This window comes from Pseudonocardia sp. WMMC193, assembly GCF_021728735.1.
Classification (GTDB): Bacteria; Actinomycetota; Actinomycetes; order Mycobacteriales; family Pseudonocardiaceae; genus Pseudonocardia; species Pseudonocardia oroxyli.
In genome coordinates this window covers 3,301,129-3,525,782 of record NZ_JAKKDO010000003.1, presented here as the reverse complement: position 1 = coordinate 3,525,782, position 224,654 = coordinate 3,301,129, and the positions used below count along the sequence as shown (strand labels likewise).

The window sequence follows — 224,654 nt, the reverse complement described above, 5'->3', positions numbered from 1 at the left end:
CGCCGCCGAGGTACCCGCTAGAACCCGCATGGCCGCAATTCGAACCGGCTCAGCCGAGCGGGCTAGCGAAGGCATTCGGGAAGAACAAGCACGAGCGCGCGATCCAGGAGGCTCAGGAGCAGTTCCGTGGTGCTCAGGAGACCTGGCATCAGCACTGTCGGCATCTGCAGGCTCAGCACAGTCAAGCGGTGCAGGAGCATCGCCGAGGTGAGCAGCAGCGCCTGCAACGTCTCGAGCAGGCGCAGTACCGCTACCGGCAGGAGTGCCAGGAGCGGCAGGACGCCGTCGAGCGGCAGAACTATGAGATCGACGTCTTCGCTGACGCATTCGCTCGTCGGGATCCGGACGCGGTCGTTGACTATTTCGGCATGGTGCTGTCCCGCTCGGTCTACCCGGAAGGGTTTCCCCAATCGCATCGCATCGCCTACGTCCCGGAGTCGGCGCAGCTCGTCGTGGAGTACGGCTTGCCGACGATCGACGTCGTTCCGACGGCGAAGGAGTACCGGTACGTCAGGGCGCGGGACGAGATCACCACGACGAACAGGCCGGTGAAGGATGTCCGTACCCAGTACGCCTCCGTCGTGGCCCAGGTGTCTCTTCGGACTGTGCATGAGGTCTTCGAAGCCGACCGTGACTCGTTGATCGAGACGGTCGTCTTCAACGGCGTCGTCTCGACAACGGATCCTGCTACCGGACAGCCGGTGACACCCTGCATCGTCACCCTGCGTACCACGCGAGAAGTCTTCCTCTCGCTGGATCTTTCCGCTGTCGACCCGATGGCGTGCTTGACGCACTTGAATGCGAGTGTCTCCAAACGCCCTGAGGAACTTGCGCCGGTGCGTCCGGTGCTCGAGTTCGACATGGTGGACAAGCGCTTCATCGAAGAGTCCGACGTGTTGTCAGGACTCGACCAGCGGCCGAATCTTCTCGAGCTGACGCCGAACGAGTTTGAGTCACTTATCCAGAACCTGTTCTCGCGGATGGGCCTCGACACGAAGCAGACACGCGCCTCGCGAGACGGTGGAGTCGACTGTGTGGCCTTCGACCACCGGCCGATCTTCGGCGGCAAGGTCATCATCCAGGCCAAGCGGTATCGCCATACCGTCGACGTCTCGGCTGTGAGAGACCTGTTCGGCACGCTGCAGAACGAAGGTGCGTCGAAGGGCATCCTGGTGACGACGTCGGGCTACGGCCAGGCCAGCTACCAGTTCGCCGCAGGAAAGCCGCTAGAGCTGCTTGACGGCGCCAACCTGCTGGCCCTCCTCGCCGAACACGCCGGAGTCGAGGCCAAGATCGTCGACCCTGACAAGCTGAGATAGCGGCTCGGCCGTGGAGCCGGGCGTGGTGCGAAACCCTGCGCGTGGTGCGAGTTCTGGAGGCTGAAGAGGGGAATTCTGTCAGCGTTGTCGCTGGTAGGAGGCTTGTGAGGGGGTTCGTGGAATCCTGGCAGTCAAGGGGTCAGGGGTTCGAATCCCCTCAGCTCCACCCTTCTGACCAGGCCCGATGAGTCGACTGACTCTCGGGCCTGTCGTGTTGTGGCGCCGCTTATGGCGCGAGTCGGCCTAATCTCGCGCCATGCCGCCCGCCCCGCGCAAGCGACGAGATCGCCAACGAGGTGAGATCGCGCCACTGGAGAGTGGCTCATACCGCGTCCGCGTCTACGCGGGCCGTGACCCGATCACCAAGAAGCGGCACTACCTGCAGGAGATCGTCCGCAAGGGCCCCGGTGCTGAGGACGAGGCCGAGAAGACCCTTCGGCGGCTCCTCGTCCAGGTCGACGAGCGACTGAACCCCCGAACCTCCGCCACGGTCCGCCAACTGCTCGAGAAGCACTTCGCCCTGCTCGAAGTGGAGCGCACGACCAAGGCGACCTACGAGAATCTCGCGAAGACCCACATCGTGCCGCTCATCGGCACGGTGAAGCTCGCCGCGCTCAGCTCAGAGGTCTTCGACTCGTTCTATGCAGAGCTCCGTCGCTGCCGCCTCCACTGCAAGCGCCGACGGATGATCGAGCATCGAGTCAAGACAGCCCATGACTGCGATCATCGCTGCCGCCAGCACGTATGCAAGCCGCTGGCGCAGTCGACGATCCGGCAGATCCACGTCATCCTCAGCGGCGCGCTGCGTCGGGCCGTTCGGTGGAAGTGGCTCTCGCGCAGCCCGATCGAGAACGCCGAGCCGCCGAAGCAGCCTCCTGGGAACCCGCAGCCGCCGACCTCCGCCGAGGCTGCTCGCATCCTCAACGCGTCCTGGGAGGACCCGGACTGGGCTGTGCTGGTCTGGCTGACGATGGTCACGGGCGCCCGCCGAGGCGAGCTGTGCGCGCTGCGGTGGGACGACGTCGACCTGGTGTCGGGCACCCTCCGCGTCCAGCGGTCCATCGCCGAGCTCAAGACCGAGACGTGGGAGAAGGACACCAAGACCCACCAGCACCGCCGGATCGCCCTCGATCCGGAGTCCATCACTCTGTTGACCGCGCATCGGGCGCGGAGCATGGAGCTGGCGGCGGCGCTCGGGTACGAGCTGGCGCATGACGCGTTCGTCTTCTCCCACTCGGGCGACGGCGCCGCGCATATGAACCCGCGGACGATCACCCGGCGGTACGCGCGCCTCGTCCAGCGCCTGGGCATCAAGACGACCTTCCACAAGCTGCGCCACTACTCGGCGACTGAGCTGATCGCGGGCGGTGTAGACGTACGTACGGTCGCGGGCCGCCTTGGCCACGGTGGCGGGGGAGCGACCACGCTGCGCGTCTACGCCGCATGGGTGTCAGAGGCCGACCAACGCGCGTCGACCAGCCTGCTTGACCGCCTCCCGCGTCGCCCGGTCGGTGATCCGGGCGTGGTCGGCCCCGACGAGCTGTTCGCCCAGAACCCATACGAGCTCACCGCGATGGACCTCCGCGCCCAGATCCTCGACGGCACCATGGCGGTCGGGTCCGCCCTACCGACGACCGCCGAGGTGGCGAAGCAGTACGGCATCGCGATCGGCACGGCGAACCGGGCACTGAGCCTGCTGCGGGAGTGGGGACTGATCGACCCGCGGCGTGGTGTCCGCGCGGTGATCCGTGCGCTCCCGCAGGCCAGCGATGAGGGTGCCGCATTGGAAAGCGTTGATGCCGAGTCCGCCGACGATGGGAAGGCTTCCGACGAACCGGTCGTCGTGCTGGAGACCAGCGTCGATGAGAGTCCGCGCGCAGAGGTCCAATCGACTGCGGCCCCGATGATCGGCACCGGCCTCGTCGAGTTGGTGCTTCGCCGTCAGGGCGAGGATGTGAGCAAGGTTGTCACGGCACCGGTGCCGATGGACCCCGTGGCACTGCACCGCCTGCTCATTGACGGGATCAACCGCAGCGGCGGCACGGCCGCTCAGATCGGCGAGTACGAGCTCGAGTTCCCGCCAGTTCGGCAGCGCCGACTCGATCTTGACGTTCGTGGCGTAGTCAGGGCGGCTTCGCCGGAGGGCCGCCTTCGGCGGGCTGTCCCTGGTGGTGGGCCTGCCTACCCCGCCCGGTCTCACGCACAAGGGCGCGGACGCGTCTGCTGCGCGGACCGCCCTCCGGGCGGCGCCGCGCGGCCCGCCAGGTCCGATACCGCATCCACCCAAGGGTCCTGCGCTACCTCCAGGCTGTCCCGGCCGATGCCGCCGGCTCCCACGGCGCCGCCCGCTTGCTGCGCATCCGCCCAGCCCCACGAGGTAGCGGTGGAGGTCGCCGCAACGATCCGCTTGCGGGGCCGGCGTCGAGCACTGGCCGCATCTTTCGAGCTGCACGACAACTGGATCTGCCAGACGATCCGAATCCTGTGACGACAGGCCGGGCGGGCTCAGCCCGCCCGGCCTGCGGCGCAGGCGGACCTTCGGGCTGTGTCGCTCGGTGGGCGGTGGGACGAAGAAATGAATGTTGTCCCACCACCCACCCGGAAACCGGGTCATCCGAGCCGGGCTCCCTTAGGCGGCGGTCGAAACCCGAAGCAGTGATCTTGGTGATTATCGCTATCGGCACGCTGGTGCTCCCGCCCGACGTACCTAGTCCTGCTCGGCCTTCAACCAGTTGAACGCGACGAGCGGATGGGCGGCGGGATCAGGCTGTCCCACCCGCGGTGGCTGACCACCTTCGAGGTCCACCACGGGCAGGTCGAGAAGTACCGCCACGGCCGGGTGTTCCTGGCAGGCGACGCCGCGCACATCCACAGCCCCGCGGGCGCGCAGGGCAGGAACACCGGCATCCAGGACGCGGCCAACCTCGCCTGGAAGCTCGCCCTGGTCGTCACCGGCCGGGTGGGCGCGGACCTGCTCGACTCCTACCACGACGAACGCCACCCCGTCGGCGCCGCGGTCGTCCGGATGGCCACGAAGCAGACCGCCATCGGCACCCTCTCCGGTCCGCGGCGACCGTGCGCAACCTCGTGCTGTCCCTGGTCGGGCACGTCCACGCGCTCACCGAGACCCTCGCGGAGGGACAGGCCGAGGTGACCATCGACTACCGCGACAGCGCGCTGGTCGAGCACCGCGGAACCCACCACCGCGGGGCCGCCCGGGCCGGGGACCACGCGCCCGATCCCGACGGGCTGCTGCGCCCCGACGGTTCCCCGGTGACCGTCGAGGACCTGCTCGCCCGCCCGGGCATGCTCCTGTTCGTCCGCGGCGACGCCACCGCGGTCGACGAGCTTCGCGACGCACTCGGCGACCTCGGCACCACGAGGCGGGTCGTCGACGACGTGGCCGAGGCGGGCTCCGAGGACATCGTGGACCCCCACGGGGTGCTCGACCGCGCCTACGGGCTGCCCGCACAGGGCGGCGGCACCATGGCCCTGATCCGTCCCGACGGCTACCTCGGCCTCGTCGGGGCGCCGGCCGACGCCGCTGTGCTGCGCGATCACCTCGCCACCAGGCTGCGGATCACCCGACCCTCGCCGGTCCGGGCCGGCGTCTGACCTCCGTCCACTCCACGACACCCCGGGAGCACCCCATGGACCTGCGCACCGAGCGCGAGGAGCTGTTCGGCAACCTCGCCCATCCCGACACCATGCCCGCGTTCTTCGACCGCGTCGCCGACGACGTCGACTGGACCGTCATGGGCACCCACCCCATCGCGGGGCACTACACGAGCAAGAAGGCGTTCATGGACGCCACCTTCGACCGGCTCGCCCGGCTCATGCGCGACCCCGTCCGTCTCGAGCTGCGTCACCTGCACCTCGACGGCGCGACGGTGACCGTCGAACTGCAGGCCATGTCGCACACCCTCGAGGGTGTGGCCTACGACTACGTCCTGTGCTGGGTGTGCCGCTTCGACTCCGCCGAGCCCGGCGCGATGGTCGTCGAGGTCCGGGCGTACCTCGACTCGGCCATGGTCACGTGGACCATCGTGCGCAACGAGCAACTCCTGTCCCGCCGCGATGCGGCAGGGCGCCGAGGGTGACCGACGACCGGGTGTGCGGGCTCAGGGTTCAGCCCTGATGTCCGCAGTGTCCGGTCGCCCTACCGTTGCGGCCATGAAGGCGATCCGCCAGACCTGCTACGGCGGCCCCGAGGTCCTCGAACTCGCCGAGCTGCCCGACCCGGAGCCGGGGCCGGGTGAGGTCCTCGTCCGCATGCACGCCGCGTCGGTCAACGCCGCCGACTGGCACGTCATGCGTGGTGATCCCCGGTTGGCCCGACTGGTCCGATCGGTGTTCGGTCGCACCGGACCACGACATGCCGTGCGGGGACAGGACCTCGCGGGCACCGTTGTCGCCCTCGGTCCGGGGGTGACCCGGTTCGCGGTCGGAGACGCGATCGTGGCGGACGTCGGGACGCGTGCGGGGGGCCTTCGCCGAGCTCGTCCGAGTGCCGGTCGGGTCCGCCGTCGCCAAGCCGGACGAGCTCACGTTCGAGCAGACCGCCGCGCTGCCCTTGGCGGGGACCACGGCGCTGACCCTGCTGCGTACCTGCGGGGTCGGGCCCGGCTCGAGCCTGCTGGTGATCGGGGCGTCCGGCGGGGTCGGCACGTACACCGTCCAGTTGGCCAAGGCCCGCGGTGTGGAGGTGACGGCGGTGTGCAGCACACGCAACGTGGAGAAAGCTCGGCATCGTCCCTTGATCTGCGTTCGCCTGGTCCTAGTCTCGACGTGAGGGGTTCGCGGTGGTGACACCGGTCGTCCGTTCGTGGCCCGTCCCGATCGTTCTGGTGCTGCTCGGTGCCCTTCCGCTCCTGGCGGGGGTGCTGCGGCTGATCCAACTCGCGGGCGGCCCGGCGGTCATCGCCGCGGACGCCCGGCTCGATCCGGCCCCGCTCGTGGTAGTGCACGTGATCGGCGCGACGATGTTCGTGCTCCTGGGTGCCGTGCAGTTCGTCCCCGGCCTGCGCCGAGGGGCCTGGCACCGGCGAGCCGGACGGTGGGTGGCCGCCGCCGGTCTCGTCGTCGCAGCGTCGGCCCTGACAATGACGCTGGTGTACCCGGCCAGGCCCGGCACCGGCGAGCTGTTGTTCGTGCTGAGGCTCGTGTTCGGTTCAGCGCTGGCGGCGTTCCTCGTGTTGGGCGTCTCGGCCGCCCGGCGGAAGGACCTCGCCGCGCACCGCGCCTGGATGATCCGCGCGTACGCCGTTGCTCTGGCAGCGGGTACGCAGCCCCTGACCGAGACCCTGGGGCCGGTTCTGTTCGGGCACACCGTGCTGGTCCACGACCTCAGCAGCGGAGCGGGGTGGCTGCTCAACCTGGCCGTCGGCGAGTGCATCATCCGCTTCGGCGCCGTGCGCACGCTCAGTCCTGGTGGCTCTGCAGAACGAGCAGGCCGTGCGGGAGGAGGTCGACGGTCGCCCCGGGCTTGAGCGCGTCCGTCGATCCGCGGCCGTCAGGATGGGCGGTGTCGACGACCACCCGCCAGGCCGAGCCGTAGGTCTCGTCCGGCAGGGTGACGGTCTGGCCCTCGTGTCGGGCGTTGACCAGCAGCAGGAACGAGTCGTCCTCGACCCGGACGCCGAGGTCGTCGCGGTCCGGGATGGCGCGCCCGTTGAGGTAGACGGTGAGGGTGCGGGTCTGGTCGCCGTCCCAGTCCTCGTCGCTCATGGGCAGGCCGTCGGCGCCCGGCCAGGCGATGTCGTCGACGCCCGGGACTGTAAGAACATCGGTGTAACTCCGATCAAGGAGTGCGAAGAGTTGATCGCCCAGTTGGCCGGGCGGGCCCCGGTCTAGCCTGCGCGTCGGCCGGAGGGAGTCGGTCGGGCGGCGGCGCCGACGATCAGCGCAGGGCCGTGGCGTTGGCGGGCGAGCCGACACCGCCGGTGAGGTGTAGCGGCTTGACCACGACGAGCGCGTCCCACCGGCCGGTGGCCCGGCTGTCGGCGGCGAGCGCGGTGAGGTTCCAGAGCTCGCCGAGGGGTGCACCCAGCTTGGCGATCAGCTCCTGGTGCATCATCCCGGCGTCCTCGGGCGCGCTGTGCAGGAAGGGGCTGTCCGCGACGACGGGCAACACCTCGACCGCGAACAGGTCGGTGGCGAACAGGGCCACCCGGTGGTCCCACAGCCACTCCGGGAAGCGGGTGTCCTGACGGAACCCGGTGGCGCGCCGGGCGTCGCGCACCTCGGCGCGCAGGTCCGCGTCGGCGTCGAGGAACCAGCGCGTCCAACCGGTGTGGACGAGGACCAGGTCGCCGGGGCGCACGGACTCACCCTGCGCGGCCAGCGCGCGGTCGAGCACGTCGACCTCGAGTGCGGGCCCCGCCCGGTGGTCCAGCGGAGTGCCCTCGGCGGCCAGCAGCCCCTCGACGTCGATCAGGACCCCGCGCCCGACGATCGGCTTCTCGGCCCACCGCTGCACACCCAGGGCCGGTCCACCGACCCTGATCTCCTCGTCGGGCACCCCGTTGTAGAAGCCGTAGCCCGACGCCCGCCGGTGCCGTAGGCCGTCGACCTGCGAGCCCGCCTGCGGGTAGAAGCCGTGGAGGACGTCGTCACGGGACTCGGAGTGGCTCGAGAGCAGCTCGTGACGCGGGGCGCGGCGGGCTCGGGCCATCGGCGGGTCGAAGGCGTCGAGCGGGTGGTCGAGGTCGAACGCCGCGCCCCGGTCCACCGTCGCCACCCCGGCCAGCACCTCGGTGGGGCCTGCGAAGTTCGCCATGCCCCGCTCCGGGTCCTCGGTGAACAGACCCCAGCTCGACCCGGGCGGCACGTGGTCGCGCAGCGCGGAGTAGGGCGGGACGGTGGGCCGGGTGGCGGTCACTTCCGGCGCTCCTCGGCGTCGGTGTCGTCGGTGTCGTCGTCGGTGTCGTCCCCGGCGCCGTCGTGCTGCTCCCCGTGCCAGTAGATCAGCGCGAAGGACAACAGACCGGCCGCGGACGCCCCGCCGAAGGCGTACGGCTTGAGCGCGGTGGCCCACGCGCGGGCCGCATCGGCGTTCCCGCCGATCAGCGTCGCGGTCTGGCCCAGCACGATCGTGAGGCCTGCCAGGAGGAAGAACACCACGGTCACCACGAACAGCGCGGTGATCACGCGGGGGATCAGGGCCGGACGGGCGGCGGGTGGGTTCATCGTCGAACTCATCGGAGCTCCTCGGTTCGCAGGTGGGACGCGTCAGACGGGCAGGAAGCCGACGGCGATCAGGACACCCATGCCCAGGATCGGCAGGCAGTAGTACTTCAGCAGCGGCAGGAAGGTCTTCACCGGGTCGACGCGGGCGATGCCCGCGGCGACGTAGATCGGCGCCCCCGAGGGCGGCGACGCGCCCTCGGTGGAGGCGAAGATCAGGACGGCGGCCGCGGCGATCGGCGCCGGGACGCCGGCACCCACCAGCGCGACGACGGCGACCGGCCCGACCGCGGCCATCGTCGCCGACGCCGTGAGCGGGATGGCGATGGCCACCACGATCACGCCGATGGCGATCGCCATGATCCAGGCGGGTGCGTCCAGCCCGGCGAGCACGCCCTCCAGCTGGCTCGCCAGCCCCAGGTCGGCCAGCACGTTCGACGCCGCGAAGGCGGCGATGATGGTGATGCCGATGACGCCGAAGGACGGCGCCGCCTTGCCGATGGTGCTCATCCAGCCCGACGCGGTGCGCGGCAGGTGCTTGCGGCCCAGGAAGAGCACGAGCGCGATCATCAGGACCGGGATCCAGGTGATCAGGCTGATGACGTCCGGCATGGCGTAGGGCTGCGCGGCCAGGGTGGTGCCGTCCGAGAGCGTGACGGGCTTCTTGAGCGTCTCGCCGACCGCGGAGTAGTTCCCCAGCGCCTCGGCCAGGGGACCGCGGGTGAGCAGGAGCGGCACGATGATCGGCAGGAACAGCAGCAGCGAGGTCCAGCCCGCGCGCAGGCTCAGCCCGAACGGCTGGCGGTCACTCGCCGCGACCGGCTGGATCCCGTTGCGCCGCACCAGGAAGAACACCAGGACGATGCGGTAGAGCAGGCACCACAGACCGGCCAGGGCGAGCGGCTTGACGATCTCGTCCGGCTCCATGACGCCCTGGGCGGCGAGCCCGCCGACCAGGATGAACATGGTGGCGGAGAACGGGAAGCTCACGCCCATGCCCGCGCCGCCCGCGACGACGGTCGCGGCCAGCTCGGGCTTGACCCCCGAGCGTTTCATCCACGGCACGGTCACCGAGCCCACGGCGGCGGTGACCGCCGCGCCGATGTGCGCGATCGCGCCGAAGATGCCGCCCGCGACCGTGGCCGTGTACACCGGCCCGCCGCGCAGCCTGCCCAGGACGGAGTTCAACAGGTCGATCAGCTTGTCCAGGACCGGGGTCTTGGTGAGCACGTAGCTCATGAACACGAACGCCAGTCCGGCGAACGTGACCTCCTCGGTCAGCGAGTCGAGCACGCCGTCCCAGATCGCGGCGAGCGGCGACCCGCCGTCCTCGACCCCGCCGATGACGGCGAAGGCACAGACGGCGAGGAAACCCAGGATCATCGACTCGCCGATGTTGCGCTTGAACACCGCGTTCCACACGATGATCACCACGACGAAGGTGACCAGCGCCCACACACCGATCATCACACGCCTCCTGCGACGATCTCGGCGCGCCGACGGGTCTCGCGCTCGAGGATGGCGCGCCCGCGCTGCAGGCTCGACACGGCCTCGGCGGGCGGGATCACGATGACACCGTCGTCGTCGGCCACGATCAGGTCACCGGGGTTCACCACGACCCCGCCGACGGCGACGGGGACGTCGGTCTGGCCGGGGCCGAACTTGTAGGGGCCCGCCGGGCTGCTGCCGCGGGCCCACACCCCGAAGCCGATGCGCTCGAGCTCGGCGACGTCCCGCACCGCGCCGTCGAGGACCATGCCGGGCACGCCGCGGAACCGCAGCTTCTCCGACATGAGCTCGCCGATCAGCGCGCGGGTGGTGTCACCGTTGCCGTTCACCACCAGCACGTCGCCGGGTCCGCACGTCGGGATGATGCGGTGGATGGCCTCGTTGTCGCCCGAGCGCACCCACACGGTCCGGGCGCGGCCCGCGATCTTGGCGCCCTGCCACAGGGAGCGGATGCCTCCGTCGCACATGCCCATACGGTCGCGGGCATCGCCCAGGTTGGCCACCGGAACGGCCACCAGCTCGGCCAAGAGGTCCTCGACCGGGGCGAGCGACGCGTCCGCGCGCTCGCGGTGCAGCTCGGCCGCGGCACGGGTCAGGACCGGGCGCACGCCGAGGGCGGCGATGAGGTCCGCGGCCGCGCCGGTCTCGATGCCCCGCCTCCCAGCGTGCTTGAGCGTGCCGCTGAGCAGCCGGTCGAGGGCCGACTCACCCCCGCTGAGCTCGGCGGCGATCTGGGTGCGCACCCACGCCTCGGCTCCCGCGGCGCTGCCTGCCTCGGTCGCCTCGACGATCAGCGCGCCGAGGCCCTTCATGAACACGCTGCGCAGCAGCTTGCGGGCCGAGGCGTCGCCCGGCTCACCGCCGATGTTCTCCGCCTTCGCCCCGAGCCCGACGAACAGCGTCTCCGCCGCGTCCGCGGCGGCCCCGCTGACCACCACGCCCGCAGCCGACTTGTAGGCCGGGACCGACCCGATCACCGACACGTCGGCGAAGCGGTGCGCGCCCACGGCCTGGGCGACCGCCCGCTTGGTCGCGGCGTCCGCGGTGTTCATGTCGAGGTAGACCGACTCGGCACCCAGCGACCCTACGACCGCGTCCGCGGCGGCGGCGGCGTGCTTGCCACCCACGAGGCTCAGGACGTAGTCCGCGCCCGCCACGGCCTCGGCCGCGGTCTCGGCGCGGACGACGCCTTCGGGCGTCGCGTTGTCGGCCGGGTCGAAGCCCGTCACGGTCCACCCCTCGGCGACCAGACCGGCCGCGTACAACGCGCCCGCTTCACCCAGCCCAAGCACGGTTGCCCGCATGCTGCCTCCTTGCAGATCCACAGAGTGGTAAGTCATATCGGTGTACGAACAGAGTCGGTGGCGCAGGGCGCTCTGTCAAGGCCGAATTTCCACACAGGAATACTGTGTCTCACACAGTGGTAGGAATGGGTGGCGCGGGGCGGCGGCGCGCCGGATCGGCGGGGACCGCTAGAAGACGCGCCGGGCGACCGCGTAGGCCGCCCGCTGCACCTCGACACCGAGGGCCGCGATGCGCTCGGCGGGGACCTCGTCGCTGGTGCCGGAGACCTGCAGGGCTGCCGTGGCGGGGGTGTCGGTGGGCTGCACGGCGGCGGCGACCGACGTCATGCCCGGGACGCGCTCGCCGCTCGCCGTGGAGTAGCCACGGGCGCGGATCTCGGCCAGCTCGGCGAGGAAGTCCGTGCGGCTGTACGCCGTGCCGTCCGCGCGGGTGAGGTCCGGCTCCTCGTCGAGGAACCGCTCGATCTCCTCGGGTGACATCGCCGCCGCGAGCGCCTTGCCCGCGCCGATGTGCAGGGGCAGGCGCTCGCCGATGGGGATCTCGTAGCGCAGCGGATGGGCCCCGTCGACGCGAGCGAGTACCACCCGGTACCAGCCGACCCGCATGAACAGCGACGCGGTCAGGCCCGTCTCGGCGGCGAGCTCCTGCAGCACCGGGCGCGCCGCCAGGACCAGCGGGCTGCTGTTCAGGTAGGCGTGCGCGCCGAAGATCAGCCCGACCCCGGGCCGGTAGCCGGTGGAGCCCCGCTCGATGCGCCCGCGCGCCTCCAGGACGGTGAGGATGCGCTGGGTCGTGGCCACCGGCAGACCGGCCCGCCGAGCGATGTCGCTGAGCCGCAGCGCGTGCCTGCTCTCGTCGAGCACCTCGAGCACGTCGATGGCGCGCTCCAGCGAGCGCATGCTGCTCACCGGGGCCTTCGCCGACTCGGACGCCACGTCTGTCCTCTTCCACTCGCTGGTGTCACCGCGAGTTTTCCACACTGTGGTGAGAGTGTCCGGGACGGGCGGCCCGTTCTCCCGGTTCGGCCAATGGACAGGACGACCTTGCCGAAACGGTCCGGGGACTGAAAGCGACCGAGGGCGCGCGCGACGTCCTCCAACGGGTGGACGGAGTCCACGACCGGCCTGAAGGTGCCGTCGGCCAGGAGGGGGAGCACCTCGTCGATCTCGGCCCGCGTGGCGGCGTGGCAGCCGATGAGGCCGACCCCCGGCGGGACAGGGCCGCCGTGCCGGGCCGACCTCGCCGACCTCTGGGCGGCGGCGTTGCGACGGTCTTGTGCACGACGTCGAGACCCACCCCGTCGGTCAGGTCTCGTACGGGGCGTCCTGCTCTTGCTGCGGGCCCGGGATAACGCCAGCTACAACGACCTCGCGTTCAGCGACGAGGTTGACTTCTACTCTCGAGAGAATCAGCTGGCTGCCGTACTGGCGCCGTCGAGCCGGAAGCGAAATCCGCGCCTCGCGTCTTTCACCAAGACCTACGCCCTGGAGCGCCACTTCCACGACTACGGGCGTGCGCCGAGTCTCACGACCGTCGTCGAGGGCCGCGGCGAGCTCTACCAGGAGCTGTGCCGAAGAGTCTGGTCGAGCGACGCTCTCGGATTGCCGTTGCCGTGGACGAAGGTGAACGACGCGTCAGAGACTTCCCGCTCCGTGTCCGAGGGGCGCCGAGCCGCGGAGCGGTCGGCAGGGCGGCCTGCGTCTCGAGGCGTTACTCCGCAGCTGCTCCAGCTTGTCGAGTCAGGCGTACTCGCCGACGGCGTCGAACTACGCGGGCGGCACCGGGAACGGACGTATGCCGCAATGATCGAGGTCGGCCGCATCCGTCTGCCGTCCGGCGACAGCTATCGCCTACCCGACGACGCCGCCGCGGTCGTGAGCGGCCGAAAGAAGGTGAGCGGCATGAAGTTCTGGCTCGCGGACATCGGCGCCGACGAGTGGATGCCGTTGCGAGACGTGTACGACACCGCGAAGCGGCAGGGGCGGCTCCGGAGTGGGCGTCGGAGAACCGCAACCCGGTAGCAGATCGTCACCACGCGGGTAGTGGATCGTGTGGAGCCACTCGTGGTGCGAAACCCTGCGCGTGGTGCGAGTTCTGGAGGCTGGAGGGGAAGACTCTGTCAGCGTTGTCGCTGGTAGAAGGCTTGTGAGGGGGTTCGTGGAATCCTCGCGGTCAAGGAGGCAGGGGTTCGAATCCCCTCAGCTCCACCCTTGAAGACCAGGCCCGACGAAGCCTCAACGACGTGCGCTCGCCCGCCGGCTCTCGCGGAGATCGCGTCCCGGGAGGCCGTCGACGCGCAGCGAATGGCCGAGGAGACCGCGATGCGGGAGCGGACGGTGTGGAACATGGCGGAGCGAGAGGGGCAGCTGGATGGGACGCAGAAGGCGACGTCGAGCGCTAAGCCGACGCGATCTGAGTCTGGATCGCTGTGATGCGCTTGAGCAGACGCTGGGATGGGGCGAGTGCGTCGCGCGCCGCCGTTCGTGCCGCGTGCCGTTCTTCAGGGCCCCAGAACCGATGTGGCGCTGCGGCCATCGTGGCCTGGACGAGGTCGCCCTCGGTGTGCCGGGCCGGGAGGATCAGCGGGGGTTCGGCGGTGTCGCCCACAAGCCGGCGCGGGGTGAGGTGCACTCCTTCGGCGGCGTGAGGGGCGATCGGGAGCGGACGTCGGTGGGGCACTGAGCTCGTCGGCCAATGTCCGTACCGGCAATGGTGCGTCGGGATGGACGATCTCGTGAGCGGCCCCATCTCGGCCCGAGCAAGGGGGGCCGTCACCGGACGGTCGGCTCGGCCGGTCACCGGGCCGTCGCGCTCGCCGCGGATCCATTCCAGCGTGGTGACGACGCCGCGCGCGAACGGGGAGCGTTCCATGTCCCCGAGTATCCGGCGGGCGCAACCTGCCGACCGGGGGCGAGCCCGGTGTCCGGTGAGTGTCCCCGCGCCGCGGGGGAATCGTCGTCGGTGCTCTTCGTTCTGGTGTGCTGACCGGTGCCTCAGCGCAGGGGCGAACCGGAGGTCGGGACGAGTCGGCGCACCTCGATGCGCTCCCTCACCACGAGGCCCTTGGTTCTCGGCACGATCTCGTTCTTCCAGGTGGGGTCCTGGTAGACAGCCTCATGGACCTTCGCCCGGTGCGCCTCATCGTCGAAGCGGCGCAACCAGACGTGCACGTCGGGGTCGGTTTCGTCGATGTAGCTGGCGACGACGACCATGCCCCGTGACGCCATGAAGGGCAGCACGACCTCATGGAACAGGGTGAGCCACTCCTCCCGGCGTCCCGGGGCACAGCGGTAGGTGCGAAGTTCGGTCAGCATGCAGGGTCCTCCCCGCGTCGTGGACGAGATCGAGGCGTGAACAGGCCTTCAGCGGTAGGGCCCCGCGAGGGATCAAGACGGGTTGTCGAAAGGGGAGGGAGGTGCGCCGCCGACTCGGAAAGGTCGGGTTCCCACCCGGTGCTGCACTCGCCATCCGGCGGGTGTCTCCGTCATCACGTCGCGATACTCACCGACGTAGACCTTGTGGTCCTCCATCACGATGAGCAGTTTACTCGTCAATTCCCTGGTCGCTTCCGTCGGTGAACCAGTCACCACTACGTTCACGGCGTGATGCGCAATGGGGTGTTTCATGCCGCGGAACTGTTCGACAATCGCTGGCAGACCGCGCAATACGGGGATGTACGGGGCGAAATTCGTGAAGTCGACTACGGCGTCCGGAACGAACACCTCGTCGAGTCGATCCCAGGCGGCATGGTCGACGAGGTGCACGTACCTGCTCACCACGTCCTGGAGAAGCAGCTGTTCCTCGATCGTGCTCTTCATGGAACCTCTTTCTGTCAAGCGCTGAAATAGACGTGCGGTAGTCGAACATTGATGCACGCGGGGTGGATCCTGGCCGGCACCCGGGGGCCGTGAAACGAGAGGCGCCTCTATGATTCTCTGATCACTTCCCGAACAATCGCCTGGCTGTCGTCGGCATCGACGAGCATGCTGAAGGTCCGTGCCCTTCCCCAGTAGCCGGGCGCGCCTGTCGTATTCACGACCGGGTTTTCGCCAACCCCGATCGCGCCTTCCTCGAGGAGCTCGACGATGCGGTCGGTGAAACCGAACTCCGCCAACACCGTGATGGTGTCCATGCCCGGCCTGCGGGAGGCCACCAGGTCGCGCCCTGCCTTGCTCGTCGAGGCGGCGGTGGTCGGCAGGCCGATGCCCAGCGCCCGGCCGATCCCCGGGTGCTCGACCACGGCGACCATCTTGGCTCGCAACGCCCTCTCGTCGCGGAACAGGTCAGGAAGGCGCACGTAGGCGTGCGCGCCGAGCCCGGCGCCGGCTGCCAGGCTCACGCACTCGTCGACCTTCAGCCGCGAGAAATGCTCCTCGAGCCACGCCTGCACGTCGGCGTCGGGCACGCCCGCGACCGGCTTCAGGGTCGGTGAACTCTCGGCAAGCCGCTCCTTCGCGTCCGTGCGGTCGCCCGCGGCCAGGTAGAACCAGCCATCCTCTGCGCGGTAGAGGCGATCGAACGCGTGCCAGCCGAAGTCGTCCGGCGCCGTCCGCTCCCAGTCCTTGCCTGCGAAGTCGATGAGGAACGGCAGCTGGTGCATCGTCGCGGTGCGCGACAACGAGCCGTTGACGTCCTGCCCCTCGCCGGTACGGATGCGGTGCAGGAGTGCCAGCATGATGCCCAGTGCGCTGAGGTGCCCCGAGGCGTGATCGTTGATGTACGTGGACTGGGCCGTGGGCCGCCCGCCGGGCCCGTTCGGATAGCCCTGGCCGGTCGCCATCTGCGCGACCATGTCGTGTCCGCGGTGCTGGCCGCGCCAGCCGCCTTCCGAGTGCAGCGAGGTCCGCGAGTTGATCACCGTCGGGTTCAGCGCCCGGATCTGCGCGGTGGAGACTCCGAGCTTCTCCGCGGCGGCCGCGGTGAAGTTGTGGTGCACCACGTCCATCTCGCTGACCATGGACCGGACGATGTCGCGGCTCGCGGCCTTCCGGAGATCCAGGAACACCATGCGTTTGCCCGCGTTGACGGTTCGGTGCCCGATGAAGGCGCCGAGGTCGTCGGTCAGTAGGTCGACCTCCTCGGTCGCGATCCCGGCTCGGTCGACCTTGATCACCTCGGCGCCGTACTGTGCCAGGACGCGGGTGGTGGTCGGTCCCGCCAGCAACGTCGAGCAGTCCAGCACCCGCACGCCTGCCAGCGGCAGGTCGTCATCCGCGGGCGGTAGTTCCGGGTCATGCCGTGCCTCGCCCAGCCATTCGATCGGGGCCTCCGTCCCCGCTACGGCCTCCTTGCGCGGCCAGCGCACGCTCGCAGGAGTGCCGGACAGCAGAACGGGGAAGCCGGCCTGCTGGGTCAGGCCGAGGAAGGGGTCGTCGACAGCGACGATCGTCTCGCTGTCGAGTGCGTGGGCGTCGTGCAACCATTCGCGGGTCGACTGGACGAGACCCACCGACGTGCCGAGTTCCTCCTGCCCCAACCGTTCCCACTCGGCTGCAGGCTTCTGGGCGATGAGGGCGTCCAGATCGTGTGACAGCCGTTCCGCCGACGCGGCGTCCAGTTGGAGCAGGTCGTAGTCGAGACCGAAGTGGCTCACCAATGCCTGCAGCCCGCGTAGCGGGGTGTCGAAGTAGATGTAGGCGCCGTCCGCGGCGCGCCGCACTCCCAGGTACGACACGATCTGGGCGAGGAAAGGCCACTCGAACTCGCGGGACTGCGGGAACTCGGCGTGCTGGCCGAGCGACTCGAAACCGGCCTCGTAGAGGGAGACCTCGACGGACCGACCGCGTGCGGTGCGGAGTCTGCTGAGCAGGGCACCGACGATGCGGTGGGCGGCAACGAAGGCGGCGAAGTTGGAGGCGAGCGTCAAAGGGTTGAATCGAGGGGTGTCGGCGCGGAAGCCCTCCGGGGGATACAGGCCCAATGCGGAGCAGACGACACCCTCCCAGCCCGGCAGGTCGGCGCGCGGGTCGTCGGCGGGGAAACCGGGCAGCGAGCACCAGATGAGGCGGTCGTTCTCGGCTTCGAAGCTCGCCGCTCCGAGACCTAGTCGATCCATGACACCCGGCCGGAAGTTCTCGATCACGACGTCTGCCGAGGCGATGAGCCGACGCGCCTGCGCTCGCCCGGACTCCGTCTTGAGGTCCAGCTGAACGCTGCGCTTGCCCCGGTACAGCGCCGCGTTCACAGGGTGATCCCACCGCGGCCCGCCAGGCGGGTCCACGTGGATCACGTCGGCGCCGTTGTCGGCCAGGAACAGGCCCGTCAGAGGTCCGGCCAGATACTGCCCGAAATCGACGACTCGAATGCCGTCCAGTGCACCCTCGGACATCGCTTCACCCCGTGTTTCGCCAGACCGTCGTGCCTCGGACCGTAGCCGCGGGTCCGGGACACGGTCGGTGGTGTTCCGCTCCGCTGTACGCACTTGTCAGCCGATCTTTTGCGCTCGCACGCTGCCGAGAGAACTGCTCCCACGTGCGGCTCCGGTCTGCTCAAGCGGTGTCGGGTCGGTCCTGCTCGCCCAGGAAGCGGCTGACCTCCTCCATGCAGGTGAAGTCGGAGGCCGTGGCGAAGTGGTCGGTCTTGCGCAACGTCAGCAGAGTCGCGTTCGGCAATGCTGCCACCAGACGGTCGGCAGGTCCGCTGAAGTCTCGATCACCGAGGACGACCAGCACAGGGCACCGCACGGCCGTCAGGGCCGACTCGGTGAACGGGGGAGGGGCAGACCGCAGGTAGCCGGCCACGGAGCCACCCTCCGGCTCGACGGCGCCATCCGGATGGCACCGAGATGACCGACGGCGAGGTTCTGGTCGAGCGTCGCGGGCCGGTGCTCCTGATCGCGCTCGACCGACCTCGGCAGCGCAACGCGATGACGCTCGACGCGGCGCGCGTGATCGCCGGCGCGATGGACGAGCTCGACGCGGACGACGCGTTGTCGGTCGCCGTCCTGACCGGCAACGGGGGACACTTCTGCGCCGGCATGGACCTGAAGCGGTTCGTCGAGAGCGGTGAGCGCCCGTTCGTGCCCGGCCGCGGCTTCGGCGGGTTGGTCGAGACGCCGCCGACCAAGCCGGTCGTGGCCGCGGTGGAGGGCTTCGCCCTCGGCGGGGGCTTCGAGATGGTCCTGGCCTGCGACCTCGTCGTCGCGTCGGAGACGGCACGGTTCGCCCTTCCGGAGGTGCGGCGTGGGCTCGTCGCCCGCGGCGGCGGGATGTTCCGGCTCCCACGTGTGCTTCCCCGGGCGATCGCCATGGAGCTGCTGCTGACCGGCGCGATGCTCGAGCCCGCCGTCGCCCTCCAGTACGGGCTCGTCAACCGGGTCACGCCGGAGAACGCCGCTCTCGACACGGCCCTGGACCTCGCGACGGCGATCGCCGCCAACGCCCCGCTCGCCGTGGCGACCTCCACCAGGATCGCCCGGGCGGCGTACGACCGGTCCGAGTCGTCGATGTTCCAGTGGCAGCAGCAGTGGACGGACACCGTGTTCGCCTCGGCGGACGCCGCAGAGGGAAGCCGCGCCTTCACGGAACGACGAGATCCGGTATGGACCGGATGCTGAACGGCGCCACCCGGCGCACCTCGCCCGCAAGCACGTCGCTCGGTCCTTGTACCCCGCAGAGTGGAGGACTCATGTCTGCGCGCACCGTTCCCGTGGACGACCACGGACTGTCCTACGCCGCCGGCCCCAGGGCCGCCGAGCTCGATGAGTCCACTGTGTACGCGACGCTCGCGCGGTCCGCGGAACGCGAAGCGGACCGCCTCGCGCTCGTGGAGCACCACACGGGGCGTACCTGGACCTACACCGAGTTGCTCGCCGCAGTGGACGCCTGCGCGACCGGTCTGTACGCCGCGGGGGTACGCCCCGGTGAGCGGGTGGGCATCTGGTCGGCGAACTGTGCCGAGTGGGTCCTCGTGCAGTTCGCCTCGGCGAAACTCGGGGCGATCCTGGTGACGATCAACCCCGCGTACCGGGCCCCCGAGCTCGGGTACGCACTGCGCAAGGTGCAGGTCTCGACGCTGGTGTCCGCCACCGGCTTCCGGGACGTGTCCTACCGCGAGCTGCTGGACCACGTGCGCGCCGACTGCCCGGATCTCCGCACGGTGATCGAACTGAGCAGTGCCGACTGGGAGCGGGTGGCGGGCGGTGCGCCGGAGCACACGGACATCGTGGAGGACATCGCCGCCTCCCTCGACCCGGACGACCCGATCAACATCCAGTTCACGTCCGGGACCACCGGATCACCCAAGGGTGCCACCCTCAGCCATCGGGGAATCGTCAACAACGCCCGATTCTTCGGCGACGGCCTCGCCTACACACCAGAAGACCGGGTCTGTGTGCCGGTACCGCTGTATCACTGCTTCGGCATGGTGATGGGCACATTGTCGACCTTCTACCACGGCGCGACCGCGATCCTGGCCGGGCCGTGGTTCGACCCGCTGCAGACTCTGCAGGCCGTGGCCCAGCACCGATGCACCTCGCTCTACGGCGTCCCGACGATGTTCATCGCGGAGCTGGAGATCCTCGCCTCCACCGGCCTCGACGTCTCGTCGCTGCGGACCGGGATCATGGGCGGGTCGCCCTGTCCCGTCGATGCGATGCTCCGCGTGATCAGCGAGCTGGGCATGGAGGAGGTGACCATCTGTTTCGGGATGACCGAGAACTCGCCCGTCGCCACGCAGACGAAGCTCGACGACGACATCCGGCGCAAGACGGAGACCGTCGGCGTCGCGATGCCGCACCTGGAGATCGCGGTCCGGGATGCCGTCACCGGCGACATCGTGCCCCGTGGATCGGTGGGGGAGGCCTGCTTCCGCGGCTACTCCGTGATGATCGGCTACTGGGAGGACCCGGAGCGCACGGCCGAGGTCCTCGGCGACGACGGCTGGCTCTCCACCGGCGACCTCGCCGTCATGGACGAGGACGGCTACCTCACCGTGGTGGGCCGACTGAAGGACATGATCATCCGCGGCGGCGAGAACATCTACCCGCGCGAGATCGAGGAATGCCTCATGGGCCATCCGGACGTGGTCGACGTCCAGGTCGTCGGGGTACCCGATGATCGGATGGGCGAAGAAGTCGCCGCATGGCTGGTCATGCGGCCGGGCTCGCCCGAGCTGAATGCCGAGAGTGTGCGCGAGTACTGCGAAGATCGTCTGTCGCGGCAGAAGATCCCGCGCTACGTGCAGGTGGTCGACCAGTTCCCGATGACCGTGACGGGCAAGGTCCGCAAGAACGTCATGCGAGAGATCATGACCAAGGGCCTCAACTCCGGCGGCGTCTGACCAGGCGGAGTGTGTGGCCCAGCCCGTCCCGGCCCGGAGTGTCCGAGACGGGAGACGGGCCGGCTGCCCGACGACGGCGTCACCCACTCCGCCGCTGCCACGACGGGACCAGGTGCCTGCGGGCGGGATCTACCAGGTGACGGGGAGGTGGGTGAGCCCGCGGAAGACCCAGCCGAACCACTCCTCGGAGCGGCGCTCGTCGGTGCGGAGATCGGGCAGCCGGTCGTAGAGCAGCGGGATCCCGATCTCGCCGATCGAGATCCGCGCGGCCCAATGCCCGGCGCAGAGGTGCACACCGCTGCCGAAGCCCAGGTGCGGCTGCCTCGGCCGGGCGATGTCGAAGGCCTCCGGGTGGTCGAAGGCGGCAGGGTCTCGGTTCGCCGCCCCGACCACGACGCCGAGGATGGCCCCGGCGGGCAGCTCCACGCCCTCCAGCACCGTGTCCATGGTGGTCTGGCGCGGATACATGCCGATGGGGGACAACCACCGCACGGCCTCGTCGAACACCGAGGGCCACAGCGCGGGGTCGGCGAGGACGCGCCCGCGCTGCTGCGGGTGCCTGCTCAGTGCCCACACCACGTTGGTCACCATGTGCTGAGGCTCGTTCATGCCGCCGGAGATGGTGAGCTTGACGTTGGCCCGCACGGCCTCGTCGCTCAGGCCGGAGGCGGCCAGCGCGGAGGTGAGCGAGGTGTCCGGCGCCGACCGCAGCCGGGGGAGGAGCTCGTCGAGGCAGGCGTCCACCTCCGCCTGGGCGGTGTCGCAGCGCGCCCAGATCTCCGCATCGTCCTGCAGGTTGCCGATGCCCGCGATGAAGGCGTGCGACCACCGTCGCATGTCCTCGGCCCCGACCCCGACCCCGCGCAAGCCCAGCATGTCCACCAGGTTCTGCGCGGCGAGCGGGGCGGCGTAGTCGAGATTGAGGTCGGCCGCCCCCGGCCCCTTCGCCACCAGCTCGTCCAGGTAGGTCTGCGCGTTGCGCTCGAACAGCGGCACCCACGACTCGCGGATCCGCTTGGGCCGCAGGCAAGGGTTGACCGGACGGCGCTCTGCGGCGTGTCCCGGGTCGTCCTTGCGCAGCATGGGTGTGGCGCCGAGCGCGCGGGCCATGGTCGCCCCGGCCCCGCCGACGCTCGCCGAGAAGGTGACCTGGTCGGCCTCGATCGCCCGGCAGCCCTCGAAGGTCGTGGCGAGGTACCGGTTCATCGCCGGCACCCGGACGAGGGGACCGGTCTCGCGCAGGCGGTCGTAGGTCTCGTACGGGTCATGCTGCATGGCAGCGACGTCGACCCAGTCGGCGACGGGGGCGGGCGCGGCGGCCGTGGTGGACGGGCTCATGGTGGCTCCGGGAGGGCTCTAGCTCGCGGCGGCGAGCTGCGTGGCGTGCTGTTTCAGGCTGAAGCCGGGCGCGGCGACCTGCTCCGGGCCGGGCAACCGGTCGGTGCCCAGCACCCGGCGAGCGGCCATGTGGTCGGCCGGGCGGTTGACCGACTCGACGGCGACCAGGCTCCCGGCGCGGAACCGGAATGCGGAGAACCTCCCGCCCGGTACGTCGCCGGTGAGGACCGTGGTGTCGTCCGGCCGCGCCAGTCCCGCGATCTGCAGGCGGACCGGCCCCTGGTCGCTCCAGAACCACGGCAGTCCGCCGTACCGCTCGGAGGTCTCGTCCAGGATCGCGCGCGCCACGTGAGTGCCCTGGCCGACGGCGTTCTGGACGGACTCCAGGCGGTGCAGTGCGCCGTCGGGCCCGAAGGGGAACCGTGCGCAGTCGCCGATCGCATAGACCGCCGGGTCCGAGGTCCGCAGACACCCGTCGACCACGATCCCGTCGTCGACGGTCAGGCCCGCGTCGCGGGCGAGGTCGTCGCACGGCCGCACCCCGACGCCGAGCAGAACCAGGTCGGCGGGATACCGCAGGCCACTCGTCCCGACGACCGCGCGGACTGCGCCGTCCTCGACCTCCAGCTCCACGAGACCCTCGCCGAGTTCGAGCGCGGTGCCCATCTCTCGGTGCGCTCCGGTGAGGAAGTCCGCGGTCTCGGCGGACAGGGCCCGCTCGAGCGGACGCGTGGCCGCCTCGAGCACGGTCACCTCGACGCCGCGCCTGCGCGCCGCGGCGGCGAACTCCAGCCCGATGAACCCGGCGCCGACCACGACGGCACGGCGGGTGGTGGACAGCGCCGCACGAAGTGCCGTGGCGTCCCCGAGCGTGCGCAGCTCACGGACCCCGGCGGCGTCGGTCCCCGGGAGCGGGAGCCTGCGCGGGGTCGCGCCGGTGGCCAGGACGAGGGTGGAGTAGCCGATCTCCTCCCCGCCACGCAGCACGACGACTCGCCGGTCCCGGTCGATCCGGACAGCGGCGCGCCCGAGCCGCAGGTCGATCTCCCTGTCGCTGAAGAACCGTCGCGCCCGCAGGGGGAGGGCCGCGGGCTCGCGGCCCTCCCCCATGAAGTCCTTGGACAGTGGTGGACGTTGGTAGGGAAGCTCGGCCTCCTCGCCCACGAGGACGACCGACCCGCGGTAGCCGCCCGCGCGCAGCGAGTCGACGACCTGGACCCCCGCCTGCCCCGCGCCGACGACGACGGCGCTCTCCACGCCTGCCTCCTCAGATCTGGTGGGCGGGCACGTCGACCTCGATCTCGTCGAGATGCGTGCCCGCTTCGATCTGGCAGCCCAGGCGGCTGCGGTCGGCGTGGCGGGGGGCGGCGGCGCAGTCCAGCATCTCGTCCTCGTCCTCGCTCATCGGCGGGAGCGTGTCGAGGTAGGGCTCGCGGACGTAGACGTGGCAGGTGGCGCACATCGCCTGGCCCCCGCACTCGCCGACGATGCCGCGCACACCGTTCGCGACGGCGGCGCGCATGAGGCTCGTCCCGGCATCGACGTCCAGGACGTCACTGTCGGCGTCGTCGTGGTGGAAGATCACCTTGGGCATCGTCGCTCCTCGTGCGTTGACGGTCCGTCCCGTCGACCTGCCCCTTCACCCTCCGGGGCCGACGATGCTCTTGTAAAGCAGCGTTTGCATCGCTACTAGGCAAGGAAAACTCATCATCCTGCTACCGTGCCGCCATGGCAGGAGGGGGTGCGCGCTTCACGCTGCGCCAGCTCGAGTACTTCGTCACCGTCGCCGAGGAGGGGACGATGGCGGCGGCGGCAGACCGCCACCACATCTCGCAATCGGCCGTCTCGCTCGCGGTGACCGAGCTGGAGAAGGTCCTCGGCGTGCAGCTGTTCATGCGGCGCAAGTCGCGCGGGATCGAGCTGACCGGGGCCGCTCGCGAGGTGCTGCCGGAGGCGCGCAGGCTGCTCGCCCACGCCGGGGAGGTGCAGTCGATCGCGCGGAGCCTGGGTCAGTCGGTCAGCGGCGAGCTCGTGCTCGCCTGCTACCCCACGCTGACGCCCTTCGTGGTGCCGGAGATCGTGCAGCGCTTCCCCGCCCGCCACGCCGACGTCACCGTCACCCTGTTCGAGGGGTCGGTGGCCGAGATGCTCGCGCGACTGTCCGACGGGACCTGCGAGACGGCCCTGATGTACGACCTCGGCATCGGGCCCGAGTTCACCCGGACCGTGCTCTACAGCGTCCGGCCCTACGTCCTGCTGCCCGCCGGGCATCGGCTCGCGACGACCGGTCCGCTGTCGCTCACCGAGCTGCGCGACGAGCCCATGGTCATGCTCGACATGCCGCCGAGCGCCGAGATGTTCCGCGAAGTGCTCGCCGTCGGTGGTGTCGAGCCCGCGGTCCGGTTCTCGACGACCACTTTCGAGTCGGTGCGGTCCCTGGTGGCGAGCGGGGTCGGGTACTCGCTGCTGCTGCAACGACCGTCCGCCGCGTCGACCTACGCGGGGCCTCCGCTGGTGTACCGGGACATCGAGGAGGACGTGCCGCAGGTGGACGTGGTCCTGGTCCACGCGCGCAACGCCCGGCTCACACGGCGGGCCCAGGCCTTCGCCGAGTTCTGTCGGGAGACGCTGACCGGGTGAGCGTTTCCGTCCTCCTGCGTGCGAGAGGCCGGGGACCGAGTCCGGTGTGAGGGCGGCGCGCCCGGATGCGCGGCCGCCGCCGCGATCATCGAGGGGTGACGGGGCGGCCTACGATCGGCTCGTGCCGTCCTCTCCCGACTCCGCGGTCCCCGACGACGACGCGGTCGCCGCCGGGTTCCTCGGTTTCGCCGAGGTCGCGCTCGACCGGACCGAGGCGCGGCTGCCGAACATCGACCGGGATGCCATGGCGATGGTGTTGCTGCTGCACCGGGTCGCGAGCACGATCGTCTACGACCTCGAGTCCCGGGTGCACCGGCCTGCCGGCTGGAGCTGGTCGGCGTTCCGGTTGCTGTTCGCTCTCTGGGTCGCCGGGGCGCTGGACCCGAGCAGGGCGGCCGAGCTGACCGGGATGAGTCGCGCCGCGGTGTCCAGTCTGGCCAAGACGCTCGGCGCCGCCCGCCTCGTCGAACGAACCCCGGACCCGCACGACCGGCGCTCGGTGACCCTGTCGCTGTCTGCGGAGGGTGTGCGGCGCCTCGAGGCGACCTTCGAGACGCACAACCGCCGCGAGGCCGAGTGGGCGGCCCTCCTCACGACGGAGGAGCTGGCCGTGCTCAACCGGGTCCTGACGAGGCTGGTCACCGCGGCGCAGGACGAGGACTGGATCAGCCGACGCTCGTAGTATGTGACGTGCGTCACGTAGGACGAGATGTTAAAAGGTTTGATTGCCTGCGGCGGACGCTCTACCGTGTTCCTGGTCAAGGCTTTGATCAGGTGGTCGTCGACCCCTGACGGAGCTCCCGATGGTGGGGGAGGCGCCTGGTGTCCGTTCCCGCGCTGCCTCCCCGATCGGCTGCACCGCACTGCACACCTCGTGGAGTCGTGCCCGTACCACCGACAGCCGAAAGGTCCCTGTGATGGCCAAGCCGTTCGCCTCGTCAGCCGACACCGCGACGAAGGAACAGACCCTCGAGATCCTCGCCGACGGCGTCTACGCGCTGACCGCCGAGGGCGACCCCAACATCGGCGCGGTCGAGGGCGAGGACTTCCTCGTCTGCTTCGAAGCCCTCGCGACGCCCGTCGCGGCGCACAAATGGCTCGCGAAGCTGCGCGAGCACACCGACAAGCCCGTGCGCTACCTGGTGCTGAGCCACTACCACGCGGTCCGGGTGCTCGGGGCGAGCGCCTTCGACGCGGAGACCATCGTCTCCCACGAGCTCACCCGCGACCTCGTGGCCGAGCGCGGCAAGCAGGACTGGGAGTCGGAGTTCGCCCGGATGCCGCGGCTGGCCGAGGCCGCGGACTCGGTGCCCGGCCTGACCTGGCCCACCCTCACCTTCGCCGACCGGCTCACCATCGACCTCGGCGGCGACCGCGGCGACCTCGTGCTGCAGTACCACGGCCGAGGGCACACCGAGGGCGACATCACCGCCTGGCTGCCCCGTCAGAAGATCCTCTTCGCCGGTGACCTGGTCGAGGCCCAGGCCGCGCTGTACACCGGGGATGCGTTCCATCGCGACTGGGCGACCGGCACGCTCGATGCGATCAAGGCGCTCCACGCCGAGCAGCTCGTCGGCGGTCGCGGAGCGGTCAGCCGCGGCCGCGCCGAGGTCGACGCCGCGATCGAGCAGACCCGCGGGTTCCTGCAGGTCATGCTGCGCGAGGTCGGCGCCACGCAGCAGCGCGGCGGCACGCTGAAGGAGGCGTTCGAGGCCACCCACGCCGCCTTGGTGGACGACTACGGGCACTGGCCGATCTTCGAGCACTGCCTGCCCTTCGACGTCTCGCGGGTGTGGGACGAGCTGTCCGGGGTGGAGCGGCCGATCATCTGGACGGCCGAGCGCGACCAGGAGGTCTGGGCCCAGCTGCAGAGCTGAGGCGCGACCATCTCGACGACGGGAGTCACCATGCCCACCACCTGGCCGCACGGCCCGGTCGCCGTGCTCGGCGCCGGGCCCGTCGGGCAGACCACGGCACTGCTGCTGGCCCGCTGGGGCGTGCCGTGCGTGGTGCTCGACCAACGACCCGAACGGGACCCGATCGGGTCCAAGGCGATCTGCCAGCAGCGCGATGTCCTCGACGTCTGGGACGCCGTGGGCGCGGGCCGCCAGATCGCGGACGAGGGCGTCACCTGGACCACATCGCGCACCTTCCACCGCGCCCGGGAGCTGTTTGCGATCGAGTTCGCGGAGGCGGGGCGTTCCACCTTCCCCCCGTTCGTCAACATCTCCCAGACGCGCACCGAGCAGATCCTCGACGAGCGCATGCTCGCGGAGCCCTTGATCGACGTGCGGTGGGGCCACCGAGTCGTCCACGTCGCCCAGGACGACGAGCGAGTCGTGCTGCAGTGCGACACCGGCGCGGGCCGGGTGTCACTGCAGGCCCCCTACCTCGTCGCCTGCGGGGGCTCGCGCAGCGAGGAGCTGCGCACGCTGCTCGGCGTCGGCTTCCACGGGCAGTCCTTCGACGACCGCTTCCTGATCTGCGACATCCGCGTCGACCTGCCCGGCTGGGCCACCGAGCGGCGGTTCTACTTCGACCCGGAGTGGAACCCGGGCCGGCAGGTGCTGATCCACCCGTGCCCGGACTCGACGTTCCGGATCGACTGGCAGGTCCCCGCGGACTTCGACCTCGAGGCCGAGGTGGCCTCCGGCGCCCTCGACGCCCGGATCCGGGCGATCATCGGCGTGCGGGACTACGAGATCGTCTGGAAGTCGGTCTACCGCTTCCACTCCCGCGTCGTCGACCGCATGCGGTGCGACCGGGTCCTGATCGCGGGGGACGCGGCCCACCTGGTCTCCCCCTTCGGGGCGCGGGGCCTGAACTCCGGGGTGGGGGACGCCGAGAACGCGGCGTGGAAGATCGCCTACGTCGGCCACGGCTGGGCACCCGCCGACCTGCTGGAGAGCTACCACGCCGAGCGGCACGCCGCGGCCGTGGAGAACATCGCGGTCACCACGGCGACCATGGACTTCCTCGTGCCGCAGGACGAGCAGCAGGCCCGCCACCGCGCGGAGGTGCTGGCCGCCGCCGCGACCGACCCGGATGCCCGCGCGAGGGTGGACTCGGGCCGCCTCGCCGAGCCGTTCTGGTACGTGGGGTCCGAGCTCACCACCCCGGCCGAAGAGCGTCCGTTCGCCGGGCGCCCCCCGCGGGGCCGCGTGCCGCCCGCCGGTCCCGGTGTACTGCTGCCCGACGCCCCCGTCACCACCCCCGGCGGCGGCCGCGGCCGGGCACGGGCATTGGCCCGGGACGGTTTCCTGCTGCTCACCACCGACGGCGCCGACCTCGGCGCCGCCCACACGGCGGCAGCGGCCATGCCCGGTCCGGTCCGCGTCCTCCCGCTCGCCGAGCTCGACCCCGAGGGCACTCTCACCGCCGCGCTCGACGCGTGCGCCCGGGAGGTCTGGGTCGTCCGGCCGGACGCGCACGTGGCCGCGGTCCTGACCGACCCGACCGTCGACGAGATCGCCAGGGCGCTGCACCGCGCCACCGCACGGGCCACGGCCCCCCACCACAACAGGGAGGAGAACCACGATGGCGCACTACGCGCGGGTCGGTAGCGTCCCGCCCAAGCGGCACACCCAGCACCGGCGGGCCGACGGTGGCCTGCACTACGAGGAGCTGATGGGGGAGGAGGGCTTCTCCTCGGACTCCTCGCTGCTCTACCACCTCGGCGTCCCGTCGGCGATCGTCGACGCCACGCCCTGGGACCTGCCCGACCAGACCCTGACCGAGAACCGCCCGCTGCTGCCGCGCCACCTGCAACTGCACCGGCTCGGCAGCGAGGACTGGAAGGCCGTGGACGTGGTCACCGGCCGCAGACTGGTGCTGGGCAACGCGGACGTGCGCCTCTCCTACGTCGTCGCAGGCGAGTCCTCGCCGTTGTACCGCAACGCGATCGGCGACGAGTGCGTGTACGTCGAGTCCGGCTCGGCCACCGTCGAGACGGTGTTCGGCGTGCTGACCGCGGTGCAGGGCGACTACGTGGTGCTCCCACGCGCCACGACCCACCGTTGGCTCCCCACCGGGCCGGACCCGTTGCGCGCCTACGTGATCGAGGCGAACTCGCACGTCGCCCCACCCAAGCGGTACCTGTCGCGGTACGGGCAGCTGCTCGAGCATGCGCCCTACTGCGAGCGGGACCTGCACGGCCCCACCGAGCCCTTCCTGGTCGAGGGCGCCGACGTCGAGGTGCTGGTGAAGCACCGCGGCTCGCGCGGGATCACCGGCACCCGCTACGTCTACCCGACCCACCCGTTCGACGTGGTGGGCTGGGACGGGTGCCTCTACCCGTACACCTTCAACATCGCCGACTTCGAGCCGATCACCGGCCGCGTGCACCAGCCACCGCCCGTGCACCAGGTGTTCGAGGGCGACAACTTCGTGATCTGCAACTTCGTGCCGCGCAAGGTGGACTACCACCCGCTGGCGGTGCCGGTGCCGTACTACCACTCCAACGTGGACTCCGACGAGGTCATGTTCTACTGCGGCGGGGACTACGAGGCGCGCAAGGGCTCGGGCATCGCGCAGGGCTCGATCAGCCTGCACCCCGGCGGGCACAGTCACGGCCCGCAGCCGGGTGCGGTCGAGCGCTCGCTGGGCGCGGAGTTCTTCGACGAGCTGGCGGTCATGGTCGACACGTTCCGGCCGCTGGAGCTCGGCGAGGGCGGCCTGGCGGCCGAGGACCCCGCCTACGCGTGGTCCTGGTCGGGGCGGGGGCCCGCCTCGTGAGCGGGGTGAGCGACCGGATTCCCGCCGTCGTCGCCGGGCTGTGCGACGACGCGGCGGTCTTCCCTCCGGGCCTGGCGTCGCTGCCCGACGCGGTGCGGGCCTACCGCGACCGCGACGGCACCTGGTTCCGCGGGCTGGTCGGGCCGCTCGTGCTCGCCGCCGCCGCCCTGCCCCGGCTCACACGGCTGGTCCCGGCCGGGGCCGCCCTGCCGCTGGCGGTCACGCTCCCGGGAGGGCCCGCCGACCTGCCGGGCGTGCTGACCCATGTGACGGGGGCGGTCACCCTGCGGGCGATCGAGGTCGCGGTCCCCGCGGACGCGACGGTCAGCGGGTTCCTTGCGGAGCTCGACGCCGCCCTGCCCGCGGACCCCGCGTTCGACGTGTACGTCGAGGTGCCGCGGGACGTCCGGCGAGACGCGGTGCTGGTCGCCCTGGCCGAGTCCGAGGGGCGGCTCCGGGCGAAGTTCCGTACCGGCGGGGTCCGGGCCGACCTGCATCCGGACGAGGCCGAGCTGGCCGCGGCGCTCGCCGCGGTGGTCCGGTCCGGGGTGCCGTTCAAGGCCACGGCCGGCTTGCACCACGCGCTGCGCAACACCGATCCGGAGACCGGGTTCGAGCGACACGGCTTCCTCAACCTGCTGCTCGCGACGGACGCCCTGGCCCACGGCGGCGGCGAGGACGAGGCACGCGCGCTGCTCGCCGAACGGGACGGGACGGCCGTCACGGAGCTGGTCACCCGGCTCGTCCCGGCTCGGGTCGCGCGAACCCGGGCCGCCTTCGCCTCGTTCGGCACCTGCAGCATCACGGAGCCGCGCGACGAGTTGCTCGACCTGGGCCTGCTCGTCCCGCCCGTGCGAGAAGGAGTACACGCATGACCGCCGTCGACGTCCCCGCCGGATCGCCTTTCGGCCCCGAGAACCTGCCCTACGGCGTGTTCTCGGTCGGTGGGGGAGCCCCGCGCGTCGGGAGCCGGCTCGGCGACACGGTGCTCGACCTGTCGGCGCTGCTCACGGAGCCGGACGACGCGGTGTTCGCCGCACCCACGCTGAACCCGTTCATGGCCCAGGGCCCGGCCCGTTGGGCGCGGGTCCGGGAGCGGCTCACCGCGCTCGCGGGGGCGGACCTGCCCACCGCAGCCCTGCACCCGGTGCAGGACGTGACCCTGCACCTGCCCGTCGAGGTCGCCGACTACGTGGACTTCTACGCCTCCGAGCACCACGCCGCCAACCTCGGGCGGCTGTTCCGGCCGGACGCCGCGCCGCTGCTGCCCAACTGGAAACACCTGCCGGTCGGCTACCACGGCCGATCGAGCACCGTCGTGGTGTCCGGGACCGACATCGTGCGCCCCTGCGGCCAGCGCAAGACCCCCCAGGAGGACGCACCGACCTACGGCCCCTCGAGGCGGCTGGACATCGAGGTGGAGCTGGGCTTCCTGGTCGGGGTCGGCACCGGGCTCGGCGACCGCATCCCGGTCGAGGACTTCGCCGCGCACGTCTTCGGTGCGGTGCTGGTCAACGACTGGTCCGCCCGGGACATCCAGGCCTGGGAGTACGTCCCGCTCGGCCCGAACCTCGGCAAGAGCTTCGCCACCTCGATCGGGGCATGGGTGGTGCCGCTGGCGGCGCTGGCCGAGGCCCGGGTGCCGGTGCCCGGCCAGGACCCGCAGCCGGTGGAGTACCTGCGCGGCGGAGAGGACTGGGGCCTGGACGTCGACTTCGCGGTCGACTGGAACGGCGAGGAGGTCGCCCGCCCGCCGTACCGGGAGATGTACTGGTCCCCGGCCCAGATGCTCGCGCACATGACCGTCAACGGGGCCACGGCCCGCACCGGCGACCTGTTCGCCTCCGGCACCGTGTCCGGCCCCGAACGCCACCAGCGCGGTGCGTTCATCGAGCTGACCTGGGGCGGCGCCGAGCCGGTCACGGTCAAGGGCGAGGAGCGGACGTTCCTGGAGGACGGGGACGAGGTCGTCATCTCGGCGACCGCCCCGGGTCCGGACGGTGCCCGGATCGGGTTCGGTGAGGTCACCGGCACCATTCGACCCGCGCGGTAGGCCTCGTGGCCGAACTGGAGGCGACCGCCCGGCTGCACTCGCGCTGCTCCCACCGGCGGTGGATCGCCGCCTCCGGCAGGGCGCCCCGCGATGAGTTCCGCTCACGTTCTACCTCGCCTTCTCCTGCTTTACAGGCGGTACGCGACCTCGCGATAGTGTGCTCTGCTGCAGCGCAACCCGGTGCCGAGGAGTGCTGATGAGCTCGACGCCGAGCCCACCCCGCATGGTGACCGGCAGACCTGTGGACGGGTGCCGGGTGGGTGCGGGCAAGCTGCCCGAGACGGTGACCAGTTTCGTCGGCCGCGACGAGGAGATCTCGGTGGGCCGCCGGTTGCTCGACGGGTCCCGGCTCACGACGCTCGTCGGGCCCGGCGGGGTGGGCAAGACCCGGTTGGCCGTGGAGCTGGCCAGGGCTGCCCGGCGCGGCTTCCCGGACGGTGTGTGGATGGTGGAGCTGGCCTCGTTGACCGACGAGGCGGACGTCGCCGAGGCGGTGGCGGCGGCGCTGGACCTGCGAAGCTCGTCGGCCCTGGTCACCGAGCACCTCGTGGCGCACCTCGCCGAGCAGGCGCTGCTGCTGGTCCTGGACAACTGCGAGCATGTCCTCGGCGGGTGCCAGGCCCTGGCCGACGTGGTGCTGCGGCACGCCCCCCACGTCCGGCTGCTGGCCACCAGCAGGCAGCCGCTCGCGATCACGGGTGAGCAGGCGGTCGCCGTCCGGCCGCTGGCCACACCCGAGCCCGACGCGGAGCTGACCCTGCGGGCCGCGCGGACCTACCCGGCCGTGCGGCTGCTGGAGGAGCGGGCGAGCGCGACCGCCGCCCACTTCCGGCTGACCGAGTCGAACGTCGGCACCGCTGCGCAGCTGTGCGCCCGGCTCGACGGTCTGCCCCTGGCGATCGAGCTCGCGGCGGCGCGCCTGCGGTCGCTGTCGATCGAGCAGCTGCTGGCGCGCGTCGAGGACCGGTTCCGGATGTTGTCGCAGGGCGACCCGACCGCCCTGCCGCGCCACCAGACGCTGCGGGCGCTGGTGAGCTGGAGCTTCGACCTGTGCTCGCCGGGCGAGCGCGAGCTGTGGGCCCGGATGTCGGTGTTCTCCGGCGACGCGAGCCTCGAGGCCCTGGAGGCCACCTGTTCCGACAGTGGCGACGTGCTCGACCTCGTCGACGGACTGGTCGGCAAGTCCATCCTGCTGGTGCGCGAGCAGCGTGGGGCCGTCCGCTACCGGATCCTGGAGTCGCTGGCCCAGTTCGGGCTGGAACAGCTCGAGGCGACCGGCGGCACGCGGGCGGCCCGGGAGCGTCACCGGCGCTACTACGCCGAGATGGCGCGGACCGTGCGCCGCGAGTTCTGGGACGCCGATCAGGCGACGCACCTCGCCGAGCTGCGCGACGACCGGACGAATCTCGCCGCGGCGTTCGACTCCTACCTGGCCGACGAGGACCCGGCGCACCGCGTGTCCGGGCTCGCGCTGGGCGCGGACATGCGCTTCCACTGGGTGATGGGTGGGCACCTGCAGGAGGGGCGCCGGCGCCTCGAGCAGGCCCTGAGCGCGGTGCGGACGGCCGGTCCCGAGCGGGCGGAGGCGCTGTGGTCCTGCGCGTGGGTCGCTGCGCTGCAGGGGGACGCACTCGGCGCCCGGACGCACCTGGCGGAGAGCGCCGCCTACGCCCTCGCGGCCGGGGACGAGCGGGCGGCCGCGCACTGCCGCACCTGGACCGGAACGGTCGCGCTGTTCACCGGCGACCTCGACGGTGCGGAGGCGAGCTACGCCGCGGCGATGGCCGGGCACCGGCGGGCGACGGATCTCGAGGGCATCCTGATGACCCAGTTCCAGCTCGCGATCACCGCCTCGCTGCGCGGTGACCACGAGCAGGCCGACGACCTGTGCGCGGAGGCCCTGGAGGTCAGCGAGCGCCACGGGGAGACCTGGGCGCGCTCCTACACCCTCTGGGCCCAGGCCCATGCGGCGTGGACCCGCGGCCTGCACGACCGGGCCGAGCAGCTGGCCCGGGAGAGCCTGCGACTGAAGGTCCGCTTCGACGACCGCCTCGGATCGGCGCTGGTCACCGAGCTGCTCGCGGCGGTGGCGTGTTCGGCGGGCAGGTACGTCGACGCGGCACGGCTGTTCGGAATGGCCGACCAGTGGTGGCGGGCCATGCGCACCACGCTCTCCGCGTTCGGCCCCCACCTGGCCCGCTCCCGCCACGAGGCGAGCCGCGCGTGCGAGACGGCGCTGGGGCAGAGTGCCTACGCCAGGGCCGTCGAGGAGGGGCTGTCGCTGCCGCGCGAACAGCTCTGGGCGGCGCTGACCGAGGGGCGTGCTGTCGAACCGCCGGTCCGACCTGCGCCCGCGGGCCTGCTCCCGGCGAGCGCGGCCGCGGTGGCCCTGACCCGGCGCGAGCAGGAGGTCGCGAGCCTGCTCGCCACCGGCATGAGCAACCGCGAGATCGCCGCGGAGCTCGTCATCTCCTATCGCACGGTCGAGGGCCACGTGGAGCACGTGCTCTCCAAGCTCGGGCTGCGTTCCCGGGCCGAGGTCGCCGCCTGGGCGGCCGGTCTCGTCACGCGCTGAGACCCGCGCCGCCCCGTCCCGCCCGGCTCCGAGCTGCTCGTGGGCCTGGTCGGTGCGCCGGCCGAGGTCGTCCCGGCCCGAATCGGGTGGCGCCACGCGGCTACGCACCGCATCCACGTGGTCCTTCACGTGGTTTCCCCCGTTCGCCGGGAGTGCCCCGGCCCACAGAGTGGTCCCAGCTCCGCTTACTGGGCGGAGTCGGACTACAAGGAGGTAGCACGTGAGCTCCATCGCCATCATCGGCGCCGGGCACGGCGGCCTGCAGCTGGCCTTCGGTCTGCTGCGCGACGGGCACGACGTGACCGTCTACTCCGACCGCACCCCCGAGCAGATCGCCACCTCGCGCCTCCCCTCCAGCAATGCGGTCTTCGGGCGCGCGCTCGACCGCGAGCGGGCGCTGGGCATCTGCTTCTGGGACGGTGAGGACCCGCTGATCGACACCACCCAGGTGCGGGTGACCAACGGGCCCGACGGGGACGTGGCGATCCAGTTCGACGGCCGGTTCGCCCAGCACGGCCAGTCCGTGGACCAGCGGCTGAAGTTCTCGACCTGGTTGGCGGCCTACGCCGACCGTGGTGGCAAGGTCGTCTACGGCGCAATCGACCTGGCCGGGCTCGACGGCATCGCTGCGGCCAATGACCTGACGATCGTCGCCGCGGGCAAGGGCGAGATCGCCCGGATCTTCGAGATCGACTCCACCCGGATGACCTACGACCGCCCGCAGCGCTCGATCGGCATGTTCGCACTGGTCGGCACCGAGCACCCGTCGCCGGACGGCGTGGCCTACAACATCCGCCCCGGTGTCGGTGAGGCCTTCGGCATCCCGATGGTCACCGCGGCGGGCCCGGCGGTCACCTGGGTCATGGAGGCCATCCCCGGCGGCCCGATGGACCGCTGGTCGCAGGCCACCAACGCCCAGGAGGCGCTGGAACTGGCCACGCGCACCTTCGCGGACTTCTTCCCGTGGGAGTCGGCCCGCTACGCGAACGCCCGCCTCTCCGACGACAACGGCTGGCTCGCCGGTGCCGTCCCGCCCCTGGTGCGCAAGCCGGTCGCCACGCTGCCGTCGGGCCGCAAGGTCATCGGCATGGCGGACGTGATCGTGCTGAACGACCCGTGCACCGGACAGGGCGCCAACAACGCCAGTGCCCACGCGGGCGTGGTGTACGAGCTGATCGCCGAGCGCGCCGACGGCCCGTTCGACGAGGCGTGGATGCAGTCCACCTTCGACCGGTTCTGGGACTACGCCCAGCACCCGACGATGTTCACCAACGCCATGCTGGCCCCGCCGCCCGAGCACGTCGTCGCCCTGTTGGCCACCGCGGGTTCGGTGCCGGAGATCGGCAACCGCTTCAGCAACGCGTTCAACAACCCCGCGGACCTGCAGAACTGGTTCTTCGACCCGAAGCTGGCCCAGGCCTACATCGGCGAGGCGACGGCGCGCGAGCAGCTCCGCCGAGCAGGCCGCAAGGACCTCGCACCCCTCGGAGGCTGACATGACGACCGCGGAGGACCTGCCGCTCCTGCCTGCCGACGACCTGCGCGTCTACCGGCGCTCGCTCGGCACCTTCCCGACGGGGATCACGGTGATGACCGCCGCGCACGAGGGCACCCGGGTCGGGGTGACCGCGAACTCGTTCGCGTCGGTGTCGCTGGAGCCCCCGCTGGTGCTGTGGAACCTGAAGGCGACCTCGCCGAGTCTGCCCGTCTTCCGGGAGTCGGGTCATTTCGCGGTCAACGTGCTGGCCTGGCACCAGGAGCCGCTCTCGATGCGGTTCGCCACCCCGGCGGACGACAAGTTCGCCGAGCTGGACGTCACCGACGGACTGGGCGGCGCCCCGCTGCTGGACGGGTGCGCCGCCCGGTTCGAGACCGAGCTCGTGCACGAGTACGTCACCGGCGACCACGTCGTCCTGTTCGGCGAGGTCCGGCGCTACAACAACTTCCATCGCGAGCCGCTGATCTTCCTGCGTGGCAGGCACTGCCGGCTCGAGCAGCCGCTCATCGGCTGACCCCCTCCTTCACGACGAGGTGATCTGTGCACACCGATCTGTTCATCGACGGCCGGTGGCGGCCCGGCGGCGCCGGCTCGTTCGCCACCCTCGACCCCGCCACCGGAAAGCCCCTCGCCCAGGTGGCGCAGGCCGACGGCCAGGACGTCGACGACGCCGTGGCCGCTGCCGCGCGGGCCTTCGCGTCCCCCGAGTGGGCCGACATGACCCCCTCCGCGCGGGCGCGGCTGCTGTTCCGGCTGGCGGACCTGCTCGAGGAGCACGCCGACGAGATCGCCGCGCTCGAGACCAGCGACCAGGGCCAGCCCCTGTTCGTCTCGCGCTCGATCTCGCTGCCGAACGCGATCGAGCACTTCCGCTACTACGCGGGCTGGGCCACCAAGATCACGGGGATCACCGCCCCGCTGTCCACCCCCGGGGTCGACTACCGCACCCGGCGCGAGCCGCTCGGGGTCTGCGCGCTGATCACGCCGTGGAACTTCCCGCTGACCATCCTGAGCTGGAAGCTGGCGCCCGCACTGGCGACCGGCAACACGGTGGTCATCAAGCCGGCCGAGCAGACTCCGCTGACCACCGTGCGGCTCGCCGAGCTGGTGGCCGAGGCGGGCTTCCCGGCAGGAGTGGTCAACGTCGTCAACGGCGGACCCGAGGTCGGGCGCGCGCTGGTCGAGCACCCGGATGTGGCCAAGGTGTCCTTCACCGGGTCCACCGAGGTGGGGCGCGAGATCGGCGCCAGCACGGGCCGCAGCCTCAAGCGGGCCTCGCTGGAGTTGGGCGGCAAGACGCCGAGCATCATCGCCGCGGACGCGGACATCGACGCCGCCGTCCAGGGCAACCTCATCGGCGGCACGCTCAACTCCGGGCAGGTGTGCGCCGCCTACTCGCGGCTCTACGTCCACCGCAGCCGGGCGGACGAGTTCGTCGACAAGCTCTCGGGTGCCGCCGCGTCGATGACGTTGGGCCCCGGGTCGGCCCCCGACACGCAGCTGGGCCCGCTGGTCTCAGCCGAGCACCTCGCGAACGTCGACGCGCTGGTCCAGGCCGGCGTCGCCGAGGGCGCGCAGCTGGTCACCGGCGGCGAGCGTGCGGGCGGCGACCTGGCAGACGGGTACTTCTACCGCCCGACGGTGTTCGCCGGTGTCCGGCAGGACATGCGGATCGCCCGCGAGGAGATCTTCGGCCCGGTGTTGTCGGTCCTGACCTACGACGACCCCGACGAGATCGCCGGCCGGGCGAACGACTCCGACTTCGGCCTCGCCGCGGTCATCTGGTCGCGCGACATCGGCACGGCCAACCGGCTGGCGGCCTCGGTCAAGGCCGGGACGGTGTACATCAACCTGCCGCCGATGCTCGACGCGGCGGCGGCCTGGGGCGGCATGAAGTCCTCCGGCATCGGCCGCGAGATGGGCTGGGAGGCGATCCTCGCCTACACCGAGGTCAAGAGCATCTGGACCTCACTGGCCTGAGAAGCCCGCTCCCCACCCCGGCTCCCCACCCCGACTCGACGAGGAGTTCCGCATGCACAAGCTGGTCGTGCTCTACCCGCCCCCGACCGACCGGGAGGCGTTCCGCACCCACTACGAGAACACCCACCTGCCGCTCGCGGCCGCCCTGCCGGGGCTGCGGTGCTCCCGGTACGCCTACGACGTGCAGGCGGCCGGGCCGGACGGATCGCCCTACTTCGCGATCTTCGAGGCCGAGTTCGACTCCGCCGAGGCGATGGGCGCCGCCCTGCAGTCGCCCGAGGGGGCGGCCGTGGCGGCCGACGTCCCGAACTACGCCACGGGCGGCGCGCACATCGTCCACTACGCGCCCACCGCCGCGGCGGGACCGGACCCGCGGCAGGTGATGCTGGACTACCTGGCCGCCTGGAGCAGGCAGGACGTCCACAGCATCGTCGCCATGATGGCGCCGGAGGGCACCTACCAGGACCCGTCCCTGCAGGCCCCGGTCTCCGGCGACCACCTGGCGAAGTACCTGGAGGGACTGTTCGCCGCCGTCCCCGACCTGTCCCTGACCGTCCTGGGCGCGGCCGCGGACGGGCCCGACACCGCCGTCGCGTACTGGCGGATGACGGGCACGGCGACCGGGCCGGGCGCGCAGTCGAACGGCGGCCGGTTCGATATGCCGGGCGGAGACATCCTGCGGATCGATGCACAGGGCCGCATCGTCTGGACCGAGGCGCTCTACGATCAGCAGACCTTCGTGTCCCAGGGCGGGTTCGCCTGACTCCCACCGGGGACCGGAGCACCTGAACCCCGCGCAGCGCCCACCGGGGGGAGGATCCCGAAGAACTCGCCTTGAGCGGCGATCTGCCCCTGGGACATCTGCCGGCCTCGGAAGAGGGTGCAGCCGATCGCCCCGGCGGCGTCGAGGAGCCGGGTCCCTCCCGCCCGGTTGATGATGTCGGCGACCGCGGTGGCTCGGGTGACTCCGGCGAGGTCGATCGGGAGTGGATCCGTCGGTCGCATTCCGGAGGGGGTCGCGTTGATCAGGATGTCGTAGCCCCGGCCTCGCGGAGCGGTGGACCGGGAGTCGACGCCGTCGGCGCGCAGGCCCGCCACGAGAGCATCGGACCGGCCGCCGTCGACGTCCGCGATGTCGCAGGTGGCCACGCCTGCGTCACCCAGGGCGAAGGCGATGGCGGTGCCTGCTCCGCCTGCGCCGACGACGAGCACGCGTCGGCCCCGTACCGGACCGACGGCCTGTTCGAACGCGTCGAGGAACCCGACGCCGTCGACCATGTCCGCGACCCAGCAGGAGTCCCGGGGATCGACGCGGAGCACGTTGACGGCGCCGATCCGGCGGGCGCGCTCGGTCGTCCGGTGTGCGAGTGAGTAGGCGGCGACCTTGTGCGGCATGGTGACGATCAGGCCGATGAGGTTTCGCCACCGGCGAGCGGCGTCGAGGAACAGGGCCAGGTCGTCCGCTCCGACCTCGATCGGCATGCACAGGGCGTCGACGCCGGTGGCGGCGAACTGCTCGCCCCACAGCCGGGGCGACTCGACGTGGTGAACCGGATCCCCGATGATTCCGAGCGTCCGAGTCCGCCCCGTGGGCAGCGGCGACGTCAGCGGACTCGTGACCTCGGGGTACCGGCCGGTGTGTCCCATCAGGACCGCCCGAGCTCAGCGGTCGGGGTGCGGTACGTCTCGCGCGCGGTGAGGGCCGCGACCGCGGCGACCGCACAGAAGCAGCTGGTGAAGACGGCGACCGGCAGCCAGCCGAAGTCACCCGGGCCGGCGATGGCGGCACCGACCAACGGAGTGATACCCATCGAGAGGAAACCGATCTGCGTCCCGAAAGCGACTCCGGAATAGCGGATCGACGCGGGGAACATCTCGCAGAAGAATGCGGTGTAGATCGCGTTCGTCGCGCTGTAGGCCACTGCGGTCAGCAGAATGGAGGCCCCGATGACGAGGGCGATGTTGCCCGAGGTGATCCCGAGGAAGTACGGATAGATCGCCAGTCCGGAGGCCACGGCCCCGCCGACGTAGACGGGCTTGCGGCCGAACCTGTCCGACAGCATGCCGTAGAGCGGAATGGTGGCGAGCGACGCCGCGGCACCGATGACGACGACCCACAGCATGGTCGAACGGGACACCCCGTGCGAGGTCGCGTACGACAGGCCGTACACCGAGGCGATGGTGTTCACCATCGTGATGCTCGAGGCGCAGATGACGCGCAGGAGATCCTTCCACTTGTCGCGCAGGACGCTGAGGATGGGGATCCTCTTCTCCTCCCCGGCCTGCTCGACCTCGGTGAAGGCATCGGCCTCGGGAAGGCTCCGCCGCACGGTCCAGGCCACGGCGAACGGCAGCACACCGAGCAGGAACGGCACCCGCCAGCCCCAGCTCAGGAGCTGGTCCTCGGGGAGCAGGGCGACCGGGACGAACGCCAGGGTGGCGAGGATGACCCCGGTCTGGTTGCCGACGAGCATCCAGCTCGTGAAGAACGCCCGTCGGTTGTCGGGTGCGTGCTCGAGTGTCAACGTACCGGCACCGGTCTGCTCCCCGGCGGCGGAGAAGCCCTGCAGGGCACGGCAGAGGACGAGCAGGATCGGCGCCCAGACCCCGATCGTGTCGTAGTCCGGTAGCAGACCGATCACCACGGTGGCCGCGCCCATGACGGACAGGGTCAGCATCATCATGCGCTTGCGCCCGACCTTGTCGCCGAAGTGCCCGATGACCACGGCGCCGATCGGGCGGACGACGAAGGCGACGCCGAACGTCGCGAAGGCGAGCAGCGTGCCGACCGACGAGTCCGTCGCCGGGAAGAACACCTTTCCGAACACGAGAGCGGCGGCGGTTCCGTAGATGAAGAAGTCGTAGTACTCGACGGAGCTTCCGAGAAAGCTGGCGATCGCGGCTTTCCTGGGCACTGCGGTGCCGGCGGCGATCGACGTCGGTGTGGACACGTCTTACTCCTTTGGAAGAGCTGTGGAGAAACAGAACGCTAAGGCACGGATGGCGGTGCACCAATGGCGTGGTGCCGCTCAGTGGCAGCTCACGTCGAGTGCGGAGAACCCTGAGCTGATCGGGCCAGATCGAGGACGCGCAGTGTCGTGAACATGACCTCCTCGGCGACGACGTCGAGCGGGAGACGCTCGAGCGCGTCCGAGATCGGTTCCACGCTCACGGGAGGGAACCGCTCGGCCACCTCGCCGATCCGGCGCAGGAAGCCGACCGTGTCGAGGCCGCCTCGGCCCGGGTAGGTCCGCAGGTGTCGGGCCTCGCGGGCGAGTTCCACCCCCGGACGGGCCGACACGTCGGACAACTGCACGACGGCGACCTCCCGGAGCACCTCGTCGGTGAGGTCTGCGGTCACGCCTCCGGACCGGAAGAAGTGGACGATGTCCAGCACGACCGCGGCGTTGGGGGTGCCGGCGTGGGCGACCAGCCGACGGCCCGCGGCGAGGTCGCGGACGGCGGAGTACGGCATGAACTCCACCGCGATCGGCGTGCCGGGGTGGCGCTCACACACTGCCGCGAAGTCGTCGGCGATCCGCGCCGGCTCCCCGGTGAACGCCGCGACGTGGACGCGGTCCGGGTCGAGCACCCCGATGAGCTCCTCGACCAGCGCGTTGGCGTGCCGGACCGGACCGTCCTCCGCCATCCGGACGAGCTCCAGCTCGGCGACCGTCAACCCCGCGTCGGCGATGCGCTTCGGGAGCTCGTCGAGGGCGATGCCCCGCTCCAGCGCGGAGACGCACTGGCCCACGGTGAGCCCGATCCCCGGGAAGGCGCTCGCGGACGCGGCGTCGAGGATGTGGGCGAACGGGCGGTCGCGGAAACAGATGGCGCCGAGCGCCAGCGCGGCCGGGGTACGGCGGTAGAGCGATGACATGTCGTTCTCCTCAGACGTCGATGAAGGGCGACCCGGCCGACGACGCCGATTCTCGGGTGAGCGTGGTCACGGGGTCTGCGCATCCGACCGCCGGTCCGGCGGAGGGCTCGGGACCGCACCGGTCAGAGCGTTCCCGAGGAGGTGCCGAAGCAGTACCCCGGTGACGGGGACGGGATTGGCGTACGGCGCGGCGAGGACCCGTTCGACGACGACGTCCACCCCGTCCATCGGCATCCCCAGCCGCTCGAGCGCCATGTCGGCACCGAGTCTCCGTGCCGTGTCGAAGAGGTGCGCGGCCGGGTCCTCGACGCCCAGCGCCTCCTGGAGCGCGGTGCGAGCCGGCGCGGCGGCGGGCAGGTTGGCGGCGAGCACGTGGGGCAGGACCGCGGTGTGGACCTCTGCATGTCCCAGGTCGAAGGTGCCACCGAGCACATGACACAGCTTGTGGTGCAACGACATCGTGGTGGAGCCGAGCACCGAGCCTGCCAGCCAGGCCCCGTAGAGGGCCTCGGCGCGCGAGTCCACGTCGTGCGGGTCGGCGGCCACACGGGGGAGCGCCGCCACGAGGGCGCGAACCGACTCCCGGGCGATCAGGGACGTGATCGGGGAGGCGTCGGGGGCGTAGAGCGCCTCGGCCGCGTGGGCCAGGGCGTTGAAGCCGCTGGTCACCGCCACGGCCACGGGCAGGGTGACGGTCAGGGCCGGGTCGTAGATCACCAGCGCCGGGAGCACCCGGGCGTCGCGGCCCGTGGTCTTGCCGCCCCGGTCGGTCAGGCCCCAGACCGAGGTCATCTCCGAGCCCGCGTAGGTGGTGGGCACGGCGACGATCGGGAGCCCGGTCTCCTTCGCGACGGCCTTCGCCAGGCCGACCGCGGATCCCCCGCCCACCGCGAGACACCCGTCGGCAGACAGCTCGGTCGCGCGCTCCACCGCCTTCTCGGCGGTGGCGACCGGAACGTGCATCTCGGCATGCGGGTGCAGGCCCACCACCCACTCGCCCACGGGCTCGGCGAGTCGTCGGGCGAGGTCGGCCTGTGGCGGAGTGCAGACCACGAGCAGCCTGCGCAGGCCGGCCCGCTCGATCTCGTCCGCCAGCCGGTCGGCGGCGCCGATCCCGAACACGACGCGGCCCGGGCGACCCTCGTGGACGAACCGGAGTGTCATCGCCGGGCCTCCGTCGGGTCGAGGACGATGTCGAACTCGAGCAGGCGGAAGGGGTTCGCGGTCCGATAGTGCGCGGCACGGGCCGGGTCGTCGACGACCTCAACGGGCCTGATCAGCGACTGTTTGACTCCGAACACCGTGTCCGAGTCCAGATACGGACTGCCCTCGACGAAGACGTGGGTGGTCAGCGGCTCGTGGTCGGCGGCTCCGGCGATGACGTGGATGTGAGCGGGTCGGTTCGGGTGCCGGGCGGTGGCCGCCAGCAGCTGCCCGACCGGCCCGTCGTCCGGGATCGGGTAGTAGCGCGGCACCACCGTGCGCAGCCAGAACCTCCCGTCGTCGTCGGTGGTGAACAACCCGCGCAGGTTGCGCTCGGGCTGCACGTCGGGCTGCTGGACGTCGTAGTAACCGGCGCCGTTGGCCTGCCAGACGTCGACCAGCGCGCCGGACAGCGGGGTCCCGTCCGCGGATCGGACCTGCCCGGTGAAGACGCACGGCTCGCCGTTCCCGTCGAGCGAGATGGTCGCCCCCAGCTCACGCGGAGGGGAGTCCACCATGTGGAACGGCCCGAGCACCGTGGTGTCGGTCGCCTCGGTGGACCGCCGGTTGTTGATCGCGTCGACGAGCATGGACACCCCCAGCACGTCGGACAGCAGGACGAACTCCTGTCGCGTGTCGTCGCACTTCTGTCCGACGGCGGTGAGGAAGTCGACTGCCTGCTGCCACTCGGCGTGACTCGGCTCCACCTCCTTGACGAACGCGTGCAGGTGCTCGACCAGGCTCGCCATCACCGTCCGGAGGCGCGGGTCGGGGGTGTTCCGGAAGCTCTCGACGACGACGTGGACCGAGTTCGCCTCGCTGAACCCGCGCTCCGCCGAGACCGCACTGCTCACAGCGGGGTGCCCGCGCTGTCGGCGCCGGCGAGCCACTTCTCGCCCTCGTCGTACAGCAGGCGCACCGCCTCCCCGTTCAGGCCGGGCAGCCCGGCCTTCACGGTGAATCCCGCCTTCGTCTGGACGTAGCCCAGGTGGCGGTAGCCCGGGGGGAACCGGGTCAGGAGCTCGCCGTCGAGCTCGAGCCGGACCGCGGGGTCGACGACGTCGAGCCGGTCCTTCTCGTAGATCGGCTGTCGGCGGACGATCTTCCAGCCGTCGGTCTCGCGGCTGCAGAAGTCGTAGAAGCGGCCCGTGCACACGACGTCCACCTCGACGCCGTCCACGTGCGCCCGCTGACTGATCGTCATCTTGGTCTGGGCGATCGCCCGGTCGGCCACGACGTCGGACGTGTGCCCCCCGAGGAAGTGCAGGATGTTGACCCCGCTCTCGAACCCGGTGCGGCTGGCCGCGATGAACTCGGCCGCGGGGCCTTGGAACCACGTCGCCGTCATCCAGCCACTGGACGGATGCCACACGGTGGCAAACCGATCCCAGTCCCCGGCGTCCCGCCAGAGTGCCCAGTTCTCGACCAGCTCGCGCAGAGCCGTTCTGTCGTTCCGGCTGTCCGACACCTCGGCCACCTCCTTGTGGGCGGCCGACCGTGCTCCGATCGCGCCGCCGCTCGATCCTGTCGTTCCCGCCGATCGTGGGCGGGGAGCACGACGACACGCCACCCTTGCCTGCCACTCAGTGGCAATGCGCCGTGGATCGGCGAGCGGCCCTGCCCTACCGTCGCGTCGGGGCAGCCGAGGAGGACGACCATGGCCGGGCGCATCGGAACACCGGGGCAGACGGTCTCGTCGCGCCTCCTGGCCGTTCTCGAGTGCTTCGACGTCGCCCACCCCACGCTCTCGCTCACGCAGATCGCCGGGCGCAGTGGCCTGCCCGTCTCCACGGCCCGCCGGCTGATCGGTGAGTTGCAGGCCTGGGGCGGGCTCGAACGACTCGACGACGGCAGCTACCGCATCGGCATCCGGCTGTGGACGATCGGCTCGCTCGCCCCGCAGCAGCGCGGGCTGCGCGATGCCGCGATCCCCTACATGCACGACCTCTTCAGCGCGACGCAGGAGAACATCCAACTCGTGGTGTTGGAGGACTCCGACGCGCTCTGCATCGAGAAGATCTCCAGCGACAAGGCGGTGCCCACCCGGACCCATGTCGGCGGCAGACTCCCCCTGCACGCGACGGGCGTCGGCAAGGCGCTACTGGCCCACTCGGAACGAGCCCTCCTCCCGAAGCTCCTCGACGCAGGCCTGGCCAGGCTGACCCCACACACGATCGTCGAGCCCGGCCGGCTCGCGGCGGCTCTCGCCGAGGTCCGGAGCTCCGGTCTGGCCTACTCCTACCAGGAGATGACGATCGGGGCGGTGTCCGTCGCCGCCCCGATCCTCTCGCACGACGGGCGGGTTCGGGCGGCGCTCGGGATCGTCGCACACAGCAGCGCCGCGCTCGACCGCCTCGCCCCGGCCGTCCGCACGGCGGCCCTCGGCATCGCCCGGACCGCCAGATGAGGGGGCCGGGCAGCGGCCCGGCGAGAGCGGCTCGTCCGGCGACTCGCCACCGACGGCGAAGGCCTCACCGCCGGACAGGTCGTCCTCTCCGGCGGGCTCACCGCCGCCGTCCCGGTCGGCCCCGGCGACGTCCTCACCGCCACCATCGACCGCCTCGGCTCCCTGGAGCTCCGCTGCCGCTGAGTATCCGGTGAGTCGGCAGCTCGTCGCCAGGTGTCGTACTCGCGCGCGGCGGGCCTCCTCGTGAGCCGTCATGAGGGCTCCGCGGAGGCGGACCGAGCGCGTGGCGTGGGGTGGTGCCGACCGCCGCGCCGGCGACGATGAGCTGCACGAGCAGCTCCAGCCGGTCGATTCCCCTGGTCACGCCGGCGGCCATCGCGGTCGCCGGATGGGATCAGATCGGTCCGTCCTCCTCCTCGGGGGCGATCCGGCGCTGCTCGAGCACGTCTGCGGGGTCGGCCTCGATCGTGGGGTCGAACTCCTCGTCCGCGAGCTCGGTGTCGCGCTCCTCGAGGTCCTGCAGGTCCGTGGCCGGGTCCGTGGCGATCTCGTCCCGCCCGATGAGGTCCGGGCGGGCGCTGCTGTGGTCGGTCGCGTCGGTCATGAGTGCCACCTACCCCGCTGAGGACGGGGGAACACCTCCGCCGCGGCCGTCGCCCGGTTCACGCCGGGGGGTTCAGCCCGAGGAGGGAACGGGCGTACACCGTGGCCCACGAGCCGTGCTGCGCGTTGACGTGCGTCTTGTAGGTGGAGACGTCCCGCAGGTACCGCTGCATGCGCCGGCCGTTCGCCAGCGCGCTGGAGCCACTGGCCGCGGCCAGCATCTCGACGGCCTGGCAGGCGAGTTGGCCGGACTGGCGGGCCGTGACCGAGAGGGCCTGGTCGTCCAGTGCGGAGAAGGGCTCGCCGCCGGACAGGCCACGGGCGGCGTAGGCGAGGTAGTCGTCCGCGACCGACAGGATGATCCGCTGCGCGCTGTCGGCCAGGGCGGTGGCCAGGCCGAGGTTGCGCTGGTGTTCCGGATCGTGGCTGCGCGGCGTGAAGGGCGGCAGCGGGGTGTTCTTGGTGGTGATGATCCGCTGGTACTCGTCGACCGCCGCCCAGGCGGTGCCCGCCACGATCGAGCACAGCTGGATGTTGAAGAACGCCATCAGCCGGCCCGCGTACAGCGGGTTGCCGTGCAGTTCCACACCCGGCCCGTCGGTGGTGTCGTTCGCAAGGTGGGCACCGGACACGTAGTCGTGCGGAACGAGGACGTCCTCGGCCACGACGCTGTTCGAGCCACTGCCGCGGAAGCCCAGGATCTCGCCCCAGTTGTCGAGCATCCGCCAGCCGGAGGGCACGAGCACCAGGCCCGGCGTGGGCAGGCCGCCCTCGCCGTCGACGATGAGTGCACCACCGAGGAAGTGCGTGGAGACGTTGACCCCGGAGGCGTAGTCCCAGCGCCCGTTGACCAGGTACCCGTCGGGGGTCCGCGTCGCGGTGGCGCTGGGGGCGACCGGTAGCGGGGCCCGGAAGTCGCCGTCCGGCCCGAACACCTCGCGCTGGGTGCGCTCCGGGAAGCGGCCTGCCACCACCAGGCTGTGCGAGGCGGCCAGACACAGGTTCCAGCCGCTGGACGGGCAGCCGCGGGCCACCTCGGTGACCATCCGGGAGTAGGTCCGCAGGTCGAACTCGTAGCCGCCGAAACGGCGTGGCTGGAGGGCCCGGTAGAAACCCGCCTGCAGGAACGCCTCGTGCGTGTCCTCGGAGATGCCGGCCCGTTCGTCGGTCTCGTCCTGGTGGTCACGGAGCCAGGCCCTCATGCCGGTCGCCCGGCGCACCAGCTCCTCCGGTGTCAGGTCCGGCTCCGGCTGCGGAATCTCGATCTCCTGCTCGGCTGCCTCGGTGGTCTCGGACACGGCGCACCTCGTCCTGGCTGCTGGTCTGGGGCTGGAGGCAGTGTCGGCGGCGCGAGGAAGGACCGTCCAATGCCGGTCACCACGGGCGTGATGAGTGCCGTGCATCACCGCAGCTCGACGGGGGTGGACGGGGACGCCGCACCGTTTCGCCTGCTGACGTGCGGGAGAGCGCGCTGTAGCCTGGCGCGGACGACAACGCCGTCGACCTCGCCCTTCTGGAGGCCTGAGTGGAACTCCGGAACCTGCGCCACTTCTCGGCGCTCGCCGAGACCTTGAACTACCGGGTCGCCGCAGCGCGTCTGCACCTCACCCAACCCGCGCTGACCCGATCGATCGTCGCCCTCGAACGCCAGTTGGGCGTCCAGCTGTTCGACCGCGACAAACGGCATGTGGCGCTCACCGCCGAGGGGGCGGAACTGCTCGAGCGGGCGGGTGAGGTGCTGGTCGACGCGGACCGGCTCGCCGCCGCCGCCGACGCGATCAGGGCCCGGCGACGGGAGGAGGTGCGGGTCGCGCTCTACGGGATGGCTCTCGCGGAGCTGACGCACCCGGTCATCGAGGCTTTCCGCGAGCGGTACCCCCACGTCAGGATCCAGGTGCACGAAGCGGACTTCCACCAGGGTCTCGCCCCGTTGCTGGCCGGCGAGTGCGACGTGGCGCTGCTGTCCCTGAGCGTCGACATTCCGGGCCTGACCCGCGTACCGATCTTCACCGAGCCCGTCTCGCTCGCGTTGTGGACGGGGCATCCGCTGGCCTCGGCCACCGCGGTGGACATGACCGAGGTCTACGACCTGCCCTGGGTCACCCCCCATCCGGAGGACGACCTGTGGGTGGGGGGACGCCGCGGCGACCACGACGCCCCGACGGTCGGCTCCCACGCCCGCTCGGTCCTGGACATGTCCTGGAAGATCGCCTACCAGCACATGGTGGGACTGATCCCGCTGTCGGGCGCCCGGATGTTCCCGCACCCCGGGCTGCAGGCCGTCGCTCCGAAGGAGCACCTCGACTCGGTGGCCGCGGTCGCCTATCCGAGCACGGGCCACTCGCCTGCCGCCCCGGCGTTCGCCGAGGTCGCGCTCCGGGTGGCCCGACGCGCGACCGCGGTTCCCCACGCCGAGCTGCCCCGGTAGGCCTGCGGCCCGCGGCGGTCTCCGTCACCGTCGAGCGGCGTTCTCCTCCATCGCTGCCCGCCGCGTCTCCAGCCACGCCATCAGCGCCTCGGCGACCTGGTCGGAGTTCTTCTCGCCCATGGGCAGGTGACCGTTGCCGGTGATGCCCATCGCCGGCAGGCGCAGCAGCTCGGCGTCCGCACCGGCCTGCGCCAGATAGTCGGCGACGCCGTGCTCGAACGCCGCGAACGGCGATGTGTCGGCCACGACGACGGCGATCGGGAAGCCCGTCAGGGTGGGCAGGGACCGGACGGGTTCGTCCTGTACGCGGCAGTCGAGCAACCCGTCGGCTCCGGCCGCCCGGACCCGGGTGCGCAGCTCGTGCGGATCCCGGACCGGCGGCTCGTAGGTGATCGGGGTCGCGGTGAGGCCCCAGTCCAGCCGGCCGAAGCCGGGCAGCTCGCCGAACGGCGGCCCGACCGGCTCCACCGCGATGATCGCCTCGACCAGCCCTGGCCGGGCGTCCGCGACGAGCCACCCGAAGGGGCCGCCCATCGAATGGGTGAGGAGCACGGCCGGGCCGATGCGGTCGAGCAGCTCGGCGCCGCAGCGCCGCATCTGCTCCTCGTTCTCGGCGAACGTCGGCAGCGCGGGTCCCTGGCCGGCCATCAGCTGGTCCAGCGCGGGGTCGCCGCCGATCTCGCCGCTGCCGGGCCACTGGCTCCCCGGTCGGCCCGCCCCGTGACAGAAGAGCCGGCCGATGAACTCGTACGTCGGCGCCGGGCCGTCCAGGGGGCCGAGGACGGCGGGATGGTACGGCGAGCGCCCGTGGCCCGGCCGGTCGACGACGTACACGGCGTAGCCCGCGCGGAGGAAGCGGGTGGCCCAGCCGGGCCGCCCGTCCGGCGTCGAGAGGTAGTCCGTGCCCTGGCCGCCGCCCCCGTGGACCATCACCACGGGCAGCGGATGCCGGAGATCGGCCGGGATCTGGTACTGGACGTACATCGCGGCCTCGGCGGCCGTCCCGGCCTCGGTCGGCCTGCGCCCGACACCGACCCAGAACGCGCCTTGCTCGCTGATCGTCAGCGGCGGGGCGGCAGGGGCGGGCTCAGCGGTTCCGGGTGGTGGGGAGATGGTCATCGGCGAGCCTCCGTCACGGTGTCTGTGCCCATGGCCAGCACTATCGGTGGCGGGCTCCGGGGCGGTCCAATGCCGGTCGGGGACGCCGTGATGCACGGCGCTCATCAGGGCCACTTCCCCCGGGGCCACCGTCGGGACGGGTGGGTCAGCTCGCGAAGTCGGTCGTGAGCGCCCGCGCGTGCCCGGCCTCGATGTCGGCGGTCAAGGTCTGCACCTTCGCCTGCGCGAGGCCGTAGGAGTCCGAGCCCAACAGCTGGTGCAGCGGGGCATCGCCGGTGTCGACCACGTCGATGATCGCGGTGGCGGCCTTGGCGGGGTCGCCCAGCTGGGTACCGGCCATCGCCTGGTGCTGCTCAGTCATCTCCCGGACGGCCGGGTAGGCGTCCGTGGTGGCCGCCGGCAGGCCCAGCGACTGCGGCCGCAGGAAGTCGGTGCGCAGGTAGCCCGGCTCGATGAGGTGCACCGCGATCCCGAGGTCGGCCACCTCCGCCGCGAGCGACTCGGTCAGGCCCTCCAGCGCGTACTTCCCCGCGCAGTAGAGACTCCAGCCCGGGAACGTGGTGAGGCCCAGGATGGACGAGATGTTGAGGACGTGTCCGCCGCGCTGGGCCCGGAACAGGGGCAGCGCCGCGCGCAGGACGTTCCAGACGCCGAAGACCTGGACGTCGAACATCGCCCGGGCCTCCGCATCGGTCACCTCCTCCACGGCGGCGAGGAAGCCGTAGCCCGCGTTGTTGACCACGACGTCCAGCCCGCCGAAGCGGTCGGTCGTGGCCGTGATCGCCGCCGCGACCTGCTCGGCGTCCGCGAGATCGACCTCCAGCGCGAGCAGCCGGGTGGTGTCGGTGTCGCCCAGCGCGGCGGTGAGGCGCGCTGCGGAGCGGGTGGTGGCCGCGACGTGGTCGCCGCGCTCGAGGAGCTGCGAGACGAGCTCGAGACCGAGCCCGCGGGAGGCCCCCGTGACGAACCAGGTGCGGGGTGCGGTGGGGGTGGGGTGCGCCATGTCGGTGTGCTCCGTCCGGATCGGTGTGTCGGCCGGCGTCCGCTCGCCGGTGATCACGAGTCTCCGATCGGGAGACGGCCCGTGGGGGGCCACGACAGGGGTGCTTCGACCTGGGTCTGCGCCAGCTGGGTCCCGGCTGACCAGGACTCGGCGACCCACGTTCGCGGCCCGTGAACAGGGGACGGTGCGGCATGATCGGGCCATGGCCGAGACGAACCGGGAACTGGCGGACTTCCTGCGCCGGGCCCGCTCGGAGCAGGACCCGCTGCGGGCAGGCCTGCCCGCGGACGGCCGGGTGCGGAGGGTGAAGGGGCTGCGCCGCGAGGAGGTGGCCCTGCTCGCCGGGGTGTCCACGGACTACTACACGCGGCTGGAGCAGGGGCGGTCGATCACCCCGTCGGAGGGGGTGCTCGACGCGGTCGCGCGGGCGTTGGGGCTGGACGACGTCGGTCGCGCCCACCTCGGGCACCTGGTCGGGGGCACCTCCCGCACCCGCGCGCCGCAGCGGGTGCAGCGGGTGCGCCCCGGGCTGCACCAGCTCCTCGACACCCTCGACGTCCAGCCCGCCCTGATCCTCGGCAGGCGTACGGACGTCCTGGCGTCCAACCGGATGCTGCGCGCGATGCTGACCGACTTCGACGCCGTCCCGGCGCCCCAGCGCAACTACGCACGCTGGATGCTGCTGTCGGACCAGGCCAGGGAGCTGTTCGTGGACTGGGAGGAGCAGGCCCGCAGCGCGGTGGAGAGTCTGCGGTTCGACTTCGGCGAGCACCCGCAGGACCGGGGCATCCGGGACCTGGTGGCCGAGCTGACCGCGCAGAGCGCGGAGTTCCGGACGTGGTGGTCGAGCCATCGGGTCTTCCAGCGCACCTTCGGGGCGAAGCGGCTGCGGCACCCGGTGGTCGGAGAGCTCACGGTCGACTACGAGACCTTCACGATGCCCGGTGACCCCGACCAGACCCTGTTCGTCTACACGACCGAGGCCGGCACCCGCTCCCGCGAGGCGATGGACCTGCTCGCCAGCTGGGCCCAGCCTGCGGGCAGGACTCGCTCGGGATCCTGAGGTCCCGCTGCGTGGCCCGCCCGGTGATCGTCACCTCGCCGAGATCACCGGGGCGGTCCGCCCCGGTTCGGCAAAGGGGGCTCGGCGGCGATCAGCACGGGGCAGGCCGCCAGCCGCAGGGCTCCGCGGGCCGCGGGTCCGAGCAGCGGCCGGTGGGGTTCGGCGGACCCCATCACGAGCAGCCGGGCGTGCGCGGAGCGGTCGACGACGACCTCCAGCGGGCGGCCCCGGGACAGGTGCACCGAGTAGGGCGGCGTCCCCCATCGCCACAGCCAGTCCTCGATGTCCTCCAGGGCCTCGGTGCCCTCCCGGGCGGAGCGGGCCGCGTGCACGACCTTCAGCGCGGCACCCGATCGGGCGGCGGCGTCCCGGGCCTGCCGGAGCACCGCAGCGTCCCTCGCGAGATCGCGGACCGCGGCCACCACCGGCCCGTCGGGGGACCCGCCCCGGGGGACGACGACCACCGGGCAGCGGGCCAGTCCCGCGATGTCGAGCGTGCGCGACGACGGCCCGGCGCCGTCGAACCCGAGCACCAGCAGGGCGGCGTGTCGCGAGGCCTGCACCAGGGCCGAGCGCGGGTCGTCCCCCGCGGTCTCGGCGCGGGTACGGACCTCGGGCTCGGCGTGGCGCGCCACGGTGTGGGCCCGGGCGAGGAGCCCGGCGGCGTGGTCGTGTCGAGACCCGGGCGGGCCGGCCGCGGGCGGGGCGGCGTGCAGCAGGGTCAGCTCGACCCCGCGCAGGACGGCCTCGTGCGCGGCCCACCGGGCCGCGCGCACACCCGCCTCGGTGCCGTCGACGGCGACGACCACCCCGGAGGTGGTGGGTCGGGTGCCCGGGCGGCGCGCCGCCGCGGACAGCGGCCTGGTCATTTGTGCTCCTCAGTGGACGGTGTGGACGAGGTCCGGGTAGGGGCGGCGTGGGGTGGTGGGGACGGGCCAGCCGTGGCCGAGTCGGAGCACGACCAGCGGAGGGCGGAAGCCACCGAGCATGCGGCGCAGGCTCTGGCGGGCGTCCGGGACCTCGACGAGCTGGGAGAGGAAGGAGGCGGAGAGGCCGTGGGTGGTGGCGGTGAGCAGCACCTGTTCGAGGGCCTCGCCCGCACGGACCTCCTCGTGGGGGCCGTCGGAGTGCGCGGTGAGCACGGCGATGATCGGGTCGGCTTCGAACCCGGGGTCCGGCCTCCCGTTGCCGCGGGTGAAGTCGCGCATCACCCACACCGAGTTGGGACGGGGGAGCGGGCCGCCCGACGCGGCGGGCACCCCGTCGGACCGGGGTTCGTCGTGGCCGGTCCAGCGTTCGAGCTCGGCGGCGAAGGCCGGGTCGGACACCTGGACCTCGTGGGCGTGGCGGGCGAGGTCGCTCAGCTCGGTCCGCTGGGCCGGGTCGGTCACCAGGTGCAGCCAGGCGCCCTCGTCCAGGGCGGCGCGGCGGAGGTCGTGCAGCGCGGCGGACGCGATCGCGCCGTCGGTGAACGGGGTGCGGTTGGTGTGCCTGCGGGGGATCGCCTCGAGCAGCCGCCGCTGCGCGGGGGTGGCCCGGCGCGTGCCGCCGCGGCGGACGATCGCGACCAGATCGGGCTGCGTCGGGTCGGGCAGCACGCTCACCAGCGGCTTGACCCCCTGCCCCAGCAGCGCGAGCCGGAGGTTGAGCAGCGCCGCTCCGCAGGCGATCCGCAGCTCGCGACCGCTCGGGTCGGCGACCCGCAGCTGCCTGGTCCGGTCGGCCCACAGCTCGATCGCGTGCTCGGAGACGCGGAAGGACCACGGTTGGGTGTTGTGCAGCGACGGCGCGCGGCTCGCCGCCCGGAGCACGTCGTGGAGCGCAGGCTCCCCCAGCCCGAGCGTCGCCGTCGTCTCGATCATCACCACTCCGCCGTGTCGTCCCGGATCCTCGTGCTCCGACACACGCTCCACGCCCGGCCGGGCACCGACTAGCGTCGAAGGTCCTCACCGGTTCGGGGTGTTCGGCCCGTCCGCGGACGGGCCGGGCCGCGGTGTGATGTGCAGGGAGGTGACGGTCATGGGGGTCGATCCCACGGGACGGGCGGGCTCGCCGGTGTCCGGTGTGCTGTCCGGGCTGCGGTTGCAGGAGCTGCTGGAAGAGGTGCAGGAGCGGCTCGGCCAGATCGCCGCGGGCCGCGACCGGATGCAGAGCCTGCTCGACGCCGTCCTCGCCGTGGCCGCGGGCCTGGAGCTGGAGACCACCCTGCGGCGCATCGTGCAGTCCGCCGTGGACCTGGTCGACGCCCGCTACGGCGCGTTGGGCGTGCTCGCCGCCGACGGCTCGATCGCCCGGTTCATCGACGTGGGGCTGCACCCCGGGCAGCGGGAGACGATGGGCCGCCCGCCGACCGGCAAGGGTCTGCTCGGCCAGCTGATCATGGAGCCGCGGCCGCTGCGGCTGGCCGACCTGACCGCGCACCCGGCCTCGGTGGGGTTCCCCGCGAACCATCCCCCGATGCGCAGCTTCGTGGGTGTGCCGGTACGGGTGCGGGAGGCCGTCTACGGCAACCTCTACCTCGCCGAGAAGCTCGGCGGGGGCGAGTTCACCGCGGACGACGAGGTGGTCCTGCAGGCGCTCGCGGCTGCCGCGGGGATCGCGGTGCAGAACGCGGACCTGTTCGAGCAGAGCAGGTCGCGGCAGCAGTGGCTGGAGGCACTGGCCGAGGTGCGCGCGGACGTCCTGGCGGGCGCGGGCGAGGAGGAGGTCCTGCAGCTCGTGGCGGTGCGCACCCGGGAGCTGACCCGGTCGGCCGCGGCGGTCGTCCTGCTCGGCCCGGACGAGGACGGGCGCTACCGCCTGGGCGCCTGTGACGGCGTCGCCGGGGACGACCTCCCGGCCGAGGGCATCGAACCCGGTGGCGCGCTCCAGGAGCTGGCCGACAGCCGGGGCCCGGTGCTGGCCGACACCCCGGGCACGCTCGTCGAGGCGCCGTGGGACGGCGCCGGGCTCGGACCCGTCGCCGTGGTCCCGATGCGCTCCGCGGAGCGCATCATCGGCGTCCTGATCGCGATCCGCGGCGCCGACGGCGACCTGTTCCAGCCTGCCGAGGTGCCGCTGGTGCTCTCCTTCGGCCAGCAGGCGGCGCTCGCGCTGGAGCTGGCGGAGAAGGGCCGCGCCCAACGGCAGCTCGACGTGCTCGCCGACCGGGACCGGATCGCCCGGGACCTGCACGACGTCGTCATCCAGCGGCTGTTCGCCACCGGGCTGCAGCTGCAGAGCACGATGCGCCGCTCGACCCAGCCGGAGGTGGCCGACCGCATCGCCCACGCCGTGGGCGAGCTGGACGAGACCGTGCGGGAGATCCGCACCTCGATCTTCGACCTGCACACCGCCGACCAGGGGGACCGGGGCCTGCGTCGCGCCCTGCTCGACACGGTGAGCGAGCTGGCCGCGGACTCCGGGCTCGTGGCGTCGCTGAAGACGTCGGGCGCGGTGGACACCCTCGTCCCGGCCGAGCTGGTGCCGCAGGTGCTCGCCGCCGCTCGGGAGGCGGTCAGCAACGCCGTCCGGCACTGCGGCGGGCGCACGGTGACCGTGACCGTGGAGGTGGGTGCGGACCTGGTGTTGCAGGTCGTCGACGACGGCACCGGCATCCCGGACGACGTCGCCCGCAGCGGGCTGCGCAACCTGGCCGACCGGGCGAGGGCCCTCGGCGGACAGCTCGACGTCGGCAGGCGCCCGGCCGGTGGGACCCGGCTGACCTGGCGGGTCCCACTGACCGAGCCCGCTTAGCGGGAGGTGCGGCGTCGGGTCGCGTAGACGGCGGCCTCGGTGCGGCGGGCGTAGCCGAGCTTGTGCAGCAGCGAGGAGACGTAGTTCTTGACGGTCTTCTCGGCGAGGTAGAGCTCCTGGCCGATCTGGCGGTTGGTGAGTCCGTCGGCGATGAGGTCGAGGATGCGTCTCTCCTGGGGGCTCAGCGAGTCGTAGCGGGGGTCCTCGGGTTCGTGGCGGCCGTGGCGGAGCCGGTCGAGCACGGTGGCGGTGGCTTTGGGGTCGAGCAGTGAGCCACCCGCGGCGACCGTGCGGACGGCGCCGATGAGGTCGGTGCCTGCGACCTGTTTGAGCAGGTAGCCTGCGGCGCCGGCGAGGATGGCGCCGAAGAGGGCTTCGTCGTCGGAGAAGGAGGTGAGCATCAGGCAGGCGGGGGCGGGGTCCATGGTGGAGCGGACCTCGCGGCAGACCGAGACGCCTTCGCCGTCGGGGAGCCGGACGTCGAGGATGGCGACGTCGGGTCGGGCGGCGGGGATGCGGGCGAGGGCTTGGGCGGCGGTGCCGGCCTCGCCGACGATCTGGATGTCGTCCTCGGTCTCGAGCAGTTGGGCGATGCCGCGGCGGACGATCTCGTGATCGTCGAGCAGGAACACCGAGATCGTCACGGGCTCTCCTTCGTGGGTGTCGGTTCCACGGTAGCCGCCGGTGACCAGGCCTGGGCCCGTGCGGAGGTCCCGGGTCGGTAGGGCCGTAGGACCCGGTTCCGCGTCGACACAGCACGGAGCCGAGCGGTCGACTGCTCACCGCGGCGCCTCCTCGACGACCCGGCGGTGCAGCTCGGTGGTGAGCAGATGGATCTCCCGGGTCAGCTGGGTGTTGGTCTTGAGCTCCAGCTCCTGCTCCAGGAAGTCGTGGTCGGCCTTGGCCTGCTGGAACGCCGCCGCACGGTTCTGCCCGATCATGACGAACGTCGACAGGAAGATCGCCTCCAGCGACACGATCAGCGTCAGCGTGGGCCACGGGCTCGCCTCGACGAGGAGCATCCAGACCGCGAAGACGACGACGTGCAGGTAGACGAACCACATCGAGCCGGCGAAGTGGGTGATCGCGTCGGCGAGCCGCAGCTGCGCGTCGGCCGCGCGGTGCTCGCGCATCCGCGTGACCACGGGGTGCTCGGTCATCGTCCACTCCGGACGGGCTCGCGGCCCACCTCGACCCGGGTGAGTCCGGGGGTGTGGTCCGGTCGGTGCGTGACGACGAGCGCGGTCCGGTCCGCCGTCGCGGCCAGGATCTCGGCGCTCAGGTCGGCGGCGGTGGCCTCGTCGAGGTGGGCGGTGGGCTCGTCGAGCACCAGGATGGGGCGGTCGGCGAGCAGTGCCCGGGCGATGCCGAGGCGTTGGCGCTCGCCGCCGGACACGGTGCCGCCGTGCGCGCCGACCGGGGTGTCGAGGCCGGCGGGCAGCCTCGCGAACCAGCCGCCGAGCCGGGCCCGCCGCAGGACGGCGACGAGCTCGGCGTCGGTCGCGTCGGGGGCGGCGAGGGTGAGGTTGGCGCGCAGCGAGCCGTCGAACAGGTGGGTCCACGACCCGCACCACGCGATGCCGTGCCGCACCTGCTCGCCGCGCAGCATCCGCACGTCCGTGCCGTCCGCGCGCAGGGTGCCCGCCCGCGGCGCGAGGGTGCGCAGCAGCGCGGCGACCGCCGTGGACTTGCCGCTGCCCGAGGGCCCGACCAGCGCGATCCGGTGTCCGACGGCCAGGTCGAGATCCAACCCGGCGACGGCGTCGCGGTCCGAGCCGGGCCAGCGCACCGCGAGGTCCTCGGCGTCCAGGGTGGTGGGTGAGGCCGCGTCGGGGGCGTGCTCGGGATCGACGACCGCCGGCTCCAGGGACTCCAGCGACTGCAGCCGCTCGGCCGCGGGCACGATGGACAGCAACCGGACGGCCGCTTCCGGGAGCCCGGCGACGATCTCGGCGAGCGCGAGCGGGGTGAGCGCGAGAACGGCGATCACCGGCCCGGCGATCCGGCCGTCGGCGTAGGCCGTGAGGCCCAGCGCCGCGCAGACCACCGCCGTCGTGCCGATCGCGAGGACCGCCAGGGCGGTGCCCGCCCCGGTGGCCCTCGCGGCCCGCCGCCGGGCCGTCGCGAGCTGGTCGTCGACGTGCGCGAGCGCGTGGCGGTGGCGGTCGGCCGCGCCGAAGACCAGCAGGTCCGCGGCGGCGTCGAGCAGCTCGACAGTGCGCGAGGCGACCTCGCTGCGCAGGGCCGCGGTCCGGTGCTCGCTGCGGTGCGCGGCCCACGCCGCGACCGCGGGCGCACCGACCCCCGCGACGAGCAGCCCGACGGCGAGGGCGAGCCCCGCGGCGGGGAGCAGCAGCAGGAACCCCGCCACCGCCGCGCCACCCACCAGCAGCGCCGCGCACCCGGGGAGCAGCACGCGGACCAGGAGGTCCTGCGGGGCTTCGGTGTCCGCGATCAGCCGGACGAGCAGGTCCCCGCGGCGGTGCCGGGCGGTGGCGGCGGGCCCCAGCCGGACGAGATCGCCCCACAGCCGCACCCGCAGGGCGCTGCCGACGCGCAGCGCGGCGTCGTGCGAGACGAGGCGCTCGGCGTAACGGAACACCCCCTTGCCCAGCCCGAACGCCCGGACCGCGACGATGGCCACCATCAGGGTCAGCACCGGCGGCTGCAGCGCCGCGGTGGAGATCAGCCAGGCCGACGTGGCGGTCAGCGCCACCCCCGAGCCCCAGGCCGACGCCGCGAGCAGCACGGCCAGGACGAGCCGCGCGCGCTGCTCCCGTGCGGCCTGCCGGACCCAGGCCGGCAGGCCGGGTGGGCCCGGCCGCGACGGCCGGGGCGTCGGTCGCGTCGCGGCCGGGGGTCGGGGAGTGGCCGCATCGTCGGCGGACCCGGCCGGGGTGGGCCGGGCCGGGAGCGGGGTCTCCCCGCCCGCCCCCGGCTGGTCGGTGGGGGGTGCGAGGGAGACGACACGATGGCATCGCCCGAGCACGTCGGCCCGATGGCTGACCACCACGACGGTGCGCCCGGCCGCGATCTCGTCCAGCGACTCGCCGATCCGGGTCTCCGTGTCGGCGTCGACGCCCTCGGTGGGCTCGTCGAGCAGCAGCAGGGGCCGGTCGGCGAGGATCGCGCGGGCGAGCGCCACCCGGCGCCGCTGCCCGGTCGAGAGCCCGCCCCCGTCCTCGCCGAGCGGGGTGTCCAGCGGTACGTCCAGGCAGGCCAGCCGGGCCGCCCGGGCCACGCTCGCCGGGCCGGCGTCGGGCACGGCGAGGGTGATCGCCTCCCGCACCGTGTCCCCGGTCAGGACCGGACGCTGCGGCACCCAGGCGACCCGGCGGCGCCACCACGTCGGCTCGACGCCGGCGAGGTCCGTGTCGCCTGCGAGGGCCGTGCCGCCGTCGGGGGCCCGCAGGCCCGCGAGCACGTCCAGCAGCGTCGACTTGCCGGAGCCGCTGGGCCCGGTGATCCCGACGACGGCGCGGGGCGGGAGATCCAGGTCCAGTGCGGCGAGCCGCCCGTCGACCCGCACGCCCCGCAGCCGGAGCCCCACCAGCGCGGGATCGGGAGCGCCCGCCCGGCCGGACTCCGGTGCGGCGGTGTCCAGCAGGTCGAGTGCCGCGCCCGCCGCGGCGGTCCCGGCGGCGGCGTCGTGGAAGCGCGCGCCGACCGCGCGCAGCGGCAGGTACACCTCCGGTGCCAGCAGCAGGACCAGCAGCCCGGTGCCCAGGTCCAGGGAGCCGTCGACCAGCCGCAGGCCGATCGACACGGCGACCAGCGCGACCGACAGCGTCGCCACCAGCTCCAGGACCAGCGAGGACAGGAACGCGACCCGCAGCGTGCGCAGCGTGGCGCGACGGTAGGCCTCCGCGAGCGTGCGCAGACCGGAGGTCTGGTGCCGGTCCCGGCCGAAGGCGACGAGCACGTCCAGCCCCGAGACGAGGTCGAGGAAGTGGTGGCCGAGCACCGCCAACGCCCGCCACTGCCGGGCCGTCGCGCGTTCGGTGTGCAGGCCGACCAGGACGGCGAACACCGGGACCAGCGGCACCGTCAGTCCGACGATCACCGCCGACACCCAGTCCGCGGTGAGGATCCGGACCCCGAGCATCGCCGGGACCACGGCCGCGACCAGCAGCGCGGGCAGGTAGCGGCCGAAGTAGCCCTCCAGGTCGTCGAGCCCGCGCGCGGTGAGCGTGGCGAGCTCACCGCGCGGGGGCAGGTCGGCGCGCCGCGGCCCGAGCCGCAGCACGTGCCCGACGATGCGGCCGCGCAGCTCGCGCACGACGTCCGCGGACGCCCGGTGCGCGGCCACCTCGGCGATCCACGCCAGCCCCGCCCGCCCGGCGACGGCCGCCAGCAGCAGTCCCAGCAGCGGGGCGAGCAGGTCGAGCCCGACGCCGCCCAGGAACCCGTCCGCGATGACCCGGGACAGCAGGTCGGCCTGGACCATCACCAGGGCGGCGGTGGCCACGGCCACGCCCAGCCCGAGCAGCACGAAGCGGCGGGCCGCGGAGGCCTGGCGGAGCAGGCGGGGATCGAGCGGCCTCATCGGGCGTGGGCCCCCGTGCGCACCGGCAGCCCGGCCTCGCCCGCCACGTCGTCGCGGGTCAGCCGCCTGCGGAACACCCAGAACGTCCAGGCCTGGTAGGCCAGCACGATCGGCGTCAGGGCGACCGCGACCCAGGTCATGATCGTGAGCGTGTACGCGGTCGAGGAGGCGTTCGTGGTGGTCAGGCTGTGCGCCGGGTCGGTGGCGGGCAGGACGTCCGGGAACAGCGTGCCGAACAGCGTCACCACGATGGCGACGATCGCCCCCGCGGTGGCGAGGAACGCCCAGCCCTCGCGTCCGCGGGCGGCGAGCAGGGTCCCGGCCACGAGCCCGACGGCGGCGACCCCGGCCGGGATCAGCGTCCACAGCGGACCGTAGGCGAGCACGGCCCAGACCAGGAAGCCCCCGCCGGCCACCACGAGCAGGGGGCCGGTGACCTTGGCGACGCCGATCGCGCGGGTCCGGACGTCCCCCGTGGTCTTGAGCGCGAGGAACACCGCGCCGTGCAGCGCGAACAGCAGCACCGTGGTGACGCCGCCGAGCAGCGCGAACGGGTTGAGCAGCGTGAAGAACGTGCCGGTGTACTCGTGGTCCGCGTCGAGCGGGACCCCGCGGACGATGTTGGCGAACGCGACGCCCCACAGCAGCGCGGGCACGAACGAGCCGCCGACGATCGCGGCGTCCCAGCGGCGGCGCCACCGGTCGTCGTCCAGCTTCCCGCGGTACTCCAGGGCCGTTCCGCGCAGGATCAACGCCACCAGCAGCAGGAGCAGGGCGAGGTAGAAGCCGGAGAACAGCGAGGCGTACCACTCGGGGAAGGCGGCGAAGGTGGCGCCGCCCGCGACGAGCAGCCAGACCTCGTTGCCGTCCCAGACCGGGCCGATCGTGCCGAGTGCGACGCGGCGGTCGGTCTCGTCCCGGGAGACGACGGGCAGCAGCATCCCGACACCGAAGTCGAACCCCTCCAGGACGAAGTAGCCCGTCCAGAGCAGGGCGATGAGCAGGAACCAGAGGGTGGTGAGCTCCATGACCGGGCTCCTAGTAGCTGACGGACGGGGTGGGCGTCGCGATCGGCACGACGCCGGCGGGCGGCGGGGGACCGGCCTTGACGTAGCGGAGCATCAACCCGACCTCGACGACGGCGAGCCCGCCGTAGAGCAGGGTGAACACGATCAGGGAGATCCACACCGAGGTCGTGGACACCGCGGGCGAGACGCCGTCGGCGGTGCGGAGCATGCCGAACACCAGCCACGGCTGGCGGCCCATCTCGGTGAAGATCCAGCCCGCGGTGTTGGCCGCGAACGGCAGGAACAGGGCGACGATCGAGCTGATCAGGAACCACCGCGGGATCGGTCTCGTCGCCCGCTTGCGGGTCAGCCAGAGCCCGACGAGCGAGAGCAGCCCGGCCACCATCCCGAACCCGATCATGAGCCGGAAGGTCCAGTAGGTGGTGGGGATGCTGGGGGTGTAGTCACCCGGGCCGAAGGTCTGCTCGCCGCGCGCCTGCAGGTCGTGGATGCCCTCGACGGTCCCGTCGAAGGAGCCGGTGGCCATGAACGACAGCACCCGCGGCACCCGCAGGCTCCAGACCTCCTGCGACCCGTCGAGCGAGCCGACGGTGACCAGCGAGAACGACGCGGGCGCGACGGTGTCGTACAGCGCCTCGGCGGCGGCCATCTTCATCGGCTGCTGCTCGGTCATCAACCGGGCCTGCAGGTCGCCGCTGACGACGACGCCCAGGCTGCCGATCAGCAGCGTCACCAGCGCGACCCGGATCGAGGGCCGGAAGACCTCGGTGTGGGTGCCCTTGCGCAGGTGCCAGGCGCTGATCGCGAGCACGAACACCCCGGCGGTCACGAAGCAGGCGGTGAGGGTGTGCGCGAACGCGCCGACGGCCGTCGAGTTGGTCAGGACCGCGCCGAAGTCCTTCAGCTCGGCCCGGCCGGTGGCGTCGTTCACGACGGAGCCGACCGGGTGCTGCATCCAGGAGTTCGCGGCGAGGATGAAGTACGCCGAGAGCATCGTGCCGATCGAGGCCAGCCAGATGCAGGCCAGGTGCACCCGCTTGGGCAGCCGGTCCCAGCCGAAGATCCACAGGCCCAGGAAGGTCGACTCGAGGAAGAAGGCGAGCAGCCCCTCGATCGCGAGCGGGGCGCCGAAGATGTCGCCGACGAACCGGCTGTAGTCGCTCCAGTTCATCCCGAACTGGAACTCCTGCACGATGCCGGTCACCACGCCGATGGCGAAGTTGATCAGGAACAGCTTGCCCCAGAACTTCGTCATCCGCAGGTAGCGGTCGTCGCCCGTGCGGACCCAGGCCGTCTGCATGCCGGCGACGAGGAAGGACAGCCCGATCGTCAGCGGGACGAAGAGGAAGTGGTACACGGTGGTGATCGCGAACTGCCACCGTGCGAGATCGAGGTTCATCCGGCCCTCCTGGCCACCGGCGGTTCCGGTCGGTGATCAGGCTCGCCGCCCGCCGGGCTCCGTCGCGAGGGCCGAGGGGCGCGGGTCCGCGGGACCCTCGGTGGGAATGGTCGGGACGAAGGTCCCGACCGGGCCCCCGGCGGTCATCCGGCGGCGAGGCGCTCCGCGCGGGTCCTGATGCCGCGCAGCATCCGCCGCTGCATGGCGAAGTCGCCCAGCTCCAGCAGGACCACGCCGAACAGCGCCGTGAGCGGACGGGACCAGTCGTAGCGGGCCCGGACCCTCGTCACCAGGCGGGTGCCGCCGTCGGGCAACGGGGTCAGGCGCCAGACCCAGGAGCTGTCGGGCTTGGCCCACAGCAACCAGCGGGGCGCGTCGAACGCCTCGACGCGGAAGGCGGTGCGCTCCGTCGGCGTCCCCCACGGGGACATCGGCACCCATCCGCCCACCTCGAGGTGCTGGAGATCCTCCCGTACCTCGGTGGCGCTGGGGCGGGCCAGGTTGTCGAGCAGGTCGTTGCTGTACCAGCCGCCGCGCCCCGCACCGACCTGCACCAGCCACGGCCACACCTGCTCGGGCGCGGCGGCGATGGAGATCGCCCGGGTGGCCCGGAACGAGGCGCCCGGGCAGAGCTCGTCCCCCGGCAGGTCGACGGCCACCTCGGATGGTTCGGCACCCCAGCACAGGTGGCGGCGCCGGTACAACGGCGCGGTCAGGAACAGCGGGAGGTCGGCGAGGACCGCACCGACCTGCCGGCCGAGCTCGGCGGCGGCGGGCACGCGGAGCCAGGGGAGACGTGACGGCGTCGACGCTCGTTCCGACATACCGCTCAGCCTGCCGCCGAGGAGGAGCCGGTGGCCAGGGGCGACGGACACGGGGCCCACCGGTCGTTCGGCCCCTCCGGGGCGGGCCGGGGTGGTCGCCCGCGCCGCGTGGGCGGGTTCCTCACCGGGCCGCGAGGACCTGTTCGCGCAGGATGTCGGCGTGCCCGGCGTGTCGGGCGAGCTCGCGGAGCATGTGGACGTGGATCTCCCACAGTCGTCGCTCCCCCCGACCGGTCACGACGGCGTCGAGCTCGAGCGCGGCGACCGCCTTGCGGGAGGCCGCGCAGGCCTCCCGATGGCGGGCCCGCACGGACTCGACGGTGTCCGACTTCCGCAGCCGGAACGACGAGTCCGGGGTGCCGCGCTGCGGCTTCCCCGTGATCGCCTCGCCGTACCAGACCCTCTCCACCCAGGTGACGTGGGTGAGCAGGCCGAGCAGGGTCGTCCGCGAGGGGACGAGCCGGCGTCGGGCCTCCTCCTCGGACAGCCCGTCCAGGCTGTCGTGCAGGGCGACCCGCTGCTCGTCGATCAGGTCCTCGAGTCGGCTGCGCATGGCGCCGATGGTGCCCGAGCCCTCCGCGGTGAGCATGTCGTCTTGCCGAACCGGCATGTGGCCGGGGCGCCCACGCGTCAACCCGGGGCGGAGCGGGTACTCCTGCCCGGTGGGTGATGGCGTCGGGGACGGGCCGGCCGGCGAGGCCGGGGTGGTCCAGGCCGCGTTCGACGAGATGCCGATCATGCTCGTCTACGTGGAGGGGCCCGAGCACCGCTTCGCCGCGGCCAACCGGGCCTACCGGGAGTTCCTCCAGGCGCCCGATCTCGTCGGGCGGCCCATCCGGGACGTCATGCCCGAGGCGGAGGGGCAGAACCTGTTCGAGCTGTTGGACCGGGTCTACGCCACGGGTCGAGCCCAGTCGGGGCGGGAGTGGCGGGTCTACTGGAACGCGACGGGGGAGACCTTCCTGACCTTCGACGTGGTCCCGCGCTTCGGCGCCGACGGGACGGTGGTCGGGCTGCTCACCCAGATCTCGGACGTCACCGAGCAGGTGCAGGCGCGGCGTGCGGCCCAGGCCGAGGCGAAGGAGGCGCGGGAACGCTACGAGCAGGCCCGGGACGTGATCACCACCCTGCAGCGCGAACTGCTGCCGCGCGGGGTGCCGGTGATCCCGGGACTGGACATCGCCGCCTCCTACCTGCTCGCCGACACCGACACCGCGGCCGGCGGGGACTGGTTCGACGCCTTCGCACTCGCCGACGGCCGGGTGGCCCTGGTGGTCGGTGACGTGGTCGGTCACGGAGTCGCGGCCTCGGCGGCGATGGGGCAGCTGCGGGTGCTGCTGCGGGACCGTCTGGCCCGGGGTGGCGGTGCCGGGGGCGGCCTGGTCGAGGCGCTGGACGGGCTGGACGCGGCGGCGAAGGACATCCGCGGTGCCCGCGCGGCGACGCTCTGCGTGGCCGTGGTCGATCCGCGCCGGGGAACCGTCGAGTACTGCACCGCGGGGCACCCGGCCCCGCTGCTGGTCCCGGCGGACGGTCCGGCCCGCTACCTCACGCCGACCGGGGCCGGGCCCCTCACCAGCGGCGTCGGGTTCCCGGTCGCCTGCGAGCAGCTCGGCGAGGGTGAGCTGCTGCTGCTCTACAGCGACGGCATCATCGAACGGCCCGGGCGGGACCTGGCGGGGAGCACCGTGGAACTGGCCCAGGTGGTCGCCGACATCGCGGCCGGGCGCGGACTGCCCTCGCCGTTCCGGTCGGTGCCGCGCCGGGTGAGCACCGAGGGCATCGAGCTGGTGGTGCGGGGGACCGGGCACGCCGACGACATCACCCTGCTCGCCGCCCAGCGGGTCGCTCCGGTGCCCGACCTGGTCCTGCAGACGCGTGCGTCTGCGGAGGTCGTGGACGAGCACCGCCGAGCGCTGGGTGCGTGGCTGCGCACGTGGCACGCCGACGAGGCCGATGTGGTCGCCGCGCAGCACGCCGTGGGCGAGCTGGTCACCAACGCCGTCGAGCACGCCTACGGCCCCTCGGGGACCGGCCCGGTCTCGGTGACCGCGACGGTGACCCCGCGCGGCCTGCTCCGTGTCGAGGTCCGTGACCGTGGGCGGTGGACACCGCCCGGAGGGGGCCGGGCGCGGGGATGGGGGCTGTCCATGACCGGCGAGCTCGCCGACGCCTTCACCCTCGACCGGGCCGACGACGGGACCACGGCGTCGATCGAGCTCGCCCTGTCCCGGGCGGCGACCCTGCTCACCGGCGACACGCAGGCGTGGGGGGACGGCCGGAGCGAGCGCGACGCCGACCCGTTCCTGATCCTCGACCTGTCGGGCGGCGACGGTGACGCGATCCGCGTGGACGGGCCGCTGGACGTCGTCAACGCCCCCGTCCTCGACCGCGAGATGATCCGCCGGAGCCACGGCGGGGCCACGTCGCTGGTGGTCGACCTGACCGGCGTCACCCACCTGGCCAGCGCCGGGGTCTCCGTCCTGATCCTGGCTCGGCAGCGGTGCGTCGACGGGGCCTCCCTCACCCTGGTGGCACCCCCGGGCACCGTGGCCGACCAGATCCTCACCCTCGTGCGACTGCCCCACCAGCCGAGCCGCCCGCCCGGCCCGCACGACACCTGACGGGATCCGACGGCGCCGGGTTCAGCCGAGCGAGGCGACGATGGGGGACTCCACCACGCCGAGACGGTCGAACTCGGCTCGGAAGGTGTCGCCGGCGGCCATGGGGACCGCGGCGTGCAGCGCGCCCGTCATCACGAGGTGGCCCGGTTCGAGGGCGACGCCCCGGGCGCCGAGCACGGTGGCCAGCCAGGCGACGACCGCCAACGGGTCGCCGAGCGCGGCCGCGCCCGCTCCGGTGGCGATCACCTCTTCGTTGCGGGAGAGCACCATCCCGGTGAGGCGGGTGTCGATGTCGTCGAGGGGGACGATGTCGTCGGACACCACGTACGCCCCGTTGGAGGCGAGGTCGGCCACGGTGTCGGCCAGCCGGATCCGCCAGTCGGCCACCCGGGAGTCGACGATCTCGATGGAGGCCACCGCGCCCCGTACGGCGGCCCGGGCCTGCTCGACCGTGACGTCGGGGCCCGTCAGCCGCTCGCCCAGGACGAAGCTGATCTCCGCCTCCATCTTGGGCGCGATGAAGCGGTCCAGCGGCACCTCCTCCCCGTTGCCGTAGCGGGTGGACCGCAGCACCGGCCCGAAGTCGGGGGAGTCGACGCCGATGAGCTGCTGCATCGCGACGGACGTCAGGCCGACCTTGTAGCCGACGATCTCGTCACCGTCGTCGAGCAGCATCGGGACCAGGGCCTGCTGGATGGCGTATCCGTCGGCGAGGGTGAGGTGCGGCTCCGCGTCGGTGAAGGGGGCGATGGGCACCCGGTTCCGTCGGGCCTCGTAGAGCGCCTTGGCCTTGCGCGGTGCGTCCTGCACCGTCACGGTCTCCGGTGTGGGCTCACCCATGGCCGTGCTCCCGGGCCAGCTCGAGCGCGACGTCGATGATCATGTCCTCCTGGCCGCCGACGTAGCCGAGCTCGCCGCACCGGCGCAGGATCTCGTGGGCCGGGACCTTGTAGCGGTCGGCCGCCCGTTCCGCGTGCAGGAGGAACGAGGAGTAGACGCCCGCCCAGCCCTGGACGATGGCGTTGCGGTCCATCTTCGGCCACCGCGGCAGGTAGGGACGCACGACGTCCTCGGCCGCGTCGATCAACCCGAGCACGTCGAGACCGGTGTCCACGCCGAGCCGGTCGAAGACGGCGGCGAGCACCTCGGTGGGGGAGTTGCCCGCCCCGGCGCCGAGCGCGCACAGCGAGCCGTCGATGTAGCGGACCCCGACCTCGTGCGCGATGACCGAGTTGGCGACGCCGAGGCTCATGTTCTGGTGGCCGTGGTAGCCGACCCAGGCCTCGTCGCCCACCTCGGCGATCAGCGCCTCGAAGCGGGCCCGGGCCTCGTGCATCAGCAGGGCGCCCGCCGAGTCCGTCACGTAGGGGGCCTGACAGCCCGCGTCGACCATGATCCGGGCCTGCTTCGCGAGGTCCTCCGGGGAGGTCCGGTGCGCCATCATCAGGAAACCGGCGGTCTCCATGCCGAGCTCGCGGGCCACCCCGAAATGCTGCGGGGAGACGTCCGCCTCCGTGCAGTGGGTGGCCACGCGGACCATCTCGGCGCCCGCGTCGTGGGCGCGGCGCAGGTCCTCGGCGGTCCCGATGCCGGGGACGAGGAGGACGGCGATCTTCGCGCTCGTGGCCTCCTCGCGGGCGGCGGCGATCAGCGTCGTCTCGTCGGTGCGGGAGAAGCCGTAGTTGAACGACGACCCGCCGATCCCGTCGCCGTGGGAGACCTCGATGACCTCGACGCCCGCCCGGTCCAGGGCGCGGACCGTGTCGCGGACCTGGGACTCGGTGAAGCGGTGGGCCATGGCGTGGCTGCCGTCGCGCAGCGTGGTGTCGATGATCCGGACGTCCCGGGTGAGGGTGGGCCTGATCGTGCCGCTCATGCCGCGGACTCCTGCCTGGCGATGGCCATCAGCTCGCCGACGCGGGCCGCGGCGGCCGTCATGATGTCGAGGTTGCCCGCGTAGGCGGGCAGGTAGTCGGCGTTGCCCTTGACCTCCAGGAACACCCCGACGCGGGCGTGTCCGTCCCACTCGTCCCGCGGTTCGTCGAACTGCGGTTCGGCGCGCAGGGTGTAGCCGGGGACGTACTGCTGCACCTCGGCGACCAACTCGTGGACCGAGGCGGTGACGGCGGCGCGGTCGGCGTCGGCGTCGATCGCGCAGAACACCGTGTCACGCATGATCATCGGTGGTTCGACCGGGTTGAGGATGATGATCGCCTTCCCGCGCCGGGCGCCGCCGACCTCCTCGACGGCCCGTGCGGTGGTCTCGGTGAACTCGTCGATGTTCGCCCGGGTGCCGGGACCGGCGCCGCGGGAGGCGACGGAGGCGACGATCTCGGCGTAGGGGACCGGCGTGACCCGCGAGACCGCGTGCACGATCGGGATCGTCGCCTGGCCGCCGCAGGTGATCATCGAGACGTTCGGGGCGTCGAGGTGGGCGGCCCCGTTGACCGGGGGCGACACCATCGGCCCGAGATGGGCGGGGGTCAGGTCGACGGCCTGGATGCCGGCCTCGGCGTAGCGGGGGGCGTGCGCGATGTGCGCCTTCGCCGACGTCGCCTCGAAGACGATCTGGGGGAGGGGGTCCTGGCGCAGCAGCCAGTCCACGCCCTCCGCGCTGGCCTCGACCCCGAGCTGTCGGGCGCGGGCGAGCCCGTCGGACTCGACCACGCCGACGACGTGGCGGACGTCGAGCAGCGCGCTGCGCTGGAGCTTGACGAGCAGGTCGGTGCCGATGTTGCCCGGTCCGACGATGGCGGCGGTGACCGGCTCCGGTGGGTGCTGGGACATGACTGGACGATCGCAGGGCGGCGCGTGGACACTCCAGCGATGCGTTCGACTCAGCGGGACGGCGGTCCGATCTCGGTCGTCGGTCGGGCCTTCGGTCTGCTCGCGGCCTTCCAGCCGACGGACGGCGCGCTGAGCCTGTCGGAGTTGGCCCGACGGACGGGACTGAGCAAGGCCACGGTGCACCGGCTGGTGCACCAGATGGCCGAGCAGGGCGCGGTGGAGATCTCCGCCGAGGGGGTCCGGGTCGGCACCCGGCTGTTCGAGCTGGGCCAGCTCGCCGCGCGGCCGCGCAGCCTCCGCGACGCGGCCGCGCCGCACCTGGCCGACCTGCGGGAGGCGACCGGGGAGACGGTCCACCTCGCGGTGTCGGACGGGGCGGAGGTGCTCTACGTGCAGAAGCTCGAGAGCAGGCGCGTCCCCGACGTGGAGTCGCGGGTCGGCGGGCGGATGCCGCTGTACTGCACGGCCGTGGGCAAGGTGTTGCTCGCGCACGCCCCGGCCGACGTCGTCCGCGAGGTGCTCGCGGGGCCCCTCGAGCGCAGGACCCCGCGGACGGTGGTCGCCCCGGGGCTCCTGGAGCGCGAGCTGGCGCGGATCCGGGAGACCGGCGTGGGGGAGGAGCGCGAGGAGTCGACCGTCGGCGTCGCCTGCGTCGCCTCACCGGTGTTCGCGACCTCGGGCGAGGTCGTGGCGGCGGTGTCGATCACGGGGCGGTCCACGCGCATCGACCCGAGCCGGCTGGCTCCCGCGGTGCGCACCACCGCGTTGGGGATCTCACGGTCCCTGCGGTCCGCCGCGCCGGATCTGCTCGACCTGGGTGGGGGATGAGGTGGCGATTCCCGCGTGTGGTCCGCGGCTGCACGGCCGGGCGGCCGTGGCTCGGGTGGTGGTCAGCCCGGACGCGACACCTCCACCGCGCCCCCGACGAGCCGGTCCGCAAAGCCCGTGTCCGGCCGCCTGTCACACGAGCAGGACGACCTTCCCCAGCTTCCCGCGGGCGCTGAGCCGGTCGTAGGCGGCGCTCGCGTCGTCGAGGGGGTGGGTGGCGGCGACCGGAACCGTGATCTCCCCGCTCGCGAGGAACGGCAGGACCTCCCGCTCGACGGCCCGGCTCGCGTTCGCCTTGTCCTCCAGCGGGCGGGTGCGCAGCACGCTGGCCCGGACCGTGGCGCGCTTGAGCGCGAGCAGGCCGAGGTCGAGGGTGGCCTCCCGGCCGGAACCGACGCCGATGACGACGATGCGTCCCCGACCGTTCAGCGAACGGAGATCCGCCCCGAGGTTGTCGCCCCCGACCAGCTCGAGGATCACGTCGTAGGGGCCGTGGTCCGGCGCGTCGGCCGGCTCGACCGCGGCAGTCGCCCCGAGGGCTGTCACCGGCTCGTGGTTGTCGGGGTTGCGCACGGAGGCGATGACCTCGGCGCCTGCTGCCGCCGCGATCTGGACGGCGGCGACCCCGACACCGCCCGCCGCGCCGTTGACCAGGACCCGCTCTCCGGGGCGGAGCCCGGCCTGGCTGTGGAGGGCGTCGTGGGCGGTCACGAAGGCCTCGGGGAACCCGCCGGCCGCGGCCCAGTCCACCGACTCCGGGACGGGCATCAGCTGACGCTCGTGCACCGCGAGGTACTCCGCCTGCGCGCCGCCGCCCACGACGGCCATGACCCGGTCGCCGACGGCGAACCGCTGCGCGAGCGGCCCCACCTCGGCGACCTCTCCCGCGAGCTCCAGTCCGGGGATGTCCGCAGGCGATCCGGAAGGCGCGGGGTAGAGGCCGGCCCGCTGGCCGAGGTCGGCGGGATTCAGCCCGGCCGCCCGGATGCGGACGAGCACCTCTCCGACGCCGGGCACCGGCGTCGGGTGTTCCCGGACGGCGAGGACGCCAGGGGCCTCGATGGTGAGGGCCTTCATCGTCGTGCAGCTCCCTTACACTTACCAACAGTAAGTGACAGGCTGACGAGGAAGTACGGTGGCGTCGAGTACGCACTTCGTCGTCAGTATCGGAGCCGGAGGTCACCGTGGGGTCCGCGTCGCGGAAGGAGTGCCTGGTCCGAGACGTGATGTCGCGGGTGGGGGACAAGTGGAGCCTCTACGTGATCATCCGTCTGGGTGACGGGACGAAGCGCTTCGGGGAGTTGCACCGGTCCATCGACGGGATCAGCGAACGGATGCTCGCGGTCACCCTCCGCTCGCTCGAGCGGGACGGGCTGGTCGCCAGGACCGTCTACCCCGTCGTGCCGCCGAAGGTGGAGTACACGCTCACGGCGAACGGGGCCTCGCTGCTGGGCGCAGCCTCCCACCTGTTCGCCTGGTGCCACGAGCACGTCGGCGAGGTGGCTGATGCCCGAGCCGCCTACGACGCGTCGGCGCCCGTTCCCTGACCCGCCGGGCGGAGGTCACCGGCTCAGCGAGGAGGGTGTCTCCTCGCTGGGCGCCCACACCGGACCCGGGAATGTGCCCCGGCCGGGCCGTGGGGTAGTCCTGGGCGACGGCGGAGGGCACTGCTCCGTCGGCGTGGTGAACGGCGTGGTGAACGACGTGGTGAGCGACGAGGAGGACGAGGGATGGCGATCGATCTCGATCTCGGCGGGCGGGTGGCGCTCGTGACCGGGTCCACCCAGGGCATCGGGCACGCCATCGCGGTGCGGCTCGCGGAGGCGGGCGCCGCGGTCGTGGTGAACGGGCGGGACGGTTCCCGGGTGGAGGCCGCGGCGAAGCAGGTCCGGGACGCCGTGCCGGACGCGACCGTCAGCGGCGTGGTGGCGGACCTGACGGCCGCCCAGGACGTGGACGACCTGCTGCTGCAGGTGCCGTCACTGGACATCCTCGTGAACAACCTCGGCATCTTCGGCGCGAAGTCCGCGCTGGAGATCGAGGACGACGAGTGGCGGCGCTACTTCGAGGTCAACGTGCTGGCCGGGGTCCGGCTGATCAGGGCCTACCTGCCCGGGATGATGGAGCGGGGCTTCGGGCGGGTGGTGTCGATCTCCAGCGACTCCTCGGTCGTCACGCCGGTCGAGATGGTGCACTACGGCGTCACCAAGACCGCGCAGCTCGCCGTCACGCGGGGTTTCGCGAAGGTGGCCAAGGGGACCGGGGTCACGGTCAACTCGGTGCTGGCCGGGCCGACGCACACCGGCGGTGTCGAGGAGTTCGTGGGCCAGCTGGTCGGGTCGGACCTGCCGTGGGAGGAGGCCCAGCGCCGCTTCATGCGCGAGCACCGCCCACAGTCCCTGCTGGAGCGGCTGATCGAACCCGGGGAGATCGCGAACACGGTGACCTACCTGTGCTCGGACCTGGCCTCCGCCACGACGGGCGGCGCGGTGCGGTCCGACGGCGGCTACGTGGACTCCATCCTGCCCTGAGGAATGAGCTACCTTCGGGATAGCTCGTTGAAGGAGGGTGCATGCCGCTGCGGTCCGACTGGTCGGGGAAGCCGTGCTCGATCGCGCGGGGGGTCGAGGTGGTCGGCGACCCCTGGGTGCTCGTCCTGTTGCGCGAGGCCTTCGCGGGAGCGGTGCGGTTCGAGGAGTTCGCGGGCCGGACGGGCATCACCGACAAGGCGCTGAGCGCGCGGTTGAAGCGGCTGGTCGCCGCCGGGCTGCTCGAGCGGGTGGCGGCGGGGGCGGGTGCGCGTCCCCGTGCGGAGTACCGGCTGACCGAGGCGGGGGCGTCGACGCTGCCCATCCTGCACGCCTACGCGTTGTGGGCCGAGCAGTACGCGCCCCATCCCGAGGGCAGGCGGCTGGGGATCAACTGTCGTGGGTGCGGGGCGGCCGCGCAGAGCGCGGACGTGTGCACCGCGTGCGGGCGGCGGCTCGACGCGGACAACGTGCGCTGGACCCGGCCGAGCGACGGTGCCCATGTGGACCTCGAGGGTGCACGCACCGACTGACGGTGGTGTCGCCTCGCCCACTTTGCTTGCTTCAAGCTAGCTGGGCGCGTCAGTCTGACACCCGGGAAAGGGGAGGGCGATGCGGATCCTGGTGGTCGGTGCGGGCGCGGTGGGCGGGTGGTTCGGCGGGGCGCTGGCCCGCGCGGGTGCCGACGTGTCGTTCCTGGTGCGGGGCCCGCGGGCCGCGCGGCTGCGGGCGGAGGGGCTGGTCCTGGTCGGCCCGGCGGACGAGCGGACGGTCCTCCCGGTCCGCGTGGTGACGGCCGAGGAGCTCGCGGAACCCGCGGACGTCGTGCTGCTCGCGGTGAAGGGGCCGGGTCTGGAGTCGGCGGTGGAGGACGTCGCGAAGGCGATCGGTCCGCGGACCGCGGTGCTCCCGCTGCTCAACGGCATCCGCCACCTCGACGTGCTGGCCGAGCGCTTCGGTCCCGCCGCGGTGCTCGGTGGGCTGTGCCTCGTGGTGAGCAGGCTCGACGCCGACGGCGCGGTCCGCCGGCTGGCGCCCGGGGCGTCGGTGCGGCTCGGTGAGCTCGACGGACGCCCGTCGCCGCGGGTCGCGGACATCGTCACCGCGTTCGACGGCGCCGGGTTCGACGTGACCGGCTCGACCACGATCGTGCAGGACATGTGGGAGAAGTGGCACTTCATGGCCGCGGGCGGAGCCACCGGAACGTTGCTCGGCGGGACCGCGGGGGAGGTCACCGCGGTCGAGGGCGGCGCGGAGGTCGTCGCGACGATCATCGCTGAGGCGACCGCGGTGCTCGCCGCCGCGGGGAGACCGTTGCGGGACGACGCCCGGGCCCGCGTCGAGGGGGCCCTGCTCACCCCGGGGTCGGGGTTCACCACCTCGCTCTACCGGGACCTGGCACCCGGGCGGCCGACGGAGGTCGAACCGATCCTCGGTGACCTCGTGCGCCGGGCGACCGCGCTGGGTGTGCCGGTGCCGACGCTCGCCGCCGCGGCGGTCCGGCTGCGCGTGTCCGCGAACGGGGCGGGCTGATGTCCGCCGTGTCCGCGGGCGTCGACCGCGGAGCGCGGCGCGCCACGACCGCGGTCGCCCTCGTCTCCGGGTTCATGGTCAACCTCGACCTGTGGGTCGTGAACGTCGCGATCACCGCGATCGGCGGGTCCCTGTCCGGCAGCTCCCTCGCGGGCCTGTCCTGGGTCATCAACGGCTACGCGATCGCGCTCGCCGCGCTGCTGATCGTGTCCGGGCGCGCGGCGGACCGGTACGGGGCCCGGCGGGTCGTGCAGGCCGGGATGGTGGTGTTCACCCTCGCCTCGGTGCTGTGCGCCCTGTCGCCGAACCTCGCCGCGCTGGTCGCCTTCCGCGTGGTCCAGGGGGTCGGCGCGGCCATGCTGACCACCGCCTCGCTGAGCCTGCTGCTCGGCGTCACGCCGGTCGAGGGACGTGCGCACGCGGTGCGGAACTGGGCCGCCGTCGGCGCGCTCGCCGCCGCCACCGGGCCGACCCTGGGCGGCCTGCTCGTCGCGCTCGACTGGCGGTGGATCTTCCTGATCAACCTGCCGATCGGTGTCGCGGCCTTCCTGCTGGGTGCCCTCCGGGTGCCGCGCACCGCCGGCAGGCCGGACGCGCCACACCCCGACCTGCTCGGCGCGCTGCTGCTCTCGGCCACGGTGGCCGCGCTCGTCGCCGTCGTGATCGAGGCCCCTGCCGACGGGTTCACCCCCACGGTGCTCGTGTCGGCGGCGGTGCTCGTCGTCGCCGGGGTGGGGTTCGTCGTCCGGAGCCGGGTCCACGCCAACCCGCTGATCGCGCCCGCGATGCTGCGGCTGCGCGGGTTCCCGCTGGTCAACGTGGCCATGCTGGTGTTCGCCGCGGCGTTCGGCATCATGCTGTTGGCCAACTCGCTGTGGATGCAGGACGTGTGGCACTTCAGCGCCGTCCAGACCGGGCTCGCGATGGCGCCGGGTCCGCTGATGGTGCCGCTGACCACCGCCGTGTTGCGGCGCTACGGACGGGGGGTCCGGCCGATCGTCTTCGTGGTCTTCGGCGGGATCCTGTTCGCGCTCGGCATGGCCTGGGCGGTCGTGGCACGCATCCCCGAGCCCGCCTACCTCACCGCGGTACTGCCCCAGCTCGTCGCGACCGGTGTCGGGGTCGGGCTCACGATGGGCAACCTGCTCGCCGCGGGCTCGGCGCTCGTCCCGCACGAGCACACCGGGGCCAGCAGCGGGGTGCTCAACACCTCGCGCCAGGTCGGGTCGAGCGTGGGTGTCGCGGTGATCGTGACCGCGCTCGCCGCCACCGGGCAGTCCGTCCGCGGCTTCGACATCGGCTGGGTGGTGGCCGTCGCCTGCGCGCTGCTCGTCGCGGTGATCGCGGCCCTGCTCGCCCGGCGCGACGAGCCGGCGGGGGTCAGCGGATGATCCAGTGCGTCCGCCAGGCCTCGGGGTCCTCGGTGAGCTCGGCGACCTCCTTCGGCACGGAGCCCGCGGCGAGGTGCGCGAGCGTGACCCCCTCCAGGATGTTCCTGATGTTGACCCGCAGCGCCACCCAGACGAGCTGCAACGCCGAGGCCCGCTCGTTGTAGGTCGCATCCTCCGGGCAGCCGCCGCGGATCTCGGTGAGCGGGCCGTCGATGGCCCGCAGCACGTGGGCGACCTGGACCTCCTCCGGCGCCCGGCGCAGCCGGTACCCGCCGTCCCCGCCGCGCTGGCTGGTGACGAACCCGGTCTTGCGCAGGTCCGTGAGGATCGCCTCGAGGAACTTGTGCGGGATGTCCTGCGCCGCGGCGATCGCCTCGGACCGCAGCGGCGCCTCGGTCGCGTGGGCGAGCTCGATCAGCGCGCGCAGTGCGTAGTCGGCCTTGGCGGAGATGCGCACTGATGTGGCTCCCGTCACACTCGAACGAGCAGGATTGATCCCTATCGACTTTATAGGGAAACTGGGGAACATGGCCACCACGACCGCGAGCACTCCCGCCGGGGAGCTGCTCGTCGCGCGTCGGCACGTGGACCACGGTCGCACCTCCAGCGCCATCTGTCGCTGACCCGCGCCGCAGGCCGCCCACCTCCCCGGGCGGTCGTGCGATTCCGGCACCACCGTCGTGTCCCTCCCCCTGTGCGCCCCCGCACGCCTCCGGTCGATCGCTCGGAGGCGTGACCGGGCGCCGTCCCCGAACAGGTGTCCCATGTCGTCCTCCCTGGTCACCCGTCCCGAGTCCGTCCGGGCCGGTCTGCCGTTCACCTCCTACCTCTACGTCCCCGCCTTCCGGGCCGACGCCGCGGCCGAGCGCGGCGCCGCCGGTGCCGTGGTCCTCGACCTCGAGCACCTCACCCCGGACGAGGACAAGGCGGAGGGCCGCAGGCGCGCCACGGCGTACCTGGAGGCGGCGCGGTGGCCGGTGCTGGTCCGGGTCAACCACCCGTCGACCGGGCTGGTCGAGCAGGATCTGGACGCGATCGTCCGGCCCGGTCTGCACGCGGTACGCCTGCCCAAGACCGAGCACCCGGACGAGGTCCGGCACGTGGCGCGGCTGATCGAGGAGCTGCGCGTCGAGCGCGGGCTCGTGCGGACGATCGGTCTGCAGGTGATGGTCGAGACCGCTCGCGGCGTCGAGTCGATCGCCGCGCTGGCGCGGGCGACCCACACGGTGTGGGGGGTCGGGCTGGGGGAGGGGGACCTGTCGGCGGACCTGGGGACCCGGGCGGACGAGGGCCTCGCGCTGTCCCGCAGCTCGGTCGTGCTGGCCGCGCGCTCCGCGGGACTGCCCGCCCCGGTCCAGGTCACCTACGGCGGCGCCCCCGACGGACTGCGTCCGTCGACGGAGCTGGGGCGGCGCCTGGGCTTCGGCAGCCGGACCGTGCTGGACCCCGCCTACGCCGAGACCGTGAACGAGATCTACGGATGAGACGTGCCCTCGCCGCCCTGGTGCCCGGGGCGCTCCTCCTGCTCGCGGCGTGCGGCGGCGCCCCGCCCGCCGCGGACGCCGGTGTCCCGGAACCCGGGGGCACCCTCCGCCACGCGATCTCCACCTGGCCCACCTGCCTCGACCCGGCCCTGTCCGGCGGGCGGCTGTTCACCGTGCCCGAACAGATCGGGGAGACGCTCACCGGCCAGGCCGCCGACGGCACGATCGTGCCCCGGCTCGCCGACTCCTGGGAGATCGCCGACGGGGGTCGGACCTACACCTTCCACCTGCGTCCGGGGGTCACGTTCGCCGACGGGACCGCGGTGGACGCCGGCGTGGTCGCCCAGAACCTCACCGCTCTCGTCGCCCTGAACGCGGCGGGCAAGTCGGACACCCTGACTCGCAACGCCCTCAACAGCTTCACCGGGTCCGAGGTGCTCGACCCGGCCACGATCCGGCTCCACTTCGGACTGCCCGAGCTGGGCTTCCTGCGCAACGCCAGCGACCCCTACCTCACGATCTGGTCGGCCGGGACCGCTGCGCTGCCCGCGGACCGCCGGTGCGCGGGCGAGCTCGTCGGCAGCGGCCCGTTCGCGATCCAGAGCGTGACCCGCAACCAGCGCGTGGACCTCGTCAAGCGCCCCGAGCACGGCTGGTCCCGCCCGGAGCTCGGCGAGCACGAGGGACCCGCCTACCTCGACGCGATCACCTACGAGGTCGTCCCGGAGTCCGGGGTGCGCGTCGGCGGACTGCTCTCCGGCCAGTTCGACGTGATCGACGACGTCCCGGTCGCCGACCAGGAGTCGGTGCGCGCCGCGGGGGGCTCGGTGGTGCTGGGCACCGTGCCGAACCTCGTGCCGGGGATCTACCACAACCCGTACAGCCCGCTCGGCGGTGATCTCGCGGTGCGCAAGGCCATCCTGCTGGCCATCGACCGCACCGAGATCCGGGACACCGTCTACGGGCCCGGCTACGAGGTGCCGACCGGCGAGGTCGCCCGCAACACGCCGCTGTTCACCGACCTGAGCGCCCAGCTGCGCCACGACCCGGCCGCGGCGGCCGCGATCCTCGACCAGGCGGGCTGGCCCCCCGGCCCGGACGGCGTGCGCGTCAAGGACGGGGTGCGGCTCGAGCCGCGGCTGACCTACGTCGCGGGCAGCACGCGCGGGGCCACCCAGCAGGACCTCGAGCTGGTCCAGCAGCAGCTGCGGCCGGTCGGGATCGCGGTCCAGCTCGTCCCGCAGACCGCGGCCGAGGCCTCCGCCGACCTCGCGGACGTCAGCAAGGCCCGGTTCGACTTCGCCAGCGGGGCCGGCGCAGGCAAGGACGTCGACTTCCTGATCGGGCTGTTCCGGTCGACCAACCCGCGCCTCGGCGGCTTCGCGAACCCCGGCCTGGAGGCCGCCGCGGACGCACTGGACACCGCGACCGACGACGCGAGCCGCGCCGCGGCGGCCGCCGCCCTGCAGCGCTACATCGTCGACGACGCCCAGTGGATCCCGGTCCGCGAGGCCACCCGCGCCTACGCCGCCGCGGCCCGCGTGCACGGCTACCGCGTCGACCCCTACGCCCAGAGCGTCTTCCACGACACCTGGCTCCAGCAGTGACCCGACCCGCAACGACCACCCGAGAGGACCACCCCGCCATGACCACGAGACGCCGCCGGACCCTGCGGACCGGCACCGCCGCCGGTGCGCTGCTCCTCGCACTGGCCGCCTGTGGCGGACCCGGTCAGGCCGGGCAGTCGGCCGGGCCGCCCGTCGAGGGCGGACAGCTGACCTACGCGCTGTCGGTGTTCCCCAAATGCGTCGACCCGGCCCTGCAGGCCCGCGGGCTCTCCGCTCCCCAGCAGTTCGTCGAGACCCTGACCGACCAGGACCGCACCACCGGCGAGATCGTGCCCCGGCTCGCCGAGTCCTGGGAGGTCTCCCCGGACGCCCGCAGCGTCACCTTCCACCTGCGCCAGGGCGTGACGTTCAGCGACGGCACCCCGCTCACCGCGGACGTGGTCAAGGCGAACATCGACTCGCTCAAGGCGCTGTCCGCCGAGGGCAAGACCGACACCCCGCTGATCAGCTCGCTGAACTCCTACCAGGGCACCACCGTGCTCGACCCGGCCACCTTCCGGGTCGACTTCGGCGACCCCGAGCTGGGCTTCCTGCGCAACGTCAGCGACCCGTACTTCGGGATCTACGCCGCCTCCACCGTGGCCTCGAGCTACGACGACCGCTGCGCGGGCACCTCGCTCGTCGGCACCGGTCCCTACGTGGTCGACAACGTGGTGAAGAACCAGAAGATCGAGCTCAGCAAGCGGGCCGACTACGACTGGGCGCCCGCGGGCGTCACGAACCACACCGGCGCCGGGCACCTCGACAAGATCGTGTTCGAGGTGGTGCCGGAGTCCGGCGTCCGGGTGGGCGGGCTGCTGTCGGGCCAGTTCGACGTCGCGGACGACATCCCCGTCACCGACCAGGACTCGATCACCGGCGCCGGGAACCAGCTGCTCACCGGCCTGGTCCCGAACCTGGTGCCGGGCCTGCGGCAGAACCCGTTCAGCCCGCTCGGCGGTGACGCCGTGGTCCGCACGGCCATCCAGAAGAGCATCGACCGGGCCGAGATCCGGGACACCCTCTACAACGACCACTACTCGCTGCCGACCAGCGTGGTCGCCTCGAACACCCCCTACTACACCGACGAGTCCCGCTTCCTGCAGTACGACCCCGAGGGCGCCAAGAAGCTGTTGAGCGACAACGGCTGGACCACCGGCGCGGACGGCGTCTGGCAGAAGGACGGGCTGCGGCTCGCCCCGCGGGTCATCTACGTCTCCGGCACGGTGCAGGGCGCGACCCAGCAGGAGCTGGAGCTGATCCAGCAGCAGCTCAAGCGGGTCGGCATCGAGCTGCAGCTGCTGCCCGGCACCCAGACCGAGTACACCGCGGTCTACAACGACAAGAAGAACAACTCCTACGACTTCCTCACCGGCAGCGGCCCGGCCAAGGACGTCGACTTCCTCGCCGGGCTGTTCAACAAGACCAACCCGGCGCTCGGCGGAGCGGACCAGCCGGAGCTCCAGGCCGCCTCCGAGCGGCTCAACCTCGCCTCGACCGACGCCGAGCGGCGGGCCGCCGCGGCCGACCTCCAGGAGCTGATCATCTCCAAGGGCTACTGGATCCCGGTCCGGGAGCAGACCAAGGCGGTGGGCATCCGCAGCGGCGTGCAGGGCGTCGCGATCGACCCGTACGGCGCGACGGTGCTCTACGACGCGTGGAAGCAGGACGCCTCATGAGCCGGCGCGCGAGCGGATCATCGACACGGCGCCTGCGCCCTGTACCGATCGTCATGGGGCCGAGCCCGCGCCGCGGGACAGAGCGATGAGCAGGCGTTCCGCCCTGGCGAACGGGGGCTACGGCCGCTACCTCGCGCGCCGGGCGGTCCAGGGCGTGTTCGTGCTCTGGGCGGCGTTCACGCTCTCGTTCGTCGTGCTCTACCTGATGCCCAGCGACCCGGTGTCGATCATGCTCAACGCCACGGGCCCGGTCCCCTTCAGGTGCAGGTCGCGGCCGTCGGGCAGCTCGCCGAGCAGCAGCGCCCGCCCGTCGCCCAGCCGCGGCTTGTACACGCCCCACTGGTGTCCGGAGTAGACCAGCGCGCGGGTGTCCGCCCCTGCGCCCACCAGGATCGTCGGGTCGAGGGGGTCGATGCGGAGATCGTCGTTCCACACGAGTAGCCGCGGCTGCGGGAACGCCACCGCCCGCCACGGCACGGACAGCGCCGGAACCGCGTCGGCGTAGGTGTGCGCCCACCGGGTCCGCTCACCAACGGCCACGGTGCACGACCTCGTCGAACGGGCGCCGATCGGGTTTCGCGAGCGGGCGCAGCGGCCGGTCGGCCGGGTGCCCGACGCCGATCAGGTAGGACACCTCGTGGGTGTCCGGCACGCCGAGGATCGCCCGCGCCTTGTCCTGTTCCCCCACCGAGGAGTGCCCGGTGCCCAGGCCGAGGTCCGCCGCGGCGAGCAGGATCGCGAAGGTGGCCTGGCCGAGGTCGTACTGGTCGACGACGCGGGTCCGGTCGTCCGCGGGCTCGGGGACGACCAGCGCGATCGCGGCAGGCGCGTCCGCGATGTGCCGTGCGCCCCGCCAGACGGTGGCGAGCTCGCGCAGCTGCGCGGGGTCGGTGACCAGCACGAAGTCCCAGTGTTGCCGGTTCGACGCCGACGGGGCGCGCCACCCCGCCTCCAGGATCCGGTCGAGGTGCTCGGGGGCCACCGGCTCGCTCGTGTAGCTGCGGACGTTGCGTCGTGCGCGGATCGCGTCCCAGGTCTCCATCGCTCAGCTCACGGCCTTTCCGGGGTTGGCGGGCAGCGGGGGCAGCCCGAGGTTGTCCCGCAGGGTGGTGCCCGTGTACTCCGACCGCAGCGAGCCGCGCTCCTGCAGCAGCGGCACGACCCGGTCGACGAACTCGTCCAGCCCGGTGGGGACGAGGTGGGAGCCGATGATGACGCCGTCGGCGCCGTCCGCCTGCACGAAGGAGTCGATCCTCTCGGCGACCTGGGACGGCGTGCCGACGAACGGGCCGCGTTCGAACTGGTCGAGGACGAGCTCGCGCAGGTTCAGCTTCTTGGCCTCGGCGATCTCCCGCCACCGTGCGACGGTGCCGACCCGGTCCTGCTGCACCAGCGCGCGGCCCTGGATGAAGGGCGGCGCGTCCGGCAGCGGGTCGACGTCCGGGAGCGGGCCCTCCGGGTCGTAGCCGGACAGGTCCCGGTTCCAGATCTGCTCGAGCAGGATCAGCGCGGTCTTGCCGGTGACCTGCTGGTTGCGCACCTCGCGGTAGAGCTCCTGCGCCTCGGCCTCGGTGTCGCCGAGCACGAAGCTCGCCGACGGCAGGATCTTGATGTCGTCCGGGCTGCGGCCGAACTTCACGGCACGCGCCTTGACGTCCCGGTAGAACTCCGCGGCCTCGGGCAGCGAGCCGTAGGGGGAGAAGATCGCGTCGGAGCGGGAGGCGGCGAAGTCCCGGCCCTCCGGTGACACGCCCGCCTGCAGGATCACGGGGCGGCCCTGGGGGCTGCGCGGCACCGTGAACCGGCCGCGGATGGCGAACTGAGCGCCCTTCACGTCGAACGCGCCGGTGTCCGGCCTGGCCAGGAACCGGCCCGCGGCGGCGTCGGCGGCGAGATCGTCGGCGTCCCAGGAGTCCCAGAGCGTGCGGACGGCGTCGATCATCTCGGCGGCGCGCTCGTAGCGCTGGGAGCGGTCGAGGAAGCCGCCGCGGCGGAAGTTCTGCCCGGTGAAGGCGTCGAACGAGGTGACCACGTTCCACGCCGCCCGCCCGCCGGAGAGGTGGTCGAGGCTGGCGAGCTGGCGGGCCAGCTCGTAGGGCTCGTTGAAGGTGGCGTTGATCGTCCCGGCGAGCCCGAGGTGGGTGGTCACGGCGGCGAGCGAGGCGAGCACCGGCAGGGTGTCGGGCCTGCCGACGATGTCCTGGTCGAACACCCGCCCGTCGCGTTCGCGCAGGGCCAGGCCCTCGGCCAGGAAGAAGAAGTCGAAGCGGCCGCGCTCGGCGGTGCGGGCGGTGTGCTCGAAGGAGGAGAAGTCGATCTGGCTGCCCGCCTCGGGGTGCCACCATGCGGTGTGGTGGTTCACCCCGCCCAGGTAGGCGCCGAGGATGACCTGCTTGCGCGACATGGGGGCGCCTCTCAGACGGCGGCGTAGCGGTTGGGGACGACGGTCGGCAGCCCGAGTCGGGCCCGCAGGCTCCCCGCCTGCTCGTCCGGCCGGAACAGTCCTCGCCCGCGCAGCTCCGGGACCAGGTCGCCGGTGATCGCGGCGAGGTCGTCCACGGCGACGGCGGGCCGCAGCCGCACGCCGTGGTAGCCGAGCGCGTGCCAGGAGCCGATCAGGTCCGCGGCGTCCGCGGCGGAGCCGGCGAACACCGTGGTGTCCGAGGTGTACTCCGCGCCGGAGACCTCCTCGAGCCGGGCCTTCCGCCGGGCACCGGACTCGGTCGGGGTGTCGAGGAAGACCACCAGGTCCGCCCACACCTGCAGCGGCTCCCCGGTCCGCCCCACCCGCTCGGCCGCCGCCGCGACGTCGGCCAGGACCTGCTCCGCAGGCCCCGCGTACCCCGGCGTGACGAACACCAGGTCGGCGCCGCGGGCGGCCAGCTCGTAGGGCTCGCGGCGGTGGGCCAGCGCGGTCACCACCGGCTGACCCTGCGGCGGGCGCGGCACGATCGACGGGCCGCGGACCCGGAAGAACCGGCCCTCGAAGTCCACGGTGTGCACCTTGTCGCGGTCGATGAACCGCCGGGTCGCGACGTCCCGGATCTCGGCGTCGTCCTCCCAGCTGTCCCAGAGCCTGCGCACCACCTCGACCACGTCCGCGGCCTCGTCGAACAGCTCCACGAACTGCGGCGGGAGCCCGTCCCCGGCGAGGTCCGCCTGCGCGACCGGGCGGATCTCCCGGCGTCCGACGTGCTCGGCCTCCGCGGGCCGCCCGGACACCTTGACCTGCCACCCGGCCCGGCCGAGCGAGGTGTGGTCCAGCGTCGCGATGCCCTTCGAGACGTGGAAGGGCTCGGTGTGGGTGACGGTCACGGTCGGGACCAGGCCGATCCGGCTGGTCAGCGGCGCGAGCAGGGAGGCGGTCAGCAACGCGTCGAGCCTGCCGCGGACCTCGTCGGTGCGGTCGTCGGACCGGAACGCGTCGTGGGTCTGCAGCGCCAGGCTGTCCTCGATGGTCAGCAGGTCCAGTCCGCCGCGCTCGGCGGTGCGGGCCAGCCCGGCCCAGTAGCCGGGGGTGAACAGCGCATTCGGGCGGGCGCCGGGCTCGCGCCAGGCGGCGGGGTGCCAGCCGGCGCCGTCGAGCGCGACGCCGAGGTGCAGGTGCCCTGAGGTTCGGGTCTCGGACATGGGTCTCCTGATCGGTGGCGGTGCGGGGCCGTGATCAGGGACGACAGTGGCCGGGCGGCGAGCCGAGCCCGTCGAGCCACCGACGTGCGACGAGGAGGGCTCCCGGACCGGGCATCCGAACCTCCTCGAGACGACGTCTCCCTCCAGCATCGCCCGCCCCGGACGTGCCCGCGGTGTGAGTCAGGGCACAGCGCACCGGTGTCCGAACGTTTCCGGGGCGCGTCCCGCCGCACGGAACATGAGCGTTCATGCGCTTGACACCCGGTCGGGGCGGAGGTCTAGTGGAGGTCAACAGCCATCCTGAGCGGCCGAGAGACCCGGCTCGTCGACGCCGCAGCAACCCGCAGACCCCTGCAGGGTGCTCCTGCCGGGAACGATGGGGGTCCTCCGTGTCCGGTCCGTGCACTCGTCCCGGGGTGGGGTCGTGGACGAGGCGACGGCACGTGGACTTCTGCCGGACCGAGGCGTCCCTCTGTCGGTGACCGCGGCCCCGCACCGCCCGTCCCGACCATCACCTCAGGGGAAGCCATGTCCGTCCTGCCGTCACTCTCGTCCCTCCCGCCCACCGCGGACGACCGCCTCACCGAGATCGGGGACCAGCTCCTCGAGTCGCTGGAGTCCCTCGTCGACCGCAACCGTTCGCTGCGGGCCACCGGCGCCGCAGCCCCCAGCGACCTGATCGCCGCCGAGGTCGCCCAGCACCTGGCCGTGGCCCGCTCGGCGCTGAGCCGCATTCCGCGGCTCCGGTGAGCCGAGCGGGTGGCGCTCGACCCACGCACCCGGAGGTTCCGTGACCCCGTCACCCCGCCTGTCCCTCGCCGTCGAGCTCGACGGCGACGGCGCCCACCCCGCCGCCTGGCGGCACTCCGGGCGCCCACCCGGCGCGGTGCTCGGCGGTGCCGCGGTGCGCGCCGCGGTCCACGGCGCGGAGCGGGCCGGCTTCGTGCTGGCCACCTTCGCCGACTCGCCCGTGCCCCCGAGCTCCGGGCTCGACGCCGCGGGCAGACTGGAAGCGGGCACCCGGGCCGCGTTCGTCGCCACCACCACGTCCCGGATCGGGCTCGCCCCGACCCTGCACGTGGCGACCACCGAGCCGTTCCACCTGGCCACCCAGCTCGCCGCGCTCGACCACGCCACCCACGGGCGCGGCGGCTGGGTGGTGGGCACGGCGAACGATCCCGCCGCGGCCGCGACGATCGGCGCCACCCCGCTGGCGCCCGCGGACCTGGACCGCGAGACCCGGGACGTGGTCGACACCGCCCGCGCGCTCTGGGACTCCTGGGAGGACGACGCCGTCATCAAGGACGTCGCCACCGGCCGCTACCTGGACCCGGACCGGGTGCACCACGTCGACGCCGTCGGTGCGCGGTTCACCGTCCGCGGCCCGCTGATCACCCCGCGGCCCCCGCAGGGGCAGCTCGTCGTGCTGGCCGACGCCCGCCTCGGGCTCGGCGGGCTCGCGGACGTCGCGCTCGTCGGTGCGGACCTCGCCGCGGCGGACTCCCCGGTGCGGTTCGCCGAGGTGGAGGTGGTGCTCGACGCCGACGAGCCGGCCGCCGACCGCCTCGCCGCCCTCGACGCGGACACGCTCTGGGAACCGGGCGGCGCGCTGCGGCACGTGGGGTCCGCGGACGCGCTGGTCACCCTGCTGCGCGAGCTGGCCGGGGTGGTCGACGGGGTCCGGTTCCATCCCGCCGTGCAGGCCGTGGACCTGCCGATCCTCGCCGACCGGGTGCTGCCCGCCCTCGCCGACCTGCGCCGCCCGCCGGGGCGGACCCTGCGCGAGTCCCTCGGGTTGCCCCGTCCCGTCAACCGCTTCGCCGGGAGTGTCCGATGAGCCGCATCCAGCAGCGCCGTCTCCACCTGGGAGTCTTCTTCACCGGCGTCGGGCCGCAGACGCTGTGGGCGGACCCGCGGTCGGCCCCGCAGATGGCGATCGAGACCTTCGTCGACCTCGCCCGCCTGCTCGAGCGCGGCCTGTTCGACGCGTTCTTCCTCGGCGAGGGCCTGCGGGTGCGGGAGAACCGGGGCCGGGTCCACGATCTCGACGTCGCCGGGCGACCGGACGCCATCACTCAGCTCGCCGCCCTCGCGGGCGCCACCGAGCGGATCGGGCTGGTCGCCACCCAGAACACGACCTACAACTACCCGGCCGACCTCGCACGCCGGCTCGCCGCCCTCGACCTGTTGTCCGACGGCCGGGCCGGCTGGAACATCGTCACCACCGACAACGCGTGGACCGGGGAGAACTTCCGGCACGGCGGATGGCTCCCGCACGACCGGCGCTACGAGCGCGCCACACAGTTCGTCGAGGCCGCCAAGGCACTCTGGGCGGGCTGGGAACCGGACTGGGAGCCCGCCGACGAGGGCCGGGCCAAGAGCTGGGCCCGGCCCGGCGCGATCGAGACCGTGGAACGGGCCACCGACCTGGTCGAGTTCACCGCGACCCCGACCGTGCCCGCGAGCAGGCAGGGCAGGCCGGTGCTGTTCCAGGCCGGGGACTCCGAAGGCGGACGGGAGCTGGCCGCCCGGCACGCGGACGTCGTGTTCTCGGCGCACACCGCGTTCGAACCGGCCGCCGCCTACGCCGCCGACCTGCGGGCCCGGCTGGCCCGCCACGGCCGCGCACCGGACTCGCTGCGGATCCTGCCCGGCGCGTCCGTGGTGCTCGGCGACACCCCGGCCGAGGCCGAGGAGAAGGCGGCCTGGGTGCGGCGCGAGCAGGTCACCGGGCCGCGCGCCCTGTCGTACTTCGAGCAGTACTGGGGCACGGACCTGTCCGCCTACGACCCGGACGGCCCGCTGCCGGACATCGAGCCGACGGACGCCGAGCTCGATCCCTCGCGCGGCACCATCTCGATCGAGCGGCGCACCGGCAAACGGGCGCTCATCGAGCAGTGGCGGCAGCGCGCGGCGGCCGAGAACCTCTCGATCCGGGAGCTGGCCATCGAGGTCAGCTCGTCTCGCCCGCCCTTCGTCGGCACCCCGGGGCAGGTCGCGGACGTCTGGGCCCACTACGTCCGGGAAGGCGTGGTGGACGGCTTCAACCTGCTGCCCTACCTTGTCCCGCAGGCGCTCACGGACGTCGTCGAGCGGCTGGTCCCCGAGCTGCAGGAACGCGGGGTGTACCGCACCGAGTACGAGGGGACCACCTTGCGCGAGCACCTCGAGCTGGGCCCGGCGTGAGCCACGACGGCGTTCAGGGCAGCGTCCTGGACCTGGTGGGGAACACCCCGCTGGTCCGGCTGCGGCGCCTGACCGCGGGCCTGGCGGCGCAGGTCCTGGTGAAGCTGGAGTACCTGAACCCCGGCGGTTCGGTGAAGGACCGGGCGGCCCTGGAGATGGTGCGCGCGGCCGAGGCCGCGGGCCTGCTGCGGCCGGGCTCGACGATCGTCGAGGGCACGTCCGGCAACACCGGGACCGGCCTCGCCCAGGCCGCCGCCGTGCTCGGCTACCGCTGCCTGGTGGTGCTGCCGAACACCGTCGCCGTGGAGAAGGTGGACGTGCTGCGCGCCTACGGCGCCGAGATCGTCCAGACCCGCTCGAACCTGCCCCGCGAGCACCCCGAGCACGTCATGAACCTGGCCACGCGGCTCGCCGCGGAGCGGCCCGGCGGCTGGCTCGCCCACCAGTACGACAACCCGGCGAACCCGGCCGCGCACCGCCGGACCACCGGACCGGAGATCTGGGCGCAGACCGGCGGCCGGGTGACCCACCTCGTGTCGGGCATCGGCACCGGCGGCACGATCACCGGGACCGGCGCGTACCTCAAGGAGGTCAGCGGGGGCCGGGTCACCGTGGTGGGTGCGGACCCGGCGACCTCGGTGTACCACGGCGGGGACGGCAGCCCCTTCCTCGTCGAGGCGGCGGGTCACTACCGCCACCCGGACACCGCGGCGGACGTCTGGCCGCTGTCCTACGACCCGGCGGTCGTCGACCGGATCGAGGCGATCCCGGACCGCGAGTCCGTGCTGACGACCCGCAGGCTCGCCGCCGAGGAGGGGATCCTGGTGGGCGGCTCGTCCGGGCTGGCGGTCGCGGCGGCCCTGCGCACCGCGCGCGGCCTCGGCGCGGACGCCACGGTCGTCGCGATCCTGCCGGACTCGGGGCGGGCCTACCTCTCCAAGTACCACTCGACGGACTGGTTGCGGCGCACCGGTTTCCTCGACGGCGACCGGCCGGACCTGCTGGCCGAGCGGATCCCCGACCGCGCCGTCGTCACCGTCACCCCGGACACGACGCTGCGCGCGGCCACGGAGCTGGCGGCCGAGGTCGGCGACGCCCAGCCGGTGTTGCCGGTGGTCCTCGCCGGGCGCAGCCCGCGCTTCCCGACGGCGGGCAGCGAGATCCTCGGCGCGCTGGACGTGCCGCGGCTGCGCGCGGGCCTCGTGCCGGGGGACCCCGACGCCGCGATCACCGTCCCGCCCGGCGCACCGGTCACCGTGGGCACCGGCGAGACGGTGGCCGAGGCGCTGGCCCGCACGGCGGGGGCGGACGTCCTGCACGTGCTCCGGGACGGCAGGCTGGCCGGGGTCCTCACCCGCGCGTCGCTGACCGCGCGCCCGCTGCAACGATCCTGATCATGGCTCTGCCCAGCCGCGTCCGCCGCGGGTACGCACTCGGCTCGCTGGCCACCGGCACGTTCGGCACGGTGCCCGGCCTGCTTCTGCTGCCGTATCTCACCGACACCCTCGGCGTCGCGGCCGGTCTCGCCGGACTGATCGTGTTCGTGCCCAAGGCCTGGGACGTGGTGCTCAACCCGATCGCGGGCCGGGTGAGCGACCGCCGCGGGGTGCGCAGGCCGTTCCTGGCGTGGGCAGGCGTCGGCGTGGCGGTGACGTTCGCGCTGATCTTCGCGGGACCGGGTTCCCCGCCCGCCGTCGCGGCGGTCTGGGTGCTGGTCGCGTTCGTCGCGTGCGCCACCGCGTACGCCTTCTTCCAGGTGCCCTACAACGCCATGCCGGCCGAGATCACCGCCGACCCGGGCGAGCGGACGCGGATGATGACCTGGCGGGTCGCGGTGATCGCGGTCGCGATCCTCGTGTCCGGGGCGACCGCGCCGCTGGTCGTCACCGCGTTCGGCTACCCCGCGATGGGCGCCTACGTGGGGGTGTTGCTCCTGGTCGGGACGGTCGGGGCGTGGCTGGCCACCCGCGGTGTCGCGGAGAGTGCGCGCGCGGCGCCGACCGGGCCGCTGCGCGCGCAGCTCCGGGTGGTCGCCGCGGTCCCGGACTTCCGACGGCTGCTGGTCGCCTTCGTCGTCCAGGCGCTCGGGGTCGGCGCGCTGCTCGCCGGGGTCTCCTACGTCGCCCGGAACCTGCTCGCGGACCCGGCCGCCTCGTCGGTGCTCTTCGCCGCGTTCGTCGGGCCCGCGCTGCTGGTGAGCCCGCTGTGGGAGCGCTGGGCGGCGCGCCGCGGGAAGCGGAACGGGTACCTGGCCGCGACCGTGGTGCTGGTGGTCGGCGTCCTGGCCCTGTGGACGGTGCGGACGGACCTCACGGTGCTCGCCTACGTCGCCGCGGGCGTCGCGGGGATCGGGTACGCCGGCACGCAGGTCTTCCCGCTGGCCATGCTCCCGGACGTCGCCGCGGACGCCGCCCGCACCTCGGGGGTCAACCGCACCGGCGTCCTCACCGGCCTCTGGACGGCGGGGGAGACCCTCGGGCTCGCGCTCGGCCCCGGGCTCTACGGGCTGGTCTTGGCGATCGGTGGCTATGCGGCGTCGACCTCCGGCGGCACGGTGCAGTCGGACTCGGCGCTGACGGCGATCGCCGTCGGCTTCACGCTGGTGCCCGCCGTGCTGGTCGCGGTGAGCCTGCTGCCGCTGCGCCGGTACTCACTGGACGAGAGGACCACCGATGTCGCCGACGTCTGACGTGCTCGCCCGCCTGGAGGCCCTGCGCGCGGGCGACCTCCCCACCCACGGCGGCCGCACGCTGGCCTACGTCTACGACTCCGGGCTCCCCGACGCCGACGCCGTCGGACGGGCGGCGCTGGCGGGCTTCGGGGCGACCAACGGGCTCGACCCGACCGCCTTCCCCAGCCTGGCCGCGATGGAGCGCGACCTCGTCGGGTTCGCCCGGCCGCTGTTCCACGCGCCGGACACCGCCGTCGGCACCGTGACCTCGGGCGGCACCGAGTCGATCCTGCTCGCGGTGCAGACCGCCCGGGACGCGCACCCGGAGATCACCCGACCGGCGATGGTCGTGCCGACAACCGCGCACGGGGCCTTCCACAAGGCGGCGCACTACTTCGGCGTCGAGCTGGTGGCGGTGGACGTCGACGAGTCGATGCGGGCCGTGCCCGCGACGATGGCCGCCGCGATCACCGAGCGCACCGTGCTCGTCGCCGTGTCCGCGCCCTCGTACGCCCACGGGGTCCTCGACCCGGTGGCGCCGATCGCCGCGGCGGCCGCCGCGCGCGGGGTGCGCTGCCACGTCGACGCGTGCATCGGCGGCTGGGTGCTGCCCTGGATGCGGGGGCTCCCGGCCTGGGACTTCGCGGTGCCCGGGGTGACCAGCCTGTCCGCCGACCTGCACAAGTACGCCTACACCCCGAAGGGGGTGTCGCTGCTGCTGCACCGCGACGCGGGCCTGCGCCGCCCGCAGTTCTTCGCCGCGGCGGACTGGCCCGGCTACACGATGCTGAACGCGACGATGCAGTCCACCCGCTCGGGCGGGCCGGTGGCGGCGGCCTGGGCGGTCGTGCAGCACATCGGCGCCGAGGGCTACCGCGCCCTGGTGGAGACCACTGTGGACGCCACCCGCGCGCTCGCGGACGCCGTGCGGGCCACCGAGCACCTGCGCCTGGCCGCCGAGCCGGACTCGACGCTGCTGGCGGTGGCCACCGACGACGCGCTCGACGTGTTCACCCTCAGCGACGAGATGGGCGAGCGCGGCTGGTTCGTGCAGCCGCAGATGGCGTTCCGGGGCATGCCCGCCACGCTGCACCTGACCGTCTGCGCGGCCACCGCGAGCGGCGTCGACGACTTCGTCGCGGCGCTGCGGGAGTCCGTGGCCGCGGCGGTCGCGGCGGGTCCCGTCGAGGTGGCGCCGGAGCTGCGCGCCGCGGCGGCGGCCCTGGACCCCGCCACCCTGGACGACGCCGCCTTCGACGGCCTTCTGGCCCTGGCCGGTCTGGGCGGGGAGGGCGGCGTGGCGGTCCCGAAGCGGATGGCGCCGGTCAACGCCCTGCTCGACGCCGCCCCGCCCCGCCTGCGCGAGGCCCTGCTGATCGCCTTCCTGGACCGCCTCACCCGCTGACGGCCGCTCACCCGGACACCGGCCTTGACACGTCGGCGGCGGCGCGGATTCAGTGGGGACCGGCGGAGATCTCGAGGGGAGGTGGGCATGCGCACGCAGGTGTGGACGAAGCGGCGCCACGTGGACTTCTGCCGGACGCACGCGGCGCTGTGTCGGCGGACCAGCCGTCCCGCCCCTCCGTCCTCCCGGGAGTACTCGTGTCCACCGCCACCCTGCACTGGTTCCTGCCCACCAACGGCGACAGCCGCCACCTCGTCGGGGGTGGCCACGGCGTGTCCACCGAGTCGTCGGGCACGATCCGGCCCGCGGACCTGCCCTACCTGATCCAGGTCGCCCGCGCGGCCGAGCAGGTCGGGTTCGCCGGCGTGCTGACCCCCACGGGCGCCTGGTGCGAGGACGCCTGGCTCACCACGGCGATGCTCGTGGCCCACACCGAACGCCTGAAGTTCCTGGTCGCGTTCCGGCCCGGCTCGATCTCCCCGACGCTGGCGGCGCAGCAGGCCGCGACCTTCCAACGCCACTCCGGCGGGCGGCTGCTGCTCAACGTCGTGACCGGGGGCGAGGCCCGGGAGCAGCGGGCCTACGGCGACTTCCTCGACAAGGAGGCCCGCTACACCCGGACCGACGAGTTCCTCCACGTCGTGCGGGGGCTGTGGCGCGGGGAGACGGTGTCGTTCGCGGGCGAGCACGTCCGTGTCGAGGACGCGGAGCTGGCCCGGCTCCCGGACCCGGTGCCGCCGATCTACTTCGGGGGCTCCTCGGCGGCGGCGGGCCCCGTGGCGGCCGAGCACGCCGACGTCTACCTGACCTGGGGCGAGCACCCGGAGCAGGTGGCGGAGAAGATCGCCTGGATCCGCGGGCTGGCGGCCGAGCGCGGCAGGCGGCCGCGGTTCGGGATCCGCCTGCACGTGATCACCCGGGACACCGCCGAGGCGGCGTGGGCGCAGGCCGAGTCGCTGCTGGCGGCGCTGGACCCGGCGGCGGTCGCGCGGATCCAGACCGGCCTGGCGGCCAGCGAGTCCGAGGGGCAGCGGCGGATGCGGGCCCTGCACGGCGGGCGGTACGACGGGTCGGCGCGCGGCCTGGAGATCGCCCCCAACCTGTGGGCGGGCGTCGGGCTGGTCCGCGGCGGCGCGGGGACGGCGCTGGTCGGCAGCCACACCGAGGTCGCCGACCGGATCGCCGAGTACCACGAGGCGGGCATCGACGAGTTCGTGCTCTCCGGCTACCCCCACCTCGAGGAGGCCTGGTGGATGGGGGAGGGGGTGCTCCCGATCCTCGCCCGCCGCGGGGTGTGGGCGCCGCCCGGGCGGCTGCCGGACCCGGGGCCCGCCGCGGTGCCGGCCCGTGCCTCGTGACCCCCCGCCGAGATGAACCTCAGGGCTGTCCGGACCATGATCGAACAGCCCTCAGGTTCATCTCGGCGGGGCTCTGGAGGCGAGGTGCTCCGGTCCGGTCGCGGGGTCCCCGGGGCGACCGTCGTCGGCCTGCCCGCTCACTCCTGCAGGTCGTGGTCGGGGAGCGGGCCCAGGACGGCGACGGCGTCGAGGTAGGGGGCGAGGTCGCCGCGCTCGGTCCAGCTCGCCAGCCGTCCAGTCCGGGCGGGCGGCGCACGCGGTCGTGTGGTGCGGGGTCACCGCCCGCCCGGTGCGGGATCGGTGTACTCGTGCCAGCGCTGCGCCGCGGCCCGGTCGAGTCCGGTCAGCTTGCGCAGCCACGCCGGGAGGGGCGCGGTGTGCGCCGGTCGCGCGGGCGCGTCCGTGCCGGTCGGCGCGGGCAGCAGGCGTTCGACGGCGGTGAGCAGCCGCAACGTGGTCGACGGGGCCAGCGCGTGCACCCGGGAGCCCAGGTGGGCGAGCGGCGTCAGGATGATCTCCGGGGTGCCGCGAAGGGTGGCCCGGACCAGCCTGCGCGCGGCCCGTTCGGCGTCGATCGACAGCAGGGGCACCGACGCGCCCACGGTGAACCAGGCCCGCGCGGCCACGGCGTCCCCGGTGATCAGCGCGTTGCGGGTCGACCCGGTGCGCATCAGCCCCGGGACGCCGACGGTGACCGACACCCCGCGGCGCCCGGCCTCCAGGCGCAGCCCCTCGGCGAACCCGACGGCGGCGTGCTTGGCGGCGCCGTAGGGGAGCAGGTGCGGCGCGGGCAGCTTGCGGCCGATCGACGTCACGGCGAGGATCCGGCCGCCGGTGCGGGCCAGGAGCGGAAGCGCGGCCAGCGCGGGGCGGGCCAGCCCCCAGAACATGACGTCCATGGCCTGGACGTAGTCGTCGTCCCGCAGGTCCGGCTGCGGGCCGACCTGGATGACCCCCGCGTTGGCGACGAGCACGTCGAGGCGGCCGAACTCGCGTTCGGCGAGCGCGACGAGCTCGGCGGCACTCTCCGGCCTGCCGACGTCCGCCTCGTGGGTCACGACCCTCGCGCCGCGCGCCGCGAGGTCGGCCCGCGCGGGTCCGAGGCCGTCCCGGGCGGAGAGCAGCAGGTCGTGGCCGCGGTCGGCGAGCTCGCGGGCGAGCAGGAAGCCGAGGCCGCGGCTCGCGCCGGTGACCAGCGCGACGGGGCGATCCGAAGGAGGCATCCGTGGAGATGCCCACTCCGGCGCCCCCGACACCCGACCGCCGCGGTTCCCGGCGGGGAGCCCGGGTAGCCCCCTCGCTCGGAAGATCCAGAACGACCCACCCGAGGAGCCCCGATGCGCGCCCTGACCTGGCACGGCACCCGCGACGTCCGCGTGGACACCGTGCCCGACCCCACGATCTCGGACCCCACGGACGTGATCGTGCAGATCACCTCGACCGGTCTCTGCGGCTCCGACCTGCACCTCTACGAGGTGCTGGGGCCGTTCCTCGACGAGGGCGACATCCTCGGCCACGAACCGATGGGCGTGGTCGCCGAGAAGGGGTCCGCCGTCACCGCACTCGAGGTCGGGGACCGGGTCGTCGTGCCGTTCAACGTCTCCTGCGGCACGTGTTGGATGTGCGGGCAGGGGCTGCACTCGCAGTGCGAGACGACCCAGAACCGCGAGCAGGGGATGGGTGCCTCGCTGTTCGGCTACACGAAGCTGTACGGGCAGGTGCCCGGCGGGCAGGCCGAGTACCTGCGGGTGCCGTTCGGGAACACCCTGCCGATCAAGGTCCCCGACGGGCCGCCCGACGACCGGTTCGTCTACCTCTCCGACGTGCTGCCGACCGCCTGGCAGGCCGTGGCCTACGCCGACCCGCCGAAGGACGGCAGCCTCGTCGTCCTCGGGCTCGGGCCCATCGGCGACATGGCCTGCCGGATCGCCCGACACCGCGGGATCGAGCAGGTCATCGGCATCGACCTCGTCCCCGAACGGTTGGCCCGCGCCCGGACCCGCGGGGTCTCCACCGTCGACCTGCGGGACGCGGGCGACGGCGTGGAGGACGCCGTCCGCGCCCTGACCGGCGGCCGGGGAGCGGACGCGGTGATCGACGCCGTGGGGATGGAGGCGCACGGCTCCCCGATCGGGTCGATCGCCCACCGGGTCGTCGGGCTGCTGCCGAAGGCCCTCGGCGCCCCGCTGATGAAGACGGCGGGCGTGGACCGGATGGCGGCGCTGCTCCTGGCCGTCACCCTGGTGCGCCGCGGCGGCACCGTGTCGCTGTCCGGCGTCTACGGGGGCACCGCCGACCCGCTCCCGATGCTCCAGATCTTCGACAAGCAGATCCAGCTCCGGATGGGTCAGGCCAACGTCCACCGCTGGGTGCCCGACCTGCTGCCGCTGCTCACCGCGGACGACCCGCTCGGGACGGAGGACTTCGCCACCCACCGGGTGCCGCTCGAGGCGGCCCCGGACGCCTACGCGATGTTCCAGGAGAAGCGGGACGGCGCGGTGAAGGTGCTGTTCACCCCGGGCTCCTGAAGCCGGGCCCTCAGGGCTGCAGGACCCCGACGGGCTCGCCGCGGCGGAAGGCGGCGACGATCTCGCCGACGGCGGTGAAGTAGTCGCGGAGGGACCGGGCGGACACGTAGCCGGTGTGCGGGGTCAGCACGGTGCGGGGCGCGGTGCGCAGGGGATGGTCGGCGGGCAGCGGCTCGCGGTCGAACACGTCCAGCGCCGCGCCGGCGATCCGACCCTCGCGGAGCGCGTCGACGAGGGCGCGCTCGTCCACGATCGGGCCCCGCGAGGTGTTGACCAGCAGGGCGGTCGGCTTCATCCGCGCGAGCTCGGCCGCGCCCACGGTCCCGGCCGAGCGGGGCGAGAGCACCAGGTGGACGCTGAGCACGTCGGCGGTCGCGAACAGCTCGTCGCGCCCCACCGCCCGGACCCCGACCTCGGCCGCGCGCTCGGCCGTCAGGTTCGGGCTCCAGGCCACGACGTCCATGCCGAACGCGCGGGCGACCGGGACCATCGCCGCCCCCAGCCGGCCCAGACCGAGCAGGCCCAGCGTCGCACCGGAGAGGGTGTGGGCGAGTCCGAGCTGCCAGCCGCCCGCGCGGACCGCGGCGTCCTGGGCGGGGACGTTGCGGGCCAGCGCGAGCAGCAGCGCCCAGGTGTGCTCGGTCGTCGAGGTGGACGTCGAGGTGGTGCCGCACACCGTGACGCCGCGGGCGGCCGCGGCGGCGATGTCGATGGCCGCGTTCCGCATCCCGGCCGTGACGACCAACCGCAGCCGGGGAAGCCGGGCGAGCAGCCCGGCGGTGATCGGGGTGCGTTCGCGCATGCACACGATCGCGTCCACGTCCCGCAGCCGCGCGACGAGCTGGTCCTCGTCGTCCACGTGGTCTCCGAACGCGACCGGCTCCACGTCCGGCGGGAGAGCGAGCAGGGCGACCGCCACCTGCTGGTAGTCGTCGAGCAGGGCGACCCGGAAGGCTGTCATCGGGAGCGATCGTAGCGGGGTCACGCCCGGTCGAGCCGCCCCCAGAACGCGGTCAGGGCGCGGGCGGCGGGGCGGGGGTCCTCCACCGGCCACCAGTGCCCGACGCCCGCGAGCTCGGCGATCTCGGCGCCGGCCGCCCGCGCCGCGGTGCGGTGCTGCTCGACGGTCCCGCTGGCGGCGGAGACGTCCTCCAGCGCGATCAGGGCGAGCCCCGGTCGTCGGGCGGCGGCGGACAGGCCGCGCCCGGCCTCCGCCATCACGGGCTGGGCCGCGGACCGCAGCAGGGTCAGCACGGCCCGGCCCATCCCGTCGTCGATGCCCGCGGCCACCCGTACGGCGGTCGGACCGGTCATCCCGATGTTCTCGACGACGGCGAGCCGGTCCTGCAGGGAACCGCCGAAGATCTGCCGTACCGACTCCTCGCCCGGGCCCTCCTGCTGCCACACCCGGGCCCGCTCGTGCCAGACGTAGTCCGGCGCGAAGACGCCGAGCGCGTCGGAGGCCCAGCTGCGGATCAGGTCGGGGCGGGTCATCGCGATCTGCGCGACGTGGAGGCCACCCCAGTCGTGCCCGACGAGGTCGACGGGGGTGCGGAACTGCTCGAGCCGGTCGGTCAGCCAGTCCCGGTAGCCGTCGACGGTCGCCGCGAAGTCCGCCGGGGCGGGGACGCCGAAGCCCGGCGGGGACAGGGTGACGGCGTCGACCCTCCCGAGCTCGGCGAGCAGCGGCCCCCAGACGGCGGCGTTCTCGGGGTTGCCGTGGACCAGGACGAGTGGGGTGGGCATCGGGTCTCCCGTCATTAACTTGCGTGTAAGCACGCAAGTAACTGTAGCGCAGTCGACCGAGGAGCGGAACGGGACGGGACCAGCGGGGGAGCAGGCGGGGAGCAGGCGGGGATCAGGCGAGGTACGCGGTCCGCACCGCCCGCACGGCCTCACGGACGATGCCGGAGACGTCGTCGACGGGCGGAGTGGCGATGAGCTGCAGGCCGGCACCGCGCAGCAGCGCCATGAGCACGGTGGCCGCCGCGGCCGGGTCCACCTCGGACCGGACGGAGCCGTCCGCGATCCCGCGGCGGACCACGTCGGCGAGGAAGCGGCGGAAACCCTCGTCGCGCTCGGCGAACAGCGGGGCGACCACCGGGTCCGCGGCGACGGCCTCCATCCACAGCTGGAGGAAGGCTCGGGTGGTCGGTGCCCGTCGGGCCACGGCCTGCAGGTACGTCTCGACGATCGCGACGAGATGGCCGAGGCCGTCGTCGGCCGAGTCGGGCAGCCCGAGGTTCTGGGCCCGGTCCAGAACCGCCTCGATGAGCCGCTCCCGGCTGCCGAACTGGTGGTAGACGATCCCGCGGCTGTACCCGGCGGCCTCGCCGACCTGGGCCAGGGTGACCGACCGCGATCCGGTGGCGGCGATGAGGGCCGTCGCCGCCTCCAGGACGCGCCGCTCCGTCTCCGCGCGGCGTTGCTCCTGGGTCCGTCGCTCCTGGGGCCGACGCTCCTGGGTCCGACGCCGGGGGGTCTCGCTCACGGTCGCAGTCTCCCGGGCGGAGCGCGCGGCGACGGTCCGGGGTCAGCCGCGGTCGGCCGCGGGCTGGTCGCGGACGAGGTGGAGGAGCCAGTCCGGCCCGGTGTGGATGAGGGCGTAGCGCCGCGACCCGGTGCGGCCGTGGAGGGTGAAGAGGATGCGGCGGTCGGTGCGGTCGTGCTCCTCCCACCAGCCGGTGTCGGCGACGGTCTTGTGCTCGTCGGTGTAGTCGAGGTGGTCGAGTGCGTGGTCGGCGACGGGGACGGCGAGGCGGTTGTGGCGTGGGTCGTCGGGCAGCCCGCGGGGCACCGCCCAGGAGCGCAGGACGCCGTCCTCCTCCAGCCGGAGGTCGAAGTGCGGCCGGGGGCGGCGATGGTCGTGGAGGACGAAGGCGGGGCGGGCGGGCACGCCGTCGGGGTCTGCGTCGGGGTCTGCGTCGGGGTCTGCGGAGTCGTGCTCGGCCACGGCGCCGATCGTGGCCCACTCGTGGGCGCCACGCTCGCCGGAGGGGATGATGAGGGTTCCCTCCTCCGACACCCGGTCCGGCCCGCGGACCGAGACGGGAAGATCAGCCGATGACGAACCTCGAGGAACGCCCGGCCGTCGAGGTCCTCGGCCGCGGCAGCCCGTGCACGGCGGTGGAGGTCCTCGAACCCCGACCGGTGCCCCTGGGCGGGGTCCGCGGAACGACGGTCCACCGGACCCTGCCGCAGCGGCGGCGCTCGCTCGTCGGGGCGTGGTGCTTCCTGGACCACTACGGGCCGGACGACGTGGCGGTCACGGGCGGGATGACCGTGCCGCGGCACCCGCACACCGGGCTCGCGACGGTGTCCTGGCTGTTCAGCGGCCGCATCGCGCACCTCGACTCCGGCGGCAACGCGGCGGCGGTCGTGCCGGGGGAGCTCAACCTGATGATCGCCGGGCGGGGCATCACCCACCAGGAGATCAGCAGCGCCGACACGCGGACCCTGCACGGCGTGCAGCTCTGGTACGCCCTGCCGGACGCGACGCGCTTCAGCGAGAACGCCTTCGCCCACCACGTGCCCGAGCCGGTGGCGCTGCCCGGCGGCACCGTGCGCGTGTTCATCGGGTCACTCCTGGGATCGACCTCGCCGGTGGACACGCGCACGCCTGAGCTGCTCGGTGCCGAGCTCGTCCTCGAACCGGGCGCCACCGCGACGCTGCCTGCGCGCACGGACTTCGAGTACGCCGTCCTGGCCGAGAACGCCGAGGTCACGGTGAACGGCACCGCCGTCTCCCACCGCTCGCTGGCGTACGTCCCGACCGGGGCCGACACGCTGCTGATCGGGGCGGGGGCGGGCGGGGCCCGCGTGCTGCTGCTGGGCGGCGTCCCCCTCGACGAGCGGATCGTCATGTGGTGGAACCTCGTCGGCCGCGACCACGACGAGATCGTGGAGTTCCGGCGCCGCTACCAGGCCGAGCTCGGGTTCGAGCCGGTCGACCCGCAGGACGTCGGCAAGCCCGCGCTGTTCGGTACGTTCCCGCCGGACCAGCCGCCGCCGCTGCCGGCGCCGCCGCTGCCCACGGCGAGGCTCGTTCCGCGGGAGTGAGTGCGGGGGCGGCGCGGGGCTCGTTCGGCTCCGGGTGAGAATCACCGGCGAGCAGTGGGGAGCTGACCGATGGCGGGACGGGGTTCGACGGCGGCACGGCAGGCGCTGACCGACGCGGAGGTGGCGGAGGTGCGCGCGGAGGTGTCCGCGGGCAAGGCGGTGACCGTCTGGTTCACCGCGGCCGCGGTCGGGGTGCCGACGGGCGGGTCGGCGAAGGTGGTGGCCGTCGACGAGGTGGCCGAGGGCGACTTCATCCAGGTCCGCCCCGCGGGTTCGCGGGACGCGGTGTTCTGCTCGCCGGGTGAGCTCACCCGGACCAGGCCCGCCCGACGGTCGGCCGCGACCGCGCAGGCGGCACCGGGCGAGTCGACGGCACCGGCCGCACCGTCCGCACCGTCCGCACCCGCCGCCCGCGCCCGGCGGTCCGCCGGGTCCACCGAACCCGGCGGGTCGGTCCGGTCGGACACGCCGAAGGCGACCGCTGCGAAGCCGACCGCCGCGAAGCCGACCGCTCCGACGTCGAAGCCGACGGCACCGCAGGAACCCGCAGCGGTGGCGCCCACGCCGCCGGAGCCCGCCCCGGAACGGCACGCGAAGGCCGCCCGGAGCGGCAAGCGCGGCGAGCGTTCGGGGGCGCTGACGGTCAGCCTGACCGCATCCGCGGACGGCGAGTGGACGGTGGAGGTGCTGGCGGGGGCGAAGCGGGTCGTCCCGGCGACGCCGATCCAGGCGGCCGACGTCGCCGCCGCGACCCGTTCCCTCCCGGCGCCGGTCACGGAGGTGGTCACGGCGACGCTCGCCGAGGCCCGCAGGCGTCAGGAGGAGCGGGTCGCCCGGCTGCGCGAGGAGCTCGACGCCGCGCAGCGGACGCTGGACCAGCTCGGCGTCGACTGAGCCGGGCGGCTAGCGCGCCGTCATCCGGATCGCGCCGTCCATGCGGATGGTCTCGCCGTTGAGGTAGTCGTGCTCGGCGATCATCGACACGAGGCGGGCGTACTCGCTCGCCTGGGCCAGCCGCTGCGGGAAGGTGACGGTCTTCGCCAGGCTCGCCTGGACCTCCTCCGGGAGCCCCGCGAGCATCGGGGTCTCGACGATGCCGGGCGCGATGGTCATGACCCGGATCCCGTACTGGGCCAGGTCCCGCGCGGCGGTGATCGTCATGCCCGCGACGCCGGACTTGGAGGCGGTGTAGGCGATCTGGCCGATTTGGCCCTCGAAGGCGGCCACGGAGGCGGTGTTGACGACGACGCCGCGCTGGCCGTGCTCGTCCGCCTCGGTCTCGGCGATCTTCTCGGCGGCCAGCCGCATGACGTTGAACGTGCCGAGCAGGTTGACCTTGAGGACCGTGTGGAACAGGTCGAGGTCGTGGGTGCCGCGCTTGGACAGGATCCGGGCCGACGGGGCGATCCCGGCGCAGTTCACGACCAGTCGCAGCGGGGCGGGGCCCTCGGCGGCCCGGGCGACGGCGTCCCGCACGGAGGCCTCGTCGGTGACGTCGCCCTCGAGGAGGGTGAGGCCGTCGGGGGACTCGGCGGGGACGGTCCGGTCCAACCCGTAGACGGCGGCGCCGTTCTTCGCGAGGTGGACCGCGGTGGCGGCGCCGAGGCCGGACGCGGCGCCGGTGACGAGTGCGGCGATGCCGTCGAGCTGCATGGGTGTGCCTTTCGTGGCGAGCGGTGGGGGAGCGTCAGCGCGCGAGGCCGCGGCTGATGACGAGTCGCTGGATCTGGTTGGTGCCCTCGAAGATCTGCATGATCTTGGCCTCGCGCATGTAGCGCTCGACCGGGAAGTCGCGGGTGTAGCCGTAGCCGCCGAAGACCTGCACGGCGTCCGTGGTCACCTTCATCGCGGCGTCGGTCGCGACGAGCTTCGCGACGCTGGCCTGGCGGCTGTACGGGCGGCCGAGGTCGCGGCGGCGGGCGGCGTCGAGGTAGGTGGCGCGGGCGGAGTCGACGGCGGCGGCCATGTCCGCCAACAGGAACCCGAGGCCCTGGTGGTCGACGATCTTCTTGCCGAACGTCGTGCGCTCGTTCGCGTAGTCGACGGCGGCGTCGAGCGCGGCCTGGGCCAGCCCGGTGGCGCACGCGGCGATGCCGAGGCGCCCGGAGTCCAGTGCGCTGAACGCGATCTGCAGGCCCTGGCCCTCGGTGCCGAGCAGGCGGTCGGTCTCCAGCAGCGCGCCGTCCCAGTGCGCGGTGGTGGTCGGGATCGCGTGCAGGCCCATCTTCTCCTCCGGCTTGCCGAAGGACAGCCCCTCGACCTGCCCGGGGGCGAGGAAGCAGGAGATCCGCTCGCCGGTGCGGGCGAACAGCGCGTAGAAGTCCGCGCGGCCGCCGTGGGTGATCCACGCCTTGGTCCCGGTGACCCGGTAGCCGCCCTCCTCCGCGACCGCCTTGCAGGTCAGGGCAGCGGCGTCCGACCCGGCCTGGGGCTCGGACAGGCTGTACCCGCCGACGACCCCGCCGCCGAGCAGCTCGGGCAGCCAGCGCTCCTTCTGCGCGTCGGTGCCGAAGGTCGCGACCGGGAAGCAGGCCAGCCCGTGCACGCTCGTGGCCACCGCGACGGCGGCCCAGCGGGCGGCGAGCTCCTCGAGGACCTGCAGGTAGACCTCGTAGGGCTGCGCGCCGCCCCCGAACTCCTCGGGGTAGGGCAGCCCGAGCAGGCCCGCGGCGCCGAGCGTCGCGAACAGCCCCTCCGGGTAGGTCTCGGCCCGCTCGTGCTCCTCGACGCGGGTCGCCAGCTCCTTGTCCGCGAGGTCGCGGGTGAGGTCGAGCAGGTCCTCGGCCTCCTGGGTCGGGAGGAGTCGGTCGACGGCCACGATCAGGTCCCTTCGGTACGCACAACGGTACGTTCGTTTCCATCAGAGTACCGTTAGGGCGAGGATGGGAGTATGCGACCGTGACCGGAACCCCAGTCCGTCGCGGCGAGGCCCGCCGCGCCGAGCTCGAGGACGGCGTGCTCGCGCTGATCCTCGAGGAGGGGTTCGCCCACCTCACGCTGGACGACGTCGCGGCCCGGCTGCGCTGCTCCAAGCGGACGCTCTACGGCCTGGCCGCGAGCCGCGAGCAGCTGGTGCGCGCCGCGGTCGTCCGGTTCTTCCGTGAGGCGACGGCCCGGGTCGAGGCCGCGGTGACCGACGAGGCGCCGATCCGCAGCTACCTCGAAGCCGTCGCCGCCGTGCTGGCCGCGGCCGGTCCGGCCTTCTTCGACGACGTCGCCTCGTTCCGGCCCGCCGCCGAGGTCTACGAACGCAACACCCGGGCCGCGGCGCGGCGGATCGGGGAGCTGATCGAGCAGGGCGTCGCGGCCGGGAGCTTCCGCAGCGTGCACGCGGGCTTCGTGGCCGACCTCGTCGCCGCGCAGATGGTGCGCATCCAGCAGCGCGAGGTCGCCGCGGCGACCGGGCTGTCGGACAGCGAGGCCTACGCGGAGCTCGCGGCCCTGGTCACAGCCGGTCTGGTGCGTCCGAGGGGCTGACCGGCGCGGCGGACCGCCACTCCGCGGTCGCCTCGCCCGCCGCCACGGCGAAGGGCAGGCGCAGGGTCGTGGCCAGCCAGAGCAGGATGTCGTGCAGCCGCAGCCGGGTGGGGCTCGCGTCCCCGAGCAGGGTCGCCACGGTGTGCTCCAGGGCGGCGAAGGCGTCCGCGTTGGCGCGCAGCTCGCGCCGGACCACCGCGTCGACGCCGCTGTCGCCCTCCAGGGTGTGCGGGAGCAGGGCGCGCCGGGTGCTGGGCGTCAGGTGGGGGACGAGCGTCGGTCGCTGGTGGTGCAGGACCGCCCGGACGTGCGCGGGATGGGCCCCGCCGCGTCGGTCGATCTCCCGCAGGGCGGCCCCCACGGTGCCGGGCTCGCCGAGGACCGAGAGCTCGTCGTCGGGCAGCGCCCAGAAGGGGGCGCCCGCCGCGCGCTCGGCGGCCGCCGCGGCCAGCGGTCCGACGCGGGCCAGCGCGTCGTCGACGTCCGTCCAGCCCGGCTCGTCGAGCCTGCCGTGCAGGCCCTCCCCGAGCAGGACGTCGGTGTCGCCGTTCGGGCCGGTCGCGAGCGTGTCGAAGCGGGTCCAGCCGAAGGCGGGCAAGGACACCCAGTGCCCCTGCGGCCACGCGAACGACCGGAACCGCAGCGGCCGCCGCGCCCGCGCGTAGCCGAGCACGGCCGCGACGGCCGTCGCCATCGGCAGCGGGTCGGGCCCGGTGCTCGGGAGCAGGAAGGCGTCCGCGGTCACGACACCATCTTGGTCGAGCGGCGGCCGCGGCGGTCGCTACCGCACCGCGAGTCGGGTCTCGGCCGACTGCAGGACCAGGACCGCGACGGCGCCGAGCACGGCGAGGCCGATCCCGAGCGCGGTGGCGACGTTCCAGCCCGCGACGAGGCCGCCCGCGTCGGCCCCGCCGGGCAGGGCGATCACGGTGGCGACGGTGACGCCGAGGGCGGCGCCGACGTAGCGGCTGGTGTTGTTGATGCCGCTCCCCGCGCCCGCGTCGGTGGGCGGGACGCTCGCCACGGCCTCGCGCCCCAGCGTCGCGTTCACCACGCCGGTCCCGGCGCCCGCCACGACCAGCCCGAGGATCAGCTGCACGAGCGGCGTCGCGGTGGTCAGCACGGCGATCGGCAGGAGGCCGACGGCCAGCACGAGCAGTCCGGTCGCCATCCGGGCGCCGCCCGAGACCCGGGCCGGGATGCGCCGGGCCAGGAGTGCGGCGACCACGCTCGTCCCCGACCAGGAGAGCAGGATCGCCGCGGCCGCCACGGCGCTGTGGGCGAGCCCGCGTTCCAGCACCGTCGACAGGAACGACATGAGCGCGATGATCGTCGCGCCCGTCACGAACGCGGCGAGGGTGGCCGACACCAGGGCGGGACGGCGGAACAGGTGCAGCTCCAGCATCGGGCTCCGGGCCCGGCGCTGATGGCCGAGGAAGACCGCGAGGAAGACCAGTGCGCCCGTGGCCAGGCCGAGCACCCAGGGGCCGGTCCAGCCCTGGCGGCCCTGGGTGAGTGCGGCCAGCAGGCAGCCGAGGCCGATCCCCAGCAGGGCGGCCCCGACGAGGTCGACCCCGCGGTGGCGCTCCGACCGGGACTCGGGCAGTCGGGACCGGCCCGCCGCCGCCAGGGCCACGGCGGCCACCGTGATCACCAGGTAGGCCCAGCGCCAGCTCGACAGGGCCTCCCCGACCGAACCGAGCAGCGGCCCGACCGCGGGGCCCGCACCCATGCAGGCGCCCCAGATCCCGATGGCGCGCAACCGTTCCGGGCCTGCTGGCACGGTGTGGCTGATCAGCGCCAGCCCGCAGGCGATCACCGCGGCCGCGCCGATCCCCTCCACGATCCGACCCGCGACGAAGAGCCCGGGCCCCGGAGCCAGCCCGCACGCGGCCGAGCCGGCCGCCAGCAGCACCGCGCCCGCGACGAAGACCCGGCGGCGGCCCGTCTCGTCCCCGAACGAGCCCGCGGGCAACAGCGCGACGGCGAGCCCGAGACTCATCGAGCTGAGGATCCACGAGGTGGCCACCGCCCCGGCGCCGAGGTCGGCCGCGACCGCGGGGACGATCGACAACGGCGCCGTGAACGCGGTCATCGCCAGCAGCGTGCCGCCCGCGGTGACGACCAGGCGCCGTCCGGTGTCCTGCATGGAGTCCCCCGCTCGTCGATGCTCGGACCGTAACACGTTCGGTTCGGTCATTGAACCGACTTGTGGAACCATGGGGGCATGGTGTTGCCCCGGGACTACACGCGGCAGAACTGCTCGATGGCGCGGGCGCTCGAGATCGTGGGGGAGCGGTGGACGTTGCTGATCGTCCGGGACGCGTTCTTCGGGGTCCGTCGGTTCAGTGACTTCTCCCGCCACCTCGACGTCCCGCGGGCCGTGCTGACCGAACGCCTGGGCCTGCTCGTGGCCGAGGGCGTGCTGGAACGCGAGCCCGGCCCGCGCGGGGGATACCTGTTGACGGACAAGGGCCGGGCGCTGTGGCCGGTGCTCCGGGCCCTCGTCGGGTGGGGGGACGAGTACTGCGCGCCGCGCGGCCCGCGCCGGCTGTTCGACCACGCGGGCTGCGGCGGCCGCATCGACCCCGACGGCCGCTGCCGCGACTGCGGCGCGGCGGTCGCGGCCGCGGACACGGTGATGTCCCCCGGGCCGGGCTTCGACCCACCGGTCGGGGACGAGGTCGTCACCGCGGCGCTGGCCCGGCCCCGGCGGTTGCTGGAGCCGATCCGCTGAGCCTGCGCCTCACCCGTCGAGCGTGCTGCTGAACTCCTCGACGCCCAGCACCCGCAGCAGGTCGAGGCGCTCCCGCGAGCCGGCGTCCGCCGGGGTGAGGACGAGGAGCTCCTGGCGCAGGTCCGGCGTCACGAGGGTCTCGCAGTCCATCGTCAGCGCGCCGACCCGCGGGTTCCGGAACGTCTTGCGGTCGGCGCGCCGCACGGCCACCTCGTGCTCGGCCCACCGGTCGCGGAACTCCGGGCTGGCGGCCCGCAGCCGCGCGACCAGTCCCTCGACGTCCGGGTCCCCGGCGCGGCGGCCCGCCACCGCCCGGAGGTCGGCGACCAGCGACCGGGACTGGTGGTCGCGCGCCGCCGGCTCGGCCAGCTCGCGCGACCCGGGCTCGGTGAACCAGCGGAAGATCAGGTAGCGGCGGTCCCCGGCGAACCCGGTGGCGTCCCCCGCGAGCAGCACGGACATCCGGTTCTGGGCGAGCACCTCGCCCAGGTCGGACATGACCATGGCCGGGGTGTCGCCGACCAGGTCGAGCATCCGCAGCAGGCCGGCGCGGGCCTGGCGGGCGCCGTCCGTGCCGTGGGTGGGCGGCGACGGGTGACCGGACAGGTGGAACAGGTGGTCGCGCTCGTCGTCCGACAGGCGCAGGGCGCGGGCGAGGGCGCCGAGGAGCTGGGTCGAGGGCCTGCTGCTGCGGCCCTGCTCCAGGCGCACCACGTAGTCGACGGACACGCCCGCCAGCATCGCCACCTCCTCGCGGCGCAGCCCGCTCGTGCGCCGGCGCGGGCCCTCGGCGATGCCGACCTCGGCGGGACGGATCGCCCGCCGCCTGCGGCGGAGGAAGTCGGCCAGCTCGTCACGGTGCACGGACCCATGGTGCGCCCCGCCGGGGAGCCGAGCCAGGGAGCGGCGCTCCCACGATCGACGCTCGCTGCCACCGGGCGCCCGACGGGCCCAGGGTGGGACCCATGCAGACACGACAGCTGGGCACCACCGGACCGACCGTCTCCGCCCTCGGGCTGGGCGCGATGAGCATGTCCGGGGTCTACGGCCCGGCCGACCGCGACGAGAGCATCGCCACCGTGCACGCCGCGCTGGACGCCGGCGTCACCCTGATCGACACCGCCGACTTCTACGCCACGGGCCACAACGAGATGCTCCTCGCCGAGGCGCTGCGCGGCCGGGACCGGGACTCCTACGTGCTCTCGGTGAAGTTCGGCGCCCTGACCGGCCCGGACGGCGTCCCCAGCGGGTTCGACGGCCGTCCCGCCTTCGTCAAGAGCTCCCTCGCCTACTCCCTGAAGCGGCTGGGGGTGGACCACGTCGACGTCTACCGTCCCGCCCGGCTGGACCCGCAGGTGCCGATCGAGGACACCGTCGGCGCGATCGCCGAGCTGGTGAGCGCCGGGTACGTCCGCCACCTCGGTCTCTCCGAGGTGGACGCCACGACGATCCGCCGCGCCCACGCCGTGCACCCCGTCGCCGACCTGCAGATCGAGTACTCGCTGATCTCCCGCGCGGTCGAGGCCGAAGTGCTCCCGACGCTGCGTGAGCTGGGCATCGGGATGACCGCCTACGGCGTGCTGGCCCGCGGGCTGATCTCCGGGACCTACGAGGCGGGCCGGGAGGGGGACTTCCGCGCCCACAGCCCCCGCTTCTCGCCGGAGAACCTGGCGCACAACCTCGCCCTGGTCGAGGAGCTGCGCGACCTCGCCGCGACCAAGGGCTGCACCGTCGCCCAGCTGGTGATCGCCTGGGTGGCGGCTCAGGGTCCGGACATCGTGCCGCTGGTCGGGGCCCGCACCCGCTCGCGGCTCGCGGAGGCCCTGCCCGCCCTGGACCTCACGTTCACCCCCGCGGAGCTGGCCGCCGTCGAGCGCGCGGTGCCGCTGGGCTCGGCCCGCGGCGACCGCTACCCGAAGGCCTTCATGGCGGGGTTGGGGGTGGGGAACTGAGGGTGCGGCCCACGAAGAACACGGCGTTGTGGCTCCACAATGGTCGTTTCGGGGGTGCCAGACGACCATTGTGGAGCCATGATGCGGTCGGTGCGGGGGTGGGTCTCCGGGGCGGCGGGCAGGCCCTGGTGAGGCGTTCGGTGTGGGTGGCAGGCAGGTAGGGGTGGATCGAACATTTGTTCGTTTCAGGGGCGATGAGCTGCTATGATGGCTGCATGACCACGACCCTCGCGGACCCTCCGGCGGTGGCGGGTGTCGTGCCGTCGCGGGAGGAGCGCGCGGCGGGGTTCGCCCGGATCGAGCGGCTGGTCGCGCTGCGGAACCGGATCGACGCCGAGATCGCCGAGGAGGTCCGGGCCGCCGCACAGCGGGAGGTCGAAGCCCGCCTGCAGGAGGCGCTCGCCGATCCCGAACGGGTCGAGGCGAGCATCGTCGGACAGCTCGGGCTCGCCCTGCGTATCTCCCCGACCCGGGCCCGCACCCAACTGCGCCTCGCCCGGGACCTGCACGCCGGGCTGGACACGATCCGGGAGGCGTTCGCGGCCGGGGAGCTGGACGAGCGGCGGGTCGCCGCGATCGTGGTCGCCGCCAGACACCTGAGCTCTGACGAACGGACCGAGCTGGACCGTCGGCTCGCCGCCCACGACCTGCCGATGCTCGGGGTGCGCAAGGTTGCCGACCTCGCCCGGACGGTCGCGGCGGCGGTGGCGCCGGAAGCCTTCGCCGCACGAGCCCGGGCCGCCCGTCGGGACCGGCACGTCACGATCTCTCCGGCTGAGGACGGGATGGCGGTGTTGCGGGGGCTGTTGCCGATGGAGCAGGCCATCACCTGCTACGCCGCGCTGCGCAAGGCGGTCACCGAACACTGGGTCGGGGCCGAGCCGGTCACCCGGACCCGCGGGCAGATCATGGCCGACACCCTCGTCGAACGCCTGACCGGACAGACCGCCACCACGCCCGCGCAGGTGGAGATCCAGGTCCTCGTGCCGGTGGAGTCGCTCCTGGACCCCGACTCGCCGCTGCCCGCGGAGGTCCCCGGGTTCGGGCCGACCGCTCTGCTGGACGAGGCCACCTGTGTGGGGTGGCGGCGGCTGGTCACCCGGGACGGCATCGTGATCGGCGGCGACTCCCGCCGCCGCGCCTTCGGCGGAGTCCTCGCCGACTGGATCCGCGCCCGCGACCGCGGCCGCTGCACCGAACCCGGTTGCGACGCCCCGATCGCCCACCTCGACCATCGCAGGCGCTGGTCCGAAGGCGGGCCGACGAGCCTGGAGAACGGCCGCGGTGCCTGCGCCTTCCACAACCAGGTGCGGGAACAGGCCGGGTGGAGTGTGGAGGGGGCGGCGACCGTCACACCGACCGGACGCCGCTACGCGTTGCGGCTGTAGGGCGGGCATCCGTGCGACGGCCCGGGTCGCACACCCATCAGGCGCCGCGCATGCCCATGCCGACGTACGGGCGGAGAAACCGCAACAGCGGTAGCCGCACCCGACGGCCGCACTCGTCCGCCTGCCTCATCCGTGACGATCGAAGCGGTTCGTGCTCGCCGGTGGTGTTCTCGGCGGGATCGCTGTCCTGGCCCTGGCGATCCGCCGCGCTGACAGGCGGCGGGTCCTTGCCGAACACGACCGGCCGCGGGCGCAGCTCCGGCGGCCGCGCAGTCGGCGCTCTTCTGGCAGCGTGTCGCAGCGCAATGCGGTCAGGAAGGCCGCGGGTTACCGGCATTGCGCGCCACCGTCTCCGCCTGCTCCCGCAGCGCGTTCAGCACCCCGCGGCGGTTCTTGTGGCGCTCCTCGTAGCGCTGCACGGCCCGCACGTCGGCGGGGTCGCGCAGCCTGGCCACGGCGACCGAGGCGTCCGCGACCGAGAGCTGGTCGATGGTCGGGATCGGCAGCTCGGCGGCGGCGAGCCCGCCGGTCTCGCGGCGCACGGCGTGGGCGAGGTCGCCGTCGTCGGTCTCCTCGGCGCGGCGGGCCGCGGACTCGAGGCCACCCGCGAGGACCTGTCCGGCGGTGGACGCCGTGCCCGCGATCCTGCCGAGCCCGGCCTGCACCCGGTCGGCGGCCTTGTTGACGCCTTCGACGGTCAGCCGGACCGGCAGCTGGGCGGCCTTGCCGACGCCGGCGGCCACGGCCTGCAGCGGCGTGGGTGCGAGGGCGGTCGGCCCGCCGCCCGCCTCCTGGGCGAGCACGCCCTGCAGCCACTCGATGGTCTCGGTGTGGGCCGCGACGAGCCGGTCGGCCAGGTCGTTCACCGGCCCGGACCGGGTGAGCGCCTTGAGGTACCGGGCCCGGTCGGCGAGCTGGTGTTCGAGGGCGAGGTCGCCGAGCAGCGCCTCGTCGATCGGCTGGGTCTGCTCGACGGCGCCCTTCACGAGCGTGCCGAGCCACCCGACCGCCGGCGCGACGACGTCCGGCACGGTGCCCAGCTCGCGCAGGGCGTCGGCGATGGCGGCCGAGCGGTCCTCCGCCTTGGCGGCGTTGTCCAGCAGCTCCTCTCGGACGGCGGCCGTGCGCGCCTGGGCGGTGCGGGTGCGCGCCAGCGCGATCTCGGTGCGGGTGAGGTGTTCGAGCGCCCGGAGCTGGGCGACGACGGCGGTCCTGGTGTCGGTCATGGGGCTCCTCGGGGTCGGGGACGACGAGCTGAGGGGCTCCCCGGCCCGGCGCGGAGTACACCGGCCTGTGGGCACTCGCACACCCCGTGCGTGGCGCGGGACCGATCCGGGTAGCCCGGCGCACTCGATCATCGGAGGAACCATGACCACGTTCGCTCGCGCCCTCGGCGTCGCGACCGCCGCCTACGCCGTCGCGACGCTCGTCCGGCCCTCGGTGCTCACGGGGCCGACCGGGCTGGGCGACTCGGCGCCCGCGCAGGTGCTGACCCGCGCCGTGGGTGCTCGCGACCTGGCCTCCGGTGTCGCGGTCGCGACCGCGCCGACCGGCAGGGCGCTCGAGCTCGCGCTCGGGGTCCGCATCGGCGCCGACCTCGGCGACGCGGTGGCCTTCGGCCTGTCCGACATCCCGGCGGACGCCAAGAAGAAGACCCTGGCCGTGTCCCTCGGCTGGGCCGCGCTGAACGGTGTGGCGCTCGCCCTGCTCCGGAGGTAGCGGACGGCGCCGACGCATCCGCGTGCGTCGGCGCCGCGGCCCGCTCAGGAGTAGGTCAGTCCGTCCTCGATGTCCGCCTTCGGCAGCTCGACGCGGTCGACGTCGTGCTCGTGCATGTGCAGCCACGGCTCGCGGTCGCCCTGGCCGAACATGCGGTCCTGCGAGCGCTGGACGTACCCGGGGTTGAAGTTGTCCAGGTCCGACCACGGCCGCAGGGGCATGTCCGCGTCCGTCGGCCGCAGCTTCGGGGTCACGGTGTGCAGGCCCGACTCGTCCATGTGCCGCATGATCCGCTCGACGACGTCCGCGACCAGGTCCACTCGCAGCGTCCAGCTGTGCCGGAAGTAGCCGAACGCGTACGCCATGTTCGGCACGTCGCTGATCATCAGGCCGCGCCAGGTGACCTTCGTCCGGAAGTCGACGGCCTCCTCGTCGACCCGGAACGGGACGTCGGCGAAGGCGGAGAGCCGGAACCCGGTGGCGGTCACGATGACGTCCGCCTCCAGCTCCTCGCCGGAGCCGAGCCGCACGCCCTTCTCGGTGAACTCCTCGATGGTGTCGGTGACGATCGAGACCTTGCCCTCGCGCATCCGCTCGAACATGTCGCCGTCGGGCACGAACGCGATGCGCTGCTGCCACGGCCGATAGGTCGGCGTGAAGTGCTTCTCGATGTCGGTGCCCTCCGGCAGCAGCGGCCGGATGCCCTCGATCAGGAACTCGTGCAGCTGGTCGGGGTCGTCCTTGCCGGTCGTGGCCAGCCAGTCGAGCTGCTGGATGTACTGGCGGCGGAGGATCTCGTGGGTCCACTCGGCGGGCAGGTCGAGCGGTTCGAGGGTGGCGGCGAGCTCGTGCACGGTGGGTGCGGCGAACCAGTACGACGGCGAGCGCTGCACCATCGTCACGTGGGCGGCGGTCTTCGCCGTGTTCGGGACCACGGTGGCGGCGGTCGCGCCGGAACCGATCACCACCACCTTCTTCCCGGCGTAGTCCAGGTCCTTCGGCCAGGACTGCGGGTGCACGATCGGCCCCCGGAAGCGGTCCATCCCGGGCCATTCGGGGGTGTAGGGCTCGTCGTGCTTGTAGTAGCCGGAGCACATCCAGAGGAAGTCCGTGGTGTAGCGCAGCGCCTCGCCGGTGTCCTCCCGCACCACGTCGACGGTCCAGCGGTGCTCGGCCGAGGAGAAGTCCGCGGCGGTCACCCGGTGCCGATAGTGGATCTTGTCGGCGAGGTCGTCCTCCTCGATCACCTCGTCGAGGTACTCGAGGATCGCCCCACCCGCGGCGATCGACGGGCCGCGCCACGGCTTGTGCCGGTAGCCGTAGGTGAACAGGTCGCTGTCGGAGCGGGCGCCGGGGAACTGATGGGTCCACCAGGTCCCGCCGCGGGCGTCCTGGGCCTCCAGGATCGCGAAGCTCCGATCGGGGAACGCCTCGCGCAGGTGGTGCGCGACGCCGATGCCGGAGACCCCGGCTCCGACGATCAGCACGTCGACGTGGCCCGCGTCCGTGGGCGTGGCGGGGCGGTCGGTCGTGGCGGAAGTCGTCACGGTGGGTACACCTCCCTGTGTCCTGCGTCTCATCGTGAGCGACCGGGGCTCCTCGCTCTTCGTGCGCGCCGCACAACACTGGGGTCGGCACGTCGTCGCGCCGGACGAAGGCTCAGGGCGACAGGGCGCGCCGCCACTGCTCCCGGACGGCGCCGCGCAGCCGGTCGAGGTCGACCGCCGCGGGATCCAGGTGGTGCTGCAGGGCGATCCCGCGGAGCTGTCCGAGGATCGCGACGGCCGTGTCGTCCGGGTCGACCTCGCGGACGGTGCCCGCGGCGATCCCGGCCGCGACGTCCGCGCGCAGGTCGGCACGGAACCCCGCGTCCCGGGCACGGAAGGTCTCCGCGATCTCGGGCGAGGTCGCCGACTCGGCCCAGAGCAGCAGGAAGGCCCGGTTGGCGGGCCCGGAGCCCGCGAGCGCGCCGATGTATCCGTCGACCAGGAACAGCAGCCGCTCCAGCCCGGGCTCGTGGTCGACGCCCGGCACGAAGCCGCTCTGGGTCGTGCGGGCGAGCGTGTCGACCAGGGCCTGTTTGGAGCCGAAGTGGTGGGTCACGATCCCGCGGCTGTACCCCGCCCGCTCGCCGACCCTGGCCAGGGTCAACGCGCCCAACCCGCCCTCGACGACGAGATCCGCCGCGGCGGCCAGGAGGGCGGCGCCGGTCTGGGCGCGGCGTTCGGCCTGGGTGCGGCGGGGCATGGCGGGACCCTACCAGCAAGTTGCGTGGTGAATAGCAAGTATGTGAGGGTGGAGGCGCAACCGGAGGAGGACCACGATGAGCGAGATCGACGAGCGGGCGCTGGAGGGCCTCGTGGGACGGGGCGAGGGCCCGGTGGGGGAGTCCGTGCTGCAGCCGACCGCCCCCGGGGCGCGCTCGTGACCGTCGTCCTCGTCCACGGCAACCCGGAGACGGCCGCGGTCTGGCGGCCGATGCTCGCCGAGCTGGGGCGAGACGACGTGGTGTGCCTGTCGCCGCCCGGGTTCGGTGCGCCGCTCCCCGCGGGGTTCGGCGCGACGGTCCTGGAGTACCGGGACTGGCTGGTCGGCGAGCTGGCGGCGCTCGACGGCCCGATCGACCTCGTCGGTCACGACTGGGGCGGCAACCACGTGCTGGCGGCGGTGAACCTGCGCCCGGACCTGGTCCGCAGCTGGGCGAGTGACACCCTCGGCGCGTTCGACCCGGACTACGTGTGGCACGAGCTCGCGCAGCGGTGGCAGACCCCCCGCGTCGGCGAGGCGGACGTCGCCGATCGTCTCGGATCGTTCGACGCCCGTCGCGCGGCGCTCGTCGAGCGGGGATTCCCGGAGGACCTCGCCTCGGAGATCGCCGCCGGTCAGGGGCCCGAGCTCGGGGCGGCGGTGCTCCTGCTCTACCGCTCGGCGGTCCAACCGGTGATGGCGGAGCTGGGCCGTGACCTCGGCGGGCTCGGCACCCGGCCCGGGCTCGCCGTCGTGGCCGGTGCGGACCACGTCGTGGGCTCGGACGAGTACCGGCGCCGGACCGCGGCGCGGGCAGGCGCCCGGGTGGCGGAGCTGCCCGACCTGGGCCACTGGTGGATGGTGCAGGACCCGCCGCGCGCCGCGGCGGCGCTCACGGAGTTCTGGGCGAGCCTGTAGCCGCCCGGCGGAGCTCGGTCGGCGTGCGGCCGAACCAGCGCTTCGACGCCCGGGTCAGGGCGGACTGGGCGCGCAGGCCCACCATGGCGGTGACCTGGGTGAACGGCAGATCGGTCGTGGTGATCAGCCGGCGGGCGGTGTCCCGGCGGACGTCGTCGAGGATCCGCTCGAAGGTGGTTCCCTCCGCCGCGAGGTGGCGTTGCAGGGTCCGGGGGTGCAGTCGCAGCAGACGGGCGACGTCCCCCGCCCGCGGGGCCGTGGAGCCGAGCGAGCGGGCCAGCGCCCCCCGCACCCGTCCGGACACGGTCTGGCCGGGCTCGGCGAAGCGGCTCTCCAGGTAGTCCAGTGCGAGGGTGCGCAGGACCTGGTCCCCGCCCGCGATCCGCGCCTCGGTCAGGCCGGCGGGCAGCCGCAGCACGCCGGAGTCCCGCGAGAAGCGGACGTCCGCGCCGAAGAAGTCCGTGTATCTCGTCACCGGGACGAGTGGTGGATGGGTGAGATGGGCGGACCGCAGCCCGTACGGACCGCCGTGCAGGAGCACGATGATCCGGTGCAGCAGCCCCAGCCCGAGATCCGACGCCTGCGCGGGCATCGGCGCCGGGCCCGTCGCCCCGTAGCGCAGCGCGGCCACCCCGCGCACGTCCTCCGGGTCGGGGACCAGGGCGATCGACAGCGCGGGACTGTGGACGAACAGGAAGCGCGAGGCGCTCTCCATCGCCTCGCCGAGCGTCCCCGCGTTCTCGATCGCGACGGCGAGCGGGCCGAGGATCCCGGCGTCCTGCCGTTCGGCGAGCAGCAGGCCGAGGTCCGGGCGATCGAGCTCGGCCGCGGCCACCTCCAACAGGAGCCCGACGGTGCGGACCGCCACCACGGCGTCGTCCGCGGAGAGGGCGGCGGGGTCGATCCCGAACCGGGCGAACAGCGCGGCGGAGTCGCTGCCCAGACCGTCCACGAGCTGGGGCAATCCCCGCAGGGACGCCGCCCGCACCACCGCTCCCATGTCGCGTGAGGATAAATCATTGTCGCGTTCGGATAAGCACGGTGACGGGGAGGAGGCCACGATGAAGGCCATGAACGACGACGTGGTCGAGACAGACGTCCTCATCGTCGGGGCCGGCCTCTCGGGCATCGGCGCCGCGTACCGCCTGCAACAGGAGCGCCCGGGGGACAGCTACACGATCCTCGAACAGCGCTCCGCGATCGGCGGCACCTGGGACCTGTTCCGGTACCCGGGCGTGCGGTCCGACTCCGACATGTTCACCCTCTCCTACCCCTTCCGGCCGTGGCGCGGGGAGAAGTCCCTGGCGGACGGCGAGAGCATCCGCACCTACATCCGGGACACCGCGCGCGAGGCGGGCATCGACCGGCACATCCGGTTCGACACCACGGTGTCCGCCGCGGAGTGGTCCAGTGCGGACCAGCGCTGGACGGTGCGCACGAGCCGGGGGGAGTGGCGCGCGAAGTTCGTCTACCTCTGCGCCGGCTACTACTCCTACGACCGGGGCTACCAGCCGGACTTTCCCGGTCTCGCCGACTACGCGGGCACGTTCGTGCACCCACAGGCCTGGCCCGAGGACCTGGACCACACCGGCAAGCGGGTCGTGGTGATCGGGTCCGGGGCCACCGCCGTCACCCTGGTCCCGGCGATGGCCGAGAAGGCCGAGCACGTGACCATGCTGCAGCGGTCGCCGTCCTACCTGACCGCGCTGCCGCCGCGGGACGGCTTCGCGGACACCCTGCGCCGACGGCTGCCCGCCGGACTGGCGCACCGCATCGTCCGGGCGAAGAACATCGCCGTCACCCAGGCCTTCTACCAGCTCGCGCGGCGGCGACCGGCGCTCGTGCGCAAGACGCTGCGCCGGATGGCGCTGCGGTTCCTCGACGAGCAGACCGTCGACCAGCACTTCACGCCCCGGTACGAGCCCTGGGACCAGCGGCTGTGCGTGGTGCCGGGCGCGGACTTCTACAAGGTGGTCCGGGCGGGGGACGCGTCCGTGGTCACCGACCACATCGACACCTTCACCGAGAAGGGCATCCGGCTGGCGTCGGGCGAGGAGCTGACGGCGGACATCGTCGTGTCCGCCACGGGCCTGCGGATGCTCCCGCTCGGCGGGCTGTCGCTCAGCGTCGACGGCGAGCCGGTGACCCTCGCGGACACCTACTCCTACCGCGGCCTGATGCTCTCCGGCGTGCCGAACCTCGCCTACTGCATCGGTTACACGAACGCCTCGTGGACGCTGCGCGCGGACCTGTCCTCGCGCTACGTGACCAGGCTGCTGACCCACCTCGAGAAGCACGGCTACGGCTCGGCCGCGCCGACCACGCCCGCCGCCATGGAGCGCCGTCCGCTGCTCGACCTCACCTCGGGCTACGTGCAGCGCTCGATCGACGCCTTCCCGCACCAGGGCACCGCGGCGCCCTGGCGGGTCACCCAGAACTACGTCGTCGACCTCGTCCAGATGTCCCGCGCGGACCTCGCCGAGGACATGGTGTTCACGCCGGCCCGTTCGCTGCAGGAGGTCTGAGATGGAGAAGTACCGGTTCGCGGGACGCACCGCCGTCCTGACCGGCGCCGCGAGCGGCATCGGGGAGCAGCTCGCCTACGGCCTGGCCGAACGCGGCAGCCCGCTGGTCCTGGTCGACCGGGACGCGGACGGGCTCGAACGCGTCGCCGCCCGCGTGCGCGCCGCGGTGAAGGTCGAGACCCACGTGGTGGACCTGGCGGACCGGGCCGCGGTGGCGGCGCTGGGCGAGGAGCTCGCGTCGACCCCGGTCCGGCTCCTGATCAACAACGCCGGGGTCGCGCTCGGCGGCCGGTTCCGCCAGGTCACCCTCGACGAGTTCGAGTGGGTCATGGACATCAACTTCCGGGCGCCCGTGGTGTTGACCCACCATCTGCTGCCCGCGCTGACCGCGGAGCCCGGCGGGCACCTGGTCAACGTGTCCAGCCTCTACGGGCTGATCGGCCCCGCGGGGCAGTCGGCGTACTCGTCGAGCAAGTTCGCGATCCGCGGCTTCAGCGAGGTGCTGCGCCACGAGCTGGCCGAGACCGGCACCGGGGTCACCCAGGTGCACCCCGGCGGCATCCGGACGAACGTGGCGAAGAGCGCGCGCCTGGGGTCCGGTGTGGACCCCGACGAGGCGGCGCAGCACCAGGCCGCGTTCGCGAAGCTGCTCAGCTACCCGCCGGAGAAGGCCGCCGCCGAGATCCTCGACGGCGTCGAGAACCGGCGGACCCGGGTGCTGATCGCCTCCAGCGCGAAGGTCCCCGACGTGCTCGCCCGGGTACTGCCGGGCTCCTACGGCCCGGTGCTGGACCGGCTGGTCGCCCTGCTCGCCCGCCGCGCCTGAGCCGGTCGTCACCCCGATAGGGTGACGACCATGGAGGTGCACGGGTCGTCCGGGCCGCCGGTGGTGCTCGTGCCCGGCGGGGCGGCGCCCTGCGCGGGCTTCTTCCCTGGGCTGGTCGAGGGGCTCGCGGGCGACTGTCGCGTGGTCGTGCACGACCGGCCCGGCACGGGCACGGCGGGGCCGGGTGAGCTGAAGGACGCCACGGCCCACCTGCACACGCTGGTCGGCGAGCTGGACAGGGGCCCGGCCGTCGTGGTGGGGCAGAGCCTCGGCGGGGCCGTCGCGGCGCTGTGGGCGCGTGATCACCCCGGGGACCTGGCCGGGATCGTCCTGCTCGACGCCACGCCGATCACCGATCCGCGGCTGTGCCGGATCATCGAGTGGCAGACCCGCCTGCTCGGCGGGCCCGCCCGGCTGCCGGGCCTGGGGCCGTTGCTGGACAAGGGCTTCGCCGCCGCGGGGCGGCGTGCGGTGCTGAAGGCGCCGCTGCCCGCGCAGAGCGTCCCGGCGATCGACACCCTGTTCGACGGCGGCCTCGGGAGGCTCGCCGCGGCGGTCCGCGGGCTCGCCGCCCTGTCCGACGGGTTCCGGACGGCCGACCTGCCGCTGCTGCCGTCCGCGGTCGTCTCGGCGGACCGGGCGCGGCCGGGCGCGATGGGCCGCTCGCACGAGGCGCTGGCCACGGCGCTGGGCGCCACCGTGACCACCTGGCCCGGAGCCACGCACACCGTGCACCTCGACCATCCGGACGAGGTGCTGGCCCTCGTCCGGGACGTGGTCAGGCGAGCCCACCCCGCTTGACCAGCTGCGCGGCGATGACGTTGCGCTGGATCTCGTTGGTGCCCTCGCCCACGATCATCAGCGGGGCGTCCCGGAAGTAGCGCTCGACGTCGAACTCGGTGGAGTAGCCGTAGCCGCCGTGGATGCGCACGGCGTTGAGCGCCACCTCCATCGCGATCTCGGAGGTGAACAGCTTCGCCATGCCCGCCTCCATGTCGCAGCGCTCGCCCGCGTCGAACTTCTCGGCGGCGAACAGGATCAGCTGGCGGGCGGCGGTGAGCTTGGTGCCCATCTCCGCGAGGTAGTTCCCGATCGACTGGTGCTGCCAGATCGGCTTGCCGAAGGACTCGCGCTCCTGGCTGTAGCGCAGCGCGTCGTCGAACGCGGCCTGCCCGACGCCGAGGGCGCGCGCGGCGACCTGGATCCGCCCGGTCTCCAGGCCCTTCATCATCTGCGCGAAGCCCCGGCCCGGCTCGCCGCCGAGCACCGCGGACGCCGGGACGTGCATGTCGTCGAACACCAGCTCGCAGGTCTCGACGCCCTTGTACCCCAGCTTCTTGAGGTCCCGGGACACGGTCAGCCCGGGACCGTGCTCGACGAGCAGCACCGAGATGCCCTTGTGCTTGGGCTCGGCCTTGGGATCGGTCTTGCAGAGCAGCGCGATCAACCCCGAGCGGCGGGCGTTGGAGATCCACGTCTTGGCGCCGTTGATCACGTACTCGTCGCCGACGCGCGCGGCGTGGGTGGTCATCGCCTGCAGGTCCGAGCCGCCACCCGGCTCGGTGAGCGCCATCGTCGCGCGCAGCTCACCGGTCGCCATCCGCGGCAGGTAGCGGTCCTGCTGCTCCCGCGTACCGAAGGACTGCAGCAGCTTCGCCACGACGGTGTGCCCGCCCATCGCGCCGGCCAGGGACATCCACCCGCGCGCCAGCTCGGCGGTGACCAGCGCGTAGCAGGGCATCGAGACCGGGGCCTCGCCCCACGGCTCCGGGATCGCGAGCCCGTAGATCCCGAGCTCCTTCATCTGCTCGATGAGCTTCTCCGGGTACTCGTCCGCGTGCTCGAGGTCGGCGACGACCGGCTTGACCTCGCGGTCGACCCACTCCCGGACCGTCGCGACGACTGCCCGCTCCTCGGTGCTCAGCATTGTTCCATCATGAGCCCGCATGGCCGCCGCCGTACAATGCCGACTCCTGATGGGGTCATGAGGGAGTGGCATGGAGGTCCGGCAGCTGCGGGCGGTCGTGGCCGTCGCGGACACCGGCAGCGTCACCCGCGCCGCGGTGTTGCTGCACCTCGTGCAGCCCGCGGTGACCCGTCAGGTGCACGCGCTGGAGGAGGAGCTCGGGGTGGAGCTGTTCGTACGCAGCCGCACGGGCATGCGTCCGACGGAGGCCGGACTGGCGTTCGTGGAGCGCGCCCGGCGGGCGTTGACCGAGCTGGACCGCGCGCGGGCCGAGGTGCAGCCCAGCCCCGAGGTGGGCGGCAGCGTGGCGGTGGGGCTGCTCGACAGCCTCACCGAGGCCGTCGCCGTCGGGTTGGTGGCGCGGGTCCGGCGGGACTACCCCGGCATCCGGCTGCGGCTGATGACCGGCTACTCGGGGCACCTGCAGGAGTGGCTCGAGTCCGGCACGGTCGAGATCGCGCTGCTCTACGACGTCACGACCTCGTCCTCGGTGGCGGTGCGGCCGCTGTTCGAGGAGTCGCTCTGGGCGGTCGCGCCGCCGGGGGACTGGCCGGGCGGGCCGGTGGCGCTGACCGACCTGGCCGCACACCCCGTCGTCATGCCCGCGCCGCCGCACGGCCTGCGCACCCTGCTCGACGGGGCGTGCGCCCGCGCCGGCGTCGAGCTGGACGGGATCGTCGAGGTCAACACCATGATCACGCAGAAGCGGCTGGCCGCGGCCGGGGTGGGCTGGACCGTGCTCCCCGCGGTGGCGGTGGAGGCGGACGTCGCGGCCGGGGTCTTCTCCGGCGGCCCGCTTCCGGTGACCCGCTCGGTCGTCCTGGCCCGCTCGGCGGGGCGCCGCCCGTCGCCCGCGATGGAGGTCGTGTCGCGCGAGCTCGAGCGGGGCGTGAGCCACGCCGCCTTTTCTTCGCCGCCGCGCCGGTATAAGGATTAAGGCAGTCGTATGCGAGGGAGCGGACATGGCCGGGGTTCAGGACAGGGTCGTCGTGGTGACCGGGGCGGGCGGCGGGCTCGGGCGCGAGTACTCGCTGCTCCTGGCGCGTGAGGGTGCACAGGTCGTGGTCAACGACCTCGGCGGTTCCCGGGACGGGTCCGGGAGCGACGGGTCGGCGGCCGACAAGGTCGTCGGGGAGATCATCGAGGCGGGCGGCCGGGCCGTCGCCAACCACGACAGCGTGGCCACGGCCGAGGGCGGCGCGGCCATCGTGGCGACCGCGCTCGAGGCGTTCGGCCGGATCGACGGCGTGGTGGCGAACGCGGGCATCCTGCGGGACCGCACGTTCGTCAAGATGACCGACGACGACTGGGACGCGGTCCTCAAGGTGCACCTCTACGGCGCCTACAACGTGATCCACAGCGCGTGGCCGCACTTCCGGGAGCAGGGCCACGGCCGGATCGTGGTGGCCACCTCGACCACCGGGCTCTACGGCAACTTCGGCCAGGCCAACTACGGCGCGGCCAAGCTCGGCCTGGTCGGGCTGATCAACACCCTCGCCAAGGAGGGCGCGAAGTACGACATCAAGGCGAACGCCGTGGCCCCCGTCGCCGCCACCCGGATGACCACGGACATCATGCCGCAGGAGGTCCTGGACAAGCTCCCGCCGGACTTCGTCGCGCCGCTGATCGGGCTCCTCTGCGGTGACGAGCTCGAGGAGAACGGCGCCACCTTCGTCGCCGGGTTCGGTCGCTACCACCGCGTGGAGCTGTTCCACGCCGCGGGCGCCACGTTCGAGAAGACCCCGACGGTGGCCGAGCTGGCCGCGCAGTGGTCCTCGGTCGTCGACCTGTCCTCGCCGCAGCCGGGGACGGGTCTCGCGCTCTAACCTGGGGGCGTGCAGCGTCCTGGAGTACTGAGGTGGGTCTGGTACGCCTGCGGTGGCAGGCTGCCCGCCCGGTACGCCGACTGGGTGCTGCACGACGCCACGTGCTCCACCTGGGTCGTCCGGCACCTGGCGCGCACCGTCGTGCCCCTGGTGATCGTCTCGGTGCCGATCGTGCTGCTGGTGCCCGGGCCGTTGTGGGTGCGGCTGTGCGGGCTGCTGCTCGGCTGGTTGGTCTCCGCCCAGTTCGCGATCTTCCTGCTGCACGACGCGGTGGACCACCGGGTCCGCCGCGCGGGCTACCCGCCCGGCTACGCGCAGGCCGTCCGGGACGTGACGGCCCGCGCGGAGCGCGAGGCGCGCCGTGCGGCCTACCGCAGGCGCTACGGGTAGTACGCGCTGCGCGTCGTCAGTTCGGCGGGAAGGGCGGGATCCCGGGGATCGCGTTCGGGGCGCTGAACCCACCCACCGGCTGACACAGCCCGGCGGGCACCGGGTTGCTGAACTGGCCGACCGCGAGGCCCGAGTTGGCCACCGGGTTGCTCTTGCAGATCACCACCGACGGTGGGCTGTAGTTCGCGAGCGCGGGCGCGGCGCCGCCCGCCCACACCAGGACGCCGCTGCCGAGGACGATGAGCGCGGTGCGCAGGACGGTGCGGGACTGCGTGGTCATCAGGAGATCTCCTTGTGGGTCGGGTGGGGCTCGTCGGTCGGGTGGGGGCTGATCAGGACGACGGCCGCGCAGGCGAGCAGCGGGACCGCCGGGATGTGCCAGAGGAAGTCGAGGGCGCTCTGCACGGCGAGCGCAGCGAGGATCGCGAGGCCCGCCGCGGAGCGGTGCCCGAACGCGAGCGCGGCGGCCGCGGCCAGGACGAGGGCGAGCCCGACCAGCCCGGTCTCCGTCGCGACCTGCAGGTACTCGAGGTGGGTGAACCAGGCGTGCACCCGGTTGCCCGCCTGGTCGACGTAGGTCAGGTCGAGCCTGCCCGGTCCGATCCCCGTGACGGGTGCGGTCCGGAACTGCTCGAGGGTCACCCGCGCCAGGTCGACCCGGGCCGAGGAGTCGCCGTTGAGCCGGGTGTCGGCGAGGGCGACGACCGCGGTGTCCACCGGCGGGCTGCCCCACGGACCGACGACCAGCCCGGTCACGGCCAGCACCGGGACCGCGGCGATCGCGGCCCGCCGCGGGGTCCCGCGCAGGAGCAGCGCGGCACCCGCGGCCAGGCCCGCGGCGGCGAGCAGGGGCTGCGGCGTGGCTCCCTCCGGCAGCGACGGCAGCAGCCCGACGAAGCCCAGACCTGCGGCGAAGGGCACCGGCGCGAGGGAGCGCAGGCGGGTGCGCCCGGCCGGGGTACAGGCGAGGACGGCGAGCCCGACGGCGAGGGCGAGCGCCCCGCCGCGGCTCAGGGTCGCGGCCAGCCCGAGGAGCAGCACCGCGACGAGCAGCCGCCGGTGCCGCCGGTCCTCGACCCGGGTCACGGCCACGATCAGAACGGTCACCAGGACCGCGGCCGCGGCGTTGGCGTAGGTCAGGGTCGAGGAGGCCCGCCACAGGCCGACGCCCGGGATCGACAGCGGCGCCAGGTGCAGCGCGGTCCCGATCCAGCCCGCGGCCGCGACGACCACGCCGAGGGTGAGCACCACCCCGCGCAGGAGGTCCCGGGCGGCGGGCCCGAGCCCGGCCGTGGTGACGATCGCGATCGCGAGCACCCCCGCGACCGCCGCCGTGGGCAGGCCGAGGAGCGCGTCCCCGGACGCCGCGGCCCGAGCGAGCGCCCACGCGGCGAACGCACCCAGCAGTCCGGCCGCGAGGAGCGGGCCGCGCGCTACCGGTGTCCGGGTGCGTTCGCGGAACGCGCTGCACCCCGCGGCGACGACGAGGACGGCGCAGAGCAGGAACGGGCCCGGATGGAACGCGCCCTGGCCGAGGACGGCGACCGCGAGCGCCGCGCCGAGCACCGTGGCGGTGGTCCGGTGTCCTGATCCTGCGGTGGCGCGGATCGGCGCCTCAGTGATGAGCATGATGTGTACCCCCGTGACGGAGGGTGCACCTGTGGCGCGTGGTTCGGGAGACCGATCACCTGTTCCGGCGACCTCACGAACGGGTGGTTCGCGGTGATCATGAACACTGCGTGAGCGACACGTGCGAGCCGGCCGCCGGCCGTGAGCAGACAGTCACCGGCGTGGGCCCGCCCGCAGAAGGGAGACTCGCGTGTCCCGAACCGGGGACTCGCGGGGCATTCCCCGCGAGTCCCCGGGTTCCGACACGCGAGTCGGACACCGGGTGGGATCAGACCCGGATCCAGGCCGCGGTGTCCCGGGGGAGCTCGCCCGCGTCCGTCAGCGGGGCGCTGGTCAGGACCACCTCGGCTCCCTCGGGGAGGGCGAAGGGCTCCGCGTCGATGTTCAGGAGCAGGGCGAAACCGGGGTCGCGGACGAAGCCCAGCGCACCCGGCGAGACGTCCAGCCAGGTCAGCGGCCCGTCACCGAGCGCGGGCTCGGCGCGGCGGATCCGCAGCGCCGTGCGGTACAGGTTCAGCATCGAGTCGGGGTCCTTGTCCTCCCGCTCGGCGGTGAACCGCACGAACCAGTCCGGCTGCGGGAGCCACGGCTGCCCCTCGCCGGGGCCGAAGCCGAACGGCGCGGAGTCGCCCGACCACGGGATCGGGACCCGGCAGCCGTCCCGGCCGCGCTCGGTGTGGCCGGAGCGACGCCAGGTGGGGTCGTCGAGCACGGCTTCGGGGAGGTCCTCGACCTCGGGCAGGCCCAGCTCGTCGCCCTGGTAGACGTAGGCGCCGCCGGGCAGCGCGAGGATCAGCAGGGCCGCCGCGCGGGCACGCCGCAGGCCCAGCTCGAGATCGGCGGGCACCCCGAGCAGCGAGTCCAGCGACGTCCCGATCTCCGCCCCCGGGTCCCGGGCCAGCCGCGACATGTGCCGCGCCACGTCGTGGTTGGACAGCACCCAGGTCGCGGGCGCCCCGACGACGGCGTGCTCGCGCAGCGTCCGCTCCACCGACTCGCGGAGCGCGGGCGCCCGCCACGGCGCCTTCAGGAAGTCGAAGTTGAACGCCGTGTGCAGCTCGTCCGCGCGCAGGTAGCGGGCGAAGCGGTCCGCCTCGGGCACCCACGCCTCGGCCACGAACACCTTCGGCGGGTCGTAGGAGTCCGCGATCCGGCGCCAGTCCTGGTAGATCTCGTGCACCTCGTCCCGGTCCCAGTGCGGGTGCGGGCCGGGATCGTGGTGGCCCTTGTCCCCGACGTCCGGCAGGCCCTGCTCCTTGATCAACGAGTTGGCGACGTCGATCCGGAACCCGTCGACCCCGCGGTCGAACCAGAACCGCAGGGTCTGCTCGAAGTCGGCGCGGACCTCCGGGTTCTCCCAGTTCAGGTCCGGCTGCTCGACGTCGAACAGGTGCAGGTACCACTGCCCGTCCGGCACCTGGGTCCAGGCGCTGCCGCCGAACATGGCCTTCCAGTCGTTCGGCTCGTCGCGGAAGAGGTAGCGCTCGCGGGCCGCCGAGCCCGGGCCCGCGGCGAGGGCTTCCTGGAACCACGCGTGCTGCGACGACGTGTGGTTGGGGACGATGTCGAGGATGACCCGCATGCCACGCTCGTGCGCCTCACGGACCAGCGCCTCCGCGTCGGACAGCGTGCCGAACCGCGGCTCGATCGCGCGGTAGTCCGCGACGTCGTACCCGGCGTCGGCCAGCGGGGAGGGGTACCACGGGTTGATCCACAGGGCGTCCACGCCCAGGTCGGCGAGGTGGTCCAGGCGACTGCGGAGCCCGGCGATGTCGCCGATCCCGTCCCCGTCGCCGTCCGCGAAACTGCGGATGTAGACCTGGTAGATCACCGCGCTCCGCCACCAGTCGGACTCTCGCACCCTGACCCTCCTCCACGTGTTGCAGGTGTTGTTCCATACTGTTCCACATGGGGGAGAAGCCCACGATCCGGGACGTCGCGCGGCGCGCGGGCGTGGCCCCCTCGACCGTGTCCCGGGCCCTGTCCGGCACCTCCTACGTGGCTCCGGAGACGGACGAGCGGGTCCGGCGGGCGGCCGCGGAGCTCGCCTACCCCCGACCCGTGCGGCGGCCGCGGGGTGCGCAGACCGTCGCCGCGCTCGCGCGGTTCCCCTCGGCCTGGTTCTTCGCCGAGGCCGTCGGCGGGATCGAGCGGACGCTGCGGGCGGGCGGCTATCACGTCCTGCTGCACAACGTCGGGGACCCGGCCGCCCGCGCCGCCCTCCCGGACGAGCGGTGGGGCCTGGCCGGGCTGATCGTCGTGGCGTCGTCGTTCACCCCCGCCGAGCAGGCGCGCCTGGAGGAGCTGGCGGTGCCCGTCGCCGTGGTGGGCGGGAGCTGGGCGGGCGTGCCGCGGGTCGGGATCGACGACCGGGCGGGCGCGGTGGCCGCGGTGCGGCACCTGGTCGCGCTGGGGCACCGGGAGATCGCGCTGCTGGCCTTCGACCCGGACGACTTCGTCGGGCGGGCCACCGCCGAGGCCCGGCGGCTCGGCTACCTCGACGCGCTCGCCGAGGCGGGTCTGGAGCCGAACCCGGACTGGGTCGTCGCGACGGGACACGACGCGCCCGCGGGCGCGCGCGCCGTCGAACGGCTGCTGAGCGGGCCCCGGCTGCCGACCGCCCTGTTCGCCATGTCCGACGAGATGGCGCTCGGCGCCCTGCGCACCCTGCGCCGCGCCGGGATCGACGTCCCGGGCCGGGTGTCCGTCATCGGGTTCGACGACCAGGCGGTCGCCGAGTACGCCGACCTCACGACCATTGCGCAGCCGGCCCGTGAGCAGGGCGAACGCGCCGCGGCCCTGCTACTGGAGTCGCTGGCGGGTGTGCTCGACGGGATCCCGGACGTCGATCTCCCCACCCGGCTCGTCGTCCGCGGCACCACCGGCCCGCCCGCGGTCTGATCCACGCGCCCTGCCCGGTTCGGCTCGGCCCGACGTCGACCAGCCCGCCAGCCATGATCCACTCGTCGGGAGCCGGGCGGACGAATACCGACCGATACCCTCCCCATGGGTGGATCATGAGCGCGAGACGGGCCGGGGCACCGTGCCGGCCCGCCGTCGGCGACACCGGGCACGGGGCCGGACCTGGGACCGGCCCGACCGGCACGACCCGCCCGACCGGCCCGACTCGCACCTGGCCCCGCTCGACCCGCCACCCAGTCCATGATCCACAGCCCGGGAGCTGCGCGGTCGAATCCCGACCGCTCTCCTCCCCACGGGTGGATCATGGTGTGGGGAGGGCGGCGGAATCGTCACCGGAAAGTGTCGGTGGCCTGTGCTGCACTGGTGGCGGAGGTGGTCGGAATGCAGGTGCACGGCCACGCCCGCGGCCCCGGGGAGGTCTCGTGGCACCTTCGGCGCCCGCACGGGCCGGGGCCGGGGCAGCTGCCGCTCTGGGTCGAGGTCCCGCGGCAGCCCGGCCCACCCGCGTGAGGGCGCCTCCGCCGCCCGTGCGCGGTAAGTGGTGCTCTGGCACCACTTACCGCGCACGAGTGGCGGAGCCGCCCAACAGGTCCGCGAGGAAGTCGGCGATCACCCGCTGCTCCTGCGGGCTGCGTCGGTCCAGGAGGTCTCGGGTGGCCCGGTCGTAGGCGGCGTACTGCGGGCTGAGTCGCTGCTCGGCGGCGCGGCGGTCCGGGGTCACGATCACCTTCCGGCGGTCGCCCGGGTCGCGGTCGCGGCGCACGAAGCCCGCCTTCTCGAGGCGGTCGACCACGCCCGTGACCGTGCCCGAGGTCAGCCCGGTCAGCTCGGCGAGCCTGCCGGGGGAGAGCGGGCCGTGCACGTCGAGCAGCGTCATGAACTGGGAGTCCGTGGGGCCGAGCCCGACCTGCTGGGACACCGCGTGGTTGTGCAGCACGACGCTCGCGATGAACCGCACCAGCAAGCCCATGATCTCGTCCTGAACGTCCACGTCTCTCCTTGACAAGTATCTCGCTCTGCCAAGATACTCGGCGAAACGAGATACTTGGCGACCCGAGTGAGGATACGAGATGACGACGGCGTTGGTGATCGGCGCGGGAGTGGCGGGCCCGGTGCTCGCGATGGCGCTGCAGAAGGCGGGCCTGCACGCGGAGCTGTACGAGGCGGACACCGAGACCGCGGACCACCGCGGGGCGTGGCTGACCCTGCAGGTCAACGGCATCACGGCGTTGCGGGCGATCGACGCCCACCCGGTCGTCGAGCGGGTCGGGTTCCCGTCGCGTCGGATGCGCTTCTTCTCCGGGACCGGTCGCGAGCTCGGCGAGCTGAGCCTGGGCGCGCCGCTGGAGGACGGGACGGTGGGGCGGTTGATGGCGCGGTCGGACCTCTACCGCGCGCTGCGGGACGAGGCGGTCGCCCGCGGCGCGGAGATCCGGCTCGGCAGCCGGCTGGTGGGGGCGCGCCGGGTCGGTGACCGGGTCCGGGCCGAGTTCGCCGACGGTGGCACGGCCGAGGGCGACCTGCTGATCGGCTGCGACGGGATCCGCTCCCGGGTCCGCACGCTGATCGACCCCGCGGCCCCGCCGGTGCGCTACACCCCGGTGCTGAACGTCGGCGGGTTCGTTCCCCGGTTCGCGCTGGACACGCCGTCGGACGAGTTCCAGATGATGTTCGGCAAGCGCTGCTTCTTCGGCTGGTCGGCCACCCCCGACGGCGGCGTGGCGTGGTTCGCCAACCCGCCGCGGCGAGACGAGCCGGGTCCCGGGGTCCTGTCGGCGATGACGGACGCCGACTGGCGGACCTGGCTGCTGGACCTCCTGTCGGTCGACCGGTCACCCGCCTGCGACATCGTCCGTGCCGCACCCGGTCCGCTGGTCGGCTGGGCGACCTACGACGTCCCGCGCGTCCCGGTCTGGCACCGGGACCGGATGATCGTGATCGGCGACGCGGCCCACGCGACCTCGCCGTCGGCGGGGCAGGGTGCGTCGATGGCCATCGAGGACGCCGTGATCCTGGCCCGCTGCCTGCGCGACCTCCCCGTGGACCGGGCGTTCGGCGCGTTCGAGGCGCTGCGTCGCGAGCGGGTGGAGGCGGTCGTCGCGGCCGGGAGGCGGGCGAGCTCCCAGAAGGCGGCCGGCCCCGTCGGGCGGGTGGTGCGGGACGCGATGATGCCGATGCTGCTGCGGTGGGTGAGCAGGCGCGGCGGGGCCTCGCCGGAGTGGCTGCTGCGACACCCGATCACCTGGGACGAGCCGACCCACGTCTGAAAGATTCGTGCACACGGTTGTAACCGGACAAACGTTGCACAACCGTACGATCGGCGCGCTCCCGGCCCCCATGGAGGTTTCGTGCCGCCCGAAGTCGAGTCCGCCGTCGAGACCATGACCGCGGTGAACAACGAGTTCTTCTACTGGATGTCCATCGCCCTGATGATCCTGATCCACGCGGGCTTCCTCGCGTACGAGTCGGGGGCGTCGCGGTCGAAGAACGTCCTGGCCACCGCGATCAAGAACCTGCTGGCCTTCGCCGTCGTGGTCGCGTCCTTCTACTTCGTCGGCTGGTTCCTCTACAACGCCATGCCGAGCGGCTGGTTCGCGATGAGTGACGCCGCGGTCGCCGCGCTCCCGTGGAGCGACAACATGGGGCCGAACATCGAGGACCCGGCCAGCGGCATCTTCTGGGGCGCCTTCGCCCTCTTCGCCGCGACCACCGGCTCGATCATGTCCGGCGCGGTGCTGGAGCGGATCCGCACCAGCGCGTTCCTCATCCTGGCCACGGTGCTCGGCTCGGTCGTGTGGATCATCGGCGCGGCCTGGGGCTGGCACCCGTCGGGATGGATGCTCACCCAGCTCGGCCTGCACGACGTCGGCGCCGCGGGCTGCGTCCACCTCATCGCGGGGACCTTCACCCTCGGCGTCCTGCTGAACCTCGGCCCGCGCCTGGGCAAGTACGCGCCGGACGGCACGGTCCGCGACATCCGCCCGCACAACCTGCCGATGACCATGCTGGGCCTGATGCTGATCTTCGTCGGGTTCTTCGGCTTCCTGATGGGCTGCGTGATCTACACCGGCGAGGGCTTCGAGACGATCTACGGCAGCCCGACCACGCTGTCCGCCTTCGCCTTCAACACCCTGATGGGTCTCGCGGGCGGCATCATCGGCGCCTACCTCACCTCACGCGGCGAGCCGTTCTGGACGATCTCCGGCGGGCTGGCGGGCGTGATCTCCGTGGCCTCCGGGATGGACCTCTACCACCCGGCGCTCGGGTTCCTCATCGCGCTCGCGGGCGGTGCGCTGGTGCCGATGATCGGCATGCTGCTGGACCGCTACAAGATCGACGACGTCGTCGGCGCCGTCGCCGTGCACGGCGGCGCGGGCGCGTTCTCGCTGATCATGGCGGGGATCTTCCTCGGCGGGTACCCGAACACCGACGGGAACCCGTCGATCTCGCTGTGGGGTCAGCTCGTCGCGCTGGTCGTGTTCGCGGCGCTCGGCTTCGTCCCCGGCTACGGCCTGTCCTGGATCCTGAAGAAGGCCCAGTCCCTGCGCACCCCGCCCGCGGTCGAGGCGGCGGGCCTCGACCTGTCCGAGGTGCCCGCCACCCCGTACCCCGAGGGCACGCCCGTCACCGTCATGCGGAACGGTCACGTCGAGGAGCTGAAGGTATGAGCGAGCTCGCGAGCGAATCGATGACACAGCGCCCGGGCGAAGCGCCGAGCCCGCGCAGCGGGGGAGAGCGATGAGTCCGATCGAGACCTACGACGGCGCGTCCGTCGTCTTCACCTTCGGCGGCTTCTCGGTCGGGGTGTGGGTCTGCTTCGTCCTCGCGGTCGCCCTGTTCGTCGGCTTCCTCGTGCGGGTGGTGCAGCACGAGAACCGGGCCTACGCCGCGATGGCCGCCCACGAGCCGGTGGAGGCGGGCCCGCCCGTCGAGGCCGAACCCGCCACCTGGCCCCGTGAGTGGCGATAGTCGCTCTGGCGACTATCGCCGCTCACAGGGGGACGCGGCGCAGGAGCTGTGCGTTGGCGGCGACCACGATCGTCGAGACGCTCATCAGGACCGCGCCGACCGCGGGCGGCAGCACGAACCCGACGCCGGCCAGGACGCCCGCCGCCAGCGGGACGCTGAGCAGGTTGTAGCCCGCGGCCCACCACAGGTTCTGCAGCATCTTCCGGTACCCCGCGCGGGACAGGGTGATCACCGAGAGGACGGCGCGCGGGTCGTCCGAGGCCAGGACGACGCCTGCGGACTCGACCGCCACGTCCGTGCCGGCCCCGATCGCGATCCCGACGTCCGCGCGGGCGAGGGCGGGGGCGTCGTTCACGCCGTCCCCGACCATCGCCACGGTGTGCCCGCGGGCCTGCAGGTCGGCGACCGCGGAGTCCTTGTCCTCGGGCAGCACCTCCGCGATCACCTCGTCCACCCCGACCTGGGCGCCGACGGCCTCGGCGACGGGGCGGGCGTCGCCGGTGAGCAGCACCGTGCGCACGTGTCGTGCGCGCAGTGCGGCCACGGCGTCCCGCGACTCCGGGCGCACGGCGTCGGCCAGCGCGAGGGCACCGACGACGAGGCCGTCCCGCAGCACGTACAGCACGGTGCTGCCCTGCGCCGACCACGGTCCGGCCTGCGCGGCGATCTCGTCGGGCACCGTGGCGCCGAGCTCGCGGACGAGCCCCGGCCCGCCGACCGCGATCTCGGCGCCGTCGACGGAGGCGCGCACGCCGCGTCCGGTGAGCGAGCGGAAGCCCGTGGCCCGCCGGACGGACGGTGCCGCGGCGACGATCGCGCGGGCCAGGGGGTGTTCGCTGTCCTGCTCGGCGGCCGCGGCCAGCTCCACCGTCTCCGGGGCGCCGACCGTGCCGACGACCTGCGGCTTCCCGGTGGTGAGGGTGCCGGTCTTGTCGAACAGCACCGCGTCCACGGTGCGCATGCGCTCCAGGGCGAGGCGGTCCTTCACCAGGATCCCCGCCCGGGCGGCGCGCGCGGTCGAGATCGCGATGACCAGCGGGATCGCCAGGCCGAGGGCGTGCGGGCAGGAGATGACCAGCACCGTGACGGTGCGTTCGACGGCCTCCGAGAGCGTCCCGATCAGCGACCACACCACGAACGTCACCACGCCGACGCCGAGCGCGAACCAGAACAGCAGCGCCGCGGCCCGGTCGGCGAGGGCCTGGGCCCGGGAACGGGAGGTCTGGGCCTCGGCGACCAGCCGCTGGATCCCGGCCAGCGCGGTGTCGGAGCCCACCCGGTCCACCCGCACGCGGATCGCCGAGTCGGTGGCCACGGTGCCCGCGACGACGCGGTCCCCGACGCGCCGGGTGACCGCACGGGACTCACCGGTGATCATCGACTCGTCGACGGCCGCCTCCCCGTCGACGACCACGCCGTCTGCGGGGACCCGGCCGCCGGAGCGGACCAGCACGACGTCCTCCGGGTGCAGGTCGGCGAGCGGCACCAGCGTGCCGTCCTCGCGTTCGGCCTGGTCGGGGAGCAGGGCGGCGAGGGCGTCGAGCGCACCGGAGGCCTGGCCGAGCGCGCGCATCTCCAGCCAGTGGCCCAGCAGCATGATCACGACGAGGAGGGCGAGCTCCCACCAGAAGTCCAGCATCAGCAGGCCCGCGGTGGTGAGCGCGCTCGCCACGAACGCGACCGTGATCGCGAGCGCGACCAGCAACATCATCCCCGGTTGCCGGGCCTTCACCTCCGACCAGGCGCCGGTGAGGAACGGCGCGCCGCCCCAGAGGTAGATGACCGTGCCGAGCAGCGGCGAGATCCACGCGGTGCCGGACGGCAGCGAGTAGCCGAGGAGGTCGGCGAACATCGGGCTGAACGCCACGACCGGCAACGCGAGCAGCAGCGTCCACCAGAAGCGGGTGCGGAACATGGCGGCGTGGTCCCCGTGGCCCGAGTGGCCCGAGTGGCCCGAGTGACCGGCGTGCTCGCCGTGCCCCGCGTGCTCGCCGTGCTCGTGAGCTGCGTGCTCGTGTGTCTGCTCCGCGTTCATGCACGCAGCAACACTGATACCCCCCAAGGGTATTCCCGCCGAATCGCAACCCCGTCGAAACCGGCGCTGCGCCAGACTGGGCCCATGACCCGGCGCCGGGCCGCGCTCGGCGGCCGCACGTACGAGTTCGCGGACTTGGCGGCCCTGCTCGCGGCGGCGACCCCGGAACGCTCCGGGGACGTGCTCGCCGGGGTGGCGGCCGAGTCGGAGCAGGAGCGGGTGGCCGCGCAGGGGCTGCTCGCGGACCTGCCGCTGCGCACGTTCCTCGACGAGCACGTGGTCCCGTACGAGACCGACGAGGTCACCCGGCTGATCGTCGACACCCACGACGCGGAGGCGTTCGCGCCGGTCGCGGGCCTGACCGTGGGCGCCTTCCGGGACCACCTCCTGCACCCGCGCACCGACACCACCGCGCTGCGGGCGGGCCTCACGCCGGAGATGGTCGCCGCCGTCTCGAAGCTGATGCGCGTGCAGGACCTGATCGCCGTGGCCCGCCGGACCCCGGTGACCAGCGCCTTCCGCTCGACCATCGGCGTGGCGGGCACCCTGGCCGCCCGGCTGCAGCCCAACCACCCGACCGACGATCCCGTCGGCGTCACCGCATCCATCGTGGACGGTCTGCTGCTCGGCTGCGGGGACGCGGTCATCGGCATCAACCCGGCGACGGACTCCCCGCGGCGCACCACCGACCTGCTGCGCCTGATCGACGACATCCGGGAGCGCTACGCGATCCCCACCCAGTCCTGCGTGCTCGCGCACGTCACGACGTCGATCGAGATCATGGAGCGGGGTGCGCCCGTCGACCTGGTGTTCCAGTCCATCGCGGGCACCGAGGCGGCCAACACCGGGTTCGGCGTCACGCTGGCCCTGCTGCGGGAGGCGCACGAGGCGGCCCTGGCGCTGGAGCGGGGCACGGTCGGCACCGACTGCATGTACTTCGAGACCGGCCAGGGCGCGGCCCTGTCGGCGGATGCGCACCACGGCGTGGACCAGCAGACCCTCGAGGCGCGGGCGTACGGCGTGGCGCGGGCCTTCGACCCGTTGCTGGTCAACACCGTCGTCGGGTTCATCGGGCCGGAGTACCTGTACGACGGCAAACAGATCGTGCGGGCCGGGCTGGAGGACCACTTCTGCGGGCGGCTGCTCGGCGTCCCGATGGGCGTGGACGTCTGCTACACCAACCATGCCGAAGCGGACGCGGACGACACCGACACCCTGTTGACCCTGCTCGGGGTGGCCGGGTGCGGCTTCGTGATCTGCGTGCCCGGCGGGGACGACGTGATGCTGCACTACCAGTCGCTGTCCTTCCATGATGCGCTGTACGCACGACAGGTGCTGGGGCTCGGCCCGGCGCCGGAGTTCGCGGCGTGGCTGGAGGGGATGGGGTTGATGACGGCGGACGGTCGGATCACCGAGCTCGAGCCCGGATCGGCCACACTGCAGCAGCTCACCGGGGGTGTGGCATGAGCGATCGGGAGTCGGTCTGGGCGCGGCGGGCCGCGGAGGCGACGGGCTCGCGGCCGGTCACCGGCCGGTCGGTGGGGGGCGGTGTGCTCGCCGACATCGACGCCCTGCTGGCCGAGGAGGAGCAGGCGGACTCCCCGAAGGACGAGGACGAACCGCCGCGGTGAGCGACGCCTTCGACCGGCTCCGCGCCGCCACCCGTGCGCGGGTGGCGCTCGGCCGCGCCGGGGACGCCCTGCCGACCGCCGAGCTCCTGGAGCTGCGGGCCGCACACGCCGCCGCGCGCGACGCGGTGCACGCACCGCTGGACGCCGAGGCGCTGGCGGGCGAGATCCGCGCGCTCGGGCACGAGGTGGTGCGCGTGCACAGCGCGGCCGCGGACCGCGCCGAGTACCTGCAACGACCCGACCTGGGCAGACGGCTCGCGTCACACGAGCTGGAGGCCGGGGAGCACGACGTCGCGTTCGTCGTGGCGGACGGGCTGTCCCCGCTGGCGGTCCACACCCACGCCGTGCCGATGCTGCGCGCCGCCCTCGCCCGGCTGGACGGCTGGCGGGTGGCGCCGATCGTGGTCGCGGAGCAGGCACGCGTGGCCCTCGGGGACGAGGTGGCGGCGGCATTGGGCGCGCGCGCCGTGGTGGTGCTCGTCGGAGAACGGCCGGGAATGAGCTCCACGGACTCGCTCGGGCTCTACCTCACCTGGGACCCGCGCCGCGGACGGCGGGACTCCGAGCGGAACTGCCTGTCGAACGTCCGGCCGCCGCACGGCACCGGCTACGACGCCGCCGCGACGACCCTCGTCATGCTGCTGGAGGAGTCCCGCAGGCTGCGGCTGTCGGGGGTCCGGCTCAAGGCGGACCCGGCCCTGGGGGCCTAGAGGCCCGAGACCTGGCAGATCGCGATGAGGCGCAGGGTGGTCCAGTCGGTGGGGCGCCAGGTCCCGTCCTGCTGCATCACGATCGACGCGCCGCTGCGGCGCTGCTCGTCCTGCAGGGAGCGGGCGTAGGCGGCGAGCCGGACGCAGGCGCTGGTCCGCGGCGGCGCGACGGTGGCGACCTGTCCGCGCCCGGCCGGGTGTGGCGACTCCCGCACGATGTCCCGCACGGCGGCGGCGTGCTGGTCGACCAGCGCGGCGAGCCCGGGCTCCACGGCCGCGGACCGCAGCCCCGGCCGCCCGACGGTGTCCATCAGCCGACGCAGCACTCGGTGGGCGGACCACTCGGCGACGGCGGCGCGCATGTCACGCAGGAGCCTCACGACACGGATCGTAAACGTGAGATCCCTGATACGGGTGAACCGTGAGCCGATCGGTATCGCGACAGCGACGTTCGGTGATCATCGGCAGCGGGCGGTGGCCCGAATGCCCCAGGGTCGTCGAGCGCGGGCACCGCGTGCCACGTCGAGGCCCTCCGCCCGCGCTGACCGCCCGCGGGATCCGGGGGACCCGCGCGTCCGGAGAGGGGTGGGGTCAGGTGGTGCGGAGGAAGTCCTCGAGGACCGCGAGCCAGCGGTCGGCGGCGTCGATGTGGGGGCCGTGGCCGGAGCCTTCGAACATCTCGACCCGCACCCGCCCGCCGCGCGCCGCGTAGTCCTCCAGGACCCGACGGATCTGGGTGACCATGGGCTGGGCGGGGAAGTCGGCGGCACCGGGCCAACCGGGGACGACGCCGGCCGCGCCGAGGACCCCGAAGTCGAGGGGCGAGGCGTCGGACACCACGAGGTCCGCGGTGCCGTGGGTCCACAGGACCGGCGGCTTGGGGTCGAGGTCCACGATGTCCGCCCAGTGGCAGTACCGGGGGGACAGGGCGTTGAGGATGCCGCGGGTGCCGGGGGCGGCGCCGGGCCAGTTCGGGGACGACGTGGCGTCTCCGGGGTAGCCGTCGGGGCCGGTCAGGGTCTTGAGGACCTCGGCGACCAGGACGTCCTCGCGGTCGCTCGGCAGCTGGTGCGTCGGCGCCCAGTACAGCGCCCGCATGACGGCGCGGATCGAGGCCGGGCTGTCGGCGGAGGTGTCGCCCGCGGCGAGCCGTTCCACGACCTCGGGGTTCGCGCCCCCGCCGCCGGAGCCCGCGAAGTCGGGGTGGACGGGGGTGCCGTCGGCGCGGACGCCCCCGTAGCCGTACGGGGACACCGGGTCCAGGAAGGTCAGGCTCGCGACCGGGTGGGCCTTCGCGAACGTCGCGATGGCCGCGCCCGCCGTGGACCAGCCCACGAGGTGCGGCGGGTCGGTGAGGTCGAGCGCGCGCAGCAGGGCGGCGAGGTCGTCCGCCCAGTCGCCGAGGCCGCGGGTGGCGTCGAGGCCCTTGGGCTCGGTGTCGCCGAAGCCGCGCATGTCCGGCGCGAGCACGCGGTACCGCTGCGCGAGCGCGGGCATCAGGTGCTCGTAGAAGCGGCCGGTGGAGAGGTTGCCGTGGAGCAGGACGAGCGTCGCGCCCGCGCCCGCCTCCAGGTAGTGCGTGCGGAGGCGGTCGGTGTCGACGGTGGCGGACCGCACCCCGGGCAGCAGTGTCATGGAGCGGATCGTGGAGGCCTCACACCGAGACGGTCAAGGGACGCTCGCGCAGCCGGTAGCGCTGCACCTTGCCGGTCGCGGTCTTCGGCAGCTCGGCGACGACCACCACCGCGCGCGGTCGCTTGAACGAGGCCAGCCCCGCACGGCAGAAGGCCACCAGCTCGTCCGGGTCGACCACCGCCCCGTCCCGCGGGACGACGTAGGCGACGGGCTTGTCCAGGCCGTCCGCGTCCGCGACCCCGACGACGACGGCCTCGGCCACCGCCGGATGCTCGAGGATCCGGGACTCGACCTCCGCGGGCGCGACCCAGATGCCGCCGACCTTGAGCACGTCGTCCGCCCGGCCGAGGCAGGTCAGGGACCCGTCGGGGTTGCGCACGTACTGGTCGCCCGTGCGCATCCACTCGCCCTGGAAGACCTGCCGGTTCACCGCCGTCCGGCACCAGTATCCGGTGCAGACGGAGTCGCCGGAGATCCACAGCATCCCGGGCTCCTCGGTCCCGGTGATCACGGTGCCGTCCGGGCGGCGGAGCTCGACCTCGTAGCCGGGCACCGGGAAGCCGCTGCTCCCGGGCACGACGGCGCCGGGCCGGTTCGAGATGAAGATGTGCAGGGCCTCGGTGGACCCGATGCCGTCGAGGATCTCGACGCCGAAGCGGTCCCGGATGCCGGTGAACATCCGGGCCGGGAGGGTCTCACCCGCCGAGACGCCGCGGCGGACCCCGGCCAGGGCGTCGTCCGGCAGGTCGGACGCGAGCAGCGGACCCCAGAAGCTGGGCACCGCGAAGAGCAGGGAGACCCCGTACCGCCGCACGCGACTGGCCAGAAGGTCAGGTGCCGGTCGGGCGGGTTCGAGCACCACGGAGGCGCCCACCGAGAGCGGGAAGAACATGCTGTTCCCGATCCCGTAGGCGAAGAAGAGCTTGGCGACGGAGAGGCAGACGTCCTCCGGGCCGATGCCGAGCACCTGCCTGCCGTAGGTCTCGCAGACGTATCGGATGTCCGCGTGCCGGTGCATGGCGCCCTTGGGCTTGCCCGTGGTGCCGGAGGTGTAGAGCCAGAGCGCGGGGGACTCGTCCCAGGTCGGGTAGGCCGGGGCCGGGTCGGCGCGCAGCGTCTCCCACTCGCTCGTCATCACGACGTGCTCGACCTCGGGCCCGACGGCGGCCCGCACGGTGTCGGCGAACTGGTCGCTCCCGAGGACCACCCGCGCCCGCGAGTCGCTGACCAGCACGGACAGCTCCGTGGCGGTGAGCATGGTGGAGCAGGGCACGGCCACCGCGCCCAGGCGCATGGTCGCGAGGATCGCGGTGAAGAGCTCCACGTCGTCCGCCATGCAGAGCAGGACGCGCTCCTCGGGGCGGACGCCGAGGCGGGCCAGGCCGCCCGCCACCCGTGCGACCTCGGCGGACAGCTCGGCGTAGGTGAGGGTTCCCCGCGGGTGGTGGACCGCGGTGCGGGCGCCGTCTCCTTCCGCCACCCGGCGTTCGGTCAAGTACTCCGCAGCGTTGAAGAGTTCAGCCATCGTGGCTCCTGTTCGGGTGAGCTAGAACTCTACAGCGAGGCTGCGTAGCGTCAACGATCCGTAGAAGATCGGTGTGCTACACAGATGATCGGGAACCGAGGAGGGTGCCTGTGACCACACCCGTCGTGGGGCTGCGGCGTGAGCGCGAGGTGCTCACCGTCGCACTGGCCACCGGACGACACGTCGTCCTGGAGGGGCCGCCGGGAACCGGGAAGTCCACGCTGCTGCGTTCCATCGCCCGCGACTCGGGCACGAGCGTGGTGTTCGTGGAGGGGAACGCCGAGCTGACCCCGGCGCGGCTGGTCGGCGCGTTCGACCCCGCCCAGGTGCTCAACGAGGGCTACCTCCCGGCGAGCTTCGTCGACGGGCCGCTGCTCACCGCCATGCGCGAGGGCGGGCTGCTGTACCTCGAGGAGCTCAACCGGGTGCCCGAGGAGACGCTGAACGTCCTGATCACGGTGCTCACCGAGGGCGAGATCGCCGTCCCGCGGCTCGGCGCGGTGACCGCGGAGCCCGGGTTCCGGCTGATCGCGGCGATGAACCCCTTCGACGCCGTCGGGACCGCGCGGGTCAGCCAGGCCATCGCGGACCGGATGTGCCGGGTCGTGCTCGGCTACCAGTCCGAGCCCGCGGAACGCGAGATCACCACGGCCGTCAGCGGGGTGAACGGCTGGGTCACCGAGCTGTCGGTCGGCCTGACGCGCGCCACCCGCGACCACCGCGACCTGCGGATGGGGTCGTCGGTGCGCGGGGCGATCGACCTCGCCCACGTGCTGACCGGGCTGGCCGAGCTCCGCGGGGAGGACAAGCCCGCCCGCGAGACGGCGCGAGACGCCGCGCACGCCGCCCTCTCCGGGCGGATCAAGGTGACCGACGGGCTGGACCGGACCCCTGAGTCGATCATCGACGAGCTGCTCGAACGGCTGTGGCCGCAGGATGCCCCGGAACCCACCTCGGACGAGCCGGAGGGCGATCCGGGAAAAGCTGATCCCCCTCCGCCGGGCGGCGGAGGGGGGCAAGCGGGCCGGGACAAGCCCAGCCGGGGGCAGCGCACGATGGGCCGCGGCGAGCTGGGGTCGCGGCACGAGCAGTTCGAGGACGTCTCGCCCGAGGTCGGGCAGCTCGACGAGCAGGCGTTCGACGCCGTGCTGGCCGAGAACCCGGACGCCGCCGCGGCGCTGCTCGCGGACCTGGCCGTGGCGACCGACGCGTCGTTGCGCGCGCAGGCCCGCAAGCTCGCCGGACGGGTGTTCCTGCAGCTCGGCAAGGTCGGTCCGGCCAAGGCGCGGGGGACGCGGCGGATCGCCCCCGCGCTCGGCGGCGACGGGGACCTCGACCTGGACCGCACGTTGGACCGGTGGCAGCCCGCCGCCTCCCGGCGCCCGCACGAGTTCGTCACGCGCCAGTGGACGGCGCACCGGCGTGCCGTGTCGCTGGTCGTGGACATCTCCGGGTCGATGCAGGGCCTCGCCGTGGCGTTGGCGGCGGTGTCCGCGGCCGGGGTGGTGCTGGCGTCGGAGGGCAAGCTGGAGCCGGGTGTGCTGGCGTTCGGCTCACAGGTCCGGATCCTCCAGCGGCAGGGGGTCCGGCGGCCGCCGGACGAGCTGGTGGGCGAGCTCGTCGCGTTGCGGGGGCACGGGACCACGGACGTGGCGGCGGCGCTGCGCGAGGCCTCGCGGCAGCTCGCGGGCACGGTCGCCGACGAGCGCACGGTCGTCCTGCTCTCGGACTGCCTGCACACCGCGGGGGAGGACCCGGCCACCGCGCTGGGCGGCATCGACCGGCTCCACGTGCTCTGCCCGCTGCCGGACGAGGAGGCCGAGCGCACGGCCCGAGCGCTCGCGGCCCGGGGCGGCGGCAGCTACCAGGAGGTCAGACGCCTGACGGACATCGCCCCGGCCCTGACCCGAATCCTCTGCTGACCCCTCCGCATTACGGAGCCACAATGCACGTTTCGGGCCGCGAAACGCGCATTGTGGCTCCATAATGCGGCGGCGGTAGGGTGCGCGGGTGGGAACGATCGTGTCCTTTCATGCCCATCCCGACGACGAGTCGATCGGCACCGCCGGCACGCTCGCGAAGGCCGCCGCGGCGGGCCACCGGGTGGTGCTCGTCTTCGCCACCCGCGGTGAGCTGGGCGAACCCGTGCCGGGGGTGCTGGCCGAGGGCGAGCAGCTCTCCGTGCGGCGCTCGTACGAGTGCTACGAGTCGGCGAAGGTCATCGGCGCCGCGCGCGTGGAGTTCCTCGGCTACACCGATTCCGGGATGATGGGCGAGCCTTCGAACGAGGCGCCGTTCTGTTTCTGGCAGGCGTCGGTCGAGCACGCGGCGAAGCGGCTGGCGATCATCCTCGACGAGGAGGAGCCGGACGTCCTCACCGTCTACGACGACAACGGCGGCTACGGCCACCCCGACCACATCCAGGTCCACCGGGTGGGCCTGCGGGCGGCGGAGCTGGCGGCGGTGCCGGTCGTCGCGCAGAACACGATCAACCGGGACTGGATGGTCCGCGGGATGCAGGGCCTGCGGGACTCCGGCGCGACGCCCGAGGGGTGGCAGGCGCCGGACCAGCCGCCCCCGAGCTTCGGCAAGCCCGAGTCCGAGATCACCCACCGGGTCGAGGCCGTGGACTTCACCGAGCAGAAGCGGGCGTCGATGCGCTGTCACGCCAGCCAGATGGGCCCCGACCACTTCATGCTGGCCATGCCGGACCCGGTGTTCGCGATCGGCTTCGGCACGGAGTTCTACATCGTCACCGGGGCCGAGAGCATGCCGTCGGAGCTGTTCACGGACCTGTTCCTCCCGCTGCGCTGAGCCGGGCCCGCGGCGCTGTGACGCACGATCGGGCGCCCCGGGGTTGGGCGTTCTACCCTTCGTAGAGCACAATGCCGGTGCGCGCCGTCCCGATCACCTCGGAGCAGCGAGCGGGAGATAGAGTTCGGGCCTGCCCCACCACGAGGTCCAGTGCAGGAGGCACAGTGACAGCCGTCGCGCCCAAGCCGATCGAGACGCGCCCGTATCCGGCGCATCGACCGGGCAAGGGTTCCACGTTCCTGAAGATGCTCAGGACGACGGACCCCAAGGACATCGCGATCCTGTACCTGGTCACGTCGTTCGCCTTCTTCATGGTGGGCGGCGCCATGGCGCTGCTGATCCGCGCCGAGCTGGCGCGCCCGGGGCAGCAGATCCTCAGCTCCGAGCAGTACAACCAGATGTTCACCATGCACGGCACGATCATGCTGCTGCTGTACGCGACGCCGATCCTGTTCGGCTTCGCGAACTACATCGTGCCGCTGCAGATCGGCGCGCCGGACGTGGCGTTCCCCCGGCTGAACGCCTTCTCCTACTGGCTGTTCCTGTTCGGCGGCCTCACCGTGCTGTCCGGCTTCCTCACCCCCGGCGGCGCCGCGGACTTTGGGTGGTTCGCCTACACCCCGCTGTCCGACGCGATCCGCTCGCCCGGAGCGGGTGCGGACCTGTGGATCATGGGCCTGGCGGTCAGTGGTCTGGGCACCATCCTCGGTGGCGTCAACTTCGTGACCACGATCGTCTGCATGCGCGCCCCCGGCATGACGATGTTCCGGATGCCGATCTTCACCTGGAACATCTTCATCACCGCGCTGCTGATCCTGATCGCGTTCCCGGTGCTCACCGCGGCCCTGTTCGGCCTCGCGGCGGACCGCCACCTCGGCGCCCACGTGTTCGACCCGGCCAACGGCGGGGTCATCCTCTGGCAGCACCTCTTCTGGTTCTTCGGCCATCCCGAGGTGTACATCGTCGCCTTGCCCTTCTTCGGCATCGTGTCCGAGATCTTCCCGGTGTTCAGCCGCAAGCCCGTCTTCGGCTACAAGACGCTGATCTACGCCACGATCGCCATCGCGGCCCTGTCCGTCGCCGTGTGGGCGCACCACATGTACGCGACCGGCGCCGTCCTGCTGGCGTTCTTCTCCTTCACCACGTTCCTCATCGCGATCCCGACGGGCGTCAAGTTCGTCAACTGGATCGGCACGATGTGGAAGGGCAAGCTCACGTTCGAGACGCCGATGCTGTTCTCCGTCGGCTTCCTCGCCACGTTCCTCTTCGGCGGTCTGACGGGCGTGCTGCTGGCCTCGCCGCCGATCGACTTCCACGTGTCCGACACGTACTTCGTGGTGGCGCACTTCCACTACGTCCTCTTCGGCACCATCGTGTTCGCCACCTACGCGGGCATCTACTTCTGGTTCCCGAAGATGACCGGCCGGATGCTCGACGAGACGCTGGGCAAGTTCCACTTCTGGACCACGTTCATCGGCTTCCACACCACGTTCCTGGTGCAGCACTGGCTGGGCAACGAGGGCATGCCGCGTCGCTACGTGGACTACCTGCCCTCCGACGGGTTCACCACCCTGAACATGATCAGCTCGATCGGCGCGTTCATCCTGGGCGCCTCGACCCTGCCGTTCATCTGGAACGTGTTCCGCAGCTACCGCTACGGCCGCGTGGTCACCGTGGACGACCCGTGGGGCTACGGCAACTCCCTGGAGTGGGCCACGAGCTGCCCGCCGCCGCGGCACAACTTCACCGAGCTGCCCCGGATCCGTTCGGAGCGCCCGGCGTTCGAGCTGCACTACCCGCACATGGTGGAGCGCTTCCGGGCCGAGGCCCACGTCGGGCACGCGGCGGACCCGGGCGAGAAGATCACGCAGTCGATCGCCCCGGAGTCGCAGCCCAACGGCGACCCCAAGTCGCGCTAGTCGGTTGCGTTCGTCCGTACTGGTCACCGTCACGGGGCCGGACCGCCCCGGGGTGAGCTCGGTGTTGTTCACCGTGCTCACCCGGCACGCGGTCGAGCTGGTGGACGTGGAGCAGGTCGTGATCCGGGGGATGCTCACCCTGGGCGCGCTGGTCGAGGTCGAGGGTGACCCGGAGGAGCTGCAGGAGGCCGTCGAGGCCGCCATGCACTCCATCGGGATGCAGGTCGAGACCTCGCTCGGCGGCGACCGCGGCGTGCGCAGGCACGCCACCCACGCCGTCGTCGTGTTGGGGCGGCCGATCACGGCACGGGCGTTCGGCATGGTGGCGCAGGCGCTGGCGGACGTCGGGGCGAACATCGACTCGATCAAGCGGGTCGCGGACTACCCGGTGACCGGCCTGGAGCTAGAGGTCTCGCCGAACCCGGACGACCCGGCCCAGCCGCACGGCACGCTGCGCGCCAAGCTGGTCGAGGTCGCCCGGGAGGCGGGCGTGGACGTCGCGGTGGAGCGGGTCGGGCTGGCCCGGCGCTCCAAACGGCTCATCACGTTCGACGTCGACTCCACCCTCGTCCAGGGCGAGGTCATCGAGATGCTGGCGGCCCACGCCGGCGTCGAGGAGCAGGTCCGCGCGATCACCGAGGCGGCCATGCGGGGCGAGCTGGACTTCGCGGAGTCGCTGACGGCCCGGGTCGCCACCCTGGAGGGTCTGCCGGAGTCGGTCGTCGCGGACGTCGCGGCCGACCTGGAACTCATGCCCGGCGCCCGCACCACGATCCGCACCCTCAAACGCCTCGGCTTCCGCTGCGGGGTGGTGTCCGGCGGGTTCACGCAGGTCATCGCCGGGCTGGTGGAGGAGCTCGGCCTCGACTTCTGCGCGGCCAACACCCTGGAGATCGTCGACGGGCGGCTCACCGGCCGGGTCGTCGGGGAGATCGTGGACCGGCCCGGCAAGGCCGTGGCGCTGCGCCGGTTCGCCGCCCAGCACGGGGTGCCGATCGAACAGACCGTCGCGGTCGGGGACGGCGCCAACGACATCGACATGCTCTCCGCCGCGGGTCTGGGCATCGCGTTCAACGCCAAGCCCGCGCTGCGCGAGATCGCCGACACCGCGGTGAACCTGCCCTACCTGGACGTGGTGCTGTTCGTCCTGGGCATCACCCGCGACGAGGTGGAGTCCGCGGACGCGGCCGAAGGCGTGCTCCGCCGCGTCCCGATCGCGTGAGCGCACCGTCGCCCGAGGAGGGCGCCGGCGAGCGCCGGCCGTCGATCCTCGAGACCCTGGCGGCGCGCTACGGCCGCGCGCCGGTGGACATCCCGCCGGAGGCGGACGGGGTGGTGCGGGCGATGCCCGTGATCCTGCGGATCGAGCGGGACCCGCTGCCCGGGCGCACCGCGTTGTTGGAGGCCGCGGCGCAGGCCGCGCTCGCCGTGTGCGTGGAGCCCGAGCCGGAGTGGGAGGAGCCGCTGCGGCGCTGGGTGGACGGCCGGATCCGCAAGATCGCCCGGCGGGCCCGCGGCGCGCACTGGGCGGCGGTGCAGGAACTCCCCGGCGTCACCGTGGAGGTCGACGGCGCGCAGGCCCGCGCCCTGCTGCCCGGACCGGTCGACGACGTCCCCAAGATCGTGTCGAGGCTGCAGATCGGCGGCACCGAGCTGCCCCCGGACGACCCCGGTCCCGCCGGTAGCCCGATCATCGTGCTGAACCCCGCGGTCGACATGACGCTCGGGAAGGCGGCGGCCCAGGTCGGGCACGCGTCGATGATCCTCGCCGCGGTGCGCGGCTGGACCACGGCGCCGCGGTTCCACGTCCGCCGCGACCCGGCCCTGTGGGCGGAGGCGGCGGGGACCGGCGTCGAGGTGCGGGACGCGGGCTTCACCGAGGTGGACCCGGGCACCGTCACCTGCCGCGCGTGGTGACGCCCCCTGACGCCTAGGCGTCGCGGAGGCGGGTGAGCGCGCCGCGGACCGTGGCCTGGTCGGTGGTCTGCCAGAACGGGGGGAGGCTGGCCCGCAGGAACCCGCCGTAGCGCGCGGTGGCGATCCGCGGGTCGAGGATGGCGACCACACCCCGGTCGTCGTTGCCGCGCAGCAGCCGGCCCGCGCCCTGGGCCAGCAGCAGGGCGGCGTGGGTGGCCGAGACGGTGAGGAACCCGTTGCCGCCGCGGGAGTCCGCCGCCTTCTGCCGGGCGGCGACCAGGGGATCGTCCGGGCGGGGGAAGGGGATCCGGTCGATGATCACGCAGCTCAGCGACGGCCCGGGCACGTCCACGCCCTGCCACAGCGACAGCGTGCCGAACAGGCAGGTCGGCTCGTCCTCGGCGAACCGCTTGACCAACAGCATGGTCGCGTCGTCCCCCTGGCAGAGCAGCGGCACGTCCAACCTGCCGCGCAGCGCCTCGGTGGCCTGCTTGGCGGCGCGCATCGAGGAGAACAGGCCCAGCGTGCGCCCGCCCGCGGCCTCGACCAGGCCCGCGATCTCGTCCAGGTAGGCCGGGGCCAGCCCGTCCCGCCCCGGCGGCGGGAGGTGCTTGGCGACGTAGAGGATGCCGCTGCGGCCGTGCGCGAACGGCGACCCGACGTCCAGGCCCTTCCAGCGCGGCGCGTCGGGATCGCGGACCGGGTCGTCGGAGTCGCCCCCGGAGGGTGGGAGGCCCCACTGCCGGGCCAGCGCGTCGAACGAGCCGCCCAGGGCCAGGGTGGCGCTGGTCAGCACCGTGGTGCGCTGCCCGAAGAGCCGCTCGCGCAGCAGCCCGCCGACCGACAGCGGGGCCACCCGCAGGACCTTGTGCCGCGACCCGTCCGGGCCCTGCTCGGCCAGCCACACGACGTCGTAGCGCTTGGCGGGATCGGCCTCCTCGAACGTCTTGAGCACCCGCACGACGTTCTCGGACACCTCGTCCAGCAACGCCAGCGCGAGCTTGCGCCCGGTCGCGGCCTCGGGATCCTCCTTGCGCTCGGAACCCAGGGCCTGGCGGCACATGCCCGCGGCGTCCCGGATGACGGTCAGCGCCCCCGTCGCGGCCTGCGGGATCGACTCCCACCGGCCGGGCGGCAGGTCCTCGAGGACCGTCCCGAGGCCCTCGCCCGCCTCGGCCAGCCGGTCGGCGAGCGCGTCCTCGACGAGCTTGCCGCAGCGGCGGGCCGCCGCGGTGACCGTGCCCGCGGTGAGCTCGCCGGTGGCGGCGCCGGTGACCCGGTCGACGAGCTCGTGCGCCTCGTCGATCACCACCACGTCGTGCTCCGGGAGGACGTTCGCGTCTCCCATCGCGTCGATCGCCAGCAGCGCGTGGTTGGTGACGACGACGTCCGCCCGGCCCGCCTCGGCCCGCGCCTTCTCCGCGAAGCAGTCCTCCCCGACGGGACAGCGCGACACCCCGAGGCACTCCCGCGCGGTGACCGACACCTGCCGCCACGCGCTGTCCGGCACGCCCGGGACCAGCTCGTCCCGGTCCCCGGTCTCGGTGTCGCTCGCCCAGTCGTGCAGGCGCTTGACGTTGCGCCCCATGGCCGAGATGGCGAACGCGTCGAACAGCTGGTCGTCCTCCGGCTCCGCCGTGTCGTCACCGTGCAGCTTGTTGAGGCACAGGTAGTTCCGGCGGCCCTTGAGAATCGCGAACGTGGGCTCGCGGCCGAGGGAGGCCTTGAGCGCCTTGGCCACCCGCGGCAGGTCCCGGTCGACGAGCTGGCGCTGCAGGGCGATCGTGGCCGTGGAGATCACGACGGTGGTGTCCCGGGCCATCGCGTGCCGGATCGCCGGGACCAGGTAGGCGAGCGACTTCCCGGTGCCCGTGCCCGCCTGCACGGCCAGGTGCTCACCGCTGGACAGCGCCTTGCGGACGGCCTGCGCCATGGCGTCCTGCCCCTCGCGGCGGGTCCCCCCGACGGCGGTGACCGCGACCTCGAGCAGCTCGGCGACGCCGGGGAGGTCCGCGGACTTCACGGGGGCGGTGGGCACCGGCCGACGATAGCCGCCCGGTCCGACGGATTCGGCGGAACGGGGGGATCCGGTGGCGCGCGCCGCGGCTCACACGTGATCTCGGTCGGGTCGGTGCAGCTCAGCGTGGGGGACAGGGCACCATGGCCGGGTGACGTCCACGCAGACCCCACCCGCGCCGCTCCCCGTCGTGCTGGAGGTGGCGCCGCGCTACAGCGACCTGGACCCGAGTCGTCGGGTGGGCCGGGAGGCCCTCGTGCGCTGGTTCGAGGACGCCCGCATCACCTCCCTGCGCCCCGTGCTGCCGCTCGGCACGCCGGGCGTGGGCACGCTCGTCGTCTCGGTGCAGCTGGACGTGCTCGCGCCGCTGCGGATCGGCGACGACTACCGGGTCGGCTACGCGGTCACGAAGATCGGGCGCTCGTCCTTCACCAGCGCCTACACGGTCCACACCGGTGACGAGCTGGTCGCCACGGGCTCCGCGACCTGCGTCTACAGCGAGGGGCACGCCCCGGCCGCGCTGCCCGCGAGCGCCCGCGCGGCGCTCGCGGAGCAGGTGGTCGAGGGGCTCGCGCCGAGCCGCGTCACCTACCCCGAGTCGCGGCTCGTGCGGGAGAACTACCCGTTCCGCTACGACGTCCGGACCCGGTTCGGGGACCTGGACACGAACCGGCACGTCAACAACGTCGCGCTCGCGGGCTGGTACCTCGACGGGCTGGCCGAGCTGCACACCGACGTCCTCGGTTACCCGGAGGGCGGCCCCCTCGACGGGCTGGCCCCCAGCTCGCTGCACGTCGAGTACCTCGACGAGGTCCGCTTCCCGGGCATCTACCAGCTCCGGGTGGGCATCCGGGAGCTCGCGGACGGCGCCGTCTCCTACGAGTGCGCCCTGTTCGACGGCCCGAGGTGCCTCGGCCTGGCGGACGCCGCGGGCACGGTCCGCACCGACGAGGTGGACCTGACCGCCGCCTTCGAGGCGTTCCGGATGCGGGGCTAGTAGGGCCCCGCCGCCAGCCGCAGCACCTCGGCGAGCCCGCTCTCCCGGGCCCCGGAGTCGGCGAGATCGTCCGTCGCGATCCGTAGCGCGGCGTTGACGACGGCCGCCCGGGTCCGGGCCTCGAGCGAGTCCTCGGCCAGGCCGAGGCGGCGGGCGAACACCTCGGTGAGCGTCGCCTCGGCGCTCTCCTGCAACAGCAGCCACACCGCCCGCAGCGCGCGTTCCTCCCGCGTCATCCGGACGACGGCGAGCACGTCCTCCCGCTCCGGCCCGGTGCCCCGGTACTCGGCCCGCAGGTGCTCCACCAGCCCGCGATCGGCGGGCCAGGCCCGCAGCACCTCCTGGAACTCCTCCAGGGCGCTGCGCAGCAACGGCTCCACGCACGCCTCCTTGCTGCGGAACAGCCGCCACACCGTCCGCTCGGACACCCCCGCCGCGTGGGCGATCTGCGCCCCGGAGGTCGCGGCGAGCCCCTGCACGCGGAACAGGGCGACGGCGTGCCGGGAGATCTCCAGCCGCTGCCGGTCCCGCTGGGCGTCGCTCAGCGGCGGCCTGCCCCGTCTCCCCGGGGTGGGTGTGTCCCACACGTCCGTCATGTCCGGACACTACCGGGCGCTTTAAGTGGCAGCTACTGCCAATAATGTCTACCGTGCGAGGGGACCGGCCCGGAAGGAGACTCGTGACCACCACCGAAGACCGTCGACTCCCGTTCACCCGTCCGAACATCCTGGAGCTCGCCCCGCTCTACGACGTCCTGCGCCGCGAGGCCCCCGTCGTCGCCGTCACCACGCCCGCGGGTGATCCCGCATGGCTGGTCACCCGGTTCGACGAGGTCAAGCAGCTGTTGGGGGACAAGCGGTTCGGCCGCTCGCACCCCGCGCCGGAGCAGGCGTCGAAGATCAATCGGGCCGCGGTGCTCGAAGGTCCCTCCGGCAACTACGAGACCGAGGCGGCCGACCACAGCCGGATGCGCAGGCTGCTCACGCCCGCCTTCTCCGCCAAGCGGATGAACCGGCTGAGCGGGGACGTCCAGGCCCTCGTCGACCGCTGCGTCGACCGGATGGTCGCGGCGCACGACACCGATCCCGTCGTGGATCTGCACGCACTGCTGGCGCTCCCGATGCCGATCGGGGTGATCTGCGCGCTGCTCGGCGTGCCCGAGGAGGACGCCCCGCTCTTCCGCGATCTCTCGGACCGGATGGGCACGGCGTCCGGTGCGGACGCGCACGCCGCGCGGGAGCAGTTCGGTCGGTACGTCGCGCGCCTCGCCGAGGCGAAGCGGGCGAACCCCGGGCAGGACGTGATCTCCGACCTGGTCGCCGCGCAGGCCGCGGACGAGACGTTCGGCTACGCCGAGATGACCAGGCTGGCGGTGGGCCTGATCTTCGCGGGGCACGAGACCACGGTGAACCGGATCGGGCTCGGCGTGCTGTTCCTGATGACCCGGCGACAGCACTGGGACGACCTCGTCGCGGACCCCTCCCGGGTCAACGCGACCGTCGAGGAGATCATGCGGCTCGGCGCCCCCGGTGACCTGGGGCTGCTGCGGTACGCGCACGAGGACGTCTCGGTCGCGGGCGTCGACATCGCCCGCGGCGACGCCCTGGTCCTGTCGATCAACGCCGCCAACCGGGACCCCGGCGAGTACGGGGCCGCCGAGGAGTTCGACCCCGACCGCCCCGAGCGCGCCCACCTGGGCTTCGGGCACGGCGCGCACTTCTGCATCGGGGCGAGCCTGGCCCGCGTCGAGCTGCGCACCGTGTTCGCGACCCTGGCCCGGCGGCTGCCGGACCTGCGGCTGGCGGCGGAGCTCGACGAGCTCGACGTCCGGACCGGACACATCACCGGCGGCGTGACCACGCTGCCCGTCACCTGGTGAGGAGAGGCATGCACATCGAGGCGGACCAGAACAAGTGCGTCGGCGCGGGCCAGTGCGTGATGGCCGCGCCGGAGCTGTTCGACCAGCGGGACTCCGACGGCATCGTGGAGGTGCTGGTGCCCGACCCCGCGGACTCCCAGGCCGCGCAGGCCCGGGAGGCGGAGCTGACCTGCCCGGCGGCCGCGATCACCGTCACGGCCACGTAGTCGGGCGGTCAGCGGGCGGCGCGGTGGTAGACCAGGCCGCCCATGCCGCTCCGCACGTGCCCGAGGGTGGTGACGTCGGTGAAGCCCGCCTCCGTGAGCAGGGCGGTCACGGAGGCGGCGGTGCCGTGGGTCGGCCCCGGGGCGTGTCCGTGACCGTGTCCCCCGTGCTCCTGGCCGCGCTGACGGGGGGCGGTCACGCGGTGCAGCAGGCCGAACGCGGCGCGCAGGGGGCGCAGCGCCGCGGACCACTCGGGGCGGTCCGCGTCGGTGTCGACCAGGTGCAGGCTGCCGCCGGGGGCGAGGACGCGCCGCACCTCGTGCAGGGTCGCGAGTGTCGCGTCCTCGGGGAGATGGTGGAGCATCAGCGACGACACCACCCGGTCCACGCTGCCGTCGCCCGCGGGCAGGTGCTGGGCGTAGCCCTGCTCGAACCGCGCCCCGAGACCCCGCGCGGCGGCCTTGCGGCGGGCCACCGCGATCGCGTCCCCGTCCGGGTCGACGCCCGTGACCCGCGCGGACGGGACCGCCTCGGCGGCGCGCAGGGCCACCTCGCCGGTGCCGCACCCGATGTCCAGCACGGTCGCGCCCGGCGCGATCGCCGCCTGCGCCACGAGCCGCCAGTAGCGCGGGCCCATCCCGGCGAGCCGCGCGAACCGGTCGTAGGAGGGGACGAGGGCGGGCAGGAAGTGTGGACGAACTTCGGTCATGCCGTCTAGCCTCGTGATCCGCTGATCTGCGGACAAGGGATGATCTGTGGCGCTGGGTGGACGTTCTTCGGGTGTGCCGCTGCTGCAGTACGGCGACCTCTCCTCGACGCCGGTCACCGTGCTGCGGGGGCCGGGCGGTGGTCGGCCCCGGGCGGGCGCCCACGCGCACGACTTCCTGTCGCTGTTCTACGTGGCGGAGGGGACCGTGCACCGCCGCGTCGACGACCGGGACTGGGAGCTGGCGGCGGGGGACGCGTTCGTCGTGTCGCCCGGCGCCGTGGTCGGGGCGGGCACACCGCGGGGGGAGGCGGACGTCTGGAGCCTGTTCTTCCCCGCGGTCGCCGTGGACCCGACGGCCGCGGCGTCGCTCGTGTCGTGGCGTGGGCACCCCCTGCTGGCGCCGTTCGTCGGCGAGCACCGCGGTGGGGCACAACGGCTCCGGGTGCCCGAGGCGGACCGGGCCGGGTGGTCGCGCACCCTGGCCGAGCTCGCCGAGGAGCTCACCGCCCGGCGGGACGGCCACGCCGAGGCCGCCCGCGCCCACCTCACCCTGCTGCTGGTGCGGCTGGGCAGGCTCGGCGTGGACGGCCGCGAGCAGGTCGACCCCCTCGTGGCGCGGGTGTTCGCGGCCATCGAGGAGCGGTTCGCGGAGCCGATCTCGCTGCGGGACGTCGCCGCGGCCGTCGGGCTCACCCCCGGCCACGTGACGACCGCGGTCGGTCGGGCGACCGGCCGCACGGTGCAGCAGTGGATCACCGAGCGTCGGATGCGCGAGGCGCGGCGGCTGCTGGTGGACACGGCCGCGACGGTCGAGGAGGTGGCGCGCCGCGTCGGCTACCGCGACCCGGGCTACTTCCGACGCCGCTTCCGGGCCGTCCACGGGATGAGCCCCGCCGCGTGGCGGTCGTGAGACCGTCCCGGTCTGCGAGGTGCTTAACGCAGCCGTAACCTGACCGCCCATGGCGAGCGCGTGGCGGCGGACGAAGTCCGTCGAACAGTCCATCCAGGACACCGACGAACCGGACACCAGGCTCCGCAAGGACCTCGGGACCTGGGACCTCATCGTCTTCGGGGTCGCCGTCGTGGTCGGCGCGGGCATCTTCACCCTCGCCGCCAGCACGGCCGGGGACCGGGCCGGGCCCTCGGTCTCGCTCGCGTTCGTCCTCGCCGCGATCGCCTGCGGCCTCGCCGCGCTCTGCTACGCGGAGTTCGCCTCGACCGTGCCGGTGGCGGGCAGCGCCTACACGTTCTCCTACGCCACCTTCGGCGAGTTCGTCGCCTGGATCATCGGCTGGGACCTGGTCCTCGAGTTCGCGGTCGGCGCCTCGGTCGTCAGCAAGGGCTGGTCGCAGTACCTCGCCCAGGTGCTCGCGCTCGTCGGGCTCGACGTGCCGACGTCGGTCCCGCTCGGTGACTTCTTCACCTTCGACTGGGGTGCCCTGCTGCTGGTCGCGATCCTCGGCACCCTGCTCGCCGTCGGGACCAAGCTCTCCAGCCGGGTCAGCATGGTGCTGACGATCCTCAAGGTCGCCATCGTGCTGCTCGTGGTGGTCGTGGGCATCGGCTACGTCAAGGCGCAGAACTACACCCCGTTCATCCCGCCCGCGACCGACGGCGGCGGCGGGGACGGCGGGCTGAAGCAGTCCCTGCTGTCGCTGTTCGGCGGCGAGGGCAGCAGCACCTTCGGCATCTACGGGCTGCTCGCGGCGGCCTCGCTGGTCTTCTTCGCCTTCATCGGGTTCGACGTCGTCGCGACGACCGCGGAGGAGACGCGCGACCCGCAGAAGTCCCTCCCGCGCGGCATCCTCGGCTCGCTCGCGATCGTCACCGTGCTGTACGTGGCCGTCTCGCTGGTCCTCACGGGCATGGTCAGCTACACGCAGCTCGGCGAGCGGCCCGACGGCACCCGCGCCACCCTGGCCACCGCGTTCACCGAGCTCGGCGTCACGTGGGCGGCGGCCGTCATCGCCGTCGGGGCCCTGCTCGGCCTGACGACGGTCGTCATGGTGCTCCTGCTCGGCCAGATCCGCGTGCTGTTCGCCATGTCCCGCGACGGCCTGCTGCCCACCGCCCTGGCCCGGACCGGCCGCAACGGCACGCCGGTGCGCGCGACGCTGATCGTCGGGCTGCTGGTCGCGGTGACCGCCACCTTCTTCCCGGCCTCCGAGCTGGAGGAGATGGTCAACATCGGCACCCTGTTCGCGTTCGTCCTGGTGTCGGTGGGGGTGGTGATCCTGCGCCGGACCCGCCCGGACCTGCCGCGCGCCTTCCGCACCCCGCTGGTCCCGCTGGTGCCGATCCTGTCCGTGCTGGCCTGCGTGTGGCTGATGCTCAACCTGACGGTCGAGACCTGGCTGCGCTTCCTGATCTGGATGGTGCTGGGCCTGGTGGTCTATGCGACGTACGGCCGAACGCACTCGCGTCTGGGGCAACGGCAACGCTCCGGCAACACCCCCTAACACGCCGGATCTCCGGGGGAAACGAATCGGACACGCAGCACCGGTTCACTGCTCGCCACCACAGGCACCCGGAAGGACGCACGCGATGGCAGACCTGACCGATCTCGAGAAGCAGTCGCTCGAGGAGATCGCCCACCCGTCCCTGCCCGAGGGCTCGTCGATCTACGGCGGCACGAAGGTGTTCCCGGACTACCAGGCCGAGAACGGTGAGGTGTACTTCACCCTGGTCCACGGCATCGCCCACGAGTCCTCGGTGAGCTTCGTGGCGATCCTGCAGGCCACCCGCGCCCTGCGGAAGGGCTTCGAGTCCGCCGTCTACTTCTACGGCCCCGGCTCGCTCAACGCCCTGGCCACCCGCGGGTTCCCCACCACCGGCAACTCCGCGTTCCCCGGCGAGCACAACATCAACAACAGCCTCAAGACCTTCATCCAGGAGGGCGGCAAGGTCTACTGCTGCCGCTTCGGTCTGTCGCTGCACGGCGCCCGCGAGGAGGACCTCATCGAGGGCGTCATCCCGACCCACCCGCTCGACGTCCAGGACGCGCTGATCCACTACGCCCGCAAGGGCGCGATCATCAACAGCACGTACCAGATCTGAGCGACACCCGCATTGTGGAGCCACAATGACCGTCTGACGGGGTCGGAACGTACATTGTGGCTCCACAATGCGGTCAGGGGAGGTACGCGGTGGTCGGGATGCTGACCGTGGGGGCTGTGGCCGCCGCGTTCGGGCGGGATCTCGAGGCCGGGCTGGCGCGGGTCGCCACGCTGATCGAGCACGGGCGCCGGGCCGGCGTCGGGCTGCTCGTGCTGCCCGACGCCGCGCTCGGCGGCTACCTCACGGACTTCACCGACCCCGATCCCGCGGCCCTGCCCCCCGCGCTGGACCTCGACGGACCCGAGCTGCGGAAGGTCGCGGAGCTGGCCGGGGACATGGTCGTCTGCGTCGGGCTGTGCGAGGCGGGGCCGGAGGGGTCCCGGTTCAACACCGCGGCCTGCGTGCACGGCGACGGACTGCTGGGCGTGCACCGCAAGGTCCACCAGCCCGTCGGCGAGGACCGGGTCTACCGGGCGGGGGACACCTTCGCCGCGTTCGACACCCCCGTCGGGCGGCTCGGCATGCTGGTCGACTACGACAAGACCTTCCCGGAGTCCGCGCGCACCCTCGCGCTCGACGGCGCCGAGGTCATCGCCTGCCTCTCCGCCTGGCCGACGAGCATCACCAACCGGGCCCCCCGGATGGCGGACGACCGCCAGTCCCGCCTCTTCGACCTCTACGACCGCTCCCGCGCCGCCGAGAACCAGGTGGTGCTCGTGTCGGCCAACCAGACCGGGTCCATGGGGCGCATGCGCTTCCTCGGGCAGGCGAAGATCGTGGGGCCGGACGGGGAGGTGCTGGCCCGGACCTGGGCGAAGGCGGGCATCGCGACCGCGGAGCTGGACGTCGGTGCCGCCGTCGGCGCGGCCCGGCGCACGCTCTCGCACCTCACCGAGCGCCGTCCGGACACGTATCGGTGAGCAGCAGCCGCAGGGCCCGCTCGAGCCAGTCCGCGTAGCGGTCCGTGGTCCAGCCGCGGCGGCGGACGAGCAGGTCGTGCACCGCCGGGCTCCCGAGTGTGAACAGCACGTCCGCGGCCTCCTCGACCGGAACGGCCAGCAGGCCGTGCGCCCGCAGGGACTCGGCCATGGTGCGCATGGTCCCTGCCATCATCCGGGCGCCGAGATCGTCGAGCTCGCGCATCTCGCCGTCCGCGCCCGCGGACTCGGCACAGGCGCGCAGGAGGCCCCCGGCGCGGGCGTGCAGTGCGGCGCCCCGTCGGGCGAGGACGGTCAGCAGCCGGTCCGGCTCGGTCAGCGCCTCGCGTACCTCGGGTCGGTCGATCACGGCGACGGGCTCGTCGTCCCCGCCGATCGCGACGTCCAGGGCTCGATGGAAGATCTCGGCCTTCCCGCCCGGGTAGGCGGCGTGCACGGTCCGGACGGCGACCCCCGCCGCCGCCGCGATGTCCTTGACCGTGGTGCTCACGTACCCGCGGTCGGCGAAGAGCTCCGCCGCGGCCTCGCGGATGACCGCGCGGGTGCGTTGCGCGGCCTCGGCGCGCAGGGGCGACCGGTACGGCCGCTTGACGTCCTCGGGCATGCGGTGCACTCTACCCGAATTTGATGCACTCGTGATTCAATCAAAGGGGTCTCGATGCCCGAGCTCGTGCGACTGCGCGGAGTCAAGCTGCCGGTGACGGACGTGTCGAGGAGTGTGGACTTCTACCGACGGGTCTTCGGCTTCTCCCCGTGGCTGGAGTTCCCGGACGACGCCGGGGTCCTCCGCGGGGTCGCGGGGGACCTCCCGGGGTGCGAGGGCGGCCTCGCGCTGCGCGAGACCCCCGACGCGCACAGCCAGCCGGGTCTGGAACTGCTGTTGGGTGTCGCCGACAAGCGGGCGATCGAGGAGTGGGCGCTGCACCTGGACGCCCTCGGGGTGGCACATTCTCCGGTGATCGACGCGACCGTCGGATGGCTGCTGGTGCTGCACGACCCGGACGGCCACGAGATCCATCTCTATTCCGAGGTCCGGCACGGCATCGACCCGAGCGGCCGTTCCGGATACGGTCGGCTCGTCGATTCCTGACGATTTCGGGCACGCCACATTCCGGGCGGTCGGGTGACCGCCCGGAACGGGGAATCGGCGTGCGCCGCGCGGAATCAGGCCGAGAGGCGCGGGCCTCCGCGGTGCGGGGAGAGCAGGTTCTCGAGGATCAGGTCGACGTCGATCGTCGTCACCTGGATGCGCGGACCCGGCTGGCGGTGCTGCTGCGGGCCGTGACCGTGGTGGCGGTGCTGGTGGCTCGCCTGCTGGTGGCTCGCCTGCTGGGGGCCGCGGTCGTGGCGGTGAGCGCGGTCCGGGCGGTGGTCGCCTCTGTGCTGGTGGTGACCGTGCTGGTGGTGGCCGTGCTGGGCGCGCCCGTGCCGGTCGTCCCGGTCGTGGCGGTGCTCGTGCCGGGCCTGACCCTGGTGGTGTCCGGGGTGGCCCCACCCGACACCGTCGCGCTGGTCGTGCCCGGCCGGCCGGACGTGCCCGTGGGGCTGCCCGTGCTCGTGGTGGGCTGCGGTGTGGGCGCCGTGGTCCTGTGGGTTGTGGTGCTGTGGGTTGTGGTGCTGTGGGTTGTGGTGCTGCGGAGCGCGGTGGTCGTTGCCCTGGGGGTGGCCGGCGTGGCGGTCGTGACGCGGGCCGTGGTCGCGGTGGTCGCGGTCGTGGCCGCCGCGGGGGCCGCCCCGGTGGTCGCGGTCGCCGCCCCGGTGGTCCCCTCGGTGGTCGCCCCGGTGGTCGGTGCGGGGCCCGTGGTTGCTGTCGCGGTGGTCGCGCTCGCGGTGGCCGCCCGTGTTCGACTGCTCGCCGTGCCCGCGATGCGGGCCGTGCTCGCGATGGTCGCGGTCGTGGCTGCGGTGGTGTTCGTCGCGGTCGCCCCGGTGGTTCCCGTGGTCGCCCTGGTGCTCGCCCCGCGGCCCCTCCCGGTGGTCGCGGTCCGGGCGGTGGTCGTCGCGGTGCTGGTGGCCGGCCTGCTCCGTGCGGCCGCCGCGGTCGTGTCCGCCGTGGCCCGTGGTGTGGTGGTCGCGGTGGTCGCGGTCGCCCCGGTCGCCCCGGTCGCCCCGGTCGCCCCGGTCGCCCCGGTCGCCCCGGTCGCCTCGGCTGTCGCGGTCGTCCCGGCGGTCGTCGTGGTGGCCCCGCGGGTCGTGGTCGCGGTGGGGGCCGCGCCCACCGCGGTCCCCGTGGTCGCGGTCGTGGTGGCCGCGGGCCGGAGTGCGGTCCTCGTCGCACGGGCGGTCCCGGTCGCCGCCACGGTTCGGACCGTGTGCCTCCGGGCGGCCCGGACCGTCGTGGCGCGGACCGTCGTGGCGCGGGCCGTCGTGGCGCGGGCCGTTGTGACGGGGGCCGTTGTGGCGCGGATCGTTGTGGTCGCCGCGAACCGGCCCCTGCCCGGGGCCGTTCGGTCGGCTGTCATCGCCGCCGGGGCCGTGGTGGCCGCCGGGGCCCTGGTTGCTGCCGGGACCGTGGCTGCCGCCGGGACCGTGGCTGCCGCCCGACCCCTGGCTCCCGCCGGGACCGTGGTGGCCACCCGGGCTCTGGTTGCCTCCGGGTGCCTGGTTGCCGCCGGTTCCGTGGGTACTGCCGGGTCCGTGGGTGCTGCCCCCGGGACCGTGGTCGCCCGGGCCCTGATTCCCCCTGGGGCCCTGGTTCCCGCCCGGGCCCTGGTTGCCGCCCGGGCCGTTGTTTCCGGCGGGGCCGTTGTTGCCGCCCGGGCCGCTGTTGCCCCCTGGCCCGTGGTTGCCGCCGGGGCCCTGGTTACCCGGGCCCTGGTTACCCGGGCCCTGGCTGCCACCGGGCCCGTGGTTTCCGCCAGGCCCCGGGCTGCCGCCGGGGCTCTGGTTTCCGCCAGGCCCCGGGCTGCCGCCGGGGCTCTGGCTGCCGCCGGGGCTCTGGCTGCCGCCGGGGCTCTGGCTGCCGCCGGGGTTCTGAGTGCCGCCAGGCCCGTGGTTGCCGCCCGGGCCGTTGTCGTTGCCGCCGGGGCCCTGGTTCCCGCCCGGACCCCGGGTGCCGCCGGGTCCGCCGCGTTCCAGCGGGTTGGTGCCCGTCCGCGTGGGGGTCGCGAGGGCGGACACCTGGTCGCCGGAGACGGTGGGCGCGGCCTGGGTCTTCGGGGGAGTGGCGGTCGCGCCGGCGTCGGGGGCGGTGGTCGTGGGACCGCCCGGGGACTCGGCGGCCTGGGCGACGCCGTTCGCGACGAGGACGCATCCACCGGAGATCGCGGCCGTGATCAGGCCTCGGCGGAGTGTGGAATTCACCGTGGGCATTCCTTCCTGCGGAGTCCGACCCGTGGGGGAGCCCGGGCGGCCCGAGGAGGGAAACCCGAGCCGCCATGGCATACGGGTTCGGTCTGTGTTTCGGCCACGCTGAGGACGTGTTACGAATTCCCTGTGAGATTGCTCCGCCTGTCGCAATCGCGAGTCTCATGACAGTGTTTCTGAGAATGGACTCTCAGAAACGGCTCAGGACACGGAATACCCGTGGAACTTCTCCCGCAGCGTCTTCTTCGAGAACTTCCCCACGCTCGTCTTGGGCACCTCGTCGATGAACTCGACGGCGTCGGGCAGCCACCACTTCGCCACCCGGGGCGCGAGGAACTCCAGCAGCTCCTCCGCGGTGACCGACTCGCCCGGCTTGACGACCACGCACGCCAGCGGCCGCTCGGTCCACTTCTCGTGCGGGATGCCGATCACGGCCGCCTCGGCGACGGCCGGGTGGGCCATGATCTCGTTCTCCAGGTCCACGGAGCTGATCCACTCGCCGCCGGACTTCACGAGGTCCTTCGTCCGGTCCACGAGCCGCACGAAACCCCATCGGTCGACGGCCGCGACGTCTCCGGTCTTGAGCCAGCCGTCGGCGGTGAACTGGGCGCCGCCGCCCTCGCCGCGGTAGTACTCCTTCGCGATCCACGGGCCCGCGGCCTGCAGCTCGCCGGTGGCCTGGTCGTCCCACGGCTGCTCCTCGCCGGTGTCCGGGTCCGCGATCCGGAGCTCGACGAAGGGGGCGGGCTGGCCCTGCCGGGCGCGGGCGTCGGCGCGGGCGTCCTCGGTCCAGCCCTCCTGGTGCGAGCGCGGGGTCGACACGGCGGCGATCGGCGAGGTCTCGGTCATGCCCCAGGCGTGCAGCATCGGCAGGCCGATGGCCTCGCGGTAGGCCTCGGAGAGCGCGCGCGGCACGGCGGAGCCGCCGCAGATGATCGCGCGCAGGGCGGAGAGGTCGTGGTCGGCCAGCAGCGGGCGCATGCCCATCCAGATGGTGGGGACCCCGCCGGTCACGGTGACCCGATGCCGCTCGAGCTGGTCGACGATCGCGTCGGGGGTCATGTTCGGGCCCGGGAACACCAGGTCGCACCCGGCGAGCAGGGCGCCGTAGGGCAGGCCCCAGGCGTTCGCGTGGAACATCGGCACCACGGGGAGCACGACGTCCCGCTCCGACAGCGCGAACGTGTCCGCGGTGAGGGTGATCAGGGAGTGCAGCACCGCCGAGCGGTGGCTGTAGACCACGCCCTTCGGGTTCCCGGTGGTCCCGGACGTGTAGCACATGGCGGCGGCCGAGTTCTCGTCGTCGACGGCGAAACGCCCGGTGAAGGGCTCGGCGGCGGCGAGCAGGGTCTCGTAGTCGTGGACGCGGGGGTCGGCGAGGATCTCGTCCATCTCGACGTCCGCGCCGTCGTCGATCACGACGACCGCCCGGACGGTCGTGCACTGGTCCACCAGCGGCCAGAACAGCGGCAGCAGGGACCGGTCGACGAAGACGACCTCGTCCTCGGCGTGGTTGGCGATGTAGGTCAGCTGCTCGGGGAACAGCCGGATGTTCAGGGTGTGCAGGACCCGGCCGGTGCACGGCGCGGCCAGGTACAGCTCGAGGTGCCGGTCGGTGTTCCAGCAGAACGTGCCGACCCGGCCGTCCGCGGAGACGCCGAGGGTGTCCAGCACCGTGGCGAGCCTGCGGACCCGGACGGCCCAGTCGGCGACGGTCGTCTCGCGCTCGCCCGCCGCCGAGCCGGTGATCAGCCGCTTGTGGCCGAACAGCTGTTCCGCGCGGTGGAAGACGTGGGTGAGGGTCAGGGGCCGGTCCTGCATCAGTCCGAGCATCGTCGCTCCCGGGCACATGAGATCAGCGTGTCGTGGATCACTGAACACTACCGTGGGCTTGTCCGGAATCCAGTTGCTCAGGGTGATCGACCGGTAGGCTTCCGCGACATGACCGGCACGGGCGGGGCTGCGGGCCCCGACATCGCCTCCGGTGCCGTCTGTCTGGACGTCGGCTCGACGTGGACCAAGGCCGTGCTCGTCAAGCCCGACGGTGCCCTGGCCGGGTTCGCCGAGCACCCCACCACCCCGGTCGACGTGCTCGAGGGGGTGGACGCGGCCGTCCGTGGGGTCACGGCCACCGCGACCGGCCCGGACCCGGACCTGCTGGCCTGCTCGTCGGCGGGCGGCGGGCTGCGACTCGCGGTCGTCGGGACCGAGACGCTGCTGGCCACCGAGGTGGGCCACCAGGTCGCCCGCTCCGCGGGAGCCCACGTCGTGCACGTGCACGCCGGGCCGCTGGACCCCGCGGCCGTGCGGGTGCTGCGGGGGCACCGACCCGGCGCCGTGCTGCTGATCGGCGGCGCGGACGGCGACGACCCCGCCGTCCTCCTGCACAACGCGGGGACGCTCGCGCGGGCCCGGCTGCGGCACCCGATCGTCCTGGCGGGCAACGTCGAGGCCCGCGACGACGCGCTCGCCCTGCTCCGTTCGACCGGTCGCACCGTCGTGAGCTGCGCGAACGTGGCCCCGGCGCCGGGCGAGCTGGTCCCCGGCCCCGCCCGGGCGGCGCTCGCGGAGGTCTTCGCCCGCCACGTCCTCGGCGGTCGCGGGTCGGGCACGGCGCCGCGCTTCCGGCGGATGGTCCGGGTCATGACGCCGGACGCCGTCCGCGCGGGCACCGCCGAGCTCGCCCGGATCTGCGGGACCCGGGTGCTGGTGGTCGACGTGGGCTGCGCCACGACCGACGTCCACTCGGCCCGACCGCAGGAGACGGCCCGGCGCACGGTCGAGGGCGACCTGGGCATGCGCTCCGCGGCCGAGGGCGTGCTGCAGGAGGCGCAGGCCGAGGAGATCGTCGACCCCGTCGAGGCGGACCTGCTCACGGCCACGGTCAAGCGGATGGCCAGCGAGGTCGGCTTCATCCCGCGGGACGCGGGCAGCGCGGCGGAGGACCGGCGGGTGGCCGCGCTCGCTGCCGTCGTCGCCGTGCGGCGGCACCTGCGCGACCCGAGCGAGCTCGACCCGACCGACATCGGTCTGGTCGTGCTGTCCGGCGGGGTGTTCCGGCAGCGGGACGCCGCGGGCCTGGCCGCGCTCGTCGGCACGCTGCAGGGCGACCCGGTGCTGGCCCCCGCGCTCGGCACCGCGTCCGTGCTGGTCGACGCGGACTTCGCGGTCGCCCCCGCGGGCCTGCTCGCCGCGCACGACCGCGTCGCGGCGGCTGAGTCACTCCTGCGTGACCACCTGCTGGGGTAGGGCGCCCCTGCCGGACCCCGTCGAGGTCGCGGCGTTCCAGGCGGATGCTCCGCAAGGCGGCGGCGAGGCCTCATACCGGGTCGTATTCGGCCTTGCCGGCAACGCAGCGGAGCGCCGTCTGGGACGTCGCGGGCCGGCGGGGTTCGGCAGGGGCGCCCGAACCGGTACGCTGGACGCCGTCCGGACCGAGAGGCGCTGCAGCGGAGGTCACCTCCGCCACGCTCGGTCCGATGCCGACGACGAGTAAGGGCGCCTCCCCATCAGGGAGGTCGGCCCGTCCCCTCGGGCCCCGCCCCACGCGCGAGGAGACACATGAGCGACAAGCTGCAGACGATCGACGGCCTGGACTTCGCGGTGGCCGATCTGGGCCTGCACGAGTTCGGCCGCAAGGAGATCCGGCTCGCCGAGAACGAGATGCCGGGTCTGATGGAGCTGCGCCGCGAGTACGCCGAGGCCAAGCCGCTGCACGGCGCCCGGGTCGCGGGCTCGCTGCACATGACGGTGCAGACCGCGGTGCTGATCGAGACCCTGGTCTCGCTGGGCGCCGAGGTGCGCTGGGTGTCCTGCAACATCTTCTCCACCCAGGACCACGCGGCCGCGGCGATCGTCGTCGGCCCGCACGGCACCCCCGAGGCGCCCAAGGGTGTGCCGGTGTTCGCCTGGAAGGGCGAGACCCTCGACGAGTACTGGTGGGCCACCGAGCAGCTCTTCCACTTCACGGACGCCGAGGGCAACCTCGTCGGCCCGAACATGATCCTCGACGACGGCGGGGACGCGACCCTGCTCGTGCACAAGGGCGTCGAGTTCGAGAAGGCCGGCGTGGTCCCCACCGTGGACGAGGACGACCTCACCGTCGCCCACGAGTACCGCATCATCCTGGAGACCCTGCGCCGCTCGCTGGCCGCCGACCCGCAGAAGTGGACGACCGTCGCGTCGGACATCCGGGGGGTCACCGAGGAGACCACCACCGGCGTGCACCGGCTCTACCAGCTGGCCGAGCAGGGGCAGCTGCTGTTCCCGGCGATCAACGTCAACGACTCGGTGACGAAGAGCAAGTTCGACAACAAGTACGGCATCCGGCACTCGCTGATCGACGGCATCAACCGCGGCACGGACGTCCTCATCGGCGGCAAGGTCGCGGTCGTCGCCGGCTACGGCGACGTGGGCAAGGGCTCGGCCGAGGCGCTGGCCGGTCAGGGCGCGCGCGTCATCGTCTCCGAGGTGGACCCGATCTGCGCCCTGCAGGCGCTGCTCGAGGGCTACCAGGTCGCCCGGCTCGAGGACGTCATCGAGAAGGCGGACATCGTCATCACGACGACGGGCAACAAGGACATCATCACCGTCGACCTGATGAAGAAGATGAAGCACCAGGCGATCCTCGGGAACGTCGGGCACTTCGACAACGAGATCGACATGGCGGGGCTGGGCCGCGTCGAGGGCGTCATCAGGACGAACATCAAGCCCCAGGTGGACGAGTGGGTGTTCCCGGACGGGCACTCGATCATCGTGCTGTCCGAGGGCCGGCTGATGAACCTGGGCAACGCCACCGGCCACCCCTCGTTCGTGATGAGCAACAGCTTCTCCAACCAGGTGATCGCGCAGATCGAGCTGTTCACCAAGCACGAGGAGTACAACAACGACGTCTACCGGCTGCCGAAGATCCTCGACGAGAAGGTCGCGAAGATCCACGTGCTGGCGCTGGGCGGCGAGCTGACCAAGCTCAGCAAGGACCAGGCCGAGTACATCGGCGTGGACGTCGAGGGCCCGTTCAAGCCGGAGCACTACCGCTACTAGCGGCTGCGCCGCCCGTGCGCGGCAAGTGGTGCTGGAGCACTACTTGCCGCGCACGACAGCGGTTAGGCTTGACTGATGAGCGCCGCACCCCTGCCCCACGGATCGAGCGGGGACGGGTGGCAGTGGTGCGCGCTGGGCCACAAGCACTGGGGGCTCTACGGCGCGGCCGGGCTGCTGGTGCGCTCCGGAGACCTGGTGTTGTTGCAGCACCGCGCGCTGTGGAGCCACCACGGCGGCACCTGGGGGATCCCCGGTGGCGCGCGGCACCTCGGCGAGTCGGCCGAGGAGGCCGCCCGGCGCGAGGCGGCCGAGGAGTCCGAGCTGGACACCGCGCCGCTCGTCGAGACCGCCCGGTTCGTGGACGACCACGGCGGCTGGAGCTACACCACCGTCGTGGTCAGCGCCGACGAGGCCCTGCCCGTCGGGATCCGGGGCGGGGAGAGCGTCGAGTTCCAGTGGTTCCGCGTGGTCACCCTGGGCTCGTCCGACGGCCCGGAGCTGCACCCCGGCTTCGCCCACACCTGGCCGCAGGTGCGCGACCTGCCGTGATCACACGGTGAGGCGGGCGGCCAGGGCGTGCGGGGCGATCTCGCCGTCGAGGACCGTCCACGGGCTCAGCCAGGACTGGGCGGCCAGCTCGCGGTAGACGGCGTCGGTGCGGGTCTGCAGGTCGTCGTCCGCCTCGTAGGCGTCCCGGGCGCGGGTGTGGTCGGCCGCGGCGCGCTGCCGCGCCCGCTCCGCCGCGACCGCGCGGTCGGTGGCCAGCAGCAGCTGGTGGTCCGGGACGGGGATGCCGAAACGCGCGATCTCCAGGTCGTGGACCCACCGGACCACCTCGCCGTCGGCCCGCTGCGCGAGCCGGGCGGCGCTGTAGGCGGCGTTGCTGGCGACGTACCGGTCCACCAACACGACGTCGTGGCTGCTCAGCAGGTCCCGCAGCGCACCGGCGGCGGCGCGGCGGTCCAGTGCGAACAGCACCGCCATCCCGTGCACCGAGTCCGCCAGGTCGCCGAGGCGGCCGTAGAGGGCGTCCCGGGCGAGCTCGGCGTGCACGTCCGCCTCGTAGCGGGGGAACGCCGTCGTCGCGACACGCGAGCCGCCCCCGCGCAGGGCCGTGACCAGCCGCGCGGTCAAGGTGGCCTTCCCCGAGCCGTCCAGGCCCTCGACCACCACCAACCGCCCCATGCGCGGGACCCTAGTGCCCCGGTTCGATCCGATGCGCGTCGCGTGACGGGGGCGGGCCGTCGACGACCGGCGGAGGGTAGCGGGCGGGACCGTCGGGGGGCAGTGGGATGCTGACGCGCATGAAGTCGCGCGTTCTGGTGGTCGACGACGACCCGGCCCTGGCCGAGATGCTGACCATCGTCTTGCGGGGCGAGGGGTTCGACACCGCCGTCGTCGCGGACGGGACCCGTGCCCTGCCCGCCGTGCGGGACCTGCGGCCGGACCTCGTGCTGCTCGACCTCATGCTCCCCGGGATGAACGGGATCGACGTCTGCCGCGCCATCCGTGCGGAGTCCGGCGTCCCGATCGTCATGCTCACGGCGAAGAGCGACACCGTGGACATCGTGCTGGGCCTGGAGTCCGGCGCGGACGACTACGTGGTCAAGCCCTTCAAGCCCAAGGAGCTCGTCGCCCGCATCCGCGCGCGGGTGCGGCGCACCGAGACCGAGCCCGCCGAGCAGCTGACCATCGGGGACGTGGACATCGACGTGCCCGCCCACCAGGTCACCCGCCAGGGCGAGCGGATCGCGCTCACCCCGCTGGAGTTCGACCTGCTCGTGGCGCTCGCGCGCAAGCCCCGCCAGGTCTTCACCCGCGAGGTGCTGCTGGAGCAGGTGTGGGGCTACCGGCACGCCGCGGACACCCGACTGGTCAACGTGCACGTCCAGCGGCTGCGGTCGAAGGTCGAGAAGGACCCCGAGCACCCGGAGGTCGTGCTGACCGTCCGCGGGGTGGGGTACAAGGCCGGGCCCCCCTGATGGACGTCCTGCGGCGCGCGTTCGCCTCGGCGTCCCTGCTGTTCTCCGAGGTCCAGGCCGCGGCGCTCACGGCCTGGCGGCGGTCGCTGCAGCTGCGGGTCGTGGTGTCCACGCTCGCGTTGTCGCTGGCCGTCGTGCTCGTGCTCGGCCTGGTCCTGCAGACCCAGATCGCGGACCGGTTGATCCAGGCGAAGTTCGACGCCGCCGTCCTGCAGGCCGAGTCCGCCCGTGTCGTCTCCGAGCGGGACCTGTCCGGGGTGGACCCCGACCGCGAGGGCGCCCAGGGCACGCTGAACAACGCGCTGGACCGGCTCACCAACCAGTCCAGCGCGGAGGCGGGCGCGCCGACCGCGGGTGAGTTCCGCGCGGCGCTGACGACGGGTGCGGGCTCGGGTCCGGAGATCTCCGCGGGCGACCTGGACGCGATCACGAACGAGCAGGCCCAAGCCGTCGCCAGCGGGGCCCTGACCACGCAGTACGCCACGGTGGACGGGATCCCGACCCTCGTCGTCGGGCAGCCGGTGCGGACCGCGGGCCGCGAGCTGCAGCTCTACCTGATGTTCCCGCTCGACGCCGAGCAGCGCACCCTCGGGCTGATCCAGAGCACCCTGATCGTGGGTGGGCTGGTGCTGTTGCTGCTCCTCGCCGGCATCGCGAGCCTGGTCACGCGGCAGGTCGTGCGGCCCGTCAAGCAGGCGGCGGAGGTGGCCGAGCGCTTCGCGGAGGGCCATCTCGACGAGCGCATGCCCGTCCACGGCGAGGACGAGGTGGCGAGGCTGTTCGAGTCGTACAACGAGATGGCGGGCAGCATCCAGACCCAGATCCGCCAGCTGGAGGAGTTCGGCGCCCTGCAACGCCGCTTCACCAGCGACGTCAGCCACGAGCTGCGCACCCCGCTGACCACGGTCCGGATGGCGGCGGACATCCTCTACGCCTCGCGGGACGAGCTGCTCCCGGCGCTGCGCCGCAGCTCGGAGCTGCTGGTCACGGAGCTGGACCGCTTCGAGACACTGCTCGGGGACCTCCTCGAGATCTCCCGGCTCGACGCGGGCGTGGCCGAGCTGGGGACCGAACGGCTCGACATGCGGCACGTGGTCTCGCGGGCCGTCGAGGCCGTGCGCGGGGTCGCCGAGGAGTCCGGCACGCCGCTGGTGCTCGACCTGCCGGGAGACGTCTACGCCGAGGTCGACTCGCGGCGCGTCGAGCGGATCGTGCGCAACCTGGTGGCCAACGCCATCGACCACGGCGAGGGCAGGCCGGTGCACGTCTCGCTGGCGGGGGACGACCACGCCGTCGCCGTGGTGGTGCGCGACCACGGCGTCGGGCTGCGGCCCGGCGAGGCGGGGCTGGTGTTCAACCGGTTCTGGCGGGCCGAGGAGTCCCGCGCGCGGCGCTCCGGCGGCAGCGGCCTCGGGTTGTCGATCAGCCTGGAGGACGCGCGGCTGCACGGCGGGTGGCTGCAGGCCTGGGGCGAGGTCGGGCGCGGGTCGGCGTTCCGGCTGACCCTGCCCCGCACGGAGGGCGACCTGCTGGAGTCCAGCCCGCTGCCGCTGCAGCCCGAGCGCGCGGACCCGGAGGAGGGGCACCCGCTGCCCGCGTCGGTGCCCACACCGCCGTGGGGGACGCCCATCCCCGAGCTGCCCGAGATGGCGGAGGAGGAGCGGTGAGGCGCGCGCTGGTGGCGCTGCTGTCGCTGTTCCTGCTGGCGGGGTGTGCCAGCGTCCCCGGGGACTCCTCGGTGCAGGTGCTGCGCAAGGTCACCGACGGGGACGCACCGGGCCTGCCCGCGGGGCCCGTCGACGGCACGAACCCGCTGGACCTGGTGCGCGGGTTCGTCTACGCCTCCGGCAGCACCGTGGACCGGCACGGGGCCGCGCGCCGCTTCCTCACCGCGCCGGCCGCGCAGGACTGGGACGACGCCGAGTCCCTGACCGTGCTGTCCGAGCAGTTCGACACGGTGTACCCGCCCACCAGCGGCACCGACCCGGACGTCGCCACCGTGCGGATCCGCGGCGACCGGGTCGGGACGCTCGACTCGGTCGGTGCCTTCGAGCCCGCCGAGGCGCCGGTGGAGCTCGACGTGACGGTCCGCCGGGCGGACGGCCAGTGGCGGATCGACGGGCTGCCCGGCGGCGTCCTGGTCCGGATGTCGGACTTCCGCTCCAACTACCGCACGGTGAAGGGGTACTTCGTCGACCCGGCCCGCCGGGCCACCGTCGCGGACCTGCGCTACCTGCCCGCCGTGCCCGCGCAGGCGCTGGCCTCCCGGGCGGTGGACATGCTGCTCACCGGGCCGTCACCCGCCCTGCGCAACGCGGCGGTGTCCACGGTCCCGGCGTCCGCGCGGCTGCGCACCAACGTCACCGACGCTCCGGACGGCACCCTGGTCGTCGACCTCACGCAGGTCGGCGACCTGGACGAGGCCCAACGCAGGCTGCTCGCCGCGCAGTTCGTGCAGACCCTCGCCGAGATCAACATCCCGCGGGTGCGGCTGCTCGTCGACGGGGCGCCGCTGATCGCGAACACCCCCGACCTCACCGTCGATGCCGTCGCGGGCACCAGCGCCACGGTGCAGCCGAGCGCGGACGTGCCCGCGCTCGCGGTGTCCGGCGGGCGGGTCCGGCGCCTCCCGTCCGGCGAGGTCGTCGGCGGACAGGCGGGCAACGGCGCGTTCGACGTCGCCGCGGCCGCCACCACCGCCGACGGCGCCCGCATCGCCGTCGTCGCCCGGGACTCCGGGCGGCAGCGGCTCCTCGTCGGGCCCACCGACGGGCTCCTGGCGGCGGTCCCGCTGTCCGCCGCGCGGATGTCGCGGCCGACCTGGACGCCCACCGGCGGCGAGGTGTGGACGGTGCTCGGCGAGGACGTCGTCGCGCGGGTGACCGTCGACCAGACCGGCGCGGTGCGGACCGGCCAGGTCAACGTCTCCGACCTGACCGGACTGGGCCCGCTCACCGACCTGCGGCTCTCCCGGGACGGGCTGCGGGTGGCCGCGGTCGTCGGCGGCGGGCTGGTCACGGGGGCGGTCGTCCGGGGCCCCGAGGGGGACGTCGCGGTGCGGAACGTCCGGCAGCTGCGCCCGACCGACCTCGGCGGGGTCGTCGGGGTGGACTGGCGGGCGGACGAGCAGCTGATCGTGGTCAGCACCCGGACGGACCGCCCGGTGTCGCTGGTCTCCTCGGACGGGCTGGGTCTGCAGCTGGTCCCGAGCAGCAACCTCACCCCGCCGCTGCGCGGGGTGTCGGCCGCCTCCTCGCGCCCGTTCCTGGTGGCCGACCAGGGCGGGATCTGGAGCTACGACGGCGGGGAGCTGGACAGCTGGCGCCAGGTGCTGGGCGCCGCCCCGGACGGGATCCCGCTCTACCCCGGCTGATGACGCTGTCGGGGGTGACGCTTGGGACGCCCAAGCGTCGGTGAGTGGTGCTTGGGCGTCCCGAGCGTCAGGGGGCGGGGCCGGCGGTTGACGCTTGGGCGTCCCAAGCGTCGCTGAGCGGTGCTTGGGCGTCCCGAGCGTCAGGGGGCGGGGCCGGCGGTTGACGCTTGGGCGTCCCAAGCACCACTCACCGACGCTTGGGCGTCCCGAGCGTCGGAGATCCCCGTGTCGGGGCCTCGGCTGTGGACAACTCGGGCTCGCCGCCGCTCGATCGGACGGCGGTGTCGGGGCGCGGGGGCAGAGTGCTCGCATGGCCCTCCGCGAACCCGCCTCCGCGCTCCTCGACCTGCTGCTCCCCGCCGCGTGCGGGGGCTGTGGTGCCCCGCCCGCCCGGGACGGTCCTCGGCCGGGCTGGTGTCCCGAGTGTGCCGCGGCGCTGCCCGGCCCGCACCGCGTGGTGCTGCCGGAGGCGCCGGTGCTCTACGCGGCGGGCCGCTACACCGGGCCGCTGCGGGCGGCGCTGCTCGGCTACAAGGAGCGCGGCAGGCGGGACCTCGGGCGGCCGCTCGCCGCGGTGCTCGGCGAGCTCGTGCCCGCCGGGGCGGTCGTGGTGCCCGCGCCCTCGCGGCCCGCCGCCGCGCGAGCGCGCGGTGGTGACCACGTGCGGCGGCTCTGCACGCGGATCGGGCACGCGGAGGCCTGGCCGCTGCTGGGGCTGCGCCGCGGCACCCGGGACTCCCTCGGGCTCGACGCTGCGGCCCGCGCGGCGAACCTCGCCCGCGCGGTGCACGTGCGATCGCCCGAGAACCCGCCGGGTGCGGTGGTGCTGGTGGACGACGTGGTGACCACGGGGGCCATGCTGCGCGCGTGCGCCCGAGCCCTCGCCGAGGTGGGGATCCCGGTCGCCGGGGCGGTGGTGCTGTGTGACGCGAGCAGCCGGACGGACCGCCGCCACCGACCCGCCCCCGGGCAGCGCTGAGGGGCCGGTCCGCCGCCCGACCAACCACTCCAAAGTACGGGTTAGTGCAGGTCAGGGCAATGTCATCCGCCGAATTCCCCCAAGTCGCTGTCACTCACCGCTCAGGACTGTCGCCGAACCGTGATTGGAACTACCGTGCCTGGCACACGTAACCCACGCCACAACGGGAGGGGAACACCGGACATCCGCTTCGGGTCCCCGGGGTGGTGCGCACCCCAGTTGTCCGACACGTCGGACACGCCCGAAGAACCCCCGACGCCGAGTACGCACGGATTGCGAGGGAAGTCGAGTGGAGATCGTCGTCACCGGCCGCAACGTGGAGGTCCCGGAACACTTCCGGATCCACGTCGAGGAGAAGCTGGCCCGGCTCGAGCGCTACGACCACAAGATCGTCGGCATGGAGGTCGAGCTCTTCCACGAGCCCAACCGCAGACAGTCCAAGAGCTGTCAGCGGATCGAGATCACCGGCCGCGGCCGCAACCAGGTCGCGCGCGCCGAAGCGTGCGCGGGGGACTTCTACGCCGCGCTGGACTGCGCGATCAGCAAGCTCGAGAGCAGGCTCCGCCGCTCCCACGACCGGCGCAGGCTCAACGACCGGCGGACCCGCGTGATGGCCGGTCGCGGTGGTGCCGCGGCGGTCGCCGTGCTCGAGCAGGAGCTGGCCGAGGAGCGCGTCCAGGCCCACATCCCCGAGCCGCGTGGTCACGGCGAGCACCTCGAGGAGTCGTCGGAGGACCTGCCCGGCCGGATCGTGCGGCGCAAGCAGCACTCGTCGGAGCCGATCAGCATCGACGAGGCGCTGTCCCGGATGGAGCTCGTGGGACACGACTTCTACCTGTTCGCGGACGCCGAGTGCGGCACCCCGTCGGTCGTCTACCGGCGCAAGGGGTACGACTACGGCGTGATCCGGCTCGGCGGATAGCCCGGCCCCGAGACCCCCTCCGAAGAAGGGCGTCGGGGTGCGGCCTGTCGTCGCACCCCGACGCCCGTCCATCGCGGTGGGCACGCACGGCCCCGGAACCTGCACGGGTCCGGGGTCGTTGCCCTCTCAGGGGTCGACACGCCGGTGGCTACCATGGGTCGGTGTGTGCGCCGGAGTCGCTGAACCGTGCGGCCCGGCGTCCGCCCCGGTCGGCGGGCCCCTGCGCGCCGGCCACCGCCCGAGACCGCGATGTGAATGAGGTCGATCAGTGCCGTCCTTGCTGAACCGCCTGCTCCGTGCCGGCGAGACGAAGCTGGTGAAGCGGCTGGGCCGGATCGCCGACCACATCGATTCGCTCGAGCCCGACTTCGAGGTGCTCACCGACGCGCAGCTGCGCGCGAAGACGGACGAGTTCAAGGAGCGCTACGCCGAGGGCGAGACGCTCGACGACCTGCTCCCGGAGGCGTTCGCCGCGATCCGGGAGGCGGCCAAGCGCACGCTGGGCCAGCGGCCGTTCCCCGTCCAGCTGATGGGTGGCGCGGCGCTGCACCTGGGCAACGTGGCGGAGATGCGCACCGGTGAGGGCAAGACCCTGACCTGTGCCCTGCCCAGCTATCTCAACGCGCTGTCGGGAGACGGCGTGCACGTCGTCACGGTGAACGACTACCTCGCCAAGCGGGACGCCGAGACCATGGGCCGGATCCACCGGTTCCTCGGGCTCAGCGTGGGCGTGATCCTCGCCGACCAGACCCCGGCGGTGCGGCGCGAGCAGTACGCCGCGGACATCACCTACGGCACGAACAACGAGTTCGGCTTCGACTACCTGCGCGACAACATGGCGTGGAACTCCGCCGACATGGTGCAGCGCGGTCACCACTTCGCGATCGTCGACGAGGCGGACTCGATCCTCATCGACGAGGCGCGCACGCCGCTGATCATCTCCGGCCCGGCCGAGCAGAGCGCCCGGTGGTACCAGGAGTTCGCGCGGATGGCGCCGCTGCTGCAGCGGGACCGCCACTACGAGGTCGACGAGCGCAAGCGCACCGTCGGCGTCACCGAGGACGGGGTGTCCTTCGTCGAGGACCAGCTCGGGATCGACAACCTCTACGAGGCCGCGAACACCCCGCTCGTCGGATACCTGAACAACGCGCTGAAGGCCAAGGAGCTCTTCGCCAAGGACAAGGACTACATCGTCCGGGACGGCAACGTCCTGATCGTCGACGAGTTCACCGGCCGCGTCCTGTCCGGTCGCCGCTACAACGAGGGCATGCACCAGGCGATCGAGGCCAAGGAGAAGGTCACGATCCAGGCGGAGAACCAGACCCTCGCCACGATCACCCTGCAGAACTTCTTCCGGCTCTACGACAAGCTCTCCGGGATGACCGGTACCGCCGAGACCGAGGCGGCGGAGCTGCACAGCACCTACGGCATGCACGTCGTCGTCATCCCGACGAACCGGCCGATGGTCCGGGTGGACCAGCCGGACCTCATCTACAAGACCGAGGCCGCGAAGTTCGACGCGGTGGCGGACGACATCGCCGAGAAGCACCACAAGGGCCAGCCCGTGCTGGTCGGCACCACGAGCGTGGAGAAGTCCGAGTACCTGTCCACGCTGCTCACCCAGCGCCAGGTGCCGCACGAGGTGCTGAACGCGAAGCAGCACGAGCGCGAGTCGATGATCGTCGCGCAGGCGGGCCACGTCGGCGCGGTCACGGTCGCCACCAACATGGCGGGCCGCGGTACCGACATCATGCTCGGCGGCAACCCGGACTTCCTCGCGGACCTGGAGCTGCGCAGCCGCGGGCTCGACCCGGTCGAGCACCGCGAGGCCTACGAGGCCGCGTGGGACGACGCCGTCGCCCGGATGAAGAAGCAGGTCGCCGCGGAGGCGGAGGAGGTCCGCGAGGCGGGCGGGCTCTACGTGCTCGGCACCGAGCGCCACGAGTCGCGCCGCATCGACAACCAGCTCCGCGGTCGGTCCGGCCGCCAGGGCGACCCGGGCGAGAGCCGCTTCTACCTCTCGCTGGGCGACGAGCTGATGCGCCGCTTCAACGGCGCCATGGTCGAGTCGATCATGAACCGGTTCAACCTGCCCGAGGACGTCCCGATCGAGGCGAAGATGGTCACCCGGGCCATCCGCAGCGCACAGACGCAGGTCGAGCAGCAGAACTTCGAGATCCGCAAGAACGTCCTCAAGTACGACGAGGTGCTCAACCAGCAGCGCAAGGTCATCTACGCCGAGCGTGCGCGGGTGCTGGCGGGCGAGGACATCGCCGACCAGATCCGCTCCATGCAGCGGGACGTGGTGACCGCCTACGTCGACGGGGCCACCGCCGAGGGCTACGCCGAGGACTGGGACCTCGAGAAGCTCTGGACGGCCGTCGGGCAGCTCTTCCCGGTCTCGATCAAGTGGCAGGACCTCGTCGACGCCGACGACGTGGACGATCTCTCCAAGGAGACGATCACCGAGGCGCTGCTCGCGGACGCCGAGCGCGCCTACGCCCGCCGCGAGGCGGAGATGGACGCGCTGATCGGCCCGCAAGGCGGCATGCGCGAGCTCGAGCGGCAGGTGTTGATGCAGGTCATCGACCGCAAGTGGCGCGAGCACCTCTACGAGATGGACTACCTCAAGGAGGGCATCGGGCTGCGGGCGATGGCCCAGCGGGACCCGGTGATCGAGTATCAGCGCGAGGGCTTCGACATGTTCACCGCGATGCTCGAGGGCATCAAGGAGGAGACGGTCGGGCACCTGTTCAACGTCGCGGTGCAGATTCAGGAGGTCCCCGCGCCGGGCGCCGAGCAGCCCGCCGCCGCGAACGGGGCTGCCCCGAACGGCGCCGAAGCGAACGGCGCCGCCCCGAACGGTGCGCCCCCGAACGGCGCCGTCGCGGCGCCGGTCGCGGCGCCCTCGGCGGCCGAGCCGGTGACCAGTCGCATCCCGCGGGTGCCGCAGCAGAGCCCCGACGAGACCCCCACGTCGGTGTTGCCCGCGGCCTTCCGCTCCGGTCCGCCCACGCAGGGGCTGAGCTACAGCGGCCCGACCGAGGACGGCGAGGTCGCCACCCGCAACGGCGGTGGCCGCCCGCAGCAGCGCCCACAGGGCGGGGGACAACAGGGCGGGGGACAGGGCGGCAACCGCGCCGAGCGCCGCCGCCAGGCCCGCCGCCAGCGCTGACCCACCCGGCGAACGGCGCGTCCGCTCACTAGGTGTGAGCGAACGGCGCGTTCGCTCACACCTAGTGAGCCGACGCGCCGTTCGCTCCCGCACCGGCCCGCGCACTCACACACATGCTCCGCAGCGAACGGCGCGTTCGTTCACACCTGGTGAGCGAGCGCGCCGTTCGCCGTTTCCGTGTCGAAGCGCTCTCGGGCCTCCCGGATCGCGGGCAGGGCGGTGTCCACCCAGGCGATCAAGGCGTCCACGGGGTGCCGCATCGTCTTGCCGAGCGGGGTGATCCGGTACTCGACGGCCACCGGGCGGGTGGCGGTCACGGCGCGCTCGACGATCCCGTTGCGTTCGAGGCGGCGCAGGGTCGCGGTGAGGGACTTCTGCGACACGGCGGGGATCGCGCGGCGGAGCCCGTTGAAGCGGGTCGGTTGCTCGCACAGCTCGTTCAGCACGGCCAGTGACCAGCGGTCCAGCACCTGGTCGAGGACGTCGCGGTGCGGGGCGGTGATCGTGAGGGCGGTTTCCGGCACGACACCTAGTCTCGTTGAAGTGCCCTTCGGACACCAGGTATCTGTGAGATACCACCGATCCGAGGAGAAGAACCGTGGCCGTCCAGCGCTTCACCCCCGAGGGCATGCTGCAGCCCACCCCGTACCACCACGTCGCCGTCGGGACCGGAACCCGGCACGTCCACGTCAGCGGGCAGATCGCCCGCGCCGCCGACGGGACGGCACTCGCGCCGGGGGACCTGGCGGGCCAGGTCGCCCAGGTCCTCCGCGCCACCGCGACCGGACTCGCCGGAGCGGGCGCCACGTTCGACGACGTGCTGCGCCTGACCTTCTACGTGACCGACTGGGCGCCCGAGAAGATCGCGGACCTCATGGCGGGCGTGGAGAAGGTGGCGGCGGAGGTCGGCCTGCCCCAGCCGATGCCACCCGCGTCCCTCATCGGCGTGGACCTCCTCTTCGAGCCGGACGTCCTCGTCGAGCTCGAGGCCACCGCGATCCTGGACTGAGCCCACCCCGGCGAACGGCGCGTTCGCTCACCAGGTGTGAGCGAGCGCGCCGGTCGCCGGGGGTCAGAGCACCCGGAGCGCGGTGCAGCGCCAGTCGCCGGTCGGGGTGAGGTCGAGCCGGGCGGCGAGGGCGCGCGCCCGGTCGCCGAACCGGCACACCGCCGTGACCTCGGCGCCGGTCCGCTCGACCGGTCGGCAGTGCAGTGAGCGGAGCACGCCGTGGGGCGGGCCGTGCCCGCGGCGCGGCACCCCGGCGGCGACGTAGCGCAGCACCTCGGGGCTCGCGTAGGGCACGAGGTGGGCGAGGGGGCGATGGCCGTCGAACACCTCCAGGGCGATCCGGACCACCGTCTCCGCCCGCCGCCGCGCCGCCGCCTCGCGCGCCCCGGCCCGCACCGATCCCGGCACCAGCGGGAGGTGGGCACCGCCGCGGGTCCGGGGAGACGGGTTCCGCGAGCGCAGGTGCGGCGCCTGCTGCGCGGCGCCCACCGGGAGGGGGACGGCGCGCGCGTCGATCCCGGCGTCGATCTCGGAGTCGTTCTCCGGGTCGGCCTCGGGTTCGGTCGAGACCACGGTGAAGCGGGGCGGGGCGAGCGGGGTGATCGAGACGGCGGTCGCGGCGAGGGTCATGGTCGGAGCCTGCGGGCCCGCCCGGGTTCACGGGTGCGAACGGGACACCTCGTTCCCACATGGTCCGGGGCCGCACGGTCTTACGCTCCCCGCCGTGTCCGAAGCCGTGTCCGAACCCGTCCCCGAACCGCTCGATCGGCTCGTCAGCGCCGCGGGCACCGCGCTGACCCGGCTGCGGGCCCGCATCGTCGCGCGGCACGGCCTGTCCCCGACCGCGCTCGATGTCCTGGAGGCGCTCGTCGAGCCCGTCGCGACCCAGCGCGACCTCGCCGCCCGGGTCGGGCTCACCCCCACCACCCTCACCCCGGTGCTCACCGACCTGGAGGACCGCGGCCTCGTCGTGCGGGACCGGGAGCGGGCGGACCGGCGCGTGGTCCGCCCCCGGCTCACCGAGCGCGGCGCGGCGACGGCGGAGGCGGTCCTGGCCGCGGTCGCGCGGGAGTGGCGGGCGACCCTGCCCGGGGCGGACGGGGACGAGCCGACGGTGCGCCGCTACCTGGAGCGGCTGGTGCGCGCAGCCCGGTAGCGTGGCCGGGGTGCGCGGGCTGATCCTGGACTACGGCGGTGTGCTGACCGACGGTCCCGCCATGGCCGCCCTGCCCGGCCGGGCCCGGGCGGCGGGCCTGCGCGTCGCCCTGCTCAGCGACGCCCACGCCGTCCCGGACGAGCTGGCCTGCCAGTTCGACGCGGTCGTCCTCGGCGGCCGCGGCGGGGCCCGCAAACCGGACCCGGAGGCGTTCCGCCGCGCCGCCGCGCAGCTCGGCCTGGAGCCGGGGGACTGCGTGGTGGTGGACGACCTGCCGGTGAACGTCCGCGGCGCCGTCGCGGCGGGCGCGGTCGGCGTCCGACACACGGATGCCGAGTCCACGGTGAGTGAACTCGGCATCCTGTTCGACTGGTAGGGCTCCTACTGCGGCGGGGGCGGCGGCTGCTCGCCCTCCGGCGCCGGCGGCGGTGCCGCGGTGGTGTTGCCCTCGCCGGTCTTCTCCTGTGCGAAGTCGACCGCCTTGTCGATGTGCTCGTCGTGGCCCGCGAACTTGGCCTTCGCGGCCTCACCGGCCTTGTCGAGGCCCTGGTCGACCTTGTCGTCGTGCTGGCCGATCAGCTCTTTTGCCTTGTCCAGGAATCCCATGCCGGGCAGCCTGGACCCCCGAGCGCCGGCGCGCACGTCGGGGCTCACCCGATCGAGCGAAGGCGGGCGTGCTCTCGGCGGAGCTCGTCGACCGCCGTGACGCCGATGAGCTGCAGCGTCCGCGTGATCTCGCCCCGCAGAATGTCCACCGCCTTGGCGACACCCGCCTGCCCGCCCGCCATCAGCCCGTAGAGGTAGGCCCGCCCGACGAGCGCGCCCCGCGCCCCGAGCGCGATCGCCGCCACGACGTCCGCGCCGTGGGTGATCCCGGTGTCCACGTAGACCTCGGCCCGGTCGCCGACCGCGTCGACCGTGGGCTCGACGAGCTCGATCGGCACCGGCGCGCGGTCGAGCTGGCGGCCGCCGTGGTTGGACAGCAGCACGGCGTCCGCGCCCGCGTCCACGACCCGCCGCGCGTCGTCGACGTTCTGCACACCCTTGATCATCAGCTTGCCCGGCCAGGCGCCGCGCAACCACTCGACGTCGTCCATGGTCAGGGCGGGGTCGAAGACCCGGTTGATCATGTCTGCGACCGTGCCCTCGGTGGACTCCAGGGTCGCGAACGTCAGCGGCGAGGTGGTGAGCAGGTCGAACCACCAGTGCGGGTGCAGCGCGCCGTCGACGAACGTGCGCAGGGTCAGCGCCGGCGGGATGGTGAGCCCGTTGTGGACGTCTCGGCGGCGGTTGCCGCCCACCGGGGTGTCGACGGTCAGCATGATCGTGTCGTAGCCCGCGGCGGCCGCCCGCTGGACCAGGTCCTTCGCGAACGCGCGGTCCCGCCAGAGGTAGAGCTGGAACCAGCGGCGCGCGGCGGACGGGACGTCCTCGATCGTGGTGGTCCCCATCGTGGACAGCGTGTACGGGATCCCGGCCTCGGCGGCGACGGTCGCTACCGCCGGCTCGCCCTCGGTGCCCATCATGCGGGTGAACCCCGTGGGCGCGAACGCGAACGGCAGGGCGGACCGGGCGCCGAGCATGTCGCGGCCCAGGTCGACGGTGCTGACGTCCCGCAGCACGGTCGGGGTGAACTCGACGCGGTTCCACGCGGCCCGCGCCCGGCTCAGCGACAGCTCGCCGTCCGCGGCGCCGTCGGTGTAGTCGAAGACGGCGCGGGGCGCGCGCCGCTTCGCGATGGTGCGCAGATCGTCGATCGACGCGGCGCGGGCGAGGCGGCGGGCCGTCGCGTCCCGGACGAACGGAGCAGGCCGGAGAAGGGGGAGGATCTCCTTGGGGCGGGGCAACCGACGCTGGACCATGCGGGCCAGGGTACGACGTCCCGCCCGGGATCCTCAGCGCCTGCGGAGCAGCTCGTAGGCCGCCACCGCGGCGGCGCTGGCCACGTTCAGCGACTCGACGCCGCCGAACAGGGGGATGCCGACCACGCCGTCGAGCAGCGGGCGGACGCCGTCCGACAGGCCGTCGGTCTCGTTGCCCAGCACCAGGGCGACCCGCGGCGGCAGGTCGGCGGACAGCAGCGACTCCCCGCCCGCGTCGAGCCCGAAGATCCCGAACCCGCTCTCCCGCAGTGCCGCCAGACCCTCCTCCACCGTGCCCGAGCGCAGCACGGGCGCGGCGAACGCGACCCCCGCCGAGGCCTTGATCACCAGTGGGTCGATGGCGGGGACGCCGCGGCGGGGGAGCAGCACGCCGTCGAGCCCCGCGCCGGTGGCCGTGCGCAGGATCATCCCGACGTTCGACGGGTTCGTCACCCGGTCCAGCACGAGGACCGACGCCGGTCGCCGCGAGCCGAGGTCGGAGAGGAACACCGACACCGGCGCCATCCGCGGTGCCACGACGTCCGCCAGCACCCCCTGGTCGTGACGCCCGTTGCCCGCCAACACCTTGACCCGGTGCGCGCTGACCCGGGACACCGCCACGCCCCGCCGCCGGGCCGCCTGCTCGATCTCCCGCACGGAGTCCCCGCGGCTGCCCTCGGCGATCAGCACCTTGTCGACCGCGAGGCCCTCGTCGGCGAGCGCCTCGAGCACCGGCTTGCGGCCGTACACGGTGATGAAAGCGTCCTTCGGCGATACGGTCACCTGCTCAGCCTAGGCCGCGCCCCGCGGGCCCAGGACCACGGCTTTCGCGCCGAAGTCGCCCCCGGCCGCGTGGTCGGGCCGGCCCAGGACGTCCCGTGCCGCGGCGCGGCCCTCCGCCTCGCCGGGAGCAACGTCGATCACGAACTCCGCGGCCCTGGGTCCGCAGGGCACGGCCTAGGATCACCCCATGCCGCCCCGGCTCTCCGCTCTGGACGCGTCCTTCCTCTACCTCGAACAGCCGACCACCCCGATGCACGTGGGCGGGGTCGCGGTGTTCCGGAAGGGGCCCGAGGGGCTCGACTACGACCGGCTGGTGCGGCTCGTCGAGCAGCGGATCTCGCTGGTCCCGCGCTACCGGCAGAAGGTCCGGCACGTCCCCGGCAACCTCGCCCGCCCGGTCTGGGTGGACGACACGGACTTCGACACGGCATACCACGTCCGCCGCTCCGCGCTGCCCCGCCCGGGCACCGACGCCCAGCTGTGCGAGCTCGTCGCGCGGCTGATGTCGCGCCCGCTCGACCACACCCGGCCGCTGTGGGAGATGTACCTGGTGGAGGGCCTGGCCGACGAGCGCGTCGCCGTCGTCACCAAGACCCACCAGGCCATGGTCGACGGGATCTCGGCGATCGACCTCTCCCAGGTCATCCTGGACGTCTCGCCGGAGGCGAAGCCGCGGGCCGAGGAGGTCTGGATGCCGCGGCCCACGCCGTCGGACGTCCGGCTGGTCGCCGAGGCCATCGGCGAGGCGGTGTCACGGCCCGGCGAGATCGTGGACAACGTCCGGGCCGCCACCGGGGACGCCGTCGCGACCGCCACCAAGGTCGCCGGGATGGCGGGCAAGCTGGTCACCATGGCGTGGGCGGCGACGCGGCCGGTGCCGGGCACCCCGCTCAACGTGGAGGTCTCCACCCAGCGGCGCTTCGCCGTGGCGCGCACGAACCTCGAGGACTACCGCGCGGTCCGCGCGGCGCACGACTGCACGGTCAACGACGTCGTGCTGTCGGTGGTCGCCGGGGCGCTGCGCAGCTGGCTGCTCTCCCGGGGCGAGCCCGTCACCTCGGGGGCGACGGTCCGGGCGATGGTCCCGATGTCCGTGCGCGGGGACGCGGACGTGCCCAGCTCGGCGGGCACCCTCGGCAACCGGGTGTCGTCCTTCCTCGTGGACCTGCCGGTGGGCGAGCCGAGCCCGGTCGTGCGCCTGCACCACGTGGCACACGCCATGCGGGAGCACACCTCGACCGGCCGCAACGTCGGCGCGGACACCCTCGTGCGGATCGGCGGGTTCGCCCCGCCCACCCTGCACGCGCTCGGGGCGCGGGCGGCGAGCGGCATGGCGCGCCACATCTTCAACCTCGTGGTGACGAACGTCCCCGGCCCCCAGTTCCCCCTCTTCGCGGCCGGAGCGCGCATGCTGGAGATGTTCCCGGTCGTCCCGCTGGCGAAGGGACAGGCCCTGGCCATCGGGCTGACCAGCTACGACGGCGGGGTGTACTACGGGTTCAACGGCGACCGGGACGGCATGGCGGACGTCGAGGTGCTCGCCGGCATGGTCGACGAGGCGTTGGACGAACTGCGAGCGGCGAACAGGTAGGAGACGAAGGTGCGGATCTATCTCCCCGGGACCTGGCCGATGCTGCGCACGCTGGTCAAGACGGGGAAGTTCGACCCCATCGGCGGGACGGCGTTCGCGCTGACCCCGCGGCTGCGGGAGTCGTACGTGGCCGGTGACGACGAGGAGCTCGAGTACGCGGCGATGAGCGAGGCGGCCCGGGCGTCGCTGCGGCTGTTGGCGGTGGAGCTGGGCCTCGGCGAGGACGTTCCCGCCCGTCGGGTGGTGCTCGCGGCCGACATGGACGCCACCCTGCGCCCCGATCTGGACGACGGCGCCGTCCGGATCACCGGCTCGGTCCCGATGTCCGCGATCGCCGCCGTCCACGTCGACGGCGAGGAGGCCGAGCACGCCGTGCGCGAGGCGGCGGGCGTGGTGGACAAGGCGGACCTGGGCGACCTGGACGCGGAGTTCCTGGTCGGCGAGGCCGAGGACCACGAACTGGCCTGGTACAGCCCGGAGGAGGTCGCCTTCCTGGTCGACCTGGGCGACCTCTAGCCGGGGGCTCCACACTGCTCAGTCGCGGAAGTCGGGGGCGCGCTTCTCGAAGCCCGCGGCCACCGCCTCCTTCTGGTTCGGGCTGCCGATCAGGGCGCCGATCTCGGTCTGCTCCGCCGCGAGCTGGGTCGAGACGTCCACCCGGCCGGAGCTCTCCAGCAGGCGCTTGGCGGCGCGGACGGCGTGCGGGCTGACGGCGGCGATCTCGCGGGCCAGCTCCAGCGCCGCCTCCCGCGGTGCGTCCGCCACCCGGGTGGCCAGGCCGATGCGCACGGCCTCGGTGCCGCTGACCCGACGTCCGGTGAAGGTCAGCTCCTTGGCCCGGTCGCGGCCGACGAGCTCGGGCAGCACCTGGGTGCCGGTCATGTCCGGGATCAGGCCCCAGCGGATCTCGAGGACCGACAGCACGGCGTCCGGCGCGACGATCCGGATGTCGGCCCCGAGCGCGATCTGCAGGCCGCCGCCCAGTGCGTTGCCGGTGACGGCGGCGATCACCGGCATCGGCAGCGTGGTCCAGACGTGGGCTGCGCGCTGCCCGGTGGCCTGGGCGGGCCCGTCGGTCGGGGGCAGGTCCGCGGTCGCGGAGAGCCGCTGCCCGTCCCGCATCGCCTGGAAGGACCCGAAGTCCAGGCCCGCGCAGAAGTCGGGGCCCTCGCCGGACAGCACGACCGCGCGCACGCCCGGCTCGTCTCGCAACCGCTCCCCGGCGAGGACCAGCCCCTCGAACATCGCCGGGTCCAGTGCGTTGCGCTTGTCCGGCCGGGCGAGCCGGACGTCGGCCACCCCGTCGGTGATCGCGATCGTGATCCGCTGCTCGGACATGTCCTACCTCCCTGTGAACCGGGCGGGGCGGCGCTCCAGGAACGCGGCGACCCCCTCGGCGTGGTCCTCGGATGCGAAGCACTCGGCCAGGGCCGCCCGGGTGGCCGTGACCTGGTCGGTCATATCCCGTCCCGCCCCCGAGAGCACGAGCTCCTTGGTGCGCGCGAGGGCGAACGGTGACGCCGTGGCGATCCGGCGGGCGAGGTCCTCGGCGGCCGCGGTGAGCGCGTCGGGCTCGTGGACCGATTCGACGAAGCCGAGCTCCAGCGCCCGGGCGGCGTCGAGGTCGTCTCCCGTGTAGAGCAGCGCGAGCGCGGTCGACAGCCCGATCTGGCGCGGCAGCAGCCACGAGCCCGCGCCGGTGTCGGAGACGAGCCCGCGGTGCACGAAATTCCAGCGGAACCGGGCACGGGTGGACACCAGACGCAGGTCGGCCTGGGTGGCGAGCTCCGCGCCCATCCCGACGGCCATGCCGTCCACCGCGCAGACCACCGGTTTGGGGCAGGCCATCAGCGGCGGGATCCCGGGTGCGCGCTCGCCGCCCGCCCCGCGGTCGTCCGGGGCCCGAGACGCCAGGTCGGCCAGGTCGATGCCGGCACAGAAGCTGCCGGGCACCCCCGTCACGACGAGCACCGCGACCGCGGGATCGGCGCCCGCCTCCGCGATGCGCGCGGTGAACTCCGCGAGCATCGCGAAGGTCATCGCGCCCTTCTTGGCGGGCCGGTCGATCGTCAGGGTGGCCACGCCCGCGGCCACCCCGTAGCGGATCTCGTCCATCCGACCCCTTCCCAGCGACTTCTCCGAGGGGCATCCTAGCTGAACGATCGTTAAGGAGATTCCGTGGATTTCGCGCTTCCCGTGGAGCTGACGCAGACGCTGGACGATCTCGATGCGTTCATCGAGGCCGAGATCGTGCCGCTGCAGGCCCAGGACGACAACGAGCGGTTCTTCGACCACAGACGGGAGTGGGCGCGCACGGACTTCGAGGCGGGCGGCACCCCGCGGCGGGAATGGGAGGAGCTCCTGCGCGAGATGCGCCGCCGCGCGGACGCCGCGGGCTGGCTGCGCTACGCCCTGCCGAAGTCGGTGGGCGGGCGGGACGGCTCCAACCTCGACATGGCCGTGATCCGGGAGCACCTGGCGCACAAGGGCCTCGGGCTGCACAACGACCTGCAGAACGAGTCCAGCGTGGTCGGGAACTTCCCGTTCGCGCACATGCTGCTGGCGTTCGCCACCCCCGAGCAGGTCGAGGAGTACATGGAGCCGATGCTGACCGGGCGGGCCCGGATCGGCTTCGGCCTCACCGAACCCGACCACGGCAGCGACGCCACGTGGATGGAGACCCGCGCGGTCCGCGACGGGGACGACTGGATCCTCAACGGCGCCAAGCGCTGGAACTCCGGCATGCACTCCGCCACCCACGACGTGGTGTTCGCCCGCACCAGCGGGGCCGACGGGGACGGGCGCGGGATCACCGCGTTCTTCGTCCCGACCGACACCCCCGGCTTCTCGGTGGACTTCCACTGGTGGACGCTGAACATGCCCACCGACCACGCCGAGGTCACCCTGACCGACGTCCGGGTCCCGAACTCGGCCGTGTTCGGCGAGGAGGGGCTCGGGCTGGCGGTGGCGCAGACCTTCGTGCACGAGAACCGGATCCGCCAGGCCGCCTCCGGGGTCGGGGCGGGCCAGTTCTGCATCGACCGCGCGGTGGCCTACGCCCGCGAGCGGATCACCTTCGGCGCGCCGCTGGCGACCCGCCAGGCCGTCCAGTGGCCGCTGGTGGAGCTGCAGACCGAGGCCGAGATGCTGCGCGGCCTGGTCCGCAAGACCGCGTGGGAGCTCGACCGGGTGCCGCACATGGAGATCAGCGACAAGGTCTCGATGTGCAACTACCGGGCCAACCGCTTCGTCTGCGAGGCCGCGGACCGGGCCATGCAGGTCCACGGCGGGCTCGGCTACTCCCGCCACACGCCGTTCGAGCACATCTACCGCCACCACCGCCGCTACCGGATCACCGAGGGTGCCGAGGAGATCCAGATGCGCAAGGTCGCGGGCTACCTGTTCGGCTTCGCGGGGCCGAACAAGATCCGGTCGTGACCGCCGAGCTGGAGAAGCGGCTCGCGGCGCGGCTCGGGCGAGACGTCGAGGGGCTGGTGCGGCTCACCGGGGGCGCGAGCCGCGAGACCTGGTCGTTCACCGCGGGGGGCGAGCGGCTGATCCTGCGCCGCGACCCGCCGGGGACCGACCGGCCCGCGGGCATGGCCCTCGAGGCGCGGTCGATCGCGGCCGCGGAGCGGGTCGGCGTGCCGGTACCGCACCTGGTGGACCACGGCACCGACCCGGACGTCCTCGGGGCGCCGTTCCTGATCACCCGGCACGTCGACGGCGAGACCCTCGCCCGCAGGCTGCTGCGCGACGAGCGGTACGCCGCGGTCCGGCCGCGCCTGGCCGCCGAGCTGGGCCGGGCCGTGGCCCGGGTGCACCGGATCCCGCCCGCGGAGGTCCCGGGCCTGCAGGCGCGCGAGCCGCTGGCCCACCTGCGCGCGACCTACGACGAGCTCGGCGAGCCGCTGCCGTCGGTCGAGATCGCCCTGCACTGGTTGGCACGCAACCGGCCCGCGGACGTCCCGGAGACCGTGGTGCACGGGGACTTCCGCAACGGAAACATGATCATCACGGAGGACGGACTGGCGGCCGTGCTCGACTGGGAGGCCGTGCACCGCGGCGACCCGCGCGAGGACCTCGGCTGGCTGTGCGTGAAGTGCTGGCGCTTCGGCGAAGCCCCCGCGGTCGGCGGCTTCGGCCCGCTGGAGGACCTGCTCGACGGCTACGCCGAGGTCGCGGGCACCCGTCCGGACCCGGAGGCCGTGCGCTGGTGGCAGGTGTACGGCACCGCGCGCTGGGCCGTCGGCTGCCGGGCGATGGCCGAGTTCCACCTGTCCGGGACCACGCCGTCGGTCGAGCTCGTCGCCATCGGGCGGCGGGTGTGCGAACAGGAACACGACCTCTTCCTCGCCCTCGGGCACCCGGCGGGCGACCCGACCGTCGAGCCCGCGGCGCCCTCGGACCTGCACGGCCGCCCCACCGCGGCGGAGCTGCTCGACGCGGTGGCGATGTTCCTGCGCGAGGAGGTGCTGCCGACCCCCGGCCGCACCGGCTTCCACGCCCGGGTGGCGGCGAACGTCGTCGACACCGTGGCCCGGGAGATCGCGCTGGGACCCGCGCAGGAGCGGGCCCACGCGAGGCGGCTGGCGGCGTTCGGCGCCGCCGACACCGCCCAGCTCGCCGCGGCGATCCGCACCGGGCTCGTCGACTGGGCGGACCCGGCGCTGCTGGCCGCGGTGCGCGCCGACATCACCGACCGGCTGCGGACCGCGAACCCGAAGTACCTGACCTTCCCCGGATAGGAGCGACACGGCATGCTCATCGGCGACGTGCTGTCCTTCACCGCCGCCCGCCGCGCGGACGAACCGGCCCTGGTCTTCGAGGACCGCACCTGGACCTACGCGGAGCTGGACCGCGAGGTCCGCAGGCTGGCCGACGGGCTCACCCGCCACGCCGAGCCCGGGGACCGCATCGCGATCCTCACCGAGAACAACGCCGAGTACGTCCAGGCCTACTACGGCGTCCCGGCGGCCGGGATGGCGCTGGTGTTCCTCAACTACCGGCTCAGCCCCCGGGAGGTCGCGCTGAACCTGGAGGACTGCGCGCCCACGGTGCTCATCACCGAGCGGAAGTACCTGGAGACGGCCCGGCGGGCGAGCGCGGACGTGTCCTCGATCCGGACGCTGGTCTGTCTCGACGGGCCCGCGGACGGGGCGCTGACCTGGGCGGATCTCCTCGGCGACGACGTCGACCCGCCGCGCGTCGACGAGACGTTGCCCGCCTGGCTGATCTACACCTCCGGCACCACGGGCCGGGCGAAGGGGGCGGTGCTGACCCACCGCAACGTCGTCGCCGCCGTGCTGAACTCGCTGATCAGCTGGGAGCACGACCACGATCCCGGCGTCTCGCTGATGCCCTGGCCGCTGTGTCACATCGCCGGGTACGGCGTGCCGATGGCCCACCTCCGGGGCGACGCGATGGTGCTGCTGCGCCGCTACGACGCCGTCGGCTTCCTGGAGGCGGTGCAGACCCACCGGGTCCGGCAGACCTCGGTGGCCCCGACCATGATGGCGATGCTGCTGCGGCACAGCCGGTTCGCCGAGTTCGACCTGTCCTCGCTGCGGCGGATCAGCTACGGGTCGGCGCCGATGCCGGCCGCCGTGCTGCGCGAGGCGATGGCCGCGCTGCCGACCGTGCGGTGGCAGACCGGGTTCGGCATGACGGAGCTGGCGGGAAACGTCGTCTGCCACGGCAGCGCCGACCACGTGCGGGCCCTGGAGTCCGACGAGTCGCTGCTGACCAGCGTCGGCAAGCCGCAGTACCTCACCACGGTCCGGATCGTGGACGAGGAGGGCCGGGAGGTCGCCGACGACGAGGTCGGCGAGATCGTCGTCCGGGGCGACCAGGTCTGCGCGGGCTACTGGAACCGGCCCGAAGCCACCGCCGAGGCCGTGCGGGGCGGCTGGTTCCACAGCGGCGACCTGGGCCGCCGGGACGCCCGCGGCTACTGGTACGTCGTGGACCGCAAGAAGGACATGATCCTCACCGGCGGCGAGAACGTCTACAGCCGCGAGGTCGAGGAGGTCCTGTTCCAGCACCCGGACGTCGCGGCTGCGGCGGTCGTCGGGCAGCCCGACGAGGTGTGGGGCCAGCTCGTCGTCGCGGTGGTCGAGGCCCGCGAGGGCCACACCGTCACCGAGGAGGGCGTGCGCGGGTTCTGCCGCGGCCTGCTGGCGGGCTACAAGATCCCGCGGCGGGTGCTGGTGGTCCCGGAGCTGCCCCGGACGACCAGTGGCAAGGTGCGCAAGCCGGAGCTGCGCGCGCTCGTCGCCGAGACGGCCGAGCCCGCCGAGAGTCCCGAGACCCCCGAGATCGCGGCCCGGCGTGGCTGAACCGGCGTTCCGCGGAGAGGAGACACCCATGGTCGGCGACGAAGGCGCGATGGAGCTCGTGGCCTCCGGACTCGAGTTCCCCGAGGGCCCCATCGCCTGCGCGGACGGCTCGGTCCTCCTGGTCGAGATCAAACGCGGCACGCTCTCGCGCGTGGCGCCGGACGGGGCGATCGAGGTCGTCGCGGACCTGGGCGGCGGGCCCAACGGTGCCGCCGTGGGGCCGGACGGGGCGGTCTACGTCTGCAACAACGGCGGCTTCGAGTGGCACGACCGGGCCGGGATCACCGCGCCCGGGCAGCAGCCCGCGGACTACAGCGGCGGCCGGATCGAGCGGGTCGCGCCCGACGGGGCCGTCACCACCCTCTACACCGAGGTGGACGGGCGGCCGCTGAACGGACCCAACGACATCGTCTTCGACCGCGACGGCGGGTTCTGGTTCACCGACCTCGGCAAGAACCGCGGGCGGGACATGGACGTCGGTCGGGTCTGCTACGCCCGCGCCGACGGCACGCAGATCGTCGAGGTCGTCCACCCGATCATGACGCCGAACGGGATCGGGCTGTCCCCGGACGGCTCCCGGCTCTACGTCGCCGAGACCCAGACCGGCCGGGTGTGGGAGTGGGAGGTGACCGGGCCCGGCACGCTCGGGCCTGCGGGCGGACCGCCCCGCGGGCCCGCGGGCGCGAACCTGCTCCACGGCTTCGGCGGCTTCCAGCTGCTGGACTCGCTGGCGGTCGACGGCGCGGGGAACGTCTGCGTCGCCACCCTGGTCACCGGCGCGATCAGCGTGATCCGGCCGGACAGCACGCTCGACAGACAGGTCCCGGTCCCCGAACCGGACCCGTTCGTCACGAACATCTGCTTCGGCGGCGACACGGCGTACGTGACGTCGTCGGGGCGCGGGCTGCTGTACCGGACGGACTGGCCCTACCCGGGCCTCGACCCGGCCTTCTCCGCATGACCGCGGGCAGCCTGGCCCCCAGCGTCCGGACCGCGGCGATGGCGCTGCTCACCGCACCGGGCGGGGAGTTCGCCCTGGTGGACGCGCAGGTGCGCGGCGTGCCGTGGCGGGTCTTCGAGCGCGGCCCGCACACCCTGCGCGAGCTGGCCGAGTTCGCGGCCGGAACCTGGGGTGAGCGCGTCTTCACCGTGTACGGGCACGAGCGGGTCACCTACGCCGAGCACGCGGCGCAGGTCCGCGGGCTGGCCGCCCTGCTGCGGGCCGAGTACGGGCTGGAGCGCGGTGACCGCGTCGCCGTCACGATGCGGAACCACCCGGAGTGGGCGCCCTGGTTCTACGCCTGCATGGTGTCCGGGCTGGTGATCGTGCCGCTCAACGCCTGGTGGACCGGCCCCGAGCTGCGCTACGCGCTGGAGGACTGCGAGGCCGCGCTGGTCGTCGCGGACGGCGAGCGGGCCGCGTCCCTGGGCGACCCCGGCATCCCGATGATCGAGGTCCGCGGCACGGGCGGGGCCGGGCGCCCGTGGGCCGAGGTGCTCGCGCGCGTGGACCGGGACGCGCCGCTGCCGGACGTGGTGGTCGACCCGGACGACGACGCGACGATCCTCTACACCTCCGGCACCACCGGGCGTCCCAAGGGCGCGGTGGGGACGCACCGCAACCACTGCACGAACATCCTCAACACGCTGCTCGGGGCGCGGGTCTCGGCCACGATCGCGAACGGCGGCGTGCCGCCGGAGCCGGACCCGGCGGCGCCGCAGACCGGCGCGCTGTGCACGTTCCCGCTGTTCCACATCGCCGGGATCACCAGCCTGACCTTCACCCCGCTGGTCGGCGGCAAGCTGGCCACGCAGTACCGCTGGGACCCCGACGAGGCCCTCGAGCTGGTCCGCCGCGAGCAGCTGACCGGCGTCTCCGGCGTGCCGACCGTCGGCAGGCAGTTCCTCGAGCACGCCGCGGGACGGCCCGGGCTGGAGACCCTCACCGCGCTGAGCATGGGCGGGGCGTCGATCCCGCCGGACCTCATCGGGCGGGTGGACGCCCAGTTCACCTCCGCCGTCGCCCCCGCGAACGGGTACGGGCTCACCGAGACGACCAGCGCGGTGGTGGCCAACTCCGGAGCGGACTACGTCCGCCACCCGGACAGCGTCGGGCGCTGCCAGCCGGGCACCGACCTCCGCGTCGTCGACCCGGGCACGGGCGAGGACGCCCCGGAGGGCGAGGTCGGGGAGCTGTGGTTCCGCGGGCCCAACGTGGTGCGCGGGTACTGGAACAACCCCGAGGGCACCGCGGCGGCGTTCACCGACGGCTGGTTCCACACCGGCGACCTCGGCTACGTCCGCGAGGGCTGGGTCTTCGTCGTCGACCGGATGAAGGACGTGGTCATCCGGGGCGGCGAGAACATCTACTGCGCCGAGGTCGAGGCGGCGTTGTTCGAGCACCCGGCGGTGGCGGACGTCGCGATCGTCGGGGTCCCGCACGAGCGGCTCGGCGAGCAGGCGGTGGCCGTGGTCACCACTCGCGCCGAGGTCACGGCCGCGCAGCTCCAACAGCACGTCCGCGAGCGGCTCGCGGAGTTCAAGGTGCCCGAGCGGGTCGTGTTCCGCGCGGAGCCGCTGCCGCGCACCCCCAGCGGCAAGGTCCTCAAACGCGAGCTCCGCACGGAGGTGGCACCGTGACCGAAGACGTCCGGTACGAGGTGGACGGGCACGTCGGCATCCTCACGATCGCCCGGCCCGAGGTGCACAACGCGTTGCGCCGCAAGACCTACGACGAGCTCGAGCAGCTCGTCCGGGACACCGGCGAACGCTGCCTGGTCCTCACCGGGGAGGGGCGTTCCTTCTGCTCCGGGGACGACGTCCGCGAGCTGATGGGCGGCGGCGACCCGGCGAAGCGGCCACCGCGCCCCGCCCCGCGGCTCACCCCGGCCGCGGGTGCGCTCCTGCGGACGAACGTGCCGATCATCGCGGCCGTGAACGGCGCGGCGGTCGGCTGGGGCATGGAGCTCGCCCTCATGGCGGACTTCCGCGTCGCCGCGCGCCGGGCCCGGTTCGGCGAGCTGTTCGTCAAGCGGGGGCTGTGCAGCGACGTCGCAGGCATCTCCCGGCTGGCGCAGCTCGTGGGTCGGGAGAAGGCGGCCGAGCTGCTGTTCACCGGAGAGGTCGTCGACGCCGCGGAGGCGGGCCGGATCGGGCTGGTCGGGCGGGTCGTCGACGACGAGGCGCTGCTGCCGACCGCGCTGGACCTGGCCCGGCGGATCGCGGGCAACCCGCCGTTGGCGGTCGCCGCGCTCAAGGCGGGGCTGCGCGAGGCCCTCGACCCGGACTGGACGGACCTCGGCAGGTGGGTCGGCACCCGGCTCGGTGAGCTGTTCCAGACCGAGGACCACCACGAGGGCGTGGCGTCCTTCCTGGAGAAGCGGGAGCCGAGGTACGTGGGCCGGTGAACGAGCCGTCAGCACGGCGCCTGCGCGCAGCGCCGAGCCCGCGCAGCGGGGGAGAGCGGTGAGCAGCACGCTGACCGGCCTCGACGCGGCGCGGGTCGAGGACTGGCTGGTCGCGAACCTGCCCGGGTTCGCCGGACCCGCCGAGTTCAGGCTGGTCGCGGGCGGACGCTCCAACCTCACCTACCGGGTCACGGACGCCGCGGGCCGCGGCTACGCGCTGCGTCGCCCGCCGGTGGGCGGGGTGCTCAGCACCGCCCACGACATGGGCCGGGAGTGGCGGTTCGTCTCGGCGATGGTCGGGACCGGTGTCCCCGTGGCCACGCCGCGGGCGCACTGCGCGGACCCGGCCGTGACCGGCGCCGAGTTCACCGTCATGGACTTCGTCGACGGCCGGGTCCTCGCCGGGGTGGCGGACGCCGAGGCGTTGTCGCCGCAGGCCAGGGCGCGCGCGGGCGAGCACCTGGTCGAGGTGCTCGCGGCGCTGCACGCCCTGGACCCGGACGAGCGCGGCATCCCCGGGTCGCGCCGCGGGTTCGTGGAGCGCCAGCTCGCCCGCTGGCACGGACAGGTCCGCGCCTCCGGGGTCGAAGGCGCCGAGCTGGCACTGTTCGACGAGGTCCACGCGGTGCTGGCGGCACACGTGCCGCCGGAGACCCGCGGGATCGTGCACGGCGACTACCGCCCGGGGAACCTCTCGTTCGCCCCGGACGGGACGGTCGTCGCGGTGTTCGACTGGGAGCTCTCGACCACGGGCGACCCGATGGCGGACGTCGGGTACCTCGCCGCCTGGTGGCAGGACCCCGGCGAGCCGCCGCGCGAGGGCGCCGAGCCCGGGGTGACCACCGTCCCCGGCTTCCCGACGCGGGCGCGGATGCTGGAGCACTACGCCGGGCTGACCGGACGGGACGTCTCCGGCGTCGGGTACTGGATCGCCTTCCACCGCTGGCGCTCGGCGGCGATCGCGGCCGGGGTGCGGGCGCGGTACCTGTCGGGCGCGATGGCGGACGACGGCTACCTCGACCGCGTCCGGGCCGACCAGGCCGCGGGCCGCCTCCTGGCCGCCCCCGCCGAGGAGGCCCTGCGGTCCGCGGGCCTCACCTGAACAGCGAACGGCGCGCTCGCTCCCACCTGGTGAGCGAGCGCGCCGTTCGCCGGGTCAGGCGGGGCCTGCCTTCTCGACGCCCCGGAACTCGGGGCGGTCGGAGAGGGCGGGGCGGAAGGTGAGGACGTCGCCGCTGAGGGCGACGGGCGCCTGGGGGTAGAACAGGACGCCGTCGAGCACCTGGTCGGAGACCTCCTGCATCATCTGCCGGAAGATCGCGGCCCGCTGCTGCTGGTCCGTGGTGGCCAGCACCTCGGCCTGCAGCCGCTCGATCGTCGGGGTGGAGATGCCGCTCGGGTTGTTGAAGCCGGTCGGCATGTAGCGCAGCTGCGTCGTCTGGGCCGGGTCGGCGCGCCCGCCGCCGGACCCCATCAGCAGGTCGCCCTCCTTGCGGGCGAAGAACACGTCGGTGAGCTGCTGGCCCTCCATGACCCGGGTCGTCATCGTGACCCCGACGGCCTTGAGGTCGGCCTGCACCGCCTCGGCGATCCGGATGGAGTCCGGGCTGGTCGGGATGAGCGCCTCGAAGGTGAACCCGTTCGGCAGGCCCGCCTGGGCCAGCAGCTGCCGGGCCCGCTCCGGGTCGTAGGGGTGCGGTTCCGCGGGCAGGTCCGCGTTGTGGGCGAAGCTCCAGTCCGGCAACGGCTGCTCGGAGACGGTGCCGTACCCGCGGAACACCGAGTCCACGAGGGCCTTGCGGTTGATGGCGTGGGCCAGCGCCTGGCGTACCTCCACCCGCCCGAACTCCGACCGCGCCCGGTTGGGGTGGAAGAAGTAGAAGTTGTTGGAGCGCCCCCGCTCGAGCCGCAGGCCCGCCGCCTCGGCCTCGGGGACCTGGTCGGGGGCGATGGCGGCGCCGTCGATCTCACCGGTGCGCAGTGCGTTGAGCCGGGTGGCGGGGTCGACGTAGATGTACATGTCCACGCCGCCGACCTTCACGGCCGCCGGGTCCCAGTACCCCTCCACCCGGCGGTACTCGATCTTGTTCTGCGGCTGGTAGGACGTCACCCGGAACATGCCCGCGCCGACCGGCGCCTGGTCGAGGTCGGGGTTGTCGAACGCCGCCGGGCTCACCATCGCGCCCGCGCGGTCGGAGAGGATGCCGAGCAGCGCCGCGTTCGGCGTGGACAGCACGAGCCGCACCGCGGACGGGCCGGTCACCTCGACCGACTGCACCGCGGCCAGTTCGTTGCGCACCGAGGACCCCTCGACGGTCTTGGCGCGCTCGATGTTCGCCTTGACCGCCGCCGCGTCGAACGGGGTGCCGTCGTGGAAGGTCACGCCCTCGCGCAGCCGGAGGTCCAGGGCCTTCCCGTCGGGGCTGAACTCCCAGGAGGTGGCGAGCCCGGGCACCGGGTTCAGGTCGTAGTCGACGTGGACCAGCCGGTCGTAGGTGAGGAACAGGAACGTGTTGTCGTAGCTCGACGTCGCCCGGTGCGGGTCGAAGCGGGAGAGCCCCACGATGTGGGCCCAGCCGAAGATCGCGTCGGGATCGGCGGGTCCACTCGGCCCCCCGGCCCGCCCGCCTCCGCCGGAGGACAGTGGCGCACAGGCCGCCACCAGCGCCAGCAGCAGGGCGGTCGCCACCGCACGGATTCCCAGTCGGATGCGCCTCATCGCGCCCCTCTCTCCTCGTGGACGAACGGAAGGAACACGCGGCTCGCCGGGCGCCCGGCCGCGGCGGATCACGGCTTGCGCACGCCCAGCTTCTGGAAGTCGATCTGCCCGGTGACCAGCAGCTCGAACCCGGTGATCTGCTCGGAGGTGGCGATGACGCTCTCGTCCATGACGAGCGGCACCTGGAAGGCCTGCTCCACCAGCTCGCCGACCTGCTCGTGGATGAGGTCGGTGCGCTGCTCCCGGTCGAGGGTGTCGAGCGCCTGGGTCTGGAGCTGCTCGAGCCGCGGCGTGGTCACCCGCCCCGGGTTCGAGAAGCCGGTGGAGGTGAACTGCAGGTCGATGGTCATCGACGGATCGGGCCGACCACCCCACTGCGAGACGAGCGCGTCGCCCTGCTGCTGGCGGTAGTAGATGTCCGCGGTCTGCGCGGCCTCCACCGCCCGGATGTTCGCCTTGATGCCGACCTCGGCGAGCATCTGCTGCACGGCCTCGCCCGCCTGCATGTAGGTGCCCAGGGCGGTCACGAGCATCTCGAACTCGAAGCCGTCGGGCAGACCCGCCTCGGCGAGGAGCTGCTTGGCCCGCTCGGGGTCGTGCTTGTAGTAGTCCCCGGGGTAGGCGGGGTTGTAGGCGTAGTACTGCTCGGGGAAGGGCTGCACCGTGGGCCGGGCGGCGCCGAAGTAGATGCCCTGGGCGATGGCCTCGCGGTCGACCGCCAGGTTCATCGCCTGCCGCACCCGCGGGTCGCCGAGCTCGGAGCGGGCCCGGTTCAGGTAGAGCACGAGGTAGGTCAGCGTGGTGTCGCGGTGCACGGTCACGCCCGGGAGCCCCTCGGCCTCGGGCACGAGCCTGCCGGACAGCAGCGCGACGTCGACCTCACCCGTGCGCAGCGCGTTCATCCGGGTGACCTCGTCGGCGAGGATCCGCAGCTCGATCCGCCGCACCCCCACCACCTCGGGGTTCCAGTAGTCCGGGTTGCGCTCGTAGACGATGACGTCGTTCGGGCGGTAGTCGGTGACCCGGTACATGCCCGTGCCCACCGGTCGCAGGTCCAGGTCCGGGTTGCCGAACGCCGCCGGGCTCAGCATCGAGCCCGCGCGGTGCGACAGCAGGCCGAGCAGCATGCTGTTGCGCTCCTGGAGCCGCAGCACCACCGTGCTCGGGTCGACGATCTCCACGGTCGTGATGTCGGCGAGGTCCGCGGCCACCGACGAGCCCTCGACGGTCTTGCCGCGCTCGATGTTGGCGCGCACGGCCGCCGCGTCGAACGGGGTGCCGTCGTGGAAGCTCACGTTCGGCCGCAACGTCATCCGCAGGGCGAGCCCGTCGTCCTGCCACTCCCACGCGGTGGCCAGCCCCGGGATCGGGTCACCGGTCGGGGAGAGGTGGACGAGGCGGTCGTAGACCGGCGCGAAGAACCGGATGTCCTGCCCGTTGGTCGATCGCATGGGGTCGAAACGGCTGGGGCCGACGGCATCGGCGTAGCGGATCACGGCCTCGGGATCGAGGTCCTCGCGGGCGACGGGTGCCGCGCTGCTCCCGCCGGCCGCGCCGGAGGGGGAGAGGGGTGCGCAGGCGGCCAGCAGCGCGCCCGCCGCCAGCGCGGCGAGCGCGACCCGGAGCGGGCCGAGGGTGCGTGCGGATCTCATGGAATGTGACCTCCCGGGGCCGCGTCACTGCGGGAGAGGAATGGGTCGGCCGCCATTCTGGGCACGGAATCGGGGTCGACACAAGTCGGTGATTCCGTCGGCCGAGCCGCGTGAAGCGGATCACTCTTCCCTTCTCGCTGCAGGTCAGTGGCCACTCCTTGGGGACCTCTTGACCTTCCTGACGGCAGCGGTTACCTTCTTAACGATCGTTAAGTCCGTTTCGGGGGCGGCGCGCAATGGGTGCGCGCTCATTTCCCGATGAAAGCGTCCCACCACACCTCTTCCGTGCGCGTGGCACCGTTCCTCGCGCGACGACGACGTCCGCAGGGAGGGTCCGCGCACCGTGCTCCGGTACACCGTCAGGCGCGTCCTGATGATCGTTCCCTTGTTGTTCCTGGTCTCCCTCGGCGTGTTCGCCCTCGTCCTGATGATCCCGGGAGATCCCGCGATCACCATCGCGGGGGAGAACGCGACCGAGGCGCAGATCGAGGCCACCCGCGAGCGTCTGGGGCTCAACGACCCGCTCCTGGTCCAGTACGCCGGGTGGGCGGGCAACGCCTTGACGGGGGACCTCGGCAGCTCCCTGTTCAGCAACGAGTCCGTGGTCGGCGCGATCGCGGGACGGTTCCCCGTGACGTTGTCGGTGACGTTCGCCGCCATGGTGATCGCGTTGCTGATCGCCGTCCCGGCGGGCATCGTCGCGGCCCTGCGGCGCGGTCGCTGGCAGGACCGGGCGGCCACGCTCTTCGCCTCGGTGGGCATCTCACTGCCCAACTTCTGGGTCGGGATCCTGTTGATCATGGCGTTCGCCCTGGCGTTCCCGATCTTCCCGGCGGTCGGCTACACGCCACTGTCCGAGGGCGTCGGGCCGTGGGTCGTCGGGCTGGTCCTGCCCGGCATCACCCTCGGCACCACGCTGGCCGCCGAGATCACCCGCCAGCTGCGCGGCTCGCTGTCCGACACGCTGCAGAAGGACTTCATCCGCACCGCCCGGGCCAACGGGCTGCGGCCCGGCGCGGTGATCGGCAGGCACGGGCTCAAGAACGCCGCGGTGCCGGTGGTGACCGTGCTGGGCTTCCAGATCGGCTTCCTGCTCGGCGGGTCGGTGATCGTCGAGCGGGTGTTCGGGCTGCCCGGGCTCGGCGACCTCGCCATCCGCGCGGTGCTGCAGCGGGACATCCCGATGATCCAGGGCATCGTCGTCGTCGCCGCGTTGATCGTGATGCTCGTGAACCTCGTCGTGGACCTGTCCTACGGCTGGCTGAACCCGAAGGTGAGGCAGGCGTGACCGCCACTCTCGACGCGCAGGAGGCGCTCGCGCCGCCCGAGCCCACCGCCCGGGCCCGCTTCCTCCGGCGCTTCCGCAGGCAGATCCCGGCACAGCTCGCGCTCGGCTACCTCGTGCTCGTGGTGGTCGTCGTGGCGCTCGCCCCCGTGCTCGCCACCCACGACCCGCTGGCCCAGAACCTCACCCGCGTGCTGCAGCCGCCCGGCGACGGGCACCTCCTCGGCACGGACGACCTCGGCCGCGACGTGCTCAGCCGCGCGCTCCACGCCGGTCGGATCTCGCTGGTCGCCGCGGCCCAGGCGGTCGGCGTCGCCGTGCTGCTCGGCGTGGTCCCCGGTCTGGTCGCGGGCTACGCGGGCCGCCGGACCGACGCGGTGATCATGCGCGTGACGGACGCGCTGATGAGCTTCCCGCCGCTGATCCTGGCGATCGCGTTCGTCGGTGTCCTCGGCCCGAGCCTCACCAACGCGATGACCGTCATCGGCGTGATCTTCGCGCCGCGCTTCGTGCGGCTCGTGCGCGGCACGGTGATCTCCATCCGCGAGGAGACCTACATCGAGGCCTCGCGCTCGATCGGGACCGGCACCGCCACCGTCATCCGCAGGCACGTGCTGCCGAACGCGTTGTCCCCCTTGATCGTGCAGATCTCGCTCACCGCCGCCATGGCCATGCTGGCCGAGGCCAGTCTCAGCTTCCTGGGGCTCGGCGTGCAGCCGCCGGACGCGTCCTGGGGCTCGATGATCGAGCGCGGGTTCCGCTACACGGCCTCGGCCCCCTGGCTGACGGTGTTCCCGGGGCTGCTCATCGCGCTGACCGTGCTCGCGTTCAACCTGCTCGGTGACGGGCTGCGGGACTCGCTCGGTCGTGAGATCAGGAGGGGCGCGTGAGCGAGCCGCTGCTGGTGGTCGAGGACCTGTGCGTCGAGTTCGCGACCGACACCGGTTGGGTCCAGGTCCTCGACGGCGTGAGCTTCACCGTCGGCCGCGGCGAGACCGTCGGGCTGGTGGGGGAGTCGGGGTCCGGCAAGACCGTGACCAGCCTGTCCGTCCTCGGCCTGTTGCCGCCGGAGTCCTCGCGGATCACGCGGGGCAGCATCCGGATCGACGGCGTCGAGCTCGTCGGGATGGCGCGGCGCAGGCTCGAGTCGATGCGCGGCGACGAGATCTCGATGATCTTCCAGGAGCCGATGACCAGCCTCGACCCGGCCTTCCGGGTGGGCGACCAGATCGCGGAGGTGGTGCGCAGGCACCGCGGCGGCTCGCGCCGGGCCGCCTGGGACCGGGCGGTCGAGGTGCTCGGCACCGTCGGGATCCCCCACGCACAGAGCCGGGCGCGGGCCTACCCGCACGAGTTCTCGGGCGGGATGCGCCAGCGCGTCATGATCGCCATGGCGCTGTCCTGCGAGCCCAAGCTGATCATCGCCGACGAGCCGACCACCGCCCTGGACGTCACCATCCAGGCGCAGGTGCTGGACCTGCTGCGCAGCATGCGGGACGAGTTCGGCACCGCCGTGGTGTTCGTGACCCACGACCTCGGCGTGGTCGCCGACATCTGCGACCGGGCGGTGGTCATGTACGCGGGGCAGGTCGTGGAGCGGGCACCGATCGACGACCTCTACGCCGCCCCCCGCCACCCGTACACCGAGGCGCTGCTCTCGGCGATGCCGCAGCTCGTGGCCCGCACGGGCAGGCTCGCGACCATCCCGGGCAGCACCCCGCCCGCGGGGTCCATGCCCGCGGGCTGCCGCTTCCACCCCCGCTGCGGACACGTCGTCGACACCTGCCGGGACACCCCCGTCCCCGAGGTGGCGCTCGGCGCCGGCACCAGCCGCTGCCTCCGGGTGGCCGATCTCGTCCTGAAGGGGAGCGCATGACGCACGCGTCCGGAGCGAGCATGCGGGCTCGGCCCTCGAACCCGGCCCGGGAGGCCGCCGAGCCCGCGGCCGGGGGGCCGGTCGCCGAGGTGGAGGGGCTCGACGTCGAGTTTCCGGTGCGGGGCGGGCTCTTCGGGCGGGGCGGCACCCTGCGTGCCGTTCGCGGCGTCGACCTGCACATCGGCGAGCGGGAGACCCTCGGCCTGGTCGGTGAGTCCGGCTCCGGCAAGTCGACGACCGGGCGCGCGATGCTGCGCCTCGTCGAACCGACCCGCGGCCGCGTCCGGCTCGACGGCGAGGACGTGACCGCGCTGTCCCGCGGCGACCTGCGGGCCGCGCGGCGCCGGATGCAGATGGTCTTCCAGGACCCCTACTCCTCGCTCGACCCGTCGATGGTGGTGGGGGAGAGCATCGGCGAGCCGCTCGACACCCACGAGAACCTCGACCGCGCGGGGCGCTCCGCGCGGGTGGCCGAGCTGCTGGAGCACGTGGGGCTCTCGGGGAGCTACGCGCAGCGCTACCCGTACGAGTTCTCCGGCGGGCAGCGCCAGCGGCTCGCGATCGCGCGGGCCATCGCGCTCAACCCCCGGCTGCTGGTCTGCGACGAGGCCGTCAGCGCGTTGGACGTCTCCACCCAGAACCAGATCCTCAACCTGCTGGAGGACCTGCAGGAGGGCTTCGGGCTGTCCTACCTGTTCATCGCCCACGACCTCGCGGTGGTGCGGCACATCGCGCACCGCGTCGCGGTCATGTACCTGGGCGAGATCGTCGAGACCGCGCCCACGGACCGGGTCTTCGACGCACCGGCGCACCCCTACACGCGGGCGCTGCTGTCCGCCGTCCCCGTCCCGAACCCGCGGCGCCAGCGGGAGCGGGAGCGCATCATCCTGCGCGGCGAGGTGCCGGACGCGGTGCACCCGCCGTCCGGCTGCGCCTTCCACACCCGCTGCCCGCTGGTGATGGACGTCTGCCGGGTGGAGGCGCCCCCGGTCGTCGAGGCCCCGGGCGGCGGCACCGTCCGCTGCCACCTGCACACCTGACCTGCGGCTCCGCCGCTCGTGAGTGGTAAGTGGTGCTAGAGCACCACTTACCACGCACGGGCGGCGGAGCCGCTAGAGGCGCTCGAGGATGGTGGCGTTGGCCTGGCCGCCGCCCTCGCACATGCTCTGCAGGCCGTAGCGGCCGCCGGTGCGGTGCAGCTCGTGAATCATCTTCGTGGCCAGGATCGCGCCGGTGCCGCCGAGCGGGTGGCCCAGCGCGATCGCGCCGCCGTTCGGGTTGGTCCTGGCCAGGTCCGCGCCCGTGTCCTGGGCCCACGCGAGCACGACGGGGGCGAAGGCCTCGTTGATCTCGAAGGTGTCGATGTCGTCGATCCCGAGGCCTGCGCGCTTCAGCGCCGCCTGGGTGGCCGGGATGGGGCCGGTCAGCATGAAGACGGGGTCGTCGCCGACCACGGCGAGGGTGTGCACCCGGGCCAGCGGGGTGAGGTCGAAGCGGCGGACCGCGTCCTCGGAGGCGACGAGCAGGGCGCCTGCGCCGACCGAGATCTGGCTGGCGACGCCCGCCGTGATCATCCAGTCGTCCCGCAGGGGCTTCAGCGACGCGAGCTTCTCCAGCGAGGTGTCGCGGCGGGGTCCCTCGTCCTGCGTCAGGCCCTCGAGCGGGACGATCTGGTCGGTGAACCGACCCTCGTCGATCGCGGTCACGGCGCGGCGGTGGCTCTCGAGGGAGAACTCCTCGAGCTGCTCGCGGGTCATGTTCCACTTCTCGGCGATCAGCTGGGCGCCGCGGAACTGGGAGATCTCCTGGCCCCCGTAGCGCTCCTCCCAGCCCTTGCCCCTGGTGCCCACGCCCAGCTCCTTCACCACGAGGGAGTTGGTGGACATCGGCACCATGGCCATCTGTTCGAGGCCCGCGGCCACGACCAGGTCCTGGGTGCCGGACATGACGCCCTGGGCGGCGAAGTGCAGCGCCTGCTGCGACGAGCCGCACTGGCGGTCGATGGTGACGCCGGGCACGGACTGCGGCAGGCCCGCGGACAGCCACGCGGTGCGCGCGATGTCCCCCGCCTGCGGACCGAGCTGGCCCACGCACCCCATGATCACGTCGTCGACGGCGGCGGGGTCCACTCCCGTGCGGTGGATGAGCTCGCGCAGCACGTGCGCGCCGAGATCGGCCGGATGCACGTCCGCGAGGGCACCCTTGCGGGTGCCGACGGGCGTGCGGACGGCGCCGACGATGAAGGCTTCAGCCACCGGAGGACTCCCCTACGTTGCGGACGACCCAACTGAACGATCGTACATTCAGTTGGGGATCCGAACGAGCCCTCTCGGCGACGGGCCGTCACCGACCGCGGTGGTCCACGATCCGCAGCACGATGCGGCTGTAGTGGTCGACGAGCTCGGCGGTGGTCAGGGTGCCGCCGGGCCGGTACCACTCCGCGATGGCGTTGCACGCCGCCTGGGCCGCGCGCCGGGCGTCCACCGGGTGCTCGCAGCGGAAGATGCCCTGCTCCACGCCCGCGTCGATGATGTCCGACCAGATCGTGGTGGCCTTGACGCGCAGCTCGCGCAGCCGGGTCGTGTGCTCGGGCTCGAGGTTGCGCCACTCCCGGTTGGAGATGTTGCTCTCGGTCTGCCGCTCCACCCGGTACTCCACGGTCGCGCCGACCAGGGCGACCAGCCGCGCGGCCGGGTCGTCCCCGACCCGGGCGAGCGCCTCGTCGCAGCGGCGGAAGTAGTCGAGGGTGTTGTCCTCGATGAGCGCCGCCAGCAGGTCCTGTTTGCTGGGGTGCCAGTAGTAGAGCGCGGAGAGCGACAGGCCCGCGCGCTTCGCGATGTCCCGGATGGAGGCGCCGTGGTACCCGCGCTCCTGGAAGACCTCCCGGGCGGCCGTCGCGATCGCCTCGCGACCCCCGCCACGCGGGATCGGACCGTTCCCCTCGGGACTGACTGCGGTACTCACCGGGGCAGGATAGTGCCCCGGGCACCCTTCTGACCGTCCTCCTACGGTGTTAGCTTAACGATTGATCGATCAGCGTCGACGTGGGAGGTACGAGGCGTGACCGACCTGAGCACGTATCGCGAGGAACTCCGTGCCTGGTTGCGCGCCCACGCGCCCGCGCCGGGCCCCGCGACCGACGTGGCCGCCGCGAAGGCCTTCCAGGCCGCCCTGTTCGACGCCGGGTACGCCGGGATCACCTGGCCCACGGACGTGGGCGGGCAGGGGCTGGGCCCCGAGTACCAGCAGGTGTTCTCCGACGAGTCCAGCGAGTACGAGCTGCCCACCGGGGTGTTCACGATCGGCCAGGGCATGTGCGGGCCCACCGTGAACGACCTGGGGACGACCGAGCAGCGCACCCGCTACCTGCCCCCGCTGCTGCGCGGCGAGGAGATCTGGTGCCAGCTGTTCTCCGAACCCGGGGCGGGCTCGGACGTCGCGTCGCTGCAGACCCGGGCCGTCCCGGCCGACGACGGCTGGGTGGTGGACGGGCAGAAGGTGTGGACCACCGGCGCGCAGTGGTCGGACTACGGCGCGCTGCTCGCCCGCACCGACCCGGACCGGCCCAAGCACTCCGGGCTCACGATGTTCATCATCGACATGCACGCGCCGGGGGTGACCGTCCGGCCGCTCAAGGACATGTCCGGCCGGTCGCCGTTCAACGAGATCACCTTCGACTCGGTGCACCTGCCCGCGGACAGCGTGATCGGCGAGGTCAACGCCGGGTGGCACGCCGCGGTCACGATGCTCGGCCACGAGCGCGTCACCATCGGCTCGCGGCGCACGGCGAAGACCAACCCGCTGGACTTCGCGGCCGTCCGGGCGCTGGCCCGCGACCTCGGCGTCGACGCCGACCCGGCCGTCCGGGACCGGCTCGCCGAGCTCTACACCCGCGAGCGGGTCCTCGAGCTGTTCAACGCCAGGGTCCGGCAGGAGACGGCCGCCGGGAACGCGCCGGGCGCGCGAGGGTCCGTCGGGAAGCTCGCGGGAGCCCTGCTGTCCCGCCTCGCGGTGGAGGTGGTCGGCGAGATCGCCGGGCCTGCCGCCGCGGGCTGGGAGGCGGACGACGAGCGCGGCGCCGGACTCGCCCTCGGCATCACCTCCAGCCCGGCGGCGGGGATCGCGGGCGGGACCAACGAGATCCAGCGCGGCATCATCGGCGAGCGCATCCTCGGGCTGCCCAAGGAGCCGTCGGTGGACCGCGGCGTGCCGTTTCGCGAGCTCAGGGTGGGGACCCAACGATGACTGCTCCCGTGTTGGTACTGGACGCCGAGCAGGAGGCGCTGCGGGCCGCGGTCCGGGCCCTGCTGACCGACCGGGCGGGCTCCGCCGCGGTGCGTGCGGCGATGGAGTCCGAGACCGGTGTCGACCGCGACCTGTGGACCCGGCTCGGCCGCGACCTCGACGTGCTCGGGCTGGTCGTCCCGGAGAAGCTCGGCGGCGCGGGCGCGGGGCACGTCGAACGGTCGATCGTGGCCGAGGAGCTGGGCCGCGCGCTCGCGCCCACGCCGTTCCTCGGGTCGGCCGTGCTCGCCACGGACGCCCTGCTCGCCCTGGACGACGAGGCCGCGCAGCAGGACCTGCTGCCCCGGATGGTGACCGGCGAGACGATCGTCGCGCTCGCCGTCGCCGAGCCCGGGGCGCCGTGGGGCCCCGGCCGGACCACCGCGACCGAGGGGCCGGACGGCTGGCGGCTGGAGGGCCGCAAGACCCCCGTCGTGGCGGGTGACCTGGCGGACGAGTTCCTCGTGGTCGCCACCGCGCCGGACGGGCCCGCCTGGTTCCGGGTGTCCGGGGCGGACGTCACCCGCTCGGTGCTCACCACGCTGGACCCGACCCGCCGGCTCGCCGCGGTCACGTTGCGCGGCGCGAAGGCCGTCCGGCTGGAGTCGGCCGACCCGCGGGCCGCGCTCGACCGGGTGGCGGACCTGGCGGCCGTCGCGCTCGGGGCGGAGCAGCTCGGCGGACTGGCCGAGGTCCTCGAGACCACCACCGAGTACGCGAAGATCCGGGTGCAGTTCGGCCGCGCGATCGGCTCGTACCAGGCCGTGAAGCACGGGCTGGCGGACATGTACTCGAGCTGGGAGTTCGCCGTCTCCGCGGTCCGGTACGCGGCCTGGGCCGCGGACGCCGCGCCCGCGGAGCTGGGGGTGGCGGCCGGCGTCGTGGCCTCCTTCGTCGGTCCGGCCTACTTCGCGGCCGCCCGGGACGGCGTGCAGTTCCACGGCGGCATCGGCTACACCTGGGAGCACGACGCGCACCTCTACTACAAGCGCGCCATGAGCACGGAACTGCTGTTCGGCCCCCCGTCTGCGGCGCGGGCGCGGCTGGCGGACAGGCTGGGGATCGGCACGAGCGAGGGAGTCGGCGTATGAGCGAGGACACCGGGGACGCGGTCCTCACCACCCTGGAGGACGGGGTCCTCACGGTCACGATCAACCGGCCGGAGCGCAAGAACGCGGCGGACGCCGCGGTCTGGGAGGGGCTGGACGCGGCCTTCCGGCGCGCCCGCCGGGAGGAGGGGATCCGGGTCGTCGTCCTCACCGGCGCGGGCGGGGACTTCTGTGCGGGCGCGGACCTGTCCGGGGGGACGGGGGAGGGACACCCGCTGCGGCGGATGCACTACATCCACGACATCGCGCTGGCCCTGCACACCCTCGCGGTGCCCACCGTCGCCAAGGTGTCCGGCGTCGCGGTCGGGGCGGGCTGCAACCTCGCCATCGGCTGCGACCTGGTCGTCGCGGGCCGCTCCGCCCGGTTCTCCGAGATCTTCGCCCAGCGCGGCCTCTCGCTGGACTTCGGCGGCTCCTGGCTGCTGCCCAAGATCGTCGGACTGCAGCAGGCCAAGCGGCTGGCGCTGCTGGCCGAGATCATCGGCGCCGAGGAGGCGAAGGAGATCGGCCTGATCACCTACGTCGTCGACGACGACCAGCTCGACGCCAAGACCGACGAGATCGTCGGGCGGCTCCGCAGCGGTGCGCCGACGGCGCTCGCCCAGTCGAAGGTGCTGCTCAACGAGGCCGCGGACAAGACCCTGCGCGAGGCCCTCGAGGGGGAGTCGCGGGCCCAGACGATCAACTTCGGCGGCACCGACCCGGCTGCGGCGTTCGAGGCGTTCATGGCCAAGCGGCAGCCCGAGTTCACGGGGGAGTGGGCCAAGTGACCACGACGGAAACGTACACGGAGATCGCGTACGAGGTGGCGGACCGGGTCGCCACCATCACCCTCGACCGGCCGGACCGGCTCAACGCGTTCACCGGCACGATGATGCGCGAGCTCGTCGAGGCCTACCGGGCGGCGGACACGGACGACGACGTGCGGGCCGTCGTCGTCACCGGGCGGGGCCGCGGGTTCTGCGCGGGCGCCGACCTCGGGCGCGGCGGCGCCACCTTCGACGCGGACGACCCGGCCCGTCGGGCCGACCGCGCGGACATCGGCACCATCGGCGGGGTCCCGCGGGACGGCGGCGGGATCGCCTCGCTCGCCACGGCGGCCTGCCGCAAACCCGTCATCGCGGCGATCAACGGGCCGTGCGTGGGCGTCGGCGCCACCATGACCCTGCCGATGGACATTCGGATCGCCTCGGAGACGGCGCGGTTCGGGTTCGTGTTCGCGCGGCGCGGGCTGGTGCCGGAGGCGGCCTCGAGCTGGTTCCTGCCGCGGATCGTCGGCATCTCGCAGGCGATGGAGTGGGTGGCGACGGGCCGGGTGTTCGACGCGCAGGAGGCCCTCGCCGGGCGGCTGGTCAGCAAGGTCCTCCCGCCGGACGAGCTGCTGCCGCACGCCTACGCCCTGGCCGCGGAGATCGTCGAGAACACCTCCGCGGTCTCGGTCGCGCTGTCCAAGCAGATGCTGTGGTCGATGCTCGGGGAGAGCACCCCGTGGGCGGCGCACCGGGTCGACTCGGCGGCGATCTACGCCCGGGGGCGCAGCGCGGACGCCCGCGAGGGCGTCACCTCGTTCCTGGAGAAGCGCCCGCCCGCCTACCCGGACACGGTCGGCGCGGACTACCCGGACGTCCTGGAGCCCTGGCCGACCCGCCCGGCGGACATGGACTGAGCCGAGATCGCGCCTCCGGCACTCGTGCGCGGCGAGTGGTGCTCTGGCACCACTCGCCGCGCACGGGCGCCGGAGGCGCTACTCGCGGCCCTCGGCGCGGTCCCGGGAGAAGCCCAGGGCGCCGACGAGCGGGATCAGCAGGAAGGCCAGCCACGCCATCCCGACACCCGCCGAGTTCAGCACGAAGAACAGGACCAGCGCGAGGATCGGGCTGGCGGCGGCGATCCGGGCGCCCGCCCCCGAGAACCGCCGCGCCGGGGGCTCGGCAGCGGGGCGGGGCACGACGGCGTGCCCCGGCAGCGTCGGGTGCGGCTCGGGGAGGTCGGTGAACAGCGCCTCCAGGTCGGCGGCGGTGGTGGCGTTCGCCGCCAGCGCCGACCGGTCGGCGTACTCCTCGACACCGAGCCTGCCCGCCTCGAGATGGGCGTTCAACGCCTGCGACGCGGACTCGCGCTCCGCCGTCCCGATCCGGATCTCCGCGTCCGCCATGTCCCCGATCCTAGAACCAGCGGTAGGCGGTGCGGGACATCGAGAATCCGTGTCCGCTCGTGCCCACCCGGCATTCGATGCCCGTTTGTCGGCTCGTGCACGTGATGTCCCCGACGCGCAGGGACCGGCCGTAGTCGAGGACCGGGCCGGTGCCGAACACGGTGTCGCCGTGGCAGACGAAGTCCGGGCGGTCCGTGCCCGCGACGGTGAGCGCGTCCCCCCACACGCCCTCGCAGTCCGCCGGGCGGGTCGGGATCGTCGTCGGGTCCCAGGCGGACTCGGCGATGTCGCAGCGCACCGACTGCGGGGCGACGAGGCACGCGATGTTGCCGCTGGGACTGGTGAAGCCGGTGGTCGCGGTCGCCACCCGGACGTCCTCCGTCGGCGGCGGGGCGGCGGTGGTCGGCTGCGCCACGGGCGTCGGGTCCGGTGGGTTCGCCGGGGCCGTACCGAACGCACCCAGTGCCGCGGCGGTGCCGGCCCCGGCCCCCGCCACCACCAGCGCGACCAGGCCCGCGACGAGCGGCCTGCGCCACCGCGGCGCCCGCGCGACCGCTCGGCCGCTCGACGGGGTCAACGTGGCGGGCAGCCACCCGTCCGTCGGGCGGCCGGGGCCGAGCGCGGCCCGGATCGCCGCCGTGTCCGGCCTGCGGGCGGGATCGCGGTCCAGGCACGACCGGACCAGGCCCCGGAGCGGCTCGGGGATCCCGGACAGGTCGGGGTCGGTGTGGACGGTGCGGTAGAGCAGGGCGTTGACGTCCCCGGTGCCGAACGGGGCCCGTGCCGTCGCGGCGTAGGCGAGGACGCCGCCGAGCGCGAAGACGTCCCCGGCGGGCTCGGAGCGGGCGTGGGTGATCTGTTCGGGCGCGATGAACCCCGGCGACCCGACGACGGCTCCTGTGCGGGTCAGCACCGTCGCGTCGGCGGCGCGGGCGATCCCGAAGTCGATGACCTTGGGCCCGTCCGCCCCGAGCAGCACGTTCGCGGGCTTGAGGTCGCGGTGCACGATGCCGGCGGCGTGGATGGCGCTCAGCGCCTCCGCGAGCCCGATCCCGAGCAGTCGGACCTGCTCGACCGGCATCGGCCCGTGCAGCCCGACGGCCTCGCGCAGCGACGGCGCGGGGACGTACTCGGTGGCCATCCAGGGCGGGTCGGCCTCGGCGTCCGCGCCGAGCAGCGCGGCGGTGTAGGGGCTGTGCACGCGGGCCGCCGCCCGGATCTCCTGCCCGAACCGGGCCCGGAACTCGGGGTCGCCCGCGAGGTCGGACCGCACGACCTTCACCGCGGCGGTCCCCGCCCGCCCGCGGCCCAGGTACACCCGGCCCATCCCGCCCTCGCCGAGCAGGCGGGTCAGCGTGAAGCCGCCGATGCTGCGTGGGTCCGCCACGCACGAGAGATTAGGGGGTGGTGATCGTGACCGGGGCGCCCCAGTCCCGGTAGTCGGCGGTGAGGGTCAGGGTGCCGATGCCGGGCAGGCTCTGCCGCGCCTCGCTGCGCAGCGGGCGGTTCGCCGCGTCGATCCACAGGGTGGAGGAGATCCGCGTCAGGCCGCTCTCGACCTGGCCGCGCAGGGCCTGTGCCACGGCCGGGTCCGGTTCCTGCTCCGCGGCCCGCACCAGGTCGATCACCACCAGGTACCGCACGGCCTGCACACCGCCCACGGTGTCGTCCACCGCGTCGGCGACCAGGGCGGCGTCCCGGTAGCGGGCCAGGTTGGCCGTGGGGTCCGCGGTGTCGGCGAGGTTGGCCGCGACCGTGGCCCACTGCTTCTCGGGCGTGCCCGAGGCGGCCTGGTCGATGCGGACCCAGCCGGCCTCGCCCTGGCGGTAGACCTGGCCACCGGGCAGCACCAGCATCGCGGCGCTCTGCGCCTGCCCGTCGGTGGTGACGGTCTGGGTGAACTGGGCCGCGAGCCCGCTCTGCTCCACCCGCAGCGCCCCGTCCCCCGCGACCTCGGCGGCGGGCCCACCGGCGTCGACGTGTCCGGACAGGCGCAGGGCCGCGGTGCGGTCGGTGCGCTGGCGCACCGTGACCGCGGTCAACAGGTCCTCGGTGGCGTAGTACTTCGGGAGGCCGGAGCCCGCGCTCTCCGTGGAGTTGCCGCGGGCGCAGGAGATCACGGAGGCGAGCACGGCGAGCAGCGCGCAGGCCGCCAGGACCAGTGTCCTCCCCCGGAACTCCCGCATCGTCCCCCCTGAAACGGAAGCTCCGAGGCTAGCGCTCCGCGGCCGGGGTGCCCGGGGGAGCGGCGCGGAGTGCGACGAGCACGCGGCGCAGCGCGCCGAGTCGCCCGGGCTGCAGGGTGCCGTCGGCGACCAGCGCGTCGAGCGCGCACTCCGGGTCGGCGGGCGGCCCGAGGTGTCCACAGCCGCGTGGACAGTCCTCCACGGCGTGGGCGAGGTCGTCGAACGCGGCGATGACCGCGTCCGGCGTGACGTGGGCCAGCCCGAAGCTGCGCACGCCGGGGGTGTCGACCACCCACCCGTCCGCGCCGCCGCCGCCGAGCGGGAGCGCGAGCGCCGCGGTGGTGGTGTGTCGGCCCTTGCCGACCCCGGACACCACCCCGGTCCGTTGCGCGGCGTCCGGCACGAGCGCGTTGACCAGCGTGGACTTGCCGACGCCGGAGTGCCCGACCAGCGCGGACACCTGGCCGTCGAGCAGGGCGGCGAGCTCGGTGGGGAACTCGCCGCGCCGGGTGACCACGACGGGGAACTCCAGCTCCGCGTAGAGCCCGGCGAACGGCCCGGGGTCGGCGAGGTCGGACTTGGTCAGGCACAGCACCGGCCGCAGCCCGCCCGCGAACGCGGCGACCAGGCAGCGGTCGACGAACCCCTCCCGGGGCTCCGGGTCGGCCAGCGCCGTGACGATGACGAGCTGGTCGGCGTTGGCCACCACGAGGCGCTCGAAGGGGTCGGTGTCGTCCGCGGTGCGGCGCAGGACGGTCCGACGCTCCTCGACGCGCACGATCCGGGCCAGTGTGTCCGGCTTCCCGGAGAGGTCGCCGACGAGCCCCACCCGGTCCCCGACGACGATCGGCGTGCGGCCCAGCTCGCGCGCCCGCATCGCGGTGACCGGCGGCGCCTCGGGATCCGCGTGCGGGGCGCAGGTCCACCGGCCGCGGTCGACGACCGTGACCATGCCCTCGACCGCGTCGGCGTGGTCGGGGCGGCGTTTCGTGCGCGGGCGGGAGCCCCGGCCGGGGCGGACCCGGACGTCGGTCTCGTCGTACTCGCGGGCCATCAGGACACCAGCCCTAACCGACCAGCTCTGCCCAGCGGCCCGGGAAGTCCGGGATGGTCTTGGCGGTGCAGTCGACGTCGTCCACGGTCACCCCCGGGACCCGCAGCCCGACGATCGCGCCCGCCGTCGCCATCCGGTGGTCGGCGTAGGCGCGCCACGGCGCCCCGCTCAACGTGCCGGGCCGGATGCGCAGCCCGTCCTCGGTCTCCTCGACCTGCGCGCCGACCGCGGTGAGCTCGGCCCGCAGGGCCGCCAGCCGGTCCGTCTCGTGGCCGCGGATGTGCGCGACCCCGCGGATCACGCTGGGCGAGTCCGCCAACGCGGCCAGCGCGGCGACGGTCGGGGTGAGCTCGGAGGCCTCGTGCAGGTCGACGTCGATGCCGTGCAAGTCGCCGCCCCGGACGGTCATGCCCTCGGCGCGGGCCTCCACGGCGGCGCCCATCCGTTCCAGGACCTCGAGGATCTCGGTGCCCGGCTGCGTGGACTCGGCGGGCCACCCGGTGACCGTGACCTCGCCGCCGGTCGCGGCGGCGGCGGCCAGGAACACCGACGCGTTGGACAGGTCGGGCTCGACGGCCCAGGTCCGGGCCGCGATCGGGCCGGGCTCGACGCGCCAGGTGTTCGGCTCTCCGCTCGATTCAGGGTCGGCGACCGTGACCCCGGCCTCGCGCAGCATCGCGACGGTCATGTCGATGTGCGGCAGGCTCGGGACCGGCTTGCCGTCGTGGTGCACGGTCAGGCCCTTGTCGAAGCGGGCGCCCGAGAGCAGCAGGCCGGACACGAACTGGCTCGACGCCGACGCGTCGATCGTCACGTCGCCGCCGGGCAGCCCACCCGCGCCGTGCAGCACGAAGGGGAGCCGGTCGCCGTCGACCGCGGCGCCGAGGGCGCGCAGGGCGTCGAGGACCCCCGCCATGGGCCGCTCGCGGGCGTGCGGGTCGCCGTCGAAGACCACCCGGCCGTCGGCGAGCGTCGCGGCGGGCGGCACGAACCGCATGACGGTGCCGGCGAGGCCGCAGTCCACCGTGCCGCCGCCGCGCAGCGTGCCCCCGTCGATCGTCACGGTGTCGCCCTCGACCAGCACCGTGAGCCCGAGCGAGCGCAGCGCGCCGCACATCAGCGCCGAGTCCCGGGTGGCGGGCACGCCGTGGACCACCGAGCGGCCGTGCGCGAGGCCGGACAGGAGCAGCGCCCGGTTGGTCACGGACTTGGAGCCGGGCACGGACACCGTGCCGCGGACGGGGGCGGTGGGCGTGGGGGCGGTCCAAGGCTGCACGCACCCATGATTCCGCATGCGCCGTGCCACGATGGACCCATGTGCGGGAGGTACGCCTCGACGAAGGCACCCACGGACCTGGCCGAGGAGTTCACGGCGGTCGACGCGGTGACCGAGAAGGCGGGCGAGGAGCGGGGGCCGGACTACAACGTCGCGCCGACGCGGGACGTCATCGCCGTCGTGCAGCGGCATCCGCGAGACGCGGACGGCACCCCGGACCCGGACACGACCGAGCGGTCGTTGCGGCTGGTCAGGTGGGGCCTCGTGCCCTCCTGGGCCAAGGACCCGTCCGCGGGCGCCCGCATGATCAACGCGCGCAGCGAGACCGCCGCCGAGAAGCCCGCCTTCCGGCGCGCGCTGGCCGCCCGCCGCTGCCTGCTCCCGGCGGACGGCTGGTACGAGTGGCAGCGCCGCGCCGCCACCAAGGACCACAAGGCCTCCAAGCAGCCCTACTTCACCCGGTACGCGGACGGCCGGTCGCTCGCCATGGCCGGGCTCTGGGAGTTCTGGAGGCCGAAGGACGGCGAGCTGCTGGAGAAGTACCCGCACGGTCTGGTCACGGCCACGGTGCTGACCACCGAGGCCGTCGGGCCGCTGGCGCAGGTGCACGACCGGATGCCGCTCGTCCTGCCCCCGGACGCCTGGGCGGCCTGGCTGGACCCGGACACCGACGGGAAGGACGAGGAGGTGGCGCGGTGGTTGGCACCGCCGTCGCCCGACCTCGTGCAGACGCTGCGGATCGTGCCCGTGTCCGACAAGGTCAACTCGGTGCGGAACAACAGCCCCGAGCTGCTGGAGGAGATCGACCCGAGCCAGGTCGAGGAGCCGATCCAGCTCGACCTGCTGTCGTGAGCTCGCTGCTCGACCTGCCGCCCGCCGAGACCCGGGAGATCGCCACCCCGCACGGCCCCGCGCGGGTGCACGTCCGGCTCGCCCCCGACGCGCGGGCGATGCTGATCATGGGCCACGGCGCCGGGGGCGGCGTGGACGCGCCGGACCTGCGCGCCGCGGCGCGGGCGGCGCTGTCCGTGGGCGTGTCGGTGGTCCTGTCCGAGCAGCCCTACCGGGTCGCGGGTCGCCGCGCCCCCGCTCCGGCGGCGCAGCTGGACACGGCCTGGCTGGCGGTCGTCTCCGAGTGCCGCGCCGAGTTCGGGGGCCCGCTGTTGTTCGGCGGTCGCAGCTCCGGCGCCCGCGTCGCGTGCCGCTGCGCCGCGGCCGGGGGAGCGGTCGGGGTGGTCTGTCTCGCCTTCCCGGTCCACCCCCCGGGCAAGCCGGAGAAGCACCGCCTCGCCGAGATCGACGCCGTCACGGCGCCGGTCCTGGTCTTCCAGGGCGACAAGGACCCCTTCGGCATGCTCGACGGCACCACGACCAGAGAGGTCGTGGTCGTGCCCGGCGACCACTCCCTGCGGAAGGCACCCCCGGTCGTCGAATCGCGGCTGCCGGAGTGGCTCGAGCGCCACCTGCCCTGAGCCCGCCCCGACGAGTGTCACAGGAGCGCTCTTGTGAGTGCGCTCCTGTCACGCTCGCCGGCGATGATCCATCCGAGTGTCACAGGAGCGTTGTGGCGGGTGCGCTCCTGTGACGCTCGTGCCGAGCGTGACGGGAGCGTTGTGGCGGGTGCGCTCCTGTGACACTCGTGGTGTGCGTGCCCGAGCGTCACCGAGTGCTGTCGCGGTCGCGTGACGTTCGGAACGATCATGTTCGGAAGCGCGGTGGTCAGGGGGCGGCGATCGGGGCGACGCGGGCGTCGGTGGCTCTGACCAGGTCGTCCGGGGCCAGCTCCACCTCCAGGCCGCGCCTGCCCGCGCTGCAGAAGATCGTCTCGTGGGTGCGGGCGGTGGCGTCGAGCACGATCGGCAGCCGCTTCTTCTGCCCCAGCGGGGAGATCCCGCCCGCGACGTAGCCGGTGGCGCGCTCGGCCGCGGCGACGTCCGCCATCTGCGCCTTCTTCCCCCCGACGGCGGCGGCGAGCGCCTTCAGGTCGAGGGTGGCGTCCACCGGGACCACCCCGACGGTCAGGTGACCGTCCACCGAGGCGACGAGCGTCTTGAACACCCGGCCCGCCGCCAGCCCGAGCGCGTCGACCGCCTCCTGGCCGTACGCCGCGCCGCTCGCGTGCTCGTAGGAGTGGAGCGTGAAATCGACCTTCAGCCTGGTCAACAACGCCGTCGCCGGTGTACCCCGCCCCGCCACGCCGTCATCCTCTCCCGAGGGTCGGGAATCCCCGACCAGCCGATCGTGTTGTGACCGTACGTGACTCAGGCATTGATGGAGGCGCCTCCCCTTCGGCTGCCGCGACGGCCGGGCGGAGGACGCGTAGGCTTGTCCCTCGCAGACTCGCCGGCCACGCCCGTGGCCGTTCGGGAGAGGAGCGCGGTGCCGGACGAGACGGTCGGGGAGGACCTCGACAGGGCTCCCGAGGAGACCGAGGCCGAGCGCGCGGCGCGCTTCGAGCGGGACGCCATGCCCATGCTCGACCAGCTGTACGGCGCGGCCCTGCGGATGACCCGCAACCCGGCGGACGCCGAGGACCTGGTCCAGGAGACGTACCTGAAGGCCTACTCGGCCTTCCGGACCTTCCGCGAGGGCACGAACCTCAAGGCCTGGCTGTACCGGATCCTCACGAACACCTACATCAACGGCTACCGCAAGCGGCAGCGCCAGCCCCTGCAGTCCCCCACGGACGAGATCACCGACTGGCAGCTCGCCCAGGCCGGGGAGCACAGCTCCACCGGGCTGCGGTCCGCCGAGGTCGAGGCGCTGGACAATCTCCCGGACTCGGACGTCAAGGAAGCCCTTCAGCGGCTTCCCGAGGACTTCCGGATGGCGGTATACCTGGCGGACGTCGAGGGGTTCGCCTACAAGGAGATCGCCGAGATCATGGGCACGCCGATCGGGACCGTGATGTCGCGCCTGCACCGCGGGCGGCGCCAGCTCCGCGACATGCTGACCGACACCGCGATCGAGCGCGGGTTCATCCGGGGCGAGCAGGAGGTGGCCAGCTCATGAGCTGCGGGGAGCACCACGACACCGACTGCTCCGAGGTGCTCGCCGAGGTGTGGTTGTACCTCGACGGCGAGTGCGACAAGGAGCGCCGCGCGGTCCTGGTCCAGCACCTGGACGAGTGCTCGCCCTGCCTGGCGGAGTACGGGCTGGACGAGAAGCTCAAGCAGCTGCTCGCGCGCAAGTGCAGCGGCGAGACCGCGCCGGAGACGCTGAAGGCGAAGCTGCGCAAGCAGATCCTGCAGCAGGCGCAGGTGAGCGTGGAGTCCGGGCCGGGCGGGACGACCGTCGAGGTCCGCACCACGCGCATCGAACGCTCCCTCTAGAACGACACGAGGCCGGCATCCCGATCGGGGTGCCGGCCTCCGTCGTCACGAGCGGGCCTCAGGTGTTGGGCCGCTTGCCGTGGTTCGCGCCGCCCTTCTTGCGGTCGCGACGCTTGCGCGCACGCTTCGACATGCTCAACCCTCCTTCTACCGTGGGAACTGACACCAGTGTCCCACGTGGTTGGATCGAGCCGTGGCGACCCTGAGCGAACTGCTTGCCGAGCACTCGAGCCTGTCCGGGGACGCCGTCGAGCACCTGCAGCGCGTGGTGGCCGAGTGGCAGCTGCTGGCGGACACCTCGTTCGCCGACTTCCTGCTCTGGATCCCGCTGCCGCGGGACGCGGACCACCAGATGGCGGGCGGACCGCAGGAGTTCCTCTGTGTGGCCCAGGCCCGTCCGACGACGGCGCCGACCGCCCACTCCGAGGACGCGGTGACCGCGCGGGTCACCCCGCGGGACAACCCGCAGCTGCTGCGGGCGGTGGTCGAGGGGCGGATCTGCCGCGAGGAGGAGCCGCGCTGGCACATGGAGGTCCCGGTCCGGCGGGAGACCATCCCGGTGCGCCACCGCGGCCGGGTGATCGCGGTGCTCTCCCGCGACACCAACCTCGCCATGCCGCGGGTGCCGAGCCCGCTGGAGATCGCCTACCTGGGCAGCGCGTCCGACCTCTGCCAGATGATCGCGGACGGCACCTTCCCGGCGACCTCCGCCGCGGCGGGCGCGGACACGAGCCCGCGCGCCGGGGACGGCCTCATCCGGCTGGACGCGCACGGCATCGTCGCCTACGCCAGCCCGAACGCGTTGTCCGCCTACCACCGGATGGGCCACGACACCGACCTCGTCGGCATCCCGCTGGCGCCGCTGACCAAGAACCTCGTGCGGGACCCGTTCGACGCCAGCGAGGTCGCCGCCCGCATCCAGGCCGCGCTCGACGGCCGCACCTCGCTGCGGATGGAGGTGCGCACCCGCGGCGCGGTCATGCTCGTCCGGGCGCTGCCGCTGCGCCCGCGCGGCGACGCGGCGGGCGCCCTGGTGCTGGTCCGCGACATCACCGACCTGCGCCGCCGCGACCAGGCCCTGCTCAGCAAGGACGCGACGATCCGGGAGATCCACCACCGGGTCAAGAACAACCTGCAGACGGTGGCGGCGCTGCTGCGGCTGCAGGCCCGACGCACCGAGATCCCGGAGGCGCGCCGCGCCCTGGAGGAGAGCGTCCGGCGGGTCACCTCGATCGCACTGGTCCACGAGGCGCTGGCGTACTCGGTGGCCGAGATGGTCGACCTCGACGAGCTGGTGGACACCGTGCTGCCCGCGATCGGGGACGGTGCCACCGCGGAGGTGCGCGCGAAGGTCCGCCGTGACGGCACGCTCGGCACCCTGAACTCGGCGATGGCGATCCCGCTGGTGCTGGTGCTGACCGAGCTCGCCCACAACGCGCTGGCCCACGCCTACGAGCCGGGCCAGACCGGGGAGGTGGTGGTGCGGGCGACCCGCACGGCCGCGACCCTGGAGGTCGTCGTGGCGGACGACGGCCGCGGCATGCCCGAGGGTTTCGACATCGACACGGCGAAGGGGCTGGGGCTGCAGATCGTGCGGACCCTGCTCACCGAGCTGGAGTCGACGATCACGCTCCGGCCGCGTCCGGGCGGCGGAACCGAGGCCCTTATCACGGTCCCGATGGCGGCGCGCTAGCCTAACGACGTGACCGTCCGAGGATCCCGGTGCCGAGGTCGCGCCGGTGCCGTGGTCCGAGGTCACGGGATCCGTCGGGTGCGGTGACATCCGGCGGAGACACAAGAAGCGGGCCCGGTGCCGATGGCGTTCGGCTACCGGGCCCGCTTTCTTGATGTCGCTGCGTCGGGTCTGGCGGTGTCGGCTGCGCCGCCCTGCGGGCAGCGCCTGCGACGCCGCTCAGGCGGTGCGGGCGCGGGTGCGCGCGTTGCGACGCTTGAGCGCGCGGCGCTCGTCCTCGCTCATGCCGCCCCAGACGCCCGCGTCCTGGCCACTCTCGAGGGCCCACGCGAGGCACTCGGTGACGACGGGGCAGCGGCGGCAGACGGTCTTCGCCTCGGCGATCTGCAGGAGGGCCGGGCCGGAGGTCCCCACGGGGAAGAACAGCTCGGGGTCCTCGTCGCGGCAGATAGCGCGGTGACGCCAATCCATGATCGTGAATCTCCTCGTACTGGCGATCGGGGTTCGCGCCGATCGCACGGCTGTGTGACACGGTTGTTCCGCGCTTGTGAATGGTTTCACGAGCGTCGTCGCTCTTCAAGGGACAAGAGCCGGCCGGGTGAGCACTCTCACCCACACTTCGTAACGTCGTCCGACACGTTCGGTCACCGCATCGATACACCGTGACGAAGAGCGACGGTTGAATCCCTGCCCGGCGACTCCGGGGTTACCCCCGACTCCGCCGGACCATGCGGGTTCCCGTCTCTCAACGGGACCCCGCTGTCGTCCCTCGATCTCGCAGGACCTACCTTGGATCACGGCACCGTCGGATGCGAGCCCATTGCTGCCCGGCGGTCAGCGAGCATCGGTGAATGGCCTGGACGTGTCACTCATCGGAGTGAGACGGCTCGCCGGACTGCGACGAGGGGCGTCTCTCGTACGACGACGCGACTCTCCGTCATCGGTCAACACACGACGCGTAGCGCCCCGGGCACCGACAGGAACTCGACGTCCGTGCGTGATCCCAGGTGGTCACCGTCCAGCTGGAGCGCCAACGGCTCCTCCGAACGGATCCTGATGGAGGGAACGCGGTCCTGGCGCACGATGTTCCGCCCGTGCGGGTCCCCGTCCGGCGCGAGGATGTGGCGCAGGGTCGAGTAGATCGTCGGGAAGCCCAGGTGGCGCAGGGCGAACAGGGCCAGCCCCGTGCCGAACGTGGCCCCCGGGTTGGTGCGGACCGGCCGCCCGGCGAGATAGGTCCAGGGGTCGGTGTTGCTCACGAAGGCGAGCCGGATGTCCTCCAGCGGCGCGGCACCGGGCACCTCGATCGTCATCGAGGCGGGGTGGCGCCGCTGGCGCAGGTACTCGCCGACCGCGGTGCCCGCGTACCGCAGCGGGCTGGCCTCGCGGCCGGACGCCCGCTGCTTCTCCACGGCGGCGACGACGTCCGCGTCCCACCCCAGGCCCGCGTTGAAGGTGAACCAGCGGTCGTCCGCCCGGCCGAGCCCGACCAGGGTGCTGCTGCGCCGCTCCAGGGCCGCCAGGATCGCGCCGGTGGCCTCCACGGGGTCTCGCGGCAGGCCGAGGGCGCGGGCGAAGACGTTCGCCGACCCGCCGGGCACCACGGCGAGCGCGGGGCGGTCGGGGTCGCTGCCGTCCGGCCTGCCGGGGCCGGTGGCCGTGCGGTCCACGAGCATGCCGTTGACGACCTCGTTCACCGTGCCGTCCCCGCCGAGGGTGATGATGAGCTCGATGCCCGCCGCGCAGGCGGCGGCGGTGGCCTCCGCCGCGTGGCCGCGGTAGCGGGTCTCCAGCACGTCGAGCTTCAGCCTGCTGGCGAGGGCGTGGGTCAGGACGTCCCGTCCCGCCGGGGTCGTCGACGTCGCCCGGGGGTTCACGACGAGCAGCGCGCGCACGATGCGACTGTAACCTGACCGTCGTGACCACCGTTCCGCCCCGCCAGGTCCGCGCCGCCGCCGCCCTCGTCGGCGTGGAGGCCTTGATCGGCCTGGTCACCGGGGTGCTGTACCTGTTCTTCACCGGGCGCGGGTTCGGCACGCGGGCGGCCGAGGCCTCCTACTTCCTCCTCATCGCGGTGGCGCTCGGCGCGGTGGCCTGGTTCCTCTGGCGCGGCCACCACGGCGCGCGCACGCCCGCCATCGTGGCCCAGCTCGTCACCATCCCGATGATCTACAACGCGCTGCGCACGGGCGACTACGTGGTCGGGATCGCCGGGCTGTTCTTCGTGGTGGCCACGTTCATGCTGCTCATCAGCGAGCCCTCCCGCCGGTGGGCCGTCGGGGCGGACGAGGAGTCACGCTCCGAGTGACCGCAGCGCCTCGTCGGTGAGGCGGAAGGTCGTCCACTCGTCCATGCCGACCGCGCCGAGGGAGCGGTAGAAGCCGATGGACGGCGCGTTCCAGTCCAGCACGGACCACTCCAGCCGCGCGTAGCCCCGGTCGACGCACTCCCGGGCCAGCGCGGCGAGCAGGGCGCGTCCGAGCCCGGCGCCGCGGTGGGCGGGCTGGACGTAGAGGTCCTCCAGGTAGATCCCGTGCACGCACAACGCATGCCAGCAGATATTGCGAGCACCTGGCGTCCAGACGAAGACGGGCCCGAACCGACGACCTCACCGTCGGCCGGGCCCTTGATCGCCCCGGGAGGCGACCCATGCAGGACCGTACCCACCCCACCCCGGCCGACGTGGCCGGCGCACAGCCTGACGAGCTGCTCTCCGCGTGGGAGGCTCACGCGGCGATGATCAGCGACCACCGGACCGGCGTCCGGACGCAGCCCGTCGGGCGGGTCCGCTCGGCCGCGCTCGACGCGCTCGCTGTCGCGCACGCCCTGGCCGCCGCCGTGCTCGGCCTGCGGTGGCAGCACGTGCTCGTTGCGCTCGATCACGGGGCCGAGCTTGCGCACGTTGCCGACGCCTGCGGCCTGACCGTCACCGAGGTCGACTTCTCCCTCCGCCGCTGGGTGGACGAGCAGGTCGCCACCGGTGGGCTCACCCCGGAGCAGCGGGGCATGGCGAACTTCCTGCTCGGCGACCGCCACGCGCCCGGCCTCCGCGACCTCGACCGGCGTGCCGCCGAAACCCTCGCGGGTCGTGGCCGCGTGATCATCTGTGGCGGGCACACCATCGACGACGATGGGGACGAGCTGGTCTGCACGCTCGCCGACGGCCACCGCGGCGACCACGAGGACGAAGGCCTCGACGGGCGCCCGGCCCGCCGCTGGGCCCGCCAGGCGGGAGACGCCCGATGAGCCTCGCACCCGGCAGCCCGCTGCACTCCGCGCTCTGCGTGTTGTTGCTGGTCGGGCCGAGCCTCATCGCGGCCGTGGTGGGCGAGATCCGCTGCCGCGCACGGGTTCGCGAGGCGTCCCGCGCAGGACGCCTCCGCCAGCACGGCGCGCATCGCCCCCGGCGTCGCGCCGGTCGTGACCAGCAGAGCGACGACCAGGCGGACGAGCAGTGACCGCCCGGCACTGGGCGCACGCGATCCTCACCACCGCCACCGACTTCGGCGACCCCGGGATCGTGGTCGTCGACGAGGACCTGGCCGTCGTCGCCGAGCCGCGCTGCGACGCCGCGACGGTCGAGGAGGCCGTCGAGGCGCTCAACGAGGCCGGCTGGGTGCCCGACGGTGAGCGGGTCATCGTCGGCGAGGGTTACAGCGTGCTGCCAGTGGTGCAGCGATGAGCCGCACAGGAACCCAGTCCTGGAGGGTCGAGGTGCCGCGACGGGACCAGGCACCCGTGCTGCTCCGGATCACCGCACACACCCGCGGTGTCCCGGAGGTGCGGATGACCGTCGGGCAGAGCACCCGCCCGCTGCTGATGGACGTACGGCTGCTCGCCGAGCTCGTCGAGGACCTGCGCGCCGCGGGGCGTGCGCTGCGAACCGCGGAGGCCGCCGGCTACATCGGGCAGATCGGTGTGGAGCGGCACGGCTCGCCGGACAAGTGGGCTCCGCTGCTCACCCCGGAGGAGATCGAGGAGGCCGACCAGTGACGCGCGGAAACGGATAGAGTCGTTACGTGGCTACGAGGGTGACCATCACGGAGACGCTCCGCGTCACCACCGGCAACGGCACGAACTTCGACCTCTTCACGGAGGACGAGCTGGCCGCGGTGGACGTCGGCGTGATCGACCTCTTGGTCGACAACCTGCGTCGCACCGAGGCCTCCGCACGCCGCCTCCGGAAACGGTTAGAAGCGTTGCAGGGCGGCGGGGATGCTCGGGCCTGCGGGTCCTGCGGCGGGCCGATGGTCGGTCGCAGGGCAGACGCCCGGTACTGCTCGGCGGACTGCCGGGTCCGGGCCCACCGCGACCAGCGCAAGGCCGAAGCGGTCGAGCTGCAGTAGCAAGGCGACGGCCCCGCCGGGGATCCGAGGTCCCGGCGGGGCCGTCCAACGGGCGCCACAGGTGGGCTCGATGTTGCCCACCCGCGGCGCCCTGTCTGGCCGGGGGCCGCCGCCGGGACCGACTCCCGAACCAACCGGCGGCGACCCCGGGGTCGCGGGGTACTACGCCCTGGCGCCGAGCCTCACGAACGGCGAGAGGGTCGCCGTCCCGCGTCGCGGCGTCAGCGGGGACCAGAATCCCGGGGTCCCGTCGAGGCGGGAGATCACCCGGAACGCGGTCTCGTCGGTGTCGTACTTGAAGTGCTCGCTTGCGGTGGCCTGCATGCTCAACCGGTCGCCGATGAAGTAGTGCGACAGGTCCAGGAAGGACAGGTCACCGGCCGACCCGGCCGCCGGTGCCTTCTCGGTCCAGATGATCGGCCGCCCGAAGAGGGTCAGCGGAGTGCCGTCCGCAGCGGAGGTGATCCACGCCGGACCGCCGCCGACGTTCTCGTTGCCGGCGACGTTCTTGACCGCGATGGTCATTGCGGCCAGCGCCGGGAACAGCTCGATGTTCGCCAGCCACACCGCTCGGCTGTGGCTGCCGGGGAGCATGCGGGAGAACATCTTCGTGACGTTGGTGAAGTTCACGGAACCCGCAGCCTGCCCGGACTCCTTCGCCACGGTGACCGCCCCGTTGTTGCCGTCGGAGAGGACGCCGAGCGGCATCCCGACACCGGACCCGGTCAGGAACGCATCGTCCTCAGAATTCGAACAGGCTTCCGCCATTGTGTTCAGAATCCACGAATCGAATGCAGGACCATCCTGAATCAACTCGTTCGGAGCCTCGCTGTAGAGGGTCAGCTTCTTGGTGTCGAGGCGGATCCGCCCGAACTTCGGGGACGTCTTCTGCAGCTGCCCGCCCTCCTCGGTCCAGAACGCGGTCATCGCGCCGTACACCGTGCCGTCGGCGTGGGTGACCTCGTCGATCCGCGGGAGGTGCAGCACGGAGGACCCCATCGGGTAGACGGTGGCCCGCGACCGGACGATCGAGGACTCCAGCGAGTTCTTGATGATCTCGCTGCGGTACTCCTCGGGGATGGTGAAGCCGCCGTCTGCGGGGATCGCGGACGACATGTTCCGAACCTGCTCCCGGAAGCCGACCACGATCTGGTCGTTCTCAGGGGTCCGGACCCGCGGGGCGTGCGCGGCGAACACCGCACCGAGTGTCGGGGCGAGGCCGTCGAACACCGCGCCCGGTGCGGTCCGAGACCGGGCGCCGCCCTTGGTCGCCGAGGCGGTCGCGTGGTGGATCGGGTGGCGCGTGCTCGTGTCCAGCTCGCCTGCACGGGCCATGTCGAAGATCCGCTGGTTGACCTTCTCGTCGACAGCGGCGCGGACCTTCGGGACCGAGTCCATCGCGGCAACGGTGTAGCTGTCGAGCAGGTCGGTGAAGGTGCCCGCCTCGGCGTGCGCGGCGATCTCGTTCGGGTTCTGCATCGCCCGGATCGCGGCGTCGCCGGTCGGGACGGGTCGGTTCGGTCGTGCCATCGGAATGTCGTCCTCACTGCTTGGGATAGGGCTGGCGGCCCATCGTCAGGATATCGGCGCGCTGCTCCGTTCGGAGTAGCGATCTCGAGGAGCGGGCCGCGGCGCGCGGGCCGCCAGACGTGCGCGCCGCGGCCCGCGATCAGGGCCGGTCCGGGTCCCGGCCGTCGAACTGCCGGTCGAGCCAGTCGAGCGCGTCCTCCTGGGCCAGCTTCGCGTCGAGCCAGCCCATCATCGAGACCGCGCGCTCCCACTCCCGACCGGCTTGCGCGGCGCGGTCGGCCGCGGCCTGGACGTCCCCGCCGGACTCCGCAGCCGCGAGCACGTCCTGCTGGGCCTGCTCGGCCCGCTCGTACGCTGCCTTCGCCTCCTGCTTGGCTGCGCCGCGCATCGCGGCGAGGAGGTGGTCACGGGGCACTCCGGCGGCCCGCAGCTCCTCCCGCATCCGCGCGGCGTGCTGCTCGGCCCGCGGGTCCGGGGCGGTCACCGGGCACCACCGAGCGGGCCGAGCCCGACACCGAGCCCTGTCGTCGTCTCGGACCGCGGCGGCGGTGGGGTGAACGCGGCGGCGAGGGCGGCGGCGAGCTCGTTGCCCATCCGCGCACCCGCGGCGGGCACGCCCTGGCCCTCGTCGACCACGACGTCCAGGAAGCTGCGCCCGGAGGCGCTGAGGAAGCGCCTCTCGACGAGCGCCCCGTCCGTGCGCCGGTACCGCTCGGGCTCCCGCAGCCGAGGCCCGTCACCCTCAGCCCGCAGCGACGCCGTCAGGGCGCCGTACGACGCCGCCGGAGCGCCGTCCAGCAACGCCAGGACCGCCCGACCGCGGACGAGCTGGGCCGCCGCCACCTCCGGGCCCTGCGAGGCCATCTGGGCCCGCACCATCCGCTCCCGCTTCGCCGCGCCCGCGTAGTACGCGGCGCGGGTCGCCCTCGACTGCGCGCTGATCGGCGCCCCCGTCGAGTCGGTCTCCCACTTCTCCATGGTCATCTCCTCCTACTGCTGGTCGTCACTGTGCGTAGCTCGCGCGCGGGTGCGCGCGAGAGTTCTCGCGGAAACGAGAGAGAGCGATGGCCACTCCGGCCCTGTCCGCCCCGTTCGGGGTCGAAGCGTTGAGAGTTTTCGTTGCGGCACCTCCTGTGACCTGCGTGTTCGTCACGGTCGGTCACCAGTCTCGGCTCGTGCGGGTGTGGATCTCGCGCTTGGGTTCGAGCCTGGTCGACCTCTGCCCGGTGCGGAGCTTGTGCTGCACCTCGGCGGTGATCTGCTCGACGATCGTGACCTTGGCTGCGTGGGCCTGCTCGGGGTCGGGGTAGATCAGGTCGACGGTGCGCAGTGCACCTGCGAGGGCCTGGCCCACGGCTCGGTTGCAACGGCTGTGCAGGAGCCGGTCCGCCACGCTGTCGGGGTCGATGGCCAGGGGCACGGAGTGGTCGGCGTCGAGCTGCTTGGGGTCGGAGCCGAGGGGCTTGAGGCAGTGCGCGCACTGGTCGCCTGGGCGGAGGCGGGCGAGCAGCGCGGCCCGCACCTCGCGGTGTCGTCGAGTCCCGCGTGGGTCACGGGTGCGCGTGCTCACGCGCTCTGCTCCATCTCGTCGTCCTCGGGGCTGCTGCCCGCTGGGTAGGCACATCTCCGGCAGCGGCCGAGGATCTCGGCTGGTGCCTGGTGGCAGCGAGAGCACTGTGCGTCAGGTGACGCACTGACGCGTTCGTCGGTGTGTGCGTGTGCGTGTGCGTCCCCTATAGACGCACTGACGCACGACGCATGGTGCGTTGACGCACTGCTGACGCATGCTGACGCATGGAGTGATTCGGGGTTCCGGAGGGCTTCGCGACCGGCGTCGGTGAGGTAGTGGAACCGGGTCCGGCCCTGCTGCTCGATCCGCAGGAGACCTTGGTCGACCGCGATCCCAAGGGCCTCGCGGCCGGGCTTCTGACGGATCTTCGGCTCCCGCTTCGCGAGCGCACCCTCGATCGTTCGTCCGGACGGAGCCTCGCGCTCGTCCCGCACGACCTCCAGGACCGCGGGCAGTGCGAGTGCCGCCTCCGACGCCGCGCGGGCCTGCACCCGCGATCCGCCGCCGATCAGCAGTCGCCGGGTCGAGGAGTCGTAGGTGAGCTGGGACTCGGCGACATTCACGTCGCGGCCGTACGCGCTGAAGAACCGCGGCGACGACGGGTCCTCTGCGTCCTCGCGCACGAGCTTCCACGTGGCGTCCGGCCAGTCGAGCAGCCGGGAGTCACCGCGGGACCGTTCCCCGCTATGGCCCATGTGGTGCACCAACGCGGCCTCACTGGCGCCGGCGGTGGCCAGCAGCTCGTCGAACGGCACCAGGAACTTCCCCGCCTCCGACTTCTCGTCGAGGCCCAGGGCGTCGAGCACGGGTCGCAGGCAGTCGAGCAGCACCACCTGGGCGTCCATGGCTCGCAGGCGCTCCGCCCACTCGGCTCGGACCTCTCGGTCGCGGATGTCGAATGACGACACCCGGCCGCGGAGCGACACGAGTGCGACGCGCTCGACGTTGCGCACTCCCTGGTCGCGGAGCCATCGGCGCAGGGTGCGCGAGTCCAGCTCGTTGTCGATCAGGGCGATGGTGCCGTCTACCGGAGCGACCTCGTAGCGACCGAGGAACGGCTCACCGTCCGCCAGGCACCGCAGGTAGTTGCCCGCCAGGGTGGTCTTCCCCGCCTTGTACTGGGCGGAGAGCATGATCCGGGCGCCCACCGGCTGGAGCTGGTCGATCCGGTAGCGGACGGGGTCGTCGTCCTCGTCGAGGAACTCGCGCAACCGCACCATCGGCGGTACGGGCGGCCGGTTCTCGGCTCGGAGGAGCCGCTGGGCTTCGTCGCGAGCGCGGAGCCGGGCCAGCTCCTTCTGCACGGCGACGTTGGCGACCTTCTCCGCGGGGGTGAGGCCCGCGCGGCCGACGCGGTCCTCGATCGCGGTCAGCTCTACCCGGAGGCTGGCGAGCAGGTCCGCGGGGGCGTCGGTGCCCTGCGCGGCGAGCTGCTGGACACGCTGCGCGAGCTGGAGGATCAGCCGTAGGTCCGAGGTGTCGGTGATCTTCTCGGCTGCGGGTTCCACCCGCGGCACCCCGGCCACCGCCGCGATGAGATCGGCCAGGTAGGAGGCCCAGCCCTGATACCCCGACGGCAGGCCACGGCGACCCGCTCGGTCGAGCTCGGCGGCCACCGCCACGTGGTCGACCGCGCCCTCGTCGTCGACCACGGTGGCGATCGCGTCGAACACGAGCTGGTGCGCGGGGACGTAGAACCGGTCCGAGGAGACGAGCGTGAGCCCGGCCTGCGCGTGGTGGTCCCCGAGGAGCATGGAGCCGAGGAGAGTGCGCTCGGCGAGCGTGTTGTGCGGCAGGTGCCCGGCGGCCGGGTCCACGGCGGTCACCTGCCTTCCCTCGAGGTCCGGTTGCTCGAGCACGCGCAATCCGCAGGCGGCGCGGTCCAGCAGGCAGCGAGCTGGTTCGAGCAGAGCCACGCGAGCGCGTCCCGCCGCGCGCGCACGTCCGTCAGGGACACGACGGTGGCGCTACGATCGGCGTCACCTTCGTGCTTGGCTCTGGGGAGCGGACAGTGGAGGGACCGGCCCGGGCGGCGTGTTGCGCGCCGCTCGGGCTTCCTCATGTCGGTGGTCATCCCGTTCCGTTCGTAGTGCCGATCGCGGTTGCGGGCCCGCGTTCGACGAGGTGGGTTCGTCAGGCGGCGTCGCTGGAGGGCAGGCCGTGTCGCAGCGCGGCGAGGAAGCCCACCGCGCGGTTCGTGGCCATCTGCCACTCCCGCTTGGCCGCCTCGGACTCGGCCAGGGCGTAGGCCAGGAGCGCGGCCAGCCGCTCGGAGTCGTGCCGCGCAGTCGGCCCGCACATGTACGTCTGACCCTCGTCGTTGATCCACTGGCCGTAACCGATCGCGGTCGCGGCGAGCGCGACCGGATCAGGGACCGTGGTGAGGGCGTCCTCGACGCGGACGAGCGCTGCCTTCAGGCCGTCGAGGTCGAGCGGGTCGAGTTCGTCGTGCTCGATGAACCCGTGAGGCTCAGCGATCGAGACCAGGGAGTCGGGGATGATGTTGAGACGGAGCCAGGTCAGCACGTTCTGAAGCGCGGCGTGGATCTGGGCCTGGTCGGGGGTCGGGCTGGTCATGGTCGATCTCCTGTCGATCAGGGGATGGTCTTGGTCAGGCTGCTGCGCGGTCGTCGTCGATCGGGCGGGCCGTGGAAGGCTGGGCGAGCGCTCGGCACAGCGTGTCGAGCTGCTCAGGAGCGAGGGGCCAGGGTTGGGCCAGCTGGTCCTCGATCCACCGTTCGACCTCTTCGGTCACGCCACGTCTCGGTTGACGTAGCGGGTGTCCAGCCAGGTGAGCGCGTCCCCCACTCGGATCCGGCGGTGCTTGCCGATCGCGAGGACGCGCGGGCCGTTGCCGCGGGCGATCCAGTCCCGAGCGGTGCGCTCGGCGACGCCCGCCCACGCGGCGAACTCTCGGTAGTTCCACAGTCGATCCGGGTCGTCGGCGAGCCTCGCCGCGGGAGTGTCTGTCTGCTGCATGGCGATCACAGTACCGCCAAAGCACCGCTATTCCACCATCAAGGCGCCGACAATCGGGTGACTCTGCCGCCTACTAGTGGTCAACCGTCAGGTCTTTGCCATGATGGACAGCGTGACGGACGACTGGGGGGCACTGGCGAAAGCCGTGCGCGCACGCCGTGAGTCGCTCCGCATGGCTCAGGCGGACCTCGCGACGCACGGCGGCCCAGGCGAGGCGACAGTGCGGCGCATCGAGCGCGGCGAGGTGTCCAGCGTCCGCGCGGGCACGAAGTCACAGCTGGAGGCCGCGCTCCGCTGGCACCCGGGAACCGTCGACCGCGTCCTCGACGGCACCGCGACGGACGAGGTCACGCAGACGCGCCGATCCGCCGAGGCCGCGCTCAGCTACGCCCTGGCGCAGGAAGCGGAGCTGGGCGTCACGGCGACCGGCCGCCCGGTGCTCGCCGCCTACGAACGCACGTCAGCCGCGCTGCGCGACCTGGTCTCGGTCGAGGACAGGACTCCCGACCTGGACCGTGCCACGGAGCTGCTCCGCGAGGCCGTCGCCCTGCTCATCCGCGAGATCTGAGCTTCTCGACCTCGACCGTCGTCGGGTCCTTCGGCAGCCGGACGCCGTCGACCACGACGTCGACCCGGCCACGGCCACTGGAATGCAGCCGGATCCGCATCAGCGAGCCGATGATCACGCGCTGCTGGTCGCGGTCCAGGTCGTCGAACCGGGCCACCGGGTCACCCGTCGCGAGGATCGCGGCCACCGCGTCGGCCCTCCCGCCCGCGGTCATCAGCCTCTCGACCTCGATCAACTGGCCCTGCAGCTCGTCGTTCAGGATCGCGAACTGCCGCGGGGTGATCTTGCGCTGCGCTCGCTCCAGCGCGATCGTCTCCAGCTCCGTCCGGAGGTCGGTCGCCTCGGCGGCGAGATCCCGGCCCGGGGCTGCGGTCTCCCGTTCGGCGACCGCCGCGGTGATGTCCCGCTGCGCGAGCCGCGCCCGGGTGAGCAGAAGGACGAGGTTCTCGATCGCCTCCCCGCGGCGGGTGACGTGCCCGCCGGACGGGCACCGGTACATGGGGCCTGGCCCGTCGGCCTTGCGCTTCCCACCGCCGACGAGGTTCTCGTCGCACACCGCGCACCGGATGATCCCGGTCAGGAGCTGCCGCCCGGCCTTCGGCTTGAAGGTGGACGCCACCGAGTCGAGCTGCGCGTTCACCGCCCGCCAGGTGCCCTCATCCACGAGCGCGGGCCACGCCGCAGGGTGGAGCTCGGCAGGCTGCCCCTCCGGCTTGTGGCGCCTGACGCCCATGTAGCGCGGGTTCCGGAAAAGCCACCGCACCCCGGCGTGCTCCCACCGCTCCGTGCCGTCCTTGCGCGGCACCCCGGACGTCAGCCCGGCCTCGTTCCAACGGGCCGCGATCCGGGACAGCGGAGTGCCGAGCAAGTAGTCGCGGAACGCAGCACGTACCGCCTCCGCCTCCACCTCGCGGATCGTGATGCCGTCCTGCTCGAACCCGAACGGTCGACGGCCGCCGATCCGGCGCCCCTGCTGCGCGGCCTGGAGGTGCGCGCGCCGCTGTCGGTCCGCCTTCGTCTCGATCTCGTTGAGCGCGACCGCGCCGAGGATGTCCGCGGCGAGCCGACCGGCGGGCGTCGAGAGGTCCATGTCGCTGCCCCGCGCGAGGGTGATCAGCAGGCCGCGCTCCTTGCCGACCTCCAGCATGCGGAGCCGGTCGCGGCCCGAGCGGAGGGTGCGGTCGACCGTCCAGCCGACAACGACGTCCAGGCGGCCAGCCTCGACGTCCGCCATCATCTCCTCCCACGCTGGGCGGACCTTGTGCCCCTTCGCGCTGACGTCGTTGTCGACGTAAACCCGCTCCAGCGTCCACCCGCGCCGAGCCACGAGGGCCCGGCAGTCCTCGTCCTGCCGGGAGACCCCCAGCTCCTCCCCGGATCGGTCCTGGCTGATCCTGAGGTAGATTCCTGCGCGCATTCCGCTATCGTACTTAGAGCGGGTGGACGCCGCGCCAGGTGCTGAAGTTCAGGAACCACAACGCGCAGCCGACGACCTCGTCCCCGACGAGCGCGACGTGCCCGAACAGCGCGGGGGAGTCCCCGAACAGCGCGGCGTGCAGCTGCTCCTCGGTGAGGTGGCACTCGTGCAGCGCCTTCTCGTACTCGGCCAGCTCCCGCACCAGGCCGACGACGGCCGGGACGTCCGACGGCTCGACCCTCCTGACGGTCGGTTCCCCCCGCCCCAC

The 224,654-nt window shown here is 73.2% G+C and carries 221 protein-coding genes, 3 pseudogenes and 2 riboswitches (1 of these 226 running past the window's edge); of the genes and pseudogenes, 121 read left to right on the top strand and 103 right to left on the bottom strand.

The genetic code is table 11. The features are described 5' to 3' along the window. The 8 genes and pseudogenes from L3X23_RS36220 to L3X23_RS18140 form a co-directional block, all read left to right on the top strand. Positions 1–1,319, top strand: partial view of a restriction endonuclease gene (locus tag L3X23_RS36220; protein WP_237193315.1) — the 3' portion only. 406 nt of this gene lie to the left of the window's left edge; the window shows 1,319 of its 1,725 coding nt (coding positions 407–1,725); the start codon falls outside the window, past its left edge; the stop codon is at positions 1,317–1,319. Positions 1,320–1,575: 256 nt separating this feature from the next. Then, positions 1,576–3,807: a tyrosine-type recombinase/integrase gene (locus L3X23_RS18165; protein ID WP_237193314.1), complete on the top strand. Its 2,232-nt coding sequence runs from the start codon at positions 1,576–1,578 to the stop codon at positions 3,805–3,807. Between the two features lie 261 nt (positions 3,808–4,068). Next, the gene (locus L3X23_RS36625; RefSeq protein ID WP_374204866.1) at positions 4,069–4,473 is read left to right on the top strand and encodes an FAD-dependent monooxygenase; all 405 of its coding nucleotides are present in this window, start codon (positions 4,069–4,071) and stop codon (positions 4,471–4,473) included. Next, positions 4,407–4,934, top strand: a complete 528-nt coding sequence (locus tag L3X23_RS18155; protein ID WP_237193313.1) for a hypothetical protein — start codon at positions 4,407–4,409, stop codon at positions 4,932–4,934. Before L3X23_RS36625 ends, L3X23_RS18155 begins: the two co-directional genes overlap by 67 nt. Before the next feature lie 35 nt (positions 4,935–4,969). Next, positions 4,970–5,419 carry a nuclear transport factor 2 family protein gene (locus L3X23_RS18150; RefSeq protein WP_237193312.1) on the top strand — a complete coding sequence of 150 codons (450 nt, stop codon included), beginning with the start codon at positions 4,970–4,972 and terminating at the stop codon, positions 5,417–5,419. Then, positions 5,397–5,777, top strand: a pseudogene (locus tag L3X23_RS36620) (alcohol dehydrogenase catalytic domain-containing protein); the annotation flags it as partial. The gene L3X23_RS18150 and the pseudogene L3X23_RS36620, both read left to right, overlap by 23 nt. A gap of 19 nt (positions 5,778–5,796) precedes the next feature. Continuing rightward, entirely contained in the window at positions 5,797–6,111 is a 315-nt protein-coding gene (locus L3X23_RS18145) for a hypothetical protein (RefSeq protein WP_237193311.1), read from the top strand. A gap of 10 nt (positions 6,112–6,121) precedes the next feature. Further along, positions 6,122–6,808, top strand: a complete 687-nt coding sequence (locus L3X23_RS18140) for a DUF2306 domain-containing protein (protein ID WP_237193310.1) — start codon at positions 6,122–6,124, stop codon at positions 6,806–6,808. On the opposite strand, the gene L3X23_RS18135 is transcribed toward L3X23_RS18140, so the two are convergent. The 7 genes from L3X23_RS18135 to L3X23_RS36615 form a co-directional block, all read right to left on the bottom strand. Beyond that, on the bottom strand, positions 6,741–7,046 hold the full coding sequence (locus L3X23_RS18135) for a hypothetical protein (RefSeq protein WP_237193309.1): 306 nt from the start codon (positions 7,044–7,046) through the stop codon (positions 6,741–6,743). The genes L3X23_RS18140 and L3X23_RS18135 overlap by 68 nt on opposite strands. A gap of 172 nt (positions 7,047–7,218) precedes the next feature. After that, entirely contained in the window at positions 7,219–8,199 is a 981-nt protein-coding gene (locus L3X23_RS18130; protein ID WP_237193308.1) for a cyclase family protein, read from the bottom strand. Next, complete coding sequence (locus L3X23_RS18125) at positions 8,196–8,519, bottom strand: hypothetical protein (protein ID WP_237193307.1); 324 nt, start codon at positions 8,517–8,519, stop codon at positions 8,196–8,198. Before L3X23_RS18125 ends, L3X23_RS18130 begins: the two co-directional genes overlap by 4 nt. 30 nt (positions 8,520–8,549) lie before the next feature. Further along, complete coding sequence (locus L3X23_RS18120) at positions 8,550–9,971, bottom strand: TRAP transporter large permease subunit (protein WP_237193306.1); 1,422 nt, start codon at positions 9,969–9,971, stop codon at positions 8,550–8,552. Beyond that, positions 9,971–11,317 carry a DUF1932 domain-containing protein gene (locus L3X23_RS18115; RefSeq protein WP_237193305.1) on the bottom strand — a complete coding sequence of 449 codons (1,347 nt, stop codon included), beginning with the start codon at positions 11,315–11,317 and terminating at the stop codon, positions 9,971–9,973. The genes L3X23_RS18120 and L3X23_RS18115 overlap by 1 nt, the downstream gene beginning before the upstream one ends. Positions 11,318–11,485: 168 nt before the next feature. After that, the gene (locus L3X23_RS18110; RefSeq protein ID WP_237193304.1) at positions 11,486–12,253 is read right to left on the bottom strand and encodes an IclR family transcriptional regulator; all 768 of its coding nucleotides are present in this window, start codon (positions 12,251–12,253) and stop codon (positions 11,486–11,488) included. Beyond that, positions 12,223–12,513 carry a zinc-binding dehydrogenase gene (locus L3X23_RS36615; RefSeq protein ID WP_374204994.1) on the bottom strand — a complete coding sequence of 97 codons (291 nt, stop codon included), beginning with the start codon at positions 12,511–12,513 and terminating at the stop codon, positions 12,223–12,225. The genes L3X23_RS18110 and L3X23_RS36615 overlap by 31 nt, the downstream gene beginning before the upstream one ends. A 136-nt stretch (positions 12,514–12,649) precedes the next feature. Here L3X23_RS36615 and L3X23_RS18105 point away from each other — a divergent pair, with 136 nt between their 5' ends. After that, positions 12,650–13,339, top strand: coding sequence for a hypothetical protein (locus tag L3X23_RS18105; protein ID WP_237193303.1), 690 nt, complete (start codon positions 12,650–12,652; stop codon positions 13,337–13,339). 972 nt (positions 13,340–14,311) lie between these two features. Here L3X23_RS18105 and L3X23_RS18100 read toward each other — a convergent pair. From L3X23_RS18100 to L3X23_RS18085, 4 genes are all read right to left on the bottom strand, one after another. Beyond that, entirely contained in the window at positions 14,312–14,632 is a 321-nt protein-coding gene (locus tag L3X23_RS18100; RefSeq protein WP_237193302.1) for an NIPSNAP family protein, read from the bottom strand. Positions 14,633–14,704: 72 nt separating this feature from the next. After that, positions 14,705–15,136, bottom strand: coding sequence for a nuclear transport factor 2 family protein (locus L3X23_RS18095; RefSeq protein WP_237193301.1), 432 nt, complete (start codon positions 15,134–15,136; stop codon positions 14,705–14,707). Positions 15,137–15,243: 107 nt separating this feature from the next. Next, positions 15,244–17,646 carry a CoA transferase gene (locus L3X23_RS18090; RefSeq protein ID WP_237193300.1) on the bottom strand — a complete coding sequence of 801 codons (2,403 nt, stop codon included), beginning with the start codon at positions 17,644–17,646 and terminating at the stop codon, positions 15,244–15,246. Positions 17,647–17,806: 160 nt separating this feature from the next. After that, entirely contained in the window at positions 17,807–17,989 is a 183-nt protein-coding gene (locus tag L3X23_RS18085; protein WP_237193299.1) for a hypothetical protein, read from the bottom strand. A gap of 113 nt (positions 17,990–18,102) precedes the next feature. Here L3X23_RS18085 and L3X23_RS18080 point away from each other — a divergent pair, with 113 nt between their 5' ends. Together L3X23_RS18080 and L3X23_RS18075 are read left to right on the top strand one after the other, a co-directional pair. Beyond that, positions 18,103–18,873, top strand: a complete 771-nt coding sequence (locus L3X23_RS18080; protein WP_237193298.1) for a crotonase/enoyl-CoA hydratase family protein — start codon at positions 18,103–18,105, stop codon at positions 18,871–18,873. A gap of 71 nt (positions 18,874–18,944) precedes the next feature. Further along, positions 18,945–20,597 (top strand): AMP-binding protein, encoded by a 1,653-nt coding sequence (locus L3X23_RS18075; protein ID WP_374204993.1) that lies wholly within the window; start codon positions 18,945–18,947, stop codon positions 20,595–20,597. A gap of 129 nt (positions 20,598–20,726) precedes the next feature. Here L3X23_RS18075 and L3X23_RS18070 read toward each other — a convergent pair whose 3' ends face one another. Genes L3X23_RS18070 through L3X23_RS18060 form a run of 3 tightly spaced genes read right to left on the bottom strand, consistent with a single transcriptional unit; the run spans position 20,727 to position 23,529 of the window. Then, positions 20,727–21,935, bottom strand: a complete 1,209-nt coding sequence (locus tag L3X23_RS18070; protein WP_237193296.1) for a cytochrome P450 — start codon at positions 21,933–21,935, stop codon at positions 20,727–20,729. Positions 21,936–21,953: 18 nt separating this feature from the next. Continuing rightward, the gene (locus L3X23_RS18065) at positions 21,954–23,192 is read right to left on the bottom strand and encodes an FAD-dependent oxidoreductase (RefSeq protein ID WP_237193295.1); all 1,239 of its coding nucleotides are present in this window, start codon (positions 23,190–23,192) and stop codon (positions 21,954–21,956) included. 10 nt (positions 23,193–23,202) lie between these two features. Continuing rightward, the gene (locus L3X23_RS18060; protein ID WP_237193294.1) at positions 23,203–23,529 is read right to left on the bottom strand and encodes a 2Fe-2S iron-sulfur cluster-binding protein; all 327 of its coding nucleotides are present in this window, start codon (positions 23,527–23,529) and stop codon (positions 23,203–23,205) included. A gap of 134 nt (positions 23,530–23,663) precedes the next feature. On the opposite strand from L3X23_RS18060, the gene L3X23_RS18055 reads away from it, so the two are divergent. The 12 genes from L3X23_RS18055 to L3X23_RS18000 all read left to right on the top strand — a co-directional run bounded on the left by L3X23_RS18055 (position 23,664) and on the right by L3X23_RS18000 (position 38,178). Beyond that, entirely contained in the window at positions 23,664–24,575 is a 912-nt protein-coding gene (locus tag L3X23_RS18055; RefSeq protein ID WP_237193293.1) for a LysR family transcriptional regulator, read from the top strand. A gap of 121 nt (positions 24,576–24,696) precedes the next feature. Beyond that, on the top strand, positions 24,697–25,257 hold the full coding sequence (locus L3X23_RS18050; protein WP_237193292.1) for a MarR family winged helix-turn-helix transcriptional regulator: 561 nt from the start codon (positions 24,697–24,699) through the stop codon (positions 25,255–25,257). A 232-nt stretch (positions 25,258–25,489) separates the two neighbouring features. Continuing rightward, positions 25,490–26,452, top strand: coding sequence for an MBL fold metallo-hydrolase (locus L3X23_RS18045; RefSeq protein ID WP_237193291.1), 963 nt, complete (start codon positions 25,490–25,492; stop codon positions 26,450–26,452). A gap of 30 nt (positions 26,453–26,482) precedes the next feature. Further along, positions 26,483–28,138 (top strand): FAD-dependent monooxygenase, encoded by a 1,656-nt coding sequence (locus tag L3X23_RS18040; protein ID WP_237193290.1) that lies wholly within the window; start codon positions 26,483–26,485, stop codon positions 28,136–28,138. Continuing rightward, positions 28,113–29,309, top strand: a complete 1,197-nt coding sequence (locus L3X23_RS18035; protein ID WP_237193289.1) for a homogentisate 1,2-dioxygenase — start codon at positions 28,113–28,115, stop codon at positions 29,307–29,309. Before L3X23_RS18040 ends, L3X23_RS18035 begins: the two co-directional genes overlap by 26 nt. A 5-nt stretch (positions 29,310–29,314) precedes the next feature. Then, complete coding sequence (locus L3X23_RS18030) at positions 29,315–30,184, top strand: hypothetical protein (protein ID WP_237193288.1); 870 nt, start codon at positions 29,315–29,317, stop codon at positions 30,182–30,184. Beyond that, the gene (fahA, locus tag L3X23_RS18025; RefSeq protein ID WP_237193287.1) at positions 30,181–31,362 is read left to right on the top strand and encodes a fumarylacetoacetase; all 1,182 of its coding nucleotides are present in this window, start codon (positions 30,181–30,183) and stop codon (positions 31,360–31,362) included. The genes L3X23_RS18030 and fahA overlap by 4 nt, the downstream gene beginning before the upstream one ends. A gap of 196 nt (positions 31,363–31,558) precedes the next feature. Further along, positions 31,559–33,937, top strand: coding sequence for a LuxR C-terminal-related transcriptional regulator (locus tag L3X23_RS18020; protein ID WP_237193286.1), 2,379 nt, complete (start codon positions 31,559–31,561; stop codon positions 33,935–33,937). A 220-nt stretch (positions 33,938–34,157) separates the two neighbouring features. Beyond that, the gene (locus L3X23_RS18015) at positions 34,158–35,432 is read left to right on the top strand and encodes a styrene monooxygenase/indole monooxygenase family protein (RefSeq protein ID WP_237193285.1); all 1,275 of its coding nucleotides are present in this window, start codon (positions 34,158–34,160) and stop codon (positions 35,430–35,432) included. Between the two features lies 1 nt (position 35,433). Beyond that, entirely contained in the window at positions 35,434–35,949 is a 516-nt protein-coding gene (locus L3X23_RS18010) for a flavin reductase family protein (protein WP_237193284.1), read from the top strand. A 26-nt stretch (positions 35,950–35,975) separates the two neighbouring features. Continuing rightward, a complete protein-coding gene (locus L3X23_RS18005) occupies positions 35,976–37,415 on the top strand; it encodes an aldehyde dehydrogenase family protein (RefSeq protein WP_237193283.1) in 1,440 nt (479 codons plus the stop codon). A gap of 52 nt (positions 37,416–37,467) precedes the next feature. Continuing rightward, entirely contained in the window at positions 37,468–38,178 is a 711-nt protein-coding gene (locus tag L3X23_RS18000; protein ID WP_237193282.1) for an EthD family reductase, read from the top strand. Here the strand turns inward: L3X23_RS18000 and L3X23_RS17995 are convergent. From L3X23_RS17995 to L3X23_RS17970, 6 genes are all read right to left on the bottom strand, one after another. Further along, on the bottom strand, positions 38,142–39,062 hold the full coding sequence (locus tag L3X23_RS17995; protein WP_237193281.1) for a shikimate dehydrogenase: 921 nt from the start codon (positions 39,060–39,062) through the stop codon (positions 38,142–38,144). The two genes, L3X23_RS18000 and L3X23_RS17995, sit on opposite strands and share 37 nt — an antisense overlap. Continuing rightward, complete coding sequence (locus L3X23_RS17990; RefSeq protein WP_237193280.1) at positions 39,062–40,366, bottom strand: MFS transporter; 1,305 nt, start codon at positions 40,364–40,366, stop codon at positions 39,062–39,064. The genes L3X23_RS17995 and L3X23_RS17990 overlap by 1 nt, the downstream gene beginning before the upstream one ends. 89 nt (positions 40,367–40,455) lie before the next feature. Further along, on the bottom strand, positions 40,456–41,295 hold the full coding sequence (locus L3X23_RS17985; RefSeq protein ID WP_237193279.1) for a sugar phosphate isomerase/epimerase: 840 nt from the start codon (positions 41,293–41,295) through the stop codon (positions 40,456–40,458). 66 nt (positions 41,296–41,361) lie between these two features. Then, positions 41,362–42,459: a maleylacetate reductase gene (locus L3X23_RS17980; protein WP_237193278.1), complete on the bottom strand. Its 1,098-nt coding sequence runs from the start codon at positions 42,457–42,459 to the stop codon at positions 41,362–41,364. Beyond that, complete coding sequence (locus L3X23_RS17975; RefSeq protein WP_237193277.1) at positions 42,456–43,352, bottom strand: intradiol ring-cleavage dioxygenase; 897 nt, start codon at positions 43,350–43,352, stop codon at positions 42,456–42,458. The genes L3X23_RS17980 and L3X23_RS17975 overlap by 4 nt, the downstream gene beginning before the upstream one ends. Then, a complete protein-coding gene (locus L3X23_RS17970; protein WP_237193276.1) occupies positions 43,349–43,966 on the bottom strand; it encodes a nuclear transport factor 2 family protein in 618 nt (205 codons plus the stop codon). The genes L3X23_RS17975 and L3X23_RS17970 overlap by 4 nt, the downstream gene beginning before the upstream one ends. Positions 43,967–44,155: 189 nt before the next feature. Here L3X23_RS17970 and L3X23_RS17965 point away from each other — a divergent pair, with 189 nt between their 5' ends. After that, positions 44,156–44,905, top strand: a complete 750-nt coding sequence (locus L3X23_RS17965; RefSeq protein ID WP_237193275.1) for an IclR family transcriptional regulator — start codon at positions 44,156–44,158, stop codon at positions 44,903–44,905. Positions 44,906–45,299: 394 nt separating this feature from the next. On the opposite strand, the gene L3X23_RS17960 is transcribed toward L3X23_RS17965, so the two are convergent. Further along, complete coding sequence (locus L3X23_RS17960) at positions 45,300–45,509, bottom strand: hypothetical protein (RefSeq protein WP_237193274.1); 210 nt, start codon at positions 45,507–45,509, stop codon at positions 45,300–45,302. A gap of 58 nt (positions 45,510–45,567) precedes the next feature. Next, complete coding sequence (locus L3X23_RS36215; RefSeq protein WP_237193273.1) at positions 45,568–46,806, bottom strand: acyl-CoA dehydrogenase family protein; 1,239 nt, start codon at positions 46,804–46,806, stop codon at positions 45,568–45,570. Positions 46,807–47,033: 227 nt separating this feature from the next. Between L3X23_RS36215 and L3X23_RS17950 the strand changes: the two genes are divergently transcribed. Beyond that, positions 47,034–47,936 carry a LysR family transcriptional regulator gene (locus L3X23_RS17950; protein WP_237193272.1) on the top strand — a complete coding sequence of 301 codons (903 nt, stop codon included), beginning with the start codon at positions 47,034–47,036 and terminating at the stop codon, positions 47,934–47,936. A 24-nt stretch (positions 47,937–47,960) separates the two neighbouring features. Here L3X23_RS17950 and L3X23_RS17945 read toward each other — a convergent pair whose 3' ends face one another. Together L3X23_RS17945 and L3X23_RS17940 are read right to left on the bottom strand one after the other, a co-directional pair. Further along, positions 47,961–49,055 (bottom strand): alpha/beta hydrolase, encoded by a 1,095-nt coding sequence (locus tag L3X23_RS17945; protein ID WP_237193271.1) that lies wholly within the window; start codon positions 49,053–49,055, stop codon positions 47,961–47,963. Positions 49,056–49,200: 145 nt separating this feature from the next. Further along, on the bottom strand, positions 49,201–50,058 hold the full coding sequence (locus L3X23_RS17940) for an SDR family NAD(P)-dependent oxidoreductase (protein ID WP_237193270.1): 858 nt from the start codon (positions 50,056–50,058) through the stop codon (positions 49,201–49,203). Positions 50,059–50,260: 202 nt separating this feature from the next. Here L3X23_RS17940 and L3X23_RS17935 point away from each other — a divergent pair, with 202 nt between their 5' ends. Beyond that, the gene (locus L3X23_RS17935; protein ID WP_237193269.1) at positions 50,261–51,121 is read left to right on the top strand and encodes a helix-turn-helix domain-containing protein; all 861 of its coding nucleotides are present in this window, start codon (positions 50,261–50,263) and stop codon (positions 51,119–51,121) included. A gap of 44 nt (positions 51,122–51,165) precedes the next feature. Here L3X23_RS17935 and L3X23_RS17930 read toward each other — a convergent pair whose 3' ends face one another. Together L3X23_RS17930 and L3X23_RS17925 are read right to left on the bottom strand one after the other, a co-directional pair. Continuing rightward, on the bottom strand, positions 51,166–51,990 hold the full coding sequence (locus tag L3X23_RS17930; RefSeq protein WP_237193268.1) for a universal stress protein: 825 nt from the start codon (positions 51,988–51,990) through the stop codon (positions 51,166–51,168). Positions 51,991–51,999: 9 nt separating this feature from the next. Further along, positions 52,000–52,983 (bottom strand): nitroreductase, encoded by a 984-nt coding sequence (locus tag L3X23_RS17925; RefSeq protein WP_237193267.1) that lies wholly within the window; start codon positions 52,981–52,983, stop codon positions 52,000–52,002. Between the two features lie 157 nt (positions 52,984–53,140). Here L3X23_RS17925 and L3X23_RS17920 point away from each other — a divergent pair, with 157 nt between their 5' ends. Continuing rightward, positions 53,141–54,856 carry a GAF domain-containing protein gene (locus tag L3X23_RS17920; RefSeq protein WP_237193266.1) on the top strand — a complete coding sequence of 572 codons (1,716 nt, stop codon included), beginning with the start codon at positions 53,141–53,143 and terminating at the stop codon, positions 54,854–54,856. Here the strand turns inward: L3X23_RS17920 and L3X23_RS17915 are convergent. The 7 genes from L3X23_RS17915 to L3X23_RS17885 form a co-directional block, all read right to left on the bottom strand. Further along, positions 54,853–55,500 (bottom strand): response regulator transcription factor, encoded by a 648-nt coding sequence (locus tag L3X23_RS17915; protein ID WP_237193265.1) that lies wholly within the window; start codon positions 55,498–55,500, stop codon positions 54,853–54,855. The two genes, L3X23_RS17920 and L3X23_RS17915, sit on opposite strands and share 4 nt — an antisense overlap. A 135-nt stretch (positions 55,501–55,635) precedes the next feature. Next, positions 55,636–56,016 (bottom strand): DUF1003 domain-containing protein, encoded by a 381-nt coding sequence (locus tag L3X23_RS17910; protein WP_237193264.1) that lies wholly within the window; start codon positions 56,014–56,016, stop codon positions 55,636–55,638. After that, positions 56,013–59,402 (bottom strand): thiol reductant ABC exporter subunit CydD, encoded by a 3,390-nt coding sequence (gene cydD / locus L3X23_RS17905; protein ID WP_237193263.1) that lies wholly within the window; start codon positions 59,400–59,402, stop codon positions 56,013–56,015. Before cydD ends, L3X23_RS17910 begins: the two co-directional genes overlap by 4 nt. Continuing rightward, positions 59,399–60,430 carry a cytochrome d ubiquinol oxidase subunit II gene (gene cydB / locus L3X23_RS17900; protein WP_237193262.1) on the bottom strand — a complete coding sequence of 344 codons (1,032 nt, stop codon included), beginning with the start codon at positions 60,428–60,430 and terminating at the stop codon, positions 59,399–59,401. Before cydB ends, cydD begins: the two co-directional genes overlap by 4 nt. Positions 60,431–60,440: 10 nt before the next feature. Beyond that, positions 60,441–61,829, bottom strand: coding sequence for a cytochrome ubiquinol oxidase subunit I (locus L3X23_RS17895; protein WP_237193261.1), 1,389 nt, complete (start codon positions 61,827–61,829; stop codon positions 60,441–60,443). Between the two features lie 143 nt (positions 61,830–61,972). Next, on the bottom strand, positions 61,973–62,608 hold the full coding sequence (locus tag L3X23_RS17890; RefSeq protein ID WP_237193260.1) for an SRPBCC family protein: 636 nt from the start codon (positions 62,606–62,608) through the stop codon (positions 61,973–61,975). Positions 62,609–62,774: 166 nt separating this feature from the next. Next, on the bottom strand, positions 62,775–63,263 hold the full coding sequence (locus L3X23_RS17885) for a DinB family protein (RefSeq protein ID WP_237193259.1): 489 nt from the start codon (positions 63,261–63,263) through the stop codon (positions 62,775–62,777). 52 nt (positions 63,264–63,315) lie between these two features. On the opposite strand from L3X23_RS17885, the gene L3X23_RS17880 reads away from it, so the two are divergent. Beyond that, positions 63,316–65,277 carry a SpoIIE family protein phosphatase gene (locus L3X23_RS17880; RefSeq protein ID WP_237193258.1) on the top strand — a complete coding sequence of 654 codons (1,962 nt, stop codon included), beginning with the start codon at positions 63,316–63,318 and terminating at the stop codon, positions 65,275–65,277. 21 nt (positions 65,278–65,298) lie between these two features. Here L3X23_RS17880 and L3X23_RS17875 read toward each other — a convergent pair whose 3' ends face one another. From L3X23_RS17875 to L3X23_RS17865, 3 genes are read right to left on the bottom strand one after another with little or no spacing between them, the layout of a single operon-like run. After that, entirely contained in the window at positions 65,299–66,117 is an 819-nt protein-coding gene (locus tag L3X23_RS17875; protein WP_237193257.1) for a 2-keto-4-pentenoate hydratase, read from the bottom strand. Next, positions 66,110–67,153, bottom strand: a complete 1,044-nt coding sequence (gene dmpG, locus L3X23_RS17870; protein WP_237193256.1) for a 4-hydroxy-2-oxovalerate aldolase — start codon at positions 67,151–67,153, stop codon at positions 66,110–66,112. Before dmpG ends, L3X23_RS17875 begins: the two co-directional genes overlap by 8 nt. Next, positions 67,150–68,064 carry an acetaldehyde dehydrogenase (acetylating) gene (locus L3X23_RS17865; RefSeq protein ID WP_237193255.1) on the bottom strand — a complete coding sequence of 305 codons (915 nt, stop codon included), beginning with the start codon at positions 68,062–68,064 and terminating at the stop codon, positions 67,150–67,152. The genes dmpG and L3X23_RS17865 overlap by 4 nt, the downstream gene beginning before the upstream one ends. Before the next feature lie 39 nt (positions 68,065–68,103). Between L3X23_RS17865 and L3X23_RS17860 the strand changes: the two genes are divergently transcribed. Then, positions 68,104–68,892 carry an IclR family transcriptional regulator gene (locus tag L3X23_RS17860; RefSeq protein ID WP_237193254.1) on the top strand — a complete coding sequence of 263 codons (789 nt, stop codon included), beginning with the start codon at positions 68,104–68,106 and terminating at the stop codon, positions 68,890–68,892. Between the two features lie 132 nt (positions 68,893–69,024). Here the strand turns inward: L3X23_RS17860 and L3X23_RS17855 are convergent, their stop codons facing one another. After that, positions 69,025–69,969: a zinc-binding dehydrogenase gene (locus tag L3X23_RS17855; RefSeq protein WP_237193253.1), complete on the bottom strand. Its 945-nt coding sequence runs from the start codon at positions 69,967–69,969 to the stop codon at positions 69,025–69,027. Between the two features lie 107 nt (positions 69,970–70,076). Between L3X23_RS17855 and L3X23_RS17850 the strand changes: the two genes are divergently transcribed. The 5 genes from L3X23_RS17850 to L3X23_RS17830 all read left to right on the top strand — a co-directional run bounded on the left by L3X23_RS17850 (position 70,077) and on the right by L3X23_RS17830 (position 74,344). Then, positions 70,077–70,439, top strand: a complete 363-nt coding sequence (locus L3X23_RS17850) for a helix-turn-helix domain-containing protein (protein WP_237193252.1) — start codon at positions 70,077–70,079, stop codon at positions 70,437–70,439. Between the two features lie 189 nt (positions 70,440–70,628). Beyond that, positions 70,629–71,423, top strand: a complete 795-nt coding sequence (locus tag L3X23_RS17845) for an SDR family NAD(P)-dependent oxidoreductase (protein ID WP_237198059.1) — start codon at positions 70,629–70,631, stop codon at positions 71,421–71,423. Positions 71,424–71,464: 41 nt separating this feature from the next. Next, positions 71,465–71,953: a helix-turn-helix domain-containing protein gene (locus L3X23_RS17840; RefSeq protein WP_237193251.1), complete on the top strand. Its 489-nt coding sequence runs from the start codon at positions 71,465–71,467 to the stop codon at positions 71,951–71,953. Positions 71,954–72,032: 79 nt separating this feature from the next. Further along, on the top strand, positions 72,033–72,953 hold the full coding sequence (locus L3X23_RS17835; RefSeq protein ID WP_237193250.1) for a ketopantoate reductase family protein: 921 nt from the start codon (positions 72,033–72,035) through the stop codon (positions 72,951–72,953). Continuing rightward, positions 72,953–74,344 (top strand): MFS transporter, encoded by a 1,392-nt coding sequence (locus tag L3X23_RS17830; protein WP_237193249.1) that lies wholly within the window; start codon positions 72,953–72,955, stop codon positions 74,342–74,344. Before L3X23_RS17835 ends, L3X23_RS17830 begins: the two co-directional genes overlap by 1 nt. Here the strand turns inward: L3X23_RS17830 and L3X23_RS17825 are convergent. Then, positions 74,334–74,801 carry an Rrf2 family transcriptional regulator gene (locus L3X23_RS17825; protein ID WP_093089459.1) on the bottom strand — a complete coding sequence of 156 codons (468 nt, stop codon included), beginning with the start codon at positions 74,799–74,801 and terminating at the stop codon, positions 74,334–74,336. The two genes, L3X23_RS17830 and L3X23_RS17825, sit on opposite strands and share 11 nt — an antisense overlap. A gap of 307 nt (positions 74,802–75,108) precedes the next feature. Between L3X23_RS17825 and L3X23_RS17820 the strand changes: the two genes are divergently transcribed. The 3 genes from L3X23_RS17820 to L3X23_RS17810 are packed head-to-tail and all read left to right on the top strand — an operon-like array spanning position 75,109 to position 79,114. Beyond that, entirely contained in the window at positions 75,109–75,828 is a 720-nt protein-coding gene (locus tag L3X23_RS17820) for a CoA ester lyase (RefSeq protein WP_237193248.1), read from the top strand. After that, positions 75,825–77,435 carry an ABC transporter substrate-binding protein gene (locus tag L3X23_RS17815; protein WP_237193247.1) on the top strand — a complete coding sequence of 537 codons (1,611 nt, stop codon included), beginning with the start codon at positions 75,825–75,827 and terminating at the stop codon, positions 77,433–77,435. The genes L3X23_RS17820 and L3X23_RS17815 overlap by 4 nt, the downstream gene beginning before the upstream one ends. A 38-nt stretch (positions 77,436–77,473) precedes the next feature. Further along, positions 77,474–79,114 carry an ABC transporter substrate-binding protein gene (locus L3X23_RS17810; RefSeq protein ID WP_093089456.1) on the top strand — a complete coding sequence of 547 codons (1,641 nt, stop codon included), beginning with the start codon at positions 77,474–77,476 and terminating at the stop codon, positions 79,112–79,114. Positions 79,115–79,312: 198 nt separating this feature from the next. On the opposite strand, the gene L3X23_RS36210 is transcribed toward L3X23_RS17810, so the two are convergent. The 4 genes from L3X23_RS36210 to L3X23_RS17790 are packed head-to-tail and all read right to left on the bottom strand — an operon-like array spanning position 79,313 to position 82,744. Further along, positions 79,313–79,654: a protein adenylyltransferase SelO family protein gene (locus tag L3X23_RS36210; RefSeq protein ID WP_308116915.1), complete on the bottom strand. Its 342-nt coding sequence runs from the start codon at positions 79,652–79,654 to the stop codon at positions 79,313–79,315. After that, on the bottom strand, positions 79,641–80,156 hold the full coding sequence (locus L3X23_RS17800) for a nitroreductase family protein (RefSeq protein ID WP_237193246.1): 516 nt from the start codon (positions 80,154–80,156) through the stop codon (positions 79,641–79,643). The genes L3X23_RS36210 and L3X23_RS17800 overlap by 14 nt, the downstream gene beginning before the upstream one ends. Positions 80,157–80,159: 3 nt before the next feature. Beyond that, a complete protein-coding gene (locus L3X23_RS17795; RefSeq protein WP_237193245.1) occupies positions 80,160–81,518 on the bottom strand; it encodes an NtaA/DmoA family FMN-dependent monooxygenase in 1,359 nt (452 codons plus the stop codon). 11 nt (positions 81,519–81,529) lie between these two features. Next, on the bottom strand, positions 81,530–82,744 hold the full coding sequence (locus tag L3X23_RS17790; protein ID WP_237193244.1) for an LLM class flavin-dependent oxidoreductase: 1,215 nt from the start codon (positions 82,742–82,744) through the stop codon (positions 81,530–81,532). A 292-nt stretch (positions 82,745–83,036) separates the two neighbouring features. Then, a riboswitch (SAM riboswitch) is annotated at positions 83,037–83,127 on the top strand. Between the two features lie 145 nt (positions 83,128–83,272). Here L3X23_RS17790 and L3X23_RS17785 point away from each other — a divergent pair. From L3X23_RS17785 to L3X23_RS17755, 7 genes are all read left to right on the top strand, one after another. Next, positions 83,273–83,494: a hypothetical protein gene (locus L3X23_RS17785; protein WP_237193243.1), complete on the top strand. Its 222-nt coding sequence runs from the start codon at positions 83,273–83,275 to the stop codon at positions 83,492–83,494. 40 nt (positions 83,495–83,534) lie between these two features. Beyond that, positions 83,535–84,581: an LLM class flavin-dependent oxidoreductase gene (locus L3X23_RS17780; RefSeq protein ID WP_237193242.1), complete on the top strand. Its 1,047-nt coding sequence runs from the start codon at positions 83,535–83,537 to the stop codon at positions 84,579–84,581. Further along, positions 84,578–85,930 (top strand): NtaA/DmoA family FMN-dependent monooxygenase, encoded by a 1,353-nt coding sequence (locus L3X23_RS17775; RefSeq protein WP_237193241.1) that lies wholly within the window; start codon positions 84,578–84,580, stop codon positions 85,928–85,930. Before L3X23_RS17780 ends, L3X23_RS17775 begins: the two co-directional genes overlap by 4 nt. Then, on the top strand, positions 85,927–87,324 hold the full coding sequence (locus tag L3X23_RS17770; protein ID WP_237193240.1) for a pyridoxal-phosphate dependent enzyme: 1,398 nt from the start codon (positions 85,927–85,929) through the stop codon (positions 87,322–87,324). Before L3X23_RS17775 ends, L3X23_RS17770 begins: the two co-directional genes overlap by 4 nt. Before the next feature lie 2 nt (positions 87,325–87,326). After that, positions 87,327–88,619: an MFS transporter gene (locus L3X23_RS17765; RefSeq protein WP_255733967.1), complete on the top strand. Its 1,293-nt coding sequence runs from the start codon at positions 87,327–87,329 to the stop codon at positions 88,617–88,619. Then, positions 88,603–90,006 (top strand): aminotransferase class V-fold PLP-dependent enzyme, encoded by a 1,404-nt coding sequence (locus tag L3X23_RS17760; RefSeq protein WP_237193239.1) that lies wholly within the window; start codon positions 88,603–88,605, stop codon positions 90,004–90,006. The genes L3X23_RS17765 and L3X23_RS17760 overlap by 17 nt, the downstream gene beginning before the upstream one ends. A 197-nt stretch (positions 90,007–90,203) precedes the next feature. After that, on the top strand, positions 90,204–91,364 hold the full coding sequence (locus tag L3X23_RS17755) for an LLM class flavin-dependent oxidoreductase (protein WP_237193238.1): 1,161 nt from the start codon (positions 90,204–90,206) through the stop codon (positions 91,362–91,364). Between the two features lie 275 nt (positions 91,365–91,639). On the opposite strand, the gene L3X23_RS17750 is transcribed toward L3X23_RS17755, so the two are convergent. Next, entirely contained in the window at positions 91,640–92,587 is a 948-nt protein-coding gene (locus L3X23_RS17750) for an SDR family oxidoreductase (protein ID WP_237193237.1), read from the bottom strand. 114 nt (positions 92,588–92,701) lie between these two features. Between L3X23_RS17750 and L3X23_RS17745 the strand changes: the two genes are divergently transcribed. Beyond that, the gene (locus tag L3X23_RS17745; RefSeq protein WP_237193236.1) at positions 92,702–93,892 is read left to right on the top strand and encodes a zinc-dependent alcohol dehydrogenase; all 1,191 of its coding nucleotides are present in this window, start codon (positions 92,702–92,704) and stop codon (positions 93,890–93,892) included. A 10-nt stretch (positions 93,893–93,902) separates the two neighbouring features. Here the strand turns inward: L3X23_RS17745 and L3X23_RS17740 are convergent, their stop codons facing one another. From L3X23_RS17740 to L3X23_RS17725, 4 genes are all read right to left on the bottom strand, one after another. Beyond that, positions 93,903–94,853 carry a D-2-hydroxyacid dehydrogenase family protein gene (locus L3X23_RS17740; RefSeq protein WP_237193235.1) on the bottom strand — a complete coding sequence of 317 codons (951 nt, stop codon included), beginning with the start codon at positions 94,851–94,853 and terminating at the stop codon, positions 93,903–93,905. Between the two features lie 20 nt (positions 94,854–94,873). Continuing rightward, positions 94,874–95,638, bottom strand: coding sequence for an alpha/beta fold hydrolase (locus L3X23_RS17735; protein WP_237193234.1), 765 nt, complete (start codon positions 95,636–95,638; stop codon positions 94,874–94,876). A gap of 112 nt (positions 95,639–95,750) precedes the next feature. Then, positions 95,751–96,383 carry a TetR/AcrR family transcriptional regulator gene (locus tag L3X23_RS17730; RefSeq protein WP_237193233.1) on the bottom strand — a complete coding sequence of 211 codons (633 nt, stop codon included), beginning with the start codon at positions 96,381–96,383 and terminating at the stop codon, positions 95,751–95,753. Positions 96,384–96,425: 42 nt separating this feature from the next. Beyond that, a complete protein-coding gene (locus L3X23_RS17725; protein WP_237193232.1) occupies positions 96,426–96,845 on the bottom strand; it encodes a DNA polymerase ligase N-terminal domain-containing protein in 420 nt (139 codons plus the stop codon). A gap of 110 nt (positions 96,846–96,955) precedes the next feature. On the opposite strand from L3X23_RS17725, the gene L3X23_RS17720 reads away from it, so the two are divergent. Beyond that, entirely contained in the window at positions 96,956–97,951 is a 996-nt protein-coding gene (locus tag L3X23_RS17720) for a pirin family protein (RefSeq protein ID WP_237193231.1), read from the top strand. A 69-nt stretch (positions 97,952–98,020) separates the two neighbouring features. Then, a complete protein-coding gene (locus L3X23_RS17715; RefSeq protein ID WP_237193230.1) occupies positions 98,021–98,845 on the top strand; it encodes a DUF6319 family protein in 825 nt (274 codons plus the stop codon). Between the two features lie 9 nt (positions 98,846–98,854). Here the strand turns inward: L3X23_RS17715 and L3X23_RS17710 are convergent, their stop codons facing one another. Then, a complete protein-coding gene (locus L3X23_RS17710; protein WP_237193229.1) occupies positions 98,855–99,604 on the bottom strand; it encodes an SDR family NAD(P)-dependent oxidoreductase in 750 nt (249 codons plus the stop codon). A 34-nt stretch (positions 99,605–99,638) separates the two neighbouring features. After that, complete coding sequence (locus L3X23_RS17705; protein ID WP_237193228.1) at positions 99,639–100,769, bottom strand: acyl-CoA dehydrogenase family protein; 1,131 nt, start codon at positions 100,767–100,769, stop codon at positions 99,639–99,641. Positions 100,770–100,849: 80 nt separating this feature from the next. On the opposite strand from L3X23_RS17705, the gene L3X23_RS17700 reads away from it, so the two are divergent. Next, a complete protein-coding gene (locus L3X23_RS17700) occupies positions 100,850–101,428 on the top strand; it encodes a TetR/AcrR family transcriptional regulator (protein ID WP_237193227.1) in 579 nt (192 codons plus the stop codon). Here the strand turns inward: L3X23_RS17700 and L3X23_RS17695 are convergent. After that, positions 101,397–102,173, bottom strand: coding sequence for a hypothetical protein (locus tag L3X23_RS17695; RefSeq protein WP_237193226.1), 777 nt, complete (start codon positions 102,171–102,173; stop codon positions 101,397–101,399). The genes L3X23_RS17700 and L3X23_RS17695 overlap by 32 nt on opposite strands. Before the next feature lie 36 nt (positions 102,174–102,209). Then, entirely contained in the window at positions 102,210–103,577 is a 1,368-nt protein-coding gene (locus tag L3X23_RS17690) for an MFS transporter (RefSeq protein ID WP_237193225.1), read from the bottom strand. 78 nt (positions 103,578–103,655) lie between these two features. On the opposite strand from L3X23_RS17690, the gene L3X23_RS17685 reads away from it, so the two are divergent. Next, complete coding sequence (locus L3X23_RS17685; protein WP_093089834.1) at positions 103,656–104,165, top strand: helix-turn-helix domain-containing protein; 510 nt, start codon at positions 103,656–103,658, stop codon at positions 104,163–104,165. A 9-nt stretch (positions 104,166–104,174) separates the two neighbouring features. Here the strand turns inward: L3X23_RS17685 and L3X23_RS17680 are convergent, their stop codons facing one another. Continuing rightward, positions 104,175–105,029, bottom strand: a complete 855-nt coding sequence (locus L3X23_RS17680) for a helix-turn-helix transcriptional regulator (protein WP_237193224.1) — start codon at positions 105,027–105,029, stop codon at positions 104,175–104,177. A gap of 101 nt (positions 105,030–105,130) precedes the next feature. On the opposite strand from L3X23_RS17680, the gene L3X23_RS17675 reads away from it, so the two are divergent. Further along, entirely contained in the window at positions 105,131–106,117 is a 987-nt protein-coding gene (locus L3X23_RS17675) for an aldo/keto reductase (protein WP_237193223.1), read from the top strand. Between the two features lie 215 nt (positions 106,118–106,332). After that, on the top strand, positions 106,333–107,505 hold the full coding sequence (locus L3X23_RS17670; RefSeq protein ID WP_237193222.1) for a DUF222 domain-containing protein: 1,173 nt from the start codon (positions 106,333–106,335) through the stop codon (positions 107,503–107,505). 311 nt (positions 107,506–107,816) lie between these two features. Here the strand turns inward: L3X23_RS17670 and L3X23_RS17665 are convergent, their stop codons facing one another. Continuing rightward, positions 107,817–108,731 (bottom strand): ferritin-like domain-containing protein, encoded by a 915-nt coding sequence (locus L3X23_RS17665; protein ID WP_237193221.1) that lies wholly within the window; start codon positions 108,729–108,731, stop codon positions 107,817–107,819. Between the two features lie 142 nt (positions 108,732–108,873). Between L3X23_RS17665 and L3X23_RS17660 the strand changes: the two genes are divergently transcribed. After that, the gene (locus L3X23_RS17660) at positions 108,874–109,224 is read left to right on the top strand and encodes a hypothetical protein (protein ID WP_237193220.1); all 351 of its coding nucleotides are present in this window, start codon (positions 108,874–108,876) and stop codon (positions 109,222–109,224) included. 44 nt (positions 109,225–109,268) lie between these two features. Here L3X23_RS17660 and L3X23_RS17655 read toward each other — a convergent pair whose 3' ends face one another. Next, positions 109,269–110,771, bottom strand: a complete 1,503-nt coding sequence (locus L3X23_RS17655; protein ID WP_237193219.1) for an NAD(P)/FAD-dependent oxidoreductase — start codon at positions 110,769–110,771, stop codon at positions 109,269–109,271. 112 nt (positions 110,772–110,883) lie between these two features. Next, positions 110,884–111,471, bottom strand: coding sequence for a TetR/AcrR family transcriptional regulator (locus tag L3X23_RS17650; RefSeq protein ID WP_237193218.1), 588 nt, complete (start codon positions 111,469–111,471; stop codon positions 110,884–110,886). A gap of 177 nt (positions 111,472–111,648) precedes the next feature. On the opposite strand from L3X23_RS17650, the gene L3X23_RS17645 reads away from it, so the two are divergent. Beyond that, positions 111,649–112,389, top strand: coding sequence for an alpha/beta fold hydrolase (locus tag L3X23_RS17645; RefSeq protein WP_237193217.1), 741 nt, complete (start codon positions 111,649–111,651; stop codon positions 112,387–112,389). Here L3X23_RS17645 and L3X23_RS17640 read toward each other — a convergent pair. Continuing rightward, entirely contained in the window at positions 112,364–113,389 is a 1,026-nt protein-coding gene (locus tag L3X23_RS17640; RefSeq protein ID WP_237193216.1) for an AraC family transcriptional regulator, read from the bottom strand. The two genes, L3X23_RS17645 and L3X23_RS17640, sit on opposite strands and share 26 nt — an antisense overlap. A gap of 70 nt (positions 113,390–113,459) precedes the next feature. Here L3X23_RS17640 and L3X23_RS17635 point away from each other — a divergent pair, with 70 nt between their 5' ends. From L3X23_RS17635 to L3X23_RS17625, 3 genes are read left to right on the top strand one after another with little or no spacing between them, the layout of a single operon-like run. Next, positions 113,460–114,914, top strand: a complete 1,455-nt coding sequence (locus tag L3X23_RS17635) for an NAD(P)/FAD-dependent oxidoreductase (RefSeq protein ID WP_237193215.1) — start codon at positions 113,460–113,462, stop codon at positions 114,912–114,914. Between the two features lies 1 nt (position 114,915). Then, positions 114,916–115,740 carry an SDR family oxidoreductase gene (locus L3X23_RS17630; RefSeq protein WP_237193214.1) on the top strand — a complete coding sequence of 275 codons (825 nt, stop codon included), beginning with the start codon at positions 114,916–114,918 and terminating at the stop codon, positions 115,738–115,740. A 30-nt stretch (positions 115,741–115,770) separates the two neighbouring features. Continuing rightward, a complete protein-coding gene (locus tag L3X23_RS17625; protein WP_237193213.1) occupies positions 115,771–116,541 on the top strand; it encodes an alpha/beta fold hydrolase in 771 nt (256 codons plus the stop codon). Here the strand turns inward: L3X23_RS17625 and L3X23_RS17620 are convergent. Next, the gene (locus L3X23_RS17620; protein WP_237193212.1) at positions 116,519–117,667 is read right to left on the bottom strand and encodes an acyl-CoA dehydrogenase family protein; all 1,149 of its coding nucleotides are present in this window, start codon (positions 117,665–117,667) and stop codon (positions 116,519–116,521) included. The genes L3X23_RS17625 and L3X23_RS17620 overlap by 23 nt on opposite strands. Before the next feature lie 70 nt (positions 117,668–117,737). On the opposite strand from L3X23_RS17620, the gene L3X23_RS17615 reads away from it, so the two are divergent. From L3X23_RS17615 to L3X23_RS17605, 3 genes are read left to right on the top strand one after another with little or no spacing between them, the layout of a single operon-like run. Continuing rightward, on the top strand, positions 117,738–118,643 hold the full coding sequence (locus L3X23_RS17615) for a LysR family transcriptional regulator (RefSeq protein WP_237193211.1): 906 nt from the start codon (positions 117,738–117,740) through the stop codon (positions 118,641–118,643). A gap of 25 nt (positions 118,644–118,668) precedes the next feature. Next, positions 118,669–119,532 carry an SDR family NAD(P)-dependent oxidoreductase gene (locus L3X23_RS17610; protein ID WP_237193210.1) on the top strand — a complete coding sequence of 288 codons (864 nt, stop codon included), beginning with the start codon at positions 118,669–118,671 and terminating at the stop codon, positions 119,530–119,532. A gap of 9 nt (positions 119,533–119,541) precedes the next feature. Then, positions 119,542–119,922 carry a DUF5313 family protein gene (locus tag L3X23_RS17605; protein WP_093089672.1) on the top strand — a complete coding sequence of 127 codons (381 nt, stop codon included), beginning with the start codon at positions 119,542–119,544 and terminating at the stop codon, positions 119,920–119,922. A 16-nt stretch (positions 119,923–119,938) separates the two neighbouring features. Here L3X23_RS17605 and L3X23_RS17600 read toward each other — a convergent pair whose 3' ends face one another. The 3 genes from L3X23_RS17600 to L3X23_RS17590 all read right to left on the bottom strand — a co-directional run bounded on the left by L3X23_RS17600 (position 119,939) and on the right by L3X23_RS17590 (position 123,412). Continuing rightward, positions 119,939–120,202 carry a hypothetical protein gene (locus L3X23_RS17600; protein ID WP_237193209.1) on the bottom strand — a complete coding sequence of 88 codons (264 nt, stop codon included), beginning with the start codon at positions 120,200–120,202 and terminating at the stop codon, positions 119,939–119,941. Then, positions 120,202–121,551, bottom strand: coding sequence for an O-antigen ligase family protein (locus L3X23_RS17595; RefSeq protein ID WP_237193208.1), 1,350 nt, complete (start codon positions 121,549–121,551; stop codon positions 120,202–120,204). Before L3X23_RS17595 ends, L3X23_RS17600 begins: the two co-directional genes overlap by 1 nt. 268 nt (positions 121,552–121,819) lie before the next feature. Then, positions 121,820–123,412: an alpha-amylase family glycosyl hydrolase gene (locus L3X23_RS17590; RefSeq protein WP_237193207.1), complete on the bottom strand. Its 1,593-nt coding sequence runs from the start codon at positions 123,410–123,412 to the stop codon at positions 121,820–121,822. A gap of 47 nt (positions 123,413–123,459) precedes the next feature. On the opposite strand from L3X23_RS17590, the gene L3X23_RS17585 reads away from it, so the two are divergent. Then, a complete protein-coding gene (locus tag L3X23_RS17585) occupies positions 123,460–124,452 on the top strand; it encodes a LacI family DNA-binding transcriptional regulator (protein WP_237193206.1) in 993 nt (330 codons plus the stop codon). A 577-nt stretch (positions 124,453–125,029) separates the two neighbouring features. Here L3X23_RS17585 and L3X23_RS17580 read toward each other — a convergent pair. Further along, on the bottom strand, positions 125,030–125,464 hold the full coding sequence (locus tag L3X23_RS17580; RefSeq protein WP_237193205.1) for a MarR family transcriptional regulator: 435 nt from the start codon (positions 125,462–125,464) through the stop codon (positions 125,030–125,032). A 79-nt stretch (positions 125,465–125,543) separates the two neighbouring features. Between L3X23_RS17580 and L3X23_RS17575 the strand changes: the two genes are divergently transcribed. The 3 genes from L3X23_RS17575 to L3X23_RS17565 all read left to right on the top strand — a co-directional run bounded on the left by L3X23_RS17575 (position 125,544) and on the right by L3X23_RS17565 (position 128,442). Beyond that, on the top strand, positions 125,544–126,740 hold the full coding sequence (locus tag L3X23_RS17575; RefSeq protein ID WP_237193204.1) for an NAD(P)/FAD-dependent oxidoreductase: 1,197 nt from the start codon (positions 125,544–125,546) through the stop codon (positions 126,738–126,740). Between the two features lie 81 nt (positions 126,741–126,821). Continuing rightward, positions 126,822–128,141: an ammonium transporter gene (locus L3X23_RS17570; RefSeq protein WP_237193203.1), complete on the top strand. Its 1,320-nt coding sequence runs from the start codon at positions 126,822–126,824 to the stop codon at positions 128,139–128,141. Between the two features lie 70 nt (positions 128,142–128,211). Further along, the gene (locus tag L3X23_RS17565; protein ID WP_237193202.1) at positions 128,212–128,442 is read left to right on the top strand and encodes a hypothetical protein; all 231 of its coding nucleotides are present in this window, start codon (positions 128,212–128,214) and stop codon (positions 128,440–128,442) included. Between the two features lie 22 nt (positions 128,443–128,464). Here L3X23_RS17565 and L3X23_RS17560 read toward each other — a convergent pair whose 3' ends face one another. Then, a complete protein-coding gene (locus tag L3X23_RS17560; protein ID WP_237193201.1) occupies positions 128,465–130,477 on the bottom strand; it encodes a copper-translocating P-type ATPase in 2,013 nt (670 codons plus the stop codon). Positions 130,478–130,561: 84 nt separating this feature from the next. On the opposite strand from L3X23_RS17560, the gene L3X23_RS17555 reads away from it, so the two are divergent. Genes L3X23_RS17555 through eutC form a run of 3 tightly spaced genes read left to right on the top strand, consistent with a single transcriptional unit; the run spans position 130,562 to position 132,818 of the window. Continuing rightward, positions 130,562–131,944, top strand: a complete 1,383-nt coding sequence (locus L3X23_RS17555) for an ethanolamine ammonia-lyase subunit EutB (protein WP_237193200.1) — start codon at positions 130,562–130,564, stop codon at positions 131,942–131,944. Continuing rightward, entirely contained in the window at positions 131,941–132,108 is a 168-nt protein-coding gene (locus tag L3X23_RS17550; RefSeq protein WP_237193199.1) for a hypothetical protein, read from the top strand. Before L3X23_RS17555 ends, L3X23_RS17550 begins: the two co-directional genes overlap by 4 nt. Further along, positions 132,105–132,818, top strand: coding sequence for an ethanolamine ammonia-lyase subunit EutC (gene eutC / locus L3X23_RS17545; RefSeq protein WP_237193198.1), 714 nt, complete (start codon positions 132,105–132,107; stop codon positions 132,816–132,818). Before L3X23_RS17550 ends, eutC begins: the two co-directional genes overlap by 4 nt. On the opposite strand, the gene L3X23_RS17540 is transcribed toward eutC, so the two are convergent. The 3 genes from L3X23_RS17540 to L3X23_RS17530 all read right to left on the bottom strand — a co-directional run bounded on the left by L3X23_RS17540 (position 132,815) and on the right by L3X23_RS17530 (position 135,978). Then, a complete protein-coding gene (locus tag L3X23_RS17540; RefSeq protein ID WP_237193197.1) occupies positions 132,815–133,198 on the bottom strand; it encodes a DUF6401 family natural product biosynthesis protein in 384 nt (127 codons plus the stop codon). The two genes, eutC and L3X23_RS17540, sit on opposite strands and share 4 nt — an antisense overlap. A gap of 211 nt (positions 133,199–133,409) precedes the next feature. Next, positions 133,410–134,453: an alpha/beta hydrolase gene (locus tag L3X23_RS17535; RefSeq protein WP_237193196.1), complete on the bottom strand. Its 1,044-nt coding sequence runs from the start codon at positions 134,451–134,453 to the stop codon at positions 133,410–133,412. A gap of 19 nt (positions 134,454–134,472) precedes the next feature. Continuing rightward, the gene (locus L3X23_RS17530) at positions 134,473–135,978 is read right to left on the bottom strand and encodes a benzoate-CoA ligase family protein (RefSeq protein WP_237193195.1); all 1,506 of its coding nucleotides are present in this window, start codon (positions 135,976–135,978) and stop codon (positions 134,473–134,475) included. 110 nt (positions 135,979–136,088) lie between these two features. On the opposite strand from L3X23_RS17530, the gene L3X23_RS17525 reads away from it, so the two are divergent. The 5 genes from L3X23_RS17525 to L3X23_RS17505 all read left to right on the top strand — a co-directional run bounded on the left by L3X23_RS17525 (position 136,089) and on the right by L3X23_RS17505 (position 142,628). Then, entirely contained in the window at positions 136,089–137,900 is a 1,812-nt protein-coding gene (locus L3X23_RS17525) for an AAA family ATPase (RefSeq protein ID WP_237193194.1), read from the top strand. Positions 137,901–137,988: 88 nt separating this feature from the next. After that, entirely contained in the window at positions 137,989–138,792 is an 804-nt protein-coding gene (locus tag L3X23_RS17520; RefSeq protein ID WP_237193193.1) for a PIG-L family deacetylase, read from the top strand. 164 nt (positions 138,793–138,956) lie between these two features. Then, positions 138,957–140,711 carry a cytochrome c oxidase subunit I gene (ctaD, locus tag L3X23_RS17515; protein WP_093089656.1) on the top strand — a complete coding sequence of 585 codons (1,755 nt, stop codon included), beginning with the start codon at positions 138,957–138,959 and terminating at the stop codon, positions 140,709–140,711. 4 nt (positions 140,712–140,715) lie between these two features. Continuing rightward, positions 140,716–141,933: a phosphoserine phosphatase SerB gene (serB, locus tag L3X23_RS17510; protein ID WP_255733965.1), complete on the top strand. Its 1,218-nt coding sequence runs from the start codon at positions 140,716–140,718 to the stop codon at positions 141,931–141,933. Continuing rightward, positions 141,930–142,628, top strand: coding sequence for a peptidyl-tRNA hydrolase (locus L3X23_RS17505; protein WP_374204864.1), 699 nt, complete (start codon positions 141,930–141,932; stop codon positions 142,626–142,628). Before serB ends, L3X23_RS17505 begins: the two co-directional genes overlap by 4 nt. A 13-nt stretch (positions 142,629–142,641) precedes the next feature. On the opposite strand, the gene L3X23_RS17500 is transcribed toward L3X23_RS17505, so the two are convergent. After that, the gene (locus tag L3X23_RS17500; RefSeq protein WP_237198055.1) at positions 142,642–144,561 is read right to left on the bottom strand and encodes an ATP-dependent DNA helicase; all 1,920 of its coding nucleotides are present in this window, start codon (positions 144,559–144,561) and stop codon (positions 142,642–142,644) included. Positions 144,562–144,796: 235 nt separating this feature from the next. Here L3X23_RS17500 and L3X23_RS17495 point away from each other — a divergent pair, with 235 nt between their 5' ends. Next, entirely contained in the window at positions 144,797–145,642 is an 846-nt protein-coding gene (locus L3X23_RS17495; RefSeq protein ID WP_237193191.1) for a thioesterase family protein, read from the top strand. Here the strand turns inward: L3X23_RS17495 and L3X23_RS17490 are convergent. Continuing rightward, positions 145,639–146,238 carry a TetR/AcrR family transcriptional regulator gene (locus tag L3X23_RS17490; RefSeq protein WP_237193190.1) on the bottom strand — a complete coding sequence of 200 codons (600 nt, stop codon included), beginning with the start codon at positions 146,236–146,238 and terminating at the stop codon, positions 145,639–145,641. The genes L3X23_RS17495 and L3X23_RS17490 overlap by 4 nt on opposite strands. Positions 146,239–146,321: 83 nt before the next feature. Between L3X23_RS17490 and L3X23_RS17485 the strand changes: the two genes are divergently transcribed. Both L3X23_RS17485 and L3X23_RS17480 read left to right on the top strand, forming a co-directional pair. Then, the gene (locus L3X23_RS17485; RefSeq protein ID WP_237193189.1) at positions 146,322–147,521 is read left to right on the top strand and encodes a cytochrome P450; all 1,200 of its coding nucleotides are present in this window, start codon (positions 146,322–146,324) and stop codon (positions 147,519–147,521) included. A gap of 8 nt (positions 147,522–147,529) precedes the next feature. Next, a complete protein-coding gene (locus tag L3X23_RS17480) occupies positions 147,530–147,727 on the top strand; it encodes a ferredoxin (RefSeq protein WP_237193188.1) in 198 nt (65 codons plus the stop codon). A gap of 8 nt (positions 147,728–147,735) precedes the next feature. Here L3X23_RS17480 and L3X23_RS17475 read toward each other — a convergent pair whose 3' ends face one another. Continuing rightward, on the bottom strand, positions 147,736–148,434 hold the full coding sequence (locus tag L3X23_RS17475; RefSeq protein WP_237193187.1) for a class I SAM-dependent methyltransferase: 699 nt from the start codon (positions 148,432–148,434) through the stop codon (positions 147,736–147,738). Between the two features lie 73 nt (positions 148,435–148,507). Here L3X23_RS17475 and L3X23_RS17470 point away from each other — a divergent pair, with 73 nt between their 5' ends. From L3X23_RS17470 to L3X23_RS17455, 4 genes are all read left to right on the top strand, one after another. Next, positions 148,508–149,344, top strand: coding sequence for an AraC family transcriptional regulator (locus L3X23_RS17470; protein WP_237193186.1), 837 nt, complete (start codon positions 148,508–148,510; stop codon positions 149,342–149,344). Between the two features lie 49 nt (positions 149,345–149,393). Further along, on the top strand, positions 149,394–150,893 hold the full coding sequence (locus L3X23_RS17465; protein ID WP_093089904.1) for an amino acid permease: 1,500 nt from the start codon (positions 149,394–149,396) through the stop codon (positions 150,891–150,893). 85 nt (positions 150,894–150,978) lie between these two features. Beyond that, positions 150,979–151,491, top strand: a complete 513-nt coding sequence (locus L3X23_RS17460) for an MSMEG_0572/Sll0783 family nitrogen starvation response protein (protein WP_093076176.1) — start codon at positions 150,979–150,981, stop codon at positions 151,489–151,491. A 98-nt stretch (positions 151,492–151,589) separates the two neighbouring features. Next, positions 151,590–152,411: a carbon-nitrogen hydrolase family protein gene (locus L3X23_RS17455; protein WP_093082775.1), complete on the top strand. Its 822-nt coding sequence runs from the start codon at positions 151,590–151,592 to the stop codon at positions 152,409–152,411. Here L3X23_RS17455 and L3X23_RS35445 read toward each other — a convergent pair. Continuing rightward, positions 152,380–153,033: a TetR/AcrR family transcriptional regulator gene (locus L3X23_RS35445; RefSeq protein WP_255733963.1), complete on the bottom strand. Its 654-nt coding sequence runs from the start codon at positions 153,031–153,033 to the stop codon at positions 152,380–152,382. The genes L3X23_RS17455 and L3X23_RS35445 overlap by 32 nt on opposite strands. A gap of 54 nt (positions 153,034–153,087) precedes the next feature. Here L3X23_RS35445 and L3X23_RS17445 point away from each other — a divergent pair, with 54 nt between their 5' ends. Further along, complete coding sequence (locus L3X23_RS17445; protein ID WP_237193185.1) at positions 153,088–153,519, top strand: VOC family protein; 432 nt, start codon at positions 153,088–153,090, stop codon at positions 153,517–153,519. 59 nt (positions 153,520–153,578) lie between these two features. Beyond that, entirely contained in the window at positions 153,579–155,903 is a 2,325-nt protein-coding gene (locus L3X23_RS17440; protein WP_237193184.1) for a hypothetical protein, read from the top strand. Between the two features lie 33 nt (positions 155,904–155,936). Here the strand turns inward: L3X23_RS17440 and L3X23_RS17435 are convergent, their stop codons facing one another. Further along, entirely contained in the window at positions 155,937–157,568 is a 1,632-nt protein-coding gene (locus tag L3X23_RS17435) for a long-chain fatty acid--CoA ligase (protein ID WP_237193183.1), read from the bottom strand. A gap of 108 nt (positions 157,569–157,676) precedes the next feature. Here L3X23_RS17435 and L3X23_RS17430 point away from each other — a divergent pair, with 108 nt between their 5' ends. The 3 genes from L3X23_RS17430 (at position 157,677) to L3X23_RS17420 (ending at position 161,327) form a co-directional block, all read left to right on the top strand. After that, positions 157,677–158,984 carry a glutamate mutase L gene (locus L3X23_RS17430; protein ID WP_237193182.1) on the top strand — a complete coding sequence of 436 codons (1,308 nt, stop codon included), beginning with the start codon at positions 157,677–157,679 and terminating at the stop codon, positions 158,982–158,984. Positions 158,985–159,165: 181 nt separating this feature from the next. Then, a riboswitch (S-adenosyl-L-homocysteine riboswitch) is annotated at positions 159,166–159,246 on the top strand. Between the two features lie 50 nt (positions 159,247–159,296). Continuing rightward, complete coding sequence (ahcY, locus tag L3X23_RS17425) at positions 159,297–160,778, top strand: adenosylhomocysteinase (protein WP_237193181.1); 1,482 nt, start codon at positions 159,297–159,299, stop codon at positions 160,776–160,778. 75 nt (positions 160,779–160,853) lie between these two features. After that, positions 160,854–161,327, top strand: coding sequence for an NUDIX domain-containing protein (locus L3X23_RS17420; RefSeq protein ID WP_237193180.1), 474 nt, complete (start codon positions 160,854–160,856; stop codon positions 161,325–161,327). Here the strand turns inward: L3X23_RS17420 and L3X23_RS17415 are convergent, their stop codons facing one another. Further along, positions 161,328–161,963 carry a dTMP kinase gene (locus L3X23_RS17415; protein WP_237193179.1) on the bottom strand — a complete coding sequence of 212 codons (636 nt, stop codon included), beginning with the start codon at positions 161,961–161,963 and terminating at the stop codon, positions 161,328–161,330. Between the two features lie 119 nt (positions 161,964–162,082). Here L3X23_RS17415 and mtrA point away from each other — a divergent pair, with 119 nt between their 5' ends. The 6 genes from mtrA to secA all read left to right on the top strand — a co-directional run bounded on the left by mtrA (position 162,083) and on the right by secA (position 171,209). Then, the gene (mtrA, locus tag L3X23_RS17410) at positions 162,083–162,760 is read left to right on the top strand and encodes an MtrAB system response regulator MtrA (RefSeq protein ID WP_093082770.1); all 678 of its coding nucleotides are present in this window, start codon (positions 162,083–162,085) and stop codon (positions 162,758–162,760) included. Further along, the gene (gene mtrB, locus L3X23_RS17405) at positions 162,760–164,427 is read left to right on the top strand and encodes an MtrAB system histidine kinase MtrB (RefSeq protein WP_237193178.1); all 1,668 of its coding nucleotides are present in this window, start codon (positions 162,760–162,762) and stop codon (positions 164,425–164,427) included. The genes mtrA and mtrB overlap by 1 nt, the downstream gene beginning before the upstream one ends. Continuing rightward, positions 164,424–166,133, top strand: coding sequence for an LpqB family beta-propeller domain-containing protein (locus tag L3X23_RS17400; protein WP_237193177.1), 1,710 nt, complete (start codon positions 164,424–164,426; stop codon positions 166,131–166,133). Before mtrB ends, L3X23_RS17400 begins: the two co-directional genes overlap by 4 nt. Positions 166,134–166,443: 310 nt before the next feature. Beyond that, positions 166,444–167,112, top strand: a complete 669-nt coding sequence (locus L3X23_RS17395; RefSeq protein WP_237193176.1) for a phosphoribosyltransferase family protein — start codon at positions 166,444–166,446, stop codon at positions 167,110–167,112. Between the two features lie 289 nt (positions 167,113–167,401). Continuing rightward, positions 167,402–168,034, top strand: coding sequence for a ribosome hibernation-promoting factor, HPF/YfiA family (gene hpf / locus L3X23_RS17390; RefSeq protein WP_093082498.1), 633 nt, complete (start codon positions 167,402–167,404; stop codon positions 168,032–168,034). A 277-nt stretch (positions 168,035–168,311) separates the two neighbouring features. Continuing rightward, the gene (gene secA / locus L3X23_RS17385) at positions 168,312–171,209 is read left to right on the top strand and encodes a preprotein translocase subunit SecA (protein ID WP_237198054.1); all 2,898 of its coding nucleotides are present in this window, start codon (positions 168,312–168,314) and stop codon (positions 171,207–171,209) included. A 140-nt stretch (positions 171,210–171,349) separates the two neighbouring features. Here the strand turns inward: secA and L3X23_RS17380 are convergent, their stop codons facing one another. After that, positions 171,350–171,733 carry a helix-turn-helix domain-containing protein gene (locus L3X23_RS17380; RefSeq protein ID WP_237193175.1) on the bottom strand — a complete coding sequence of 128 codons (384 nt, stop codon included), beginning with the start codon at positions 171,731–171,733 and terminating at the stop codon, positions 171,350–171,352. 74 nt (positions 171,734–171,807) lie between these two features. Between L3X23_RS17380 and L3X23_RS17375 the strand changes: the two genes are divergently transcribed. Continuing rightward, positions 171,808–172,218: a RidA family protein gene (locus L3X23_RS17375; RefSeq protein WP_237193174.1), complete on the top strand. Its 411-nt coding sequence runs from the start codon at positions 171,808–171,810 to the stop codon at positions 172,216–172,218. A 63-nt stretch (positions 172,219–172,281) separates the two neighbouring features. Here L3X23_RS17375 and L3X23_RS17370 read toward each other — a convergent pair whose 3' ends face one another. Beyond that, on the bottom strand, positions 172,282–172,848 hold the full coding sequence (locus L3X23_RS17370) for an Rv3235 family protein (protein ID WP_237193173.1): 567 nt from the start codon (positions 172,846–172,848) through the stop codon (positions 172,282–172,284). 94 nt (positions 172,849–172,942) lie between these two features. Here L3X23_RS17370 and L3X23_RS17365 point away from each other — a divergent pair, with 94 nt between their 5' ends. Then, positions 172,943–173,374 carry a MarR family winged helix-turn-helix transcriptional regulator gene (locus tag L3X23_RS17365; protein ID WP_237193172.1) on the top strand — a complete coding sequence of 144 codons (432 nt, stop codon included), beginning with the start codon at positions 172,943–172,945 and terminating at the stop codon, positions 173,372–173,374. A 10-nt stretch (positions 173,375–173,384) separates the two neighbouring features. Further along, entirely contained in the window at positions 173,385–173,750 is a 366-nt protein-coding gene (locus L3X23_RS17360) for an HAD-IA family hydrolase (protein ID WP_308116914.1), read from the top strand. A gap of 5 nt (positions 173,751–173,755) precedes the next feature. Here the strand turns inward: L3X23_RS17360 and L3X23_RS17355 are convergent, their stop codons facing one another. From L3X23_RS17355 to L3X23_RS35440, 4 genes are read right to left on the bottom strand one after another with little or no spacing between them, the layout of a single operon-like run. Continuing rightward, complete coding sequence (locus tag L3X23_RS17355) at positions 173,756–173,980, bottom strand: antitoxin (RefSeq protein WP_237193170.1); 225 nt, start codon at positions 173,978–173,980, stop codon at positions 173,756–173,758. A 44-nt stretch (positions 173,981–174,024) separates the two neighbouring features. After that, a complete protein-coding gene (locus tag L3X23_RS17350) occupies positions 174,025–175,236 on the bottom strand; it encodes an alpha-hydroxy acid oxidase (RefSeq protein WP_237193169.1) in 1,212 nt (403 codons plus the stop codon). 33 nt (positions 175,237–175,269) lie between these two features. Continuing rightward, the gene (locus tag L3X23_RS17345; RefSeq protein ID WP_237193168.1) at positions 175,270–176,019 is read right to left on the bottom strand and encodes an RNA methyltransferase; all 750 of its coding nucleotides are present in this window, start codon (positions 176,017–176,019) and stop codon (positions 175,270–175,272) included. A gap of 9 nt (positions 176,020–176,028) precedes the next feature. Next, positions 176,029–176,160 carry a hypothetical protein gene (locus tag L3X23_RS35440; RefSeq protein WP_255733961.1) on the bottom strand — a complete coding sequence of 44 codons (132 nt, stop codon included), beginning with the start codon at positions 176,158–176,160 and terminating at the stop codon, positions 176,029–176,031. A gap of 46 nt (positions 176,161–176,206) precedes the next feature. On the opposite strand from L3X23_RS35440, the gene L3X23_RS17340 reads away from it, so the two are divergent. Both L3X23_RS17340 and L3X23_RS17335 read left to right on the top strand, forming a co-directional pair. After that, positions 176,207–177,610, top strand: coding sequence for a wax ester/triacylglycerol synthase family O-acyltransferase (locus L3X23_RS17340; RefSeq protein ID WP_237193167.1), 1,404 nt, complete (start codon positions 176,207–176,209; stop codon positions 177,608–177,610). Between the two features lie 9 nt (positions 177,611–177,619). Further along, positions 177,620–178,126: a hypothetical protein gene (locus L3X23_RS17335; protein WP_237193166.1), complete on the top strand. Its 507-nt coding sequence runs from the start codon at positions 177,620–177,622 to the stop codon at positions 178,124–178,126. A gap of 18 nt (positions 178,127–178,144) precedes the next feature. Here the strand turns inward: L3X23_RS17335 and L3X23_RS17330 are convergent, their stop codons facing one another. Beyond that, positions 178,145–178,948, bottom strand: coding sequence for a crotonase/enoyl-CoA hydratase family protein (locus L3X23_RS17330; protein ID WP_237193165.1), 804 nt, complete (start codon positions 178,946–178,948; stop codon positions 178,145–178,147). 3 nt (positions 178,949–178,951) lie between these two features. Then, complete coding sequence (locus tag L3X23_RS17325; RefSeq protein ID WP_237193164.1) at positions 178,952–179,725, bottom strand: enoyl-CoA hydratase/isomerase family protein; 774 nt, start codon at positions 179,723–179,725, stop codon at positions 178,952–178,954. A 63-nt stretch (positions 179,726–179,788) separates the two neighbouring features. Here L3X23_RS17325 and L3X23_RS17320 point away from each other — a divergent pair, with 63 nt between their 5' ends. The 7 genes from L3X23_RS17320 to L3X23_RS17290 are packed head-to-tail and all read left to right on the top strand — an operon-like array spanning position 179,789 to position 188,457. Continuing rightward, positions 179,789–181,048 carry an acyl-CoA dehydrogenase family protein gene (locus tag L3X23_RS17320; RefSeq protein WP_237193163.1) on the top strand — a complete coding sequence of 420 codons (1,260 nt, stop codon included), beginning with the start codon at positions 179,789–179,791 and terminating at the stop codon, positions 181,046–181,048. Then, positions 181,045–182,358: a phosphotransferase family protein gene (locus L3X23_RS17315; protein WP_237193162.1), complete on the top strand. Its 1,314-nt coding sequence runs from the start codon at positions 181,045–181,047 to the stop codon at positions 182,356–182,358. The genes L3X23_RS17320 and L3X23_RS17315 overlap by 4 nt, the downstream gene beginning before the upstream one ends. A 12-nt stretch (positions 182,359–182,370) precedes the next feature. Then, entirely contained in the window at positions 182,371–183,948 is a 1,578-nt protein-coding gene (locus L3X23_RS17310) for a class I adenylate-forming enzyme family protein (RefSeq protein ID WP_237193161.1), read from the top strand. A gap of 28 nt (positions 183,949–183,976) precedes the next feature. Continuing rightward, on the top strand, positions 183,977–184,909 hold the full coding sequence (locus L3X23_RS17305) for an SMP-30/gluconolactonase/LRE family protein (protein ID WP_237193160.1): 933 nt from the start codon (positions 183,977–183,979) through the stop codon (positions 184,907–184,909). Continuing rightward, positions 184,906–186,588, top strand: a complete 1,683-nt coding sequence (locus L3X23_RS17300) for a class I adenylate-forming enzyme family protein (RefSeq protein ID WP_237193159.1) — start codon at positions 184,906–184,908, stop codon at positions 186,586–186,588. The genes L3X23_RS17305 and L3X23_RS17300 overlap by 4 nt, the downstream gene beginning before the upstream one ends. Beyond that, entirely contained in the window at positions 186,585–187,355 is a 771-nt protein-coding gene (locus L3X23_RS17295; RefSeq protein ID WP_237193158.1) for an enoyl-CoA hydratase/isomerase family protein, read from the top strand. Before L3X23_RS17300 ends, L3X23_RS17295 begins: the two co-directional genes overlap by 4 nt. A 58-nt stretch (positions 187,356–187,413) precedes the next feature. Then, a complete protein-coding gene (locus L3X23_RS17290; RefSeq protein WP_237193157.1) occupies positions 187,414–188,457 on the top strand; it encodes a phosphotransferase family protein in 1,044 nt (347 codons plus the stop codon). 54 nt (positions 188,458–188,511) lie between these two features. Here L3X23_RS17290 and L3X23_RS17285 read toward each other — a convergent pair whose 3' ends face one another. Continuing rightward, the gene (locus L3X23_RS17285) at positions 188,512–190,074 is read right to left on the bottom strand and encodes an ABC transporter substrate-binding protein (protein WP_237193156.1); all 1,563 of its coding nucleotides are present in this window, start codon (positions 190,072–190,074) and stop codon (positions 188,512–188,514) included. A gap of 68 nt (positions 190,075–190,142) precedes the next feature. Beyond that, positions 190,143–191,726, bottom strand: a complete 1,584-nt coding sequence (locus tag L3X23_RS17280) for an ABC transporter substrate-binding protein (RefSeq protein ID WP_237193155.1) — start codon at positions 191,724–191,726, stop codon at positions 190,143–190,145. A gap of 343 nt (positions 191,727–192,069) precedes the next feature. Here L3X23_RS17280 and L3X23_RS17275 point away from each other — a divergent pair, with 343 nt between their 5' ends. From L3X23_RS17275 to L3X23_RS17260, 4 genes are read left to right on the top strand one after another with little or no spacing between them, the layout of a single operon-like run. After that, entirely contained in the window at positions 192,070–193,014 is a 945-nt protein-coding gene (locus L3X23_RS17275) for an ABC transporter permease (RefSeq protein ID WP_308116913.1), read from the top strand. Then, a complete protein-coding gene (locus L3X23_RS17270) occupies positions 193,011–193,901 on the top strand; it encodes an ABC transporter permease (protein ID WP_237193153.1) in 891 nt (296 codons plus the stop codon). The genes L3X23_RS17275 and L3X23_RS17270 overlap by 4 nt, the downstream gene beginning before the upstream one ends. Further along, complete coding sequence (locus L3X23_RS17265) at positions 193,898–194,887, top strand: ABC transporter ATP-binding protein (RefSeq protein WP_237193152.1); 990 nt, start codon at positions 193,898–193,900, stop codon at positions 194,885–194,887. The genes L3X23_RS17270 and L3X23_RS17265 overlap by 4 nt, the downstream gene beginning before the upstream one ends. Before the next feature lie 20 nt (positions 194,888–194,907). Further along, complete coding sequence (locus L3X23_RS17260; protein ID WP_374204992.1) at positions 194,908–195,927, top strand: ABC transporter ATP-binding protein; 1,020 nt, start codon at positions 194,908–194,910, stop codon at positions 195,925–195,927. Between the two features lie 72 nt (positions 195,928–195,999). Here the strand turns inward: L3X23_RS17260 and L3X23_RS17255 are convergent, their stop codons facing one another. Both L3X23_RS17255 and L3X23_RS35430 read right to left on the bottom strand, forming a co-directional pair. Then, positions 196,000–197,142, bottom strand: a complete 1,143-nt coding sequence (locus tag L3X23_RS17255; RefSeq protein ID WP_237193150.1) for an acetyl-CoA C-acetyltransferase — start codon at positions 197,140–197,142, stop codon at positions 196,000–196,002. A gap of 88 nt (positions 197,143–197,230) precedes the next feature. Then, positions 197,231–197,851, bottom strand: a complete 621-nt coding sequence (locus L3X23_RS35430; protein WP_237193149.1) for a TetR/AcrR family transcriptional regulator — start codon at positions 197,849–197,851, stop codon at positions 197,231–197,233. A 96-nt stretch (positions 197,852–197,947) separates the two neighbouring features. Here L3X23_RS35430 and L3X23_RS17245 point away from each other — a divergent pair, with 96 nt between their 5' ends. Genes L3X23_RS17245 through L3X23_RS17230 form a run of 4 tightly spaced genes read left to right on the top strand, consistent with a single transcriptional unit; the run spans position 197,948 to position 201,946 of the window. Next, entirely contained in the window at positions 197,948–199,132 is a 1,185-nt protein-coding gene (locus tag L3X23_RS17245) for an acyl-CoA dehydrogenase family protein (RefSeq protein WP_237193148.1), read from the top strand. Beyond that, a complete protein-coding gene (locus tag L3X23_RS17240) occupies positions 199,129–200,262 on the top strand; it encodes an acyl-CoA dehydrogenase family protein (protein ID WP_237193147.1) in 1,134 nt (377 codons plus the stop codon). The genes L3X23_RS17245 and L3X23_RS17240 overlap by 4 nt, the downstream gene beginning before the upstream one ends. Further along, a complete protein-coding gene (locus L3X23_RS17235) occupies positions 200,259–201,050 on the top strand; it encodes an enoyl-CoA hydratase/isomerase family protein (protein WP_237193146.1) in 792 nt (263 codons plus the stop codon). The genes L3X23_RS17240 and L3X23_RS17235 overlap by 4 nt, the downstream gene beginning before the upstream one ends. After that, on the top strand, positions 201,047–201,946 hold the full coding sequence (locus tag L3X23_RS17230; protein ID WP_237193145.1) for a crotonase/enoyl-CoA hydratase family protein: 900 nt from the start codon (positions 201,047–201,049) through the stop codon (positions 201,944–201,946). Before L3X23_RS17235 ends, L3X23_RS17230 begins: the two co-directional genes overlap by 4 nt. Before the next feature lie 78 nt (positions 201,947–202,024). On the opposite strand, the gene L3X23_RS17225 is transcribed toward L3X23_RS17230, so the two are convergent. From L3X23_RS17225 to aroA, 5 genes are read right to left on the bottom strand one after another with little or no spacing between them, the layout of a single operon-like run. Further along, a complete protein-coding gene (locus L3X23_RS17225) occupies positions 202,025–202,435 on the bottom strand; it encodes a DUF1707 domain-containing protein (protein WP_093082411.1) in 411 nt (136 codons plus the stop codon). 10 nt (positions 202,436–202,445) lie between these two features. Beyond that, a complete protein-coding gene (locus L3X23_RS17220; protein WP_237193144.1) occupies positions 202,446–203,822 on the bottom strand; it encodes a serine/threonine-protein kinase in 1,377 nt (458 codons plus the stop codon). 10 nt (positions 203,823–203,832) lie between these two features. Next, positions 203,833–204,621 carry a hypothetical protein gene (locus tag L3X23_RS17215; protein WP_237193143.1) on the bottom strand — a complete coding sequence of 263 codons (789 nt, stop codon included), beginning with the start codon at positions 204,619–204,621 and terminating at the stop codon, positions 203,833–203,835. Positions 204,622–204,649: 28 nt separating this feature from the next. Continuing rightward, complete coding sequence (gene rsgA / locus L3X23_RS17210) at positions 204,650–205,675, bottom strand: ribosome small subunit-dependent GTPase A (protein WP_237193142.1); 1,026 nt, start codon at positions 205,673–205,675, stop codon at positions 204,650–204,652. Between the two features lie 13 nt (positions 205,676–205,688). Then, positions 205,689–206,951 carry a 3-phosphoshikimate 1-carboxyvinyltransferase gene (aroA, locus tag L3X23_RS17205; protein ID WP_237193141.1) on the bottom strand — a complete coding sequence of 421 codons (1,263 nt, stop codon included), beginning with the start codon at positions 206,949–206,951 and terminating at the stop codon, positions 205,689–205,691. Positions 206,952–206,990: 39 nt separating this feature from the next. Here aroA and L3X23_RS17200 point away from each other — a divergent pair, with 39 nt between their 5' ends. Both L3X23_RS17200 and L3X23_RS17195 read left to right on the top strand, forming a co-directional pair. After that, positions 206,991–207,803, top strand: a complete 813-nt coding sequence (locus L3X23_RS17200) for an SOS response-associated peptidase (RefSeq protein WP_237193140.1) — start codon at positions 206,991–206,993, stop codon at positions 207,801–207,803. Next, the gene (locus L3X23_RS17195; protein ID WP_237193139.1) at positions 207,800–208,423 is read left to right on the top strand and encodes an alpha/beta family hydrolase; all 624 of its coding nucleotides are present in this window, start codon (positions 207,800–207,802) and stop codon (positions 208,421–208,423) included. Before L3X23_RS17200 ends, L3X23_RS17195 begins: the two co-directional genes overlap by 4 nt. A gap of 247 nt (positions 208,424–208,670) precedes the next feature. On the opposite strand, the gene ybaK is transcribed toward L3X23_RS17195, so the two are convergent. Next, positions 208,671–209,147, bottom strand: coding sequence for a Cys-tRNA(Pro) deacylase (gene ybaK, locus L3X23_RS17190; RefSeq protein WP_237193138.1), 477 nt, complete (start codon positions 209,145–209,147; stop codon positions 208,671–208,673). A 183-nt stretch (positions 209,148–209,330) separates the two neighbouring features. On the opposite strand from ybaK, the gene L3X23_RS17185 reads away from it, so the two are divergent. Together L3X23_RS17185 and rsrA are read left to right on the top strand one after the other, a co-directional pair. Continuing rightward, positions 209,331–209,963 (top strand): sigma-70 family RNA polymerase sigma factor, encoded by a 633-nt coding sequence (locus L3X23_RS17185; RefSeq protein ID WP_093082376.1) that lies wholly within the window; start codon positions 209,331–209,333, stop codon positions 209,961–209,963. Beyond that, positions 209,960–210,283: a mycothiol system anti-sigma-R factor gene (rsrA, locus tag L3X23_RS17180; RefSeq protein ID WP_237193136.1), complete on the top strand. Its 324-nt coding sequence runs from the start codon at positions 209,960–209,962 to the stop codon at positions 210,281–210,283. The genes L3X23_RS17185 and rsrA overlap by 4 nt, the downstream gene beginning before the upstream one ends. 58 nt (positions 210,284–210,341) lie before the next feature. Here the strand turns inward: rsrA and L3X23_RS36610 are convergent, their stop codons facing one another. Next, a complete protein-coding gene (locus tag L3X23_RS36610; protein ID WP_370467464.1) occupies positions 210,342–210,416 on the bottom strand; it encodes a 50S ribosomal protein bL37 in 75 nt (24 codons plus the stop codon). A 60-nt stretch (positions 210,417–210,476) separates the two neighbouring features. On the opposite strand from L3X23_RS36610, the gene L3X23_RS17175 reads away from it, so the two are divergent. Further along, complete coding sequence (locus L3X23_RS17175) at positions 210,477–211,976, top strand: sensor histidine kinase (protein WP_237193135.1); 1,500 nt, start codon at positions 210,477–210,479, stop codon at positions 211,974–211,976. Between the two features lie 219 nt (positions 211,977–212,195). On the opposite strand, the gene L3X23_RS17170 is transcribed toward L3X23_RS17175, so the two are convergent. Together L3X23_RS17170 and L3X23_RS17165 are read right to left on the bottom strand one after the other, a co-directional pair. Beyond that, positions 212,196–212,447, bottom strand: coding sequence for a WhiB family transcriptional regulator (locus tag L3X23_RS17170; RefSeq protein WP_093082363.1), 252 nt, complete (start codon positions 212,445–212,447; stop codon positions 212,196–212,198). A gap of 473 nt (positions 212,448–212,920) precedes the next feature. Next, positions 212,921–213,871: a diacylglycerol kinase family protein gene (locus L3X23_RS17165; protein ID WP_237193134.1), complete on the bottom strand. Its 951-nt coding sequence runs from the start codon at positions 213,869–213,871 to the stop codon at positions 212,921–212,923. A 23-nt stretch (positions 213,872–213,894) separates the two neighbouring features. Here L3X23_RS17165 and L3X23_RS17160 point away from each other — a divergent pair, with 23 nt between their 5' ends. After that, positions 213,895–214,284 (top strand): hypothetical protein, encoded by a 390-nt coding sequence (locus tag L3X23_RS17160; RefSeq protein WP_237193133.1) that lies wholly within the window; start codon positions 213,895–213,897, stop codon positions 214,282–214,284. On the opposite strand, the pseudogene L3X23_RS17155 reads toward L3X23_RS17160, so the two are convergent. Continuing rightward, positions 214,270–214,515, bottom strand: a pseudogene (locus L3X23_RS17155) (N-acetyltransferase family protein); the annotation flags it as partial. The gene L3X23_RS17160 and the pseudogene L3X23_RS17155 overlap by 15 nt on opposite strands. Positions 214,516–214,625: 110 nt before the next feature. On the opposite strand from L3X23_RS17155, the gene L3X23_RS17150 reads away from it, so the two are divergent. The 5 genes from L3X23_RS17150 to L3X23_RS17130 are packed head-to-tail and all read left to right on the top strand — an operon-like array spanning position 214,626 to position 216,322. Further along, a complete protein-coding gene (locus tag L3X23_RS17150; RefSeq protein WP_237193132.1) occupies positions 214,626–215,222 on the top strand; it encodes a hypothetical protein in 597 nt (198 codons plus the stop codon). After that, a complete protein-coding gene (locus tag L3X23_RS17145; protein WP_237193131.1) occupies positions 215,219–215,434 on the top strand; it encodes a hypothetical protein in 216 nt (71 codons plus the stop codon). The genes L3X23_RS17150 and L3X23_RS17145 overlap by 4 nt, the downstream gene beginning before the upstream one ends. Further along, on the top strand, positions 215,431–215,658 hold the full coding sequence (locus tag L3X23_RS17140; RefSeq protein WP_237193130.1) for a hypothetical protein: 228 nt from the start codon (positions 215,431–215,433) through the stop codon (positions 215,656–215,658). The genes L3X23_RS17145 and L3X23_RS17140 overlap by 4 nt, the downstream gene beginning before the upstream one ends. After that, the gene (locus L3X23_RS17135) at positions 215,655–215,969 is read left to right on the top strand and encodes a hypothetical protein (protein WP_237193129.1); all 315 of its coding nucleotides are present in this window, start codon (positions 215,655–215,657) and stop codon (positions 215,967–215,969) included. The genes L3X23_RS17140 and L3X23_RS17135 overlap by 4 nt, the downstream gene beginning before the upstream one ends. A 26-nt stretch (positions 215,970–215,995) precedes the next feature. Next, positions 215,996–216,322: a hypothetical protein gene (locus tag L3X23_RS17130; RefSeq protein WP_237193128.1), complete on the top strand. Its 327-nt coding sequence runs from the start codon at positions 215,996–215,998 to the stop codon at positions 216,320–216,322. A 162-nt stretch (positions 216,323–216,484) separates the two neighbouring features. On the opposite strand, the gene L3X23_RS17125 is transcribed toward L3X23_RS17130, so the two are convergent. From L3X23_RS17125 to L3X23_RS17090, 8 genes are all read right to left on the bottom strand, one after another. Then, positions 216,485–217,852, bottom strand: coding sequence for a phage major capsid protein (locus L3X23_RS17125; RefSeq protein WP_237193127.1), 1,368 nt, complete (start codon positions 217,850–217,852; stop codon positions 216,485–216,487). A gap of 139 nt (positions 217,853–217,991) precedes the next feature. Continuing rightward, positions 217,992–218,336 carry a hypothetical protein gene (locus tag L3X23_RS17120; protein ID WP_237193126.1) on the bottom strand — a complete coding sequence of 115 codons (345 nt, stop codon included), beginning with the start codon at positions 218,334–218,336 and terminating at the stop codon, positions 217,992–217,994. Continuing rightward, positions 218,333–218,830: a hypothetical protein gene (locus tag L3X23_RS17115; RefSeq protein ID WP_237193125.1), complete on the bottom strand. Its 498-nt coding sequence runs from the start codon at positions 218,828–218,830 to the stop codon at positions 218,333–218,335. The genes L3X23_RS17120 and L3X23_RS17115 overlap by 4 nt, the downstream gene beginning before the upstream one ends. Before the next feature lie 181 nt (positions 218,831–219,011). After that, positions 219,012–219,422 carry a hypothetical protein gene (locus L3X23_RS17110; protein WP_237193124.1) on the bottom strand — a complete coding sequence of 137 codons (411 nt, stop codon included), beginning with the start codon at positions 219,420–219,422 and terminating at the stop codon, positions 219,012–219,014. Next, positions 219,419–221,338: an AAA family ATPase gene (locus L3X23_RS17105; RefSeq protein ID WP_237193123.1), complete on the bottom strand. Its 1,920-nt coding sequence runs from the start codon at positions 221,336–221,338 to the stop codon at positions 219,419–219,421. Before L3X23_RS17105 ends, L3X23_RS17110 begins: the two co-directional genes overlap by 4 nt. Before the next feature lie 217 nt (positions 221,339–221,555). Continuing rightward, positions 221,556–221,999, bottom strand: coding sequence for a hypothetical protein (locus L3X23_RS17100; protein WP_237193122.1), 444 nt, complete (start codon positions 221,997–221,999; stop codon positions 221,556–221,558). A 34-nt stretch (positions 222,000–222,033) separates the two neighbouring features. Then, complete coding sequence (locus L3X23_RS17095; RefSeq protein WP_237193121.1) at positions 222,034–222,177, bottom strand: hypothetical protein; 144 nt, start codon at positions 222,175–222,177, stop codon at positions 222,034–222,036. Beyond that, complete coding sequence (locus L3X23_RS17090; RefSeq protein ID WP_237193120.1) at positions 222,174–222,401, bottom strand: AlpA family transcriptional regulator; 228 nt, start codon at positions 222,399–222,401, stop codon at positions 222,174–222,176. Before L3X23_RS17090 ends, L3X23_RS17095 begins: the two co-directional genes overlap by 4 nt. A 112-nt stretch (positions 222,402–222,513) precedes the next feature. Between L3X23_RS17090 and L3X23_RS17085 the strand changes: the two genes are divergently transcribed. Then, positions 222,514–222,969 (top strand): hypothetical protein, encoded by a 456-nt coding sequence (locus L3X23_RS17085; RefSeq protein WP_237193119.1) that lies wholly within the window; start codon positions 222,514–222,516, stop codon positions 222,967–222,969. On the opposite strand, the gene L3X23_RS17080 is transcribed toward L3X23_RS17085, so the two are convergent. Both L3X23_RS17080 and L3X23_RS17075 read right to left on the bottom strand, forming a co-directional pair. Then, complete coding sequence (locus L3X23_RS17080; protein WP_237193118.1) at positions 222,953–224,386, bottom strand: recombinase family protein; 1,434 nt, start codon at positions 224,384–224,386, stop codon at positions 222,953–222,955. The two genes, L3X23_RS17085 and L3X23_RS17080, sit on opposite strands and share 17 nt — an antisense overlap. Positions 224,387–224,408: 22 nt before the next feature. Then, positions 224,409–224,654 (bottom strand): annotated as a pseudogene (locus tag L3X23_RS17075) (N-acetyltransferase family protein); the annotation flags it as partial.

Excerpts from the sequence above, each read along its gene's own strand:
- L3X23_RS18165 (WP_237193314.1), top strand. The coding sequence starts at position 1,576 with ATGCCGCCCGCCCCGCGCAAGCGACGAGATCGCCAACGAGGTGAGATC.
- L3X23_RS36625 (WP_374204866.1), top strand. The coding sequence starts at position 4,069 with ATGGGCGGCGGGATCAGGCTGTCCCACCCGCGGTGGCTGACCACCTTC.
- L3X23_RS18150 (WP_237193312.1), top strand. The coding sequence starts at position 4,970 with ATGGACCTGCGCACCGAGCGCGAGGAGCTGTTCGGCAACCTCGCCCAT.
- L3X23_RS18135 (WP_237193309.1), bottom strand. The coding sequence starts at position 7,046 with ATGAGCGACGAGGACTGGGACGGCGACCAGACCCGCACCCTCACCGTC.
- L3X23_RS18125 (WP_237193307.1), bottom strand. The coding sequence starts at position 8,519 with ATGAGTTCGACGATGAACCCACCCGCCGCCCGTCCGGCCCTGATCCCC.
- L3X23_RS18120 (WP_237193306.1), bottom strand. The coding sequence starts at position 9,971 with ATGATCGGTGTGTGGGCGCTGGTCACCTTCGTCGTGGTGATCATCGTG.
- L3X23_RS18115 (WP_237193305.1), bottom strand. The coding sequence starts at position 11,317 with ATGCGGGCAACCGTGCTTGGGCTGGGTGAAGCGGGCGCGTTGTACGCG.
- L3X23_RS18100 (WP_237193302.1), bottom strand. The coding sequence starts at position 14,632 with ATGCTGACCGAACTTCGCACCTACCGCTGTGCCCCGGGACGCCGGGAG.
- L3X23_RS18095 (WP_237193301.1), bottom strand. The coding sequence starts at position 15,136 with ATGAAGAGCACGATCGAGGAACAGCTGCTTCTCCAGGACGTGGTGAGC.
- L3X23_RS18090 (WP_237193300.1), bottom strand. The coding sequence starts at position 17,646 with ATGTCCGAGGGTGCACTGGACGGCATTCGAGTCGTCGATTTCGGGCAG.
- L3X23_RS18080 (WP_237193298.1), top strand. The coding sequence starts at position 18,103 with ATGACCGACGGCGAGGTTCTGGTCGAGCGTCGCGGGCCGGTGCTCCTG.
- L3X23_RS18075 (WP_374204993.1), top strand. The coding sequence starts at position 18,945 with ATGTCTGCGCGCACCGTTCCCGTGGACGACCACGGACTGTCCTACGCC.
- L3X23_RS18070 (WP_237193296.1), bottom strand. The coding sequence starts at position 21,935 with ATGAGCCCGTCCACCACGGCCGCCGCGCCCGCCCCCGTCGCCGACTGG.
- L3X23_RS18060 (WP_237193294.1), bottom strand. The coding sequence starts at position 23,529 with ATGCCCAAGGTGATCTTCCACCACGACGACGCCGACAGTGACGTCCTG.
- L3X23_RS18055 (WP_237193293.1), top strand. The coding sequence starts at position 23,664 with ATGGCAGGAGGGGGTGCGCGCTTCACGCTGCGCCAGCTCGAGTACTTC.
- L3X23_RS18040 (WP_237193290.1), top strand. The coding sequence starts at position 26,483 with ATGCCCACCACCTGGCCGCACGGCCCGGTCGCCGTGCTCGGCGCCGGG.
- L3X23_RS18035 (WP_237193289.1), top strand. The coding sequence starts at position 28,113 with ATGGCGCACTACGCGCGGGTCGGTAGCGTCCCGCCCAAGCGGCACACC.
- fahA (WP_237193287.1), top strand. The coding sequence starts at position 30,181 with ATGACCGCCGTCGACGTCCCCGCCGGATCGCCTTTCGGCCCCGAGAAC.
- L3X23_RS18020 (WP_237193286.1), top strand. The coding sequence starts at position 31,559 with ATGAGCTCGACGCCGAGCCCACCCCGCATGGTGACCGGCAGACCTGTG.
- L3X23_RS18010 (WP_237193284.1), top strand. The coding sequence starts at position 35,434 with ATGACGACCGCGGAGGACCTGCCGCTCCTGCCTGCCGACGACCTGCGC.
- L3X23_RS18000 (WP_237193282.1), top strand. The coding sequence starts at position 37,468 with ATGCACAAGCTGGTCGTGCTCTACCCGCCCCCGACCGACCGGGAGGCG.
- L3X23_RS17995 (WP_237193281.1), bottom strand. The coding sequence starts at position 39,062 with ATGGGACACACCGGCCGGTACCCCGAGGTCACGAGTCCGCTGACGTCG.
- L3X23_RS17985 (WP_237193279.1), bottom strand. The coding sequence starts at position 41,295 with ATGTCATCGCTCTACCGCCGTACCCCGGCCGCGCTGGCGCTCGGCGCC.
- L3X23_RS17980 (WP_237193278.1), bottom strand. The coding sequence starts at position 42,459 with ATGACACTCCGGTTCGTCCACGAGGGTCGCCCGGGCCGCGTCGTGTTC.
- L3X23_RS17965 (WP_237193275.1), top strand. The coding sequence starts at position 44,156 with ATGGCCGGGCGCATCGGAACACCGGGGCAGACGGTCTCGTCGCGCCTC.
- L3X23_RS17960 (WP_237193274.1), bottom strand. The coding sequence starts at position 45,509 with ATGACCGACGCGACCGACCACAGCAGCGCCCGCCCGGACCTCATCGGG.
- L3X23_RS17945 (WP_237193271.1), bottom strand. The coding sequence starts at position 49,055 with ATGACCATCTCCCCACCACCCGGAACCGCTGAGCCCGCCCCTGCCGCC.
- L3X23_RS17940 (WP_237193270.1), bottom strand. The coding sequence starts at position 50,058 with ATGGCGCACCCCACCCCCACCGCACCCCGCACCTGGTTCGTCACGGGG.
- L3X23_RS17935 (WP_237193269.1), top strand. The coding sequence starts at position 50,261 with ATGGCCGAGACGAACCGGGAACTGGCGGACTTCCTGCGCCGGGCCCGC.
- L3X23_RS17930 (WP_237193268.1), bottom strand. The coding sequence starts at position 51,990 with ATGACCAGGCCGCTGTCCGCGGCGGCGCGCCGCCCGGGCACCCGACCC.
- L3X23_RS17925 (WP_237193267.1), bottom strand. The coding sequence starts at position 52,983 with ATGATCGAGACGACGGCGACGCTCGGGCTGGGGGAGCCTGCGCTCCAC.
- L3X23_RS17920 (WP_237193266.1), top strand. The coding sequence starts at position 53,141 with ATGGGGGTCGATCCCACGGGACGGGCGGGCTCGCCGGTGTCCGGTGTG.
- L3X23_RS17910 (WP_237193264.1), bottom strand. The coding sequence starts at position 56,016 with ATGACCGAGCACCCCGTGGTCACGCGGATGCGCGAGCACCGCGCGGCC.
- cydD (WP_237193263.1), bottom strand. The coding sequence starts at position 59,402 with ATGAGGCCGCTCGATCCCCGCCTGCTCCGCCAGGCCTCCGCGGCCCGC.
- cydB (WP_237193262.1), bottom strand. The coding sequence starts at position 60,430 with ATGGAGCTCACCACCCTCTGGTTCCTGCTCATCGCCCTGCTCTGGACG.
- L3X23_RS17895 (WP_237193261.1), bottom strand. The coding sequence starts at position 61,829 with ATGAACCTCGATCTCGCACGGTGGCAGTTCGCGATCACCACCGTGTAC.
- L3X23_RS17885 (WP_237193259.1), bottom strand. The coding sequence starts at position 63,263 with ATGCCGGTTCGGCAAGACGACATGCTCACCGCGGAGGGCTCGGGCACC.
- L3X23_RS17875 (WP_237193257.1), bottom strand. The coding sequence starts at position 66,117 with ATGGGTGAGCCCACACCGGAGACCGTGACGGTGCAGGACGCACCGCGC.
- dmpG (WP_237193256.1), bottom strand. The coding sequence starts at position 67,153 with ATGAGCGGCACGATCAGGCCCACCCTCACCCGGGACGTCCGGATCATC.
- L3X23_RS17865 (WP_237193255.1), bottom strand. The coding sequence starts at position 68,064 with ATGTCCCAGCACCCACCGGAGCCGGTCACCGCCGCCATCGTCGGACCG.
- L3X23_RS17860 (WP_237193254.1), top strand. The coding sequence starts at position 68,104 with ATGCGTTCGACTCAGCGGGACGGCGGTCCGATCTCGGTCGTCGGTCGG.
- L3X23_RS17855 (WP_237193253.1), bottom strand. The coding sequence starts at position 69,969 with ATGAAGGCCCTCACCATCGAGGCCCCTGGCGTCCTCGCCGTCCGGGAA.
- L3X23_RS17840 (WP_237193251.1), top strand. The coding sequence starts at position 71,465 with ATGCCGCTGCGGTCCGACTGGTCGGGGAAGCCGTGCTCGATCGCGCGG.
- L3X23_RS17835 (WP_237193250.1), top strand. The coding sequence starts at position 72,033 with ATGCGGATCCTGGTGGTCGGTGCGGGCGCGGTGGGCGGGTGGTTCGGC.
- L3X23_RS17830 (WP_237193249.1), top strand. The coding sequence starts at position 72,953 with ATGTCCGCCGTGTCCGCGGGCGTCGACCGCGGAGCGCGGCGCGCCACG.
- L3X23_RS17820 (WP_237193248.1), top strand. The coding sequence starts at position 75,109 with ATGTCGTCCTCCCTGGTCACCCGTCCCGAGTCCGTCCGGGCCGGTCTG.
- L3X23_RS17815 (WP_237193247.1), top strand. The coding sequence starts at position 75,825 with ATGAGACGTGCCCTCGCCGCCCTGGTGCCCGGGGCGCTCCTCCTGCTC.
- L3X23_RS17810 (WP_093089456.1), top strand. The coding sequence starts at position 77,474 with ATGACCACGAGACGCCGCCGGACCCTGCGGACCGGCACCGCCGCCGGT.
- L3X23_RS17800 (WP_237193246.1), bottom strand. The coding sequence starts at position 80,156 with ATGGAGACCTGGGACGCGATCCGCGCACGACGCAACGTCCGCAGCTAC.
- L3X23_RS17795 (WP_237193245.1), bottom strand. The coding sequence starts at position 81,518 with ATGTCGCGCAAGCAGGTCATCCTCGGCGCCTACCTGGGCGGGGTGAAC.
- L3X23_RS17790 (WP_237193244.1), bottom strand. The coding sequence starts at position 82,744 with ATGTCCGAGACCCGAACCTCAGGGCACCTGCACCTCGGCGTCGCGCTC.
- L3X23_RS17785 (WP_237193243.1), top strand. The coding sequence starts at position 83,273 with ATGTCCGTCCTGCCGTCACTCTCGTCCCTCCCGCCCACCGCGGACGAC.
- L3X23_RS17775 (WP_237193241.1), top strand. The coding sequence starts at position 84,578 with ATGAGCCGCATCCAGCAGCGCCGTCTCCACCTGGGAGTCTTCTTCACC.
- L3X23_RS17765 (WP_255733967.1), top strand. The coding sequence starts at position 87,327 with ATGGCTCTGCCCAGCCGCGTCCGCCGCGGGTACGCACTCGGCTCGCTG.
- L3X23_RS17760 (WP_237193239.1), top strand. The coding sequence starts at position 88,603 with ATGTCGCCGACGTCTGACGTGCTCGCCCGCCTGGAGGCCCTGCGCGCG.
- L3X23_RS17750 (WP_237193237.1), bottom strand. The coding sequence starts at position 92,587 with ATGCCTCCTTCGGATCGCCCCGTCGCGCTGGTCACCGGCGCGAGCCGC.
- L3X23_RS17745 (WP_237193236.1), top strand. The coding sequence starts at position 92,702 with ATGCGCGCCCTGACCTGGCACGGCACCCGCGACGTCCGCGTGGACACC.
- L3X23_RS17740 (WP_237193235.1), bottom strand. The coding sequence starts at position 94,853 with ATGACAGCCTTCCGGGTCGCCCTGCTCGACGACTACCAGCAGGTGGCG.
- L3X23_RS17735 (WP_237193234.1), bottom strand. The coding sequence starts at position 95,638 with ATGCCCACCCCACTCGTCCTGGTCCACGGCAACCCCGAGAACGCCGCC.
- L3X23_RS17720 (WP_237193231.1), top strand. The coding sequence starts at position 96,956 with ATGACGAACCTCGAGGAACGCCCGGCCGTCGAGGTCCTCGGCCGCGGC.
- L3X23_RS17715 (WP_237193230.1), top strand. The coding sequence starts at position 98,021 with ATGGCGGGACGGGGTTCGACGGCGGCACGGCAGGCGCTGACCGACGCG.
- L3X23_RS17710 (WP_237193229.1), bottom strand. The coding sequence starts at position 99,604 with ATGCAGCTCGACGGCATCGCCGCACTCGTCACCGGCGCCGCGTCCGGC.
- L3X23_RS17690 (WP_237193225.1), bottom strand. The coding sequence starts at position 103,577 with ATGCAGGACACCGGACGGCGCCTGGTCGTCACCGCGGGCGGCACGCTG.
- L3X23_RS17685 (WP_093089834.1), top strand. The coding sequence starts at position 103,656 with ATGGTGTTGCCCCGGGACTACACGCGGCAGAACTGCTCGATGGCGCGG.
- L3X23_RS17675 (WP_237193223.1), top strand. The coding sequence starts at position 105,131 with ATGCAGACACGACAGCTGGGCACCACCGGACCGACCGTCTCCGCCCTC.
- L3X23_RS17670 (WP_237193222.1), top strand. The coding sequence starts at position 106,333 with ATGACCACGACCCTCGCGGACCCTCCGGCGGTGGCGGGTGTCGTGCCG.
- L3X23_RS17665 (WP_237193221.1), bottom strand. The coding sequence starts at position 108,731 with ATGACCGACACCAGGACCGCCGTCGTCGCCCAGCTCCGGGCGCTCGAA.
- L3X23_RS17660 (WP_237193220.1), top strand. The coding sequence starts at position 108,874 with ATGACCACGTTCGCTCGCGCCCTCGGCGTCGCGACCGCCGCCTACGCC.
- L3X23_RS17650 (WP_237193218.1), bottom strand. The coding sequence starts at position 111,471 with ATGCCCCGCCGCACCCAGGCCGAACGCCGCGCCCAGACCGGCGCCGCC.
- L3X23_RS17640 (WP_237193216.1), bottom strand. The coding sequence starts at position 113,389 with ATGGGAGCGGTGGTGCGGGCGGCGTCCCTGCGGGGATTGCCCCAGCTC.
- L3X23_RS17635 (WP_237193215.1), top strand. The coding sequence starts at position 113,460 with ATGAACGACGACGTGGTCGAGACAGACGTCCTCATCGTCGGGGCCGGC.
- L3X23_RS17630 (WP_237193214.1), top strand. The coding sequence starts at position 114,916 with ATGGAGAAGTACCGGTTCGCGGGACGCACCGCCGTCCTGACCGGCGCC.
- L3X23_RS17625 (WP_237193213.1), top strand. The coding sequence starts at position 115,771 with ATGGAGGTGCACGGGTCGTCCGGGCCGCCGGTGGTGCTCGTGCCCGGC.
- L3X23_RS17620 (WP_237193212.1), bottom strand. The coding sequence starts at position 117,667 with ATGCTGAGCACCGAGGAGCGGGCAGTCGTCGCGACGGTCCGGGAGTGG.
- L3X23_RS17615 (WP_237193211.1), top strand. The coding sequence starts at position 117,738 with ATGGAGGTCCGGCAGCTGCGGGCGGTCGTGGCCGTCGCGGACACCGGC.
- L3X23_RS17610 (WP_237193210.1), top strand. The coding sequence starts at position 118,669 with ATGGCCGGGGTTCAGGACAGGGTCGTCGTGGTGACCGGGGCGGGCGGC.
- L3X23_RS17600 (WP_237193209.1), bottom strand. The coding sequence starts at position 120,202 with ATGACCACGCAGTCCCGCACCGTCCTGCGCACCGCGCTCATCGTCCTC.
- L3X23_RS17595 (WP_237193208.1), bottom strand. The coding sequence starts at position 121,551 with ATGCTCATCACTGAGGCGCCGATCCGCGCCACCGCAGGATCAGGACAC.
- L3X23_RS17585 (WP_237193206.1), top strand. The coding sequence starts at position 123,460 with ATGGGGGAGAAGCCCACGATCCGGGACGTCGCGCGGCGCGCGGGCGTG.
- L3X23_RS17575 (WP_237193204.1), top strand. The coding sequence starts at position 125,544 with ATGACGACGGCGTTGGTGATCGGCGCGGGAGTGGCGGGCCCGGTGCTC.
- L3X23_RS17565 (WP_237193202.1), top strand. The coding sequence starts at position 128,212 with ATGAGTCCGATCGAGACCTACGACGGCGCGTCCGTCGTCTTCACCTTC.
- L3X23_RS17560 (WP_237193201.1), bottom strand. The coding sequence starts at position 130,477 with ATGAACGCGGAGCAGACACACGAGCACGCAGCTCACGAGCACGGCGAG.
- L3X23_RS17555 (WP_237193200.1), top strand. The coding sequence starts at position 130,562 with ATGACCCGGCGCCGGGCCGCGCTCGGCGGCCGCACGTACGAGTTCGCG.
- L3X23_RS17550 (WP_237193199.1), top strand. The coding sequence starts at position 131,941 with ATGAGCGATCGGGAGTCGGTCTGGGCGCGGCGGGCCGCGGAGGCGACG.
- L3X23_RS17535 (WP_237193196.1), bottom strand. The coding sequence starts at position 134,453 with ATGACACTGCTGCCCGGGGTGCGGTCCGCCACCGTCGACACCGACCGC.
- L3X23_RS17530 (WP_237193195.1), bottom strand. The coding sequence starts at position 135,978 with ATGGCTGAACTCTTCAACGCTGCGGAGTACTTGACCGAACGCCGGGTG.
- L3X23_RS17500 (WP_237198055.1), bottom strand. The coding sequence starts at position 144,561 with ATGGCGCAGGCCGTCCGCAAGGCGCTGTCCAGCGGTGAGCACCTGGCC.
- L3X23_RS17490 (WP_237193190.1), bottom strand. The coding sequence starts at position 146,238 with ATGACGGACGTGTGGGACACACCCACCCCGGGGAGACGGGGCAGGCCG.
- L3X23_RS17480 (WP_237193188.1), top strand. The coding sequence starts at position 147,530 with ATGCACATCGAGGCGGACCAGAACAAGTGCGTCGGCGCGGGCCAGTGC.
- L3X23_RS17475 (WP_237193187.1), bottom strand. The coding sequence starts at position 148,434 with ATGACCGAAGTTCGTCCACACTTCCTGCCCGCCCTCGTCCCCTCCTAC.
- L3X23_RS17465 (WP_093089904.1), top strand. The coding sequence starts at position 149,394 with ATGGCGAGCGCGTGGCGGCGGACGAAGTCCGTCGAACAGTCCATCCAG.
- L3X23_RS17460 (WP_093076176.1), top strand. The coding sequence starts at position 150,979 with ATGGCAGACCTGACCGATCTCGAGAAGCAGTCGCTCGAGGAGATCGCC.
- L3X23_RS17455 (WP_093082775.1), top strand. The coding sequence starts at position 151,590 with ATGCTGACCGTGGGGGCTGTGGCCGCCGCGTTCGGGCGGGATCTCGAG.
- L3X23_RS35445 (WP_255733963.1), bottom strand. The coding sequence starts at position 153,033 with ATGCCCGAGGACGTCAAGCGGCCGTACCGGTCGCCCCTGCGCGCCGAG.
- L3X23_RS17445 (WP_237193185.1), top strand. The coding sequence starts at position 153,088 with ATGCCCGAGCTCGTGCGACTGCGCGGAGTCAAGCTGCCGGTGACGGAC.
- L3X23_RS17435 (WP_237193183.1), bottom strand. The coding sequence starts at position 157,568 with ATGCTCGGACTGATGCAGGACCGGCCCCTGACCCTCACCCACGTCTTC.
- L3X23_RS17430 (WP_237193182.1), top strand. The coding sequence starts at position 157,677 with ATGACCGGCACGGGCGGGGCTGCGGGCCCCGACATCGCCTCCGGTGCC.
- ahcY (WP_237193181.1), top strand. The coding sequence starts at position 159,297 with ATGAGCGACAAGCTGCAGACGATCGACGGCCTGGACTTCGCGGTGGCC.
- L3X23_RS17420 (WP_237193180.1), top strand. The coding sequence starts at position 160,854 with ATGAGCGCCGCACCCCTGCCCCACGGATCGAGCGGGGACGGGTGGCAG.
- L3X23_RS17415 (WP_237193179.1), bottom strand. The coding sequence starts at position 161,963 with ATGGGGCGGTTGGTGGTGGTCGAGGGCCTGGACGGCTCGGGGAAGGCC.
- mtrA (WP_093082770.1), top strand. The coding sequence starts at position 162,083 with ATGAAGTCGCGCGTTCTGGTGGTCGACGACGACCCGGCCCTGGCCGAG.
- mtrB (WP_237193178.1), top strand. The coding sequence starts at position 162,760 with ATGGACGTCCTGCGGCGCGCGTTCGCCTCGGCGTCCCTGCTGTTCTCC.
- L3X23_RS17395 (WP_237193176.1), top strand. The coding sequence starts at position 166,444 with ATGGCCCTCCGCGAACCCGCCTCCGCGCTCCTCGACCTGCTGCTCCCC.
- L3X23_RS17370 (WP_237193173.1), bottom strand. The coding sequence starts at position 172,848 with ATGACCCTCGCCGCGACCGCCGTCTCGATCACCCCGCTCGCCCCGCCC.
- L3X23_RS17355 (WP_237193170.1), bottom strand. The coding sequence starts at position 173,980 with ATGGGATTCCTGGACAAGGCAAAAGAGCTGATCGGCCAGCACGACGAC.
- L3X23_RS17350 (WP_237193169.1), bottom strand. The coding sequence starts at position 175,236 with ATGGTCCAGCGTCGGTTGCCCCGCCCCAAGGAGATCCTCCCCCTTCTC.
- L3X23_RS17340 (WP_237193167.1), top strand. The coding sequence starts at position 176,207 with ATGCCGCCCCGGCTCTCCGCTCTGGACGCGTCCTTCCTCTACCTCGAA.
- L3X23_RS17330 (WP_237193165.1), bottom strand. The coding sequence starts at position 178,948 with ATGTCCGAGCAGCGGATCACGATCGCGATCACCGACGGGGTGGCCGAC.
- L3X23_RS17325 (WP_237193164.1), bottom strand. The coding sequence starts at position 179,725 with ATGGACGAGATCCGCTACGGGGTGGCCGCGGGCGTGGCCACCCTGACG.
- L3X23_RS17310 (WP_237193161.1), top strand. The coding sequence starts at position 182,371 with ATGCTCATCGGCGACGTGCTGTCCTTCACCGCCGCCCGCCGCGCGGAC.
- L3X23_RS17305 (WP_237193160.1), top strand. The coding sequence starts at position 183,977 with ATGGTCGGCGACGAAGGCGCGATGGAGCTCGTGGCCTCCGGACTCGAG.
- L3X23_RS17300 (WP_237193159.1), top strand. The coding sequence starts at position 184,906 with ATGACCGCGGGCAGCCTGGCCCCCAGCGTCCGGACCGCGGCGATGGCG.
- L3X23_RS17285 (WP_237193156.1), bottom strand. The coding sequence starts at position 190,074 with ATGAGGCGCATCCGACTGGGAATCCGTGCGGTGGCGACCGCCCTGCTG.
- L3X23_RS17280 (WP_237193155.1), bottom strand. The coding sequence starts at position 191,726 with ATGAGATCCGCACGCACCCTCGGCCCGCTCCGGGTCGCGCTCGCCGCG.
- L3X23_RS17260 (WP_374204992.1), top strand. The coding sequence starts at position 194,908 with ATGCGGGCTCGGCCCTCGAACCCGGCCCGGGAGGCCGCCGAGCCCGCG.
- L3X23_RS17240 (WP_237193147.1), top strand. The coding sequence starts at position 199,129 with ATGACTGCTCCCGTGTTGGTACTGGACGCCGAGCAGGAGGCGCTGCGG.
- L3X23_RS17235 (WP_237193146.1), top strand. The coding sequence starts at position 200,259 with ATGAGCGAGGACACCGGGGACGCGGTCCTCACCACCCTGGAGGACGGG.
- L3X23_RS17225 (WP_093082411.1), bottom strand. The coding sequence starts at position 202,435 with ATGGCGGACGCGGAGATCCGGATCGGGACGGCGGAGCGCGAGTCCGCG.
- L3X23_RS17215 (WP_237193143.1), bottom strand. The coding sequence starts at position 204,621 with ATGCGGGAGTTCCGGGGGAGGACACTGGTCCTGGCGGCCTGCGCGCTG.
- rsgA (WP_237193142.1), bottom strand. The coding sequence starts at position 205,675 with ATGGCCCGCGAGTACGACGAGACCGACGTCCGGGTCCGCCCCGGCCGG.
- L3X23_RS17200 (WP_237193140.1), top strand. The coding sequence starts at position 206,991 with ATGTGCGGGAGGTACGCCTCGACGAAGGCACCCACGGACCTGGCCGAG.
- rsrA (WP_237193136.1), top strand. The coding sequence starts at position 209,960 with ATGAGCTGCGGGGAGCACCACGACACCGACTGCTCCGAGGTGCTCGCC.
- L3X23_RS17170 (WP_093082363.1), bottom strand. The coding sequence starts at position 212,447 with ATGGATTGGCGTCACCGCGCTATCTGCCGCGACGAGGACCCCGAGCTG.
- L3X23_RS17150 (WP_237193132.1), top strand. The coding sequence starts at position 214,626 with ATGCAGGACCGTACCCACCCCACCCCGGCCGACGTGGCCGGCGCACAG.
- L3X23_RS17145 (WP_237193131.1), top strand. The coding sequence starts at position 215,219 with ATGAGCCTCGCACCCGGCAGCCCGCTGCACTCCGCGCTCTGCGTGTTG.
- L3X23_RS17135 (WP_237193129.1), top strand. The coding sequence starts at position 215,655 with ATGAGCCGCACAGGAACCCAGTCCTGGAGGGTCGAGGTGCCGCGACGG.
- L3X23_RS17125 (WP_237193127.1), bottom strand. The coding sequence starts at position 217,852 with ATGGCACGACCGAACCGACCCGTCCCGACCGGCGACGCCGCGATCCGG.
- L3X23_RS17115 (WP_237193125.1), bottom strand. The coding sequence starts at position 218,830 with ATGGAGAAGTGGGAGACCGACTCGACGGGGGCGCCGATCAGCGCGCAG.
- L3X23_RS17100 (WP_237193122.1), bottom strand. The coding sequence starts at position 221,999 with ATGACCAGCCCGACCCCCGACCAGGCCCAGATCCACGCCGCGCTTCAG.
- L3X23_RS17090 (WP_237193120.1), bottom strand. The coding sequence starts at position 222,401 with ATGCAGCAGACAGACACTCCCGCGGCGAGGCTCGCCGACGACCCGGAT.
- L3X23_RS17080 (WP_237193118.1), bottom strand. The coding sequence starts at position 224,386 with ATGCGCGCAGGAATCTACCTCAGGATCAGCCAGGACCGATCCGGGGAG.